Source organism: Catenulispora yoronensis, from assembly GCF_039531695.1.
Classification (GTDB): domain Bacteria; phylum Actinomycetota; class Actinomycetes; order Streptomycetales; family Catenulisporaceae; genus Catenulispora; species Catenulispora yoronensis.
This window is the reverse complement of the sequence record NZ_BAAAQN010000003.1, coordinates 173,196-335,911: the sequence shown is the minus strand read 5'-3', so window position 1 is coordinate 335,911 and position 162,716 is coordinate 173,196. Positions and strand designations below refer to the sequence as shown.

At 70.8% G+C, this 162,716-nt stretch carries 110 protein-coding genes and 2 pseudogenes (1 of these 112 only partly in view); 50 read left to right on the top strand and 62 right to left on the bottom strand.

The features are described from left to right. A pseudogene (locus ABD481_RS04135) lies at positions 1–325 on the top strand (lipoyl synthase); the annotation flags it as partial. A 60-nt stretch (positions 326–385) separates the two neighbouring features. Further along, the gene (locus ABD481_RS04130) at positions 386–1,768 is read left to right on the top strand and encodes an L-serine ammonia-lyase (RefSeq protein ID WP_344664143.1); all 1,383 of its coding nucleotides are present in this window, start codon (positions 386–388) and stop codon (positions 1,766–1,768) included. Here ABD481_RS04130 and ABD481_RS04125 read toward each other — a convergent pair. The 6 genes and pseudogenes from ABD481_RS04125 to ABD481_RS04095 all read right to left on the bottom strand — a co-directional run bounded on the left by ABD481_RS04125 (position 1,765) and on the right by ABD481_RS04095 (position 9,926). Beyond that, on the bottom strand, positions 1,765–2,511 hold the full coding sequence (locus ABD481_RS04125) for a nucleotidyltransferase domain-containing protein (RefSeq protein ID WP_344664142.1): 747 nt from the start codon (positions 2,509–2,511) through the stop codon (positions 1,765–1,767). The genes ABD481_RS04130 and ABD481_RS04125 overlap by 4 nt on opposite strands. A 41-nt stretch (positions 2,512–2,552) precedes the next feature. Further along, on the bottom strand, positions 2,553–3,992 hold the full coding sequence (locus ABD481_RS04120; RefSeq protein ID WP_344664141.1) for a serine hydrolase domain-containing protein: 1,440 nt from the start codon (positions 3,990–3,992) through the stop codon (positions 2,553–2,555). Beyond that, positions 3,989–6,029 (bottom strand): annotated as a pseudogene (locus ABD481_RS47325) (dipeptide ABC transporter ATP-binding protein). The gene ABD481_RS04120 and the pseudogene ABD481_RS47325 overlap by 4 nt, the downstream one beginning before the upstream one ends. Then, positions 6,026–7,030, bottom strand: coding sequence for an ABC transporter permease (locus tag ABD481_RS04105; RefSeq protein ID WP_344664138.1), 1,005 nt, complete (start codon positions 7,028–7,030; stop codon positions 6,026–6,028). Before ABD481_RS04105 ends, ABD481_RS47325 begins: the two are co-directional and overlap by 4 nt. After that, positions 7,027–7,980 carry an ABC transporter permease gene (locus ABD481_RS04100; RefSeq protein ID WP_344664137.1) on the bottom strand — a complete coding sequence of 318 codons (954 nt, stop codon included), beginning with the start codon at positions 7,978–7,980 and terminating at the stop codon, positions 7,027–7,029. The genes ABD481_RS04105 and ABD481_RS04100 overlap by 4 nt, the downstream gene beginning before the upstream one ends. A 101-nt stretch (positions 7,981–8,081) precedes the next feature. Continuing rightward, the gene (locus tag ABD481_RS04095) at positions 8,082–9,926 is read right to left on the bottom strand and encodes a peptide ABC transporter substrate-binding protein (protein ID WP_344664136.1); all 1,845 of its coding nucleotides are present in this window, start codon (positions 9,924–9,926) and stop codon (positions 8,082–8,084) included. Between the two features lie 232 nt (positions 9,927–10,158). Here ABD481_RS04095 and ABD481_RS04090 point away from each other — a divergent pair, with 232 nt between their 5' ends. From ABD481_RS04090 to ABD481_RS04045, 10 genes are all read left to right on the top strand, one after another. Further along, entirely contained in the window at positions 10,159–10,920 is a 762-nt protein-coding gene (locus ABD481_RS04090; protein WP_344664135.1) for a FadR/GntR family transcriptional regulator, read from the top strand. Positions 10,921–11,093: 173 nt separating this feature from the next. Beyond that, positions 11,094–12,119, top strand: coding sequence for a LacI family DNA-binding transcriptional regulator (locus ABD481_RS04085; protein ID WP_344664134.1), 1,026 nt, complete (start codon positions 11,094–11,096; stop codon positions 12,117–12,119). An 82-nt stretch (positions 12,120–12,201) separates the two neighbouring features. Then, positions 12,202–13,464, top strand: coding sequence for a sugar ABC transporter substrate-binding protein (locus ABD481_RS04080; RefSeq protein ID WP_344664133.1), 1,263 nt, complete (start codon positions 12,202–12,204; stop codon positions 13,462–13,464). Between the two features lie 11 nt (positions 13,465–13,475). Beyond that, complete coding sequence (locus ABD481_RS04075; protein ID WP_425559105.1) at positions 13,476–14,432, top strand: carbohydrate ABC transporter permease; 957 nt, start codon at positions 13,476–13,478, stop codon at positions 14,430–14,432. After that, on the top strand, positions 14,429–15,286 hold the full coding sequence (locus ABD481_RS04070) for a carbohydrate ABC transporter permease (protein ID WP_425559104.1): 858 nt from the start codon (positions 14,429–14,431) through the stop codon (positions 15,284–15,286). Before ABD481_RS04075 ends, ABD481_RS04070 begins: the two co-directional genes overlap by 4 nt. Before the next feature lie 63 nt (positions 15,287–15,349). Then, complete coding sequence (locus ABD481_RS04065; RefSeq protein ID WP_344664131.1) at positions 15,350–17,434, top strand: glycoside hydrolase family 31 protein; 2,085 nt, start codon at positions 15,350–15,352, stop codon at positions 17,432–17,434. Between the two features lie 284 nt (positions 17,435–17,718). Next, positions 17,719–19,878, top strand: coding sequence for a hypothetical protein (locus tag ABD481_RS04060; RefSeq protein ID WP_344664130.1), 2,160 nt, complete (start codon positions 17,719–17,721; stop codon positions 19,876–19,878). 191 nt (positions 19,879–20,069) lie between these two features. Next, a complete protein-coding gene (locus tag ABD481_RS04055) occupies positions 20,070–20,492 on the top strand; it encodes a ferredoxin (protein WP_344664129.1) in 423 nt (140 codons plus the stop codon). Between the two features lie 96 nt (positions 20,493–20,588). Beyond that, complete coding sequence (locus ABD481_RS04050) at positions 20,589–22,688, top strand: cell wall-binding repeat-containing protein (RefSeq protein ID WP_344664128.1); 2,100 nt, start codon at positions 20,589–20,591, stop codon at positions 22,686–22,688. A 113-nt stretch (positions 22,689–22,801) separates the two neighbouring features. Next, entirely contained in the window at positions 22,802–25,486 is a 2,685-nt protein-coding gene (locus ABD481_RS04045; protein WP_344664127.1) for an AfsR/SARP family transcriptional regulator, read from the top strand. Here the strand turns inward: ABD481_RS04045 and ABD481_RS04040 are convergent. From ABD481_RS04040 to ABD481_RS04020, 5 genes are all read right to left on the bottom strand, one after another. Next, entirely contained in the window at positions 25,476–26,054 is a 579-nt protein-coding gene (locus ABD481_RS04040; protein WP_344664126.1) for a S26 family signal peptidase, read from the bottom strand. The two genes, ABD481_RS04045 and ABD481_RS04040, sit on opposite strands and share 11 nt — an antisense overlap. Next, the gene (locus ABD481_RS04035; protein ID WP_344664125.1) at positions 26,054–27,856 is read right to left on the bottom strand and encodes an ABC transporter ATP-binding protein; all 1,803 of its coding nucleotides are present in this window, start codon (positions 27,854–27,856) and stop codon (positions 26,054–26,056) included. Before ABD481_RS04035 ends, ABD481_RS04040 begins: the two co-directional genes overlap by 1 nt. Before the next feature lie 83 nt (positions 27,857–27,939). Next, positions 27,940–28,512: a TlpA disulfide reductase family protein gene (locus ABD481_RS04030; RefSeq protein ID WP_344664124.1), complete on the bottom strand. Its 573-nt coding sequence runs from the start codon at positions 28,510–28,512 to the stop codon at positions 27,940–27,942. Continuing rightward, the gene (locus tag ABD481_RS04025; RefSeq protein ID WP_344664123.1) at positions 28,509–29,075 is read right to left on the bottom strand and encodes a MauE/DoxX family redox-associated membrane protein; all 567 of its coding nucleotides are present in this window, start codon (positions 29,073–29,075) and stop codon (positions 28,509–28,511) included. The genes ABD481_RS04030 and ABD481_RS04025 overlap by 4 nt, the downstream gene beginning before the upstream one ends. Positions 29,076–29,196: 121 nt before the next feature. Next, positions 29,197–29,412 carry a hypothetical protein gene (locus ABD481_RS04020; RefSeq protein ID WP_344664122.1) on the bottom strand — a complete coding sequence of 72 codons (216 nt, stop codon included), beginning with the start codon at positions 29,410–29,412 and terminating at the stop codon, positions 29,197–29,199. 281 nt (positions 29,413–29,693) lie between these two features. Here ABD481_RS04020 and ABD481_RS04015 point away from each other — a divergent pair, with 281 nt between their 5' ends. After that, on the top strand, positions 29,694–33,275 hold the full coding sequence (locus tag ABD481_RS04015) for an AfsR/SARP family transcriptional regulator (protein ID WP_344664121.1): 3,582 nt from the start codon (positions 29,694–29,696) through the stop codon (positions 33,273–33,275). 92 nt (positions 33,276–33,367) lie between these two features. On the opposite strand, the gene ABD481_RS04010 is transcribed toward ABD481_RS04015, so the two are convergent. Beyond that, positions 33,368–39,943: an RHS repeat domain-containing protein gene (locus ABD481_RS04010; protein WP_344664120.1), complete on the bottom strand. Its 6,576-nt coding sequence runs from the start codon at positions 39,941–39,943 to the stop codon at positions 33,368–33,370. A 319-nt stretch (positions 39,944–40,262) separates the two neighbouring features. On the opposite strand from ABD481_RS04010, the gene ABD481_RS04005 reads away from it, so the two are divergent. Next, positions 40,263–43,808 (top strand): PKD domain-containing protein, encoded by a 3,546-nt coding sequence (locus tag ABD481_RS04005; RefSeq protein ID WP_344664119.1) that lies wholly within the window; start codon positions 40,263–40,265, stop codon positions 43,806–43,808. A 92-nt stretch (positions 43,809–43,900) separates the two neighbouring features. Here the strand turns inward: ABD481_RS04005 and lhgO are convergent, their stop codons facing one another. Both lhgO and ABD481_RS03995 read right to left on the bottom strand, forming a co-directional pair. Next, positions 43,901–45,082 carry an L-2-hydroxyglutarate oxidase gene (gene lhgO, locus ABD481_RS04000; RefSeq protein ID WP_344664118.1) on the bottom strand — a complete coding sequence of 394 codons (1,182 nt, stop codon included), beginning with the start codon at positions 45,080–45,082 and terminating at the stop codon, positions 43,901–43,903. 164 nt (positions 45,083–45,246) lie between these two features. Next, a complete protein-coding gene (locus tag ABD481_RS03995) occupies positions 45,247–47,733 on the bottom strand; it encodes a tetratricopeptide repeat protein (RefSeq protein WP_344664117.1) in 2,487 nt (828 codons plus the stop codon). 36 nt (positions 47,734–47,769) lie between these two features. On the opposite strand from ABD481_RS03995, the gene ABD481_RS03990 reads away from it, so the two are divergent. Continuing rightward, positions 47,770–49,404 carry a recombinase family protein gene (locus tag ABD481_RS03990; RefSeq protein WP_344664116.1) on the top strand — a complete coding sequence of 545 codons (1,635 nt, stop codon included), beginning with the start codon at positions 47,770–47,772 and terminating at the stop codon, positions 49,402–49,404. A gap of 521 nt (positions 49,405–49,925) precedes the next feature. Here ABD481_RS03990 and ABD481_RS03985 read toward each other — a convergent pair. Further along, positions 49,926–51,377 (bottom strand): replication initiator, encoded by a 1,452-nt coding sequence (locus ABD481_RS03985; RefSeq protein ID WP_344664151.1) that lies wholly within the window; start codon positions 51,375–51,377, stop codon positions 49,926–49,928. Between the two features lie 141 nt (positions 51,378–51,518). Here ABD481_RS03985 and ABD481_RS03980 point away from each other — a divergent pair, with 141 nt between their 5' ends. Beyond that, positions 51,519–52,508, top strand: a complete 990-nt coding sequence (locus ABD481_RS03980; RefSeq protein WP_344664115.1) for a GntR family transcriptional regulator — start codon at positions 51,519–51,521, stop codon at positions 52,506–52,508. A gap of 931 nt (positions 52,509–53,439) precedes the next feature. On the opposite strand, the gene ABD481_RS03975 is transcribed toward ABD481_RS03980, so the two are convergent. From ABD481_RS03975 to ABD481_RS03960, 4 genes are all read right to left on the bottom strand, one after another. After that, positions 53,440–54,237, bottom strand: a complete 798-nt coding sequence (locus ABD481_RS03975; protein ID WP_344664114.1) for a phosphotransferase — start codon at positions 54,235–54,237, stop codon at positions 53,440–53,442. A gap of 12 nt (positions 54,238–54,249) precedes the next feature. Then, positions 54,250–55,314 carry a radical SAM/SPASM domain-containing protein gene (locus ABD481_RS03970; protein ID WP_344664113.1) on the bottom strand — a complete coding sequence of 355 codons (1,065 nt, stop codon included), beginning with the start codon at positions 55,312–55,314 and terminating at the stop codon, positions 54,250–54,252. 582 nt (positions 55,315–55,896) lie between these two features. Beyond that, positions 55,897–56,058, bottom strand: coding sequence for a hypothetical protein (locus ABD481_RS03965; protein ID WP_344664112.1), 162 nt, complete (start codon positions 56,056–56,058; stop codon positions 55,897–55,899). A gap of 2 nt (positions 56,059–56,060) precedes the next feature. Next, a complete protein-coding gene (locus tag ABD481_RS03960) occupies positions 56,061–56,414 on the bottom strand; it encodes a hypothetical protein (protein WP_344664111.1) in 354 nt (117 codons plus the stop codon). 84 nt (positions 56,415–56,498) lie between these two features. Here ABD481_RS03960 and ABD481_RS03955 point away from each other — a divergent pair, with 84 nt between their 5' ends. Then, a complete protein-coding gene (locus ABD481_RS03955) occupies positions 56,499–57,581 on the top strand; it encodes a helix-turn-helix domain-containing protein (protein ID WP_425559109.1) in 1,083 nt (360 codons plus the stop codon). 648 nt (positions 57,582–58,229) lie between these two features. Here the strand turns inward: ABD481_RS03955 and ABD481_RS03950 are convergent. Then, a complete protein-coding gene (locus tag ABD481_RS03950) occupies positions 58,230–58,814 on the bottom strand; it encodes a hypothetical protein (protein ID WP_344664109.1) in 585 nt (194 codons plus the stop codon). A gap of 224 nt (positions 58,815–59,038) precedes the next feature. Here ABD481_RS03950 and ABD481_RS03945 point away from each other — a divergent pair, with 224 nt between their 5' ends. Continuing rightward, a complete protein-coding gene (locus ABD481_RS03945) occupies positions 59,039–59,362 on the top strand; it encodes a hypothetical protein (RefSeq protein ID WP_344664108.1) in 324 nt (107 codons plus the stop codon). Positions 59,363–59,457: 95 nt separating this feature from the next. Here the strand turns inward: ABD481_RS03945 and ABD481_RS03940 are convergent, their stop codons facing one another. Together ABD481_RS03940 and ABD481_RS03935 are read right to left on the bottom strand one after the other, a co-directional pair. Further along, on the bottom strand, positions 59,458–60,168 hold the full coding sequence (locus ABD481_RS03940) for a carbon-nitrogen hydrolase family protein (protein WP_344664107.1): 711 nt from the start codon (positions 60,166–60,168) through the stop codon (positions 59,458–59,460). 58 nt (positions 60,169–60,226) lie between these two features. Further along, complete coding sequence (locus ABD481_RS03935; protein ID WP_344664106.1) at positions 60,227–61,462, bottom strand: MFS transporter; 1,236 nt, start codon at positions 61,460–61,462, stop codon at positions 60,227–60,229. Positions 61,463–61,579: 117 nt separating this feature from the next. On the opposite strand from ABD481_RS03935, the gene ABD481_RS03930 reads away from it, so the two are divergent. The 5 genes from ABD481_RS03930 (at position 61,580) to ABD481_RS03910 (ending at position 68,269) form a co-directional block, all read left to right on the top strand. Beyond that, positions 61,580–62,023, top strand: coding sequence for an ArsR/SmtB family transcription factor (locus ABD481_RS03930; RefSeq protein ID WP_425559108.1), 444 nt, complete (start codon positions 61,580–61,582; stop codon positions 62,021–62,023). Positions 62,024–62,190: 167 nt separating this feature from the next. Beyond that, the gene (locus tag ABD481_RS03925) at positions 62,191–65,706 is read left to right on the top strand and encodes a cell wall-binding repeat-containing protein (RefSeq protein WP_344664105.1); all 3,516 of its coding nucleotides are present in this window, start codon (positions 62,191–62,193) and stop codon (positions 65,704–65,706) included. A gap of 190 nt (positions 65,707–65,896) precedes the next feature. Beyond that, positions 65,897–66,457 carry a DUF6923 family protein gene (locus ABD481_RS03920; protein ID WP_344664104.1) on the top strand — a complete coding sequence of 187 codons (561 nt, stop codon included), beginning with the start codon at positions 65,897–65,899 and terminating at the stop codon, positions 66,455–66,457. Further along, positions 66,454–67,077 (top strand): DUF7927 domain-containing protein, encoded by a 624-nt coding sequence (locus tag ABD481_RS03915; protein ID WP_344664149.1) that lies wholly within the window; start codon positions 66,454–66,456, stop codon positions 67,075–67,077. The genes ABD481_RS03920 and ABD481_RS03915 overlap by 4 nt, the downstream gene beginning before the upstream one ends. Continuing rightward, positions 66,998–68,269 carry a DUF7927 domain-containing protein gene (locus tag ABD481_RS03910; RefSeq protein WP_344664103.1) on the top strand — a complete coding sequence of 424 codons (1,272 nt, stop codon included), beginning with the start codon at positions 66,998–67,000 and terminating at the stop codon, positions 68,267–68,269. Before ABD481_RS03915 ends, ABD481_RS03910 begins: the two co-directional genes overlap by 80 nt. Before the next feature lie 11 nt (positions 68,270–68,280). Here ABD481_RS03910 and ABD481_RS03905 read toward each other — a convergent pair whose 3' ends face one another. After that, positions 68,281–69,324 carry a L,D-transpeptidase gene (locus tag ABD481_RS03905; protein ID WP_344664102.1) on the bottom strand — a complete coding sequence of 348 codons (1,044 nt, stop codon included), beginning with the start codon at positions 69,322–69,324 and terminating at the stop codon, positions 68,281–68,283. On the opposite strand from ABD481_RS03905, the gene ABD481_RS03900 reads away from it, so the two are divergent. The 4 genes from ABD481_RS03900 to ABD481_RS03885 all read left to right on the top strand — a co-directional run bounded on the left by ABD481_RS03900 (position 69,314) and on the right by ABD481_RS03885 (position 72,884). Next, positions 69,314–69,580 (top strand): hypothetical protein, encoded by a 267-nt coding sequence (locus ABD481_RS03900; protein ID WP_344664101.1) that lies wholly within the window; start codon positions 69,314–69,316, stop codon positions 69,578–69,580. The two genes, ABD481_RS03905 and ABD481_RS03900, sit on opposite strands and share 11 nt — an antisense overlap. 286 nt (positions 69,581–69,866) lie before the next feature. Beyond that, positions 69,867–71,084, top strand: coding sequence for an ROK family protein (locus tag ABD481_RS03895; RefSeq protein WP_344664100.1), 1,218 nt, complete (start codon positions 69,867–69,869; stop codon positions 71,082–71,084). Between the two features lie 126 nt (positions 71,085–71,210). Next, positions 71,211–71,525, top strand: a complete 315-nt coding sequence (locus ABD481_RS03890) for a hypothetical protein (RefSeq protein WP_344664099.1) — start codon at positions 71,211–71,213, stop codon at positions 71,523–71,525. A 3-nt stretch (positions 71,526–71,528) separates the two neighbouring features. Continuing rightward, positions 71,529–72,884 (top strand): hypothetical protein, encoded by a 1,356-nt coding sequence (locus tag ABD481_RS03885; protein WP_344664098.1) that lies wholly within the window; start codon positions 71,529–71,531, stop codon positions 72,882–72,884. 27 nt (positions 72,885–72,911) lie between these two features. Here the strand turns inward: ABD481_RS03885 and ABD481_RS03880 are convergent, their stop codons facing one another. Further along, positions 72,912–73,346, bottom strand: a complete 435-nt coding sequence (locus ABD481_RS03880) for a pyridoxamine 5'-phosphate oxidase family protein (protein ID WP_344664097.1) — start codon at positions 73,344–73,346, stop codon at positions 72,912–72,914. A gap of 472 nt (positions 73,347–73,818) precedes the next feature. Here ABD481_RS03880 and ABD481_RS03875 point away from each other — a divergent pair, with 472 nt between their 5' ends. Further along, complete coding sequence (locus tag ABD481_RS03875; RefSeq protein ID WP_344664096.1) at positions 73,819–74,001, top strand: hypothetical protein; 183 nt, start codon at positions 73,819–73,821, stop codon at positions 73,999–74,001. Positions 74,002–74,122: 121 nt separating this feature from the next. On the opposite strand, the gene rph is transcribed toward ABD481_RS03875, so the two are convergent. Next, on the bottom strand, positions 74,123–76,732 hold the full coding sequence (gene rph / locus ABD481_RS03870) for a rifamycin-inactivating phosphotransferase (RefSeq protein WP_344664095.1): 2,610 nt from the start codon (positions 76,730–76,732) through the stop codon (positions 74,123–74,125). Between the two features lie 53 nt (positions 76,733–76,785). Further along, entirely contained in the window at positions 76,786–78,975 is a 2,190-nt protein-coding gene (locus ABD481_RS03865; RefSeq protein WP_344664094.1) for a TIGR03086 family metal-binding protein, read from the bottom strand. A 213-nt stretch (positions 78,976–79,188) separates the two neighbouring features. On the opposite strand from ABD481_RS03865, the gene ABD481_RS03860 reads away from it, so the two are divergent. Then, the gene (locus ABD481_RS03860) at positions 79,189–80,802 is read left to right on the top strand and encodes a GGDEF domain-containing protein (RefSeq protein ID WP_344664093.1); all 1,614 of its coding nucleotides are present in this window, start codon (positions 79,189–79,191) and stop codon (positions 80,800–80,802) included. Positions 80,803–80,858: 56 nt separating this feature from the next. On the opposite strand, the gene ABD481_RS03855 is transcribed toward ABD481_RS03860, so the two are convergent. Both ABD481_RS03855 and ABD481_RS03850 read right to left on the bottom strand, forming a co-directional pair. After that, positions 80,859–81,578, bottom strand: a complete 720-nt coding sequence (locus tag ABD481_RS03855) for a response regulator transcription factor (RefSeq protein WP_344664092.1) — start codon at positions 81,576–81,578, stop codon at positions 80,859–80,861. After that, a complete protein-coding gene (locus ABD481_RS03850; protein ID WP_344664091.1) occupies positions 81,575–82,852 on the bottom strand; it encodes a sensor histidine kinase in 1,278 nt (425 codons plus the stop codon). The genes ABD481_RS03855 and ABD481_RS03850 overlap by 4 nt, the downstream gene beginning before the upstream one ends. 240 nt (positions 82,853–83,092) lie before the next feature. Between ABD481_RS03850 and ABD481_RS03845 the strand changes: the two genes are divergently transcribed. Both ABD481_RS03845 and ABD481_RS03840 read left to right on the top strand, forming a co-directional pair. Beyond that, the gene (locus ABD481_RS03845; protein WP_344664090.1) at positions 83,093–83,833 is read left to right on the top strand and encodes a D-Ala-D-Ala carboxypeptidase family metallohydrolase; all 741 of its coding nucleotides are present in this window, start codon (positions 83,093–83,095) and stop codon (positions 83,831–83,833) included. 126 nt (positions 83,834–83,959) lie between these two features. Continuing rightward, a complete protein-coding gene (locus ABD481_RS03840) occupies positions 83,960–84,271 on the top strand; it encodes a hypothetical protein (protein WP_344664089.1) in 312 nt (103 codons plus the stop codon). A gap of 167 nt (positions 84,272–84,438) precedes the next feature. Here ABD481_RS03840 and ABD481_RS03835 read toward each other — a convergent pair whose 3' ends face one another. After that, positions 84,439–85,218: a class I SAM-dependent methyltransferase gene (locus tag ABD481_RS03835; protein WP_344664088.1), complete on the bottom strand. Its 780-nt coding sequence runs from the start codon at positions 85,216–85,218 to the stop codon at positions 84,439–84,441. A gap of 84 nt (positions 85,219–85,302) precedes the next feature. Here ABD481_RS03835 and ABD481_RS03830 point away from each other — a divergent pair, with 84 nt between their 5' ends. Further along, positions 85,303–85,428, top strand: a complete 126-nt coding sequence (locus ABD481_RS03830; RefSeq protein WP_344664087.1) for a hypothetical protein — start codon at positions 85,303–85,305, stop codon at positions 85,426–85,428. A gap of 18 nt (positions 85,429–85,446) precedes the next feature. On the opposite strand, the gene ABD481_RS03825 is transcribed toward ABD481_RS03830, so the two are convergent. The 3 genes from ABD481_RS03825 to ABD481_RS03815 all read right to left on the bottom strand — a co-directional run bounded on the left by ABD481_RS03825 (position 85,447) and on the right by ABD481_RS03815 (position 90,470). Next, entirely contained in the window at positions 85,447–87,453 is a 2,007-nt protein-coding gene (locus tag ABD481_RS03825) for a beta-propeller fold lactonase family protein (RefSeq protein ID WP_344664086.1), read from the bottom strand. Between the two features lie 77 nt (positions 87,454–87,530). Beyond that, positions 87,531–89,576: a YncE family protein gene (locus tag ABD481_RS03820; RefSeq protein ID WP_344664085.1), complete on the bottom strand. Its 2,046-nt coding sequence runs from the start codon at positions 89,574–89,576 to the stop codon at positions 87,531–87,533. Between the two features lie 279 nt (positions 89,577–89,855). Beyond that, a complete protein-coding gene (locus tag ABD481_RS03815) occupies positions 89,856–90,470 on the bottom strand; it encodes a hypothetical protein (RefSeq protein WP_344664084.1) in 615 nt (204 codons plus the stop codon). Between the two features lie 162 nt (positions 90,471–90,632). Here ABD481_RS03815 and ABD481_RS03810 point away from each other — a divergent pair, with 162 nt between their 5' ends. Beyond that, positions 90,633–91,808 (top strand): NAD(P)/FAD-dependent oxidoreductase, encoded by a 1,176-nt coding sequence (locus ABD481_RS03810; protein WP_344664083.1) that lies wholly within the window; start codon positions 90,633–90,635, stop codon positions 91,806–91,808. Between the two features lie 98 nt (positions 91,809–91,906). Here ABD481_RS03810 and ABD481_RS03805 read toward each other — a convergent pair whose 3' ends face one another. Next, on the bottom strand, positions 91,907–93,664 hold the full coding sequence (locus ABD481_RS03805) for a ricin-type beta-trefoil lectin domain protein (protein WP_344664082.1): 1,758 nt from the start codon (positions 93,662–93,664) through the stop codon (positions 91,907–91,909). A gap of 468 nt (positions 93,665–94,132) precedes the next feature. Here ABD481_RS03805 and ABD481_RS03800 point away from each other — a divergent pair, with 468 nt between their 5' ends. Beyond that, positions 94,133–95,755, top strand: a complete 1,623-nt coding sequence (locus ABD481_RS03800; RefSeq protein WP_344664081.1) for a discoidin domain-containing protein — start codon at positions 94,133–94,135, stop codon at positions 95,753–95,755. A 185-nt stretch (positions 95,756–95,940) separates the two neighbouring features. Here the strand turns inward: ABD481_RS03800 and ABD481_RS03795 are convergent, their stop codons facing one another. From ABD481_RS03795 to ABD481_RS03785, 3 genes are all read right to left on the bottom strand, one after another. Further along, positions 95,941–96,495: a hypothetical protein gene (locus ABD481_RS03795; protein ID WP_344664080.1), complete on the bottom strand. Its 555-nt coding sequence runs from the start codon at positions 96,493–96,495 to the stop codon at positions 95,941–95,943. 292 nt (positions 96,496–96,787) lie between these two features. Next, positions 96,788–98,662 (bottom strand): chitinase, encoded by a 1,875-nt coding sequence (locus ABD481_RS03790; protein WP_344664079.1) that lies wholly within the window; start codon positions 98,660–98,662, stop codon positions 96,788–96,790. Between the two features lie 236 nt (positions 98,663–98,898). Further along, a complete protein-coding gene (locus ABD481_RS03785; protein WP_344664078.1) occupies positions 98,899–100,113 on the bottom strand; it encodes a glycosyltransferase 87 family protein in 1,215 nt (404 codons plus the stop codon). A gap of 577 nt (positions 100,114–100,690) precedes the next feature. Between ABD481_RS03785 and ABD481_RS03780 the strand changes: the two genes are divergently transcribed. Beyond that, positions 100,691–101,737 carry an AfsR/SARP family transcriptional regulator gene (locus ABD481_RS03780; protein ID WP_344664077.1) on the top strand — a complete coding sequence of 349 codons (1,047 nt, stop codon included), beginning with the start codon at positions 100,691–100,693 and terminating at the stop codon, positions 101,735–101,737. Then, positions 101,658–102,959, top strand: coding sequence for an eCIS core domain-containing protein (locus tag ABD481_RS03775; RefSeq protein WP_344664148.1), 1,302 nt, complete (start codon positions 101,658–101,660; stop codon positions 102,957–102,959). The genes ABD481_RS03780 and ABD481_RS03775 overlap by 80 nt, the downstream gene beginning before the upstream one ends. 84 nt (positions 102,960–103,043) lie before the next feature. Here ABD481_RS03775 and ABD481_RS03770 read toward each other — a convergent pair whose 3' ends face one another. The 18 genes from ABD481_RS03770 to ABD481_RS03685 form a co-directional block, all read right to left on the bottom strand. After that, complete coding sequence (locus ABD481_RS03770) at positions 103,044–104,633, bottom strand: DUF6519 domain-containing protein (protein ID WP_344664076.1); 1,590 nt, start codon at positions 104,631–104,633, stop codon at positions 103,044–103,046. Positions 104,634–104,715: 82 nt separating this feature from the next. Beyond that, complete coding sequence (locus ABD481_RS03765; RefSeq protein ID WP_344664075.1) at positions 104,716–106,992, bottom strand: hypothetical protein; 2,277 nt, start codon at positions 106,990–106,992, stop codon at positions 104,716–104,718. Beyond that, positions 106,989–110,315: a putative baseplate assembly protein gene (locus ABD481_RS03760; RefSeq protein WP_344664074.1), complete on the bottom strand. Its 3,327-nt coding sequence runs from the start codon at positions 110,313–110,315 to the stop codon at positions 106,989–106,991. Before ABD481_RS03760 ends, ABD481_RS03765 begins: the two co-directional genes overlap by 4 nt. 35 nt (positions 110,316–110,350) lie before the next feature. Further along, complete coding sequence (locus ABD481_RS03755) at positions 110,351–113,371, bottom strand: putative baseplate assembly protein (RefSeq protein ID WP_344664073.1); 3,021 nt, start codon at positions 113,369–113,371, stop codon at positions 110,351–110,353. Continuing rightward, complete coding sequence (locus tag ABD481_RS03750; protein ID WP_344664072.1) at positions 113,368–113,739, bottom strand: GPW/gp25 family protein; 372 nt, start codon at positions 113,737–113,739, stop codon at positions 113,368–113,370. Before ABD481_RS03750 ends, ABD481_RS03755 begins: the two co-directional genes overlap by 4 nt. Before the next feature lie 14 nt (positions 113,740–113,753). Further along, a complete protein-coding gene (locus tag ABD481_RS03745; protein ID WP_344664071.1) occupies positions 113,754–114,101 on the bottom strand; it encodes a hypothetical protein in 348 nt (115 codons plus the stop codon). A 10-nt stretch (positions 114,102–114,111) separates the two neighbouring features. Further along, complete coding sequence (locus tag ABD481_RS03740; RefSeq protein ID WP_344664070.1) at positions 114,112–114,642, bottom strand: phage baseplate assembly protein V; 531 nt, start codon at positions 114,640–114,642, stop codon at positions 114,112–114,114. Beyond that, positions 114,639–115,760, bottom strand: coding sequence for a hypothetical protein (locus ABD481_RS03735; RefSeq protein WP_344664069.1), 1,122 nt, complete (start codon positions 115,758–115,760; stop codon positions 114,639–114,641). The genes ABD481_RS03740 and ABD481_RS03735 overlap by 4 nt, the downstream gene beginning before the upstream one ends. Further along, the gene (locus ABD481_RS03730) at positions 115,753–116,130 is read right to left on the bottom strand and encodes a LysM domain-containing protein (protein WP_344664068.1); all 378 of its coding nucleotides are present in this window, start codon (positions 116,128–116,130) and stop codon (positions 115,753–115,755) included. Before ABD481_RS03730 ends, ABD481_RS03735 begins: the two co-directional genes overlap by 8 nt. A gap of 17 nt (positions 116,131–116,147) precedes the next feature. Further along, complete coding sequence (locus ABD481_RS03725) at positions 116,148–116,780, bottom strand: hypothetical protein (protein WP_344664067.1); 633 nt, start codon at positions 116,778–116,780, stop codon at positions 116,148–116,150. A gap of 73 nt (positions 116,781–116,853) precedes the next feature. After that, positions 116,854–119,709, bottom strand: coding sequence for an eCIS core domain-containing protein (locus ABD481_RS03720; RefSeq protein WP_344664066.1), 2,856 nt, complete (start codon positions 119,707–119,709; stop codon positions 116,854–116,856). Further along, complete coding sequence (locus ABD481_RS03715; RefSeq protein ID WP_344664065.1) at positions 119,706–120,026, bottom strand: hypothetical protein; 321 nt, start codon at positions 120,024–120,026, stop codon at positions 119,706–119,708. The genes ABD481_RS03720 and ABD481_RS03715 overlap by 4 nt, the downstream gene beginning before the upstream one ends. Continuing rightward, positions 120,023–122,401, bottom strand: a complete 2,379-nt coding sequence (locus ABD481_RS03710; RefSeq protein WP_344664064.1) for an ATP-binding protein — start codon at positions 122,399–122,401, stop codon at positions 120,023–120,025. The genes ABD481_RS03715 and ABD481_RS03710 overlap by 4 nt, the downstream gene beginning before the upstream one ends. After that, entirely contained in the window at positions 122,401–123,624 is a 1,224-nt protein-coding gene (locus ABD481_RS03705) for a Pvc16 family protein (protein WP_344664063.1), read from the bottom strand. The genes ABD481_RS03710 and ABD481_RS03705 overlap by 1 nt, the downstream gene beginning before the upstream one ends. Then, a complete protein-coding gene (locus ABD481_RS03700) occupies positions 123,621–124,382 on the bottom strand; it encodes a hypothetical protein (protein ID WP_344664062.1) in 762 nt (253 codons plus the stop codon). Before ABD481_RS03700 ends, ABD481_RS03705 begins: the two co-directional genes overlap by 4 nt. Positions 124,383–124,573: 191 nt before the next feature. Next, the gene (locus ABD481_RS03695; RefSeq protein WP_344664061.1) at positions 124,574–125,626 is read right to left on the bottom strand and encodes a T4 family baseplate hub assembly chaperone; all 1,053 of its coding nucleotides are present in this window, start codon (positions 125,624–125,626) and stop codon (positions 124,574–124,576) included. A 2-nt stretch (positions 125,627–125,628) separates the two neighbouring features. Further along, positions 125,629–126,153 carry a phage tail protein gene (locus ABD481_RS03690; protein WP_344664060.1) on the bottom strand — a complete coding sequence of 175 codons (525 nt, stop codon included), beginning with the start codon at positions 126,151–126,153 and terminating at the stop codon, positions 125,629–125,631. Between the two features lie 13 nt (positions 126,154–126,166). Continuing rightward, complete coding sequence (locus ABD481_RS03685; RefSeq protein ID WP_344664059.1) at positions 126,167–127,840, bottom strand: phage tail sheath family protein; 1,674 nt, start codon at positions 127,838–127,840, stop codon at positions 126,167–126,169. Positions 127,841–128,120: 280 nt separating this feature from the next. On the opposite strand from ABD481_RS03685, the gene ABD481_RS03680 reads away from it, so the two are divergent. Genes ABD481_RS03680 through ABD481_RS03670 form a run of 3 tightly spaced genes read left to right on the top strand, consistent with a single transcriptional unit; the run spans position 128,121 to position 131,082 of the window. Next, positions 128,121–128,906: a dienelactone hydrolase family protein gene (locus ABD481_RS03680; RefSeq protein WP_344664058.1), complete on the top strand. Its 786-nt coding sequence runs from the start codon at positions 128,121–128,123 to the stop codon at positions 128,904–128,906. Positions 128,907–128,966: 60 nt separating this feature from the next. Further along, positions 128,967–129,281 carry a hypothetical protein gene (locus ABD481_RS03675; RefSeq protein ID WP_344664057.1) on the top strand — a complete coding sequence of 105 codons (315 nt, stop codon included), beginning with the start codon at positions 128,967–128,969 and terminating at the stop codon, positions 129,279–129,281. 28 nt (positions 129,282–129,309) lie between these two features. After that, positions 129,310–131,082 carry a phosphodiester glycosidase family protein gene (locus ABD481_RS03670; protein ID WP_344664056.1) on the top strand — a complete coding sequence of 591 codons (1,773 nt, stop codon included), beginning with the start codon at positions 129,310–129,312 and terminating at the stop codon, positions 131,080–131,082. Positions 131,083–131,458: 376 nt separating this feature from the next. Here the strand turns inward: ABD481_RS03670 and ABD481_RS03665 are convergent, their stop codons facing one another. Then, positions 131,459–131,827, bottom strand: a complete 369-nt coding sequence (locus ABD481_RS03665; RefSeq protein WP_344664055.1) for a hypothetical protein — start codon at positions 131,825–131,827, stop codon at positions 131,459–131,461. Between the two features lie 198 nt (positions 131,828–132,025). Here ABD481_RS03665 and ABD481_RS03660 point away from each other — a divergent pair, with 198 nt between their 5' ends. The 4 genes from ABD481_RS03660 to ABD481_RS03645 all read left to right on the top strand — a co-directional run bounded on the left by ABD481_RS03660 (position 132,026) and on the right by ABD481_RS03645 (position 134,245). Continuing rightward, the gene (locus tag ABD481_RS03660) at positions 132,026–132,325 is read left to right on the top strand and encodes a hypothetical protein (protein WP_344664054.1); all 300 of its coding nucleotides are present in this window, start codon (positions 132,026–132,028) and stop codon (positions 132,323–132,325) included. Then, on the top strand, positions 132,322–133,206 hold the full coding sequence (locus tag ABD481_RS03655; RefSeq protein WP_344664053.1) for a hypothetical protein: 885 nt from the start codon (positions 132,322–132,324) through the stop codon (positions 133,204–133,206). Before ABD481_RS03660 ends, ABD481_RS03655 begins: the two co-directional genes overlap by 4 nt. After that, complete coding sequence (locus ABD481_RS03650) at positions 133,203–133,733, top strand: hypothetical protein (RefSeq protein WP_344664052.1); 531 nt, start codon at positions 133,203–133,205, stop codon at positions 133,731–133,733. The genes ABD481_RS03655 and ABD481_RS03650 overlap by 4 nt, the downstream gene beginning before the upstream one ends. Positions 133,734–133,855: 122 nt before the next feature. Beyond that, on the top strand, positions 133,856–134,245 hold the full coding sequence (locus tag ABD481_RS03645; RefSeq protein ID WP_344664051.1) for a roadblock/LC7 domain-containing protein: 390 nt from the start codon (positions 133,856–133,858) through the stop codon (positions 134,243–134,245). Here ABD481_RS03645 and ABD481_RS03640 read toward each other — a convergent pair. Then, entirely contained in the window at positions 134,242–137,148 is a 2,907-nt protein-coding gene (locus ABD481_RS03640; protein ID WP_344664050.1) for an ATP-binding protein, read from the bottom strand. The two genes, ABD481_RS03645 and ABD481_RS03640, sit on opposite strands and share 4 nt — an antisense overlap. Positions 137,149–137,384: 236 nt before the next feature. Between ABD481_RS03640 and ABD481_RS03635 the strand changes: the two genes are divergently transcribed. Continuing rightward, positions 137,385–137,975, top strand: a complete 591-nt coding sequence (locus tag ABD481_RS03635) for an RICIN domain-containing protein (RefSeq protein WP_344664049.1) — start codon at positions 137,385–137,387, stop codon at positions 137,973–137,975. A 105-nt stretch (positions 137,976–138,080) separates the two neighbouring features. Here the strand turns inward: ABD481_RS03635 and ABD481_RS03630 are convergent, their stop codons facing one another. The 3 genes from ABD481_RS03630 to ABD481_RS03620 form a co-directional block, all read right to left on the bottom strand. Next, a complete protein-coding gene (locus ABD481_RS03630; protein ID WP_344664048.1) occupies positions 138,081–140,861 on the bottom strand; it encodes an ATP-binding protein in 2,781 nt (926 codons plus the stop codon). A 59-nt stretch (positions 140,862–140,920) separates the two neighbouring features. After that, positions 140,921–141,691, bottom strand: coding sequence for a bestrophin-like domain (locus ABD481_RS03625; protein ID WP_344664047.1), 771 nt, complete (start codon positions 141,689–141,691; stop codon positions 140,921–140,923). 434 nt (positions 141,692–142,125) lie between these two features. Beyond that, entirely contained in the window at positions 142,126–142,971 is an 846-nt protein-coding gene (locus tag ABD481_RS03620; protein ID WP_486323361.1) for a hypothetical protein, read from the bottom strand. A 450-nt stretch (positions 142,972–143,421) separates the two neighbouring features. On the opposite strand from ABD481_RS03620, the gene ABD481_RS03615 reads away from it, so the two are divergent. Continuing rightward, positions 143,422–144,990 carry a helix-turn-helix domain-containing protein gene (locus ABD481_RS03615; protein WP_344664045.1) on the top strand — a complete coding sequence of 523 codons (1,569 nt, stop codon included), beginning with the start codon at positions 143,422–143,424 and terminating at the stop codon, positions 144,988–144,990. Between the two features lie 42 nt (positions 144,991–145,032). Next, complete coding sequence (locus ABD481_RS03610) at positions 145,033–145,530, top strand: GNAT family N-acetyltransferase (RefSeq protein ID WP_344664044.1); 498 nt, start codon at positions 145,033–145,035, stop codon at positions 145,528–145,530. A 129-nt stretch (positions 145,531–145,659) separates the two neighbouring features. Here ABD481_RS03610 and ABD481_RS03605 read toward each other — a convergent pair whose 3' ends face one another. From ABD481_RS03605 to ABD481_RS03595, 3 genes are all read right to left on the bottom strand, one after another. Continuing rightward, positions 145,660–148,350: a discoidin domain-containing protein gene (locus ABD481_RS03605; protein WP_344664043.1), complete on the bottom strand. Its 2,691-nt coding sequence runs from the start codon at positions 148,348–148,350 to the stop codon at positions 145,660–145,662. Between the two features lie 441 nt (positions 148,351–148,791). Next, positions 148,792–156,453 carry an RHS repeat-associated core domain-containing protein gene (locus tag ABD481_RS03600; protein WP_344664042.1) on the bottom strand — a complete coding sequence of 2,554 codons (7,662 nt, stop codon included), beginning with the start codon at positions 156,451–156,453 and terminating at the stop codon, positions 148,792–148,794. Positions 156,454–156,579: 126 nt separating this feature from the next. Continuing rightward, entirely contained in the window at positions 156,580–157,599 is a 1,020-nt protein-coding gene (locus tag ABD481_RS03595; RefSeq protein ID WP_344664041.1) for a hydroxyacid dehydrogenase, read from the bottom strand. A gap of 268 nt (positions 157,600–157,867) precedes the next feature. Here ABD481_RS03595 and ABD481_RS03590 point away from each other — a divergent pair, with 268 nt between their 5' ends. The 4 genes in view from ABD481_RS03590 to ABD481_RS03575 are tightly spaced (at most 33 nt apart) and all read left to right on the top strand, a layout consistent with a single transcriptional unit that may run on beyond the window. Continuing rightward, positions 157,868–158,773: an ABC transporter permease gene (locus tag ABD481_RS03590; protein WP_344664040.1), complete on the top strand. Its 906-nt coding sequence runs from the start codon at positions 157,868–157,870 to the stop codon at positions 158,771–158,773. After that, the gene (locus ABD481_RS03585) at positions 158,770–159,669 is read left to right on the top strand and encodes a carbohydrate ABC transporter permease (protein WP_344664039.1); all 900 of its coding nucleotides are present in this window, start codon (positions 158,770–158,772) and stop codon (positions 159,667–159,669) included. Before ABD481_RS03590 ends, ABD481_RS03585 begins: the two co-directional genes overlap by 4 nt. A 13-nt stretch (positions 159,670–159,682) precedes the next feature. Then, entirely contained in the window at positions 159,683–161,344 is a 1,662-nt protein-coding gene (locus tag ABD481_RS03580; protein ID WP_344664038.1) for a type 2 periplasmic-binding domain-containing protein, read from the top strand. A gap of 33 nt (positions 161,345–161,377) precedes the next feature. Next, a protein-coding gene (locus ABD481_RS03575) for a DUF2264 domain-containing protein (protein ID WP_344664037.1) crosses the window boundary here: on the top strand, positions 161,378–162,716 show its 5' portion. Its footprint extends 548 nt past the window's final position; the window shows 1,339 of its 1,887 coding nt (coding positions 1–1,339); the start codon lies at positions 161,378–161,380; the stop codon falls past the right edge of the window.

The window sequence follows — 162,716 nt, the reverse complement described above, 5'->3', positions numbered from 1 at the left end:
GGACGTCCTCCGCCAAGCCCGCGACCACGGCCTGGTCACCAAATCCAACCTGATCCTGGGCATGGGCGAGGAACGCGAAGAAATCTCCCAAGCCCTCACCGACCTGCGCCAAGCCGGCTGCGACCTGATCACCATCACCCAATACCTGCGCCCCTCACCCCGCCACCACCCGGTGATGCGCTGGGTCAAGCCGCAGGAGTTCGTCGAACTCGCCGAAGAAGCACGCCAGCTCGGCTTCGGCGTCATGTCCGGACCCCTCGTACGCTCCTCCTACCGCGCCGGACGGCTGTACAGGGAGGCGGCTGATCGTAGTCGGAAGGGCTAGCAGCACGAGACGTGTGCATTGCCTTCTTTGCCGTCCTTCACGCTATATAAGGGAGCCTCCATGGCCATCTCCGTGTTCGACTTGTTCTCGATCGGGATCGGGCCGTCGAGTTCGCACACCGTCGGTCCGATGCGCGCCGCCCGCACATTCGCTCTGCGTCTGGAGAGCGAGGAGTTGCTTGGCCAGACGTCTGCTATCCGGGCCGAGTTGTACGGTTCCCTGGGTGCTACCGGCCATGGGCACGGCACACCGAAGGCGGTTCTACTCGGTTTGGAAGGCCATGCCCCGGAGACCGTCGACGTGCAGAGCGCCGATCGAGAAGTCGAACGCATCCGCTCTACAGGACGCCTCCGTTTGCTCGGCGCGCAGGATGGCGTCGGCCATGAGATCGCGTTCGACGCCGATTCCCAGCTGATTCTGCACCGTAGGCGTTCTTTGCCGTATCACGCCAACGGGATGACAATGTTCGCCTACGACGCCGACGGACAGCTGTTGCTGGAGAAGACGTACTACTCGGTGGGCGGCGGGTTCGTCGTCGACGAAGAGGCCGCCGGGGCCGATCGGGTCAAGGCCGACGACACTGTGGTGAAGTATCCGTTCCGCAGCGGGGCGGAACTGCTGCGTCTCGCGCGCGAGACCGGCCTGTCCATATCGTCGCTGATGCTGGAGAACGAGAAGGCCTGGCGCAGCGAGGACGAGATCCGCGCGGGCCTTGTCGCGATCTGGCAGGTCATGCAGGAGTGCGTCCGCACAGGCCTGGGCACCGAAGGCATCCTGCCCGGCGGCCTGAAAGTCCGCAGACGCGCCGCCGCGGGCGCGCGGACCCTCCGCGCCGAGGGGACCGGGTCGGCCAACGCCATGGAGTGGGTGACGCTCTACGCGATGGCCGTCAACGAGGAGAACGCCGCCGGCGGCCGCGTCGTCACCGCGCCGACCAACGGCGCAGCCGGCATCATCCCCGCGGTGCTGCACTACTACCTCACCTTCGTCCCCGGCGCGGACGAGGACAACATCGTCCGCTTCCTGCTCGCCGCTGGCGCCATCGGCATGCTCTACAAGGAGAACGCCTCGATCTCCGGAGCGGAAGTCGGCTGCCAGGGCGAGGTCGGCTCCGCCTGCTCCATGGCCGCCGCCGGCCTCACCGAGGTCCTCGGCGGCACCCCGGAGCAAGTGGAGAACGCCGCCGAGATCGGTATCGAACACAACCTCGGACTGACCTGCGACCCGGTGGGCGGCCTGGTCCAGATCCCCTGCATCGAACGCAACGGGATGGCGTCGGTGAAAGCCATAACCGCCGCCCGCATGGCCCTGCGCGGCGACGGCCGACACCACGTCTCGCTCGACAAGGCGATCAAGACGATGAAGGAGACGGGCGCCGACATGAAGGTCAAATACAAGGAGACGTCGCGCGGCGGGCTCGCGGTCAACGTTATTGAGTGCTAGATGGACAGAGTGCGCCTGATACCGCGCTTCACAAATGCGCGGGCACGTCTCGCCCGGCGAATACGCCGCAATCGGCTGATCGGTTGGGGATTCGAGTAGCGGCGATCGTGGATGTCGCGGACCACATCTGCGGGCGCGCCGAGTTTCGGTAGTTCGGCCAGAGCTTCGCGCTTTGTGATCAGTTTTCCGTCGCGCAGTGTGACGGTGGCGCGGGCCAGGGTCAGCAGGCCCAGGTCCACCCAGATGTCGCGCATCCAGAGTCGGGGTCTGCCCGTGGCCGGAAGCCAGAACTCTGCCAAGTCGCGCCGGATGAAGGCCTCCAACTGGCCGGACGTAAGGGGTGGAAGCAGTTCCGTCGGGACCGGGCCATGGAGGATCAGCCCGCCGTCGAGCAGCTCGCGGCGGGTGACCGGTGTGACGGGGCGTTCCATGAGCGTGCCATGAGCCCAGGTGACATGTTTGGTCTCGGCCTCGGCGAGCGCCGTTCTGGCCATGTAGGAGCAGTGCAGCTCGGCTGCGGCCGGCTCAGTGTCTACGAGCCTCTGGTGAAGGTCTGCCAGCCGGTCCCTGTGCTCGCTGTCCAACGGATGTTCGACCACTGCGATGAGGTCGAGGTCGCTGCGTCCGGGTTGGAAGTCGCCCAGCGCGAGCGAACCGTGTGCCCACACGGCCACCGTCGGCACCTCCAGCTGGAGCTCGGAGACGAACCGCGTGAGCACACCATCCGTTTCTGTCACCGACATGTCGGGAATCCTCGCATATCGGCGCGCGCTACGCCGTGGGTCTACTCCCCCAGGCTCGTTTCCCGGTGCGCCAGGTAGTCAGCCCACTGGCGGTAGTCCAGCCCTGCGATGTCCGCCGTCTCGATCCGCCCGGCCTCGTCCCGGACGAACGACACCTCCTCCCCGGCGCTCCCGTAGCCCGCCGCGCGCGCGATCGTGCCGTGATCCGCGTCGGACAGTCGCACCACCGCGGGGGCGTTGAACGGGTCCAGTGCCGCCGGGTCGACCATCAGCAGCCAGTCGTCGACCGGCACGAGGTCGGTGGCGCCCCAGGGCGAGAAGAAGCGGTTGGCGTGGTCTGTTGTGACGAGTCCGGGGGCAGAGCGCAGGGATTCGTCGAGCTTCGGGGTGATGAAGAAGTCGAGGATGGCGAGCGCCGCTTCGGACAGCGCGCGTGGGCGGCCGTCTTGTGCGTTCACTGCGACGCTGACGGCTATTTTGGCGTTCGCGTCGAAGCGGGTGCACGACAGGTAGCCGGGGAAGGCACCGCGATGGCCTGCTATGTCGCGATCCCCGATCTGGACGAGGTCGAAGCCGCTGGCGTAATCCTGGCCGTCGATCGGCAGGTGCCATTGGATCTTCTGCATGTCGCGCTTGGCGGTGTCGGGGAGGAGGGTCTCGTTGCCGATGAAGTGGGCTGAGGCGAAGGTGCAGAGGTCGGCGACCGTCGAATAGAACCCGGTGGCCGGCGCCAGCGCGTGGGTGGCGATCGCGGGGTAGGTGACGCGCGGCGCCCTGAGGTGGCTGGGGCCGTAGCCGACGGCCATCGCGCCGCCGGCGTCCCCAGCGTCCCCGGCCTGCCCGGCTAGCCCGGCCTGCCTGTCGACATCGGCACCGGTCGCGCTCAGGCCGAGCGGGTTCAGAATGGCGTCCTGGACGAAGTCGCCGAACGGCTGCCCGCTGACCGCCTCGATCACGGCGCCCAGCACGCCGAAGCCGATGTTCGAGTACTTCATCCGAGTGTTCGACGGGAACACGAGACGAGAACTCAGGACGGCGTCCCGCAGCTCCCCCGCGTCCGGGAACGGCCGGTCCACGTCCCAGAACCGGGCGTCGGAGCTGTCGCGTGTGAGCCCAGAACCGTGGCTGAGCAGCTGCCGGATGGTGACCTTGGCCAGGTCGGGATCGACTCCGTCGCGGAACCACGCCACGTGCTTCGCGACCGGGTCGTCGACGTGGAGCAGTCCGCGCTCGGCCAGGATGAACACAGCCGTCGCGGTGAACATCTTGGACTGCGACGCGACCCGCATCCTGTGGCCGGTGGTCAGCGGGATGCCGCGCTCCACGTCCGCCAAGCCGTAGGCCCGCGACCAGAGGAGTTCGTCCTCGTACTGCACCGCGGCGACCAGGCCGGGCCAGGAGGTGCTGAGGAACTGGAAGTCGAACCAGCCGTCGAGGTACTCGACGGCGCGCTTAATCCGGTCTCGGGGAGTGAGGGTCATCGCGGTCCTTGCGTTTCGGCGGCGGGCGAGGGACTGGGGAGTGGAAAGTGGCAGGCGACCTGGTGCCCCGGCGCCACGTTCCGCGGCCGTGGTTCCTCCACGGCGCAGAGCTCCGTGGCCAGCGGACACCGGGTCCGGAAGCGGCAGCCGGACGGCGGGTCGACCGCGGACGGCAGGTCGCCGCCGAGGCTCGCGCTCTCCTTGTGCCGCTCCCGCCGCGGATCGGGGTGCGGGATCGCGGCCAGCAGCGCGGCCGTGTAGGGGTGCGCGGGCCGGGTGTAGACCGACGCGACCGGGCCGGTCTCGACCAGTTTGCCGAGGTACATGACGCCGACGTGGTCGGCGAAGTACCGGACGGTGGTCAGGTCGTGGGAGATGACGATGTAGGTGATGCCGTGGGCGCGTTGCAGGGTCCGCATGAGGTTCAGCACCTGGGCCCGCACCGACACGTCGAGCCCGGAGACCGGCTCGTCGGCGACGACGAGCCGCGGCCGGACCGCCAGGGCGCGGGCGATGCCGACGCGTTGCAGCTGGCCGCCGGACATCTCGTGGGGGTAGCGGCGCATCGCGTCGGCGGGCAGGCCGACCTCGTCCAGCAGGTCGAGGATCAGGCGTCGGCGTTGTTCGCGGGCCTGCTCGCGCTGCACGGCCAGGGGCTCGCCGAGGCTGGCGGCGATCTTCATGCGCGGGTCCAGGGAGGATCGCGGATCCTGGAAGACGAGTTGGACGTCGCGCCAGAACCGCCGCCGGTCCGCACCCCGCAGCCGCGTCGTGTCCTCCCCGGCGACCTGGATCGTTCCGGACGTCGGCCGCTCCAGGCCGACGATCAGCCGCCCGAGCGTCGACTTGCCGCAGCCGGACTCGCCGACCAGTCCGAAGGACGCTCCTTGCGGGACGACGAGGGAGACGTCGGAAACGGCGTGGACACGCTGGGCCGCGCGGCGGAACATCGGGCCGGCGACCGGGTACTCCTTGACGACCCGGTCCAGCGATACCAGCGGCGGCGCGGTGCCGGCGTCGTTCTCGGGCTGGTCAGCCATGGCTGTGCTCCGCTCTGCTCAGGCCCCGGGGATGGACGCACCGATGGCTGTGCATCGGCGACAGCTCCCGCCAAGGGAGGTCCGCGGCGGAACAGGCGTCGTCGGCGAAACCGCAGCGCGGCGCGAACCGGCATCCCGGACCCACGCGGTCGAGCCGGGGCGGAAGCCCCGGGATGGTCCGCAGCGGCCGGCTCAGGTCGGTGTCGAGCGTCGGCACGGATTCCAGCAGCGCCCTGGTGTAGCGGTGCTGCGGGGAGTCGAAGATCTCCAGGACCGGACCGACCTCCGCGAGCTGCCCGGCGTACATGACCCCGACCCGGTCGGCGTTCGCCGCGATCACGCCCATGTCGTGCGTGACCAGCAGGATCGACATGCCCAGCTCGGCCCGCAGCCGCTGGAACAGCCGCAGGATCTGGTCCTGCGTGGTGACGTCGAGCGCCGTCGTCGGCTCGTCGGCGATGAGCAGCTTGGGCCGGCAGATCAGCGCGGCGGCGATGCAGACGCGCTGCCGCATGCCGCCGGACAGCTGGTGCGGATACGCGTCGAGCACGCGGCCCGGGTTCGGCAGCCCGACCAGGTCGAGCATCTGCTCGGCGGCGTGCCGGGCGGCGCGGGCGGTGGTGTCGCGGTGCAGCCGGAACGGCTCGGCGACCTGGCGGCCGACCTTCATCGTCGGGTTGAGCGTGGTCATCGGATCCTGGAAGACCACTCCGACAAGATCGCCGCGGATCCGGCGCAGCTCGCGTTCCCGCAGGCCGGTGAGGGTCCGGCCGGCGACGGACACCGTGCCGGCCACGGTCCTCGCCGCGCTCGGCAGCAGGCCGGCGATCGCCATGCCGAGCGTGGTCTTGCCGCAGCCGGACTCGCCCACGAGCCCGAACACCTCGCCTTCGGCGATGGTCAGCGACGCCCCGTCCACGGCGCGCAGGCTTCCGTCCCGGGTGGCCACGTCCACGCACAGGTTCTCGACGCGGGCCGCGATGTGCTGTTCGGTCATCTCAAGGTCCTCAGCCGTGCGTCGAAGATCTCCCGCAGCCCGTCGCCGATCAGGTAGAAGGCGGCGACGACGAGCACGATGGCGATTCCGGGCGGGTAGACCAGCCACCAGTAGCCGGCCTGCACGTAGTCCAGGCCGCTGGAGAGCATGCCGCCCCAGGTGGCGGCGGGCGGCGGCAGGCCGAGGCCGAGGTAGCTCAGGGTCGCGACGGCGAGGATGGCGTCGGCGACCTGGAAGGTCGCGTTCACCATGATCGTGCCGACGGTGTTGGGCAGGACGTGCCGCACGATGATCCGCGGGGCCCGGGCGCCCATCAGGCGCGCCGCCTTCACGTAGTCGCGGACGCGGATCGTCAGGGTCTCGCCGCGCACGAAGCGGGCCGGGCCGAGCCAGGCCAGGAGCCCGAGGATGACGATCAGCTTCGGCACCGAGGGGTGCCAGATGGTGGACAGCACCAGGAGCAGCAGGATCGCCGGGATGGCGAGCATGGCGTCCACGACGCGCATCATCATCGCGTCGACGGCGCCGCCGAAGTAGCCGGCGACGGCGCCCCAGGCCGTGCCGAGCACCACTGCCAGCAGGGCGGCGCCGAGGCCGATCTCGATGGCGGACTGCCCGCCGAGCATCAGGCGGCCCAGCTGGTCGTAGCCGACGGCGTCGGTGCCGAGCGGATGGCCCGGGCCCGGCGGCAGGGTCTGGTCGGCCAGGGACGCGTTGGTCTGGTCGCTGTGGTAGAACACCGGGCCGAGGAAGCAGAACCCGACCATCAGCACCAGGACCACGAGGCCGGCGAGCATGAGCCGGTTGCGCCGGAGCCCGGCGACGAGAGCGCGGCCCACACCGATCGGCGCCTTCCCGGGCACCGGGCCTGGACGCGGAGTTCCGGCCGGGCCGAGGGAGGAATCGCCCGGGGCAAGGGAGGAACCGCTCGGGGCGAGAGTGGGATCGTTCGGGGCGAGAGTGGGGTCGTTCGGGACAAAGGAGGAGTCGGCGGCGGTCATCGGCCGCTCCTGACCCGCGGGTCGACGAGCTGGTAGGCGGCGTCGGCCAGGAAGGAGCCGAGCACCGTCGCGGTCGCGACCGCCATCGACACGCCGAGCAGCACCGGATAGTCGTCGGACAAGGCGGCGTGGTAGAGCAAGAGTCCCATCCCCGGGTAGTTGAAGACGACTTCGACGATCACCGCGCCGCCGATCAGCGACGGCAGGCTGAGCCCGATCAGCGTCACGACCGGGATGAGCGCGTTGCGCAGCGCGTGCACCAGCAGCACGCGCGAGCGGGACGCCCCTCGGGCCTTGGCCGCGCGGACGTAGTCCTGGGTCAGTTCGTCGGTCAGCGACGAGCGGATGTAGCGGCTGAAGGCCGCCAGGGTGACCAGCGCGATGGTGAGCACCGGCAGCACCATGGCCTGCGGATGGCTCAACACTTGGGCCAGGTCGCCCTGCGGGGCCTCGGCCGGCAGCACGCCGAGCCGGACCGCGAACACGTCGACCAGCAGCAGCGCGAGCCAGAAGACCGGCATCGAGTACAGCGTGAAGGCCAGGCCGGACAGCGCCGCGTCCAGCGGCCGTTTGCGCTGCGCGGCCTGCGCGATGCCGACGCCGATCGCCAGGACGACGGCGACCAGCAAAGCGGTGCCGGTGAGCACGAGCGTCTTGGGCAGGTTGGCCGACAGCAGGGCATTGACCGACTGGTTCTGCTGGTAGCTGTATCCGAGGTCGCCCTGAAGGAGTTGGCCGAGCCAATTCAGATACTGACCCGGGATCGGCTGATCCAGCCCGTTGGCGCGGTTGAACGCCTCGATGGCGCTGGGCGTGGCGCGCGTCCCGAGTTCGGCGCGCGCCGGCCCTCCCGGCAGCAGGTGTTCGAGCGTGAAGACGATGACGGACACCAGGAGCAGGACCACGACGGCCTGGCCCAGCCTCCGGGCGAGTTGTTTGGTCGGCGCCATGCTGCTCCCTGGTGTCGCGTCGTGGTGTCTTCGTGTCGTGGTGCGGTGTTGCGGCGGCGCAGTGGTGCCGCAGTGTCAGCCGGTCCGTCGGAGGCGGCCGGTCAGCGGGTGAAGGACCACTGCTCCGGCGTCAGCGGCAGGCTCGGACTCTGCAGGTCGACGCCTTGAAGGTGCTTGGCCACCAGGGTCAGGTTCTGGCCGCCGGGCAGCCAGATCACGGGCAGCTGCTGGGCCAGGTAGTCCTGATAGTCGACCAGCGCCTGGGAGCTGCCGCCGGTGAGCGTCTGCTGGATGAGCTCGTCGGCCTTCGGATCGTGGTAGCTGCCGAAGTTGGAGCCGGCGCTGCTGGTGAACAGGCCCTCGCCGGTGGGCACGGCGCCGCCGTAGCCCCAGCCCTCGTAGTACAGGGCCTGCCAGCCGCAGGAGGCCTCGGCCGCGGTGCACTTGGCGGCGGCGCCGAAGACCGTGTTGAACGGGGCGGTGCTGAGGTTCACGGTGATACCGGCCGCGGCCGCGTCCGTCTTGAACTGCTGCATCATCAGGTCCGCCGGGCTGTCGCCGGAGACGTACTGGAGGTTGAAGGCGAGCTTGGCGCCCTGGGCGATGCCGGCGCCGCACTGGTCCGCGCCGGTGCCGGGGTTGGTACAGGTGCTGCCGCCGGACGGCGAGACGGTCCAGCCGTGGGACTTCAGCAGGTCCACCGCGTGGGCGGTGTCGAAGGGGTAGGAGTTGTCCTTCTCGCTGGCGGAGTAGAAGGGGTTCTTCGGCTCCACCGGGACCGGTCCGTAGTTGGGGTAGCCGTAGCCGCCCATGGCCTTGGCGATGTAAAGCGGCTGATTCACGGCGGATTGCAGAGCCTGACGGATGTACAGCTGCTGATACAGCGGCCCGGTCTGCGGGTTGTTGAAGTTGAACTGGATGTAGTTGATGCTGAAGTTCGAGATCGGGTCGAGCCGGTACCCGGCGCCCTCGATGCGGGTCTTCGCCGGCAGGGCTGCCGTCGGCAGGTAGCCGACGTCCACTCCCCCGCCGGACAGCAGCGAGTTCTGGAGAGCGGTCGCGCTGGTGAACGGCTTCTCGCTGAACCCGGTCAGCTGGTGGTTGCTGGGGCCGGCGTAGTTCGGGTTCGGGACGAAGTCGATCTGGCCGGCGGTGTCGAAGGTCTTGAGCTTCCAGGGTCCGTCCACGACCTGCCACAGTGGGTTGGTCGCGTAGGAGGAGACGTCCTTGGCCTGGCTGACCAGGTAGGTGTAGACCTGCTTGGCGCCGTCGGCCGTCTGGTCGTGGTCGCCGACGGCGCCGTCGGCGGAGGTCTTGTCCCAGGCGTGCTGCGGCATCGGCGTGATCTGGGACAGCTCGTTGTAGGTGAACCACTGCGGGTTGACCGGTCCGGTCAGCTGGAAGGTCAGCTGCGTGGGGCTGTCGGCGCTCCAGGACTTCACGTTGTCCGGGAACTGACCCGGGGTGTACTTGGCGAAGTCGGTCTTCTGGGCGACCAGCAGACGTAGGAAGAAGTCGACGTCGCGCGTGGTGACGGGCTTGCCGTCGGACCACGTGTACTTCTTCAGGTTGACAACAACCGTAGTGTTGTTGTTGCTGTACGCCGGTTCGTCGGCCAGGCTCAGCGAGTCGTTGAGCACGTACTGGCCGTCCTTGCCGATGGCGTACAGCGGACGGAACATCAGGCCCTGGAAGGCGCCGGTGTTGGCGACCGAGTAGTTCTGCCCCGGGATGATCGGGAAGATCCAGTTCGGCGTCACGCCCACGCCCTGGGCGTAGGTCACGGTGGTCTTGCCGGCCGCGCCGATCGCGTTTCCTGCGGACGAACCCCCGGAACAGCCGGCCAGCGCGGTGGCGGCCAGTAGCGCGGCCCCCGCCGCGGCGTATCCACGAACCGTGCTCCGACGCCGGGATATCCCGCGCCGCCGTCCCTCAGAATCGCGCACCACAGCCTCCTGTAAATGGGATTATGGGAGTCCCTTTGGGCCGAAGGCTATGCTAACGTTCGGTGAACCGTCAACGGGATCTGTCCGAACTCCGGCAGCGGCTCTACCAGCGGCATTGACAATGTGGTCAAGAGAGCAGTCAAGAGAGCAGTCGAGAAAGCAGCCGACAGAGCGGCCGGCGCCGAACGCGTCGAGCGTGCCGTCGGCGGCGCGAGGCGCAGGAGGAGTACGGGTGTCCGGGGGTCTTGGTGCGGGTGCCGGAGCGGTCGAACCGCTGGCCCCGATGCGCAATGCGGAGCGCCTGGTCGAGCGCATGGTCGCGGCGATCGCGCTCGGCAGTTTCGCGGTCGGCCAGAAGCTGCCCCCGGAGCGCGAGCTCGCCGCCCAGCTGGGCGTCAGCCGCGTGACGCTGCGCGAGGCGCTGCATCAGCTGGAGCGGCAGGGATACGTGGCCATCCGCCGCGGCCGGGCCGGCGGCGCGTTCGTGACCTCGGCGCGCGGTTCGGACTCGGCGGACCTGGTGCGCCGCGCCCTGGAGCCGCGGTGGCAGCAGCTGGAGTGGACGTTCGACCTGAACGACCACCTCAACCCGGTGATCGCCAGGCTGGCCGCCGAGCGCCGCACCCCGGAGGACGTCGACCGCATCCACGCCGCCGTCGCGGCGTACGTCGCGGCCGAGGACGACCGCACCGCCATGCGGATGGCCGACCACGCGATCCACAACGCGATCGCGCAGGCGACGCACAACCCTCATCTGGTCGTCATCGAGCACCAGATGCGCTCCGAGCTGAGCCTGGGCACCGACGCGCTGCCGACCTCGGCCGAGATCCGGGCCCAGGCGCTGCGGGACCACCGCGAACTGGCCGCCGCGGTCGCCGCCGGCGAGGCCGACCTGGCCGCCGACATCGCCCAACGGCACATCCACGAGCTGGTGGAACGGCCGCTGCGCGAGCTCTACAACCGCGCGGCGGAGTTTCCGGACAAGCGGGGCTGAAGGCGGAACCCGGACCGAAGTAAGAACCCGGACTGAAGTAAGAACCCGGAGCGAAGCGGACCCGGTGGACAACGTTTTGGCCACCGGGCCGCCGGCACCCGTTGCGCGATCGGAAACACCGATGCTACGTTCACGCAACATCGAATCAGTTCGACGATCCGGAGGGGGTCACCGTGGCGGTCACGATCGCTGACGTCGCCAAGCACGCGGGTGTCTCCCGCAGCACCGTGTCGTACGTGCTGAGCGGTACCCGCTCGATCTCGGCGCAGACCCGGCAGCGGGTCGAGGCCGCGATCGAGGAGTTACAGTTCCGGCCGCACGCCGGGGCCCGGTCCATCCGGTCGGGCCGCAACGGCGTGATCGCCATGGCGCTGCCCATGGTCTACGGGCCGCACAACCAGGTGCAGATGCCTTACGTCTGGGCCACTCTCACCGCCGCGCAGGACCTGGGCCTCAAGCTCCTGATGCTCACCGACGACGACGGCGAGACCGCGATCCGGGACACCGTGGTCGGCTCGCAGGTCGACGGGGTGATGCTGATGGAGGTGCAGCGCAACGACCCGCGGGTGGCACTGCTGGGCTCGCTGAAGTGCCCGGCGGTGCTGGTCGGGACGCCCGACGACAGCGCCCGGCTGCCGTACGTCGACTTCGACGCGGCGCTGGCCGGCCGGCTGTGCGCCGAGCACCTGCTGGACCTCGGGCACAAGCGCGTCGGCTACGTCGGGCAGTCGCCCGCGACGTTCCGCCGGGACGTGGCCTACGCGGTGCACGCCCGGGACGCGGCGCTGGGGACGCTGCGCAAGGCCCGGGCCCAGGCCGCCTGGACCCCGTGCGACGGGCAGGCCGCCGACGTGGCCCGGGCCGTCGACGGGCTGCTGGCCAAGGTCCACGGCCTGACCGGGCTGATCGTCTACAACGAGCGGGCGCTGCCGCTGGTGCTGGACCGCCTGGCGGGCCTGGGCCTGCGGGTGCCGCAGGACGTCTCGGTGGTCGCGGTGTGCCCCGACGACGAGGCCGAGCGGCAGCCGGTCCCGACCACCGCGGTGGCCCTGCCGGTGGAGGAGCTGGCCCGCACCGCCGTCCGGCTGCTGGCCGGGCAGGTCAACGGGGAGTCCGTACCGTCGGTGACGATCCTGGCGCCGACGCTGAAAGTCCGCGACACCACCGCGCCGGCCCCGGCCGGCGGCTCCGGCCGCTAGCCGGATCCCGCTCGCCCGTCCGCCCCCGGCGGCACCGGCGTCGGTGTGCCTCATCATCGAATCGATTCGAAAGGTAAAGGCAATGATATTCGTGTCCCAGCGGGTCAGGTCTCCCAAGGCCGGTCTCGGCGCCCTGGCGGCCGCCTCGGCCTGTCTGCTCGCGCTGTCCGCGTGCGGCTCCGGCGGCTCCTCCGGTTCCGGCTCGGGATCCGGCGGCACCCTGACGCTCAACGAGACCGACTACTACGGCTCGGCGCCGCAGAACACGCAGATCCAGGGCGTGCTCACCGAATGCGCCAACCAGGTCGGCGGCGTCACCGTCGTGCACCACGAGCTGCCGCGCGAGCAGCTGATGCCCAAGCTGCTCCAGCAGGCCTCGTCGAAGTCGCTGCCGGACCTGGTGCTGCTGGACAACCCGGACCTCCAGCAGATGGCCTCCACCGGCGGCCTGGTGTCGCTGTCCGGGGCCGGGCTGTCGACCGAGGGCCTGTACCCGTCGATCGTGGCGGCCGGCACCTACCAGGGACAGCTCTACGGCGTCGCCCCGGGCGTGAACGGCCTGGCGCTCTACTACAACAAGGACGTGTTCGCCGCGGCCGGGCTCAACCCGCCGACCACGTGGGACGAGCTGACCGCCGCCGCCGAGAAGCTCACCGCCGGCGGCAAGCAGGGCATCGCGTTCTCGGCCGTCGGCACCGAGGAGGGCAGCTTCCAGTTCGAGCCGTTCTTCTGGACCGCCGGCGCCGACCTGAAGACCCTGAACTCCCCGCCGGCGGTGCAGGCCCTGACCCTGTGGAAGACCTTCGTCGACAAGGGCTGGGCCTCCAAGTCGGTGGTGAGCTGGACCCAGGCCGACGTCAACCAGCAGTTCGCGGCCGGGAACGTGGCGATGATGGTGAACGGCCCCTGGCAGCTGCCGGGCCTGAACGCCAAGACCGACCTGCACTTCGGCACCGTGCCGATCCCGGTGCCCTCGGCGAGCGCCAAGCCGGTCACACCGCTCGGCGGCGAGGTCTGGGCCGTCGGCCACAGCAACCCGGCCCGCGAGGCCAAGGCGGTCGCCGTGGTGAAGTGCCTGCTCAGCGCCGAGAAGGCGGCCGAGTGGTCGAAGGACGCCGGCTACATCCCGAGCAACCAGGCGGCCGCGGCCCAGGTCGGCGCCGCCGACCCGCAGCTTCAGGCGTTCGTCACCGAGATCGCCACCGCGCAGGCCCGCACGGCCGTGCTCGGCACCGCCTACCCGAAGGTCAGCACCGCGCTGTACACGGCGCTCCAGGCCGCGCTGGCCGGCGGCACCTCCCCGCAGGACGCGCTGAACCAGGCGCAGAGCCAGGCCGGCTCCTGAGGATGTCCGCGATGCTCAGCAAGGCCGCTCCCGCCGCCCCGGCGGCGGGGGCGGCCCCGGATCGCGCCCGCCGCTCCGGCGGGCGCCGCACCGCCTGGCGGGTCGCGGGGTTCGTCGTCCCGGCGTGGATCTACGTGCTCTGCTTCTACGTGTATCCGCTGTTCGCCAACGTCCGCATGGGCTTCCAGGACTACACGGTCTCCTCGTTCTACTCCGGATCCGCGCCCGACGTCGGGCTGCGCAACTACCGCTCGATCTGGCAGAACCCGCAGTTCGGCGGCATCGTGCTGAACACGGTGCTGTTCACCGTCGGCTCGCTGGTCTTCCAGTTCGGCCTCGGCCTGGCGCTGGCGGTGTTCTTCCGCCGCCGGTTCCGGCTGAACGGGGTGCTGCGCTCGCTGCTGCTGGTGCCGTGGCTGCTGCCGCTGGTGGTGTCCGGGACGGTGTGGCGGTGGATGATGTACGCCGACTCCGGCGTGCTGAACTCGGTGCTGCTGAACCTGCACGTCGTCGACAAGCCGGTGCCGTGGCTGGTGAGCACCACGTGGTCGCTCACGGCCGTGACCCTGGTCAACGTCTGGGTCGGGATCCCGTTCAACATGGTGATCCTCTACGGCGGACTCCAGGGCATCCCGGAGCAGCTCTACGAAGCGGCGGCGATCGACGGCGCGAACGCCTGGCAGCGCTTCCGGCGCATCACCTGGCCGATGCTGCGGCCGGTCACGCTGGTGGTGCTGACCCTGGGCCTGATCTACACCGTCAAGGTCTTCGACGTCATCCAGATCGTCACGCAGGGCGGTCCGGCGAACTCCTCGCAGACCCTGACCACCTACGCCTACAACCTGTCCTTCCAGCAACTGGAGTTCGGCAAGGGCGCGGCCGTCGGCAACATGCTGATCCTGGTGGCGATCGTGTTCGCCGTCCTGTATCTGCGCGCCGTCCGCGAGCCGGAGGGGAAGCAGTCATGAGCATCGCCGGTTCTTCCCCGGTGCGCCGGGGCCGGTCGCGGAAGCTCCGCACGGGCCTGTCCACCGCGTTCGGGATCGCCGTCGTCGCGATCATGCTGTTCCCGCTGTACTGGATGGTCAACGCCTCGCTGCTCAAGCCTTCGGACCTGGTCAGCCGCACCCCGACGTGGTTCCCGCTGCACGGCACTCTGGACGGCTACCGCTCCGCATTCCGCGCCGAGGGCGGGCACCTGCTGATCAGCCTGATCGTGTCGCTCGGCGCGGTCGCGGTGACGCTGCTGGTCGCGGCGCCGGCCGCGTACGGCCTGGCCAAGCTGCGGGTCCCCGGACGGCGGGTGCTAATGTTCGCGCTCCTGGTCGCGCAGATGATCCCCGGCATCGTGATGGCGAACTCGCTGTACCTGGCCGCCGACAAGCTCGACCTGGTCAACTCGCCGCTGGCGCTGATCCTGGCCGACTCGACGCTGTGCGTGCCGTTCGCCACCCTCATCCTCCAGTCGTTCCTGCGCGGCGTGCCCGACGAGCTGGCCGAGGCGGCCTCGCTCGACGGCGCCTCCAAGTTCCGGACCTTCGTGTCGGTGATGCTGCCGGTGGCCCGCAACGGGGTCATCACCGCCGCGCTGTTCTCCTTCCTGTTCGCCTGGGCCGACTTCCTGTTCGGCGTCACCCTGACCACCGAGGACAACCGGGCGCCGATCACCGTCGGCCTGTACCGGTTCATCGGCGCCAACCTCGTGGACTGGAACGGCGTCATGGCCACCGGCGTCATCGCCTCGGTCCCGGCCGCGGCGCTGCTCATCGCGGCGCAGCGCTACGTCGCGGCCGGCATCGGCAGCGCCGCGCTCAAGGACTGACCGCGCGCCGCCTCCCCTGTCTTCACCGCCCTGCCGACCCACAGTTCCAACCCGGGAGACTTCGTGCCCAACCCGTTCACCACCGACGACCGCGCCCTGAGCTGGAGGAGCGGCAACCAGCTGCTGACCGTCGAGCCGTGGGGCCCCGACAGTGTCCGGATCCGTGCCGGGCTGCACCGGATCCGGACCGATCTGCCCGGTGCCCTGGCCGAGGTTGCGCCGTCCGACGCACCCGGCGCGCCTGGCGACACCGGGGGCACCGCTGATACCGGCGACACCGGCGACACCGGCGACACTGCTGATACCGGGAACGCGCGGATCGCGATCGCCGCCGACCGGACCCACGCCACGCTGGTGAACGGCCGCGCCACCGTCCGCGTCGAGGCCGCCACCGGCCTGCTCGCCGTGCACCGCACCGACACCGGGGCCGAGGTGCTGCGCGAGCAGCCGGCCCATTTCTGGTGGCCCGGGCCCCGCCACTTCGAGGCCGCCGGCGGCGGCCTGCACCGCGTCGAGCAGCGCTTCGCCGCCTACGCCGGCGAGCGGATCTACGGGCTGGGCCAGCACGGCCACGGCCGGCTGGACCAGAAGGGCATGGTCGTCGACCTGGTCCAGCGCAACGGCGAGGTGACGATCCCGTTCGCCGTCTCCAGCCGGGGCTACGGCCTGCTGTGGAACAACCCCGCCGTCGGCCGGGTGGAGTTCGCCGGCAACGGCACCCGCTGGGTGGCCGACCGGGCCCGGCAGATCGACTACTGGCTCACTGTCGGCGACACCCCCGGACAGATCCTCACCCGCTACGCCGAGGCCACCGGCTTCCCCTCGCCGATGCCGCGCTGGGCGTCAGGGTTCTGGCAGAGCAAGCTGCGCTACCGCGACCAGGAGGAACTACTGGCGGTCGCGCGCGAGTACGCGGCCCGCGGCCTGCCGCTGTCGGTCCTGGTGATCGACTACCTGCACTGGCGGCACCTCGGCGAGTGGGACTTCGACAGCGGCGCGTGGCCCGACCCGCGCGCCATGGTCGAGGAGCTGCGGGCGCTGGGTGTCGAGCCGGCGGTGTCGGTGTGGCCGTCGGTCAGTCCTCTGTCCGACAACTACCTGCCGATGCGCGACGCCGGGATGCTGGCCACGGCCGACAACGGCGCCGCGACGACCGGGGCCTGGCCCGAGGGCGAGGACGGCGTCGAGATCGGCGTCGCCTTCTACGACGCCACCGATGCCCGGGCCCGCGAGTTCGTCTGGGACAAGCTCGAAACCAACTACTACAAGCTGGGCATCCGGGCGTTCTGGCTGGACGGCTGCGAGCCGGAGATCCGCCCCGCCCCGCACACGCTCACCTACGCCGCCGGCGTCGGCAGCGAGGTCGCCAACCTCTATCCGCGCGAACACGCCCGCGGGGTGTACGAGCACATGCGCGCGGCGGGCGAGACCGAGGTCCTGTCCCTGACGCGCTCGGCGTGGGCCGGATCCCAGCGCTACGGCGTCGCCTTGTGGTCCGGCGACATCGAACCCAGTTTCAGTGCCCTGACGGCGGCGATCCCGGCGGGCCTGAACGTCGCCATGTCCGGGCTGCCGTGGTGGAACACTGATATCGGCGGGTTCCACGGCGGCGACCCGGACGATCCGGACTACCGCGAACTGGTCGTGCGCTGGTTCCAGTTCGGCGTGTTCTGCCCCGTCTTCCGGCTGCACGGACACCGCGAGCCCCGGGTCAGCCACGGCACCGTCGGCGCCGGCGGCGGCCCGAACGAGGTCTGGGCCTACGGTCCCGAGGCCTACGAGGCCATCACCGCGATGCTGCGACTGCGCGAGCGGCTGCGCCCCTATATCCACGCGCACCTGCACGAAGGCGAGACCACTGGCATCCCGCTCATGCGTCCGCTGCTGCTCGCCTTCCCCGAGGACGAGGCGGCGTGGGAGGTCGAGGACCAGTACTTGTTCGGGCCCGACATCCTCGTCGCCCCCGTCACCGAGCTCGGCGCCCGCCAGCGCCGCGTCTACCTGCCGGCCGGCGCCGAGTGGACCCATGTCGACTCCGGAGAGCGTCACGTCGGCGGACGGCACATCACCGTCGACGCGCCGCTGGACCGCATTCCCCTGTTCGTGCGTGACGACGCCGAGCCGCCGCTGAGCGAGGAGGCCCGCTGAGCCGAGGCCCGAGGCGACGGCCCGGGCAGTCCACCACCCCGACGCGTATGGAACGCCGCTGACGATCCGATCCCCAACCTGGCCGGCTGACCGGCCGGCCAGGTCATCCTCGGAGGAACTCAATGAAGCGAACCACCCCGCACCGTCTCTCGCACCGACTCTCGCACCGTCTCTCGCACCATCACTCTTCACCAGATCATCGCCGTCACCGCCGCCGTCGCTTTGCTGGAGCCGTACTGGCCGCCGCCGTCACGTTCGGAGCGGCGTTCACTGCGACACCGGCAGTGACGGCGGCGTCGGCGAACGCGCCGGACACCACCGTCACCGTCGACGTGTCGCAGACCGGCAAAGTCCCCACCCGCGCCGGGGCCGGATTCCTTTACGGGCTCAGCCAAGACGGCTCGGGACCCGTGGACAGCCTCATGCAGCCGCTCGCACCGACCCTGTTCCGTGGCGGCGGCGCGGGCCTGCCCGGCGAGGGGTGGGTCGGCGACGGCTACACCGCCGGCCCCGGCTATCGGGCCCGGATCGCGTCCGGCATCGCCCAGGCCCGGCGGGTCACCGCGGCGCCGTACAAAGGCCGGTACGACCTGCTGGTCTCCGACGTATGGGGCGCGGGCAGCTCGCAGCCGGCGAACACCGTCGAGCCGTGCACCAACGGGGACTGCTCCAACTACAAGGCGTTCATCGACCAGGTCGTCGCCGACGTCCAGGCGTCGGGCGTCACCGTGGCCTACGACATCTGGAACGAGCCGGACGGCACCAGCTTCTGGCAGGCGGGCGTCAACAGCACGCAGTACTACCAGATGTGGGACACCGCGGTGCGGGAGATCAGGAGGCTGAGTCCCTCGGCGACCGTCGTCGGGCCCTCCTACAGCGGCTACAACCACTCGTGGCTGGACGGCTTCCTCGGCCAGACCAAGGCGGACAACACGCTGCCGACCGTGCTGAACTGGCATTTCGGCACCGACCCGGCCGCCGACGCGGCGGACGCGGCAGCCCTGGTCAGCGCGCACGGCCTCAGCCCGATGCCGTTGTCCATCAACGAGTATCTGTTCAGCGGCCAGCAGACGGCGGGCTACACGGCGTGGTTCCTGGACCGGCTCGCGGTCTCGAACGTCGGCGCGGCCGCGCACGCCATCTGGAACTACTGCTGCATGATCCCGAGCCTGGACTCCATCCTGGGCGGCACCGGCGATCTGGCGGCGCCGACCGGGCAGTGGTGGACCTACCGGGCCTACGCCGCGCTGACCGGACATCTGGTCACCGCCACCAGCGGCAACGCCGCCATCGCCGTGGCCGCCTCCGCCGATCAGGGCGCCGGACAGGCCGACGTGCTCATCGGCAACAACAGCGGACAGACCGGCACCACGACCGTGACCGTCACCGGGCTCGGCGCCACGCCCTGGCTCACGGCCGGATCCACGGTGCACGCCACGTTGATGCGCATCCCCGACAGCACACCGCTTTCGCGGCCGATCACGGTCTCCGACACGGACGCGACAGTGACAAACGGCAGCATCAGCCTGCCCGCCACGTTCCAGGCCGGGACCGACGCGTTCTGGCTGGTGCTGTCCCCGCACGGGGTCAGCGTCACGGGGCCCGGGGGCTCGGGCGGTACCAGCGGTCCGGGCAGCGGCCAGGTCGTGGTCGACGGCAACGAGATCGGCACCGCCCCCGACCAGTGGCAGTACGACAGCGCCTGGGGGCTGACCGCGGGCGTGCCCGACATGTACGCGGGCACAGCGAACCACAGCGTCTCCGCCGGCGCCGCCGCGACCTTCACCTTCACCGGAACCCAGGTGGCGGTGCACGCGGTGCACGACGTGGACCAGGGGATCATGACGATCGCGGTCGACGGAGGCACGCCGACCACCGTCGACAACTACGCGTTCAGCCGCAACGCGTCCGGGACGGTGTGGACCAGTCCGGTACTGGCCGCCGGGTTGCACACGGTACGGATCGTCAACACGGGCAACCGCAACGGAGCCAGCTCCGGGACCAACATCGCGATCGACCGCGCGGACGTCACGCCTTCGGCCGCGCAGATCGTCGTGGACGGGAACACCACCGGCACCAACAACAACCAGTTCTCCTACGGCGCGAACTGGGGTCTGACGACCGGCGTGCCCGACATGTATCAGGGCACGGCGAACTGGAGCCACACCGCGGGCGCCACGGGAACCTTCCGGTTCACCGGAACCCGGGTCGCCCTGCACGCGGTCCGCGACGTCGACCAGGCCGTCATGACGGTGGCCGTCGACGGCGGGACCCCGACGAGCGTCGACAACTACGCCCCGGCGCGCAACGCCTCCGGCGTGGTGTGGACCAGCCCGACGCTCGCGGCGGGCGCGCACACGATCACGATCGTCAACACCGGCAACCGCAATAGCGCGAGCAGCGGTATCAACATCGCCATCGACCGCGCGGACGTCACCTCGTAGCCGGGCGGCAATCGGCGGCGGCGCCGGCGAATCGATTCGACACGAGCGGGTTTCAGCAGTGCCATGATGGTCGAATGCCGACTGGTTCTGGGTACTGGGACCCGCTGCCGATCGTTCGAACCGCTCGCAGGTTGGAGGTGGTCTTCCGATCGCGCGATCACTCGGTGGAAGTTCCGGAACCGGAGCAGTTTTTGCGCGCCACATGGGAGGAGCGGAACTGGCGCAACATACCTGGTCCGTTCTACGGCGGCGAGACAGATACCTGCGAAGCCGGCCCTCCTATCGCTCCTCGCCACGTCCTGGCCGACGAGAACGGCCAGGAATTCGTCTACCGCCAGCCCCGAACGCGCTTCGAGGTGGAGACTCTCCTGTTCGCGGCGTGGAACGACCCGTTCGGCGGCTACGCGTGCGACGGCGACGAGCACTGGACGGTGGAGGCGATCCGTTCATGGTGGAGCGAACGGGCCCGCGTCCGGGAATGGGCGATCAGCTTCGCCGCGAACGACTTCGTCGCCTACTTGGACGGCGAGGCGGCGGATCACCTGCGCGACTACATGTTCTGGCTGGAGGAGCGGCGGCAGCCCGGTGCCGGGGTGAATCGGCCCGATCTCTGACTGCGACAGCCCCGAGCCGTGCGCCTTGAGCTGGCGATCTTCCTTACGCTACGCTCCGTGGTCTCAAGATCAATCGCAAGGTGGGGGGCCGCCGTCATGGCGCATTCGATCAACCGGATCCGGCTCGCGGTCAGCGCGGTCACGGCATCCGGCACGGTGTTCGGCGTCGCGGCGCCGGTGATGGCCGCGCCCGTGGCGGTCGCGCCGATGGTGGCTGGGGTCGCGGCGCCGACCTCGCCCTACCTCAACGGCACCTTGTTGTGGCGGAGCCACCCGGTGGCGCAGGGATTTCCGCTCGACCTGACGGTCGCCGGCGGGACGGTCGCGGCGGGCAAGACCTTGACCTATCAAGTCGACTTCGGCGAACCCGGCACGCCCGGCAACCTTCAGACGCTCACGCCTGAAACACCCGCCGCTTTGGTCACGACCCACTTCAGGTACACGGTGCTCGGCCAGCACACGATCAGCGTCGTCACCTCTGACGGATCGGCCACGTCGGCGCCAGCGACAAAGTTGGTCAATATCGTGGCCCCGCGCGACGCCGTAGCCGCGTTCACACTGTCCCCGAAGACGGCGGCGATCCCTTACGGCGGAACGGCTTTCGTCACCGTCGACGCGTCGGCTTCCGAACCGTCCGTCACCGCCTCCGCGATCCAGGACTACTCGTTCGACTGCGGCAACGGCCAGACCTGGACCGGCGGATCCACGTGGGCAGGGTGCAGCTATACCCAGCCCGGTGAGTACCGGATCAGCGTGAGCGTCACCGACGACACGGGCGCGACAGCCACCGCGCCCGCGCAGAGCGTCACCATCACGAACGCCGCTCCGACTCCGCCCGACTTCTCGCACATGTCATACGGTCCCGAGTGGGGTGCGACCCGCACTGCCTTCGTCGACCTGGGATCGGTCGCCTTCGACCCCAGGGTCGACCCGGCGAAGGCGACGTTCACCATCGACTGGGGCGATGGAACGAAGCAGACCATCACCGCCGCGAACCGAAACACAGTGTCGGGTGAAGTACACCGCTACGACACGGCTGGCACTTACACGATCTCGGTGACCGCGAACGACGGCCTCGGCCTGCCAACCTCCGTCGCCGCCATCTCGAAGCAGGTCACCGTCACCGCCAATTTCGCCGATCCGCCGACGGTGTCGCGCGCGGCGGGCAGCGACCGCTACGACACCGGGGTGCTGCTCTCCCGCAAGTTCTGGTACGACGCGAACTGGTTCTCCGGCTTCTCATCCGATGAAAGGCACAAGGCCGCCTCCGTAGTCCTGGCCACCGGCACCGCCTTTCCCGACGCGCTGGCCGGGGTCCCGCTGGCGGACTTCGTGAAGGGTCCGCTGCTGCTCACCGACCCCCAAACCCTGACCCCTGAGGTCGAGACCGAGATCAAGCGCATCCTGCCCGCCGGCGCCACCGTCCAGGTGCTGGGCGGCGTGAAGGCCGTCAGCCCCGCTGTCGCCGATCGCCTGACGCGCCTGGGCTACAAGGTCAACCGCATCGCGGGTGCGGACCGCTACAGCACCGCTATCAAGATCGCCCACGCCATGGGTGATCCGGCGCTGGCCGTCGTGGCCCGGGGCGACGACTTCCCCGACGCCCTGACCGCCGGTCCGATGGCGACCGCCTTGCGCACCAGTCTCCCCGGCAGCGGAGCCACCAAGCCCTCGGCGGTCATCCTGTCGGACAACGGGACCCTGACCCCCGAAACGGCCGCCTACCTCAAGAGCAGGCTCGCCACCGCCCCCTCCTCGCAGCAGGACCCCACCCACCTGGTCGCGATCGGCGGCGGCGCAGCGAAAGCCGTGCGCACCCTGCCCGGCATCGACGAGACCCCGAAGACCGGCAACACCCTGATCCTCGTCGGCACGGACCGCTACGACACCGCACGCCAGGTGGCCGAGCAATTCCGCGACACCAGCTCCAAGGGCCTCTACTACTTCTCGGTCGGCGTCGCCACCGGCACCGGCTACGCCGACGCCCTGACCGGCGGCACCTACCTCTCCGAGATCGGCGGCGGCCCGCTCCTGCTCACCGATCCGACGACCGAGTCCCCGGCGACCGCGGCCGAGCTCACGCGGTTCGTCGACTACACGCGGACCGTCGTGGTGTTCGGCGGCACCAAGGCCGTGTCGGCGCCGGTCTTCAGCTCCATCGTGGCGCGGATCCACGGGATCGTCACAGCGTTCTGAGCGTCATGGACGCCGTTCCAGCACGGAATGCGGCGCAAGTGGTCCAGACCACTTGACCGGTTCGAGGAGCTGCGCCCAGACTGGTCGGACCGCGCGTCTTGGATGGGGGCCACTTGCGCTTCGGACTTCTCGGCACGGTCCTCGTGGACGACGGTGCCGGCGAGCGCCAGGTGACGTCGAATCGGCAGCGGGCGTTTCTCGCCGCCTTGTTGGCGGAGCCCAATCGGGTGGTGTCCCGGGAGCGGCTGGCCGATCTGGTGTGGGCCGGGCGGCCGCCCGAGGCCGCCGACGGCACGTTGCAGAGCTATGCGATGCGGCTGCGGCGGGCCCTCGGCCCGGTCGCGGCGGGGCGGTTGCGAACGCGGAGTCCTGGTTACGTGATCGAGGTGGGACCCGGCGAGCTCGATACCGACGAGTTCGCGGCGTTGCGGGATGCCGCGCGGCGGCATGCGGAGTGCGGAAAGTGGGCTGACGTACGCACGTCGTGCACCGCGGCGCTGGGGTTGTGGCGCGGGGATCCGCTGACGGATGTGGCGGTCGATGTCGAGCCGTGGACCGGGCTGCGGCATCGGTGGCTGGAAGCGCGGTTGCAGACGGTGGAGCTGCGGATCGCCGCTGATCTCGAGCTCGGGGCGCATGAGGGCTTGGTGGCGGAGTTGGAGGCGCTGGTCGCGGAGCAGCCGTTCCGTGAGCCGCTGGTGGGGCAGTTGATGGTGGCGTTGTATCGGGGCGGGCGGCAGACGGAGGCCCTGGCTGTGTTCCAGCGGGCGCGGGCGCGGCTGGTGCGGGAGGCGGGGGTCGATCCGGGGGCGGAGCTCAGGGTTCTGCATCAGCGGATGTTGAAGGCCGATCCGGGGTTGGGCGGGGGCAGAGGCGGGCGTGGTGGTCCGGCTTTGGATGGTGGGGCGGGCAAGGCTGGGGAGGATACTGCGGGCAGTGGCGCGGAGGCGGGCGGCGCTGCTGGAGGTGAGGCGGCTGGCGCTGCCGAGGCTGCTGGTGTGCTGACGCCGCGGCTTCGTGAGCCGGCACAGGTTCCCGCTGCGGCCGGCGATTTCACGGGACGTCAGGACGTGGTCGACGCACTGCTCGATGAGCTGCGGCCGACCGGCGGGGCACCGCGGGTGGTGGTGGTGACCGGAGCTGCCGGCGTGGGGAAGACAGCGCTGGCGCTGCATGTCGCGAATCGGGTGCGGGACCGGTTTCCCGATGGTCAGCTGTACGCGTCGGCCGCGGCGTCAGTCGCAGCGTCAGTCGCGGCCTCGGTCGGACCGGACGGTGTGGCGGCCTCGACCTCCGAGGTCCTGCGCGGCTTCCTGGCCGCGCTTGGCGTCGCGGTGACAGACCCTTGCGCCGACTCCGAGCAGTTGGCCTCCGCATTTCGGACAGCGACAAGCGGATTGGCGCTGCTCGTGGTCCTGGACGATGTCCGCACCTCGGCGGCGTTACGGACGCTGCTGCCCACGGGGCCGGGCTCCGTCGTGCTGGCGACCAGCCGGAATGCGTTGGCCGGGCTCGACGGGGCAAGGAGCGTGGAGCTCCCGTGCCTGACGCCGACCGAAAGCAGGGCTCTGTTATCCCGGCTGGTCGGGCCCGCGCGGGTGGCGGCGGAGCCGGAGGCGGCCGAGGCTGTGCTGCGGGCCTGCGCGGGCCTGCCGCTGGCGCTGCGGATCGCCGGGACTCGCCTCGCCGCGCGCGGCGGCTGGCCGATCCGGCACCTCGCCGACCGGCTCACCGACGAGCGGGGGCGGCTCGACGCCCTGGCGGTCGGGGATCTGGATGTGCGGGCGTGCTTCCAGGCCGGGATCGAGCGGATGGTGGCTGCTCATGGGGTCGCGGTGTCGGCGTCGGCGTCGGCGTCGGCAGAACCGAGCCTGGGCCGGGATCCGCAATCAGCACTCACAGTGTTCTGTCTCCTCGGCCTGTGGAACGGTGACGGCCTCTCGCTGTCCGCCGCCTCGGCCTTGACCGGGTTGCCGTCGGCCGCCGCCGAGCCGCTGCTCGAATTCCTCGTCGACGTCCATCTGCTGGAGTCGCCCGCGCCGAGCCGCTATCGCCTTCATGACCTGCTCCGGGTGTTCGCCGCCGAGAAGGCCCAGGCGTCGGTGCCGCAGTCGGACCGGGCGCAGGCGCTGAGCCGGGTCGTCGCCTGGTACGCGGCCGCGGCCACCGGTGCGGACCTCGCCTCGGCGCCGCACCGCCGCCGATTCATGCTCGATCTCCCCGACACCAGCTACCCAAACGGCGACGGTCCTCAATTCGCCTCCCGCGCCGAAGCCCTCGCCTGGTCGGATCAGGAGCACCGGAACCTGCTCGCGGCGACGATCCATGCCCGCGACCTCGGGCTGCCGGCCCGGACCTGGCAACTGGCGATCACGGCTTGGGGGCCGCTCACCGCGTGCCGCCGCTGGGAATCGGCGGAGGCGACGCATCGCATAGCGTTGGCCGCCGCGCGCGCCATGGGCAACCGAGCCGCCTCGGCCTGGCTGCTCAACGGACTCGGCGGCATCCTGCTCGCGTCCGGCCGACTCGACGAGGCCGACGAGGCGTTGGGGATCGCGCTCGCGATGCGCCGTGAACTGCGCGACGCCGCCGGGCAGGCGGTTGTCCTCAACAACCTCGGTGTGCTCGCAAGGCTCCGCGAGGACACTCCGCTGGCCGCGCGCCGCTTGGAGGAGTCCCGGGTCCTGCTGCGCCTGCTTGGCGACGACGCCGGCGAGGCCAAGGCGCTGCGCAACCTCGCTGAGCTGCCGCGGATGGCCGACGATCCCGAACTGGTGGCCACCTGCCTCAGCGGGTGAGCGGAGCGGGACGCCCGGCTTCGGGAAGCAGAGCCCTGAGCACCGACTCGGGCGGCTGCGCACCGCTCGCGGACCCGCGACACAGGACCACGCCCCCGACGAGGTGGGACGGGCAGGGGCCGAGTTGTTTGGAGTCCAGGCTGTCGGGATGGTCGCCCAGGACGAAGACGCCGGCGGGTAGCAAGTCAGCGCCAGGCACTCGATCCGCACCGGCTGCTCGATCCGCGCCAGCCGCTCGATCTGTTGCAGCCGACCGGTCAGCGCCGACCGCCGTTTCAGCGACCATCGCCGCCTCCGCGCCGACCACCGGCTCCGGTCCGCCAACCACCCGAGCCACCCGCTTCACGCACCATCCGGCACCACTGCCCGCATCCGACCAGCCCCCATCCGGGTGCGGTCGCGGAACAAGCACCACCGCGCCGGGCGCGACAGCCGGGTCCGTGCCGTCGCAGCGCCGTACCACGAGCCGGTCGCCGTGCGACAACGCCGGGTACATGCTCCAGCCCCGGACCGTGACCAGCAGGTGGCGACGTCGGCGCAGCAGTGCTGCGAGCAGCAGGCCGGCCATCAGTGGATGCCGATCGGTGCGGTCGAGTCCTGATATCCGTCCGCCTGGAGGGCGAACAGGCGTGCGTAGTCGCCATCCGCTGCCAGGAGTTCGGTATGTGTGCCCTGCTCCGCAACCTGGCCGTCGGCCAGCACCACGATCCGGTCGGCGAACCGGACATCGGCGAGTCGGTGCGAGATCAGCAGTGCCGTGCGGGTGGTTCGCAGGGCTCGAAGGCCGTCGCGGATCCGGTGCTCGGCCTCGGGATCGAGGCCGGCGCTGGGCTCGTCGAGGATCAACAGGTCGGCACCGTCCCGCATAAAGGCGCGCGCCAGTCCGACACGCTGCCACTGGCCGCCGGACAACTGCGTGCCCTGACATGGAGCAGCTCCACCCCTGGCACCAGCCGCGCCAACCACATGAACCCGACTGAGCATCGTCGCGTACCCCGCCGCCAACCCCTCCACGACCCGCGCGACATCGGCCCGCTCCGCCGCGGCCCGCACCCGCTCCCCATCGTCGATCGCCGCGACGTCGCCCACGCCGATGTTCTCCCCGGCGGTCAGGTCGTAGCGGGTCGGAGTCTGGAACACCGCGCCGATCCGGGCGCGCAGGCGCGCGGGGTCGTACGCTGCCAGGTCCGCGCCGTCCCACAGGATCCGGCCACGGTCCGGCTCGTAGAACCGGCACAGGAGTTTGACCAGCGTGGATTTGCCCGCGCCGTTCAGGCCGACCAGCGCGACCGTCTCGCCGGGGGCGATGCGCAGGGTCACGCCGCGCAGGATCCACGGTGCTCCGGGGTGGTAGCGGAACCAGACGTCGCGGAACTCGACCCCTTCGCGCAGTCGGTCCGGGCCGGGCAGGACGGAGGCGGCGGTCGCGTGGTGCCGGGAGCGCCGGCCCTCGTCCTGGACGGCGAACAGGTGCCGGAAGCTGATGGCGGACTGGTCGAGCGACGCCACCGACGCGACCGCCGAGGCCACGCCGCCCTGCACCGCGGCGAGCGCCGCCACGAACACGGTCACGTCGCCGATCGTCAGCCGGCCGCGCCCGGCCATGGCCACGGCCCAGACCAGCCCGCCGGCCCCGAGCGCGGCGCCGAGCAGGGCCAGCGGCGCCTGCGCGGACAGGGCCCGCCGGTCGACGCCGCGCTCGGCGTCGTTGACGGCCCGCAGATCGGCGGCCAGCCGCTCCCGGAACAGGCCGCCGAGCCCGAACAGCCGGATCTCCATTCCGGCGTTCGCGTCGAGCAGCAGCATCCGCACGGCCATCTGCCGCCGGACCGCGCCGCCGGTGCCGAGCTGCATCGCGGCGCGGCGGCGGTTGAGGCGCAGCTGCGTGATCAGGCGCGGTACCGCGGCCAGCAGGGCCAGCGCTGCCAGCCACGGGTTGACGGCGGCCAGGGCGGCAGTGAAGCCGGCCACGCTCACCACCGCCTGCGCGGTGTTCAGCAGTGCGCCGAGCATCTGGTCGGATCCCGAGACGGCCTGTCCGGCCAGCCGCAGCCGGTCTTGCGCGGCCGGGTCCTCCAGCCCTGCGATGCCGACGGCCGCCGTCACTGCGTCGACCAGCCGGTCCTGCACCACGACCGCGGTCGCGCGGCGGATCTGCGACTGGAGGTACTGCGCGCAGGGCGGCACGAGCGCCGTCACGACGCCGACCGCGGCGAGCAGCGCGACCTCCGGCTCCAGCCGCGACCAGGGCTCGTGGCCCTGGACCCGGTCGACGACGGTGCGCATCAGCAGTGCGGCGATCGTGCCGAGGGTGCCGGAGGCCAGGGTCAGGACGGCGAGGACCGGCACCGTCAGGGGTTTGACACGCACAGTCAGGACCAGGACGCGGGCAACGGTGCGAAGGAAGCCCGGTCCTGGGTGCTCCGCAGCAGGTGGAGACCCGGTCGGCACGGTCATGCCGCCACCGGGTCCGCGTGCCCGAGCGGCAGCCCGGCCAGCGCGATCGCGGAGTGGGCGACGTGGCCACCGGCGTCAAAGAGCACATAAGAAGGCCACGCGCGCACGCCCAGGTCGCGGGTGACGGCGCCGGAACTGAAAGGCCCCACACCGAGGTCCTCCACAACAGTCACCGCGTCACCGAGCACATCCCGGAAAGCGCCCAGCCGGTCGGCCTCGCCGCTCAGCACCGCCACCGTCGTCAGGCCCTCCGCCCGACGGCGGCGGCCAAGAGCGTCGAAGTCCGGAAGGTGGTCGGGACAAGCCTTGCACTCCGTGGAGAAGACACCGACGAGGACGCTCCCGGTCGTCGGATCACCGAAGCTTCTGGCCAAAGATCTGGGCATCGGCTCGCCGATACCCAGCGCCGGCAAGCGTTCGGTACCAGTTGGGCGGCCGGAGCCGGGCGGCGTCGGGCTCGCGGAGGCGGGGGTGTCACGGAGCCGGCGGATGAGACCGGCGGTCAGTACGAGATCGAACACTGTCAGCGCCGCCAGGACGCAGACGAGCGGCACCAGGACAGCCGTCATGGTCGGACACCTTCCTTCGCGGGTCGGAGCACGTCAGCGAATTCGTCGAGGAGCACCACCGGCACGGCGGCCGTGATCGCGACCGCGAGCGCCCATCCGACGGCCCGCAGCGAGGCGTGCGGCGGGTCCGCCGGCGATGCGGCAGCCAGCAGGGCGGCCCCCAGCAGCAGTACATTGCGGACCACATGGCGGGGCGCGACCGCGCTGGTGGACGCGCCGAAACAGTTGCACGCGGCGCCGTCCGCGACCCGCAGCGCGCGGACCAGGACGCCGGTGAAGGCGACGAGCAGTGCCGCCGCGATCGCCGCGCCGGCCTCGGCAGTGGCCGGTACCGCCATCAGCGCAGCCGTGGCGCCCTCGGCCGCCACGACGAAGGCAGCGAGCCCGGTGACAACCGGGCCGGACCGCCGAGACGGCCGAACCCGCCGAGACGGCCGAGACAGCCGAGGAATCAGGTGCGGAAGCTCGACGCGAAAAGCACCGAACGCGCTTGCCTTGGCGACGGCCGAGGCGACGAATACGAGCACTGCCAGCCAACGCGCAACCAAACAGATCTCTGACACGGATCCTCCTTCAAGGCAGCCGCAACGGAAAAGAACATGACTGGACGAGGCGCGGCGCGGCGCGGCAGGACCACCCGGAACAGGAGTCGTCCCGCCGCGCCGACCGATCGTCAGCCGCCGATCAGCAGGGACCCTGGGGGTCGCCGTAGACCACGTGCTCGTTGCAGCCCGAGTCGATCCAGTGGTAGTCGCAGTACCGCTCGCCGGTGTGGTTCCCACGGTCGGCGCAGTAGCAGTTCGTGAGCCACGAGGTCCCCGGGGTGCACGCCGAGGCCTCGGCCTTCGGCAGGAAGCGCGCGGCGAGCCGGTCGCCCGCCTTGAGCATCGTCTTCACCATGTCGGTGATTCCTTTCGCAGGAGGCGCCGGACCGTCCGGCGCCGGGGTCGACGACCCTGCTCCGAGCATGTCCGGCGGCGCTGGCAGAGCTCTGACGTCAGGACCCTGGATCCGGGCCGGCGGCGCCCGCGGAATGCCAGCGGGCTCCTCAGGAGCGCCAGGTATCATCGGTCCCCGATCGCCGTACCGATTCCGTGCCGACCCGGTACCGACGCCCCGCCGACGGGCGTCGCCGGAAGCGGAGGGCGATGTCATCGGCACGGCGTCAACGGGGGTTATCAATGGCGATCGTCTTCCGCGTCCTCGGACCGCTGCGGGTGTCGGAGGACGGCCGGGACCGGGCGATTCCCGGGCCGTTGCAGCGCGCCGCGCTGGCGACGCTGCTGCTGGACGCGAACCACGCCGTCCCCGCCGACCGGCTGATCCTCGCCATGTGGGGCGACGCCACTCCCGCCGACGCCCGCCGCGCGCTCCAGGCGAACATCAAGCGGCTGCGGCTGGCCCTGGGCGACGTCCTGGGCCGCAGGCTGATCACGGACGGACCGGGATACCTGCTGGTCGTCGACAAGGGCGAGTTGGACGCGCAGGAATTCCGCGTCCGGCGGGCCGCCGGGGCGGCCGCGGCCCGGGAGGGCCGGTGGGAGGACGCGCTGGCGGGGTTCGCCACCGCGCTGGAGCTGTGGGACGGCGACGAGCCGGTCGCCGACGCCCCGGACCCCGCACGCCGCGACGAGCGGCTCAGTGCCCTGACCGAGCTGCGGTGGCAGACGGTCGCGGACCGGATCGACGCGGAGCTGAACCTGGGCCGGCACGCCGACGTCGTCGCCGAACTGCGGACCCTGATCGCCGCCGAGCCGCTGCGGGAGACCCACACCGCCCAGCTCATGATCGCCCACCACCGGTCCGGGCGCCGGGCCGAAGCCCTGGCCGCCTACCGGAGCCTGCGGCGGACGCTGAGCGCGGAGCTGGGCGTCAAGCCGTCGGACCCCTTGCAGGAGCTCCGTCAGCGGATCCTCGACGGCGAGGCGGAGCTGCCGCGATTCGTGGGCAACGGCACCGGCACCAGCACCGGCGCAGGCCCAGGCACCGGACCGGGCACCGGCCCCGCAGGCGCCCCCGCCCCCGAGACCGCGCCGCCGCCGCCGGCCGCCGAGCCGCCGCGGCAGCTGCCCGCCGACATCAGGACCTTCACCGGCCGCCAGGACCAGGTCGCCGAGCTCACCGCCCGCGCCGGGGAGGCGACCGGCGCGGCCGGCGGCACAGTGGTGATCTCCGCGATCGACGGCATGGCCGGCGTCGGCAAGTCGGCGCTGGCGGTCCACGCCGCGCACCGGGCGGCCGCGGACTTCCCCGACGGCCAGCTCTACCTCGACCTGCACGGCCACGACCCGCACCGCGACCCCCTGGACCCGGCCGAGGCGCTGGACCGGATGCTGCGCACCCTCGGCCTGCCGCCGGCCGCGATCCCGGCCGCCACCGCCGAGCGCGCGACCCTGCTCCGCCACCGGCTGGCCGGCACCCGGACCCTGATCGTCCTCGACGACGCCACCAGCACCGCGCAGGTCAGACCGCTGCTCCCGGGCACCCCCGGCTGCCTGGTCCTGGTCACCAGCCGCCGCCGGCTCGCCGGCCTGGACGACGCCCACACCCTGGCCCTGGACACCCTGTCCCCGGCCGATGCCGCCGCGCTGCTGCACCGGGTCGCCGGGCCCGGACGGATCGGCCCGGACGACCCCGGGCTGCCGGAGCTGATCGGCCTGTGCGGCCACCTGCCGCTGGCGCTGCGCATCCTCGCGGCCCGCCTGCGCCACCAGCCGCTGCTGCGGATCGAGGACCTGCTCGGCGAACTGCGCGCCGAGCGCACCCGCCTGGAATCACTGCTGGACGAGGACCGCGACCTCGGCGCGGTGTTCCACACCTCCTTCACCCGGCTCCCGGCGGCCGAGCGAGAGCTGTTCACGCTGCTCGGCCTGGTCCCCGGCACCGATTTCGAGGCGTACGCCGCGGCCGGCCTGACCGGCGCCGAGCCGGCAATCGCCGCGCGGTGGCTGCGCTCGCTGCTGGATCACAACCTCCTGATCCAGTCGGCGGCCGGACGCTACCGGTTCCACGACCTGATCCGGCTGCACGCCCGGGACCTGGCGGCCCGGCTGGATCCGGCCCGGCGGCGGGCGGCCCGGTGGCGGCTGTCGTCCTTCTACCTACGGGCCGCACAGGAGGCCGACCGGCAGCTCAGCCCGGGTCGGCGGCCAGTCGTGGAGTTCGACTGCGCCGGGTACGACGGCTACGGCTACGGCTACGACGCGGGCGCGGCGTCAGGGGCCTTCGACGCATCGGACCGCGCGGAACAGCCCCGTCCCGCCGGTCTCCTCGCCGTGCCCGCTGTGCCCGCTGTGCCCGCCAGTCCCGCTCTCCCGGACATCCCCGCACTCCCCGACCGGAAAGCGGCTCTGGCCTGGCTCCGCGCCGAACGGCCCGCGCTGCTGGCAGACATCGACGACCTGATCCGCTCCGGGCGGCACGCCGACGTCGTCGCCCTGGCCGACGCCCTGGCCGGCCTGCTGTTCCTGGACGGGCCCTGGACCCTGGCCGCGACCCTGCACCAACGGGCCGCCGACGCCGCGCAGGCCGGCGGCGACCTGCTCGGCCAGGCCGACGCGCTGATGGAGACCGCCCGGGTCCGGCAGATGTCCGGCGACTACACCGCCGTGGCGCCCCTGCACGCCCGCGCGCTGGCCGTCTACCAGGCCCTCGGCGACCGGTTCGGCGAGGCCCGGGCCTGGCAGGAGCAGGGACGCAACCGGCTGATGACCGGCGACCTGGCCGTCGCCCGGCAGACCCTGCACACGGCCCTGGACACGTACCGCGACCTCGGCAACCGGCCCGGCCAGGCCGAGGCGCTGTGGAACCTGGCGCGCCTGAACCGGATCAGCGGCGACGTCAAGACCGCCGACGACCACATCCACGAAGCCCTGGCCCTCCTGGAAGCCGACGGCGACCGCCCCGGCCTGGCCAGGGCGACCCTCGAACTGGCCCGGATCCGGGAGTGCCAGGGCACGCTCGACGGCGCCACCGGCCACTACGAGGCAGCGCTGGCCATCTTCGAGGAGACCGGCAACCTCGTCCTGGAGAACTCCGCCCGCAACGACCTGGGCCGCCTACGCCGCGCGGTCGGCGACTACGCCGGAGCCCTGGCACTGCAAGAGCGGTCGGTGGCCGTCGCCCGGACCCTCGGCGAACCCGTCGGCCACGCCAACGCCCTCCAGGAGCTGGGCCTGGTCCACTTCGCCCTCGGCAACCGGGCCGCCGCCACGGACGCCCTGGACCAGGCGCTCGTCCTGTGTCAGGCCGCCGGCTACAGCCTCGGCGACGCCGCGGCCCGCCACGTCCTGGGCCGCATCGCGCTGGAATCCGGCGACCTGCTCGAAGCCCGCGAACGCCTCGCCGAGGCCCTGGCCATCGCCACCCGCTACGACAGCCGCCCCGACCAGGCCGCGGTCCTGTGCACCAGCGCGGCGCTGGCGATGGCGCAGGAGGACCACGCCGAAGCGATGAAGCTGTACGGGAACGCCCTCGAACTGGCCCGCGAGGTCGGCAGCCCGGCCCTCCAGGCCCAGGCGCTGGAGGGCCTCGCCGCCGCCCGGGCCGCCACCGGCGACCGCGACGGCGCGGCCGACGACCTGCGGGAAGCCGTCGTCCTGTACCGGCAGGTCGGCGCGGCCGAGGAACAACGGGCCGCCGCCGCTCTGACGGCACTGACGGCACTGACGGCACTGACGGGGCTGACGGGGCTGACGGGGCTGACGGAACTGTCAGGGCAGCCGGAAACAGCCGGAACTGCCGGGGAGCTGACAGGGCACTGACAGCGCACCCGACACACTCGGGCCGCGCCGGGTTTCCGGCGCGGCCCGAACTGGTCTCAGCTGCCTTTACCGGCTCAGCTGCCCTTACCGGCTCAGCTGTTCTTGTAGGCGCCGTACGCGCACGCAGTGAGCAGAAGCCACGGCGTCACCTTCTCGAGAATGAACTTCCCCTTCGCAATGGACTTGGACACCGTCGCGGCTCCCGCCGCGCTCAGGTCGACGACTCCGCCGCCGACAATCTCCTCGAAGCAACCGATGATCGGTCCCTTACTCTCATCCGTATCGTGCAGCCGGTCCCACATGTCCTGGTTCGACGTGGTGAGCGTGTCCTCGTAGTACTGGTGCTTCTTGGTGTCGTAGTAGCTCTCCAACCATCTGGCGTAGACCGTCGTGCAGCCGTTGCGGTCGCAGGCGCTGTAGAGCGTCGAGCACATCAGCCCCCTGCATGTGAGCTGGTTGGGGGGTTGCCCCAGGCTCAGCCACATGTTCTGGAGGTCCTCGATACAGGTCTGGTCGCAGTTGATGGTGGTCCCGGACTTCTCGTCGACGAGGGTGACCATCGGCACCGTGTCGAGCACGCACGCGTGGCCGTTCCAGTGGCGGCCGGAATTGCAGTTCGGATCGGTGGCTCCTCCGTCCTGGCCCGAGGAGCCGGAGACGCAGGCGTGGCCGTTCCAGTGCTTGCCCGTCGCGCAGACCGAACCGCCTCCGCCGCCGGGTCCCGAGGAGTTGTCCTGCGCGCAGAAGTTGCCGTTCCAGTGCGTGCCGGACGGGCAGCTCGGCTCACCGCTGACGCCGCTCCCGCTCGACGGGCCCGAGTAGTTGTACTGTGCGCAGAAGTTGCCGTTCCAGTAGGTGCCGGACGGGCAGGACGGCGTGGTGACCAGGCCCGAGGGGTCCGAGCCGCCCACCGGGTTGTCGGCGGCGTAGCTGTAGCCGCCCATCTGGGCCGGGTCGCCGGATTCGAGCACCGGGTCGACGCTCAGGAAGCGTCCGGTGACCGGGTCGTAGTCCCGCACGCCGAGCAGTGACAGGCCGGTGGTCGGGTCGGTGGGCTTGCCCAGATAGCCCCGCTGGTCCGGCCAGCCGTTGGGGGATGTGCCGCGCGGGTTGCCGAACGGGTCCTGGTAGCGCACCGTGGCGGCCAGCGTCGTGGCGTCGACGGTGGTGGTCGCGGTGCTCCGGGTGTCGCCGAGCTCGTAGGTCAGCGTCCCGGCCGAGGACCGGACCAGGGTGACGCCGTCCGGCGACTCGGAGTAGTACCGCAGGGCCGTGATGGCCCCGGTGCCGGTGTTGAGGGTGACCTGTTCGCCGAACGGCAGGTAGAGCGTCGTGCTCGCGGTGGCCGGATCGCGTTGCACGAGCAGCGATCCGTCGGCCGCGTAGGTGTACTGGGCGGTGGTTCCGGCGGAGTCGCCGACGCTTTGCGTCTGCCCCTCCGCGTCGTAGCCGATCGACTGGCCGGCCCGCGTGATGGCGCCGCCGCCGGTGTTGTAGCGGTAGGTGCTGCTCACGGTGTTGCCGCCCGCCGTGGTGGTCACCGACTGGACCGCGTCCGGGGCGGCCGCGGTCGTGCTGACGCCGGTCGCCGCGTTGTAGCCGTTGTAGGCCAGGTTCTGGGTGACGTCGCCGGCGTGACCGGTGACCGAGGTGTCGTGGTTGGTGGACGTGACCCGGTCGCCGAGGCTGTTGTAGCCGAACGTCTCCCAATAGGGAGCCGGTCCGCCGGTGACCTTGCCCGCGACCGGGGCGGCGTTCACGCAGCCGCCGGTGCCGAAGACCTGGACGCCCTGGGCGTTCGTCGACGAGGTGACGCCGCCGGTGTCGGTCCAGGCCGAGGTCAGCCGGTTCTGCTGGTCGTAGCCGAAGCACTGGGTGTCGGTCGCGCCGAGGGCGGGCTGGGTGGTGGACTGCGCCGTCTGGGCCCCGGCCTGATTGTAGGTGTAGGCGGTGGTGTCCAGGGCGACGCCGCTGGTCTGCACGCCGTCGGTGACCGTCAGCAGGCGGCCGGTCGGCGGGTCGTAGGTCTCGACGCGCGAGAACTGCTTGCCGTAGAGGCCGAAGTTCGACGACAGCACCTGGCCGGTGTCGGAGTAGGCGATCTGGTTGGCGTAGGCGTAGCTGCCGCCGAAGCCGTCGAGCAGGCCGCCCGCCGTGTAAGTGAGGTTGACCTGCTCCTTGGGCAGGCCATGGTTCGGGTTGAAGTGCTGGCCCGCCGCGGTGCCGGTCGTCGGGTCGTACTGATACGTGCTCTGATACGTGCCGGCCAGAGCGCCCTCGCCGGACGGAATGGTGACGGTGGTGCCGGTCGGCTTGTAGTCCGGGGTGTAGCCCTGGACGGTCTCGGTATAGGCGTGGGCCAGGTCGTTCGCGCCGTTGGTGTAGCGGGTGGAACTGGTCGGCTGGCCCTTCGCCGGGGAGTCGTAGGTCCAGGTGACCAGGGTGTCGGCGGCGCTCTTGGCGGCCTGCCCGGACGTGTCGTACTCGGCGGTCTTGCGCCCCAGGACGTCGTAGTCGAAGGACAGCTGGCGGCCCCGGCCGTCGGTGTTGGACAGCACGATGCCGCCGGGCGAATACGTGCTGCTCGACGTCCCGCTGTCCGGATCGACGGTCTGGATCACGCGGCCGTGCAGGTCGTAGGTGTAGATCGAGGCGTTGCCGGCGTTGTCGGTGACGGTCGCCTTCTTCCCGGCCGGGTTGTACGTGTACCCGGTGGCGATGGCGTCGGCGGCTCTGCCGGTCGGGGTGGGCGTGTTGTACTTCCAGGTCGCCGAGACGCGCCCGGCGAGGTCGGTGTACTGGCTGGTGGCGGTGCCGCCGGCCGGCGGGGTCACGTCGGTGGCGTCGGTGCCGCGGTACGCCGTCGTCGTGGTCCACTGGTTGACGCCGTCGGCGACGAACAACGACTGGACCGCGCGGCCGTCGCCGTCGAAGAACGTCTCGGTCTCGCTGGGCACCACGCTGTCGTTCCGCGGGACGGAGATCCCCATGCCGGGGGCGGCGGTGCCGTCGTGGTACGGCTTCGTGGTCTTCACGGCCTGGCCGAGGGAGTTGTAGTGCGTGTCGGTCAGATTGCGTTCGCCACTGCCGCCGTTGGCGGTGGTCACCTGGTCCTGGACGACGCGCAGCGTCGCGTCCTCGATCTGGACGTCGTGCGAGTAGTGGCTGCCGCCGAACTGGAGCGTGGCCGTGTCCACGGCCGGCGGGTTCACCCCGTCGAGCCGGTAGGCGAAGGTCTTGTCCGGGCTCGCGCCGGCGGCCTTGCTGTTCAGCGGCGACCAGACCGCGGTCGCGCGGCCCAGCCCGTCGAACGTCTCGCTGATCACTTCGCCGTTCACGTCGCTGGCCGCCGTGGTGAGGCCGCGCGCCGGGTCCAGCGTCGTGGTGGACGGCCAATGCGCCGGGTCGGTGACGGTCACCGTGTCCGGGCTCGCGCCCGGCGTGCTGTAGACCGTCGTCGTGGTGTGCTGGTCGGCGTCGGCCGCCGAGGTGACGCGGCCGTAGTTGTCGAACTGCGCCGTCTTCTGGACGACGTAGGTCGGCGGGGTCGTGCGGTAGGAGTCGACGGCGTCGACGGTCGTCGCGTCGCCGGGACCGGTCACGGTGCCGAGGGTCGTGGAACCGTCGTAGAAGGTGCGGGTGTCGCTGACGGTCGTGGTCTGGCCGGCGGCTGTGCCGCAGGGTCCTGCGATGGCCGTCACCTGGTCGGGGAAGGCCAGCATGTTCCGCGCGGTGTCCTGGGCGTAGGTGGTCGTGGTGCAGACCTCGGTCAGCCCGTCACCGGTCGCGTCCTGGCGGATCGTCCGGCCGGAGCTGTCATCGGTCGTGGTCGTGCCGGACTTCTTCCACGTGCCGTCGTGCTGGAGCTGGTAGTCCCGGCTCGCAGTGGTGGCGGGAATGCGGGCGACGAGGGCCGGCATGGAGTTCGGCTGCGTCTCCGTCGCCGTCGTCGTGTACGTCCACGGACCGCCGACCTTCTTCTCCAGCGGCGCGCCGCCCGCGCCGAGCAGCGTCTGGGTCTCCAGCGCGGTGCCCTTCAGCCAGTCGGAGTCGGTGACGGTGTCGCCGACAGAGTCCTGATAACTCACCGACCGCTTGGTGCCGTTCTTGAGATAGTCGCCGTCCATACCCTGCAGGTAGGTCGTGACTGTCTGGGTGGGTACTGACACGGCCGATGCGACGCCGGTGGTCGCGGTCACGCTGTGATAGCCGCGGAACTCGCCCCAGGTGCGCTGCGCCGCCGAGGTGAACGGGGAGTCGTCGCGGTGCCAGGCCGCGGGGCCGTATTTGTACGACGTGGTCTGGGCTTCGGACCAGTTGGTGTCACCGGCCGCGTGCGGGGTGATGGGGTCGTCGACGGTGACCGAGGAGACCTGGTACTTGGTGAACCAGTCCAGGACCGCGCTGTTGCCGGCGGTGGGCACCCAGTACTGCGGGAAGCAACTCAGGGTATTGCTATCTTCCGAGGCCGGCATGGTGTTGGTGACCCGGGAGCATTGGGGATCGGCGTAGCCGACGACGATCTGCGCGCCGGCCTCGGTGGTGAGGTAGTCCATCCGGGGCCGGAACAAGGCGGCGGCACCGGTGGTGGCGCCGTCGACGCGGTTGGCCATCATCTCGGCGGTGAACACCATGGCCGGCATGGCGACCGCCGCACCGCCGCCGAGGGGATCGGCGCCGGTGCGCTGGATCGAGTTCAGCCACATCACGGCCACCGTGCCGTCGCCCGGGCTGGCCTGCACCCCGCCCCGGGACGGCACCACCACGCCGGCCTGCGGCGAGGGGAAGATCTGGGCCAGGGTGTAGGTGTCGACCGGCGACGGCGTGCCGCCGACCGACACCGTGGTCTTGATCGAGGTCAGGCGCTTGGTCGTGAAGAACGTCGGCGAGTAGTTCGGGCACGATCCGGTGAGCGAGGGGCAGATCTGGTCGAACGGCACGTCCGGCCAGTTCGACGCCGTCGACGAGCTCAGATTGCTGTTGGCGCAGTTGCTGAAGGTCGACGACGGCAGGCACCGCTCGTCGACGCCGAAGGTCACGGTCGCGGTCGGCTGCGCCCCGCCGATCGCGTCCGGCAGGCGGTAGCCGTAGCCGATGCTTTGCAAGTAGCCGCCGCGCACGTAGCCGGTGTTCGCGCCGATGCCGTTGCCCTGCACGTAGCCGCGGTCATAGATGTTCTTCTCCGGGACCCAGGTGTAGGTCTGGAGGTTCTGGTGCGGGTCCACGACGTAGTCCAGGTTCCAGCGCCACGCCATGTTCGGCACGAAGGAGTTCGTCCCCGCCGACGCGGTGTGGCACGAGGCGCCCGCGGGTCCCTCGCCCGCCTTGGGGCAGTACACCGGAACCGTCCACGCCGAGCCGGTGGCCGGGCCGCCGCCGGTGGTCGTCGGCAGGTGGCCGAGGCCGAAGTAGTACTGGACGCCGTCGGTGGTGACGATCTCCCAGGCCTCGCCGTTGTACGCGCCGTTGGCCGCGCCGGACAACGGGATCACCTTGGTGCCGTCGTCGCTCTGGAGGTGCCAGACGCCGGAGGTGTCGTCCCGCACCAGCGTCGAGGAGTGCGAGCCGAGCGCGAGGCTCACCTGGTTGCCGGCCCAGCACTCGTCGGCCGCGTTGGTGATCCCGTCCTGCGAGCACGACTGGTAGGAGCGTTCGATGAAGCCGGGCGAGTAGTCCCAGCCGTCGCCGATCCACGACGCCTGCGCGTTGGTGGCCGAGGTGCGGCCGTCGACGCTGCCGGAGTCGTACGTCAGGGCGACGCTCGGCGTGCCGCCGGCGGACGGCGGCACCTGGATCGGGTAGGAGTAGGTGAAGTCGCCGGCCTCGCTCCCGCCCGACCAGCTGCCCGAGGGGGCCAGCGATGTGGCGGTGTAGGTGCCGACGCTGCCGGACGCGGTCGTCGTGGCGGCCAGGACCAGGTTCGCGGTGGCGGTGGTAGTGGCGGACGCAGCGGTGGTCGCGGTGGTCGCGGTCGCAGTGGTCGCGGCCGCGGCCTTCGCCGGGACGCGCAGCCGGGTCGTCAGCGTCTGCTTCCCGGAATCGTTGCGGTAGTCGACCGGTGTCTGGACGCGGCAGGCGGGCACCGTCGGCGTGGTCAGCGCGCAAGCGGGGAGCTGCACCAGCTTGAGGCGGTCGCCGTAGCCGCCGCCGGACGCCCCGGCGAAGGACGAGTAGTCCAGGGAGAGGTCGACGCCGGCGGCGGCGGTGCCCGCGTCGGCGCGGTCCACGGTGAACAGCACGCCGTCGACGCCCGCCTTGGTGGCGGCGTCGTGGGCGGCGAAGGCGACGGACACCGTGCTCGCGGCGGCCGGCGCGGCGCCGGAGGAAGTGGCATTGGCCGAGGCGGCGTCCGCCGGAGCGGCGTCCGCCGAGGCGAGCCGCACCGGCAGCGATCCGGCCTGCGCGGCCGTGGTGACCGCCGGGGACAGCCCGACGGTCGCCGAGCCGGACGGCCAGACCGGCGCCGCGGGCGGCACGGCGTGCGCCGCGCGCGCTTTCGCTTGCTGCACCAAGGCATTCGGCGTCGGCTTCACTCCGGGACCGCCCGGCACCGACGGCGTCTGCTGGGCGGCGCGGAACTGCCAGATCCGCTGGGCCGGCAGTCCGCCGGCCGACGCGGGCCCGACGAGCGCCACCAGCGCGGCGGACATCGCGAAGGCCGCGACCACCGCCGTTCCGGCTCGGAGCCGGTGCCGGGCCCGGATCTTCGACCGACGTGGACGAGGAGAAGGCATCATCCCACCCGCTATCCGCCGGACCCCGCGGTCCGGCTGGTCACGAACACTTCAAGAGAGCTTGCCGACGAGCGCACAGCGATATCCGGACCCTGATCCGGCTCCCTAAGACGTAGCCGCGCGCGGCGGCGGCCGACAACGTTTTCGGCGGTGGGCGAAAACCTCGCGGGCCGGTTCGAACACGTGTTAGACCCCGGGTGCGGGCGATCGACGTCGCCGCGTGTGACAGGACTCTGACGGCGGGGAGGCTTTTGTGCAGCGCGTAAATTCCGGACTACGACGAAGGACAGGGAACGGGATCAGGACCCGGATCCGGTGGGCGACCCGCGCCGGGTCGGCACTGGCCGCGATCACGGTCGCGGCCGGGCCGCTGGCGGTGCCGGACGGTGCCGCGGCGGCTGTGCGGCCGGCGGCGACGGCCACCGCCGGGGCTACGGCCTCCGGGGCCCCGGCGGCCCCGGCCACACAGACCGCCGACCCGCACACCGCGGCGGCGGCCACGGCCAAGCGCACCGGAAAGCCGGCGCCGGTCGACGCCCTCACCACCGAGACGTCGACCACCGTCGCGAACCCGGACGGCACCTTCACCACCAGCACCTCGGTCCAGGCCGACCGGATGCGCACCGCCACCGGGTGGCGGGACATCGATCCGACGCTGCGCGTCCAGCCCGACGGCTCGGTCGCGACCACGGCCACCCCGAACCGCCTCGTGCTCTCCGGCGGCGGCACCGGACCGGTGGTCGCCGTCGACGACGGCGCCGGCCACAGCATGGCGCTGTCGCTGCCCGGCCGCCTGCCCGCGCCGACGCTGTCCGGCCCGACGGCCACCTACACCGGCCTCTACCCGGGCATCGACCTGGTGGTGACCGCTGCGCGCTCCGGCGGGTTCAGCGAGGTCTTCACCGTCCACGACCCGGCGGCCGCGCAGACCGCGCAGAACCTGCGGTTCTCGACCGCTCTGCACGGCCTGAAGCTGACGCAGGACGCCGGCGGGAACCTCTTCGCGGCCGACGCCAAGACCGGCCGGACGCTGTGGTCGGCGCCGCCGGCCGAGCTCTGGGACTCCGCGACCGGGGTCACCGGGCCGCAGGACAGCCCGGAGTCGATCGACGCGGTCGGACCGGCCTCCTCAGCGGACCGGCCCGGATCCGGTGCGCACCGCGGCCGCCTGCCGATGGCCGTGGACGCCTCCGGGCTCGGGCTCGTCGGCGACCTGAGCCGGCTCGGCACGTCCGCGCCGACCTACCCGCTGTACCTGGACCCCACCTGGCAGCTGCCCAGCGTCAGCGGCGGCACCCTGCTCAACGGCGAGGGCCGGTCCGGTTGCCCGACGGCGACCAAGGACACGTCGCGCAGCTGGCTCAGCGTCGGCTACAACGACTTCGACTCGTGCGTCGGCGCCGACCGGGTCTTCTTCCAGATCAGCACCAGCAACGTGCTGGCGGCCAACTACATCGTCAAGTCCGCCACCCTGAAGATCAACGAGGTGTACTCGGCCTGGAACGCCTGCGGCCGCGGCAGCGAGACCATCTCGATCTACACGACCGGGTCCAACATCGGCAGCGTGACCTGGAACACCATGCCCGCCTACACCACGCCGGCGGTCACGTCGAAGACCCTGAAGTCGGTCGGCGGCACCACCCCGTGCGCCGGCGGCACCGTGCCCGGCGACTTCGACGTGCTGGGCGCCATCACCACGGCCCGGGCCAAGGGCTGGTCGAACTGGACCTTCGTGATGATCGGCGACGAGACCCCGGGCAGCCACAGCCTCGAAGGGTTCAACGAGGACCCGAGCATCGTCACGGTCTACGAGGTCGCCCCGAACACCCCGACCACGACCGTCGCCGCGCCGGCGCCGGTCCGCTCCGACGGCACGCAGTGGCAGGGCTGCGACGGGAACCTCACCGGCTACCTGTCGCGGGCCAACTGGGGCGGCCAGAGCACCGCGCAGCTGTCCGCCGGCATTTCGAGCCCGCTCGCCCAGGCGCAGGTGCACGGGCACTTCGAGTTCTACGACCACACCGTGTCCGGCGGGAAGGAGTGGTTCATGGACTCGGCCGCCGTCGGCGGCTCGGGCGGCACGGCCACCGTCACGACCCCGGCGCTGACCGACGGGCACCAGTACACCTGGCAGGTCAACGCCGACGACGGATACGCGACCAGCCCGGTCGCCCACTACTGCGGCTTCACGGTGGACATCTCGCCGCCGTCGAACCCGATCGTCCAGTCCTCCGACTTCCTGCCGGCGGGCAGCTCCACGCCGAGCCCGAAGAAGGCCGGACAGGCCGGGCTGTTCTCGGTGAGCGCCTCGGACCCGGCGCCGGGCTCGGGCTTCCGCGGCTACAACTACATCCTGGACGGCTCGATCGGCGACACCGGGACGCAGTTCGCTGCGGCCGGCACCGGTAATCTGACCATCACCCCGACGGCCTGGGGTCCGCACACGCTGTACGTGCAGGCCGTCGACAACGCGGGCAACGTCTCCGCGACTTCGCAGTACTCGTTCTACGCGCCCTGGAACCAGCTCTCGCCGGTCCGGGCGGGTGACCTCACCGGCGACGGCGTGCCCGACATCGCGGCCACCACCACGGCCGGCAACCTGGTCGCCTACAACGGCGGCGCGGACCCGTCGCTGCCGCCCACCGTGCTCAGCGACGCCGCGCACAGCCCCAGGGGCAACGGCTGGGACAAGTACCTGGTGTCGCACCGCGGGTCGTTCGCGAACGCGGGCGTCGACGACCTGTGGGCCTACGACACCGTCAGCCACGGGCTGTTCCTGAACAAGAACACGGGAGCCAACCCGTTCACCAACCCGGGCAACGTGGTCCAGCTGAGCAAGGCCAACGTCGCCACCGATGCCAACAACACCAGCCCGACCACGCCGGACGGCCCGAACACCGCCTGTGCCACCACGTCCACGGGCAGCTGCGCGGGCTACAACAACACCGACTGGTCCGGGCTGACCCAGATGGTCGCGGTCGGGGACTTCTACCAGGGCGACACCCCGGGCACCTGCGGCCTGACCGCGCCGTCGAGCTGCGACAACGGCTCGCCGGGGCTGCTCACCGTCGAGAACGGCAGCCTGTGGTACTACCAGGGGCAGCAGAGCCCGTACTTCCTCGGCACCGCCGTGCAGCTCGGCACCTCCGGCTGGAACGGCGTCACCCTGCTGGCGCCGGGACCGGTCAACGGCGTGCCGACCCTGTGGGCCCGCGACAACACCACCGGCGCCCTGTACCAGTACAAGATCACCTTCGACGCCGCCGGCTGGCCCCGCAACCTCGGCACCCCCGCCACCGGCCAGGCGGTCAGCTCCACCGGCGTCTTCACCACCCCGGAGATCTTCAGCGAGGGCGACGTCAACGGCGACGGCTACCCGGACCTGTACGGGGCGACGGAGTACGGCGGCCTGATCGCCTACCCGGGCAAGTCCACCCCCACCGCGCCGGTATCGACGATCGGCTACCACCTGTCCCCCGGCTCCACGACGACCATCGCGATGGAACCCACCATCGGCCGCACTCCCCCGACCGCCAAGCTGAGTCTGTCGGCGACGACGGTGGCGGCCGGAACACCGGTGACGGCGAACGCGTCAGGGACGATCGTGGGATCGAATCCGATCGCCAGCTACCAGTTCACATTCGGATACCAGACCACCACTCCGCCTGCGTCGACGAGCCCGACCGCGAGCTACGTGTACACGTCGCCGGGGACGTATGTCATCGGGGTGGAGGTGACGGATAGTTCGGGTCAGTACTCGGATGCCGAGACAGTGGTCACTGTGACGGCTGCGGGGTAGGGCGCGGCCGCGGCCACGGCCGGACGGGTGGCTGCGGGGTGAGGGGCAGGGGCGTGTCTTCGGCGCGAGTGGCGTCGGGGGCGCGCCCTGTCCTAAACCACCCGATCCACAATGTACCGAGCAATCTCCAACGCACTGGTCGCGGCAGGCGACGGCGCGTTCAAGACATGCACCTGGTCGCGTGCGGTCTCGATGAGGAAGTCGTCGACCAGTGAGCCGTCGGGGCGCATGGCTTGGGCGCGGACGCCTGAGCCGTGGCGGACGATGTCGTGCTCGGTGACGGCCGGGACGAGGCGGGCCAGGCTGGCGGCGAAGCGCTTCTTCGAGAAGGAGCGGCGGATCTCGTCCAGGCCGGTGGGGATCGCGTAGCGGCGGGCGAGGCGCCAGGTTCCGGGGAACGCCGCCACCTCGGCGAGGTCCTTGGCGGAGAAGTCGGTCCAGCGGTAGCCCTCGCGGCGGAGGGCCAGGACGGCGTTCGGGCCGGCGTGCACGCTGCCGTCGAGCATGCGAGTGAGGTGGACGCCCAGGAACGGCAGGGTCGGGTCCGGGACCGGGTAGATCAGGCCCTTGACCAGGTGGCGGCGCTCGGGTCTGAGCTCGTAGTACTCGCCGCGGAAGGGGACGATCCGGGCCGACGGGGTCAGGCCGGCCAGGCGGGCGATCCGGTCGGAGTGCAGGCCGGCGCAGTTGACCAGGGCGTCGGCGCGCAGGACGCCGGAGGCGGTGGCGACCTCCACGCCGCCGGTGCGGCCGGCCCGGATGCCGAGGACGGCGCTGTTCAGCCGCAGGTCGGCTCCGGCCTCGCCGAGCAGGCGGACCAGCGCGGCGCAGACGCCGGGGTAGTCGATGATGCCGGTGGACTCGACCCGCAGCGCGGCGACGCACGAGACCTCGGGCTCGTACTCCCGGGCCTGCGCCGGCGTGATCCGCTTCGCGGGCACCCCGTTGGCCTCGGCCCGCTCGGCCAGCACGTCGAGCGCCGGGATCTCCTCGACGCCGGTCGCGACGACGAGCTTGCCGCACACCTGTACGGGCACGCCGTGCTCCCGGGCGAAGTCCACGATGGAGCGGTTGCCGGCCACGGACATGCGGGCCTTGAACGAGCCGGGCTTGTAGTACAGCCCGGCGTGGACGACGTTCGAGTTGTGGCCGGTCTGGTGCGCGGCCCAGCCGGACTCCTTCTCCAGCACGGTGACGTCCAGCCCGCGCCCGGTCAGCTCCCGGGCCACGGCCAGACCGACGATCCCGCCTCCGACGACTACGACTCTGCGCACGATCGGTCAGGTTACGCGACTCGGTATCGGCCGCCTAGTCGATCGTGGTCGTGGGCTGAGTTTCCGGAAGGAGGGTCCGCAGTGTCGCTGACGTCGGCGTCGATGCGCGGCGGGCGTGGGTGGTCCCGCTGCTCCGGACCCGGCAGGGCGGCTGGTGCTTCCTCCTACTTGTCCTCCGCCTGGTCGAAGTGGCACGCGCCGTCCGGCGCGTCCAGTCCCGCGAGGCGGAGCTGAACCCGGCCGGCGTCGTCGTTCATGCCGAGACGCTGATAGATCGCCAGCGCCTGCCGCAAGTGCGCCGTGCCTTCGAGGGCGTCGCCGGTCGCCAGGTAGTGGTCTGCGATGCCTTCGAGCGAGATCGCCTCGTCGTCGGGTTTGCTCAGTTCCCGGTTGATGGCCAGCGCCTGCCGGTACAGGGCGAGGGCCTGCGGACGGTCGCCGGACGCGGCGATGGCCGCGGCGTAGTAGTTCAACTCCCAGCCCACGTTGCCCTGGGCGCCGGCTTCGCGAAAGATCTCCAAGGCTTCGGCGTAGGCGTCAAGGGCTCCGGGAAGGTCACCGATCTCGTGGCGCACCCGTCCCCATTCGGTCAGGGCGACGCCCTCGCAGTTGCGGCCGCCGTTCTCGCGGTAGATCTTCAGGGCCCTGGCATGTGCGTCGCCGGCTCCGCCCAGATCGCCGATCCGCTGTCGTACGCGTCCCCATTCGGTCAGGGCATACGCCTCACCCGTGCGGTCGCCGAGTTCGCGATAGAGCTCCAGGGCCCGGCTCAAGGCGTCGTCGGAGCGCGGATCGTCGCCGATCTGGGACCACACGCGCCCCAGCTCGGTCAGGGTGTAGGCCTCACCGCTCCGGCTGCGGATCTCGCAATAGATCTCCAGCGCCCGAGTCATCGCCTCCTCGGCCCGTACGAAGTCCCCGACGTAGAGTCGGACGCGGCCCAGCTCCTTCAGAGCGTCGGCCTCGCCGCTGCGGCCGCGGACCTCGCGATAGATCTCCAAAGCCCGGGTCAGCGTCTCGTCGGAGCTCGCGAAGCCCCCGATATGGAGTCGGACGCGGCCCAACTCCAGCAGAACATCCGCCTCGCCGGCGCGGCCGCCGACGTCGCGGTAGATCTTCAAGGCCTGATTCAGCACCTCATCGGCTCCGGAGAAGTCCCCCATGTGGGTGCGGACGCATCCCAATTCGGTCAGGGTGTCGGCCTGCGCCTCGCCGGTCGACTGCCCGATCTCGCGATAGATCTCCAGAGCGCGGCTGAGAGAGTCGCAAGCCTCGGGGAAGTCCCCGGTCTGGAAGCGCACCCGGCCCAAATCGGTCAGGACATGGGCCTCACCACTACGGCTGCCGACCGTGCGGCAGATGTCCAGGGCCAGGCTCAGAACGTCGTCGGCGCCCTGATTGTCCCCGACCAGGGACCGCACGCGCCCCAGATCGGTCAGGGCGGTGGCGTGCGCGCCGGGTCGGCCCAGGCGGTCGGCCGTCTGGGCGGCGATGTGGTGCACGTCCAGGGCGCGCGTCCAGAAGCCGTCGGTGTGGAGGACGTCGGCGAGTCCGGCCGCGAGCGCCACGGTGTCGTCGTCGAGGCCGTGAGTGTGGGCGTACGTGAACGCGGCGTCGAGGTTGGGCTGTTCGGCACGCAGCCAGGCCCGGGCGGTGTCCGGGTCGCGCAGGTCGGGAACGTGCGCGGGCGCGGGTCCGCCCGGTTCGGGCCGCGGGAAGCGGGTGATGGCCTGGGAGACGGTCTGGGCCGTGTGGGCGTAGTAGTGCAGCAGACGGCCGAGGGCGAGGGCACGCTCGGGTTCGGGGTCCAGGGCCCTGGCCCTGCCGTGGGCGTAGGCGCGGACCAGGTCGTGCATCCGATAGCGGCCGGCGGCCGGTTCGGTCAGCAGATGGTGGTCGACCAGGTCTTGGAGCAGCTGTTCGGCCCGCGACGGATGGACGTCGAGGAGGGCGGCGATGGCGTACGCGTCGGTATCCGGCCCTGGCACCAAACCCAGGCGGCGCAACAGATCGCGCTGATCGTCGGCAAGGGTCTGATACGACAGGTCGAACACCGCCGACAGGTCCCGCTCGCCATCGGTGAACGGGCCCAGGTCCAGCGGTCCGGACCGGAGCTTGTCGGCCAGATGAGCCAGGGTCCAGGCGGGGCGGTGGCGGATCAGCGCGGCCGCGATGCGCAGCGCCAGCGGGAGACCCCCGCACAGTGCGGCGATCTGCTGCCACCCCGGGTCCTCGGCCGGGGCGCGCGCGGGCTCGACCTCGACGAGGGCGCGCAGCAAAGCGACCGCGTCCGCCTCCGGGAGCACGTCCAGGGCCACGGCGCGGGCCTGGTCCAGAGCTTTGAGGCGTTTGCGGCTGGTGATCAGGACCAGGCAGCCGGCCTGGCCGGGAATCAGGGGCCGCACTTGGCTCTCGGCGGCGGCGTTGTCCAGGAGGATCAGGGTTCGGGTACCGGCCAGGCGGGCCCGGTAGGCCGCGGCCCGGGCGTCCGGGTCCGCCGGGATCTCGCCGGGCGGAACGCCGAGCGACGCCAGCAGGGCGGCAAGCGCGTCGGCGGGGTCGCGCGGGGACATGCCCTGGGTGTGGCCGTGCAGGTCGAGGTACAGCTGTCCGTCCGGGAAGCGGTCCGACAGCAGGTGGGCCGCGTGCACCGCCAGGCAGCACCTATTCGGATGTACCATCTAAGTATGAACACGAAGACGCTCCCCTCGGCCCGTAATACCGTTGGTGACCTGGCTGGATTGAGTTTCGCGATCCTGGCCCGGCTGTCGAACGAGTCGCGCCGCCGTAGGCACCTGAAGGAGTCCGGCACCGATGACCAGGCCGCGCGGCAGGCACCGAGGACCGGGTTGGACATCAACAACCGCGACGAGCAGATAGCCGACTGCACAGCGAACATCGAGTCCCGGGGCGGGAAGGTGGTGTTCGTCTACGACGAGCCGCACACCTCTGCTTACAAGCGGCGGCGGGTGGTGGCCGAGGATGGCACGGTGGAGTACCGGGTGATTCGCCCGGTCTACCGCAAGGCCCTGTCCGATCTGCGGAAGGGGGTCGCGCCGAACGGGGAGCGGCTGGACGGGCTGATCTGCCCGGACTTGGACCGGCTCACGCGGGACAACCGCGACTTGGAGGACTCCATCGATGTGGTGCAGCGGTTCGGCCGCCCGATCCTGGACAACTCCGGGGCGCTGGACCTGACGACCGAGTCTGGCCGGACGAACGCCCGGGTGGTCACGGCGTTCAACAACGCCCAGAGCGCCGCTACGGGGCGGCGGGTCAAGCGCAAGCACCAGGCGTTGCAGCGCGAAGGCATCCCGACCGGGGGGACGCGGCCGTTCGGGTGGTGTGAGGACAAGCGGACGTTGAACCCGCCGGAGGCCCGGCTGTTGCGTGCGGCGGTGTACGAGCTGCTCAACGGCGGCAGCCTGTATGTGATCTGCGCCGAGTGGAATCGGGACGGGATCGTGACCGCCCGGGGCAAGGCATGGCGCGCCGAGGGGCTCAAAGCGGTGCTGCGTAACCCCCGGATGGCCGGGTACCGGATGTTCACGGTGGTCGGCGACGACGGCGCGGAGTCCGAGGGCGGGTCGAGGCATGTGCGCACGCTCCTGGACGCTGACGGGGACCCGGTGATCGGCCAGTGGAAGCGGATGATCACCCCGGAGAAGTGGACGGCGGTGCTGGAGATCATCGGGGAGGCCCCGGTGCGGGGGGCGGGGTCCAACACGCGCAAGTACATGGGTACCGGGACGTTGCGGTGCGGCCGGTGCGACACGGCCTTGCGCGCAATGAAGGCCCCGCCCAGTGCGGGCAAGCCGCAGGGCTACTTTTGGTATGGGTGCCACTCCAAGGGCAAGGGCGGATGCGGCGGGATTAAGATTGACGGCCCGAACACCGACAAGGCCCTGATCGAGTTGGCGGTTGCCGTCTATGAGCGGGCAGCCGCCGCGCGGGAGGCCACCGTCGCCCCGACGCCGTGGACCGGTGCCGCCCGGCTCAAGGCGGTGGCCGAGGACATGGCAGCGGCCAAGGCCGCGCGCAAGGCCGGACGGCTGACGGCGGAACGGTACTACGCCGACTTGCACGAGTACGAGACCGAACAGCGTGCCCTGCTCAAGGACCGTAACGCCCACATGAAGGCCAACGCCGCCGCCCGCGACATCCCGGCGACCCTGGGGGCGGACTGGCGCAAGGGCCGGTTGAGTCTGACCGAGCAGCGCGCGTATCTGGAACAGGCGTTCTCCGCCGTGATCGTGAAACCGGCCGGACGGGGACGGCGCATGACGACCATGGACCGGCTCGAACCCGTCGACGCCTCCTGACAGCCCCCGGCGACCGGCAGGGCCGGTCCCGCACCGATGATCACCTATCGGTGCGGGACCGGCCCCCTCTTGCATGATCAACTTTGGGAGGGTGGCCGCCGGTCGCGTATCCCACCCACCCGCCCCGAACTGCTTAGCGGACGCCTACGGCGCGCCCTTATCTGCGCGGCATTCCCGCCTCACCCACCCGCCACTGGCGAGAACAGCCCCGATGCTGGCTCCGGTCACCAGGCGGAACCGGCCGGCCGCGCGGCACGATCCATCCGCGTCCCGGATCCGTCGATGGCCGCGCCGCCGGCCGAACCCGCCGCTTGCACCTCACCGATGCCCACGCCCCGATACCCACCTCGGGAGTCAATCCGTCTGTGACGGTGACCCGCCCTTTCTGCCGGTACGCGTGCGGCGGCCCAGAACCGTGTTGACCCGCCGCCACTTCTCATCCGACCACGGCGCAAGACGCTGCGCCCAGACCGCAGCCCACGCCCGCAACGCCTCATCCTCAGCGCTCAACGGCTCATCATTCATGCCTCGCCCCCGTCAGTCCCGTACCACGCCTGTTCGGTCCGCGCCTCAGCGGCCATCTCCCGGTTGAAGGCGTTCTGCTCCCGGATCCCGGCAGCCACGTCAGCCTCCACCCCTGACCAGCCCGAACCGGCGAACTCCCACTCCCGGTCGGTTATCGCATTCGGCGGCAGCATCATCGCCGCGTCCTCGGAGTCCTTGGCCGCGCGTTCCTTCTGCCAGGCGACCCGCTCAGCCTTCTGCGCGCCCCGGGTGATCGAGTACAGCCGGGAAGCCGTGGAGAAGTTCCCCCCGAACCCGCACTGATGCGCCCACGGCCGAAGCCGCAGACCGGCATACTCCGCCAGGCCGCCCAGACGCCACGCCGTGGCTATCAGGGTCCGGGCATGGGCCGGAACCGGAAGTTCGGCGATCACCACCCCCAGCCCCGAACCCTCACACCGAGGGCACGCCCCACCCGCCCCCGTCCCCTCACACTTCCGGCAGGTGACCGGACGATCCACCACGCCCACGATCTCCGCGCCCTTGGTGGCGTACTTGGCGATGTAACCCGCCACCCGAGCCGCCGCCAAACCATCGTTACTTTCGCTGGCGAACACCGGCTGAACATCGACCTGAGCGCCCCAGCCCAACTCCTGTTCCCCCACAACGCCGTCAGCGCTGACCACCTTCACCCGCTGCGCCGACGAACGGATCCCGGAATCCAGCATCGCCGCCGTAGCCCATCCCGGGGGCATCGTCCCCGGACCGTCCGGGCCGTCCAGGCGCACCACACCGTGGAAGTGGACCAGCCCCCGCCGCTGATACTCCGCCACCTTCGCAAACGACACCCGCACCGAGGCCGCGAACTCCTTCTTCGTCAGCCCACTGATACCCGGCAGGGTTACCCGACGCAGGTCATCGGTGAACCGGTGCCATAGCCGCCCGGCATGAGCGTTCCACAACACCGCCCCCGCGTAGTCGAAGCAGTCCGCACACAACGGCGTGCCCAGCACCGGATCATCGAAGCCGTGACGGGCAGCGCACGACATCGACACATCGTGTTCGCACTGTGGACCACCACGGCGGGGACGACACGGCAACGCGTTGCCGAACCCATCAGCCCGAGTGGTGTGCACCGGCCCGAACGACGGCGCTGTCAACGTCAACCACACCATCGGATGACCCACCACCTGCGCCGAAACCCCCTTCCCGCCGACCATCCCCGCCCGGATCCGATGGAATGCATCAGCGGCATACACCCGCGAACACGGCTCACACCGCGCCGACCGCCGATTCCCACACGGCACCATCAACCGCCCCCACGGCATCGAAGCCGAGGAGAACAACGCCAGCACCTCACCGGATACCGCATCCCGGGTCACCGTGCGCCCCCTCAGATACACCGGGTTCTCACAGCCCCCCACCGCCCGCACCTGCCGTTCCCACGCCTTGTACTCAGGCTGGGTCACCAGAACCAGAAACGCCCTGTCGAAATCGTCGAACGCCGCCCAATCACCTACTTGTGCTACATCTCGGCTCACATGTACAGGCTACCAGTACTTGTGCTACAAGTTGGGTGACATTTTGGCTGACCAGTGTAGGAGGGTGCTGTGACCACCCCCCCGGATCCCATCGACGAACCCGCAGACGACACCCCGCTGTGGAAGACCATCGCCGCCGCACTCCGCACCGACATCAACCGCGAGACCTACGCCCCCGGCTCACCTTTGCCCGGCGAGGTCGCCATGGCTGCCCGCTACAACACCTCACGCCCCACCGTCCGCAAAGCCATCGCCGAACTCGCAGGCGAAGGACTCCTGTCCGCCGCCCACGGACGCGGCACCTTCGTCCGCCCCAGACCCGACCGCCGCACCATTGCCATTGGCCAAGGCGACCACGTGGATTTCCTGGAGGAAGACTTCAACCCGGTCACGATTGGATGGGGCTACACCGAACACCCCGACGCAGCCCGCCTACGCGCACAAGGCACCGAGGGCGTCACCCGCGCCGTCATCACCACCGCTACCCGCGACCAGGCCGAAGCGCTCGGCACCCACGCCGAAACGCTGATCCTCTACCGGTTCGCCCACTACCGCCACCGCCACACCCACCGCCTCATCGCCATCACCTCAGCCGTCCCCGCCCACCTCATTGGCATCCCCATCGATCCCGGCACCCACGACCACGACCCCGACAACCCCTACCTGAGCCGATGGGCACCGCTCCGCCGGCACCCCGACGACGAACCCGATCCCGGCACCCAGACCGAGGCCGACGACGAACCCGGCTACGAACCGGACCCAAGCCAGCCCGATCCCGATCCCGACGACGGCAACACCACCAGCCCAGCCCTGTACCACCTCCTCGCCGTACGCCACGGACCGGTTGCCTTCACCACCACAGTCAGTGCACGCATGCCACGCGGCGACGAACTCAACGACCTCGGCACCGAACCCGGCACACCACTTTTGACCATCACCCGCACCATGACCGACCCCCACGGCCGCATCCTGGAAACCACACTGATCGAGGCACCCGCCGACCGCTTCGCGGTCACCAGCGCCACTACGCCAGGCAATGGAATCATCCTGACCGTATGACAGCATATTGACACGGCATAGGGGATTGGGCTCCGCAACGTGTCTTTACTGATTCAAGGGCGGCGCCTGCCTCCGGGCGCCGCCTACACTCCAATGCACCGCGGCCCCGCCTTCGGCGGGGCCGCGGTGCATCTCCGCTCCAGCGGCACCGTCGGCAGACACCACCACCACAGCAGGCAACAACACAGTCCGGCGCCGAGCAGCAAGACCCGAGCAGCAGCAAGATCATGTGTGGCATCGCGCCGCCGGGTGCGCTCCGCGCCCCGACCACCACCGCCCCGCCCCCGCCCCGGGGCTCCGCCCCTGTCCCCCGCCAGGGGGCTCCGCCCCCTCGGGACCCCGCAGGGGGCTGCCGCCCCCCGCCCCCTGCCCGGGGCTCCGCCCCTGGACCCCGCCCCAGCTGCCGAATCCACCCCTTACCGACCGGGTCACCGGCCACACTGTGGCATGGTCCAGCCAGCAGACACGCATCGACTCTTGGCGGCGGCGACGCCCGCGCCGCATGCGCTTTGCGCATGCGGCGCTGGGGCGCCGTTCGCAGCGCACGGCGCGGGCGCCGCCGCCACCAACCCCGACCCGGCCAACTACCAGAACTAAGCCCCGCTTGCCCGCGCCCAATCAGCCAGGGGGCACCCGGCATGCCGAGGCCCGGTCCGGTATCCGAGCCCCTCAAGGTGGCGGCGGCGCAACCCCTCCCCGGAAACCCACGATGGCCCATCCCCCTTTTGGGCAATGGGCAGGTCACACGTCACGACCGACAGCCGGCACACCGGGCAAAAACACGCCCGGAGTGCAGGCCGCCTCCTCACGCACCCATCATCAATTCGCGCTCGACGGATCACGCCCCAGCTTCAAAGCAACGTGGCCGATGACACGAGCGGGCCCCGTCCTCCTGGCGAGAGGACGGGGCCCGGTATGCCTGACGCGTTGCCTAGGCGTACACCCCTCGATGCGTCGTCCATGCTTCCGAAGCCGTGACCATTGCTCGTATCCACCCCGCATCCGGGTTGTTGTTGGCCAGGCTTCGCCACATGCGGACGGTTGCAGTGGCGTAAACGTCGATCGCCTTCGGATCGGCCCCTGTCCATGAGCTACAGCCAGCCGCCCAAGCCTCCGCGCCCTCTGCGCTGTGACCCGACGCAATGAGCTGCGAGACCAACCCCGCAGAGGTCAGGAACGCAGCCCCTACGGTCGGCCATGCCCAGTCAACGAGCGTTGCCGTTCCGTCAGCGGCCATCAGGAAGTTGTTCGGGTTGATGTCGCCATGGACGAGAGCGGTTCCCCGCAACAGCGTGTGATCCGTACCGTCGCAGAACCGATCCCAGCGAGTTTCTGCCCACTCCTGTGCCAGCGTCGGAACCTCAGCGCTCGCTACACGATCGATGACACTCACGATCGCAGGGAGATCTGTCGAGTCGGGATCGAAACTCGACTCTCGACCGTCAACAGCTTCAAAGCCAAGAACGATCCACCCGCCTTCCCGGAGCACCCAAAGCAACTTGGGCGCGGGCACATACGCATTGATGGCGGCTTCACGCTCGATCGAGTCCACATGACCCTGCCCCCGTGCCGTCCTGACAGCCTTGACGAAGACCGACTCGGACTCACCTCGGACAAGTGCGGTCACGTCCGCCCGCGAACCATGCTCGGTATGCCGAACGCCGTAGACCTCTCCGGTATGCACGCGTACGAGTTCCCAGAATTCTGGGCCCGGGTCTGTCTTCACCATTATCTTCCCTTACTACTTTTGGCCCTTGGGGTTGCACTCAGACGGCGGAGTTGCAGGGTCGCATGCGTCGCCGCCGTCTCGCGGGTCGCACGGATTCTGAGGCACACAGTCCGGGTCACATGCCACATCGGTCCTTGTTCGGCGCGGAATCGTCACAGTCGCCCGCGCCATGCCGTCGCCGTTCAGGATAGCTTCGAGCGGTTCCGTCCTGACGTTTCCAGCCTTCAACCACCCGGCCATGATGCACGGCGTTACGGTACCGTCCGGCCCGATAGCGGCGCGGCCCAATCCGCAGTTCCCGCACAGCTCGTTCGGGTCACACGCGACGTGATCGCGCTGCCCCCGGCCGAATGCTCGTTCCCTGTCGAGTCGGATCCGATTGGGCGGCACTCCGAGGGATACCAACTCAGCGCGCGCTTCATCGATCCGCTGTTCCGGGTACACCTGCACCATTCCGACGCGCAATGGGATTCCGAGCCCCAGAGCCTTAACGATGTTCGTGCGGGTCTGTCGATGGGTGTCGCGCTCCGTTATCCGGTGATGTTCCTTCGGATCGTCGGAGTAGTACGACGTCGCCAGCAACACGCCGGGGTGCCGGAACTGTTCCCACCACTCATCGCGGATGCTGACGAGGTTGGTATAGATCTCGACCTTAAGCCCGATATTCAGCGCGTGGCCAAGCACAGCGCTGAAACCGGCGTACATGGTCGGCTCGCCGCCGATCAACTGAATCAGGCTGACTTCGGCCCGCATGGCCTGGTCCAGAACGCTGAACCATTCTCCCGGCTCCATCAGACTCGCGGATGATCCCAACACGGGCAGTAGCTTCTGATCCCCGTTCGGACCGGACTCGTTGTAGCAGTGCCCGCAGTGGAGCATGCAGTCTCGTGTCAGGTCGAGCCACAGGAACCCGGTCGCTCTCCGCAGCCAACCCGGATTGCAGTAGCCCGGCACACAATCCGGATTGCAGTTGTCAGGCGCGCACGGAATGTCGGGGTCGCAGAGCAACTCGTAATCCGGGTCGCAGTCGTCGGCGGCGACAATCGGCGCGACTGCCCTTTCTTCGGCGATGGTCATTGATCGTCCCTTCTTGAGTGTGGACATGAGCCCGCCCGCCCGAGCGTCGAGGGCGACTATCGGGCGGGCGGGGCTTGACCCACCGCCGAACGCCTTCGCCATTAGGGGGGTCACGACCCCAGAGCGTCCGGCGGTGGGAGTCTCAGGGGCGGCGAGGGTGGGGTATTCGCGCGCCGTATCTGGGGGGCTTGATAGGCTCGATAGGTCGAGGGGGCAGCGGCTCAAGCGCCCGACCGGGGATGCGCTCGCAGTCGGCAGCGAATCCGCACCACGGCGCGCCCTCTGCGCCTTGTAGGTAGAGAACGCGAGTAACGGCTGAGACCGCCGTTACAAACCCGCGCCTCCCGTCCCTGTGCACCATCCAGGTGCCTAGGGGTATCTGATCAATACGCACCGGTCAGGGTCCGTAGTCCGTAGTGGGGTCGGACATAAACCATCGAGCGGACCTCAGCGCGTCCCACGTAAGGGTCCTTTCCCGGTCCTGGGAAACCTCCCCGAAGCTGTCAGGAGAATCGACCGGACAGACGGCCAAACCATCTCCGAGCCACTCGGAGGGGTCCGGCGGGGGCAGGAACTCATGTTCTACAGCGGCCACGGCTGCATCCCGAGAGACACGCCGATCATGAAGGTGAAGAAGACCGCCAGCGCAACAACCAGCATGCCGCCAAAGGCAATTTCAAGTGGTCCACTGCGATGGCTGTGAACGGGCGCCGCACGGTGCCGGGCGTAGGACCTCTCGTGCATCGTCACAGCTTGGACCGCCGATCGTTGCCATCCTTCGCGTAGACGCCGTAGCCGAGCAGTTGCGCCGCCGCAACAGCCTCACAGGAGATCGGCCGAGCGATGTGCACAAGCCGGGAGCCGGGCAAGGGGGGGAGATCGGACTTCGGGTCGGTGGTGATCTCCACCGCGCCATTGATCTCAGTGCACAGCGTCACCCGCCGCCACCGGCGGCCAACTGCGATCCAGTCATCGCGCTTGACGCTTGCCGTGGGCACGCCGCCATCGGCGACGACCCATGCGCCGTTAGGGGCGGTTGGAGGCCGTTCCGCTAGGAGCGCTGCTGTACCGGGAAGGATTGCCGGTGGGATTTCGTTCATGCTTACACCGTGCTACGAGACGTTCACTAGAGGCAGTAGCCTGCTGTCCACACAAGTCCACAACCTAGGAGAGCCGTGGATTATCTGGAGCCTGATGGGGCTGCCTTGCGGAATGCTCGTGAGGCAGCAGGCGTTAGCCTGCGCGAGATGGCGCGGCGTACTCACTTTTCTAAGTCAATGCTCGGATACATCGAGCACGGCGAGCGAGTACTGACGCCCGAAGTCGTGTTGGCTTACGAGCGGGAGCTAGGCGAAGTGATCAACCGGCGCGGTGTACTCAGCGGGCTAGCGGCTACGGTGCTTGCACCCATGGCCACGTCTGAACTGATCTACAAGGGGTTCTCAGATGCCGCCTACCGGCGTCCCGACCTCGATACGTGGCTAGAGGGCGTAGAGGGCCTAGGCCATGACTATATGACTGAAGGAGCAGCCTCGCTCCAGCCAAGAATCGCAGCGGATCTTGTAACCCTGCAAGGTCAGCTAGGTAGCCCGCAGCTCTGGGGGGTCGCGAGCCGCTACCTCACGACGTACGGCAAAACCACGCCGGGAGCAAAGCAGGCGGCGAAGTGGTACGGGCTTGCTGCTACGGCCGCCGATCGCTCGAACGACCAGGACACTCGCGTGTGGGTCAGAGGCCGGTCCGCGCTTGCTCTAGCTTACGAAGGGGCAGGACTGACGACTGCGCGCCGACTGGCGGACCAAGCCCTAGAGATCTCCGACAAGCCCACTCTTGGACGCCTTAATGCCCTCGTGGCCAGGGCACACGTTGCCGGCTTCAAAGGCGACGCGGCGACCGTCCGCACGATGGTGAACGAGGCGCGGCATGTTTTTGATGTAGCAGGCTCCGAGGAGCAGATCTCTGACTTCGCAGTACCGGAATGGCGCTTCCACGTGTTCCTGTCCATGCTCTACAGCCGTCTAGGTGACGAGCGACGAGCAATCGAGGAGCAGGACGCAGCGGCACGTGTGATCCCCGAGAACCTCCCGCGCTTCCGCACACACATCGAGATGCACCGGGGGCTAGCCCTTGTTCGCTCAGGCGACGCGGCCGGAGGTACGGACTACGCTCGGCGCGCGCTTGACCTACTTCCCCCCGAAAAGCACTCCCTTACGCTCAAGCTGCTAATGGCAGAGATCGACGGCGTAGGGGCAGCGGGGCGGGATTAGTGATGGCCCGATCAAGGCTGACGCAGTTGCCCTCTCCTAGCCGGTGGGCAGTAGCGGCTAGCGATTCGCCGTGGTTTTCTTCTTTTTGGGCTGGCGCTGAGCCCGGCCCCGGGGGGCCGGTCTCATCGCCCCCGCCCCGCACCCCCCACCCCACCACCCGGCAACTCAGGCTTGGCACTCCAGTCTCAACCCTTATTGAATGGCCCCTCACCACCCACCGCAGGAGACTCCAGAACCTTGACCCGAGCACAACACACGAGCTCGGGCACCGCTGCGGACTCCCGTCCCCAGAACAGTTGCCTTCGAGAAGAACCAAGAACGACGCCTTCGGCGAGCCCTTCCTCCGAGATGGCCGCGAAGATCACCCCGGTAGCGATGTTGGTTGCGTCCGGTTCTGATCATCTCGTCGGGCGGGCACCACAAGGGGTTGCCAGCCGCCCTCCCCATCGTCAAGGAGAGCACTTGACGATGGGGACGACGCCCGGCAAGGCACAGCCTGCCCGCCCGACGAGATGATCAGAACCTAGGGGAACGCTGCGGTAAGAACAGATCACGTCGCCACTCTGACCAGCTCAGCAGAGCCGCTAGGACTACTTTCGGCAAAGTATTGCGCCAAATCTCCCCCCACCCCTCGTACGCAAACGTACGTCACGCTCTCGACCAGAGGCAGGATTGACAGCGTCGAAGGTAGATACATTCACACATGGGTTGCAGGGCGGACTTGCCGATGCCCGCCATTCCGTCGATCGCCGAGATCACGACAGTCGACGCGGACGCCGCGCTCGGTGCCACCACGTCCAGAAGTCCTGCGAGCTCGGACGCGCGGCCGGTGAACGTCGCGAGGTCCGCCGGGAGTTGGCGGAACGACCGGCCGGATTCAGCGGTTCTGGCATCGGCGCTTCTGGCATCGGCACCCTTGGCATCGGCGTGGACCCGCACGCAGGCGTCGCGCCACCGCGCCACCTCCGTCTCGGACAGCCCCAGCGCCCGGACGACAGCCACCAACAAGTCCAGGTCCAGCCGCCGCCTGCTGGCCACGAACACGTCGGCCACGGTCCGGAACGAGACCGCGCGCGGCGGCCGCAGGCAGAGCCCGACACTCTTGGCGAGCGTGCGGTACGACGGGCTCCCGGCCCATATCCGCAGCCGTCCCAGTTCCCTGATCAACTCCCCCAGATCCGCCGCCCGGGCCGGATCCGGAGCCATGCCGGCGTCCACGTCAGCCTCCCCCATATCAGGCATCGTATTCGCTCCGCGCGCCCGCTGACCAGGGCTGTACAGCGTTGTGCGGGGCAGTGCGGGCCAGTGCGGAGTTGTGCGGAAATCTTGAGCCGGCCGACGCGTCGATGAAGAGTGATCGACGTACGGAAATCCCCGTACAGAACCCGAATACTCACGGAGGCAGGCACACAATGAAAAGGACCCGAAAGACTCGCGCAGCCGCCATTCTGGCCGGCGTGACAGCCGCCGGCCTTCTCACCATCGCGCCGGCCAGCGCGAACGTCAACAGGGACTGGAACTGCACCGCGCGGCCCGGGTTCGAAATCATCAAGGACAGTGCGCCCCAGGTGCAATGTTTCGACTACGACAACTCGGGTTCCCGGACGCTTCTCGTCAATGACTGGTACAAGGAGGTGTACTCCTACGGCGAGAGCGTCACCGCGAAGTGGCGGGAGATCAAGACCGGGGCCATCATCACGGGCAGCGGCTACGGCCCCCTCTACCAGCCGCAGCCGAACGGTGACCCCAACTACTACCTCGTCAACGTCACGGTCAACTAGTCCGGCGGCATCCGAGGGCTGATATCGCTCGTCTTCCCAGCGCCCCTGCGGGCCGCCGATCTGGCGTACCGCAGGGGCTGCGCGGTCTCTATGCGCTACGCCTTGCTGAGCACCGCCCGCACAACCTCCCCCGGCTCCACCCCCGCCCGAGCCCGAACCTCTCCGTCCGGGGCCCAGATCGCCGAGTGTCCCCGGGCGGCGTCGTAGCCGGCGCCGGTGGAACCGGCGAAGCTGGCGAAGGCGACCCAGACGCCGTGGTCCTGGGCGATGCGGCGGGCGCGGTCGTCGGGGACGTCGGCCGCGGACTGGTAGTCCAGGATGCCCGCGACGTAGACGTCCATGCCCAGGGCGGCTGTGTCCGTCACATGTTGGGCGATCCCGGTGTCGCGGCAGATCGCCAGGCCGAGCCGCCAGCCGTCGACGGTGACGACGGCCGGCCGGTCGCCCGGGCTGAAGCGGGTCTGCTCGTCGGCGTGGGTGTGGATCTTGCGGTAGGCGACGCGGGCGCCGGTGCCCTCGACGGCCAGTACGGCGATGTAGCTACGGCCCGACGTGTCGGCGACCGGGGCGCCGACCAGGGCCAGGCCGGCGGTCTCGGCGCAGGCCTCGATGATCGGGGCCAGCCGCGGGTCGTCGGCGGACACGGCCGGGGCGTCGTATTCGTAGCCGGTCAGGGACAGTTCGGGGAAGACGACCACCCGGGCCTGCGCGCTGCGAATCGCGGCGGCGTGCACCTCCGCGTTCGCCGCCACCGCGTAGGAGACGGTATGGGGCTGGGCAACGGCGAGGATCAAGGTGTCGGTCACGGCGAGAGCCTAATGGCCCGGGTGCCCGGCGAGCCCGTGGACACCACGGTCCCGCGGTTCAGCCCTCGACGCCGCCCGCCGGTCGGGTGGTCAGCACGATCGCGCCACCGGCGAGCGCCAGCGCCGCGAGGACGCCCGCGAAGACCGAGGCGCCGGTGCTCAGACCGACGGCGTCGCTGAGGTAGCCCGCGGCGACCGGCAGCGTTCCGGCGGCCAGGTAGCCGCCGACGTTCAGGGCGGCGTTCGCTTCGGCCAGGCGGTGCGGGGGGATGGCGGCGTTCAGCAGCGACAGCCCCGCGAGCTGGCCCAGCCCCTGCCCGACCCCGGACAGGATCGCGGCGGCGAACAGCAGGGGCGCCGAGGCGGTGTTCACCGACACCGCCAGGACCGCCATCGCCACAGCGGTGGCCGTGACGCTGGTCAGCAGGATCGTGCGGCGCCGCAGCCGGTGGACGGCGAACTGGGCCCCGGTGGCGGCGGCGAACATGACGAAGGCGGTGCAGCCGGCGAGGATCCGGCTGTCGGAGTGCAGCAGGCCGGCCAGCAGCGAGGGGCCGAGCGACAGCACGAACGAGGTGGCCGTGATGCCGGGGGCGAAGGCGGCGACGCCGTGGAGCAGCGGCAGCCGGCCCTGGTGCGGGACGGACGGGATCCGGATCCAGCTGCCGCCGGCGACGCGCGCGGGCCGGCGCAGGGGGAGCCGCAGCACGGCGGCCAGGGCCGTGAGCAGCAGCACCCCTTCGACCACGAAGACGGTGACGGTCGGGCCGGGAACGGTCTGGGCCAGGATTCCGGCGGTCAGCGGCCCCAGGCCGGCGCCGAAGACCATCGCGCACGAGGCGAGCAGTGCGCCGTGGCGCCGCCGCTCGGGCCCGGCGACGTCGGAGACCGCGGCCATCCCGGCGCTGACGACCGCGCCGACCGCGATCCCGGTGAACAGCCGGGCCACGATGAGCGCCACGACCGAGGTGGCGGTGGCGAAGACCACGCAGGCGGCCCCGGCCAGGGCGAGCGCGGGGACGAGGACCGCCTTGCGGCCCAGCCGGTCCGAGGCGACGCCGCAGACCAGCAGCGAGAACAGGAGGCCGACGATGTAGAAGGCGAAGACGACGGTCAGCGTGCCCTTGGAGAAACCCATGGTGTGCTGCCAGAGCACGTACAGCGGGGTCGCGGCGTTCGACAGGATGAAGACGGCGGTGATCGGCCACGCGGCGGTCAGGATCGCCCTCGTGGAGCCGGCGTCGCCGGCTCGTTCGCGGATCCGCGGCGCGGCGGCGGACAGAAGACCGGTCATGGAAGCACTCCCCCAGCATCAGTACGAGTTTTTTCGAACTTAACACACTGTACGATAGAACTCGTACAGCAGGCGAGGAGGCTTCCGATGGGCGCTGAGACCATGAGCACCGAGACCATGAGCACCAAGGCCGTGAGCACCAAGGCCGTGAGCACGGCGAGCGCTAAAACCCCGAGCACCGCGCCGACCGACGGCGCCCCCACCCGGTTCAAGTCCCGGTTCAAGTCCTTCCCGGCGGCCGACCACACCCCGGAACCGCTGGAGGAGCCGGCCCGCGAGGACATCCGCCTGGAGCACGTGATGGCCGCGCTGTCCGATCCGCTGCGGCTGACGATCGTCCAGCGCCTGCTGCTGGAGGCCGAGGCGTACGACCACACCTGCGGATGGTTCGGCTTCGACCGCCCCAAGTCCTCGCTGACCCACCACTTCAAGGTGCTGCGCGAGGCCGGGGTGACGCGGCAGCGCCAGTACGGCCTGGAGCGACGCAGCCAGGTCAGGATCGAGGACCTGGAGGATCGCTTCCCGGGGCTGCTCGACCTGGTGGCGGACTGGCGGCCGTGAGCGGCACACCGACCACCCCGGCCCCCGGCGCCCCCTCCCAGGCGATACCTGTTCGGCCCCTTACATAGGCATTGACCCAATTGACGCGCATACAGCGCGACCGGTAGGACTTGGTCGCTCGCCGTCTGCGCCGACCGAATCGGCGTGCTGCCATCAGGGGGACAACCGTGACAACACGCCGATCTCGAATAACCGCGCTCAGCGCCGGCGCGGCCGTCCTGACGGCCGGCCTGATCCAGCCGGGCGCGGCCGAGGCCGACCTGACCACGGTGTCCATCGACAACGCCCGCACCGGGTGGGACCAGCACGAGCCCGGCCTCAGCCCGGTGAACGTCTCCGACCCCTCCTTCGGCGAGATCTTCCGCACCACGGTCGACGGCCAGGTCTTCGCCCAGCCGCTGCTGGTCGCCGGCGTGCTCGTGGTCGCCACCGAGAACAACGTGATCTACGGTCTGGACCCGCTGACCGGCGCGATCCGGTGGACCCGCAACGACCTGGGCCCGGCCTGGCCGTCGGCGGACATCGAGCCGCCGATCGGCTGCGGCGACCTGGGGCCGACCGTCGGCATCACCAGCGCCCCGGTCTTCGACCCGGTCAGCAACACCGTCTATCTCATGTCGAAGACCTACTCCGGCGGCGACTCGAAGAAGGCGGCCTGGAAGCTGCACGCCATCGACCCGGGCACCGGTGCCGAGCGGTCGGGCTGGCCGACCACCATCCAGGGCGCGCCGAGCAACGACCCCTCGACGCCCTTCGACGCCTTCCACCAGATGCAGCGCGCCGGGCTGCTGCTGCTCAACGGCGTGGTCTACGCCGGGTTCGGCTCGCACTGCGACTTCACGCCGTGGCACGGCTACGTCGTCGGCGTCGACGCCGCCTCCGGGCAGCAGACCGCGATGTGGACCACGGAGACCAACGACGCCGGCAGCGGCGCCGGCATCTGGCAGGCCGGCGGCGGCCTGGTCTCCGACGGCGACGGCCGCATCATCCTGTCCACCGGCAACGGCGTCAGCCCGCAGGCCGGTCCGGGCCACAGCCCCGGCGGCCACCTGGCCGAATCGGTGGTCCGGCTCCAGGTCGGCTCGAACCGGTCGCTGGCGGCGGCGGACTTCTTCAGCCCGACCGACAACGCGACGCTGGACATGAACGACACCGACCTGGGCTCCGGCGGCCCGGTCGCGCTCCCGGACAGCTTCGGCACCCCCAAGGTGCCGCACCTGCTGTTCGCCGGCGGCAAGGACGGCCGGCTGTTCCTGCTCAACCGCGACAATCTCGGCGGCATGGGGCAGGGCCCCGGCGGCACCGACGCCGCGGTGCAGACCATCGGCCCGCTGCCCGGCGGCCAGTGGGGGCACCCGGCGGTGTGGGGCGGCGACGGCGGCTACGTCTACGAGGTCGGCAACCAGCAGCCGATGATCGCGTTGCAGGCCGGGGTGAGCGCGGACGGCACGCCGATCCTGACCCAGGCCGGGACCACCGCCGACACCTTCGGCTATACCAGCGGATCGCCGATCGTCACCTCGAACGGCAAGACCGCGGGCAGCGCGGTGGTCTGGGTGGTGGACGCCCCGAGCGGGCCGTGGGGCAATGGCGCGACCGGCGAGAACGCGACGCTGAACGCGTACGCCGCGGTCCCGGACTCGCACGGGCACCTCACCAAGCTGTTCTCGGCGCCGATCGGCCGGGCGGCCAAGTACACGGTCGTGGCCACCGACTCCGACCACGTCTACCTCGGCACCCGCGAGACCGACGCGATCGGCAAGGTCATCGGCTTCGGCAAGCCCGCGAAGACCCCGCTGACGACGGGCCCGGTGACGTTCGGGCCGGTCGAGGTGGGGTCCGGCGCGCAGAAGCAGGTGACGCTGACCGCGACGCAGCCGGTCACGGTCACCGGCGCGAAGGTGAACGCCTCGGCGTTCTCCGTCGACACCACGCCGCTGGCGAAGCCGGTGACGCTGAACACCGGCGGCACGGTGACCCTGCCCGTCACCTTCTCCCCGACCGCCCCCGGCGCGGCGAACGGGATCCTGACGGTCGCGACCAGCGCCGGGAGCGTCGGCGTGTCGTTGAACGGCACCGGCTTGATGAACGGCCTCGGGGCGTCGCCGAGCCCGGTGCAGTTCAACGACGACCAGCCGACCGGCACGCGGCAGACGATGGCGATCCGGATCTGGAACACCGGCTCGGTGGACGAGACGATCCAGAGCCTGACGCTGCCGAGTGCCCCGTTCGTCGTCGAGGGGCTGTCGAAGGGCATGACCATCGGCGTCGGCCAGTCGGTCGCGGTGACGATCACCTTCGCCCCGACCTCGGCCGGCCCGGCCGGCGGCCAGCTGACTGTCGTCTCGACCAGCGGCACCCTGGGCGTCCCGCTCACCGGCGGCGCGGTGTCGGGCTACGGCCACCTCCAGCTCTCGCCCGACACGCTGGACTTCGGCGACGTCGCCGTCGGCACCACGGCCACGGCCGGCTTCGACGTGACGAACACCGGCACGGCGCCGCTGACCATCTCCAAGGCGAAGGCGCCGATCGGCGTGTTCGCCACCGCGCTGCCGCTCTCCGAGGGCCAGGTCCTCGGACCGGGTCAGAGCATCCACGTGACCATGTCCTTCACGCCGAGCACGGCCGGCCCGCAGCAGTCCTCGTACGAGGTCACCGCCACCGACGGCCAGGGCGGCCTGCACCTGCAGATGACCGGCACCGGGATCGCGCCGGTCGCCCGGCTGGCCGGTGACAACCGGTACCTCACCGGCGTCGCGGTGTCGAAGTCGCGCTGGGCCGACGCCGGCGGGGACTCCTCCGGCCGCCCGAGCGCGCACGTGGTCGTCCTGGCCCGCGGCGACCAGTTCGCCGACGCGCTGGCCGGCGTGCCGCTGGCCGCCAAGGCCGGAGGGCCGCTGCTGCTCACCGACCCGGCGGCGCTGACTCCGGAGACGCTGGCCGAGATCAAGCGGGTGCTCGGGACCAACGGCGGCCAGATCGACGTCCTCGGCGGGGCCAAGGCCGTCGCCCCGGCCATCGTCAGCCAGCTGACGCGGCTCGGGTACACGGTGACCCGGTTCGCGGGCGACGACCGCGACCACACGGCCCTGGACATCGCCCAGCGCGGCCTCGGCAGCCCGCAGCACGTGGTGCTGGCCACCGGCCTGGACTACGCCGACGCGCTCGCGGCCGGCCCGTTCGCCACCGGCCCGGCCGCGCCGGCCGCCGGACCGGCGGCGGTGCTGCTGACCGACGGCAAGACGCTGGCTCCGGACGTGCGGGCCTACATCACGAGCCGGGTCGCCCAGTCCTCCGCGGGCGCGCCCGGCGCATGGGCGATCGGCGGCCAGGCGGTGACGGCGACGGCCGGACTGCCCGGCTATGTCAAACCGCTGTCGGGCGCCACCCGCTACGACACCGACCTCAAGGTGGTGCAGGCGGCCATGGCGGCCGGCGGCGTCCACCGGATCGGCATCGCCACCGGCGCGAACTTCGCCGACGCGCTGACCGGCGGCGCGCTGACCGCGGCCACCGGGGGCGAGCTGGTGCTGGTGCCGTCGACGCTGCCGCCGGAGACGGCGGCCTTGCTCAGCGCGCTGCGGCCGCAGCTGGCGTCGGTGGAGCTGTTCGGCGGGACCGCCGTCCTCAGCCCGGCGCTGGCCGGGCAGGTGGCGGTCGCGGTGGGCGGTCGGCCTCAGTAGCCTGACGCGCCGACCCGGCCCGAAGCCGGGTCGGCCACCGATCATCACACCAATGCTTCGGACGGCCGAACCCTGGGGCTCGGCCCGGTTCGGCCCTGTTTGGGCCGAACTTCACCAGTCGCATAACCATCCCGCTGGATCTGCGGTCCGAGCCGCGGCCGGAGACGCCTTCCCGAGCGGCCCCGGCCCGGTGTTCGTCGCGCAGGGGCCGACGCGCGGGCAGCCGACGACGCTGTACGAGGCGACCCAGCAGACCGGGAACATCACCTTCGTCAAGCAGGGCGGCGTCACCACCGGGCTGGGCCAGGTCGGCCTGCCGTCCAGCGCGGCGAACTACAACCAGGGGACGTTCGGGGACGGGGCCACGGCCGACACGCTCTACGTCCGGCTGGCCCAGACCGACCGGCGGCTGTACGCGGTGAACGTCCCCGCCAAGACCACGCAGACCATCGTGTTGTCCGCCGACGTGCCCAACCTGTCGGACTTCGCCTGGGCTGACGGCTACCTCTGGGGCGTCGACGGCCCGGACCGCAGGATGTACCGCATCGATCCCGGCACCGGGGCGGTGGTCTCCTTCGCGGTGACCGGTGTGGCGACCGACCCCTACGGCGCGCAGTGGACCTACGGCAACGGCAACATCGGCATCTCCGACAACGTCACCGGCACCGTGTACCAGCTGCGGCTGAACAACCCGACCTCGGCGACGCCGACCGCCACCGTCCTGTCGGCGACACGCTCACCTACCACCTGACCGTCCACAACTACGGCCCCGGTCACTCCTCCGGCTACATCATCCGCGACGTGCTTCCGGCGAACCTCGGCAACCCGGCGACCACGACGGCGGGCTGCTCGATCGGCCCCGACGGCGCTGACACGGTCCTGTCGTGCACCGGCGGCGCGCTGGCGGACGGCGACGACGGACCGGTGACCACCATGACCGGCACCGCGCCGGCCACCGCCGGGACCGACTGCCTGACCGGCGCGATCAGCAACAGCGTGCAGATGATCGGCAACGAGCCCGACCCGGACTTCAGCAACAACGCCGCCAGCAGCACCGCGTGCCCGGCCGGGCAGCCCGTGCCGTCGTTCACCGTCGCCAAGACCGCGAGCGTCGCCTCGCCGGCGTCGGTGCGGCCGGGCGACTCCGTCACCTACACCATCACCGTGACCAACATCGGACCGGTCGCGTACACCGCGGCGAACCCGGCCACGTTCCAGGACAGCCTGCGCAACGTCTCCGACGACGCCACGCTGGACCCCGCCAGCCTGACCAACGGGGCCACCTACTGTGGTGAACAGTCCGGACACCGGCGACCACCTGCTGACCAACGCGCTGGTCGCCGGGCCGACCGGGCAATGCACGACCGCTGACGCGTGCTCGGCCACCACGCCGGTCGCCGACTTCTCGGTGTCCAAGACGGCTTCCGTCGCCCACACCAAACCCGGCGACACCGTGACCTACTCGATCACCGCCACGAACACCGGAGCGGTCAACTTCGGCGGCCCGGACGCGCCGTCGACCCTCCAAGCGGTCTTCACCGACTCGCTGACCGGCATCGTGCCCTTCGCGGCCGACAACAACGACGCCACGGGCAACGCGAGCCGGACCGGCGACACCCTGACCTGGTCGGTGGACCTGCCGATCGGCGGCGCCCAGACCTTCACCTACACCGTGACCGTCGACAACCCGGCGACCTCCCCCGGCACGCTGGCCAACGCGGTGGTTCCGCAGACCCCGGGCAGCTGCGCGAGTCCGGGAGCCTGCGCCACCAGCGTTCCGATCAGCGGCTACACCATCGCGAAGACCTCCCAGCCGGCGCAGGCCGAACCCGGCACGCAGGTAACGTACACGGTGGTCGTCACCAACACCGGCGCGGCCGCGTTCACCGACGCCAACCCCGCCTCGTTCAGCGACGATCTGTCCAAGGCCCTCGACAACGCGCGGTTCAACGCCGACGCGACGAACGGCGCGGCTCTGGTCGGCAGAACCCTGAAATGGTCCGGTCCGCTGGCGGTCGGCGCGTCGATCGACATCAGCTACTCGGTGACGGTCAACAGTCCGGTCGCCGACCCGCTCACTCTTCAGAACACCGCGACGCCCGACCGCACGGACGGCGCCTGCGCGGCGGGCAGCACCTGCACGACCACGACCCAGGTCGAGCCCTCGCCGCCGGCACCGCCGAATCCGCCCAACCCTCCGAACCCGCCCAACCCCCCGAACCCGCCGGCGCCGCCGAACCCCCCAGCACCCCCGGCACCGCCGACGCCGCACCCGCTGGCACAGCACCTGCTGGCACCGCCGAACCCCCCGGCCGCTCCGGGAGCGCACCCCCCTGGCGAGCCTGGCACTCGCCAGGACCGGCACGGATCTGGCAGGCCTGGCAGCTCTGGTGACCGGTGCCCTGGCCGTCACACTCCTCGGCACAGGCCTGCTGCTCCGGGCCCGGAACACCGCGCGCGCCTGAGAACCAGGGACAGGGACCAAAGCGGCACAGCCCGCAAAAAAGCGGCCGCCGGACACGGAATCCCGTGTCCGGCGGCCTCTTTCAGTACGCCTGCCTAATCCGCATGCGCCTAGTGCAGCGCGCTACCGGCGGTCCACGCCGACCAGCCGATGTTCCAGTCGGCGTAGCCGTTGTCGGACCGCACGACCTTCTCGTTGGAGTTCTTGACGACCACCGGGTCGCCCAGGCCCACGGTCTTGTAGAACCACTCCGCGTCGGCCAGGCTCAGCCCGATGCAGCCGTGGCTGCCGTTGACCTTGCCGAACTTGCCGGCGTTCCACGGCGCGGCGTGGACGTAGGTCCCCGAGTCGGTGAGCTGGACCGCGTAGCGGACGTCCTTGACGATGTAGCCGTCGGTGCCGAAGATGCCGACGGTCTTGGAGTCCATCGTGATGTCGTCGACCTTGCGCTGCACCACCATCGTGCCGTTCCAGGTGTCGAACCCGGGCTTGCCGGCGCTGATGAGCAGCTTCTTCAGCAGCACGCCGTCCTGCGTGACGGTCATCGTGTGGGCGGCGGCGTCGGCCGTGGCGACGATCGCGTGCGGGGAGATCGAGAAGGTGACGTCGCGGTTCTGGTCGCCGTAGGCGGCGCCGGACTTCACGCCGTCAAGGCGCATGTGGAGCGTCACCTTGGTCCCCGGCGCCCAGTAGTTCTGCGGCCGGAAGTCGACCCGCTGGTTGCCGTACCAGTACCACGAGCCCTGCACCGCGGGCGTCGACTCGACGGTGAGCCCGCGCTCGACGGCGGCCTTGTCGGTGATCGGCTTGGTGAACTTGACCGAGATCGGCTGCGCGACGCCGACGACGTCGCCCGGGTCCGGGTAGAAGGTGCCCCGGTAGACCGCGGAGGGCTTGGAGGTGGTGAACTTCGACGTGGTCGTCGACTTCACCCCGTCGGCGTTCTCGGCCACGACCGAGACGTTGTAGGTCTTGTTCGTCCCCAGGGCGCCCGACGACGTCCAGGACGTCGCCGTCGCGTCCATCTGGCCCTGGATCGCCGTGCCGCCGGTCAGCGTCGCGGTGACCGAGTCCAGCTTGCCGTTCGCCACGCTCACCTGGACCTGCGAGTCGGGGTCGATGTCCGTCGCGTCGGTGTCCGGCGTGATCGTCACCACCGGCGGCGAGGCCGAGCTCGGCGCGGTCGGCGGCGGTGTGTCACTGGAGCCTCCGGAGCCACCGGGCCCGCCGGATGACGAGGCACCCGGCGTCGCGGGCAACCCGCCGCCACTGGTACCGGCCGCGGACTTCGAACCGCTGCTGCAAGCGGTGGCCAGCACCGCGACGATCGTCGCCGAGGCTGCCAGGCGCGTGATCGCTGCCACGCGCCGCTTTCCGCCGCTGAGTCGTATTGCCGATGTCCGCATGTGACGCAAGCTCCTCGTGTAACAAGTTCTTCCCTTGTCCTCACCGACGTCTGACTGCCCGGCGAGGTTGCATAGTCGGAGAAGGTGTTGCACAACGGAGGTACTTCCGGACCGGGACGGCCCGCGAGGCGCGCCGCCTCAGCGCCCTGACCGATCCCCGCCCGCCGCACCCGCCGCGCCACTTATCCCAAGGCTTAGGATAAGCTCTGACTGAAACCGGCGCGAACCTGCCCCCGCTCGGTCCCGCTCGTCCTCGCCACCCCTGCCTCCGACGGGAACACGATACAACCATGATCAAGAAACCCGCCGTCCAGGCCGCCGGTCCGGCCGCGAAACCGTCGACGGTCACCAGCCTGCGGCAGCACAACCGGGCCCGGGTGCTGCGACAGATCATCCTCGCGCGCGAGACCACTCGTGCGGAGATCGCCCGCGACAGTGGACTGTCGGCGGCGTCGGCCATCAGCATCGTGGCCGAGCTCATCGCCGACGGCCTGGTGGAGGAGAAGGGTTCGATCTCCTCCCAGGGCGGACGGCCGATCGCGATCCTGAGTCCGCGCGCCGACAGCGCCGTCACCATCGGCGCGGACATCGGCGAGCGCGGCGTCGCGGTCGAGATGTTCGATCTGGCGATGAACCGTGTCGACCGGGAGTTCAGCGGCGGCCGGGAAGAGGAACCGGCCGCGCAGATAGCGGCCGACCTCGCCTCGGCGCTGACCGCGCTGCGGCGGCGCAACCCCGACCGGTGGCCGAACCTGCTGGGCATCGGGCTCGGGCTGCCGGGCATCGTCGAGACCGACGACGCCGGGGAGCGGATCCTCTACGCGCAGTCCCTCGGGTGGGATCCGATCTCGATCACCGAGCTCTGCGACGTCGGCGCGGTCGTGCACGCCGAGAACGGCGCCAAGACCCAGGCGCGCGCCGAGCTGTGGTACGGCGCGGCCCGGGGCTCCGACCACGCCCTCGTCGCGCTGCTCGGCCGCGGCGTGGGCCTCGGTGTCGTGGCCGAGGGCCGGCTCGCCCACGGGTCGCGCTCCAGCGCCGGCGAGTGGGGGCACACGGTCATCGAGTACAACGGCCGGCTGTGCCGCTGCGGCAAGCGCGGGTGCGTCGAGGCGTACATCGGCTCCGACGCGATCCTCGACGCGTGGGCCGCGCGCGGCGGGCAGTTCGAGGGTTCGGGCTGGGGCGCGCTCGGGCAGCTGATCGACGGTGCGGCCGGCGGCGATCCGGTCGCGGCGGCCGTGGTCCAGGAGACGATCGAGTATCTCAGTGCCGGTCTGGGCGCCCTGGTGAACCTGTACAACCCGGAGCGGATCGTCATCGGCGGCTGGGTGGGCCTGCGGCTGATGGAGACGCTGGGCGAGCGGATCCACGAGGCGGTGAAGGGAGCGTGCCTGGCGCGGCCGGGCGGCCAGTTCGACCTGTCCGTCGCCGAGCTCGGCGGGGACTCGGTGTCGCTGGGTGCGGCGTTGCTGCCGATCGAGGCGTTGATCGACCAGAATCCCTGAGCCCCGCGGAATCCCTGAGTCCTGAGCGAGTCCGGGCCGCCCCGAGGACCCGACGGCGAGTAAGAAGTCTGCATCGTCTCGCCGCGGTCCGGTGACAGCCACCGGAGTGCCGGTTACCGTTCTGGCATGAGCGATGGCGTCGAGTACGTGGTGGTCATCAGCGGTACCGAGACGATGGCGGCGTTGGCGGCCGGGCTGAACGAGATCGAGGTCGACGCGGACGTGGCCGAGCTCCAGGGGCTGGGCGGCTCGATCGACGAGTGGATGATCGCCGGCACGGTGGCGAGCCACGTCGTGGCCCGGCTGCTCAAGGCGGTCCATCCGTTCGTCGACGGCCGCCGGATCAAGTCGATCAAGGCCGGGGACATCGAGATCGTCCGGCCCCGGCCGGAGGACGTCGCCAAGGTCCTCGATCTGCTGGCGAAGCAGCCGGAGCGGTGATCCGTGGACGCGCGTGTGGACTTCGCCGCCCGCTCCATCCTCAACCTGCGGGCGGCGCCGGAGCCGCTCGTGCACCCCGAGTGGGACGTGATCACGTCCCTGGCCCGCACGTTCACCAGGTACAAGTCGACCGAGATCGAGTTCCACGGGGTCCGCAACTGCGTCCCCGAGGTCTTCACGCTCAGCCCTCGTTCGGCGCGCGGCGGAACAGTGCACTGCGTCTACACCGAGCGCTCCTACAACATCGCGGCCTTGCTCAGGACCATCGCCGTGGTGAAGGTGCCGGATGAGGGCGCACGCAGGCTGATCGCGCAGAGCGCCTTCCTGCAACTGGCCGCCGACTACCTGCTGCAACAGGGCGCGCACGGCGACGCGGCGCGGGTCTATTGCGCCAGCTGGCTCGTGAAGACTCCGCTGCTCGTAGTGGGCCAGGACGCCGGGATGATCGAGACGTTCCTCACCAACCCGATGATCGAGTCGGTCATGGTGGAGGGCGGCTGGCCGTTGGCGCATGAACTGGGCCACTCGCTGTACGACGGCGACGGCCAGGTCGTCGAGTGGTGCGCGGACATGCTCGCGCAGTATGTCGAGCACTACTTCGAGGGTTCGCCGCCCAGGTGGGGGCCGCCGGGGGCCCGGGGAGGGCTGCTGAGCGAGCTGGTCGCGGACTACTTCGGCGCCGAGCTGATCCTGCGGACGATGGGCGGCCGGGCGCTCGACACCACCGGTTGGGGCGTGTTCCTGAGCGAGTTCGCGGCGAGCATGTGGGCCATCATGCTGATGGAGACGTGCAAGGAAGTGGTGCGGCTGGCCTGCGAGGATCCCGCCGCCGGCCGCGCCGCCGCCGCGAGCGGCCAGCGCGCGTGGATGTACGACGTGCGCCGCCGGTTGTTGTTCGGCGGCATCCAGGCCGACCTGTCGGCGGCCTTCGCCGAGGTCGGGCAGGAGGATCTCCTGGGCAGCCTGATCGGCGTGGGTCTGGACGCGAGCAGCATGCCCGGCTACGCGGTGCTGCTGACCGGCTTGACGGACTCGCAGCACATGATGATGGGCCTCGGCCGCGAGGCGCCGGTCCCGCTGTTGGAGGGTTTCGGCGCGCGGGCCGCCCAGTTCTGGGACCCGCTGCTCGGCCGGGAGGCGCGGCGCCGGGCCCGAAAGACGGACGTGTTCCGGGCCCTGACGAGGGAGTTCGTGAATCGCGCCCGAGCCACGGACAACTTCCGGGGGCAGGACACCGGGCTGCTGGACCTGCTGGACCGGCTGGTTCCGGACGTGGCGCCGGTGCTCGCGCGGCGGCGGCTGGAGGGGGACGAGACCGACTTGCGGATCACCCTCCCGGGGAGTGCCGGCGATCACTGATGCCCCCGACGCCCGCCGAGGAGCCGGTCACCGCGACTGGATCTCGGACAGCCAGCGCTCGGGGCGGATGCGGACGACCGCCATCGAGGCGGTCACGTCCTCGCTGGTGCGGACGTATTCGTCGCCGCCGTCGGGGCCGAGGTACCGGCGGGCCAGGGTTCTGCGATCGTCGGAGGTGGCGGGCTCGCGGATCTCGACGACGGGGCCTTCGACGTACACGTATTTGCTCGGCGGGTTCGCGTGCTGCACCACCAGCGCCGCGCGCCCGGCGGCACGCAGCAGCGAGGCCTTGCGGCTCGCCGAGGCGGTGATGAGCGTGAGGTCGCCGCCGGGTTCGTAGCCGTACCACATCGGCACGGCCAGCGGGGCCCGCCCGGGCCCGGCCTGGACGGCGAGGATCGCGACCAGCGGCTCGGCCAGGAACGCTTCTCGCTCCGGCACGGTCATGGCGCGCTTTGTCATGCGCTCGGATTGTGCTGTCATAAGCTCAGTATGCTGATCGTCACGACCCGGCGGATCGAGGCCGCTCGCTTCGGCCTCCGAAATGCTGTGACCGCCAAGGTGATTACATTTGCCGGAATCGATATTGACGACGTCACAGCATCCTGCTATCCACATAAGCGTGAAGCTGATCCGGCTCTACTCCAGGAGTCACATCGACCTCGGTCGGGTGTGGTCCTCGTCCTGTTGCCGTTGATCGCGTGCGGCCCCGGAGCGGCCGCGACTTCCCAGCCTTCCTGATCACGCCGCGCCCCCGGCGCCTTCAGCCCTGAGAATTCCCGGCTCGGGCTGCCCTGTCATTCCAGAGTGTTTCCACGCTGCCCGGTTCCTCACATCTCGTCGACCCGAGAGGACACCGCAGGAGATGTTCGACCAAGCGATTTCCGCCCCCGAATCAGTCCCCGGATCCAGCCTTGGATCCATCCCCTCATCGGTGACCGGATCGATCCCCGGATCCGATCCCGAAGCCACGAGTCGCGACGCTTCCTTCTGGAGCCTCGTCGCCGGGACACTGCGCCGCACGCGCACCCATCCGCTGTCCGCGGACTGGATCCCCGTGCTGGCCGCCGTGGCCCTGGCGCTGGCCGTCAGCCTCGGCTGGAAGGCGACGTGGTAGTCGCGACCGAGCCCGGCGGCTCGCGCCGCCGATGACGAGGAGGGGATCGGCCGCGGTGGTGGTCCGCGCCGATCCCCTCCTCAAAAAAGCTCGGCGGGCGAACGCGCGCCCGGCCCGCGCCCTACCCCAGGACCTCGATATACCCGTCCGACCCGTGCACCCGGATCTGCTGCCCGTCCTGGATCAGGCTGGTGGCCTTCTCGACGCCGACCACGGCCGGCAAGCCGTACTCCCGCGCGACCACCGCGCCGTGCGTCATGAGGCCGCCGACCTCCGTCACCAGGCCCGCGATCACGACGAACGCCGGCGCCCAGCTGGGGTCGGTGTAGGTGGTGACCAGGATGTCGCCCGCTTCGAGATCGGCGTCGGCGATGTCCAGAATGACGCGCGCCCGGCCCTCGACGGTCCCGGCGGAGACCGGAAGCCCGGCCAGCGCGCCCTCCGGGACGTCGTCGCGCCGGTACGTCCCGGTGACGACCTCGCCGTCCGAGGTGAGCACCCGGGGCGGAGTGAGTGCCTGGTAGGAGTCGAAGGCTTCCTTGCGCTGGCTGATGAGCTGGTCGTCGACGTAGTTCGTGTGCACGACGTGGTGGAGCTCGGTGAGCGTGAGGTAGAAGATGTCCTCCCTCTCGCGCAGCACTCCGACGTGCACGAGGCGCTCGGCCTCCGCCAGCAACGCCTGCTTGTAGGCGAAGTAGCGGCCGACCATGTGGTACTTCGGGTACTCCCGGTATCCGACGAACGTCCGGACCCGGTCGATCATCGCCTTGGTCTCGTCAGCCTTTTGCTGCCCGTCCGGCAGGGCTCGCAGGCGCTCCAGCAGTTCGTCCGCCTTCTCCTGCGCCTTGCGTCGGCCTTCCTCGAAGCGCTGCTCGCCGCTGTCGTCGGCCCCGACGTTCTTGACGGTGGCCAGGATCATCGGCACGAGTGTGGCCGGCCGCTCGCTCCATCGCGGCCGGGTGATGTCGATCTCGCCGACGCAGCGCACGCCGTACTTGTCGAGGTAGGCCACGATGGCGTCGCGGGCTTCGCTCCCGCCTTCGAGCGCGGGCAGCTTGTCCAGGTAGCCGTCGTCCTCGACCTGCTCCAGGAAGGCCACGACCTCCGGGCGGGGGCGGATCGCGTTCGCGACGTCCAGCAGCGCCAGGCCCATCTCCGAGGTGACGTTGCCGGGCGCGGACTGGGTGAGCGCGTCGGCCGCGTTCTTCTCCCCCAACCACTCCTGGAGGTTCTGGTTGAGCCACCAGGTGGCGTCCATCGCCGCGGTGATCACCTGGAAGCCGCGCGGATCGAGCAGCAGCTGCTTCAGCTCCCGGACATCGGCCAGGACGAAGTCGAGCAGCGCGGTGCCGGACTTGGTCCGGATCTCCTGCTTCATGGTCTCGAAGGCCGCCCGGCTGCGCTCGATCAGCTCGGCGACGATCGCCGGATCTGTCTCGATCGGGGCCGGCATGCCGCCGGGCGGCATCCCGCCGGCCGGCGGACCGCTCGGACCCTGCTCCGGCACCACCGGGATGAAGTCGCCGCGGTCGAGGATGGTCTGGAGCGCGTCGCCGATCAGCGGATCGGATCTCCCCAGTGCCTGGGCGAAGGCCGGGCCGCTGACCGCCGGGGCCAGCACCGCCGTGATGTCCGCGAACAGCCGGCCGCCGGCCTCGGACAGCGGTCCGGGCGTCGTGAGCTGCCACACCGAGAGCCCCAGCGGCTTCATCGCGTCGGTCATCATCTGCTGGTGGCCGACGGAGAAGTAGACGTGGTTCTCCTGATCGGCGACCGCCGGGACCGGGAACAGCGTCGTGATCGGCCGGCTCTGGACGATCTGGAACTCGTCGTCGGCCAGGCACCACTCGATGTCCTGCGGATAGCCGAAGTGCGCCTCGATCCGCCGGCCCAACTGCTCCAGCCGCTCGATCTGCGCGTCGGTCAGGGCCGGCCACAGCTGCCGCTCCGGCTCGATCGCCTGCTCGTGCGTGCCGCCGTCCGGCGAGGCCAGGATCGCGCGCTGCTTGGAGGCGATCTCCTTGAGGACGATCTCGCCGTCGCGCACCTTGTAGACGTCGGGGTTCACCAGCCCGCCGACCAGGGCCTCGCCGAGGCCGAAGCTGGCGTCGATGGAGACCACCTTGCGGTTCGACGTGACGGGGTCGGCCGTGAAGAGGATGCCGGCCGCCTGCGGCAGGACCATCTTCTGCACGACCACGGCCATCTGGACGGGGCCGTGGAAGCCGTGGTGCAGGCGGTAGGCCACGGCCCGCTCGGTGAACAGCGAGGCCCAGCACCGGCTGATGTGCCGGAGCACCTCGTCCGTCCCGACGATGTTCAAATACGTGTCCTGCTGCCCGGCGAAGGAGGCCGTCGGCAGGTCCTCCGCCGTGGCGCTGGAGCGGACGGCGTAGGCGGTCGACTCGCCGAACCGGACGAGCGAGCGGGTGATCGCGTCCACCAGGTCCTCGGGGATGGCGACGCTCTCGATGGTCCGGCGGAGCTCGGCGCTGAGCGTGCGGACGCCTTCGCGGTCGTCCGGCTTGAGGAGCGACAGCTGATGGAGCTGGTCGTCGATCGACGGGTCCCGCGCGAGGATCCGCTGGAAGGCGTCCGTCGTCACGCAGAAGCCGGCGGGCACCTCGACGCCGTCGATGCGCGTGAGCTCCGCCAGCTGCGCGCCCTTGCCGCCGGCGATCTCAACATTGGCCTTGTCGATCTCGTGGAAATCCAGTACGTAGCTGCTCATCCGCTCTCTACTCCTGTTCTGGTTCCGGCGGCTGGGAAGGAGGAAGGATCGGGTTATTCCGGAGCCTTCCAGGCCGCGTCGCGACCGATCCACGCAAGGAACTTGACCGTCTCGGTCGCGTCGTCGGGCACCGGCAGCGGATCGCCGAAGTGCCGCGGGCCGCGGACCCGCTCGTAGGGCAGCGGATCGATGACCATGTGCGCGAACTCGCGGACGTCGGCCGGGAACTCCACGTCCAGTCCGGCGCTCTTGGCGATGTCCCATCCGTGGATGAACAGGTCGAGGGCGGGGAAGCTCAGGCCCGCGCCGAGGTTGCTCTTGCCCTCCGGCACTTCGACTTCCCGCGACAGGTTCAGGCTCTCGACGAAGGCACGGAACCGGCCGGCGAGCTCGTCCCACCACTCCACCGGGCTGCCCTGGACCATCGAGCCGGGCGGCTGCGGCGGCGTCCAGGCGGGCTGCTCGCCCTGGAGCAGCTGCAAGCTGAACTCCATGCAGTGGCCCAGATGGCCGAGGACGTCCAGCGCCCGCCAGCCGTCGCACGGCGAGGGCCGCTGCCAGTCCTCGTCAGTGAACTGGCGCACGACGGCGTCGAAGACGTCGAAGCCCCGCATCAGAACGTCTTCCGGCTGCGGCAGCTCGCTCGGCTTCCCGGACTCGGCGGCGGCCTCGGCCTCCGGCGTCGGTTGCGGCAGCGGCTCGGCGGTACGCACCGCGCGCAGGATCATGAAATTGCCGCCGGGCAGGTAGACGTCCTGGACGGTCATGCCGGCGCGGCCCAGCCACTCGCCGATCTCCTCGGGGCCGAACAGCTTGCGCACGACCGTCTCGCCCATCCGGCCCTGGAAGTAGCGGGCGACGTGGTCCGCCTCCGGGACCAGGTCCATGAGCGTGAAGGAGCCGCCGGGCTGGAGGATGCGGCCGATCTCGTGGAGCGCGGCCGCCTTGTCGTCGAAGTAGTGCAGCATGTTCCAGCAGTTGAGCGCGCCGACGGTGCCGTCCGCGAAGGGCATGTTGGTGGCGTCGGCCCGCACCGACGCCGTGCCGGGCACGCGGCGGCCGAGCCGGACCAGCATCGTGGCGGAGGCGTCGACGGCGATCAGGCGCTCGGCGCCGTACTTGTCGGCGAGGGTCTTGGTCGTGATACCGGCGCCGGGACCCAGGTCGACGATCGGGCCGTCGGCCGGACGCATGAACTCGATCACCCAGCGGTTCTCATCAGCGAAGGAGACCTCGCCGGCCCAGTTGCCGCCGATCAGCCGCATGAACGCCGGACGCAGCCACTTCTCGTGGAACCGCGCCATCAGCGGATCCTCGCGCTCGTCCTCGCCGCCGACGATGTCGACGTAGCCGTCCTTGACCGGGTAGCCCACCCCGCACGCGACGCAGCGCAGCTCCTCCGGCTCGGCGTCGAGCGGGCTGTGGCAGGCGGGGCAGCGCAGGATCGGCAGGTAGCGGCTGAGCGCGGCGCTGCCGTTGTCGGCGTCGGCGGTCGGCGCGGCGTCTACGACGTCGTGCTCGACGACGTGCTCCGGGGTGTCGGCGATGGCGCCGTGCTCGACGGCCCACAGCGCCTTGGCGCCGCTGTAGCCGAGCAGGGTGTTGGTCTCGCCAGCCCACAGCGCGGGCAGGTGCTCGCCGAGATCGGCCCACTGCACCCAGCCGCCGATCTCGCGCAGCTCCTCGTCGGAGACGGTCCAGGCAGCCGGGGAAGGGAAGCTGCGGCCGAGCTTCAGGACACTGATCTCGTCCTCGGGATCGCAGGGGGCCAGACAGCGCGTCAGGCGACTGAGATCGTCCTCGCCGAGACCACGCGCCGTGGCGGCCGCCAGGATCCGCTCGCGGCTGTCCGGCAGGTGGGCGAGCAGGTAGACGAGGGCGAAGGTGAGCGGCTCGTCGTCGCCAGCGGCGGCCAGGCGGGCGAGATAGCCGTCGAGACCGGCGAGGACGGTCTCCGTGACGGGGTCGCCGGTGGGGTCGGTGGTGGAGTCGGCGCCGGGCTGCTTGGCCTCAAGGAGCATGCCGAGCAGGAGGGCGTGGTGGCCGTCGAAGTCGGCGGCCGCGGACTCCGTCGCGGTGAGCGCCTGGACCAGGGCCGGGGCCAGCACGTCGGCCTCGGCGGTGCGGGCGCCGTCCGCCCAGACCGTCGCCACGAGCGTGCGGAACGCCTCCCGACGCGCCTCACCCTGCCCCGATCGGTGGAATGCATCCAGTGCGCTGATACTGGTGCTCGAGGTCGTCATGGCTCGGACGCTAACAGGAATGCGGACCCTGCTTCGGTGGCCGATAGGGGCTACCCACAGGGGCGTGACAGGGGGATAGGGGTGTCGGTGCGCCACCGCCCCGGGGCAGTCAGGAAATGCCCCATTGGCGTCCCCGACCTGCGCGTTTAAGATAATGGCAAGATCATTTGCCCGCCGCCGCGCCCTGAGCCGATCTCAAGGAGGTGGGAGTCGGTGACGACCCAGACCCGACACGGCCGGCCCGCCGCCGACGAGATGGTGACGGTGACGGTGACGGACCTGCTGTACGCGGGGCGGACCGTCGAGGCCGTCGATCGGGCCCGTGAGCTGCTGCGGACGTTCCGGGATCCGTATCTGATCGCGGTGATGTCCGTCATGCACCTGGTCGCCAATTTCAACCTGGGCCGCTGGAATCGGCCGGTGTACCGGGCCGCCCAGGACCAGGCGCGCGCCGCGCTCGACGTGTACCCCGCTCCCGCGCTGCTGTGCCAGTTCCACAGCCTCTCGGCGACGGCCGCGGGACTGAGCGGCGACCTGGACACGGCGATCTCGCACCTGCTGGACGGCGAGCAGGCGCTGGCGGCGGCGACGGACCCGGATGGCGACACGGCGCGCGCTGTGCGTCAGTTGGCGTGGGCGCACGCCAGCATCGGGTTCCCGGAGTCGGCGCTGACGTTGTTGGAGCGGCACGGGGTGGGGCTGCCGGATCAGCAGCCGCCGGATATCGGCATCCTGTTGGACGCGGCGTTGACGCTGGACCATCGCGGCGACTCGGAGGGGTGTCTGCGGCAGCTGGAGGAGCTGCTGCGGTTGACGCGGCGGTCGGCGGATCAGCCGCCGCTGCCGTCGTACGACGTTGTGGGCGCCGCGTATGCCGCGGCTCGGCTTGAGTTGTTGGGCGGTGAGCCGGAGGTGGACGCCCGGCAGCTGTTGCGGGCGGCGGGTGCTGGTGGCGGGATTGCGGCGGAGAGCAGTCCTGTCGTGTTGTATGCGCGTACGGCGATCGCGTCGCAGGCTTTGGCGGAGGGGCGGACGGAGGGGCGTTGGGTGGGTCGTTCTGTGGGTGGTTCGGAGGGCTGGTCGGAGAGTGGTTCGGAGGGCTGGTCGGAGGGTCGGCCGGGCGGGCGGATCGCCGGGCCGGCCGAGTTCCTGACGTCGATCCCGTTGGACAGTCCGCTGGGCGCGACCGAGGCGTTGCGCCTGCGCTCGATCGGCCTGAGCGCGACCGGGGATCAGGCGGGCGCGCTGGCGGCGGAGCGTCAGGGATTTCGTATCCTCAGCGACCGCGTCTATCGCATGCAGCAGTTGTCCGCCCAGCGTGCGGCGAGCCACCCGCACGAGCAGATTCTGCGCGCCAGCCTGATCGCCAGCACCGTCGAGGCCCTCACCGACCCCCTCACCGGTCTGCCGAACCGCCGCCACTTGGACCGCCGGCTCGCGGAGATCGTCGCCGATCGCGCGCCCACCGCGCTGGCCATGATCGACCTGGACCGGTTCAAGGCGGTCAACACGGTGCACGGGCACGTCGTCGGCGACCGGGTGCTGCGCCGGGTGGCGGAGATCCTGGGGACGTCGGTCCGGATCGGGGACTTCGTGGCCCGCTACGGCGGCGACGAATTCGTGATGCTGCTGCCCGCGACCTCGCCGGCCGACGCCCGGATGATCGAGGCCAGGGTTCTGGCCGCGATGGAGTCAGAGCCCTGGCAGGACCTGGCGCCGGGGACGCCGGTGGGGGCGTCGTTCGGGTGGACGGAGGTCGCTGAACATCGCACAGCTGACGCCGCGATGGCCGCGGCGGATCGGGCTATGTACGACGCCAAGCCGTGAGTGATGGGTGCGGGGAGCAGATGTCAGGGGCGGGTGTCAGGGGCGGGTGTCACCGGTCAGTGTCGGGGCCAGATGTCCACCAGGTCCCCCGGCGCCAGACCGAGACAGTGTTCGATGTCGCCGGGCGCCGTCTCCCGCAGGTGGCGCGCCACGATCTCGGTGAGCTCGCGCCAGTAGCCGCGCAGCGTGGACTCCGACAGATGGATCGCCTTGCTCATCTCGGCGTAGGTCTGCCCGCGAGCGCGGCCGGCGAGGACCTGGCACTGGCGGGGCGACAGGATGGTCAGCGAGCCTCGGCGGACGAGCAGTTCGGTGAGCGCGATCATGGTCTGCGGAATGACGACCTCGCCGGCGGCGACCTGAGCGATGGCCGCGGCGGCGTCCGTCAGCGGCGCGGATTTGCGAACGAGGCCGCGAGCGCCGGCGGCGAGGCAGGCGGCCAGGACGAAGCGACGCTCCTCCTGGGTGTAGAGGCAGACGCGGTATCCGGCGGCGGACAGGGCACTGACAGCCGCCACGCCTTGGAGCGCATCGCGCTGATCGTCGTTGACGAGATGGAGATCGAGGACCACGACGTCCGCCGCGAGCCGGGTACGCAGCAGGTGCTCGACGCGCGGGAGGGTCGCGATGAAGTGGATGTCGGGCAGGAGGGTGGGAAGGCCGAGGCGGATGGCGGTGGCGTCTTCGATGAGGATGGCGGTGGGGGTGGGGGTGGAAGCGGGGGTGGGCGCGACGACAGCTCTATCAATCTTCGAATTCGCGCCTGTGCCCGTCATCCGCGCAGCTTCCCCTCGATCGTGATCCTGGTTCCCAGCCCCGGCGCCGAGGCAATATGCACTGTCAGGCCATGCCGTCGGGGTTCGGCGAGTATTTGGCGGCGCAGGCCGGTGCCGAACCGTACGCCCGCCGGGTCGAAGCCGATCCCGTCGTCGCGGACGGTCACCACCCAGCGGCCCGTCTCCGGCTCCGCATCGGCGTGGACGATGACCATGCTCGAGCGTGCGTGGCTGCGGATGTTGTGGAGCGCTCCCGTGATCGCACCGCGCACGGCTTCGCCTTCGGCGATGCTGACTGTCACGTCGTCGGCGAGGTCCAGGGCGGGTTCCAGGCCGAGGTCGGCGAAGCCGGTCATCGCGATGCGCAGGATGTCGCAGAGCAGGACCCGGTCGCGGGACAGCTCGGCCACTGCGGCTTTCGCTGTTCCGAGGCTTGCTGATCCGGAGCTTGCCGGGGCTCCTCCCCCGCTCAGATACGCGCGCATCCGGCGCACCTCGGCCACCGCCTGTTCCCGCAACTGCTCCTGCGTCGCCGGTGGCACCGTCGCGTCGGCGAGCAGCTGCATGATCGTGGCGGCGTCGTGCATCGTCAGCCGCGCCCGCTGCTCCTCCTCCAGCCGGGCCAGCTCGGCGACCTGGGCGCGGGCCGCGTCGGCGTCGGCGGCGAGCCTGGTGACGTAGCGGACCACCAGCCGCGCGATGGCGCCGAAGACCAGCAGGCTCAGCGTGTCGCTGGCGATCGTCGTCCGGTTGCCGGCGGTGGCCGAGTCGACGACGAAGAACAGGTAGGCGGCCGTCAGTACCCCGACCGCGCCCAGCCACGCCGCCATCCGCAGGCTCGCCAACGACAACACCACGGTCAGCGTGTAGCCGGGCGCCCAGCCGACCCACGAGCCCACCCGGTCCTCGGCGGGCACGGCCAGGACCCCGAGCAGCAGGAAGACGACGGCCAGGGTCACGTCCGCCACCGCCGCCGCGGGTCCCAGCGGACGGCGGATCAGGACAACGCAGGTGATCGCGACCCCGGCGGAGGCGGCTACGGCTGCCACCCACAGCGCCGCGTACAAGTGGGGTTCGGGGCTGAGGGCAAGTCCGGTGGGGAGCACGGGGATCATCTGCAACACGGTCGCGATCCGGGTGCCGGAGTAGGCCAGGGCCACGACGAACGCGACGCCCTCGGCCGACGTCGGGACCGATGGCGGCGTCAGTGCCGGACGACGGAGCCGGTACCGCGCTGCGGCGAGCCGCCGGGCCACCGCCTCACGAACCGCCATGGCAGCAGTTTGTCCCAGACCGACCCCGGTGAACAACGGGTTGATCGAGTCGGCTGGGCGTACACCGTGTGAAGAACCGCGCACCGCAAGGACTCCGGGCGGGAATCCCGCGATTTCGTTGGGTTGTCGGGCCCTCGGCGACGGTCTTTGATGACCTCGACCGCATATCAGCGCTCAGATTCACGGCGCCCGGACCCACCACTCGCGAACCCCCCTCGCCCGACCCCACGGAGGCCAGGTATGAAACTTCGGATTCTCAGGATGCTGCTCAGCTTCGCCCTCCTCGCCATCGGCGTCACGTCGGCCTCGGCCGCCGCAAGCGCCCCGGCGAGCGCGTCATCGTCCTGCTACTCCTGGGGCCGTTCCCTCTCCCAGGGCGCGACCGGCTCCGACGTCGCCCAATTGCAGATCCGCGTAGCGGGCTGGTCGGGCTACAACAACGTCATCGCCATCGACGGAGTCTTCGGCCCGGCCACCAAGGCCGCGGTCGAACGGTTCCAGGCCGCGTACGGCCTCGGCGTCGACGGCATCGCCGGCCCCCAGACCTACGGCGAGATCTACGCACTCCAGAAGTCGGACTGCACACCACTGCACTTCTCCTACGGCGAACTGAACCAGTGCAACAGCACCTGGAGCGGCGGCGCAGTGTCAGCAGCGACAGCCCAGTCCAACGCCTTCCGCATCATGTGGAAGCTGGAGGCACTCCGCCACGCCCTGGGCGACCACCCCATCACCGTCACCTCCGGCTTCCGCTCCTACGGCTGCAACTCGGCCGACGGCGGAGTCTCCGACAGCCGCCACCTCTACGGCGACGCAGCAGACCTGGTCCCGAGCGCCAACTCTCTGTGCACACTGGCCCGCGAAGCCCGCTACCACGGCTTCAGCCAGATCTTCGGCCCCGGATTCCCCAACCACGACACCCACGTCCACGTCGACTACGCGCCGAGCCACGACTGGTCCGCGCCTACGTGCGGTATCTGACGGTCCGCGCTCGACGGTCCTACCGGACTTCCATCGGCATCGGTGGTCGGTAGTCGCCGGAATGCCCACGCGCTCGGGTCGTCCGACTCTACGATTGGCGTCTCGTCCCGACGAACAGGGGTAATCATGAACAATTCGATCATCGATCCGACCACTGCGGCGCTGGCGGCCGGTGCCAAATACGGCTCCGACATGCTGGCGGCGACCACGCCGAGTGACGCGGACGGCGCGCTGCGGTTGGCGCGGAACATCGTTGCTCGGCTGCGGATCAGCCCGGAGCACGGTGCGGCGGTCGTCGCGGCGGTGGCCGACGTGATAGCGGAGCGCGGCGTCGATGGCACGGACGACGGGTTACGTGCCGCGGTGGCGGCGGCGCTGGGGCAGGACGCGGATCTGGCGTCGGACATCGCGATGATGTTGAGCGAGTCGACGATCTGAGCGAGTCGACGGGCCGGTAGGGCCTTGCCCTGGTCGGCCCGGGGTTCTCGGATTCCGGGCCGACCGCTTCGCCAGGCTTTCAGGCATGCGGGCATGCGGGCATGCGGGCATGCGGGCATGCGGGCATTGGAGTATTCAGCCCCTCAGCCCCTCAGCCCCTCAGCCCCTCAGCCCCTCAGCGCGGATCCCGCCCGCGGCTGAGGATCCTGCGCCGCCGTCGCGCGGATCACGCCATCCGACGTGCCGGAGACGACCAGTCCGGCTTGGCGGAGCTCGTCGCACACCGTGTCGGAGCTGGCCGGCCACATCGTGAATTCCTCGGCCTCCTCGCGCACGATCTCGCCGTCGTGCTCGACGCGGTAGGTGTACGTCACCGACAGCAGCCCGCGGTCGGGAGCGGTGCAGACCTGCGCGCTGTAGGTGTCGGGCCCGAGGCGGACCGGTGGCAGCTCCTCGACCGTCGGCTTGTCGGGCAGTTCCTGCGGAGGCGGCTCCAGCAGGACCACCCCTCCCGGCGTCAGCGCGGCCGCCGCCGCGGACCACATCGCGCGGCGCTCCGACGGCTCCAGCACCCCGGCGATGTTCGAACACACGACCAGGTCGGCGAGGCCCGCGAGCCCGGCGTCCTGAAACGCCTCGGGATGGACCGTCACCCGCGCCCGCTGATCCGCACGCATCCCGGCCAACCGCGTCAGCAGCGCCACCCGCATGGGCGCGGCCGGCTCGACCGCGTGGATCGGCGCGGCCGAGCGGTCCAGCAGCACCTCGGTCACGATCCCGGTGCCGGCACCCACGTCCACGATGCCGACCTGCGCCGCACGCGCCGCGGAGCCGAACCGGCGCTCGGCGACTCGGCGGTCGGTCTCGGCTTGGAGGATGTCGTAGAACTCAGCCGTGACCGAGTAGGGCTCGCCGGGGATGGTGTCGTCGTGTCGATCTTGAAGCATGTCGGACTATTACCCCGTTCGCGGAGGTCATGCGCGGGGCGGCCGGTACGTTGACGGCCATCGCGGCAACGCCGCACGTCAAGCATGAGCGGCTCCGAGTGGGCCCAGCGCTATCACGCGAACGAGGAGACGGCGGCTGAGCTGATGCGAGTCTTCGGCGCGCAGCCGATGGTGTCGAGCGAGCAGGACAGGCCGGCGCTGGAGCGCTGAGGACGTCGTCGACGGCTTCTAGATTCCGATCCCCTCCAATCCGCTGTCCAGCGTCCCCGTGCCGACAGCGACCGTCGACGTGACGACCGAGACGGCGGTCGTGATCGCCGAGACTGTGTTCGAACCCGTGTTCGCGGCGAACACCGTGGCGCCGTCCTGAGTGATGGCCAGGCCGGCGGGGTGGAGGCCGACGTCGACGGCCGCGAGCGGAGTAGCGGTCGCGGCGGCAGCGGCGATGTCGAGGACGAACACGACGTTACGGGCCGAGTCGGTAACGTAGGCGCGGGTGCCGGACGCGTTGATGGCTATCGCGGTGGGTGAACCGTCGAGGTTCAGGCGCTGGGTAATGGTTCTGGTACTTGTGTCGACGACTATGACGTCGCCGTTGTCAGCCGAGGTGAGGTAGAGCCGCGCGCCGTCGGGCGAGACAGCGAGCCCTGATGAACCGCCGACGCGCGCGCCCAGCGGGATCGTGGCGGAAGGGGTGTCGGTGGTGAGGTCGATCACTGATATCTGCTGGCAGACCATGCAGGAGACGTAGGCAGTCCTGCCATCGGGGGCGGCCACCACGGATTGGGGCTGATCGCCCACCGGGACGGTCGCGGTGACCTTGCCGTGGACGGTGTCGACAACCGACAGGGTGCTGTCATACCCACTGGTGATCAGGGCAGAGGCGCCGTCGGGAGTGAAGGCGATCGCCGTCGGGTGCCCGGCGACCGCGATGGGGGATCCGACGATCTTGTGAGTCGCGGTGTCGACAACGCGGACGCTGCTGCTAGCGGTACCGCCGACGTAAGCCTTCGTTCCGTCGGGACTCACCGCGACGGTAGTCGGCGCGTCCACGGCGTCGGCGACAGTTGCGGTGACCTTGGCGGCTGCGGTGTCGATTACCGCCAGGGTTCCGTCCAAGCCGCTGGTGACGAACGCCGTCGCGCCGGATGGGGCGAATAGCGACGAGGTCGGGTGCGCTCCGACGGTGATGGTCGCAGTTATGGCGTGCGAGGCGGTGTCGATGACGGACACCGTGTTCGCTGCGGGGTTCGGTAGGTAGGCAAACGCGCCATTCGGAGAGAACGAGACCGGAGCCGGCACGACGGAATCGTTGCTGGCTATAGGGATCGTGGCGGTGACGGTCTCCGTGGCGGTGTCGATTACCGCGAGGTAGTCGGTGCAGGTAACGAACGCCTGCTTCCCGTCGGGCGACAGGACTATCTGTTGCGAGTTGGGTGGAGTGGTGACCGTTGTCGCGACCGTGTTGGTGGCGGTATCGAGTACTGCGACCGAGGTGCCGTTGGGGCTGGTGACGTACGCACGGCTACCGTCGGCTGCCACGGCGATCGCGCCTGGGAGGAATCCGACGGGAATCGTGGCAGCGACTGAATTCGTAGTCGTATTTACTACGGTGACGCTGTTGGGCGTCGCATTACCGGAGACGTAGGCGCGCGTGCCATCGGGCGACAGCGCGATGGCGTAGTCGGGGCCGCCGATGTGGAGGCGGGTAGCGACCTTGCCGGTGGTGGCGTCGAGGGTCAACAACTGCGCCTTCGTGCTGACCGCATAAAGCGTGCGGCCGTCAGGGGAAAGGGCTGCGCCGACGTCGGAGGACACGTTCGCGATCGTGGTGACGACCTTGCGGGTCGCGAGATCGACGGTCAGCAGGCGGTTGTTGTCGACGACGTATGCCACGCCGCCGTTGGGATTCACGAGCAGCTGTTCCGCAGGCGTGGCGGTCGGCATGGCCATGGCCCACGCCACGGCACCGGTCGCGATGTCGTACTCGGCGAGCGAATCTCCGAGTACATAGACCTTCTTCCCGTCCGGCGACAGGCGGGAGGCCTGTGCGTCGATGGGGATGCCGCGAAGGCTCGTGGTCGGAATGGTCGCGGTAACGGTGCCGGTTGCGGCGTCGATCGCCGAGACGGTTCCGTTGGTGGCGTTGGAGACGTAGAGGATCTGGTGCGCGACTGTCGTCTTCGGCGCGGGTGGTCGCGCTGCGGCCTGCGCGGTGAGAGGGGTCGAGATCACGACGACCGCAGCCGCGACACCTATTAGTGTTCGAAGATACGACCGCTTGGCGCGGGACATCTGGTGGCCCCCTTTCATCAGTGCCCGATGACGATGTCGGCGAGCCCGAAGCTGTTCCCGGGGGAACCGATCGGGATCGTGGCGGTGATGGTGTCGGTCGCGGTATCGATGACCGAGACGGAATCGGCGCCGGCGTTGTCGACGAAGAGTTGGGTCCCGTCCGGCGTCACTGCCAGACTCGCCGGACCGGCGCTGTCGGTGATGGTCGCCGCAACGCTGTGCGAGGCCGTGTTGACGGCGACGATGGAGTCGGCTGCCACGTAGGCAGTTCGGCCGTCGGGGGTGAAGGCGACGGCCTGGGCGTCGGCGGGCGTGAACACCGTGACGATGCGCGAGTCGGTGGCGACGTCGATCACTGACACCGCGCCTGAGCGGTCGGTGACGTACACGTCGGCGCCATCGGGGCTGACGGCAACCGACTGCGCGCCACTACCCAGCAAGGGAATCTTGGTTTTGAGCGTGTTCGAGGCGGTGTCGACGACTGCCACGGAGTCGTGGTCCGCGACGTAGAGCGTGCGGCTGTCAGGGGTCTGAGCCAGACCGCCGAGGAAGCCGCCGATGGCGAGGTCCGAAATGCGGCCGGTTGCGGTGTCGAACGTGACAAGCGTGCCGCTGAGCGTCGTGATGTAGGCGAGGCGGCTGTTCGGAGAGAAGGTGATGGCCTGCGCAGTGTCGGGCAGCGGAAGGGCGGGTCCGACGGCCCTTCTGCCGGCCGGGTCGATTTCGCGGAGGACGCCGCCGAGGCTGCTGCCGACCAGGATCAGCTTTCCGTTCGGTGCTTCGGCGATCGCGCCGGGCGCGTTCATGATGCTCGGAACGGTTTGGGTGACGTCCGCAGCGGCGGTGTCGACGATGCTCAGGGTGCTGTGATCGCGGCTGGCGGTGAAGGCGCGGCTGCCGCTGGTGTCGAACACCACTGGCAGTGGATGGGGTCCGACGGGGATGCTGGCGCGGAGAGTGTGGGTCGACGTGTCGATGACGTCGACGGTGTTGTGATCGAGATCGTTGACGTAGGCGAGCTTTCCCGTCGGAGCGAAACGGACGGATCCGCCGTTCGTCTGGAGCGGGATCCTCGTGGTGATGGTGTTGGTGGAGGTGCTCACGATGTCGATCTCAGCGAGACAGGATACGTATATCTCCCCTCTCTCGGTCGCGCTCTCCCTGGTCGGTTCGTTGCCGAGGGCGATCGTGGCGATGAGCGTTTCGGTCGAGGTGTCGATGACGCTGGCCTTGTTCGCGTACTCGTCGAGGACGTAGGCATGGTGTCCCTTGTCGACGAAGAGGATCTGGCCGGCAGGCGTGCCGAGATGGATGTGAGTCAGGGGCTTGTCGGTGGTGGTGTCGAACACTGCGATGTCGCCGGTGTCGTTGGCGGCGACGTAGGCCCGGGTGCCGTCGGGTGCGAGGGTGAGGCGGTTCGGCCGGAAGCCCGGGGACAGGTGCACTGTGACCTTGCCGCTCACGGTGTCGATGACGGAAACGGTCTTGGCCACGGTGTTCGTGACGTAGAGCTTGGAGCCGTCCGGCGCGAGGCGTTCGCTGTGGAGGTCCTGAGCGATGGCGACGGCGTTGGTGACGGAGTCCGCGGCCAGATCGACAACGGTGACCTGGGTGGGTTCGAGCACGTAGGCGACTTTGCCGTCGCGGGCCAGGACGAGCGACTGCGGCTGAGCGCCGACCGCTATGGTCGCGGCCACCTTGCCGGTCTTGGCGACGACCACGGTCAGCGTCCCGCTGATGCTGTTCAGCACATAGACGCGGCTGCCATCCGGGGCCGCGACCTCGGCGACCGGCGAGTCCCCGATGCCGTCGTCCTCGGCGACCGGGATGCTCGCGGCGACCGCGCCGGTGGCAGTGTTGATCGCCGAGACGGCTGTGCCGTGGCCGGTGACGTAGGCGGTGGGCGCAGAGGCCGTCGACACAGACGCGATCGACACGGACGCGGTCGCCGTGGACGCCGAAGCAGCGGCAGCCGCGCCCGCGCCCGGCGCCGCGCACAGGGCCGAGCCCAGAGCGCAAGCGCCGGCCAGGACCGACCGGCGGACGAGCAGAGCGAACGTCATCGGAGCCTCCATCCCGCCTGGGCTCCGCCGGGATCGCCCGACGCGACCGCCCGGAGCCCGGCTGCGAAGGGCCGGCTCCGCGACTCCCAGGTATCGCAGAACCCTGACCCTCAATGGAGCCTTAGTCTGTTCCCGCCGCAAAGGGCTGTCGAGGCATGGAACGTGGCGGAATGCCTCCTTGGCGGGTTCCGGGCAACATCCGCGAAAACCAGACGCCGGCGGGCACCCGATTCCGAGATCGGCTCGGGGATCGGCTCGGGGATCGGCTCGGTGCCCCGCTCAGGGCGCGCCCATGAGATCGGTCTCCCGGGCCGGCGCGTGCTCGTAAGTGCGGCCGTTCGTCCACCCGTAGTTGCCGCGCGGCGGATGCAGAACCAGCACCCGCGTTCCGTTGTTCAGCGGCTCGATGTCGGCCGGCCAGCCTTCGGGATGGACGTAAGCCCCGTGGCCGTCGAAAAGCCGGAACCGACGCCAGATGGGATCGGAGCCGACTCCCGGGAACGGGCCGGGGACGCCAGTGGTCGCGGCGGCGACCCAGGAATCGAGCGGCCGTTCGCCGTCAAGGCGGCCCGGGCCGATGAGCCGGTCGGCCAGGAGGGTATGCAGCTGGATGTTGTCTCCCACACCGCTCATCGACAGGCGGAATCCGCGACCGGAGCCCTGATCGAGCACGATCAAAGGCTCATCGTCCAGGACAAGCGTCAGGCCGAGGACCCAACGCGCGCGCTGGCTGTCGTCGGCGATGCCGGACGCGGCCTCCCGAACGCGATCGCGGTAGGCCATGGCGCTCCGGAACTCACGCCGCGCCAACACGGTGATCATGGCGTTCAGCCAATCCTCGGTGTCGAACCAGGACACCGCCATGACGAAGCATTCATCCTTGGAAAAGCCCATGTGCTCGGACCGCGGTCTTGGTGAAGAGTCCGCCGCACCTGGGCAGCACCGGCGCGAGCAGTTCGATCCCGGCGGTCAGTAGATGATCACGCATTTCGCGTCGAGGGAGGTCACTTATCGTGTCGGTGTGACAACGCTGGCTGTGCCCTTCAGAATCTGAGCATGTACGACGTCATCATCGTCGGCGCCCGCTGCGCCGGGGCCGCCACAGCGTTGCTGCTGGCCCGGCAGGGTGTCAGGGTTCTGCTCGTCGATCGGGCCACCTTCCCCAGCGACACCGTTTCGACGCATCTGCTGCATCCGGCGGGGGTCGCGCGGTTGCGGGACTGGGGGTTGTTGGATTCGTTGCTGGCCACCGGCTGTCCGCCTATTGAGGCGATCAGTTTTCAGCCGACCGAGGACTTCGTGTTGCGCGGGGCGCCGTATGCGTATGACGGCGTCACCATGTCGTTGGCGCCCCGGCGGACGGTGCTTGATGCGCTGCTGGTCGAGGCGGCGGGGGCGGCGGGGGTTGAGGTGCGGGAGGGGGCTTCGTTGCAGCGGGTGGTGTGGGAGGAGGGTCGTGTTGTCGGGGCTGAGTTCCGTGACGGTGGTGGGGTCTTCGAGGAGCGCGCCGCGCTTGTTGTCGGGGCGGACGGGCGGCGTTCGAGCGTGGCGCGGGAGGTCGGGGCGGAGGTGGTGCGCGATGCCGGGAACTTCGGCTGTCAGTTCTATGGGTATTGGGCCGGGTTGCCGGACGAGGGTGCGCAGTTGTTCGTCGGGGGCGGCCAGGCGGTGCTGGCGTTTCCCACGCATCATGGAAACCATCTGGTCCTGGTCGGCTGGCCGCATGCCCGGTTCGCCGAAGTGAAGCAGGACATTGATCACCACTTCCTCGCCGCGGTCGCGGAGCGCGCGCCGACGGTGCGCGAACGGCTCACCGAGGACGCGCGTGCCGGGCGCATCGCCGGGTCGGGCGACCTGAGCAACTACATCCGTGCGTCGTCCGGTCCGGGGTGGGTGCTCGTCGGCGATGCCGCGATGGCCAAGGACGCGGTGACGGCGCAGGGCATCGGCGATGCCTTCGCCCAGGCGCAATCGCTGGCCGATCGTCTGCCGGCGGCGCTCGGGGCCGGGCCGGCGGCGGTGGACGCGGCGTTGACGGAGCATGGGGCGGAGCGCGACCGGGCGGGCGCCGTGGCGTTCGAAACCACTGTCGCCTTCGCGATGGGCGGCAGTTCCGGCGAGCTGCTGCCGCTGCTCCGCGCGATCAAGGGCCGGCCCGATCTCGTCAGCATGTTCTACGGGATCTACGCGGGGCGGGTCACGATGGACGAGCTCGTCGCGGCGGCCGCCTGACGCTTCACGCAGGCGTGCGTGCGCCCCAGGGATCCTGGAGCGCACGCACGTTCCTAATGAACAGCCGGACAGCCGGACAGCCGGCCAGCCGGTCGGTCCTACTTCGTGTTCAACGCCGTGTCGTCGAGAACGAAGCTGGTGGTGCCGCCGTTCTTGTCGGTCTCGGTGCCGGTGAACCGCAGCGTGACGGTCTGGCCCGCGTAGGCGGAGACGTCACTGCTGTGCTGGGTGTAGCCGCTGGCCTTGTTCAGGTTGCTGTAGGTGGCCAGCGTCGTGAGCACCGTGCCGGAGGAGTTGAGCAGCTGCACGCTCAGGGTGTCCGGCGTGGCGGTCGTCGTGCTCTCGGTGGAGTCGATGTGCAGCCAGTACGACACCGTCGCGGTGCAGCCGGCCGGGATCGTCACCTTCTGCGCGACGGTGTCCGTGTCGGCGCTGCCGTTGCCGTTGAGCCAGGCCTCCCAGCTCCCGGCGTGGGTGGGCTCCCCGCTGGTGCTGTTGGTGATCGGGTTGAACCCGAGCGTCGAAGTGCCGGTCCATCCGGTGCTGGCGCCGCTCTCGAAGCCGGGGTTGGTCAGCAACTGGGCCGCCGTGCAACCGCCGCCGCCCGAGGTGGGAGTCACGGTCAGCGTGTAGGTGGTGGTGTGGCTGCCGGAGGCCGCGGTACCGGTGACGGTGATCGGGTAGGTCCCGGCGACGGTGGTGGAGCTCGTCACGACCTTCAGGGTGGAGCTGGCGCCGGAGGAGACCGAGGCCGGGGTCAGGGTGACCGTGGAGCCGGCCGGGCCGCCGGTGGCGGTCAGGGCCACGGACTCGGCGCTGCCGGCCGTGACGGCGGTGGAGATGGTGGAGGTGGCGGTGCCGCCGGCGGTGACGGAGCCGGAGGCCGGGCCGGCCGACAGCGAGAAGTCGGTCGAGGTGGAGGAGGCCGGGATGAACGACCAGGTCTTCGTGGTGCTGGAGCTGCTACCGGACTTGACCTTGCCGGAGGAGTCGTTGATGTACTTCTTGCCGGTCTGGATGTCGGTGAAGGTCAGGTCGGTGTTGTACGACCACTGCTGACTCGGTCCCGCTGTGCATTTCTGCATCGAGATCTGCGATGTCGAGTAGTCCGCGCAGAGGTTGTTGATCTGCAGGAACGTGCCGTCGAAGGTGAAGCGCTGGGCGGCCGCCGAGCTGTCGCAGGCGGACGTCACCAGCAGCGCTCCGGCGCTGGAGCTGTTGCCCGGGTCGGTCATGCACAGTCCGGTGGAGACGTTTTTGTACTGCCCGACCGTGATCGTCGGCTTCGCGCCGCCGTAGCAGGCGCCGGTGCTGGTGTTGAAGATCGGCGTGGAGGTCACCGTCTCGTTCGCCGGCGGGTTGACGATCACCGGCTCCATGCTCGGCGTGTTGTCGGCGTTATAGTTGGTCAGCGCGTCCTCGCACTCGATCGCCGAGAAGGCGTTGCCGCCCTGGCCGCCGAGCCACAGGTCGAGGTGCCGCAGGTTGGGACCGCCGTTGGGGCCGTGGCCGGTCCAGTCCGAGGAGCACTCGTCGCAGCCGTCCTCCATGATGAAGTACTTCGCGACGCGGGGGACGTAGACGATGGTCCCGGGCGGCTGCTCGCTGGAGTCGGTGGCGAAGGTGATCGGGTCGGAGTAGGTACCGGTACCGCCCGCGGTCTGGTGGATCTGCGGGTAGGAGATGTCGCCGCCCGGCGGCGTGTTGTCCCACCAGCCGTAGAAGGTGAGGAAAGTCTGCTCGGTGGTCGCCGATCCGGCCGCCTGGGCCGGGCCGGCGAACAGGCCGAGGGCCGCGCCGAGGCCCAGACAGAGGGCTGCGAGCGCTGTGATCAGGCGCCGTGCGGATATCTTCATCAGTGTTCCCCTTTCGTTTGCGGAGCCGGGGGAGGCACCGGGGTCGGCGTGCAGGCCGACCCCGGCTTCGTGCGCTGATGCGGGTTGTCGCCGTGGGTGTCGCCGTGGGTGTGCCGTGCACATCGCCATGGATCCACGGCGGTGCCGTGCGCCGCCTCGGCGGGGCGGTGACCCCTGGCGACGCACTCCTTTAGTTAGTAACCTTTCCTAACTCTGGGGAGGAGAGTAGGCAGACTCGGGTGCGACGTCAAGCCACGAAGTTCGCGACGAGTTCGCGGTGAGTTCGCAGCCGAGTTCGCGACGAGTTCGCGGCCGGCGAGCGGATTCCGGGGTCTCGACACACGTCCGTGATGGCCTTACATTGTGCAGGCGTCAGTCACATCAATGAACTGAGTTCACATATATGAACCACTTCGACGGCTCGATGCCATCCGAGCCGTCGATCTCCTTCGTCGATGAGAGGCCACCATGAGACGCATCCCCACCCCGAGCCGATCCCGCCACGTCCTCGCGGCGGGTGCGGCGTGCGCGATCGCCGGCGCCGCCGCGCTGGTGACGATCGGCTCGTCCGCCCAGGCCAGCCCCACCGACCTGGCCTGCGGCCGACCCGCGAGCGCGTCGTCGAACACTGCCACGGCCGGCCACGCCGACGACTGCGCCGGCGGCACCGTCTGGCAGAGCGGCACCACCAAGCCGCAGCAGTGGCAGGTCGACCTCGGCGCCGGCACGACCGTCGACCACGTCACCGTGACGTGGGGCGCCGGGTACGGCACCAGCTACAAGATCCGCACGTCCGACGACGGGAGCACCTGGCACACCGTCGTCGCGACGACCAGCGGCCAGGGCGGGACGGAGACGCTCACGCTGCCGGCGGGGACCACCACGCGGTGGATCCAGCTGTACCTGAGCCAGTACGCGGGGACCGCGGGCTTCATCATCGACGAGGTGGCCGTCTACGGCACGCCCGGCGCACCCGGTTCCTCGTCGACGTCGCCCTCGACCAGCCTGTCGACGACGCCGTCCACCACGCCGTCCACGACTCCGTCGACCAAGCCGTCCACCACGCCGTCGACCACACCGTCGACGACCCCCTCCACCACCCCGTCCAGCTCGCCCCCGCCCGGCGGCCGCACCTGGAACGTCGCCACCCCGGCCGCGCTCAGCGCCGCCCTGGCCGGCGTGGCGCCCGGCGACACCATCGTGCTGGCGCCGGGTAACTACGACGGCGCGTTCTACACCACGACGTCGGGCACGTCGGCCAAGCCCATCACGCTGACCGGCCCGCGCACCGCGAAGCTCTCCAACGCCGCGTCGGGCTGCGACCCGAACGTGCCGTCCTCGTCCTCGGACGTCTCCTACTGCGGCTACGGGCTGCACCTGAACGGCGTGTCCTACTGGCACCTGAACGGGTTCGCGGTCACCAGCTCGGCCAAGGGGATCGTGCTCGACCACTCCAGCAACAACGTCCTGAACGGCGTCGAGGTCTCGAACATCGGCGACGAGGGCGTGCACTTCCGCGCCGACAGCTCGAACAACCTGATCGAGAACTCGGCGATCCACGACACCGGCCACACCGACCCCGGCTACGGCGAGGGCCTGTACTTCGGCTCGGCGCAGAGCAACTGGTCCAAGTACGGCGACAGCACCGGCCAGGACCGCAGCATGAGCAACCAGGCGATCGGCAACACCTTCGGCCCCGGCATCGCCGCTGAACACATCGACATCAAGGAAGGCACCACCGGCGGCCTGGTCCAGGGCAACACCTTCATCGGCGGCGTCTCGGGCGAGAACAGCGCCGACTCGTGGGTGGACGTCAAGGGCAGCGACTACACGCTGACCGGCAACCACGGCAGCTACGGCAGCGGCGGGGTGCTGGCCGACGGGTACCAGGTGCACCAGATCGTCGCGCCGTTCGGCTGCGGGAACGTGTGGAAGGGCAACGACTCGGACCTCGGGGGCGTCGGCGGATACGCGATCAACATCACCGACCAGTCCCGGTGCACCACCGATCCGAACGTGGTCTACAGCAGCAACACCGTGACGCGGGCCGTGACGGGGCTGACCAACATCCCGGTGACCGCCGGCGGGTGACCTGCGGGTCTCGATCAATCGCAGAGCGCTGTCATTGCACACTGAAGCCTCGCGCTGAAGCCGTGCACTGAAGCCTCGCGCTGAAGTCGCGCACTGAAGCCATGTACCGAAGCCTCGCGCTGAAGTCGTGCACTGAAACCGTGCACTGAAACCGTGCACTGATACCGCGTCGGGCGGCCCGGATGTCACATCGGGTCGCTCGGCGCGGGTCGCGTATCAGGTGCAGCGGGCTGCGGCTCGGGCTGAAGCTCGGTGTGCAGATGCGACAGAAGCTCGTCGAAGCGGTGGTCCGCGTCGTCGGCGATCGCCTGGATCTCGGCGAGCCGGCGCGCCGGTGTCGGACGCGGGGACCTCCGCCGGGCCGGTGCGGGAATGCTCGGGCTGTCGGGCGGCGCCTCCCGGCGACGGAACACCAACCGGACAACCGGCGCCAACGGCACGGTCAGGACCCAGGCGGCGCTCACCAGTCCCGAGACGGCCGCGATCCCCGCCGCCAGCTCCCATTCGTCGCCGCCGAGCACGGCCACACTGGAGCGGCCGATGTCGACGGCTCGCACGGACTCGCCCGGCGCGAGTGCGCTGTCCGGATGCTCCAGCCGGATGTCCTCGCGGACCTCCGCGCCGTCGTCGGAGACGAACCGGCCGTAGTACTTGGAGTCCCTGAGATGCACGACTCTGGTGGCCGTCCAGGTCCCGACCCGTCCCTGGCCCTCATGGGCCGCCCACGTGTAGTGGAGCATGTACAGCGAAGCCAGAAACAACCCGACGCACACCGGCCCCGAGAAATAGCGCCAATGCGGTGGCCCGCTCCCGGCCCAGCCGGACCGCATGGGCAGCGCAGACCGCGTAGGCCGCACAGACCCCACAGACGGCACAGCCCGCCGATCTCGATGCATCCCCGCCTCCCCCGCCTCCCCCTTGCGAAGAGAATGCCCAGCCCCGCCCCGCCGAACCGCGCGATCGCCCCGGTTCCCTCAGCGGGATCCGGGGCGATCGCGGTCACGGCCCACCGTCAGGCGGACAGCTGTCCGATCACGGCATCGCGTGCAGGTGGCCGCCGACCGTGGCGGCTATGCCGTTGCCGTTGCTGGCGTCCCAGTTGGTCGACCAGGTCATCGCACCGCCGATGCCGGGCCACTTGGTGTCCGGGACGAACGAGCCGCAGCCCGTGCCCTTGGCCAGGCAGTCCAGCGCGTTGTTGACGACGCTCGGGGAGACGTAGCCGGAGCTCGCCGCGCTCGCCGAGGCGGGGACGCCGATGCCGACCTGCGACGGGGACAGACCGCCCTTGAGGACGGTGCACGCCAGCGCGGTGATGAAGTCGACCGAGCCCTGGCTGTAGACCTTGCCGTCGCAGCCGTTCATCGAGCCCGAGTTGTAGTACTGGGTGTTGATGATGGTCAGGACGTCCTTCACGTTCAGCGCGAGCGCGAAGTAGCCGGAGGAGGTCGACAGCATGTCGATGGTCTGCGGGGCCATCGTCAGCACGAAGCCCGCGCCCTTCTTGGCCGCCAGGGTGTGCAGAGCCTGCCCCATGTAGGTGGGGTTGATGCCGTTCTCCAGGTCGATGTCGACACCGTCGAAGCCGTAGGCCTGCATCAGGGTCCAGGCGCTGTTGGCGAAGTTGGCCGCGGACGTGGAGTCGGCGACGGAGATGGTGCCGTTCTGGCCGCCGACCGAGATCACGACCTTCTTACCGGCCGCCTGCTTCGCGGCGATGTCCGCCTTGAACTGGGCGTCGGTGTAGCCGCCGAGCTTGCTCGACAGCGTGGGGTCCAGCGCGAACTTGATCGCGCCGGAGGCGGTGGCGTCGGCGTCGGCGAACGAGACAGCGATGATGTCGTAGGCGTTGTCGACATCGCTGATGCGCTGGTCCTTGGCGCCGTTGTCGAAGTCCTGCCAGTAGCCGGTCAGCAGGTGCTTGCCGGTGGGCGGCGGGGACGACGGGGACGTGGACGGCGACGTGCTCGGGCTGGTCGACGGGCTGGTGCTCGGCGACGTCGAGGGCGAGGTCGACGGCGAGGCGCTCGGGGACGTGCTCGCCGACGTGCTCGGCGTCACGGACCCGCCGGTGCACGCGCCGTCGTCGGCCCAGACGGCCTGCGAGTTGTTGCCGGGGATGTCGCCCTGGGTCCACCACTTGGCGTGCCACTCGTGCGCGCCGTAGGACACGCGCGCGCCGCCGTTGTAGGCGGTCGTCGACACCCACGCCGGGTCGGCGCAGCCGGTCGGCGGCTTGGTCGAGGTGGCCGAGCTCGACGGGGTGGTCGGCAGGGTGCTCGGCGAGGTGGCGCTGGGCGAGGTCGGCGCGGTGCTGGACGGGGTGGTGGGCGGCGTGCCGCCGGGGCCGGTGAGGGTCAGGTCGTCGGCGTAGTAGGCGCCCTGGCCGTACCAGCCGTGCACGAACACGGTCACCGACGTGGTGGCCGCCCCGGTGGTGAACGACGTCGAGAGCTGCGAGTAGGTCGCGGGAGAGCCCCAGGTCGAGCTGTCGTTGCCGGATCCGGTGACGCCGAGATAGACGTAGCTGCCCTGGAGAAACCCGGACAGGGTGTACTTCGTGCCCGGCTGCACCGCGACGGTCTGCGAGCACTGCGCGATGTCGCTGCCGGCCGGGGTGCCGGCCAGGGCGTGGGTGCCGCCGTGGACCGGCGTGCCGACGATCGAGCCGCTGCTCGCCGAACAGGTCCAGCCGGACAGCGTCCCGGTCTCGAAGTCGCCGTTGGCGATCAGGTTCGCGGTGTCGGCGCTGGCGCCGCCCGCGAAGAGGAAGATGCCGGATACGGCCAGGGCGGTCGCGGCCGAGATGCCGGCCGCGCCGAGCGCGCGCGGGTTGCGCCAGGCCGGGCGGCCGGCCGGTCTCGCGGCCGAGGAATCGGCGCTGTCGTACGGTACGTGCTTTGGCATAACTCGTCCTCTGGAGTGGAGAGGGCCCCGGCGGGTGCCGGGGTTGCGGAGTGCGCCGTCGTCTCCCCTGAGCTGGAACGACGGTGTCACGTGTGGAACGGAGTCAGCCCACGTAGCGGAGGAATGGTGTGCCTCCGACGCCCCCATGTGGTCTACACCAGAGAGAATGGAGTAGACCACTGATGCGGGTCAAGACCTTGGGGCCAGGTCGGTCGCCGGAGCCCGGGGCGAGCCGGTCAGCGTCCCGGCCGCGGGGCGGCGCGGCGCGCGAGGACGGCCAGCATCACCAGGCCGACCAGGACGAAGAGGTCGGCGAACAGCACCACGAGGACCGTCCCGGGCTGCCCGGGATCGGCGAAGAACACAGCGAATGTCCAGATCGAGGCGAGGGCGAAGGCCAGCCATAGCGCGACAGCTCCGGCCTTCTGGCGCTTCCGGCCGTTTTGCCAGGCCCGCGCCGCCTCCAGGACGAGCAGCGGGACGCACCACACCCAGTGGAACGGCCAGGAGACCGGGGAGACGAGCAAGCCGGTGATCGCGCAGACGACGACGCCGGTCGGCTCGTCGCCGCGCCGGCTCGCGCGGACCGCGACCGTCAGGCCGACCACGGCGACGACGGCAGCGAGCAGCAGCCACAACGGCGTGGCGGGGAGGTAGTGCCGTACACGCTTGAACGCTCCGAGGATGGACTGGCTGAAGATCCACGCGTCGTCCACCGGGACGATCTTCTTGGTGTTCCAGGCGTCGTTCCGCCAGTACTCCCAGGACCCGCCGGGAAGCACGACGAAGCCGGCCAGGACGGTGGCGGCGAACGTCGCCAAGGCGGTCAGCCCGGCCCGGGCCCGGCCGCTGAGCAGCAGGTAGGGGACGAAGATCAGCGGGGTCAGCTTCAGGCCCGCCGCGATCCCGACGCCGACACCGATACCGACGCTGACCCTGCCGCTGACGCTGACACCGCGCCACCGCCCGGCATCAGCGGGCTGCCGGGCCGGGCGGTCCGGACGCACCAGGTCCGCGACGATCAGCAGCATGAGGATGGTGTTGATCTGCCCGGTCCAGAAGTTCGACGAGATCGGCGCCAAGGAGAACGCGGCGACGGTGCCCGCGGCGGTGAACAGCGCGCGCCGTCGCCCCTGCATCCCGATCGCGCCGAGGAGGATCCAGACGGTCGCTTCCAGGGCCAAGGTGCACAAGCCGGCCCAGACAGGGACCGCGGCGGCGATCGGGAGCAACCCGATCGGCACCAGGAACATCGCGGCGAAGGGCGGATAGGTGAACTGCAGCTGGTTGGAGCTGGAGAAGACGTAGGGCGAGTGGCCGTGCGCGACGGCGGAGGCGCCGCCGTGGTAGACGTCGAGGTCCGCGCCGGAGAGGGCGGCGCCGTAGACGAGGTGCGCTACCAGCGCGACGACCGATGCGATGGCCAGGGCGGTCGGCAGCCAGTAGCGCATGGGAACGCCGGCTCGGCGGAGGCTGCCGTGCTCAATCCCGCCCCGCTCAACACCTTCTTGGCGGACGCCGACCTGTGAGGCACCGGCTCGCCGAGCGAAGACCCTGTCCATGCGCCGCCTCTTCTCCGTGGCCGGGGACCCGCCAGATTGCGCCACGCTCTTGTCGCATGAGTCTGGGGACCGAGGTCGGGGGCGGCATCTTCCAGAATGCGGCGACCGTCCGGGGCTGTGGCCCGAGGCCCTCCGCGCTGCTCGGCGGTACTGGATGCGATGTCCAATGCTGATATACCGGGTCGGCGGTGTCGCGCGTGATCGGGAGCCGCGATCCTGCCGCTGCTGCACTCCGCATAGCAGAGACATTCTCTTGTGCATGCCTCCGTGCTGAGCGTGGACCGCACCACACCCGTGACACGTTCGAGTGACATACGGTTCCGTCGCCCAACGGCCGGGAAGCGACCCGGTGAGAGGCGGAAACTCCAGGTCAGCGCACGTCGACAACCGGCGCGGCACTCATTGGGACGGCACTCGGGCAGCACCCTGCTCCGACGGCCGGACGTAGACGTGACGGGAGACGAGCGTGAGCTCATCGGCGCGGTTGAGGCTGCTCGACGGCTTCGCCCTGGAGGCGGGAACCAGACAGGTTCACCTCTCCAAGACGTTGCAGCGCCTGGTGGCATTCGTGGCGCTGCGGCGCCGGGCGACGCGTTCGCTCGTGGTCGGGACCCTGTGGCCGGACAGCGACGAGGCCAAGGCGTGCGGCCGGCTGCGGACGGCGTTGTGGCGGTTGCAGCAGTGCGGCGCGCCGCTGCTGGTGGCCAGCGGGGAGACGCTGCGCCTGCACGAGACAGTGTGGGTCGACGTCGACCAGTTGTTCGGACCCGGCGGGCTCGGGGACGCGGCCGCCGCCGAGTTCGGCATCGGCGCGCGCCACCCTGATGGCCGAGTCGGCGCGGGCGGGTATGCGGGGGTGTCCGGCGGGTCCGGCGCATCCGGGCTGTCGGGCACGCCGGCCGCTTCGGGCACCGCGGCCGCCTTCGACCCGTTCGACGTCCTCGACAGCCACACCCTGCTGCGCAGCTGCGGCCTCGGGGAGCTGCTGCCCGGCTGGTACGAGGACTGGGTCCTGCTGGAGCGGGAACGCCTGCGCCAGCGGTTCCTGCACTCGATAGAGGATGTGGCCCGCCGCGAGCTGCGGGCCGGCAACTTCGCGACCGCCTTGGAAGCGGTGTTGCTGGCGTTGCGGTCCGAGCCGCTGCGGGAGAGCCCGCACCGGCTCATGCTGGAGATCCATCTCGCGGAGGGCAACTACAGCGAGGCGGTCCACACCTACCACGCGTATCGGATCCTGTTGTGCCGCGAACTCGGCGTGAGCCCGTCGCCGGGAATGCGACGGCTGCTGGAGGCGGCCATGGGTCCGCTGCCCGGGGTGGAGGGGCCGGCTCGGCAGCGGCTCGCAGAGAGGACCGAGCATGACCGAGTACACACACTCGTCGGGGAACCGGCGTCGCGGCCCGGACATACGGACGCGGCCCCCGACCGCGTCGGTGCGGGACGTGCTGGCCTCACCAGGCCGCTCGATCGACCCCGATACCCGAGCGAGCCTGGAAGCCCGGTTCGGCCGTGACTTCAGCGGCGTGCGGGTGCACACCGACAGCGCGGCGGCGGCCTCGGCGGACGCCCTGGACGCCGTCGCGTACACGGTCGGCACCGACGTCGTGTTCTCCCAGGGGGCGTACCGGCCCGGCAGCGAGGCCGGGCGCCGGCTGCTGGCCCACGAGCTGACGCACGTCGCCCAGGGCGGCGGGACCCGGGTGCGGCCGGACGCCGACCTGCGGCTCGGCGGGCCCGGGGAGGTGTCGGAGCGGCAGGCGGACGCGGTGGCCCACGGCGCCGGCGCGGGGACGGCTGCGAATTCGGACGCGGGTTCGGCAAGAGATACTGCGACGGGCACCGCGACAGCCCCCATCGAAGGCACCGTCGCCAAGGGCACCGCGGCCACGGCCGGACGCGGCGGAGCCACTCCGAACACCGCCGCCACCACTGCCGCCACCGCTGCCGGCCCGGCCGTCATCCGCCGCCAGCACCGCGCGCCCGGCCCGGTCAGCATCCGCTCTCCCGTCGCCGAGGAGGCGGTCACCCAGGTGAGCGACACCATCGGCGCGGTCTCCGGCCGGGCGCTGCTGCCCGCCGAGGTCGAGCTGGCGTCCGGGGTCTTCGGCCGCGGCCTGGATCTGAGCCGGGTCCGGCTGATCCCGACGAAGGTGCTGGAGTACCGCACCGTCGGCAACAACGTCCGCGTCCCGGAGCACTTCACCATCGACGAGCCCTACATGGCCCAGACCCTCATCCACGAGCTGACCCACGTCTGGCAGTACCAGCACGGCGGGACCGACTACCTCTCGCACTCGTTGCAGACCCAGGCGGCCGCCGGGCTGCGCGGCAACCGCGACTACGCCTACGACTACGAGCTGGGGCCGCGGTCCTCGTTCTTCGAGTACACCCCGGAGCAGCAGGCGAGCATCGTCGAGAACTACTTCTCCATGCTGCGCGACCGGACCACGATCTCCGGGCCGCAGGGCCAGATGCGCGACTACTTCTCGAACCATCAGGGGCCGGACGGCTTCCGGCTCCGGCAGGGGCCGGGCGCCCGCTCGTCGGAGATCACCCGGGAGCTGCCGCTGCACGAGCGGGTCATCGCCCAGATGCGCGCGGCGCTGCCGCAGCGGGAGGTGGACCTCCGCCTGCACCGGGCCTCCGAGGTGATGGGGGCGCCCGGTCCGGACTTCCTCCGGGATCCGCAGCGGGACGTGACGCCGGTGAAGCCGCTGCTGGAGCTGCGGTTCTGACAGACAGCGGACAGGAGAGGCCGTAACGAAGCGGACCCGGCGGGATCGCTCCCGCCGGGTCCGCCTCTTTAGCAATCGGCCGGCTTAACCCGCCAACGGCGGGAACGTCTTCAGCAGCGAGGAGTCCACGGTCGCACCGGTCACGAACGCCAGCGGCGCGTAGTGGTACTCCACGCCGTCCGGTGCGACCGGAGCCGGGCCGTCGGGCCCCTGCGGCCACTGCACGTCGCCGGTCACGACCCGGGCCGGGACGTACCACCAGTCGCCGCGCCGATAGGTACCGGTCTGGTTGTCGCCCTGGTCGCCGGTCAGGGTGCTGTCCGGCTGGAACCACACCTGCACGCCGTCCTCGATCGTCAGCCACTGCCCCTCGACCAGCGGCAGGGCGCCGTCCGAGGCGATCACCGGGACGGCGGAGGCCGAGGACCCGCCGCCGGAAGCACCATCGGAGCCGGAGCCGCCACCGGTATTGCCGCCGCAGCCGCCGGACCCGGGCCCCGAACCCGGGGCGATCACCGGCTGGTGGTCCCAGCGTCGCAGGAACGCCGGCTGCGCGAGCTGGCACTGCGCATCGCCGTTCTGCTGGTCCAGGGTCACCAGCAGGTCCGCCTCGTCGATCGCCACCACCTGCCGGATTCGCGGCGAGGACCGGGTCGGGTCGCCGATCGGCAGGTCGTCGGCGATGCGGCCGGCCCAGGCCTCGTCCACGAGCTCGACCCGGTCGCCGACCTCCAGCCCGAGCTTGCCGTCCCGGCCGAGCGTGGTGACCTTGACGACCGCGCCGTTCAGCGATTCGACCGGGAACACCGCCGACCCGTTGTCGCGGGACCATTTGAACGTCGCCCCGGGCAGCGTCCGGACCAGCGGCTCGGCGGCGCCCCGAGTCTTCCCCCCACCGTTCCCGGCGTCGGCGGCCCGCGGATCGGTCGCGGTGTCGAGAATCGTCGGATGCCCGTGCGCCGGCCAGGCCGGGCCCCCGGTGTGCACCTCGATCCGGTACAGCTGGTTCTCCGGTCCCCGGAACAGGTTGTCGGGCGGCAGCGAGCAGGCGTCGGTCGGCGGCACGGTCTGCTGGCGGGCCCGGGCCCGCATCCGGCCGGTCGGCCGCAGCTCCTTCTTGAACGTCTCGAAGGCGGCGAGCACGTCCTTCACCGCCGTGCCGTCCGGCACCGGGTGCGCCGCCACCTGCCAGACCGTCCGCACCCGGACAGCGGTGTCCGGACCGAGGTCGCCGAGCGCGATCTCCCGGATCGCCGGGTCCTGCACCGCGGTGATCAGCCGGTCCCAGACCCGCAGGTAGACCAGGAACGGCAGGTCCGACGGCAGCGCGTCTGCGGTCGCCTGGGGGTCCAGGGCCAGATCGGGCTGGTGCCAGTACGTGGCGGCGTCCTGATCGTTCTCGACCAGGACGCCGTCGACGTAGGCGCGGCCCGCACTGATCGCGAAGTCGTCCTGCGGCTTCTTGCCGGACAGCGCGCTGATCGCGAACCCGGCGCTGTCCCGGGGAGCCGCCGCGGCTCCGATCACGTCGCTCAGCACCGTGCGCAGCCGGCGCAGCTCGATCGTGGCCTGCTCGTTGGCGTCGGCGTCGAGCTGCACCCGGCCCTGCTGCGCCAGCACGGCCGCGTAGTGCTTGCGCCGGTCGAAGGTGACGCGGGAGAAGTCGCCCTGCATGTCGTGTCTCCTGAATCCTGGAATCTGGAAGCTGATGGTCGAGGCGGGAGCGGGAGGAGCGCGCAGCGGCGGACCGGCGGAATCAGGTCACGACGATCACGGCCGCGTCGCACCCGGCCGGCACCGACTCGGCGAGCCGCAGCGTGAGGTTGTCCTCGCGCTGCGGCTGGAACAGGTCGTGGAACACGCCGAGCTCCGAACCGTCGTCGGCGCCGCGCCGGATCGCCTCCGGGCACGACCGCGCCAGCTGCGCGTAGCCCGGCATGCCGTACTGCGCGCTGGTGAAGCGCGGCACCACGGCCTGCGGCTGTCCCGGCGCGGGGTCCGGCGGCAGGCAGTGGTACCGGTGCGGCGTGCGGGAGCCCGGCCCCAGCCAGGTGAAGCGGACGCAGCCGGTCTGCCGGTGGTCGACCCGCAGGTCGCCGTCCACGATCGTGTTCTCCACCAGGCCGACGCCGCTGGTGAGGACGGTGCCGAAGACGGTGGTGCGCCGCGCGTTGAACACCGCGTGGGCCGGCCGGCAGTCCGGCGCGGAGAGCGCGGGCACCGCGGTGCCGACCGCGTCCAGGACGCTGTCGGTCACCCAGATCGCCAGCGGCTCGGTGTGCACCTCGTCGACGTCGACCACGATCGAGCCGACGATGCTACGGTCGATCTCCAGGCAGGCGCCGGTGTCCACGAGCTTGATGCTCGGCTCCTCGGCGTGCTCCGGACGGCACAGCTGGTCCAGCAGCCAGCCCGGCACCAGGGTGCTGTGCCGGATCACCACCTGCCCGACCTGCCCGGTGACCTGCACGCCGCGCCCGGTGATCAGCAGGCCGTCCAGCACCAACCGCGGCGGGACACAGGCGTCGGCGGGGTTCTTGTCGGCGGGGTTCTTGTCGGCGGGTTTCTTGTCGGCGGGTTTCTTGTCGGCGGGTTTCTTGTCGGCGGAGTTCTCGTCGGCGGGGTTCTCATCGGCGCAGTCTCCATCGTCCGCCGCCGGCCCCGTCACATGCAGCGCGTCCGGCCGGTTGCTGGTCCAGTCGACGATCCGCAGCACCGGCCGGGTCCCCTGGGCGGCGCGGATGGTGAGCCGGTCGCCGAAGCCGAGCTCGATCGCCGGGTTCTCCAGGAAGTCGCCCGCGTCGGTGAGCTCGATGACGGCGTCGCGCTTGGCCGGATCGGCGGTCTTGTCCGTCTGCCACTGCTGAAGCGCCGCGCCGAGGCCGTCGAAGTCGTTCCCGGGCGCCTTGCCGACGGTGTAGAACGCCTTCGGGCTGCGCGGATCCAGCGGCCTGATGTACTCGCCGCCGCCGACGTCGTCGCTGAACCCGTAGTGGTAGTCCACCCACACGCCGTCCTCGGGCGCGTGCCGCGGCGAGAAGGCGATCCGCCCCAGCACCGGGTCGATCGCGACCTCGTCGTCCTTCGGCCGGTAGGCCCAGCCGGTCAGGTCGGCCGGGACGATCCGGTTCAGCGGGACCGGGTCGCCGCCGACGTACACGCACAGGCTCTTGCCCGGGCCGTAGTACTGAGCCGTCCGGTCCGCGAACGCCCGGCGGCGGATGAAGGCCGGGACGTTCCCCTCGTCCGCGATGTGCGTCCGCGACGGCTCCGGCACCGGCTTCGTGATCAGCGGCGCGCTGTTCCCCAGGATGCTGAACGTGAAGTGGGCGCCGCTCCGGTCGTCGCAGTACGCCGGGGCGTGGGTCACCGGATACGCGCGCAGCCGCCACACGAACAGCCCGACCTCCGGGATGTCGTACCGGCCCGGAGTCCGGCCGGGCGCGGCGGTGACGCGCCGGACGTCGACCGTGTGCGCCAGCGCGTCGAAGGGCCCGTCGACGCGGTCCAGCGCGTCCCCGTCGCGCAGGTCGGCCGTGCGGCCCCGGGACCGGCGGCGCACGTCGGCCCGCGGGTCGTGGCCGTACAGCCGCACCGCCTGCGTCACCCCGAGCAGGGTCCGGAACTCCACCGCGCGCGCCGGCCAGGCCGCGACGTCCTCGGCCAGGTCCTCCAGCAGCGCGAGGGTGCCTTTGCGGCGGCGGTTGCCGACGGTGTGGGCGACGTCGCGCCGTCCGGCGATCGCGGTCAGCAGCCGGGCGGCGGCTTCGGTGTCGGAGTCCTGCGCGCCGCCGGACAGGGCTTCGGCCGAGCCGGGCAGGACGCGGTATCCGACCAGGTCGCCGAGGTAGGGCGCGACCCAGCTCTGGCAGGTCTCGATGAACCAGTCGTCGTAGAGCTGCTCGATGTCGGCCTCGACGATGTCGGCCTGTTCCTGCACGATGCCGACCAGGGCGCGCAGCGGCCAGCCTTGTTCGGCGTCGCGGCGCCGCACGACGGACGGCAGCAGGTCGTACAAGCGGTCGGCGGTCACGGGATCCTCCGCAGGGTGAGCGCTTCGGGTACGTCGGCGGGTAGTACCGCGATCTGGGCGGGGCGGATCCCGCGGTACACGGTGAGGAGGGTTTCCGGGTCGGGCGAGATGGTGGTGAGCTGGGGGTTGAGGGCGGCGAGCTCGTCCAGGGTCAGGCCGAAGCGCTGGGCGAAGCTGGTGAGGGTGTCGCTGTAGAACGTGGGGTACTCCAGGTGTTCGTAGTGCGCCGCGACGGCTGGCAGGAAGGTCTTGGCCTGGGAGAGGTTGTCCGCCAGTTGGAGCAGTTGCAGCGGGGTGACGTCGCCGGGGACGTCGTCGAAGACGGCGAGGTCGACGTAGTCGACGCCTTCGACGCGTTGGATGGCCGCGATCGCTTCGCTCTGGTAGGCGGGTTGGCCCAGTTGTCTCGCCAGGTAGCCGAATTCGGCGTTCAGGGCGGCGCGGACGGCCGGTTCGACCAGGTCCCAGGAGTAGTCCGGCAGGACCTTGACCCCGGCGTCCATGATGATCAGCCGCTGTTCGCGTTCGGCGACGCGGACCGGGATCGCCGGGTCGCCGAAGTCGGCGAGGGCCTGTTCGAGAGCGGTGAACAGGCCGGACAGCGGCCCGGCCGGGATGTCCCCGACGGTTCCGAACGTCACGTGCACCACTTCGCGGGCGCCGTCGAACAGCTTCGCGGCACTGGCTTTGGCGATGCCGGCGCGGGCCCGGGTGAAGTCCTCGTAGTCCTGGACGGACACCAGCCGGTCCAGGGCGCGCAGCCGCAGCGGGATGACGGCGCGCGCGTCCTCGGGGCCGTCGGCGTCGGTGCCGCCCTGGGCCGGCAGCGGGTTGGTGACGGCTTTCACCCCGAGCGGCCGCGAGCCGAGCTGGTTGATCAGCCCGGCGTCGGTGTTGCCGACCGAGCCCGCGCCGACCCGGTAGGTGGCGGTGACGTTCTGCGAGCCGGTGGGCAGGCGCGCACCGTGGACGCCGTCGCCGAACGCGACGGTCTCGCCGCCGGGCTGCCCGAGCGCGGGGTCGCCGGGGTCGCTGGCGAGCACGTAGTCGTGGCCGGTCGGGGTGGACAGCGCGAGGGCGTCGCTGGGGTGCCAGGCGACGCCGCCCACGCGGACCGTCAGGGTGCTGCCGGCGCCGAGCGGGGTGTCGGCGGCGGTCCAGGTCAGCGGGGTCTGGTCGGTGACCAGGTGCAGGGCGAAGGCCTGGCCGCCCTGGCCGGCGTCGCCGCTGCCGAGGATGTCGGTGCGGGTCTCGCCCTGGGAGGCGGCGACGACGTTGCCGTGGACGGTGACGGTCGGGCGCCGGTAGGTGTAGGCCAGGGCGCCGGCCAGCAGCAGCCGGGTCTGCGGGCCCTGGCCCGGCTGGGGCAGGGCCTCCCCGTCGACGAGGCGGTCCACGCGTTGGCTGACTCCGGCGACCATCGCCAGTTCGGCGCCCTGGACGCCGCTGGTGTGCGGGACGTCGGTGCGTTCGCCGGTGATCAGGACCCAGCGGCCGGGCTTGAGGCCGTCGTAGCAGCGGGCGAGGTCGATCGCGTCGCCGCCGACGTCATCGGTGACGGCCGCGCCGAGCGGGGTGAGGGGTTCGGGCTGGGTCCAGACGCCCGCGCCGGTCTGCAGGGGCCCCTTCGGGGAGTCCTTCGAGGCCAGCGAGGCGGGCAGGGGCTTGTCGAAGTACAGCGCGGTCACGGGCACGGTGGCCAGCGGCGCGGTCTTGGTGGGGTCGGGGTTGGGGACCTTCCACGTGTCCTGGGCGACGTGGTCGGGAAAGAGCACCAGGGTGTTCCCGCCCTCCGCGGTGCCGATGAGGATGGGCTGTCCGGGCACCACGGCGCTGTAGACGGCGTCGAGTTTGATCTCGTACACGCCGTTGCCGGAGCCGGTTCCGCCGGGCCACGGGTTGGTGTCGCTGACCGTCGCTTCGCCGATGGCGGCCTTGAGACGCAGGACGGAGAGTCCGGCCAGCGGCGGCGGATCGGTGACGCGGACGTTGCGCCAGGCCTCGTAGACCTGTCCGAGCCGGCGGTCGGCGGCGGTGAGCAGCCGGGGGTGGGTGTCGGAGTCCGGCTGGAACAGCTGGGCGACCGGGGTGTCCAGGAAGCGGGCGCTGAGCGGCGGCCGGGACGGCGGGCGGCGCAGCGCGGGCAGGATCGGGGTGAGCGCGGCGAGCGCCGCGCCCCGGTCGGGGTCCGGGCAGTGGAAGTCCCGGATCCGCACGAAGCCGGCGCCCGGGGAGCTGTCCCCGCAGACCATGACGGTGGCGAGGGCGCGCAGTCGCGCCATTTCCGGGTCGACGTCGCGGGTGATCCCGGCCGCGACGGTGATGAGCGCCGCGCCGGTGGTGCGGACCGGTCCGAGTCCGGTGTCGAGCCAGCGCGCGAGCGGGCAGCCGGCGTCCCGGGCGGCCAGGGCGATGGTCTCGGCCAGCGCGCTCAGCAGGGGGCTGACCTTGTAGAGGGTCTCGATCGGCGGCGGGGCCGGGGTGCCGCCGAGGAAGTCGATCAGGGGTTGGAGCAGGTCGGCGGTGATCTGCTCGGCCGTCGGGTCGGTGGTCGCGACCACGGCGCCGGCGGCCGCGATCAGGGCGTTGAGCAGGGCCTGGCGCGCGGTGGCGTAGGCGTCCAGCGGGTCCTGGACCGGGGCCAGGGTGACCGAGGTCCGGCCGGCGGTGAAGTCGACGGCGGCGGAGTCCACGGTCCGGGCGCGGTAGGCCGGGACGGTCGGGGCGGTCCCGCTGGGGGCGAACGCGAACAGCAGGCGGTCGCCCTTGCGGAGGTTGGCCGTCGTCCCGTCGACGTCGAGGGCCGGCAGGGTCTCGACGCCGTAGGCGGTGATGTTCGGCGGGTCGGTCGTGCGGACCGCGAGCGTGTTCCATTCCTCGCGGGCGGTCAGGTCCTCGCCGGTCTCGAAGGTCTGGGGCAGCCGGCCGTCGGCGGCCTGGCTCTTGGCGCTGGATCCGGCCGGGATGACGGTGTCGGCGCCGGGATCGAGGGTGTAGGCGAGGTAGGTGTCGGCGGCCAGCGCGGGCCGGGGCCGGTGCCCGACCAGCCGGCCGAGGCGGGTCACGGACCCGGCCTCGGTGGCGCAGCGCAGGTAGCCCTCGTTCGCGATCCGCTCCTGGTAGAAGGTCAGGATGTCGGCGACGACGGCCCAGCAGTCCAGGAGCGCGATGGCCGGGTCGTCCGGGTCGCGGGTGGTCAGCGGGTCCAGTTCGGGGCGGCTCGCCAGCCGGGCCAGCATCGAGGCGCGGAACGAGGCGTGGTCGCCGGCGCGGTAGGCGAGCGCCGGCCGGCCCGGCGGGTTGAAGACGGGTTCGGGCGTCACGGCTTCGACGCCCGCGCAGCATCCGCAGCGGCAGCTCATCGGCCACCCTCCAGGGTCAGGTCCAGGACGCCGTTCTCGGGGCGGGCCGGGTCGTCGTCGAGCTGCGCCACCTCCAGGGCGCCGATCGGCAGGACGCCGGTGGTCAGCGGGTCGTCGAGGGCGCCGGGCAGGGCGGGGCCGCCAGGTCCGCCGGGTCCGCTGAACAGGCGGGCCAGCCGGGTCACCTCGGCGTGCCGGACCCCGGGCACCGACACGGCGGCGGCGACCAGCCGGCTCGACCGCACCGGGTCGCCGAACACCATGGCGTCCGGCGCGAACAGCGTGGCGAAGGCCTTGCGGACCGCGGCTTCGACGTGCGCCGTGAGGTACTCCGGGGCGACGCCGATCCGCAGCGCGAGGTCGAGCGGGACCAGTTCGGCGCCGAACACCGCCAGGTCGTGGCCGACGCGGCGGTAGCGGAACAGGTCGTGGCGGACGGCGTCCAGCAGATAGGTGGGCGCGGTCTCGGTGCCGAACGCCTCGATCGCCACCTGGGCCTCGTACCAGCTGCCGGTCCAGCGCAGGTCGGCGGCGGCCCGGCGGACCTCGGGGGTGAGCGCGGCGACGGCGGCGTAGTCGGCGGCGGTGACCGCGCGCAGCAGCCGGTGGGTGATCTCGACCGGGGCCAGCTGCCGCACCTGGTCGACCGGTTCGGGATCGACGCCGCCGGCGGCGGGCAGCGGGTTGCGCACCGCCTGGATGGCCCCTTGGCGGGTGGAGCAGAACACGATGAGGCTGATCGCTTCGGCGCCGACGTTGCCGGTGCGTCCGTTGCCCACGCGGTAGCGCGCCTGCGCCTGGACCCCGGGAGCGTCGGCGGCCGGGAAGGCGGCGCCGTTGCGGCCGTCGCCGAACCGCAGCCACAGGACTCCGTCGTCGTCGGTCTCGCCGACGAAGGCGCGGTCGCCCGGGCCGCTGTCGAGCAGGTCGCGCAACGGCAACCAGTCGTGGCCGTCCTGGTCGGTCAGGCGGACGGCGGGCAGGGCCGCGCGCGGATCCTGCGCGGTCGCCCCGGACGCCGGTCCCCGGAACGCCGGGCTGTCCTCCCGCAGCGCGGTGCGCTCCGGCTCGCCCCAGCTCTGCCCGATCTCCCAGCCCTCGGCGTCGAAGCGCAGGACGTAGCCGGCGCGCGCCCGGCGCACCAGGTCGGTCCAGCGCGCGAGTTTGGCCGCCAGCAGTTCGTCGAACCGGGCCAGCAGGGTGCGCAGCGCCTGGTCCGGCTGGGTGTCGAGCTGGAACCGGGTGAGGACGTCCGCGCCGAAGACGGTGGCCAGGTAGGCGCGGTCGTCAGGGTCGAGCGTGCCGGGCGCGGGCGCGGGTGCGGACCTGGGCGTGGATCTGGGCGTGGGTGCGGACGTGGGTGCGGACCCGGGTGCGGACCCGGGTGCGGACACCGTGCCCAGGCTCCGCCAGATCGCGGTGATCCGGGCGCGGGCCCGGGCCGGCAGCCCGAGCAGCCACGCGGCCTGGGCCGTGGCGACGGTCTCCGCGGCCGGGAAAGGCGTGCTCTGCGATACCGGCCACTTCCGCAGCGCCGGCGCGAAACGCAGCGGGAGCGGCGGATACGCCGGGCGGGCGTCGACCGGATCGTCGTCGGGGCAGCCGAAGCAGGACGGCGGCGGGCAGCCGGACTCCCGGGGCGGCGCCTCGGGGACGTCGATCGGCTCCGGCGGCTGGAGGCACCAGTCGATGGCCTGGCCGTGCTCCACGAGGACCACGTTGCCGCGCGCGACCCCGACTTCCAGGTCGGCGCAGCGGGGTCCGCCTTTGCTGGTCACGCACAGCGGGAAGGCCAGGGCGTCCTCACGGGCCCAGGCGACGCGCAGGATCGGCTGCTCGTAGAGACGGTCCACGTCCGGGGTCACGGAGGTCAGCCGCACGGCCTGCCGGTGGGTGCGGTCGGCGTCGGCGGCCTCGCCGGTCCGGGCGCCGAGGATCTCCTCGAACACGACGACGTCGCCGGGCCGCAGACGCAGGATCCGTTGAGAGGGGTCGCAGCCGGGCGCGCCGTCGACGAACACCGCGTCGGTCGTCCCGGCCGGCAGGCAGCACTCGGCGTCGCCCCACGTCCACAGATGGATCGTGCTGTGCTCCCGATACAGCTCGACGTCCTCGGCGACCACGGGTTCGAACACCTGGTACGGCGGCAGGTTCCGCCGCCCCAGCTCCGTGCCGAGCACCGCCGGAGCGCCGCCGGGCAGCGCGCTCGGCGGCAGCGTCGCGAACCGGAAGTCGCCGGCCGGGAGCGTCAGGTCCTCGTCGGTCTCCAGGCAGACCCAGGCGCGCGCCGTGCAGCCGTCGTGCATGGCGTAGTCGACCAGCCGCGCGTGGCGCCGCACCGAGGTGCGCAGCCGCGCGGTGTCCAGGTAGGCCTCGGTGGCCACCGCGTCCTGCCGGTAGCTGAGCCGGTCGCCTTCGTAGGCGAGCAGCTCGACCAGGGCGATCCCCAGGTCCGGCACATGCCGCTCGACCCAGTCCGGCACGGTGAGGCTGAGCCGGTCCAGCAGCAGCTGGCGGAAGCTGTCGTAGTCCTTGGCGAGGTAGTCGATCTCGACGGCCGCGCCGTCCGCCGGCGCGCAGCCGGTGCCCGCGGAGCAGCACGCCTGCGCGCAGTCGAGTCCCGCGCACTCCGGCCGGAAGCTGAAGTCCACGCTGTCGTAGCGGGGGTCGAAGCCCGGATAGGGATCGGTTCCCGGGCCGCCGAGCGGATCGGCCGCCACCACGCTCAGCCGGTACGCCGACAGGTCGCCCCACCGGTCCACGGTGAGCTCCATACGGCTCTCCAGCTGCGGATCGACCGCGGTCGACCGCGAGGCCGTCAGGACCTTGACACCGGTGACCCGGCGGCCGCCGTCGACGCGGAAGTTCGCCGGTCCCAGGCCCTCGGGCGCCGGGCCCAGGAAGCTGACGGTGAGCCGCCGGCTGCCGTCGGCGTCCTCGACCGTGTCCACGCTGTCCAGCCCGAACAGGCCGCTGTGCCGCACCTTGACCCGGCGCAGCTCGTCGGCGCACGTCATTGCGCCACGCTCCCCTCGATGACGTCGGTGCGCACCTCGCCGGTGGCCACGAGCAGGTACCGCACCTCGATCCGCAGCGTGCTGTCCTCGGCCTCGACCTGGAGCGAGTCGACGACGATCACGTCGCCGAGCCAGCGGTGCAGCGCCCCGGCGGCGGAGACCTGGAGCGCCGCGGCCAGCTCCACGCTGTCGGGTTCGAAGACCAGGTCGAGCAGGCCGCAGCCGAAGTCGGGGCGGTTCACCCGCTCCCCCGGCGTGGTGAACAGCACCTGCTCGATCATCTGCCGGACGTGGTCCGGGTAGGCGGCGGCCGCGGTGCGGCCCCGGGCGTCGATGCGGAAGGGGAAGTCGATGTCCGTCCTGGCCATCCCGTGCACTCCGTTCACCGCGCCGCGACCGACAGCTGCATCGCCACCACCAGCGGCGGCACCGGGGTGGCCGAGCCCACGCAGGACCCGCCGCCGGGCACCGGCGGGGGCAGCGGCGGCGGCGCCTGGGTGAGCAGCGGCTGGTTGTGGATCAAGACGTTCGGGCTGATGTTCAGCCAGGTGACCGTCAGGCACGGCGGCGTCGCGGCGCAGCCGGCGACGGTCATCTGGTTGCCCGTGGTGACCAGCGGCGCCGAGGGGCTGCCGACGAACACCGAGGGCGGGCCGGCCGGGACGATCGTCACCAGCCCGCCGTGCGGACAGTGCATCTCCATGCCGATGTGCAGAGCCAGACCGGGCATCGCTCCCCCTCTATTCCAGGACCGTCAGGGCGCCGTTGTTGATGATCACCGAAGTGCCGGCCAGCCGGATGCTGGCCAGCCCGGGGCCGCAGGACAGCTCGATCCCGGCCTCGCTGAGCTTGATGTAGGGGCCGGCCTGGCCCCGCAGTTGCAGCCGGATCCCGCCGGTGGGCTCGGAGGCGTCGGTGAGCAGCACGTAGTTGCCGCCCGGGGTGCTGAGCACCACCTGCGGCACCTCCGGCGGCACCATCGAGGCCACCGGCGGCTGCTCGATCGTGCCGCCGCGCCAGAACCCGGTCCACACCGCCCGGTTGACGTCGCCGTCCTCGAACTTGATCCAGACCCCGGAGTTCACCATCGGCACCACGTGCATGCCGGCGAGCGCGTACTGCGGGATGGCCCAGATGCACGGATCGTCGCCGAGGACGTCGTCGACCCGGACCATGATCCGGTTCTGCTGCATCGGGTCGAAGTTCGACACCACCACGCCGCGGTAGAGGTCCTTGAAGTCCGGTGCGCGGTCCGCGTCGGCCGCTGTCATGGGATCACCCGATCGGAGAAGGGGACGAAGCCGTCCCGGGCCAGACTGAAGTCCTGCTTGTACTCGCCGCGCCGGATCTCGTGGGTGACGCTGCGCACGTAGTAGAAGCCGTCGTAGGCCGGTCCGGCGCCCCGCACGCCGACGATCCCGCGCGGCGCCAGCACCCGTCCGTAGCGCAGCACGTCCAGCCGGCCCTGCCCGGTGACGCAGTCGGCCGAGGCGGCGGTCACGCTCACCGCCTTCAGCATCGCGTCCGGGAGCGAGCGGTCGGTCAGCTTCACGATCGGCTGCTGGCGCAGCGCCACCGCCGGCCGCACCGCCAGCGGCGGTTTCAGCAGGCTGACGCTCGGCACCGGCACGTCGATGCCCAGCTTGGTGGTCGGCTCGGTCACCCGCACCGTGTACTGGGTCCGGGCCAGGCCGTCGAAGCTGAACGACAGCGACTCGACGTTGTCCGCCGGGCCGGAGTTCACGGTCAGCGCCGGCTGCGGCACGCCGACCCGGATCTCCGGGCCCCAGTAGCCGATGCTGGCGCCCGGCACCGGGCCGGGGACCAGGTAGAACGCGTAGCCGACCTCGTCGGCGAGGCTGCGCACGTACTCCAGGTCGGTGGCGGACTGCACCGGGATCTGGTCCAGCGGGTTCGGCACGGTGAACACCACCGGCGGGATCGCGGCCGGCACGATGCCGTACTTCACGTACTTCAGCAGCACCGTCATGACCCGGACGTTGTGCGGCATCGCCGGGTAGCAGGCGTGCTCGGTGCGCAGGTCCATCAGCAGCGTCAGGTCCTCGCCGGTGACGGTCAGCGTCGAGGAGCCCGGCGTCGGGCTCGGGCTGAGCTCGTGCCGGGTGATCACGCCGTCGATCAGCACCTCCGGCACCCCGGACACGATCGCCGTCACGATCACCCGCCGCGGCGGGTCCAGCAGCCCGGCCGGCAGCAGCGCCTGGGTGATCACCGACTGCTTGCTCACCGCGAAGGTCAGCTGGAACCCGCTGCGGGACCCGGCGCTCGCGGTCACCTGCACCGACTGCAACGCGTCCACCAGCGGCTGCGGCGCGGGCGCGGTGACCACGTCGCCGAGCTGGAGCAGCAGCTGGATGCTCCTAGCCATGCGCGGCCCCCGGCATCCCGGGCAGGCCCGACATCCCCGAAGGGCCCGCGCCCGGCGCGCCCAGCGCCGCCGCGTTCGCGCCCAGCGAGGCCGGGAGCGTGATCCGCAGCCGCCGCCCGGGCACCGCGAGCACGCCGGGATCGACGGCCCGGTTCGCGTCGGCGAGCTGCCAGGCCAGCTCGGCCGCGCCCAGTTCGGTGAACGCGATGGTGTCCAGCCGCTCCCCCGGCACCACCGCGTGCTCGCGCAGCAGCGTCAGGTCCTCCGGCTTGGGCACGAACCGCCGCCGGACGTAGGTCACGGACCGTCCGTCCGGCAGCTGCGCGGTGGCCGTCGGCAACCCCCAGTACCGGCTGGTGATCGTGAACACGGCAGACTCCTTTCGGCTCAGACCCGGGGCGTGCCCAGGCTGGAGATCGGGTTGCTGACGGCCTGGGCGAACGCCTCCTTGCGGCCCTGGTAGGTGAGGTAGAGGACGCCGCCGTGGTGGGTGTGTCCGAGGTCGTCGACGGTCAGCACCCGCACGCCCACACTGACCTTGGCCCGCACCGGGTCCAGCGCCTGGTCGAAGAACTCCTCGACCACGCTGAACTCGGTGATCTGCACCGGCACCACCCGCTTGGGGCCCAGCACCAGCACGGTCAGCGGCGACTCGGCCGGCGCGACCTCCAGCACCCCGGCCCCGGCCAGCGCGTTCTCGTACTGCAAGGCGGCGACCGTCGGATACATGCTGAGTTCGAGCGCCGACAGCACCGGATACAGCCCGTCGGGATACTTGTCCGGCTCGGCGGTCGCGTCGAACTCGGCGTCGAACTTGAACGACTCGTGCGCCGGTCCTTTGAGGCGCAGGGCTTCCAGACGGTCGCCGGGCTCCTTGCCGATGCCCTGCGGCGTCAGGGTGCGGGTGAGGGTGTCGGGGTTGTACTGGAACGGGATCGTCTTGCGGACGGTGCCCAGGGCCGGATCGACGAACACGAAGCCGCCGCGGACGGGGATGAGGGATTCGGGGAACGCGCTCATTCGGGGTTCCTGCCGATCGGGGAGGTGGTCGGGGCGGGCTGTGCGGTCGGCGAGGGCTGTGAAACGGGCACGGTCATGGCTTGCTCCCGGCCGAGGACTTCGTGCTCTGCTGCTCGAAGGAGGCGCTCAGGTCGTCCTCGATGAGGGGGGAGGACCCGACCAGGTCGCCGTCGAGGTCGTACAGCGGGTATCCGGCAGCGATCTGGACCCGCCAATGGCCACCGGACCTGGACAGCGGGGTGATGCTCACCACGGCGATGCGGGCATTGCCGGCGGCGTTCCTGAGCACGAGATAGCCCTTCGCCGGGGCCGGCGGCTTCCAGTCCGCCGGGGTGCTGAACGCGGAGCGACCGCCCGCCGGGATGTTCTGGCTCTTGAGGAACACCGCCAGCTGCCGGGCCAGGGCCGGGTTCTTCGCCGGAGTCGGCGCCGCCTGTCCGGCGGCGGACTTGCCGGCCGGACCGGGGCCGGCGGCGGCTTTGCCCTGGTTTTTGGCCTGGTCTTTCCCCTGTCCCTTCGGCTGGTCCTTCGGCCGGCCCGCTGCCTGCTCGGTTGCCGCATCGGTCCCCTGCTGTCCGGCCGCCTTCTTGCGGCGGGACGGAAGCTGCGGCAGCGCCTTCTGCAGCGAGGCCACCACGTCGTCGATCGTCTTGTCCTTCGCCGGGACCACATGGGCCGCGATCTCGGCGACGTCGGCCTCGGTAAGCGGTGGCTGGATCGCCGCGATCGCCGCCGACAGCTTCGCGACCGCCACCGCGTCCAGGCGGGGCCCGTCCTCGCCGCCGGTCAGGGCCTTGATGACGGCCTGGGTGTCGGCGGGCTTCGCGGCCAGGGCGTCGGCCGCCGCCGGGTCGGCCTGGCTCGGCGCGGTGCCCGCGGCCCCGCCGCCGCGGGCCTTCGCCTCGGCCAGCTGGCGCTTCAGGTTCTCGGCGAGGATCGGGTAGTTCGGCAGCCCTTGGCGGTTCGCGTCGGACACCTGGATCAGTTCGTGGATCTCTTCCTCGGTGAACTCGTCGCTGTGCGCGGCGATCTCCTTGATCAGCTGGTTGGCCAGCTCCTGCTGGACCTTCGTGCCGCCGCCGCCCTTGGCGGCGGTGCGCAGCGCCTCGGCCAGCGCGGGGTTGTTCTTGATCGCCGCCTTGACGTCGTCGGGAACCGGGTTCCCGTGGTCGGCGGCGGACTTGAAGAAGGTCTCCAGGGGATCCTCACCCTCCAGACCGACATGGGCCTCGGCGCCCTCGGCGATGAGGACGATCGACACGATCACGGTGGCGTAGGCGAGGACCCGGCCGCCGATGATCTTCTTCAGGCTCTGCTTGGCCGCGGCACCGCCGAAGGCCACGGCGAGCGAGGTCGCCAGCACCACGAGCGCGGCGATCGGCAGCACCTCGTCCGGCTTCGGGGCCGGGGTCGGGCTCGGCTTCGGCCGCGGGCGGATCGGGATGGGCGGCGAGAGGGGCCGCTCGCCCGGGCCGCGGTCCGGGGCGGGGTTCGGGTTCGGGTTCGGGTCCGGGTCCGGTTTCGGCGCGGGCTTGGGGTCGGGCTTGGGTTCCGGCTTGGGCTCGGGCTGGGGGTCCGGCTTCGGATCCGGCTTGGGCTCGGGCTTCGGCTCGGGCTTGACCTCGGGCTTGACCTCCGGCTCGCCTTCCGGCTCGGTCTCGGGCCTGGTGTCCTTGGCCCGCTCCGGCTGCCGCTGCTCGTTCGGGTCGAAGACGGGCGGCGGCCGGTCCCGCTCCTTCTCGCGCTGCTTCTCCCGCTCCTTCTTGTCCTCCTTCTCGTCGTCCTTCTTGCGGCACTTGCACTTCTTGTACAGCTGCGACCACGGCGGCTGGCAGAAGTAGAGATACAGCCCCGGCTCCCCGAGCCGGGTGAACAGCATCTGCGCCATGCACTCCGGGTCGACCGCGTTCGGGTTGGGGAAGAACGTCGGCGGCACGTCCAGCGTCAGCAGCTCGAACGTCGAGTTCGGGTACGCGTTCCGGATGATCGGCTCGACCGTCTTGAGCTTGGCCTCGCCGTCGCTGCGGCCCTTGTCGTTGTCCGGCTTGATCTCCCCGATCGCCAGGCCGGTCGGCGTCGCCAGGACGATGTCGGGCCGGATGTCGCCCAGCAGCGAGCTGATCGCCAGCTCCAGGTGGAGCGAGAGCCGGTACTTGGCGCCGTGCTTGGCCAGCAGCGCCGCGCCGATCAGGCGGTGCGCCTCGTTGCCGATGTTCAGGTAGCGCTGCTCCGGCGGGTCCTGGCGGCACACGCCGCATCCGCCGTTCGCCTCCCGCTGCACCCGCATCGCCGAGGTCCGCCCGGAGATCGCGATCGGGGCCGGTTCCCCGGCCAGGACCCGGTCCGCGGTCCGGTCCGCCTCCCGCTCCTCGGCGGTGTCCGGGGCCCCGACCTCCAGCTTCGTGGCCAGGCCCGCCACGCCGTTCTGCTGCTGCACGGTGTGCGTCAGCTCGTGGGCCAGCAGCCGGAGACCGTCAGAGGTGCCCGGGGCGTAGGTCCCGCTGCCGAAGACGATGTGGCTGCCGACGGTGTAGGCGCGGGCTTGGACGGCTGCCGCGGAGGCGGCCGCACGGCTGTCGGTGTGGACGCGCACGCCGCTGAAATCCCGGCCGAAGCGCGGTTCGAGCATCCGGCGTGCGCCGCTGTCCAGCGGTGCGCCGGACGAGCCGAGCACCTCGTGGACGATCGCGGGGGCGAACGCCGGTCCGGCGGAGGTCGCGCTGCGCTGGAGGCCGCCGTGTTCGTCCTCGTTGTCGCAGGCGCAGGGGACGCCGCCGCAGCGTTGCAGGATCCCGCCGAGTCCGGACTCGAACCCGAATCCGGACTCGGGCCCGGAGGCCGACTGCTTGCGCGCCAGGCCGGCGGCGTCGGTCGCCGCTTCGGCCTGGGGCGCCGCGGGCTCGGCGCGGGCGACGCGCTGGTGGGTCATGGGGTCCGCCCCCTGCCTGCGGGCGGCGAGGACGGCGCGAGACCGGCGATGCGAGCGACTCCGCCGAACACCGCGCGCGCGATCCCGGTGCCGATGCCCGTCGCGCTGTCGGCAGCGTGGTCGCTCGTGGCTCGGCTGTCGGGCGCGGGGGCGCGGACGCCGAGTCGGCGTCGCCGGGCGTCCTGCCAGGTCGCGTTGCCTGCGTCGGAGGCCAGCCGTTCCAGCTCGGCCGCCAACGCGACCTGGATGTCAGCGGCCTGGCGCGGATCGGCGACGCCGTCCAGGAGCACGCGCTCGATGTGCAGCTCGATCCTCACGCGGTCGGGGCTCCTTCCAGCGGGTCCGGCATACTCGCGGCAGTCGCTGCACTGGCAGCGGTCGCCGCTGTCGGAGCAGTCGGAGCTGTCGGAGCTGTCGGAGTAGTCGGAGTAGTCGGAGCCGTCGGGTCGGCCGCGGCGCCGTCCCACACGAACGCCCGCTCCGGCACCGGCAGCTCCAGCTTCTGGAACTCGCCGCGAGCCGCCGACAACACGTGCGGCATCCCGATCGGGGCATCCGCCGCGGCTGCCAGGAACGCCGCGTTGAGCGCGATGTTGCGGATCATGCCGCCGCTGGTCTGAAGCCGAGCGAGCCGGTCCAGGTCCAGGTCGCCGCGCGGCGCCGCCGCCGGGAACGACTTCTCCCAGATCGCGCGGCGGTGCTCGACACCGGGGAACTCGAACTCGACGACAAAGCGCAGCCGGCGAAGGAACGCGTCGTCCAGCGCCGAGCGCAGGTTGGTCGCCAGCACCGCCAGCCCGCGATAGGCCTCCATGCGCTGCAACAGATAGTTGACCTCGATGTTGGCGTAGCGGTCGTGCGAGTCCTTGACCTCGCTGCGCTTGCCGAACAGGGCGTCGGCCTCGTCGAAGAACAGGATCGCGCCGCCGCCCTCGGCGGCGTCGAAGACCCGGCGCAGGTTCTTCTCCGTCTCGCCGATGTACTTGCTCACCACCGCCGACAGGTCGATCCGGTAGAGGTCCAGGTCCAGCTCGTGGGCCAGGACCTCGGCCGCCATCGTCTTGCCCGAGCCGCTGGGCCCGGCGAACAGCGCCGCCACGCCCAGCCCGCGGGTGACGCGCTCGGCGAAGCCCCAGGTCTCGTAGACCTTGGTGCGGTGCGCCAGCTGCGCGGCGATCTGTTCCAGCGTCCTGAGTCCCTCGGGCGGCAGCACGATGTCGTCCCACGTGACCTCGGCCGGCAGCCGCTGCGCCATCGCGTCGAGCCGGGGCCGGGTCCGCATCCGGCAGGCCCGCCAGGCCGCCGCCGGATCGCCGCCGGAGGCCGCGGCGGCGCGACGGATGGCCGGCAGGTCCACGCCGAACTGCGCGGCCAGGCCGTCGGCCTGCGGACCGGGCCCGAAAGCGGCGCGCCAGGCCTCGGCGCGCTCGGCGGGGGTCGGCGCGGCGACGTCGAGCGTGACCGAGGCGCGGCCCAGGTCCGGCCAGCTCTCGCGGGCGGCCAGCACGCACATGCCGCCGGCCCGGGACAGGAAGCGCCCCGGACGGGCCTCGCCCGGGACGGTGTCGGCGACGTCCAGGTACAGCGCCAACGGCAGCAGGGCCGATTCGCGCCGCCACAGCCGGGCCAGGTCGTCCAGGGCCGCCGGATCCGACGGCAGCACCCCGGCCGCGAGCCGGAACGCGGTCAGCCCGCTGTCGGCCGCGGCGCGCGCCGTCACCAGCTGCTTGGCCGCGTCGTCGGGGCCGACCAGCTGGACCACCGGCTCGCCGGCCTGCAGCCAGGTGGCGGTGATGTCGTCGGCGACCGCGCGCTGCGACGGCGGCACGTCCTCGGGCGCCACCGGGTCGAGCGGGTCCACCAGCGGGGCCAGCCGGCCGTCGAGGTGGTTCAGGCCCTTGATGCGGTGGACGATCCGCTCGTCGGCGTGCAGCGCGGCGCCGACCAGGCCGTGGCCGGGCCGCGGGGTGATCTCGACCAGGCGCCAGTGGCGCAGGGCGCCGCCGGGCGACAGGACGTCCCAGGCCGGATCCGGCAGGACCGACAGGGCGAGGCCGAAGGTGGGGAACGTCAGGTGCGGGTCGCCCTGGGCGTCGGCGCAGAGCCCGGCGACGGCCGGGTCCAGCTCCATGGCCGCGCAGAGCAGCAGCGTGTCGCGGGCGAAGCGGGAAAGGCCGAGGCGCTCGGCGAGGTCGACGAGGGACGGCCGGGGGGACACCGATTCGGCGGCGCGGACGGCTTGTTCGGCCGCGGCGAGTTCTTCGGGGGCCACGGCGAGGTGGGTGGTGGGGTCGGGGTGGTGGTCGTGGTCTGGGTCGGGGTCGGGGTCGTCGATGGCGCCGGCGAACGTGGGGAGCCCCGACGGCCGCGGCGGCTCAGGACGGCGGAGGAACCAGCTTCGAGCCGGTCGGTCGGGTTCGGCCGCGAATGAAGGTTCTGTTTCGAGCTCGGGCACCCGGCGCTCCGGGGCCGGGGCCCTGGTCGCGACACCGTAGGCCGCCTGCCGAAGCACCAAGCGCAGCCACTCCAGCGACGCCGCCAGGAATCGCGCGTCGGCGTCCTCCTGCGCCCGGACACCGCCTGAGCCGGTGAAGGTGCCGAAGCCGTCAGCGTCGTCAGCGTCGTCGAAGTTCTCGAAGTCGTCGAACCCGTCGGCGTCGTCGGCCGGCGGAACAGGGTGCAGACCGAGCATCAGATCACCGTCACCGCTTGAGTCGGGTCGAAGACCGGCCGCGGCCCGGACCGGTCGATCAGGAGGCTGTCGACGCCGCCGACGCGCAGCCGGATCAGGTGTTCGCCCGGCGTGGCGTCCGGCACGGTGAACCGCAGGTGCGTCCCGGCCCCGAGCGGATCGGGCGCGACGGCGCGGCCGTCGAAGATCAGGAACACCGGCTGCCCGGACAGCGCCGCGGGGGTGTAGACGACGTCGACGACCGCGCTGCCGTCGGCGGCGCGCGAGACCGAGGCCGGCAGGCTGGTGATGGTCGGCGCGACCGGCAGCGCCGTCTCGTTCGTGACGGTGACGACCTGGCGCGGCGTCCCGTCCTCGACGACGGTGCCGGTCAGCTCCAGCCCGGCCGACCACAGCCCGGCCGGGATCCCGGCCGCGCCGAGCGTGAACCGGGCCTCGTCCGGGGTCAGCGCGCCGGCCGGCACCGGCACCAGGACCGGGTCCGCCAGCAGCGGATGGCTGAGCCGCACCCGGGCGGAGTCGGCCGCCAGCCCGCTGCCGCGTAGCACGACCTGCTCGCCGAGCCGGGCCGCCGGCTGGTTGAGCGGCGGCACGGCGGCGTCCAGGACCGGCAGCCCGAGCGGCACCGCGCCGAGCGCGGCCGGACCCCGGTCGTCCCGTCCGCGCCGCAGCACCGGGACCGGGGCCTTCGGCACGCGATGGCTGTCGATCAGCACCGCGCGCACCTCGTAGGCCACCGACATCCGGTACGGCGTCTGGAACGCCGACCACAGCGAGTAGATGTCCTTCTCCCCCAGCGGCTGCCAGGTGATCCGGATCCGGTCGAGCTGCTCGGCGGCGTTGCTGTCCGGCGCGAACGCGCTCAGCTCGCCCCGCTGGAGCACCGGGTTGTCGTTGAGCACCCGGACGGCCCGGGCCAGCATCTTGTGCGCGACGCTGTCGGGGTCGCGCCGTACAAAAGGGGTGAGGAGGTAGTGCAGCACCAGCGGGAACGGCTGGTCCCCGGTCTCGCCGGGCGCCAGGTCCAGCCGGTCGGCGTTGCGCAGATCGCCGTCGACGTCGGCCTGGAACAGGTACAGGTTCACCAGCTTGTCGGCACCGCCGGCGGCCAGCTCGTTCGGCGGCTTGGTGTCCACCCCGGCGCCGCCGATGTCGGCCAGCGCACCGAGGATCAGACCACTGAGAGTCTTGGTGACGGCCGCGATCACGTTCTCGTCGCTCATCGGCGCTCCCCTCCCGATCGGCCGCGCAGGTAGTCCTCCAGGCTCAGCACCGGTCGCCGGTCGGAGCGGTCCTGGCGGTCCTGGCGTTGGTTCTGCTGGCTCTGCTGGTGCGGCGACCGGCCCGGGGCGGCGGATTCGCGGGCCGCGACGACTTCGACGGTGCCGATGGTGATGCGGACGGTCGGCTCGGCGGCCCGGGCGCCGGCGCCGGATCCGGCGCGGTTGCGGGTGGTGGAGGGTGGTGGTGCGGGGGTGCCGGGTGCGGGGAAGGCCGGGGCCGGGGTGGGGGCGAGCGGCTGCACCGGGTGGTCGCGCAGGGGTCTGGGACTTTGGGGTGTCGGGCTGGGGGTGGGGGCGGTTGATGCGTGCGCTGCTGTTGCTGCGGCTGCTGCGGCTGCTGCGGTCGATTGAGTCGATGCGGCCGATGCGGTCGCCGAGTGGTCGTGGTCCGCGTCCGCGGATCCCGCTGTGGCGGCGGCCGAGCGGATGCTTTCGGCTGACCTGGATCGCCCGGTCTGCGCGGCCGAGGCGGCTGGATCGGTGTCCATGGCCTCGGCTGCGGAGCGTGCCTGTGCGCTGCGGTGGGTCTGCGGGGAGAAGGCGGCGTTCGAGGGCAGGTGGCGGGCGTCGGCCTCGGGTGGGAAGGCGCGTGCGGAGAGCAGACGGCCTGGGATTTCGAAGTCCAGGCCGGCTGGATCGCCGGAGGCGGTGGTCGGGTCCGGTGCTCCGAAGGCGGTGCTTGGGGAGGATGCGAGCATCGTGCCGGGGTGGTGGGCGCCGGCCTGGGTGCTGCCGAGGTGCCAGGGTTCGTACAGTGAGCGGATCAGGGGGCGGATTGGCTGTGCGGTGGTGTTTGCGCTGGCGCTTGCACCTGCGCCTGCGCTTGTGCCGCCGCTGACGCCGCTGACGCCGCTGCCGCCACCGCCGAGCAACCTGCCTACGAAGTCGTTCATCCCGCCACCAGCTCCAAGTAGCACTGCCGTCGTGTCGGTCCCACCGCGAGCACCTCGTCCTCGGACCAGCCGTAGGCCGCGGCCAGGGTGTGCACGTCGTGCACGAGCCGGCGCGCGTACGCGTCCACCTCCGCCCACAGGTGCGCGGCGGCGTCGAAGGCCGCGCTCCAGCGGTGGCCGCAGTCCGCGCAGTCCAGGTCCAGGCGGACGTCGGCCTGCGGGTCCTGCTCCGCCAGGGTGCGGGCCAAGGCGTCGAGCACATCGGGCGGCAGGTCTCCGGCGGCCACCGGCTCCCCGTCGCGAGTCGCCGCGGTGACGGTCCGCTCCAGCAACCGCCGTCCCGCGTCCGGGCCGGACTTCGCCCTCCCGGCCCCGACGGCGATGAGGTCCCCGCTGGTGATCAAGCGAAACGCCACCTCGAACCCGTTCACCCGCACGTGGCGGACCGGCTCCACCACCGCACCGACACCCAGCTCGGCCACCGGCACCTCCAGCTCCAACTCCTGCTGACAAGCCGGACAGACAACAACGCACCCGAACACACCGCCGAAGCACTGCCGCCGCAACGCCAGCACGAACCCCTCCCGCACCCCGACCGCCAACCCGGACGCACCCCCCGGATCAGCACCACCGGCAACCGCCAGCAACAAAGCCCGCCGGACCGGATCCAACCCCCGACCGGCCTCCCACAACGCCAACAGACCGGCCTCGGTGAGCAACGGCGGAGATGCGTTGGACGGCACCGACAACTCAGCAGCCGGCGAAACCAGCGCCTCATCAGCCAGCGCGCACGGCTCGACCGCCGACTCCGACAACCCAGCAGCTGGCGAAGCAAGCACCTCATCAGCCAGCACCCGCGCCTCGGCCACCGGCCGCCCCGACAGCCCAGCGTCCGGCAAACCCAGCACCTCGCCAACCGGCGGCAACGGCCTGGCAGGCAGTGCGTGCGCCTCGCCCACCAACAGCGCACCCGTCCCGCTCGCCACCAAGTCCGCCGCCTCCCCGGCGGGCGGCGCCGGAACCGGCGCCGCTGCTCCTCCCGTCGTCATCCTCAGGCCGGGTCCTCGAACCCGGTCTCCGGCGGCTCGGGCAGGTCCTCGCGCACCCAGCCCTCGTTCTCCAGCCTGATGTGCTGGATGGCCACCGCGTTGGCGTTGGCGTCGAAGTCGGAGACCGGCTGGTACTCCGACACCCAGCAGTTGAAGACCTGGTAGGACAGCACCTTCTGTCCCGCCTCGTTGAAGGCGTCGACGATGATGTCGCGGCGGAAGTCCTTCAGTGAGGACTCCAGGCCGCTGCCGGAGTTCTGGTAGCTCCAGACCCGGTTGGCCCACTGCTCGAAGATCTTGTCGGTGGTGACGCCGCGCTCCAGTGTGATCGGGTCGTACTCGGTGCGGCCGGGCAGTTTGAAGCTGGTCGAGGGGTCGCCGCCGCTGCGGTGCTTGATCACCTCGGTGCTGCGCTTGAAGCCGGAGACCTTGCTGACCCCGGCGATGTAGTCCGTGCCGTCGCCGAACTTCACCCGGAACCGGAAGTTCTTGAACGGGTCGCGGCGCTTCGTCTTGCTGTCGACCATGGGACACCCCTTCTCAGACCTGGATCTGGCCGGCGAGCTGCTGGATATGGATGATCACGAACTCCGCCGGCTTGAGCGGGGCGAATCCGACCTGGATGTTGACGATCCCGCGGTCGATGTCGTTCTGCGGGTTGTTGGTGGCGTCGCACACCACCTGGTACGCCTCGCGCGGCGTGCGGCCCTGGAACGCGCCCTGCCGGAACAGGTTGTTCATGAACGCCCCGACGTTGAGCCGGATCGAGGACCACAGCGGCTCGTCGTTCGGTTCGAACACCACCCACTGGGTGCCGCGGAACAGGCTCTCCTCGATGAACAGCGCCAGCCGCCGCACCGGCACGTAGCGCCACTCGCCGTCGGGCTCGAAGTCGGCGCCCTTCATCGTCCGCGCGCCCCACACCACGTTCCCGACCACCGGCCGCTGCCGCAGGCAGTTGACGCTCAGCGGGTTCAGGATCCCGTTCTCCAGGTCCGTCATCGGCAGCGCCGGGGCCAGCACCCCGTTCATCCCGGTCGCGGTCCCGGCCGGCGCCTTCCACACCCCGCGCGCCACGTCGGTGCGCGCCCACACGCCCGCGACCACGCCGCACGCCGGGAAGTCCCGCACCTGGTTCCCGAGCTTGGGATCGGCCAGGTTCACCCGCGGGAAGTACACGGCGGCGTTCTTGGCCACGTCCCCGGTCAGCGGCAGTCCGGCGCCGCCGGGCGCGGCCGCCTTGGCCACGTCGGAGATCTTGGCCCAGCCGTCCGGCGGATCGACGATCAGCATCGCGCGCCGGTCCAGGCACAGCTTCGCGGCCTGGGCCAGCACCCCGGCCGGGTGGTCGCCGTCGCCGAGCTGCCCGGCCGGGCCCGGCAGGCACAGCATGTTGAAGATGTCGGTCTTCAGCAGCTGGTAGATGCCCTGCTTGCCGTCCTTGACCGGCGAGTTCGCCCCGCTGTAGTCGGCCGCGGTCGGCGTGGCGGTGCCGTCCAGGCCGCCGGCCCCGTCGACGTACCAGTCGCCCTTGCCGGCGCCCTTCCCGTCCTGGAACGGGTCCTGCCCGGCCGGCACGTCGGTGTGCGCCTTCGGCAGCTTGCCGTCGGCCGCGGTCGGCACGGTGACCAGCGACGACGACGCCAGCACGACGCTCAGCCGCCGAGGGCTGGCCGCGTCGGCGGCGATGTTGAGGTAGGACTCGGTCACTCCGGTGACGGTGTCGCGCAGCGCGAGGTTGAAGGTCTTCTGCTGGGCCGGATCGGCGGCCTTGTCCGAGGTCTGATAGTCCACCCGGGCCCGGAGGTGGTTCCCCCAGTCCCCGGGGCTGACCGCGGTCAGCGTGACGGCGTCGGCCGCCGCCCCGGACGCCGCGGCGAGCGCCAGCGCGGCCGCCGCCGGAAACGTGGGGCCGTCGGCGGCCGGCGCCGCCTCGTCGGGCGCCGGCGCGGCGACGATCCGCACGATCTCCGCCTCGGCCCCGCCGTTCTGGAAGAACTGGTAGACGGCGTAGCTCATCTCGCTGGACGCGTCCAGCCCGCCGAACTCCCGTTCGTAGTCGGCCCAGCTGGTGATGTGCACCGGATCGGTGACCGAACCGCGCGGCGCGGTCCCGACGAACGCGGCGATGGACGTCGGCACCCCGATGATGGTGCGCACCGCACTGGGCACCTCATCGATGTAGACGCCCGGATAGGTGGGACTGATGGGCATAGCCGTCTCCTTGGTCGCGATGCCGTGGCAACTGCCACGTTCCGGAGGAGACGTCACCTCCGCGTCACCTTCCGCGTATTGGCGGGAATTTTTTCGGTGACGCTGTGGTGATGGGGCGGTGATGGCATGGTGACGGCTGCTACTATCTCCGTGACCGTGCGACAGAGTTGAGGAGGTGGTACCCATGAACGTTTCGACGTGGGTGCTCTCCTCCGAGGTCACGGTCGGGCGATAGGTCGTCCGGGAGCGCCGTTCCAGCGTTTTCCCGAAAGGCACGACCATGCGATTCATCTCTGAACAGCTTCTCGATGGTGCCGATGGCGGCGGCGATGGCGGCCGCGGCGAGGTCGGCGACGGCAACAGCGTCCGGCAACGCGAATTCACGCTCGGCGACGTCCCCGGCTACCTGTGGACGCCCGCGTCGGCGTCCCCATCCGCCCCGGTACCGCTGATCCTGCTCGGCCACCCCGGCGACCTGCGGCGGATGTACCCCCGGCTGGTGGGCCGGGCCCAGCACTCCGCGGCCGACGGTTTCGCCACCGCCACCATCGAACTCCCGGGCAGCGGCACGCGCCCCCGCTCCGAACCCGCCGAACAGGCCCGCGCCGACCTGCGTCAGGCCATCCAGGCCGGCGGCCCCGTCCCCGACGAAATCGTCGAACGGCTCATCCTGCCCCTGGTCAAAGCCGCCGTCCCGGAATGGCGCACCACCCTGGACGCCCTCCTCGCACTGCCCGAACTCCACGGCCCGGTCGGCATCGCGGGCGGAGTGATCGCCATCGCCATCCGCCTGGCCCTGACCGAACCCCGCATCGCCGCCGCGGGCCTGTTCGCCGGCAGCTACGTACCCCGCAGCATGTTCACGGAGGCCCGCCAAGTCACCATCCCCCTGCACGTCCTGCTCCAATGGGACGACGAAGGCAACGACCGCCAAGCCGCCCTCGACCTCTTCGACGCCTTCGGCTCCAAGGAGAAGACCCTGCACGCGAACATGGGCGGCCACACCGGCGTCCCCCACTTCGCACAGGACGACAGCGGCCGGTTCTTCGCCCGGCACCTGAGGTAGCGCGGCGGGTAGGGTTGCCGCCGGTCTGACTGATCGTGGGTTGGGGGGAAGGGGTCGGCTGTGGTCGATGGCAAGACGATCCAAGTGACGACAGCGGCCGAGGCCGCGGCGGCGCTGGGCGACCTGGACGACTCCTTCCTCGCCGACCTTCGCTACGACGGCGGTGTGCGCGACCGCGCTGACGCCGGTATCGAATTGCGCGAGCCGGCCGCGACGGCGCGGCTGGTCCGCGACGGGGAGTGGAGCAGGCTAGTTCTGGCAGCGGTTCTGAGGGCGAACCCGCTCCAGCGTCAACACCCGCATCAGCACCTTTGGCCGACCATTCCCCGACCGGTCGCACGACCTCAACAAGCTGTTAAGGCCGCCGGACTCTGATCTTTGAATCACCGAGTCAGGAGAACGCATGTCGAAGCAGCAGATCCCAGCCGCCTCAGCCAATCCGGTCGTTCCGGTCGCGCCCGTCGCCCCGGTTGCCCCGGTCGCCCCGGTCGCCCCGGTCGCCCCGGCCACCGCCCGCCGCTCCCGCGCCCGCCGTCGTACCGGCAGCGCACTCGCGGCCGCGGCCGTGCTCGTGCTGGCCGGGCCGCTCGGGGTCGGTGCCAGTGCGGCTCAGGCCCACGCCGATCATGACCACGACCACGACCGCGCCGACCACGCCGCCCTCGCCGCTCCGAGCGGCTCGGCCTATCTCAATGGCCTGGGTCAGGAGCAGTGGACCACCGCGGCTGTCGCGCCCGGGGTGCGGGTCAGCACCGTGACCATCAAGAACGCCGCCTCGACGCCGTTCTGGACCGTCACTCTCCAGCAGCCGACCACCAGCGTCATCACCGGTGGTCCGACCAACGCGGAGGTCGCTTCCCAGTCCTGGGCGCAGGACACTGCCACGCAGCTTCAGGCGCATGGCTTCCAGGCGCGCGTGGAGGCGGTGCAGTGGCCCGCCGGCTACTCGGACACGCCGCACGGGCTGATGGGCTACCGCGTGCGGGTCGGGCAGTTCCCGACGCAGGCCGCCGCCGGGCCGCAGCTGGCCGCGGTCAAGGCCGCCGGGTTCACCGCCTTCTCCCAGTGGACCGGGTACGACACGCAGACGCCCGCGGACGTGGAGAACATCCACGTCGCCGTCATCAACCCGCGGAGCTTCGGCGGCACCGTCGAGGCCACCCACGCCGGGAACGTCGCGCAGCGCCTCACCACCTCCTCCGTCGCGGCCCAGCTCGGCTCGCTGGTCGGCGTCAACGGCGGGTTCTTCATCACCTCGAACAACGACGGGGTGCAGGGCACCATGTCCGGGCTCGGTGTCTACGACGGCAAGCTCGAATCGCTGTCCTCGGGTTCGCGCGGCGCGCTCGTGATCGAGGACGGCGGCCAGCGCTTCCAGGTCGCGAACCTGGCCAGCAGCGCCTCGGTCCGCTCCGGCGCGGCGGTCGAGCAGATCCAGGGCGTCAACCGGGTCCCCGGCCTGGTCCGGGACTGCGGGCGGACCGGCGCGGTGCCGACGACGCATCCCGTGCAGGACATCACCTGCACCGAGGCCGACGACCTGGTGCTGTTCACGCCGGAGTTCGTGGCCGCGCTGCCGACCGGGGCCGGTACGCAGGTCGTGCTCGACGCCGACGGCAAGGTCGTCTCGGTCGGCGCGCGCGGCGGCTCGGTGCCGGCCGGCGGCTCGGTGCTGCAAGGCCTCGGCGCCGCCGCGACGTGGCTGACCGCGCACGCGACGGTCGGGCACCGCCTCGCCGTCAGCGAGTCGGTGGTCGACGCCTCGACCGGGCGCCGGCTGCGCCTGGGCGCCGGCGACAGCGTCGCCAGCGCCGCGCCGGTGCTGGTGCGCGACGGCCGCATAGCCGTGGACGCGGCGACCGAGGGCGTCGTGGACCCGCGCGACCTGTCGTACAACTACCAGTGGGCCAACGCCCGCCAGCCGCGCACGATCGCGGGCATCGACGCCCGGGGCAACCTGCTGCTGGTCACCGTCGACGGCCGCCTGACCGCCGGCAGCGAGGGCTTCACGCTGTTCGAGGAGGCCGAGTTCATGCGCACGCTGGGCGCGGTGCAGGCCCTCAACCTGGACGGCGGCGGCTCCTCGGCGATGGCCGTCAACGGGAAGCTGGTCAACAACACCTCGGACGCCACCGGCGAGCGGCCGGTCGGGGACACGATCCAGATCCTGCCGTAGCGGCGTAGCGGCGTAACGCCGTAACGCCGTAGCGCCGTAACGCGGCGAGCGCCCGGTTCCGTGGAGAACGACGGAACCGGGCGCATTCGCGTCGACGCACCCGTATATCAGAGTCGTGCGATAAGGGTTTTGCCTATCACGCAGCGCCACCGCGCGGAAACCGAATGGAAACGGCGGCGCGGAACACCCGCGGGGAGCACTGCGAATCGGCGATGTCGGAAATCGACCTTTGCACCCAATGGTCGGAGTCGATTATCCGGAGCTATTCATCGCAAATAGCCGAGCCGGGCCCGAGACGGAAATCGGCCGCTTTTGCCCGCATTGATCAGTCCGGCTCACTCGCGTTCCGAAGCCCCCCGCATTCAGCTCTTTATATTCAGCCCTCGATATAGGCGCCGATGCGCTTGAGCTCGTGCCGGGCCAGGGCCAGGTTGGCGCGGGAGCGGTCGAGCGCGAGGTAGAGGAACAGGGCGCCGCCGCCGCTGTTCGGGAGCAGGCGGATCACGTGGTACTGACCCGTCAGGGTGATGAGGATGTCCTCGACGGTCTCGTTGAGGCCGAGGCGGGCCAGGGTGCGCATCTTGGCCCGCACGACCTCGGTGTTGCCGGCCGCGGCGACCTCCAGGTCCAGGCCCGGACCGCCGCCGATGTGGCCGAGCGACATGCCGCTCTCGTAGTCCACCAGGGCGACGCCGATGGCACCCTCGACCGTCATCGCTTCTTTCAGCGCGCCTTCGATGTTCATGGCACTTCCTCACAGCCTAATTCGGTTCGCGGTTGTTGATCATGTTGTCGCGGGCAAAAGCGGATGAGCTCGCGGTTAGCGTAGTTTACGACTAAAGTTACGTGGCACATATCGCGAAGTGAAGGGGTGCCGGTGCCCAAGCTCGAAATATCGCTCTCCGCAGCGTTTGAATCTCCTGGAGTAATCGGGGCTGCTTTGGTGGACGCGGTAACCGGGCTGGCATATCGCTCGGCGGGCGACTTCTCGACGCTCGGCGAGGCCCACGAGGTGGCGGAGCTGACCACACTGATCGCCGGCGTGCTCCACGAGGCCGGCGCCCCGGGCGAGCTGGAGAGCGTCGTGATCACGAGCACCCGACGGCACGAGATCGTGCAGACGGTTCCGGGCCGCGCGCCGCTGAACTCCGCGGTGCTGTTCGTCGCGCTGGATCGCGAACGCGCCAACCTGGCGCTGGCCGTACGCGAGGCCGCGGCGCTGGCAGAGAGCATCCTGACATGAGCGTCCCGACCCTGGCTTCGCAGCCGCCGCGCAACGTCCCCGCGCTGTTGGCGAAGCTGCTGACGGAGGACTTCACCGGCGCGGTCGAGGTGTCCGGGACCCCGAGCGGGACGATCCACCTGCGCCGGGGCATGGTCATCGCGGTCGACACGCCGAACGCGCCCTCCGTGGAGACGCTGCTCATCCGCTCCGGACGCATCGACGAGGCCGCCTGGGCCACCGCGCTGACGCGGCGCGCCGCGACGCAAAGCACTGACACAGACAACGAGGACACGAGCGACCTCAACGCAGTCCTCATCGACCTCGGCCTGATCGGCCAGGGCGAACTCGAAGCAGTCTGCATCGCCGCCGTGTACGACGCCGCGTTCGCCATGGCACTCCAGCCGGCGGAGGGCTGGACCGTCCACAAGGCCGCCGTACCGCCCGCGCTGGTGACCTGCCCCGGCGAATCCCCACGCACGCTCGCCGACGAGACGACCCGCCGCATCAGCACCCTGTCCGAGAACTGGGGCTCCCTCGCCGAACTGGCCGGCGCACGATGCCGCCCAGCCGCACGGATCGACCCCGGGCTGCTCACCTCGCGCCAGCAAGCAGTCCTGCTGGCCGCGAACGGCCGCCGAACCCCCCGCGACATCGCGTTCTTCCTGGGCTGCGGGGTCTTCCCGACGATGCTCGACATCGCACGCCTGCGCGCACGACGCCTGGTGGAGTGGGAGACACCCCGCCCCGCGACGACGCCGAGCACCGCACGCCGCGCGGCTCCCCCACCCACCGATCAGCTCCCGGAAGGCCCAGCGGTGCTGCCCCGGCGGCCCCGACGCGACCGACCGAGCGAAGACACCTCAGAAAGCGGAACCACAGAGGGGCGGAACAGCTCATGAGTGGTGGGCGCCAGCCGAACGAGCCCGAGTATGAATACGAGTACAAGTTCGAGCCCGAGTACGAATACGAGACCATGTCCGAGCCCGAGGCCGGGCCCGAAGGCAAGTCCGAGTCCGAGTTCGGCTTCGAGCCCGGACTCGAAGCTGGGCTCGAAGCCAAAGCCGAGCCCGAGGCGGGGTTCGAGGCCAAGGCGGGGTCCGGGGCCGAAGCCAAAGCCGAGCCCGAACTCAAGACCGAGCGCAAGGCTAGTTCCGAGCCCGCAGCCGGGACCGAAGGCCAGTCCAAATCCGAGCCCGGATTCGAAGCTCAACCCGAGGCCGCAGCCGAAGCCGAGCCCAAGGCCGAGGCCGGTCCCGAGCTTGGATCCGGCTCCGAATCCGGGTCCGAACTCCCACCACCCCCAAAGTGCGACACCCCCCTCCCCCGCCGCGTCCCGTCCTCGAACTCCGCCCGAGTCCCGCGCGTGGCCCGGCCGGCGGAGCAGACTGTGCGTCATCTCCTAGACGTGCTCAAGCATCTTCCCTGAGCCCGAACCGAATCCATCCCGACCGCCGACCGCCGACAGCCGACAGCCGACAACCGACCGCCGACCGCCACATCGGCCGCGCGACCTCCAGGCGCACGGCTCCACATGCCGAGGAGCATGCTGTGAAAGCACCGTCATCGTCCACTGCCTTGGTCAGTGAGCTTCTTGTACTCCGCGAGAAGGTCGTGGGCATTACCGACAGCATCATCTCCACGGCTGACGGGTTGCTCGTGGCGTCGGACAGTGGGTCGGCCGAGCAGGAGTCGCTTGCGGCGCTGTGCGCGGCCGGTGTCGCGCTGGGTACTCGCACCGCTGTGCATGTCGGGCTCGGCGGGTTGCGTGAGTCGGTCATTCGGGCTGCCGGGGGGCATGTGGTCTTCGCGTCGATCGGGGAGAATGCGCTGCTGGCCATTGTTGGTGACGAGGGGTTGGATCTGGCCCATCTGCGGCGTGAGCTGCCCGGGACGGTGGATGTGCTCGGCAAGCTGCTGGACGGGGACGCGCCGAACTAGGGGGTGCGGCGCGTCGGCCTGGCATCAGGACTCGAAGTTGGCGAGGACGTCGGCGAGGACGTCGCATAAACCAGTGTCCTGATCTTGCCGAGGCGGCTCAGCACCCGGTCGACGTCCGATCGCATGTTGAGCCGCTGAAAGATCTCCAGTGCCAGGCGCAGGTGCTTGGTGCCCTGGCCGGTGTCGCCTCGCGCGAGCTCGCATTCGCCGATGCCTTCGAGCGAGTGCCCTTCGTCGTCGGGCTTGTTCAGCTCGCGGTGCATGCCGAGCGCCTGGCGGTACAGGTCCAGCGCCCGGGCGCATTCGCCGGTGGCGAGGAGCAGGGCGGCGTAGTGGTTGAGCGTGTAGGCCTCGTTGCCCCGGATGCCGAGTGCGCGGTAGATGCGCAAGGACTGGTTGAAGGCATCCGCCGCGCCCGCGTAGTCCCGGGTCGCCTGGCGCACCACTCCCAGTTCGGTCAGCGCGAAGGCTTGTCCGTAGCGGTGGCCGAGGTCGCGGTAGAGCTGCAAGGCGTGGACGAGGGCGTCGGCCGAGCCGGTGAAGTCCCCCGTCAGCTGCCGCACCCGGCCGAGTTCGGTGAGCGTGGTGGCCTGGCCCTGCCGCTGGCCCAGGTCCCCGAACAGGTCCAGCGCGCGGCTCAGTGCGTCGGTGGCTCCGGGCAGGTCGCCGAGGAACGAGCGCACGCGTCCCAACTCGGTCAGGGCGATGGCCTGTCCCAGCCGGTGGTCGAGGTCCTGATAGCGGGTCAGGGCCTCGGTGAGGTCGTCGGCGGCTCCGGCGAAGTCCCCGGCCACATATCGCGCCCCTCCCAGCTCCGCCAACGCCGTGGCCTGTCCGAGGCGGTCGTCGAGGCCGCGGTAGAGGGCCAGCGCCTGGGCCAGTGCCGCCTCGCCGTCGGACGGATCGTCGATCAGGGTCCGGACACGCCCCAGGTCGACCAGCGCGCCCGCTTCGCCGCGACGGTGGCCCAGGTCGCGGTAGAGCCGCAGCGCCCTGGTCAGGGCCTCGTCCGCGCCGGCCAGGTCGCCGCTGAGGCGTCGCACCCGCCCCAGGTCGCTGAGCGCGTTGGCCTGGCCGGGACGGTCGTCGAGCTGTTCGGCGGCGGCGAGCGCCGCCTCGTGCAGGGCGAGGGCCCGGGGCCAAGGGCCGTCCGCGTTCATGATCTGGGCCAGTCCGGCGGCGAGCCCCACCACGGACGCGCCCGCGCCATGGCACAGAGCGTCGTCGAAGGCTGATTCCAGGTCGGCGCGCTCGGTACGCAGCCAGAGGTGCGCCGCTTCCTGGTCCGGCAGGGGTGGCGCGTGCCGGGGCGCGTTCCCCCGGGGCTCGGATCGCGGGACGCGGTCGATCAGGCTGCCGGCCCGCTGGGCGGTGTGCTGGTAGTAGTCGAGCAGACGGCCGTGCGCGGCCTCGCACCCGTGCTCCGCGCAGCTGTCGGCCGCGGTCCGGGCATGAGCGTGGACCAGATCATGGATGCGGTACCGCCCCGGCGAAACGCTGATCAGCAGGCTGTGATCCGCGAGCCGTTGTACCAGCAGGTCGGCCGTCTCCAGATCGGTGTCGAGCAATGCAGCCGCGGCGTGGGCGTCGAGCTGCGATCCGGCCAGCAGGCTCAGACGGCGGAACAGCAGCCGCTCCTGCTCGGCCAACGTCTGGTAGGACACGTCGAACATCGCGGTCAGGCTGCGGCTCTCGTCCGTGTAGCCGGCGAGCTCGTCCCCGGCGCGGCGGGCCGCGAGCCGGTCGAGCAGCCGTCGCAGGTTCCACGCCTTCCCGCCGGTACGCAGCAGCGCGGCGGCGATCACCAGGGCGAGCGGCAGACGTCCGCACAGCTCGGCCGCCTGATGCCACAGCGCGTCGTCGGCGGGATGGGAGTCGTACCGAGCGGCCCGGCGCAGTATCGCCACCGCCTCCTCCGGCGGGAGCACGTCCAGCGGCACCGGCACGGCATCGTCGAGCGCCGCCAGGCGCCGACGGCTGGTGACCAGCACCAGGCAGGTCGCGGCGGCCGGCAGCAAGGGCGCCACCTGCGCCTCGTCGGCGGCGTTGTCCAGGACGAGCAGTGTGCGGGTCCCGGCGAGCCGGTCGCGGTAGAGCGCGGCGCGGGCGTCGAGGTCCGCGGGGATGCGCTGGGGCGGCACCCCGAGGCTGTGCAGCAGGGCGGCCAGCGCGTCGCCCGGATCGCGCGGGGCCCGGTTGTCGCTGAAGCCGTAGAGGTCGAGGAACAGTTGTCCGTCCGGAAAGCGCTCGGCCAACCGGTGCGCGGCGTGCACGGCCAGCGCCGTTTTCCCCACTCCGCCCATGCCGCCGATGGCGCAGGTCACGACGGCGCCCGGCTGGCCGGCGGCTCCGGCACCGCCGGCCGCGGCGAGCAGTCGGGCCAGTTCGTCGTCGCGTCCGGTGAACAGGGCGCTGTCCGCGGGCAGTTGGCGCGGCCCGACCGTCACCGACGGAAGCGGAGCCGGAAGCGGGGTCGGGAGCAGGGAGGTCCGAGAACCGGATTCGTTGTCCGCACCGGCGTTCCGTCCCTGCTTGGCCCGCCGCTGGTTCTCCTCGACCCGGTCCCGGGCGTCCGCCAGCGCACGCCGCTCCGCGGGCGCGGCCCCCAGAACCTCGGCCAGCGCGTCGAACCGGTCGGTGGGCGGCAACGTGCGAGCAGTGAAGTACTCCGCGATCGCGGCCTGCGACCACCCGGTGCGCTGCGCCAGTTCGCGGTAGGTGAGCTGGCTGTCCCGCTGTTCGCGCGCGTGCCGCCGGCGCAGGTCCCGCAGCAGTGCGGCCAGGTCGTCCAGGCTCTGCGCCTCGGCGGCGGCGGTGGCCGTGGCGGCCGGGGCAGCGGCGCCGGCGGTGGCGGCCGGCTCGCCGGCGGGCATCGTGGGCTGCTGCTGGGCGCCGGGCTCCATCGCCGCGTCCTCCACGAGTTACTAAGAACACGAATATACGTGGACGAATGGAGCCTAACAGCTGCCCGTCGGCCCTCGACAGGGATCCGCCGGTTTCTGTCGGAATCTGGCGGTGCCCGCCGGCGACCGGGATGGCGCCCGCCCCGCCGCACCTGCGGCGAGCATGGTCGCGCCGGCCGGCACTCGCGGCAGGGACCGCCGGCCGTCGGACACCGCACCCAGCAAAAGGAGTACGAGTGCGCAACGAAAACAGGCGTCGACACCGCCTCATCCGCCTCGGGTTGTTCTCGGCCTTCGCGTCGTTCCTGGCCGTCGTCCTGACCGGCGCTCCGGCGAACGCCGCGAGCAGCGGCGCGGGCCTGCTGAAGGCGTCGCGGACGGTGGCCGCGCCCGGCGGCATCGGCAACCCCGTCTACAACTTCGTCAACGTCAACAGCGGCCTGTGCCTGGCCTACGACCCCGAGTCGCGGGGCGCGGCGCGCCAGGAGGCGTGCAACAACGACAACACCGTCAACTGGGTGGCGGCGAGCAACGGCGCCGGCCAGTACGAGCTCATCGACACGCACAACAACCAGTGCCTGTCGGTCTCGGGCGGTTCGTCCGCCGACGGGGCCGCGGAGTTCGTGTACAACTGCATGAACATCCCCGACCAGCTCTACACCCTGGTGCCGGAGTTCTCGATCTACCCGGGTGCGTACGAGCTCGTGAACCAGCAGAGCGGCAAGTGCGTGGCGGTCGGCGGCGGCCGCACGAACCTGGGCGCCTGGGTCATCCAGTGGACGTGCAATCCGAGCGCCGAGTTCATGTGGCGCCCGATCGGCGGATAGCAACCGCGTATAGGCAGGGCTAGGCAGGGCTAGACAGGCAACGGTGTCACCCGGCCGTCCGCGGCCGGGTGACATTTATCAAAGGGTTGATTCGGCCCGAGAATGTCAGGGCCCGGCGTCCGTCAGAGTCGCCAGCAAGGCCCGCGCCGGCTCCTCCTCAGAGCTGTCCAATCCCTTGAACGCCTCCAGGGCCCGGCGCAGATGCTCGCGCGCGCCGTCCCGGTCCGGCGGCGTCAACGCCAGCAGCGCGCGGGCGATACCGGCCTCGGCGTCCCCCACCTCGACCAGAGAGCCGCCAGTCGTGCTGACGGCCAGGGCGGCGCGGTAGCTGTCGAGCGAGGCTTGCGGATCGTCGAGCGCGAGATGGACGTCGCCGATGCTGCGGTGCGCCGTCGCCTGCCAGCGCGGATGGTCGCCGCCGAGCCAGACGGTCAGGGCGCGCTGGAGATGGTCGAGCGCGGCCCGGGGTTCGCCGCGGCGCAGGCACAACACGCCGAGGGCGTTGAGCGCCGCGGCCTCCCCGTCCGGGTCGCCGAGGTCGTGGGCGATCTTCAGGGCCTGGCGGCAGTAGCCGTCGGCGAGGTCGTAGTCCCCCAGGTTGGAGTGCAGGCTCGCCAGGTCGCAGATCGCGTTGCCGAGCACCTGGCGCGCACCGGCCTGCTCGGCCAGGGCGACGGCCTCGGTCAGCGCGGTGCGGGCCTGGTCGTACTGGCCGATGTTGGTGTGGAACTGGCCGAGGTTGCTCAGCGCCCGGGCCTGGCCGACCCGGTCGTCGTTCTCGCGGTGGATGGCCAGGGCCAGGCCGGTCTGCTCGATGGCTTCGCGGTAGCGTCCGACATCGCCGGTGACGGTCGCGATGTTGCCCAGGACGATGCCCTCGCCGTAGCGGTCGCCGGCCTCGCGGGCCACGGTCAGGGCCTGCCGGTGGTAGCCGAGGGCGAGGTCGAACTGCCCCAGGACCTGGTGCACGGCGCCGAGGTTGCCGAGGGTGGCGCCTTCGCCGCGGCGGTCGCCGAAGGCCCGGCGGTACGGCAGCGCGCGTTCGAAGTGGTCGATGGTCGCCTGGTAGCGGCCGAGGCTGAAGTGGGCGACGGCGCAGTTGTGGAGGGTCTCGCCGAGGGCGTAGTCGCCGCCGGACTCGGTGGCCGCGGCGAGCGCGTGGCGGTGGCTTTCGAGCAGGTCGTCGGTATGGCCGGCGACGGCATAGAAGGTCCACAGGATCTGGGCCAGCTGCCAGGCGTGGTCGGGGTGGCCGGCGGTGGCGGCGTGCCGGATGACCAGCAGCAGGTTCGTCCGCTCCGCCTCCAGCCAGGCGGTGGCCTGGTCCGCGTCGGCGAATCCGGGCCAGGGCACCGCGGCGGGGGTCACCTCGACGACCTGTTCGGGCAGCCGGCGGCGGTGCGGGTTGACCAGGTCCATCGCGGTGTTCGCGGTGTAGCGGTAGGCGTCCAGGACACGGACTACGGCAGCCTGGCGCTCCGGGTCCGGGAGGCTCTGGCGGGCGAGCTCGGCGGCGTAGGCGCGCAGCAGGTCGTGCAGCGTGTAGCGGTTGCCGGCGGCCCGCTCCAGGAGGTGGCCGCCGGCCAGGATCTCCAGTTGGTTCCGGGCCTCGCCTTCGGGGACGCCGGCCAGGTTGGCGGCACCGACCGGGTCGATGTCCGAGCCCGGATACAGGCCCAGGAGGCGGAACAGCCGCGCAGCGGGGTCGGGCAGCGCGTGGTAGGACCAGGAGAACACGGTGCGGACGTCGGCGAGCGGGTCGCCGGTGTCGTCGAGCAGGTCCAGGGAACGGTCCTCACCGGCCAGGCCGCCGATGATCTCGGCCAGCGGCGTCCGGTCCGGATGGCGGGCCACCCGCTCGGCGGCGACGCGCAGGGCCAGCGGGAGGCCGGCGCACAGCCGGACCAGCTCGGCGCAGGCCTCGGGTTCGTCGAGCGTGCGGTGCGGCCCGAGGACGCGGCTGAGCAGCTCGGTGGCCTCGGCGTCGGAGAGGCGGTCCAGGACGATCCGGTGCGCGCCGTTGCGGACCACCAGCCCGGACAGGTCGTCCCGGCTGGTGACCAGGACGAAGCAGCCCGGGGTGCCCGGCAGCAGCGGGCGGACCTGCTCGGCGGTGCGGACGTTGTCCAGGACGATGAGGACCCGCCGCTGGAACAGCAGGCTGCGGTAGAGGGCTCCGCGCTCGTCGACGTCCGGCGGGACGGCGTCGGCGCCGAGGGCGCGCAGGAAGCGTTCCAGGACGGCGTCCGGGGGAACGGGCTCGTCGGAGTCGTAGCCGCGCAGGTTCGCGTAGAGCTGGCCGTCGGGAAAGTGGTCGCGGGACTGGTGGGCCCAGTGGACGGCGAGGGCGGTCTTGCCGACCCCGGCGGTTCCGGCGAGGGCGGAGAGGACGACGGCGGGGGCGGAGTCGTGGTCGGCGCCGCGGGCTGAGTCATATTCGAGCAGCTCGTCGAGCTGTTTCAGCGCGGGCTGGCGGCCGGTGAACGCGGTGACGTCGGCGGGCAGCTGGCCGGGCGGCCGCGGGCTCCGGTCCGCGCCGGCGGCGGGGCGGTCCGAGCCGTCCTCGCGGTGCTCCGCACCGTTTTCGGAGCGGTGCGGGTGGGCCGCGGCGGCCCGCTCCCAGGCGTTGGCCCAGTCCCTCGCCTCCTGCGGCGTGGCGCCGAGCGCCAGCACGACGGCGTCGAGCACGTCGGCGGGCATCAGCGTCGCCCCGGAGAGGTAGTCCGCGAGGCTGCTGCGCGGCACGCCGCTGGCCGCCGACAGCTCGCGCAGCGGCATCCGGGCTTTGCCCGTCCCCCGCGCGGCCCGTATTCGCCACGTGTTGAGCTCGTCCAACAGGTCCCGCACCGTGCGGCGGCCGTCCACGCCCTGGGTTCCGTTGTTCATCAGGAGTCTTATTATGCTGGTCGGACCGCCCGCGCCGTAAGGTCACCACCGATTGCGGGTCAGTGCTCGATGCTGGCGAAGCGTGCCAGGGCGTCGTTGAACGCGGTCGGCGCGACCCGGATGCCGGATCCGAACGGATGGTTGATCTGCAGGACCAGCCAGACGCCGAATCCCATCACCGCGCCCAGAACGCCGAGCGCCGCCACGTACCGCCGCCCGCGCGGCCAGCCGACCAGCAGCGGAAACAGGACGCTGACGGCGCCCGCGCCGATCACCCCGGCCACGATCATCGTCGGGGCACCGGCCCGGACGTCGGCCACCCGGACCCGCCGCTGCTGGTAGACGGCGTCCAGTGCCTTGTGGATGTCCGCCGTCGCCTGCTTGGTCCGGGCGTCTGACGCGGCGTCGGCGCCGATCAGGACGCCGGACTCGAACCGGAGGGCGTCGAGCTCGGTCCACGCCTGCGGGCTCACCTGATTCCGTTCCATGAGGGGCCATTCGACGTCGACCACCGTTCGGGTGTAGCCGGTCAGCGCGGCCTCGACCGTCCGGGCCTGGTCGGCGGGCAGCCACGTGGCCGACAGATACGCGTCCCGCAAGGCCCCGGCCTCCTGCGCCGTCGCCTGTTCGGCGGCGGAGACGCACTGGGTGGTGGAGACGATCAGGAAGGCCAGCGTCCCGAAGAAAAAGAAGATCAGCGCACTGGTCACCGCGCCGACGGTCGGAATCAGGTCCGCACCGTCGACCCACCGCAACCGCCGCGACACCCAGGCCATACCGGCGACCGCCGACCCGGTGCCCGCGGTCGCCAAGATCCCGGACAGCCACATTGCGCCACCACCTCGCCGCTCCGGAGCGGCCTGGAACCCGCCGGCCCGGTATTCAGCAGGTAGCACGCTCGACTATTGACTACATTATGCACATCTGGGCCGCTCATTAGCGGTATGTCACGGCGATGCCGCTCAGGGGATCGTCGCCTCGACCCGCGCAAGCCGATCGGCGAGATTCTCGTCGAATTCTCAGGTCCTTGCGCGATGCCCTGACCCAGGACTAGGCGTTCGTATAAGCCGTTGACTGAAACGCCGCCGCAGTGGACGCTCATATTGCGGGGTGAACACAGAACCCTGATAAAGAGACCAGTCTCCAGGGCGGTCGACGAGGATTCCCGACGGGCTGGACACCGCAGGAAACGGGGGAGTTGAAAACTATGGTGCAAACGGACTCAATAGTCGCATTGTCCAGCTAAGCCCTGAGGCGGGGCCGCCTATTGCGCGGCCCCGCCGGCAACGACGTCACTGGTGCCGTTACTCGCGCCGTCACCGGCAGCATCGGCGGCACCGTCAGCGGCGAGGTCGGCGGCGATCGTCGACCAGCCCGCCGCGAGTTGCGACGCCACCTGGGCGAGCACGTCCAGGCAGTAGGGAGATACGCCACGGACCATGGTCGGCCACTGCGCCTGCACGCTTCGCTCCATCGCCAGTATTCGGAGCATCGCTTTGCCCCCGTCCGAGTAGCGCAGAGACGGGTCTCTGCTCAGGCGCTGTAGCAGAGGATTGATGTGCTGCGCCGCGATCGCCGCGACGGCTTCGGGGCCGGGCCGTTGAAGGTGCTCGGGGACCTCGTCCCCGCGCGCCGGCACCGGCTCCGTTCCGGCGGCCAGCCGCGATCGCACGCTGTGGGCCGTCGACACCGAGATCCCGGCCTCCCGAGCCACTTCCCGCAGCGTGGCCTCCGGATTCCGGGACAGTATCTCCACCGCGGCCCGGCGTCCGGTCGCCGCGTTGACCGGCCGGATCCGGCCGTCCCGGCCGATCCGCTGCGTCGTGGGCTCGGTGACGGCCAGGCCGTGGCGGATGGCGGCGACGGTCTTGGCCGCCAGCCCCGCCGACATTGCGATCGAGCGGTCGGACAGCTGGGGATGCGAGGCGATGATGCGCGCCGCCGCCGCGCGCCGGTCGGGAAGGCTCAGCGGCAGGCCGTGCGCCGTGTTCGTCCGCACTCCGAGGCGGAATGCCTCCTCCTCGCTCCCCACAAAGAAGACGGCGTCGATTTTCGGCCGTCGGTTGAGGCGGGCCGCCGCCACCCGGTGCACCCCGTCTATGATGCGCATTGTCGACTGGTGCACCAGAATCGGCGGCAATGGCGTCTCGACTTGTGCGAGGGTGCGCACATGCGCCGCGTCGACACCGGTGCTGCGTGCCGAATCAGCCTCTCGCAGTTCGCTGATACGGACTTCGACGACCGGTCGCATGGACGCCCCCCGACAACGTCACATCGCAACCATAATGACGTCGCCCCTGACTACTACTAACGCCGTTCGAGAACGGTGATGTTCGAATGCGGATTCACTCGGTCGAACGGCCGGTGGTATTTCCGGCCGTTCACAAATATGTGGCTGCAGGAAACACTATCGGCAGGTCCGGTGGCGCCGTAAAGGACGGGTTCGCACAGTGAGGGACGAGACCCGGTACGGCAGTGCACAGCGAGCCCTAGGGTGGTGGCCGACGCACGCGCCGGAAGAACGATCAAGATGCTCGGCACATGAGGTGGAGGACGCCCGATGGATGCCAGTCCGGGGACCGTTCCGGAGACGGTCGTCGACGCGACCGATCGGGCCCGCGACGTCCTGGAGTTGCAGCGCCTGGCGCGGGGCAGCGGCACCCAGGGGCTGTTGGGGTGGCTGGCCGGCCGGATCGGGGCTCCGGTGTTCCTGATCCATCCGTCGGGCCGGATCGCCGCACAGGCCGGGCAGGACGGGCAGGCCGCACAGGCCGGTCAGGACGCACAGGCCGGGCACGACGGGCAGCCGTCGGGCGAAGACATCCGGGAACTCGCCGTGCAGGCGGTCCGCACCGCGGTGGCCCGCAAGGCAAGCTCCATCAGCGTCGACCACGACGCGTCGACCGGCGTCGCCGTCACCCTCGGCGGCCTTCCCGAGACCGACGACCCGCTGCTGGCCGCCGTCGTCTCCCGCTGGGCGCCGCCGGCGAAGGCACGGCTGCTCGCGGACGCGGCACCCGTACTGGGTCTGAGCTGGCAGGCCGAGCGCCTGGAAACCCAGCGGCAGCGGCAGCGGCGCGCCGACGCGCACATCCGCGAGGCCGTACTGCGGCTGCTGATGAACGGCCACATCGCCGATGCCCGCCAAGTCGCGGCAGCGCTGTTGCCCACGCTGGCCGAGACCGTACAGATCCACGTCGTCGAAGGGCCGCCCGCGCAGCGCAGGCAGCTGGCGGACAACCTCGCCGTCAGTCTGACCGACGCCTGGGTGGTGCCCTGCCCGGTCTATCGCGACCATGTCTTCGTCCTCGCACCGGTCGACACCGAGGCCCGGGCCGCCGCGTCTTCGCCGTGGACGCTGCCCGCGCTCATAGCGAACGCCTGCGTCGCCGGCTCCAGCGCGGCGGTGCCGTTGCAGGACACGGCCGTCGGCTATGCCCAGGCGTTCCACGCGCTGGCCGCCGCCCGCCACCGGGACCTGCGCCACTGCACGTTCGCCGCCAGCGCCGATCCGGCGCTGGTCATCGGCGCCGCCGGGGCGCGATGGGCTCAGGAGTTCCTGGCCCCGCTCCGGTCCTACCGCCGCCGGCGTCCGCAGGACCCTGATGGCTCGGAGCTGTTGGCCACCGCCTCGTCCTGGCTCAGCTTCAGCGGCGGGGCCAGCGCGCATCTGAAGGTCCACCGCAACACCGTGACCGCGCGGATGGCCCTCGTCCAGGAGCTGCTGTCGCTGGACCTGGACCGGATCGGCGACCAGTCGACGCTGTCGCTGGCCGTCCGGCTCTCCTCGTCGGGGATTCCGGCCGCGCCGGGACCGGCCGAGGGCGACCCCGTCGACGTGGACGGGCTGTTGGCGCTGCCGGACGTCGTCGACTGGGCCGAGCGGCAGCTCCGGCCTTTGCAGGACCCGGGAATCTCCGATGCCGTCCGCGAGACCCTGGCGACGTGGCTGGCGGCCGACGCCCGCATCGAGGCGGCCGCGGAGACCCTGGGGGTCTCCACCGCCGGGGTTCGCAAACGCCTTATCCGGATCGAGATCCTGCTCGAACGCTCATTGCTGCGGCCCCCGAGCGCGGTCCACGACTTGTGGCTGGCGCATCGGGCCATCGCACTGGCCCGGTCTTGCTAGCCGTCCGACTAGCGGATGCCGCCGACGGAAATAATCGAGTCCATGACTCAGCTCACCGCGCTCGCTCCCGCCGACGTGATCCCGTTGCGCGACGAACTTCTCGCCGCCGCCCTCCAGTCCTTCGCGGCTCCGCCGTGGAACGAGGGACCCGAAGACGCCGCTGAGACCGTGGACCGGATCTGGAGCCACCTGGACGGTCGTGATTTCGCGGGAGTCGTCGCGCGGGACGGGGAGGTGCTGGTCGGGTTCGCGTTCGGATCGACCAACTCGGCGTACGCCGCGCTGCATCCGGGGCCGACTGTGCTGACCGAGGCGTTCGAACTCGTGGAGCTGGCGGTCGTGCCGGAGTATCAGGGCCGAGGCATAGGGCGGGCTCTGCACGACGCGGTGCTTGTCGACGCCCCGAGTCCGCGGCTGCTGATCACTCATCCGGACGCCCCCGCGCGCACGGCCTACCTGCGCTGGGCGTGGGCCGACCTGGGACTGGTCACGATGCCCGAGGGCGGCGAATGGATCCTCATGCGGCATGACGCCCGGTGAACGGCACCGCCGCCAGGACGGAGTACGTGTCCTGACGGCGGCTGCGCTGATCACGGCCGACGCTGATCGCGGCGAACGCTGATCGCGGCCAACGGTGGTCGCGGCCGAAGCTGATCGCGCCGCGGATGCCTACTGCTGATACACGGCGAACTCAGAGAGCTGAGCAGCCGGCCAGCCGGTGTTCGCGCTGAACGTCAGCTTCACGTAGCGCACGTTCGCCGAGACGGTGATCGTGGCCGTGTTGCCGGTGGCCGGGTTGAACGTGTAGCCGGCGGATCCGGCCAGCGTCGTGTAGGTCGCGCCGTCGGTGCTGCCCTGGACCACCAGGGTCTCCGTCCGGGTCGCCCAGGCGGTGGCCGGCGGCAGGTTCAGCACGATCCGGCCCACCGCGTGCGAGGCGCCGAGGTCGACCTGGATCCACTGCGGGAACGCGTTGTTCGCACTCTCCCAATAGGTGCTGGTGTTGCCGTCCACGGCGTTGGCGGCGACGTAGCCCTGGTTGGAGCTGCTGGCGGTCACGGGCGCGTTGAGCGCGAGGTTCGGGTTGGGGTTCGTGGTCGCGCCGGTGCCGCTCAGCGATACCAGCGTCGGGCTGTTGGTGGCGTTGCTCGTCACCGTCAACGTTCCGGTGCGAGTGCCGGTGGCGGTCGGTGTGAACGTCACGCTCGCGGTGCAGGACGCACCGGCCGCGAGCGACGAGCCGCAGCTGTTGGTCTGCGCGTAGTCGCCGCTGGCGGTGACCGACGTGATGGCCGCGGCCGCCGTGCCGGTGTTGGTGATGGTCACCGTGCGAGCGGCGCTCGTGGTGCCGACGTTCTGGCTGCCGAAGGACAGGCTCGACGGGTTCGTGCCGAGGATCGCGCTCGGGGTGGTGCCGCCGGAGCCGAAGACCTGGAACTCGGAGAGCTGGGCCGCGGGCCATCCGGTGTTGGCGGTGAAGGTCAGGCGCAGGTAGCGCGTCGTGGCCGTCACGGGGACGGTCACCGAGTTGTTGTTGACCGCCGGGTCGAAGGTGAAGGTCGTCGGGCCGAGGATGGAGGTGAAGGTGGTGCCGTCATTGGTGCCGGAGACCGCGACGGTCTGCGTCCGGGCACCCCACGAGGTGGACGGCGGCAGGGACAGGCCGATCGAGCCGATCGAGGTCCCGGAGCCGAGGTCGACCTGGATCCACTGCGGGAACGCGTTGTTCGCGCTCTCCCAGTAGGTGCTCGCGTTGCCGTCGTTGGCGTTCGTGGGCGGGAAGCCCTGGACGTAGCTGCTCGCCGTGATCGGCTTGCCGAGGGCCAGGTTGGTGCTGCTGGTCGCGCCGGTTCCGGACAAGGCGACGGTCATGGGGCTGTTGGTGGCGCTGCTGCTGATGGTCAGCGAGCCGCCGCGCGCCCCGGCGGCGGTCGGATGGAAGGTGACGCTGATCGGGCACGAGGCGCCGGCGGCGATCGACGTTCCGCAGGTGGTGGTCTGGGCGAAGTCGCCGGACGCGGACACGGTCACGCCGGTGACCGCGCTGCTGCCGGTGTTCTGGACGGTGACGGTCTGCGCGCCGCTCGTCGTGCCGACGCTCTGGGCGCCGAATGCGAGGCTGCTCGGGGAGGCGCTGAGCGTCGAGCCGCTCGGGCTGATCGGCGGCGAGGTGATGCTCAGGACGTTGGTCAGCACGGCGTTGGCGAACTCGGGCTGGAGCGTGCTCGTGGTCTGCTTCTCCACCTGGAAGCCGGCGGGCTGCGAGGCCGGCGGGGATCCGAAGCAGCCGCCCGCGGTCTGGCTGCCGACGTGCCGCGAGACATCGACATTGCCGGTGGCGGTCCAGTTCTGGACACCGTTCACCGCGTAGCCGTAGCCCATGTACTGGCCTTGCAGGGTGTTGTCGGTGACGGTGGCGCCGTAGAGGGTGCCGGTGGTGCAGTTCCACACCTGCTGACCCATCGCCAGGCCGACCTTGATGAAGGCGCCCTGCGCGTCGATCGTGTTGTGGGTGACCAGTGTTCCGGTGAAGTTACCGTTCATCGGCGCGTAGTCGACCATGTTGATGCCGCCGAGCAGCAACTGGTTCTTGGCGATGATCGTGTTGTTCTGGATCGTCGAGCCGGGCGCGCCGAACACGACGATGCCGCCGTCGGTGGCGTCCTGCACAGTGTTGCCCTGCACGAGGCTGTTGCCGCAGGCCAGCGAGATGCCGTCGGCCCACACGCCGGTCGCGGAGGGCGTGGCGGTCCCGGAGGGGCCGATCTGGTTGTCGAGGATCTTCGCGTTCTGACAGGTGGGGGTGTTGTTGGTGACGACGCCCTCGATGATGTGCAGGTCCGACCAACTGCGGGTGTCATGGGCGGTGATGTTCTGCACGGTCTGCCCGGAAGCGTTGCCGCCCATCTCCAGCAAGGCGCCGCCGGTCAGCGCCCCGAGACCGGGACGGCTGCCGTCCACCTGGATGTTCTCGACAGTGACACCGGACTGGTTGTTGGCCGCGACGGCGGTGGTGAGGCCGGAGCCGGCCACCTTCAACACCGCCCGCGTCCCGTCGGTCGGCAGCCCTTGAGTGAGAATCGCCTGGTTGGCCGCGGTGAACGTGACGGTGTTGCTCAACGTGAAAACCGCACCCGGGCACAGGACCGCTTGCGCGCCCACCCCGACGAGCGCCGCGTTGATGGCGGCGTCGGTCCCCGAGGCGATGCAGCTCGCGGCGGCCGGCGCTGCGGCGGCGGCCGGGGCGGCGGAACCGGCCGCGGCCCCCGGAGCCTGGAGCACGAGGGCGGCGGTGGCGGTCGCGGCGGCCAGCGCCGCTCCGGGCCATCTGGTGCGCAGAGTCCTGATGAAGCCTGGCATGGCAACTCCCTGATGACGGCGTCCCGTGGGTCGTCGTCAACGTACAAGGGGAGGCATACGACTGCAAGGTTTCAGCGAAGTTAAGAAAATTTTCGACAGGTGACGGGAAGATTCCTAGTGAGGGCGGCCAGCCGTGATCTCGGGAAGGCCCACGCGGTGATCCGGGCCCCGTCCCGCAGCGAGAACACCGTTCCGCGACGGAAACCCGCCGCCTTGGTGAGCGCCGCGGCCAGAAGCCAGGCGATCCCCCGGATGAATCGCGCCCACACCGGGAGCCGCTCCGAGGAGGCCCCCTTGTCCGGCACCGCCCCGGCGGACGAACCATGCTGAAAAGCAGCGTGCCCTCGGCCGCCACCCAGTCTGACAGCCGATCACACAGCGGGGCCGTGGAAACCGAAGGCTTCCACGGCCCCGCCGCTCACCGCTTCCGGTACCTCCCGCTCACTTCTTCCGATACTTCCTGTAGTCCTTGATCACCGCGGCCAGCGCCACGACGCCGACTATCCACCCGGTGATCGGATCCGCCGCGGCTGTCTGGCCGTGGCCGTCGTGGGCGGCCGACTTGGACGCCTTCACGACCGCCTTGACGGCCTTCTGGCTGTTCTTGAACATCCTTCCCGCGTAGGTCAGGAGTTTGCGGGCCTTGATCGGGGGTTGCTTGCACGGGCACGCGGTCCAGGGCTTGTCCTTCTCCCAGTCCGGGTGGATGCCCTGGGGGCAGGACTCGAGTTCGCCGTGGCCGAGGTTCACGTCGCAGCCGAGGTCCTGGGGGGTGAAGCCGGGGACCGGGGTGCGGACCTTCTCGCCGGTCTCCGGGTTCAGGCGGGTGCCGTCGGGGAGGCACTGCCAGTTGGCGAGTTGCATTGAGCACTCGCCGATGCGCAGACCGGGGTCGCCCGGGTCGGACACCGCGCCCACCGGGAGGTCGGCGGAGTCCAGGACGCAGGACAGGATGCTGCCGCCCAGGCCGCACGAGCCGTCCGCGGACGCCTGGCCGGCGTTGTTGCCCGGCGCCGTCGGGCCGGGGATCTCGTCGCCGGTCGGGGTGGGGATGTGGATCGGGTCGCTGAAGTCGATCAGGAGTTGGGCGACGGTGTGCCAGGTGTCGGTGATGCCGCCCAGGATGCGGCTCCAGGTGTAGGAGCCGTTGGAGTAGTAGGTGTAGGTCGTGGTGGTGACCTGCGAATAGGTGTCGGTGCGGGTGTAGACGTAGGTGTCGTCGTACCACTTCGTGACCGTCTGCCACGTGGCGGTCGTGTTGAACGTGGAGATGCTGGTCACCACCGGGGCCGGTGGTTGGGGGGCGCCGCCCGCGGGATCGCCGCCGCCGGCGGGGTTGCCGGCCGGCGTGGTGTCGATCCCCGGGCCGGTGCCGGGCGGCGTGACGGGCCGGGCCGGGGTCTGGGAACCCGAGGGCGAGTCGGCCGTGCCCTTGTAGGACATCGACCCGTCGGTGTTGACGTAGAGCTCGTAGGCGATGGCCCCGACCGTGATCACGACGATCGCGCCGACCACGAGTGCGAGGCAGCTCACCACGCAGATCGCACCGGCGCCGCCGATCTCCAGCCCGGCGATGCCGGCCGCCTCCAGGGCCGGGACGGCGGCCTCGGCCACGGCCGCCACGGCGCCCCCGATCTCCTCCCCCGCGGCCGCGATCTCGGCCCAGCCCTCGACGGCCAGGTCGGCGAAGTCGTCGATGTAGCCGCCGACGTCGCCGACGGACTCGGCCCAGTCCGCCAGGGTGCCACCGACGTGCCCCAAGGCGGTCATCCAGTTGTGGCCGTCGGTGTCGGACCTGCTGGTCGGGTTGGCCCCGGCGTAGGCGTAGAGGTTGGTGTCGACCGCGGCGGAGATGCCGGGCGCGTCGGAGTCCTCCGACAGGAAGATGCCCGCCGTGGGGTCGTACCAGCGGGACTGGGCATAGACGCGGCCGGTGACCGGGCTGGTGTAGCCGCCCTGGAAGCCGGCCGCGGGCATGGTGCCCGAAACGGACTTCGGCACACCGAACGCGGAGTAGGCGGCGCTGCCGGTGACGCTCCCGGTCTTGGGATCGACGCCGGCGATGACATCGCCGTGGACGTTGTGCAGCAGCCCCTGGACGGAGCCGCCGGCCGAGGGCTTCGCCGCCATCGGGAGGCTGGATCCGTCGTCCATCCGCACGTAGCGGGACGGGCCGTCGACCGTCGGCTCCAGGCCGCCGGCCGGGTACTGACTCACCGCGCCGCCGGCCTGGCCGTTGCCCTGCAACCGGTCCAGGGCGTCGTAGCTGTAGGTCGCGGTGCCGTCGGCGACCATCCGGTCGAAGGCGTCGAACTGCGCCGTGGTCGTGGTCGTCGCCCCGGTGGCGGCGGCCTTCTTGGTGGTCGAGGCGAGGGTGCCGCGCGCCGACCAGGCGTAGGTGGTGGTGGCGTCGGTGGCGCTGACGGTCTGCACCCGGTCCCGCTGGTCGAACGTCGCGGTGGCGGACCAGCTGGTGGCGCCGGACGCGGTCAGGTCGGTGACCCCGACCCGGTTGCCGACCGCGTCCCAGGCGTACCGCTCCTGGCCGGTGACGGCTCCGTTCGCCGAGGTCGCGTCGGCCAGCAGCCGGTTCGCGGCGTCGTAGGTGTACGTGTGCGCGCCCTCGGCGGCGAACACCCCGGTACCGGTCTTGCCGGTCAGGTTGTCCGCGGCGTCGAAGGTGTACTTGAGCAGACCGGTCTGCGCCCCGCTCGCGTCGGACGCGGTGTGGGTCGTCAGCCGGCCCAACCCGTCGTAGGCGTACCCGTACACGGGCCCTGCGACGCTGGAGACGATGTCCTTCTCCGAGGTCAGCTGGCCGGCGGAGTCGTAGGTGTATTGGCGGGTGGTCGAGGACAGCGTGTCGTTCTCGGCCGCGACGTCGGCCATCCCGGAGTACTTGAACGAGGTCCGGGACGCGCCGTCCAGCCGCGTCACCAGCCGGCCCTCGGCGTCGTAGCTGTTGGAGGAGGTCGCGGTGCCGGTCCCGCCCGGCGCACCGGTCACCGCGGTCAGCACCAGGCCCCGGTCGTCGTAGGTGAACGTCATCGGGCTCAGCGCCGAGGACGAGATCGAGGTGACCCGGCCGTCGAGGTCGTAGCCGAAGTTCTTGGGCGCGGTCGCCCCCTCGGCCCCGGCCCCGGTCCGCGTGGTGAGCCGGCCCAGGTTGTCGTACACCGACGCGGTCGAGACCCCGCCCGGGGCGGTGGTGGCCACCGGGTCGCCGGCGGCGTTGTAGCTGGCCGTCCAGGTCCGGTCGGCGAGGTTCGGCTGCGCGGCGGTGGCCGGCTCGACCCGGCCCACCGGATTCCCGAGGCTGTCGAAGGTGGACCAGGTGGAGTTCCCGCGGGCGTCGGTCACCCGGGTGACCTGGCCCGCCGGGTCGTAGCCGGTGGTGGTCCGCGCGCCGGGCACGGTCACGCCGTCGTTGCCGACGGTCGCCGGATCGGTGATCGAGATCCGGCGGCGCGCCGGGTCGTAGGCCGCCGACCACGTGTTCCCGCGGCCGTCCTGGAGCGAGGTGAGGTCGCCCGCGGCGTCGTACCCGTAGCTCTCCGAGCTCATCAGCACCTTGGCTTGGTCGTACTGCGAGACCTTGGTCTGGCGGCCCGCGAGGTCGTAGGCGGCCGTGGTGGTCCGCCCCAGCGGGTCGGTGGCGCTCACCACGCGTCCGCCCACGTCGTACTGGTAAGTGGTGACGCCGCGCCCGGACTCGGTGGAGGTGGCCACCTCGCCGGCGGCGTCGTAGGTCCACGACGCCAAGGTGTCGGCCGTCCCCTGCCCGGTCAGGTCGCCGAAGACGTTGTAGGCGTTGGTGGTCGTGTACTGCGACGGTGTCGCGGTTCCGTTGCGGACCACCTCCACCACCGTGGCGACGCGGTCCATCACGTCGTACGTCTTCAGGGTCTGGGCCCCGGTCGGATCGACTTCGGACAGCAGGTTGTCGTCGTCGTCGAACACGTGCTTGGTGACCCCGGCCGCCGCTCCTGAAGCCGCTGCCGGCGCCGTCACCTGCACAGCGCGGTTGCGCCGGTCGTAGACGAAGCTGGTGACCTGGCCGCGCTGGTCGGTGTGGGTCAGGATGTTGCCATTGGCGTCGTAGGTCCACTTCTCGGTCGGGGCCAGCTTGGCGCCGTTGGGCTCGGTGGCGGTGGGATAGTCCACCTCGGTCTTGCGGCCGAGGGCGTCAAAGACGGTGTGGGTCACGGCGCCGTTCGGATCGCGGACGTCGGTGACCTCGCCGAAGGCGTCGTAGCCGCGGGTGGAGGTCGGCGCGGCCGCCGTGGCGGCACCGCCGGACCCGTCCTCGACCTGCACCTGCGGCGCCTTCACCGACACCAGGCGGCCCAGCGTGTCGTAGGCGTTGGTGAGCGTGTAGGCGGACGCCGGGGGCGTCGTCGAGCCGAACGCCGCGGATCCTCGCGGGTCGGTCTGGGCCACGACACGGCCGGAGGTGTCCCGCTGGAAGGTGGTCACCAGGTCCGCGCTGGTGTCGTTCTTCACGGACACCTGATACAGCTGTCCGGCCGCCGAGTAGCCGTTCGACGTCTTCTCGGTCCGGCCGCCGCCGGTCAGGGTCGTGGTCAGGAGGTCGCCGGACGGCGCGTAGGCGTAGGCCGTCGACCGGTTCAGTCCGGCCGGGTCCAGCACCTCGGTGGTCTTCCGGTTCAGCGCGTCGTAGGCGGTGGTGGTCACCCGCGCGCCGTTGCCGGCCGAGTCCTTGGTCTGGTTCCCCGCCGGGTCATAGGTGTATCGGTGGAGGACGAGGTTGTACGCAGGGCCGTTCGGTGAGTCCTGATAGTTCTGCAACGTCTCGGTCAGTTGCAGATCGTCGTAGGTGTAGGTGTAGGCCACCGACCGGCCCATCGGCCCGGTCGTGGACAGCAGCCGCCCGCCCGGGTCGTACTGGTTGTTCGCCAGCACCACCTTGCGCACCACGCCGCCGGTCACGGTCGGGTCGTCCACGAAGTTCGTCAGGGTGGTGGTCGTCGGCGCGCCGAGCTGGGTGTAGCCGAAGAGGTAGATCCCGCCGTTGCCGTCGGTGCGGCGGATCATCTCCCCCAGCGCGTCGTACATCGCCGAGGCGACGCGGGTCCCGTTGACCGTCGCCGCGACCTGCTTGCCGAGGCCGTCGTAGGTATACGCGGTGGTCCGGGGCGCGTCGCCGCTGGCGCTCACCGGTGTCAGGTCGGACTGCGTCGAGGACTTCAGGTTCCCGTCGGCGTCGTAGGTGTTGGTGGTCAGCAGCTGATGCGTCACCCCGGTGATCGGGTTGACCACCGCGGGGTCCTTGGTGGTCAGGACCCGGCCGTCGGCGTCGTAGGTGTAGTCCGTCTCAGCACTCGTGGAACCGGTCACCACGATCTTCTTGGCGACGTGGCCGGTGGCGTCGTAGTACGTGTTGGTGACCTCGCCGGCGGGGGTCGTGACCTTCGTCAGATGCCCGATGTGGTCGTACGCGTACGTGGTCACCCGGCCGTCGGGGTCGGTCGTCGACGCCAGGAGGCCGCACGGCTGGAGCGTGTTGTAGCCGGGGATCGTCGGGTCGTTCACCACGATCGGGGAAGCGGTGTTGCCGTCGCACGTGTACGTGTGCGTCGTCGTCGCGATGGGCGCCGCGCCACGGCTCGGCGCCACGCTCTGGGACACCACGTTGCCGTCGGCGTTGTAGGCCATGGTGGTCACGTGCATGTCCGCGTCGAGGATCTGCGTGACCTTGCCGTACCGCTGGTCGGTGGCGGGCAGGAGCACGCCGCCCTCGAAGGTGTCGTGCTGGTAGGAGGTCGTGACCTGGGTCTGGCCGTCCCGCCAGCGCGTCACCGCGCCGAGCCAGCCCTCGGGCCCGAACGCGTACGACGTGATGTTGCCGTTCTCGTCGTAGAGCGAGGCGACCTGGCCCCACGGTCCGTAGGTCCACAGCCGTTCCTGGTTCGGCCCCGGCACGCCGTTGCCGTACCACCGGGCCCGGAGCCGGCCGGTGTAGCTGAACTCGTACGACATGCTCGTCCCGCGCGGATCGGTGACGACGTCGACCAGCTTCGCGTCCATCGGCGAGCCCGCCGGCGGGGTGGCGCGGGTGTACTGCCAGGTGCTGTGCGCGGAGTCCACGCCGGGCACCTTCACCGAGGCCACGGTGCCGTTGGCGTTGTAGGTGATGGTCGTGGTCTCCGCGGCCCCGTTCGGGTTCGAGAACGAGGTCAGCTGCGAGCCGGTCCACGCGTACGCCGTGCACGCCGACAGGTCGGTGCGCGGGTCGCAGGCGTGCGCCAGCCGGCCGCCGGTGTAGTCATAGGTCCAGAACCGGCTGCCGGAAAGCTGGCCGATCGACGCCACGTGCCCGTCCGCCGTCCACCCGACGACCAGGTTGAAGTCGTCGCCCTCGCCGATCCGGATCACCTGGCCGGTACCGTTGTAGCCGAAGACGATCGGGTACAGCTTCCGCGATCCTCCCCCAGAACTCTGATACGTCGGCGGGTCGATCTCGTAGAGGCGGCCGCTGGCGTTGAAGTAGTAGCTCGCGCCGTCCAGGATCAGCAGATCCGGCCCCAGGACGCGGGCCTCGCCGCTCTCGCCGTACGCGGGAACGTAGCTGCCGTCGGGGTCCTTGCCGTAGTTGACCTGCCGGCCGTCCGGATAGTTGACCGACAGGATCCCGGCCGGCGACACCGACGTCCGCATGTCCAGGATCGAGGACCAGCCCTGCCCAAAGGAGCCGCTCATGGTGTTCGCGCTGTTGTAGGTGCGCTTGAAGTCGAGGTCGAAGCCGGGGGCCTGCACCGTGAAGTCCTTCTCGGTGCGGGTGTAGTTGTTCAGGTACAGGTCCACGCCGACCGTGTCGGTCGCGCCCGATCCGGTCGCGTAGTGCGCCCCGTCGGTGGTGGTCACGACCGGGATGAAGGAGCTGAAGTCCGACCACGGCGTCGTGAACGACGAGTCCGCCACCCGCGCGCGCCAGTAGTAGGCCGTGTTCCACTTCAAGGTGTTCGCGGGCGGGTTCCAGGACACGTTGCCCGCGAAGGAGCCGGTGGTCCAGGGCACGGTGCGCCGAGGGGAGTACCAGCAGGTGTTGCCGCCGGTGTCGGGGTCGGCGGGGCTGGTGCAGACCTGGAAGTCGACGCCGTTGGCGACTGTGCCGTCCGCGCGGACCACGACGTTCAGGGTCGGGGCCGTCGAGTCGACGGTGCCGCCGTCCGGCGGATTGTTGAGCAGGCCGGCCGGCGGGTAGTGCGGAACGACGAACTGGATCGCCCGGGCCGCGACGACGTGCTGCGCCGAGAAGAAGCCGGTGCTGTCGCGCAGGTCCCAGACCAGCTCGAAGTTGCCCGCCGGCAGGTACTGGATGCTGGCGTAGATCTGGACCTGGTAGCCCGGCGGCACGTCCGTGGTGATCCGGCTGCTCAGGCCGTTGTAGTTGACGACGGTGCCGTCCGAGCGGTTCAGGTGGTAGCCGAGGCTGACGGAGTTGGCCGTCCACGTGAAGGTGCCGGTGTTGGCGACCGTGACCCACATGTAGCCCGGCGAGCTGTAGCTCGGCTGGACGTCGAAGGTCGTCGCCGGTGAGTAGGTGGCGCCGTAGCCGGTGTCGGCCGCGGCGGCGGTGGAGGCTGAGGTGACAGCGGAAGCCGAGGTGGTGGCAGCGGCTGTCACGTAGTTGAGTTTCGCGACTAAGGGAATCTCCGCAGCGGCCCCGAAATCGCTGTCCTCGTAAGCCTTGAGCCCGCGCCGCCGCGGTGCCGGAGGAGCCCCGTCGTCCGGTCCGGCCGCGTCGGTCAAGTGTTTCGCCCTGGCCGTGGCCAGCTTGTCAGCCCGCTGCTTCGCCTCCGCCGTCAGCGGCGTCGCGACCTGCGCGGCGGCCTGCGGACGGTCCGCGGCCAGGAACTTCTGGATCGCGTCGTGCCGCGGCCCCGAACCGGAGTCCGGCGTCTGCGTCGGCCCCGCCGGCGGCGGCGTCGCCGGTTGCGAGACCACCCCCGGCGGCAGCGGCCGGGAGTCGACCCGGCTCGGCACCGATCCGCTCACCGGCGGCGGACTCACGCTCATCACCGTGACGGCCATCGCCGCCGTCACCACCACAGCGATCCAAGATCGCCAGCGTACCCCCATGACAGACCCCATATCTCACGCCATTGATTCAGGGTTTCCACGGTCGGTGATCAAGCTGAACGCGCAGGGAAGATCGGTTGAACCATGGAACGATCTTTGAACGGCGCGCGTTAAGGGAACGCGACATTACGCGATACGCGTCAGATCGCTCGCCCGCACCGCTCCGACCAGCGGCAGCCCGGCGGCGAACCGTTCGACCTCGGCCACCGCGAACTCCCCCAGCCGGGCGACCTCGGTGCCCATCGCGCCGGCCAGATGCGGCGTCACGAGGACGTTCGGCAGCGCGAACAGCGGGTGCCCCGGCGGCAGCGGCTCGGGGTCGGTGACGTCGAGGTAGGCGTCGATCCGGCCGGCCGCGCACAGGCGGGTCAGCGCCTCGGTGTCGATCAGGGAGCCGCGGGCGGTGTTGACCAGGATCGTGCCGTCGCGGAGCAGCCCGAGGCGGCGGGCGTCGAGCAGGTGGCGGGTCTCCGGCAGCTCCGGGGCGTGGACGGTCACCACGTCGCTGCGGACCAGCAGTTCGTCCAGCGGCACCAGGTCGACGCGGTGCGGCGCCGGGACGAGCCCCGCGGCGTCGGCGTCGGACAGCGTCGGGTCCGACAGCAGCACCCTGAAACCCTCGCGGACCAGTAACGGCAGCAGCAGGCGGCCGATGCGGGAGGCCCCGATCACGCCGACGGTGCGGTCCACGTTCCCGAAGTCACGGGCCGTGCCCCGGCCCTTGTACTCCCCGGCCGCGTACTCGTGGGCCATCCGCAGCGCCCGCTTCCCGGCCAGCAGGATCAGGCTCAGCGTGAACTGGACGACCGGATACGCGTTGGCGTCGGCGGCGGAGGACGCGGCCAGGCCGCGGTGCCAGAAGTCCGGGCTCAGATGGTGCTTCACGGTGCCGGCGGCGTGGACGACGACGCGCAGGTTCGGCGCCGCGTCCAGGACCGCGGCGTCCACCAGCGGGCAGCCCCAGCCGCTGATCAGCACCTCGGCCCGGGCCAGGGCCAGGGCCGCGCGCGGATCGCCGAAATCGGTCAGCACCAGGGTGTGATCGACCTCCGCGACGGCGTCCAGGCGGCGGCGCAACGCGTCCGGGAAGGCTGCCTCGGCGACATCGGGCCGCATGGCCAGCACGGTGGGGACGCGAGCGGTCATGATCACTCCTGCACGTAGAAAACGATTTCGCAAAACCGGGAGACTAGGCCGCCCCGACCGCCCGGTCAAGGGGGCGACGTCGAACCCTGGGAAAGCCGCCGATATCCGGGGGCGAGCGCCAAAAGATGCGCTGGGAGAAGGGGAGGATCGTCCTCCCCGGATCCGGCCGACCCCTTGACGCCGCACAGCAAACGTTTTAGGTTCCCGTTTCATCGCTGTGACGTGAACCTGACGAGAAGCTGACGAGAACCCGACGAGAGGCGGCCCCATGGCGATCCGGACGCGTCTGAGACGTGACAAGGTCCTGCTGCTGATGATGCTGCCGGGCGTGCTGTACTTCGGGATCTTCCAGTACCTGGCCCAGCTGGGGAACGTGATCGCCTTCAAGGACTACGTGCCCTTCATCGGCGTGAAGGACAGCGCCTGGGTGGGTTTCCAGCAGTTCTCGACCTTGTTCGGCGACCCCGACTTCTGGCACGCGGTGCTGAACACCTTCGAGCTGGCGCTGGTGCAGCTGGTGTTCTTCTTCCCGGTGCCGCTGGCGCTGGCGATGTTCCTGTTCGGCCTGACCCGGAACTGGGTGCGCAAGCTGGTGGTCAGCTTCGTCTACCTGCCGCACTTCATCTCCTGGGTCGTGGTGGTCGGCCTGTTCGTCCAGGTGATCGGCCCCTCCGGGCTGGTCAACAGCATGCTGACCAGCGACACCCACCACGTGGCGATCGACGTGTTCCGCGACCCGTCGTGGTTCAAGCCGATGATGGTGATCGAGCTGGTCTGGAAGGACTGCGGCTGGGGCACGATCATCTTCCTGGCCGCGCTGTACCAGGTCGACGACGCGCTCTACGAGGCCGCGGCGCTGGACGGCGCCGGCTGGGCCCGGCGCACCTGGCACGTGACGCTGCCCTCGATCCGGCCGGTGCTCGTGCTGCTGCTGATCCTGCGGGTCGGCGACATCCTGTCGGTCGGCTTCGACCAGGTGATGCAGCAGCGGGACACCTTCACGCCGCGGACCGCCGAGGTCATCGACACCTACGTGTACTTCCACGGCGTCGGCAGCGGCCAGTTCTCGGTGGCGGCCGTGGCCGGCCTGCTCAAGGGCGTGGTCGCGATGTTCCTGGTCATCGGCGCGAACAAGGTCGCGCACAAGCTCGGGGAGCAGGGGGTGTATCAGTGAGCGCCGAGAGTGCCGGCTCGCGGCCGGTGTGGATGGGGCGGCCGAAGCCCGCGACGAGCGCGGTCAAGGGCGTGGTGGTCGTGGTCATCCTGGCCCTGATAGCCGTGCCGTTCTGGCTGGTGCTCGCCACCTCGGTGTCCTCGGACGCCAAGGTGAACGCCAACGGCGGCTGGTCATTGTGGCCGGACGAGCTGGACTTCTCCGCCTACACCAGCGTCTTCAAGGGCGGGACGATCGGCCACGCGCTGTGGGTCTCGGTGCTGGTGACCGGTCTGGGAACGGCCCTGAGCCTGGCCTCGACGACGTTCCTGGCCTACGCGCTGTCCCGGCCGAACGTGCTGGCCGGCAAGCCGATCCTGCTGGCCGTCCTGTTCACGTTCCTGTTCCCGGCCGGGATGATCCCCAGCTTCCTGGTCGTCACCGACCTGAAGCTGTTCGACCACCTGGCCGCGCTGTTCGTCCCGGCCATGATCAACGTCTTCAACCTGGTCGTCATGCGCGGCTTCTTCCAGGGCATCCCGGAGGAGCTCTACGAGGCGGCGCGCCTCGACGGCGCGGGGGACGTCAGGACCCTGTTCCGGATCGTGCTGCCGCTGTCCAAGGCCATCATCGCGGTGGTCGGCCTGTACTACGCCGTCGGCTACTGGAACGACTACTTCCGAGCGATGCTCTACACCAACGGCGGTGACCTGAACCCGCTGTCCACGGTGCTGCGCGGCTTCGTCGTCGCCGGCAACAACCCGAACCAGGAAGTCGGCCTGAACATCACCGGCATGGCCCCGATGAAGGCCATCTCGGCCCTGGTGGTCATCGCCATCGTGCCGATCGCGGCCGCCTTCCCCTTCCTCCAGCGCTACTTCACCAAGGGCGTCATGACCGGCGCCGTCAAGTCGTAAGGAGCCCACCGAGATGACCCATGCCCCCTCCCGGCGCACCGTCCTGCGGGCCGCCGGCGCGGCCGCCGCCGTCACCGCCGCGGGTTCCTCGCTCGCGGCCTGCGGCACGGCCAAGAGCAACGGCGCGGCCCAGAGCAACGCCGGCAAGAAGCTCGCCGAATGGCCCACTTACACCCCGGCCAAGGGCCTGACACCGGACCTGCCCGGCACCTCGGCCGGCGTGCAGGACACGTTCCTGCGCTACCCGTCGGACCTGGTGCAGTCGGTGGCGGCCAAGCCCGGCGACGGCTCGAAGGTCAAGGCCCTGATCATCACCTACGGCACCCAGCCCAAGGGGCCGGACCAGAACCGGCTGTGGAAGGCGGTCAACGACGCGGTCGGCGTCGACCTGGAGCTGACGATGGTCGCCGACATGGACTGGCAGATCAAGCTGGCCTCGGCGATGGCCGGCGACGACCTGCCCGACATCATCATGCTGGGCTACCAGGCGCTGCCCAACGAGGCGGCGTTCCTGCAGGCCAAGTGCGAGCCGCTGAGCCAGTACCTGGCCGGGGCCGCGGGCGCGGCGGCCTACCCCAACCTGGCCGCGATCCCGCCCTACTCCTGGAACGCGATGGGCCGGGTCGGCGGCGACTACTACGGCGTCCCGATCAACCGGCCGGTCCTGGGCAACTCGCTGTTCGTCGACGCCGACCAGTTCGGCGCGGCCGGGATCTGGTCGCCGGCCCCGGGCAGCCTGAAGAAGGACGATCTGACCGCCGGCCTGGTGAAACTCAACACCCAGGGGCATTTCGCGCTCGGCACCAACAAGGGCAGCATGTTCAACGTCGGGACGCACGCGGGCTTCCACGGCGCTCCGAACGGCTGGTCGCTGAAGGACGGCCAGTTCACCTCGACCTACTCCACCGACAACTACCGGGCCGCCATCGCGACGGTGACGGACTGGTACAAGAAGGGCCTGTACGACCCGGCCGCGCTGACGGTCTCCAACACCCAGGCCAAGACCGACTTCCTGAACGGCACCTACCTGTCCTACGTCGACGGCTTCGCCGGGTTCGCGGGCTACGCCACGGCGCTGGACGAGAAGTGGAAGGCGGACTTCCTGCGTCCCTACGACGCCGGGGCCAAGGCCACGCCGGGTCTGTCCTCGGGCATCTTCGGCTACACGGCGTTGAAGAAGGCTTCGCCCGAGCGCGTCAAGATGCTGCTCGGCGTGCTGAACTTCCTGGCCGCGCCGTTCGGGTCCAAGGAGTGGGAGCTCATCAACTTCGGCCTGGAGGGCGTCCACTTCACTCGCGGCAAAGACGGCGGGCCCTCGGTCCCGACCGATCTGGGGAAGGTCGAGAACAGCATCAACGTGCCGTTCAAATACATCATGGCGGCGCCGATGGTGAACTACATAGCCGGCGAGCCCACCGCCGCGACCCGCTGCTACCAGGCCCAGAAGGACATCATCCCGGTCGGCCTGACGGATCCCAGCCAGGGGATCCAGTCCGCGAGCAAGAACAAGCTGCAACCGACGATCTCCCAGCAGCTGCTGGACGGCGTCAACCAGATCGTCACGGGTAAGGCTCCGCTGTCCTCCTGGGACGACGTGCTGAAGAAGTGGAAGAACGGCGGAGGCGACGCGATAGCGACCGAACTCGCCGCCGAGTATGCCAAATCCCACAGCTGAACCCGAATCCCACAGCTGGACAAGGAGTCGAAGATGGCCGGCGCGCTGGACCTCCCCGAAGACCGGGAGCTCTCGGAGTTCACCGGATGGACCCGCGAGCACTGGACGGCGCAGGCGGACCACCTGCTCGACGGACTGAAACCGTTCGCGACGCCGTCGTTCTCCCGGTACGAGCTCCCCGGCCGTCCCAGCCACTCGGGCCCTGATTCCGACGCGCTGGAAGGCTACGCGCGATCGTTCATGCTGGCCGCGTGGCGCATCGCCGGCGAGCAGGGGCAGGGGCCGGTGGCGGCCGACCTGATCGCCCGCTACTCCTCGGGGCTCGCCGCCGGCGCCGACGCCCGGCATCCCGAGGCCTGGCCGCGCATCGAGCAGGGCCGCCCGAACCAGCCGATGGTGGAGGCGGCGGCGATCGCGGTGGGACTGCACTACACCCGCGCGTGGCTCTGGGACCGGCTGGACGGCCGGACCCAGGGCCTGGTCGCGGACTGGCTCGGCGAGTTCGTCGGGAACCCGACCTGGCCGAACAACTGGATGCTGTTCCAGACGGTCGTCGAGGAGTTCCTCGCCTCGATCGGAGCGCCGTACACGGAATCGGAGATCCTGCGCGGTCTCGACGCGGCCGACGACTGGTACGTCGGCGACGGCTGGTACTCCGACGGCGCGGGGCGCGACTTCGACTACTACATCGGCTGGGCCATGCACCTGTATCCGTTGCTGTGGACGCAAATGGCCGAGGGCGGCAAGCGGCACGACCGCGCGGTCGCCGCCCGCGAGGTGTATCGCAATCGGCTGCGACGCTACCTGGAGCGGTACTTCGACTTCTTCGGCGCGGACGGGGCCCCGGTGCATCAGGGTCGTTCGCTGACCTATCGGTTCGCCGCGGCCGCGCCGATCTGGGTCGGGGAACTGTTCGACTGTTCTCCTTACGACCCGGGCCTGTCCCGCCGCGCGGCGAGCGGCATGCTCAAACACTTCGCGGAGCACGGCGCCCCGGACGAGCGCGGCATCCTCACCCTCGGCTGGCACGGCGAGTTCGTGCCGATGGTGCAGCCGTACTCAGGCCCGGCGTCGCCGTACTGGGCGTCCAAGGGCTTCGTCGGGCTCATGCTGCCGCCGGAGCACCGGGTCTGGACGGCGGCCGAACAGCCGCTGCCGGTGGAGGCCGGGGACTTCGTGTCGGCGGTCGCGCCGGTCGGCTGGGTGCTGAGCGGGACGCGGTCCGACGGGATCGTCCGGCTGCTCAACCACGGCAGCGACAAGGCCCGGGACCGGACGCCGCCGTTCACCGAGCACACGGATCCGAACTACTCGCCGCTGGCCTTCTCGACGGCGACGGCGCCGGACACGGCGCCGCACGCGTGGGCGCGGC

What these genes read in the sequence shown, in the direction of transcription:
- ABD481_RS03750 (WP_344664072.1), bottom strand. Translation starts at nt 113,739, where the DNA reads ATGGCCAGGACGGACATCGACTTCCCCTTCCGCATCGACGCCCGGGGC.
- ABD481_RS03745 (WP_344664071.1), bottom strand. Translation starts at nt 114,101, where the DNA reads ATGCCCGGTCTGGCTCTGCACATCGGCATGGAGATGCACTGTCCGCAC.
- ABD481_RS03770 (WP_344664076.1), bottom strand. Translation starts at nt 104,633, where the DNA reads ATGCAGGGCGACTTCTCCCGCGTCACCTTCGACCGGCGCAAGCACTAC.
- ABD481_RS03615 (WP_344664045.1), top strand. Translation starts at nt 143,422, where the DNA reads ATGGATGCCAGTCCGGGGACCGTTCCGGAGACGGTCGTCGACGCGACC.
- ABD481_RS04100 (WP_344664137.1), bottom strand. Translation starts at nt 7,980, where the DNA reads ATGGCGCCGACCAAACAACTCGCCCGGAGGCTGGGCCAGGCCGTCGTG.
- ABD481_RS04105 (WP_344664138.1), bottom strand. Translation starts at nt 7,030, where the DNA reads ATGACCGCCGCCGACTCCTCCTTTGTCCCGAACGACCCCACTCTCGCC.
- ABD481_RS04050 (WP_344664128.1), top strand. Translation starts at nt 20,589, where the DNA reads ATGGCGCATTCGATCAACCGGATCCGGCTCGCGGTCAGCGCGGTCACG.
- ABD481_RS03865 (WP_344664094.1), bottom strand. Translation starts at nt 78,975, where the DNA reads ATGACGACCTCGAGCACCAGTATCAGCGCACTGGATGCATTCCACCGA.
- ABD481_RS04075 (WP_425559105.1), top strand. Translation starts at nt 13,476, where the DNA reads ATGCTCAGCAAGGCCGCTCCCGCCGCCCCGGCGGCGGGGGCGGCCCCG.
- ABD481_RS03990 (WP_344664116.1), top strand. Translation starts at nt 47,770, where the DNA reads ATGAACACGAAGACGCTCCCCTCGGCCCGTAATACCGTTGGTGACCTG.
- ABD481_RS03740 (WP_344664070.1), bottom strand. Translation starts at nt 114,642, where the DNA reads ATGACAGCGGCCGACGCGGACCGCGCACCGGACTTCAAGGACCTCTAC.
- ABD481_RS03890 (WP_344664099.1), top strand. Translation starts at nt 71,211, where the DNA reads ATGAGCGATGGCGTCGAGTACGTGGTGGTCATCAGCGGTACCGAGACG.
- ABD481_RS03965 (WP_344664112.1), bottom strand. Translation starts at nt 56,058, where the DNA reads ATGCACGAGAGGTCCTACGCCCGGCACCGTGCGGCGCCCGTTCACAGC.
- ABD481_RS03880 (WP_344664097.1), bottom strand. Translation starts at nt 73,346, where the DNA reads ATGACAAAGCGCGCCATGACCGTGCCGGAGCGAGAAGCGTTCCTGGCC.
- ABD481_RS03725 (WP_344664067.1), bottom strand. Translation starts at nt 116,780, where the DNA reads ATGAGCGCGTTCCCCGAATCCCTCATCCCCGTCCGCGGCGGCTTCGTG.
- ABD481_RS03595 (WP_344664041.1), bottom strand. Translation starts at nt 157,599, where the DNA reads ATGACCGCTCGCGTCCCCACCGTGCTGGCCATGCGGCCCGATGTCGCC.
- ABD481_RS03665 (WP_344664055.1), bottom strand. Translation starts at nt 131,827, where the DNA reads ATGAACATCGAAGGCGCGCTGAAAGAAGCGATGACGGTCGAGGGTGCC.
- ABD481_RS03815 (WP_344664084.1), bottom strand. Translation starts at nt 90,470, where the DNA reads ATGGGCTTTTCCAAGGATGAATGCTTCGTCATGGCGGTGTCCTGGTTC.
- ABD481_RS03795 (WP_344664080.1), bottom strand. Translation starts at nt 96,495, where the DNA reads ATGCTCCACTACACGTGGGCGGCCCATGAGGGCCAGGGACGGGTCGGG.
- ABD481_RS03970 (WP_344664113.1), bottom strand. Translation starts at nt 55,314, where the DNA reads ATGACCATCGCCGAAGAAAGGGCAGTCGCGCCGATTGTCGCCGCCGAC.
- ABD481_RS03655 (WP_344664053.1), top strand. Translation starts at nt 132,322, where the DNA reads ATGAGCGTCCCGACCCTGGCTTCGCAGCCGCCGCGCAACGTCCCCGCG.
- ABD481_RS03605 (WP_344664043.1), bottom strand. Translation starts at nt 148,350, where the DNA reads ATGCCAGGCTTCATCAGGACTCTGCGCACCAGATGGCCCGGAGCGGCG.
- ABD481_RS03895 (WP_344664100.1), top strand. Translation starts at nt 69,867, where the DNA reads ATGATCAAGAAACCCGCCGTCCAGGCCGCCGGTCCGGCCGCGAAACCG.
- ABD481_RS03610 (WP_344664044.1), top strand. Translation starts at nt 145,033, where the DNA reads ATGACTCAGCTCACCGCGCTCGCTCCCGCCGACGTGATCCCGTTGCGC.
- ABD481_RS03845 (WP_344664090.1), top strand. Translation starts at nt 83,093, where the DNA reads ATGAAACTTCGGATTCTCAGGATGCTGCTCAGCTTCGCCCTCCTCGCC.
- ABD481_RS04015 (WP_344664121.1), top strand. Translation starts at nt 29,694, where the DNA reads ATGGCGATCGTCTTCCGCGTCCTCGGACCGCTGCGGGTGTCGGAGGAC.
- ABD481_RS03620 (WP_486323361.1), bottom strand. Translation starts at nt 142,971, where the DNA reads ATGCGCATCATAGACGGGGTGCACCGGGTGGCGGCGGCCCGCCTCAAC.
- ABD481_RS04125 (WP_344664142.1), bottom strand. Translation starts at nt 2,511, where the DNA reads ATGTCGGTGACAGAAACGGATGGTGTGCTCACGCGGTTCGTCTCCGAG.
- ABD481_RS03830 (WP_344664087.1), top strand. Translation starts at nt 85,303, where the DNA reads ATGAGCGGCTCCGAGTGGGCCCAGCGCTATCACGCGAACGAGGAGACG.
- ABD481_RS03580 (WP_344664038.1), top strand. Translation starts at nt 159,683, where the DNA reads ATGACCCATGCCCCCTCCCGGCGCACCGTCCTGCGGGCCGCCGGCGCG.
- ABD481_RS03630 (WP_344664048.1), bottom strand. Translation starts at nt 140,861, where the DNA reads ATGAACAACGGAACCCAGGGCGTGGACGGCCGCCGCACGGTGCGGGAC.
- ABD481_RS03855 (WP_344664092.1), bottom strand. Translation starts at nt 81,578, where the DNA reads ATGACGGGCACAGGCGCGAATTCGAAGATTGATAGAGCTGTCGTCGCG.
- ABD481_RS03700 (WP_344664062.1), bottom strand. Translation starts at nt 124,382, where the DNA reads ATGCTCGCATCCTCCCCAAGCACCGCCTTCGGAGCACCGGACCCGACC.
- ABD481_RS03950 (WP_344664109.1), bottom strand. Translation starts at nt 58,814, where the DNA reads ATGGGGGAGGCTGACGTGGACGCCGGCATGGCTCCGGATCCGGCCCGG.
- ABD481_RS03975 (WP_344664114.1), bottom strand. Translation starts at nt 54,237, where the DNA reads ATGGTGAAGACAGACCCGGGCCCAGAATTCTGGGAACTCGTACGCGTG.
- ABD481_RS03680 (WP_344664058.1), top strand. Translation starts at nt 128,121, where the DNA reads ATGCGATTCATCTCTGAACAGCTTCTCGATGGTGCCGATGGCGGCGGC.
- ABD481_RS04040 (WP_344664126.1), bottom strand. Translation starts at nt 26,054, where the DNA reads ATGGCCGGCCTGCTGCTCGCAGCACTGCTGCGCCGACGTCGCCACCTG.
- ABD481_RS03835 (WP_344664088.1), bottom strand. Translation starts at nt 85,218, where the DNA reads ATGCTTCAAGATCGACACGACGACACCATCCCCGGCGAGCCCTACTCG.
- ABD481_RS04030 (WP_344664124.1), bottom strand. Translation starts at nt 28,512, where the DNA reads ATGACGGCTGTCCTGGTGCCGCTCGTCTGCGTCCTGGCGGCGCTGACA.
- ABD481_RS03690 (WP_344664060.1), bottom strand. Translation starts at nt 126,153, where the DNA reads ATGGTCGACAGCAAGACGAAGCGCCGCGACCCGTTCAAGAACTTCCGG.
- ABD481_RS04080 (WP_344664133.1), top strand. Translation starts at nt 12,202, where the DNA reads ATGATATTCGTGTCCCAGCGGGTCAGGTCTCCCAAGGCCGGTCTCGGC.
- ABD481_RS03600 (WP_344664042.1), bottom strand. Translation starts at nt 156,453, where the DNA reads ATGGGGGTACGCTGGCGATCTTGGATCGCTGTGGTGGTGACGGCGGCG.
- ABD481_RS03790 (WP_344664079.1), bottom strand. Translation starts at nt 98,662, where the DNA reads ATGCCAAAGCACGTACCGTACGACAGCGCCGATTCCTCGGCCGCGAGA.
- ABD481_RS03800 (WP_344664081.1), top strand. Translation starts at nt 94,133, where the DNA reads ATGAGACGCATCCCCACCCCGAGCCGATCCCGCCACGTCCTCGCGGCG.
- ABD481_RS03960 (WP_344664111.1), bottom strand. Translation starts at nt 56,414, where the DNA reads ATGAACGAAATCCCACCGGCAATCCTTCCCGGTACAGCAGCGCTCCTA.
- rph (WP_344664095.1), bottom strand. Translation starts at nt 76,732, where the DNA reads ATGAGCAGCTACGTACTGGATTTCCACGAGATCGACAAGGCCAATGTT.
- ABD481_RS03720 (WP_344664066.1), bottom strand. Translation starts at nt 119,709, where the DNA reads ATGACCCACCAGCGCGTCGCCCGCGCCGAGCCCGCGGCGCCCCAGGCC.
- ABD481_RS03625 (WP_344664047.1), bottom strand. Translation starts at nt 141,691, where the DNA reads ATGTGGCTGTCCGGGATCTTGGCGACCGCGGGCACCGGGTCGGCGGTC.
- ABD481_RS03670 (WP_344664056.1), top strand. Translation starts at nt 129,310, where the DNA reads ATGTCGAAGCAGCAGATCCCAGCCGCCTCAGCCAATCCGGTCGTTCCG.
- ABD481_RS03695 (WP_344664061.1), bottom strand. Translation starts at nt 125,626, where the DNA reads ATGACGACGGGAGGAGCAGCGGCGCCGGTTCCGGCGCCGCCCGCCGGG.
- ABD481_RS04070 (WP_425559104.1), top strand. Translation starts at nt 14,429, where the DNA reads ATGAGCATCGCCGGTTCTTCCCCGGTGCGCCGGGGCCGGTCGCGGAAG.
- ABD481_RS04130 (WP_344664143.1), top strand. Translation starts at nt 386, where the DNA reads ATGGCCATCTCCGTGTTCGACTTGTTCTCGATCGGGATCGGGCCGTCG.
- ABD481_RS03785 (WP_344664078.1), bottom strand. Translation starts at nt 100,113, where the DNA reads ATGCGCTACTGGCTGCCGACCGCCCTGGCCATCGCATCGGTCGTCGCG.
- ABD481_RS03705 (WP_344664063.1), bottom strand. Translation starts at nt 123,624, where the DNA reads ATGAGCGACGAGAACGTGATCGCGGCCGTCACCAAGACTCTCAGTGGT.
- ABD481_RS03820 (WP_344664085.1), bottom strand. Translation starts at nt 89,576, where the DNA reads ATGACGTTCGCTCTGCTCGTCCGCCGGTCGGTCCTGGCCGGCGCTTGC.
- ABD481_RS03810 (WP_344664083.1), top strand. Translation starts at nt 90,633, where the DNA reads ATGTACGACGTCATCATCGTCGGCGCCCGCTGCGCCGGGGCCGCCACA.
- ABD481_RS04020 (WP_344664122.1), bottom strand. Translation starts at nt 29,412, where the DNA reads ATGGTGAAGACGATGCTCAAGGCGGGCGACCGGCTCGCCGCGCGCTTC.
- ABD481_RS03640 (WP_344664050.1), bottom strand. Translation starts at nt 137,148, where the DNA reads ATGGAGCCCGGCGCCCAGCAGCAGCCCACGATGCCCGCCGGCGAGCCG.
- ABD481_RS03935 (WP_344664106.1), bottom strand. Translation starts at nt 61,462, where the DNA reads ATGACCGGTCTTCTGTCCGCCGCCGCGCCGCGGATCCGCGAACGAGCC.
- ABD481_RS04120 (WP_344664141.1), bottom strand. Translation starts at nt 3,992, where the DNA reads ATGACCCTCACTCCCCGAGACCGGATTAAGCGCGCCGTCGAGTACCTC.
- ABD481_RS03930 (WP_425559108.1), top strand. Translation starts at nt 61,580, where the DNA reads ATGAGCACCAAGGCCGTGAGCACCAAGGCCGTGAGCACGGCGAGCGCT.
- ABD481_RS03590 (WP_344664040.1), top strand. Translation starts at nt 157,868, where the DNA reads ATGGCGATCCGGACGCGTCTGAGACGTGACAAGGTCCTGCTGCTGATG.
- ABD481_RS03735 (WP_344664069.1), bottom strand. Translation starts at nt 115,760, where the DNA reads ATGGCTAGGAGCATCCAGCTGCTGCTCCAGCTCGGCGACGTGGTCACC.
- ABD481_RS03685 (WP_344664059.1), bottom strand. Translation starts at nt 127,840, where the DNA reads ATGCCCATCAGTCCCACCTATCCGGGCGTCTACATCGATGAGGTGCCC.
- ABD481_RS03840 (WP_344664089.1), top strand. Translation starts at nt 83,960, where the DNA reads ATGAACAATTCGATCATCGATCCGACCACTGCGGCGCTGGCGGCCGGT.
- ABD481_RS03650 (WP_344664052.1), top strand. Translation starts at nt 133,203, where the DNA reads ATGAGTGGTGGGCGCCAGCCGAACGAGCCCGAGTATGAATACGAGTAC.
- ABD481_RS03755 (WP_344664073.1), bottom strand. Translation starts at nt 113,371, where the DNA reads ATGACGTGCGCCGACGAGCTGCGCCGGGTCAAGGTGCGGCACAGCGGC.
- ABD481_RS03805 (WP_344664082.1), bottom strand. Translation starts at nt 93,664, where the DNA reads ATGAAGATATCCGCACGGCGCCTGATCACAGCGCTCGCAGCCCTCTGT.
- ABD481_RS03710 (WP_344664064.1), bottom strand. Translation starts at nt 122,401, where the DNA reads ATGCTCGGTCTGCACCCTGTTCCGCCGGCCGACGACGCCGACGGGTTC.
- ABD481_RS03850 (WP_344664091.1), bottom strand. Translation starts at nt 82,852, where the DNA reads ATGGCGGTTCGTGAGGCGGTGGCCCGGCGGCTCGCCGCAGCGCGGTAC.